Source organism: Polaribacter sp. Asnod1-A03 (assembly GCF_045063585.1).
Classification (GTDB): Bacteria; Bacteroidota; Bacteroidia; order Flavobacteriales; family Flavobacteriaceae; genus Polaribacter.
Genome location: NZ_JBEFOE010000009.1, coordinates 3,332,454 through 3,563,139, shown reverse-complemented (window position 1 = coordinate 3,563,139; position 230,686 = coordinate 3,332,454). Strand labels below are relative to the sequence as shown.

At 29.0% G+C, this 230,686-nt stretch carries 223 protein-coding genes and 2 tRNA genes (1 of these 225 running past the window's edge); 89 read left to right on the top strand and 136 right to left on the bottom strand.

Going from position 1 to position 230,686, the window contains the following annotated elements:
• The 5 genes in view from ACJJVY_RS16025 to ACJJVY_RS16005 are tightly spaced (at most 55 nt apart) and all read left to right on the top strand, a layout consistent with a single transcriptional unit that may run on beyond the window.
• Nucleotides 1–137: the final stretch of a PepSY-associated TM helix domain-containing protein gene (locus ACJJVY_RS16025; RefSeq protein ID WP_405611163.1), read on the top strand. 994 nt of this gene lie to the left of the window's left edge; 137 of the gene's 1,131 nt are visible here — the last part of the coding sequence; its start codon lies beyond the left edge, outside the window; the stop codon is at nucleotides 135–137.
• A gap of 55 nt (nucleotides 138–192) precedes the next feature.
• Nucleotides 193–1,086: a metallophosphoesterase gene (locus ACJJVY_RS16020; RefSeq protein ID WP_405611160.1), complete on the top strand. Its 894-nt coding sequence runs from the start codon at nucleotides 193–195 to the stop codon at nucleotides 1,084–1,086.
• A gap of 1 nt (nucleotide 1,087) precedes the next feature.
• Nucleotides 1,088–2,254, top strand: a complete 1,167-nt coding sequence (locus tag ACJJVY_RS16015) for a peptidogalycan biosysnthesis protein (RefSeq protein ID WP_405611157.1) — start codon at nucleotides 1,088–1,090, stop codon at nucleotides 2,252–2,254.
• A 9-nt stretch (nucleotides 2,255–2,263) separates the two neighbouring features.
• Nucleotides 2,264–3,130: an acyl-CoA thioesterase gene (locus ACJJVY_RS16010; RefSeq protein ID WP_405611154.1), complete on the top strand. Its 867-nt coding sequence runs from the start codon at nucleotides 2,264–2,266 to the stop codon at nucleotides 3,128–3,130.
• 5 nt (nucleotides 3,131–3,135) lie between these two features.
• Nucleotides 3,136–3,489: an SdpI family protein gene (locus ACJJVY_RS16005; protein WP_405611151.1), complete on the top strand. Its 354-nt coding sequence runs from the start codon at nucleotides 3,136–3,138 to the stop codon at nucleotides 3,487–3,489.
• Nucleotides 3,490–3,506: 17 nt separating this feature from the next.
• Here ACJJVY_RS16005 and recO read toward each other — a convergent pair whose 3' ends face one another.
• Together recO and ACJJVY_RS15995 are read right to left on the bottom strand one after the other, a co-directional pair.
• A complete protein-coding gene (recO, locus tag ACJJVY_RS16000; protein WP_405611148.1) occupies nucleotides 3,507–4,229 on the bottom strand; it encodes a DNA repair protein RecO in 723 nt (240 codons plus the stop codon).
• The gene (locus tag ACJJVY_RS15995) at nucleotides 4,230–6,569 is read right to left on the bottom strand and encodes a hypothetical protein (protein WP_405611145.1); all 2,340 of its coding nucleotides are present in this window, start codon (nucleotides 6,567–6,569) and stop codon (nucleotides 4,230–4,232) included.
• Between the two features lie 177 nt (nucleotides 6,570–6,746).
• Here ACJJVY_RS15995 and ACJJVY_RS15990 point away from each other — a divergent pair, with 177 nt between their 5' ends.
• Together ACJJVY_RS15990 and ACJJVY_RS15985 are read left to right on the top strand one after the other, a co-directional pair.
• Nucleotides 6,747–7,730, top strand: a complete 984-nt coding sequence (locus ACJJVY_RS15990) for a class I SAM-dependent methyltransferase (RefSeq protein WP_405611142.1) — start codon at nucleotides 6,747–6,749, stop codon at nucleotides 7,728–7,730.
• 5 nt (nucleotides 7,731–7,735) lie between these two features.
• Nucleotides 7,736–8,209, top strand: coding sequence for a CYTH domain-containing protein (locus tag ACJJVY_RS15985; protein ID WP_405611139.1), 474 nt, complete (start codon nucleotides 7,736–7,738; stop codon nucleotides 8,207–8,209).
• Between the two features lie 15 nt (nucleotides 8,210–8,224).
• Here the strand turns inward: ACJJVY_RS15985 and ACJJVY_RS15980 are convergent, their stop codons facing one another.
• Together ACJJVY_RS15980 and ACJJVY_RS15975 are read right to left on the bottom strand one after the other, a co-directional pair.
• Nucleotides 8,225–8,863 carry a hemolysin III family protein gene (locus ACJJVY_RS15980; protein WP_405611136.1) on the bottom strand — a complete coding sequence of 213 codons (639 nt, stop codon included), beginning with the start codon at nucleotides 8,861–8,863 and terminating at the stop codon, nucleotides 8,225–8,227.
• Nucleotides 8,835–9,626 carry a lysophospholipid acyltransferase family protein gene (locus ACJJVY_RS15975; RefSeq protein ID WP_405611133.1) on the bottom strand — a complete coding sequence of 264 codons (792 nt, stop codon included), beginning with the start codon at nucleotides 9,624–9,626 and terminating at the stop codon, nucleotides 8,835–8,837. The genes ACJJVY_RS15980 and ACJJVY_RS15975 overlap by 29 nt, the downstream gene beginning before the upstream one ends.
• Nucleotides 9,627–9,780: 154 nt before the next feature.
• On the opposite strand from ACJJVY_RS15975, the gene trpS reads away from it, so the two are divergent.
• Nucleotides 9,781–10,749 (top strand): tryptophan--tRNA ligase, encoded by a 969-nt coding sequence (gene trpS / locus ACJJVY_RS15970; protein ID WP_405611130.1) that lies wholly within the window; start codon nucleotides 9,781–9,783, stop codon nucleotides 10,747–10,749.
• A gap of 68 nt (nucleotides 10,750–10,817) precedes the next feature.
• On the opposite strand, the gene ACJJVY_RS15965 is transcribed toward trpS, so the two are convergent.
• From ACJJVY_RS15965 to ACJJVY_RS15910, 12 genes are all read right to left on the bottom strand, one after another.
• Complete coding sequence (locus ACJJVY_RS15965) at nucleotides 10,818–11,804, bottom strand: DUF4837 family protein (RefSeq protein WP_405611127.1); 987 nt, start codon at nucleotides 11,802–11,804, stop codon at nucleotides 10,818–10,820.
• Nucleotides 11,805–11,977: 173 nt separating this feature from the next.
• On the bottom strand, nucleotides 11,978–13,288 hold the full coding sequence (locus tag ACJJVY_RS15960) for a transglycosylase SLT domain-containing protein (protein WP_405611124.1): 1,311 nt from the start codon (nucleotides 13,286–13,288) through the stop codon (nucleotides 11,978–11,980).
• Nucleotides 13,289–13,294: 6 nt separating this feature from the next.
• Nucleotides 13,295–14,056, bottom strand: coding sequence for an exodeoxyribonuclease III (locus tag ACJJVY_RS15955; protein WP_405611121.1), 762 nt, complete (start codon nucleotides 14,054–14,056; stop codon nucleotides 13,295–13,297).
• 47 nt (nucleotides 14,057–14,103) lie between these two features.
• Nucleotides 14,104–14,331 carry a hypothetical protein gene (locus ACJJVY_RS15950; RefSeq protein ID WP_405611118.1) on the bottom strand — a complete coding sequence of 76 codons (228 nt, stop codon included), beginning with the start codon at nucleotides 14,329–14,331 and terminating at the stop codon, nucleotides 14,104–14,106.
• A gap of 1 nt (nucleotide 14,332) precedes the next feature.
• Nucleotides 14,333–14,986: a 3-oxoacid CoA-transferase subunit B gene (locus ACJJVY_RS15945; protein WP_405611115.1), complete on the bottom strand. Its 654-nt coding sequence runs from the start codon at nucleotides 14,984–14,986 to the stop codon at nucleotides 14,333–14,335.
• Nucleotides 14,987–14,989: 3 nt separating this feature from the next.
• Nucleotides 14,990–15,691 (bottom strand): CoA transferase subunit A, encoded by a 702-nt coding sequence (locus tag ACJJVY_RS15940; protein WP_405611112.1) that lies wholly within the window; start codon nucleotides 15,689–15,691, stop codon nucleotides 14,990–14,992.
• A 47-nt stretch (nucleotides 15,692–15,738) separates the two neighbouring features.
• Complete coding sequence (locus ACJJVY_RS15935) at nucleotides 15,739–18,012, bottom strand: penicillin-binding protein 1A (RefSeq protein WP_405611109.1); 2,274 nt, start codon at nucleotides 18,010–18,012, stop codon at nucleotides 15,739–15,741.
• 65 nt (nucleotides 18,013–18,077) lie between these two features.
• Complete coding sequence (locus tag ACJJVY_RS15930) at nucleotides 18,078–18,578, bottom strand: gliding motility lipoprotein GldH (protein WP_405611106.1); 501 nt, start codon at nucleotides 18,576–18,578, stop codon at nucleotides 18,078–18,080.
• Nucleotides 18,553–20,034, bottom strand: coding sequence for a stage 0 sporulation family protein (locus ACJJVY_RS15925; RefSeq protein ID WP_405611103.1), 1,482 nt, complete (start codon nucleotides 20,032–20,034; stop codon nucleotides 18,553–18,555). Before ACJJVY_RS15925 ends, ACJJVY_RS15930 begins: the two co-directional genes overlap by 26 nt.
• A 310-nt stretch (nucleotides 20,035–20,344) precedes the next feature.
• Nucleotides 20,345–20,575, bottom strand: a complete 231-nt coding sequence (locus ACJJVY_RS15920; RefSeq protein ID WP_405611100.1) for a ferredoxin — start codon at nucleotides 20,573–20,575, stop codon at nucleotides 20,345–20,347.
• On the bottom strand, nucleotides 20,575–21,822 hold the full coding sequence (locus ACJJVY_RS15915) for a peptidase U32 family protein (protein ID WP_405611097.1): 1,248 nt from the start codon (nucleotides 21,820–21,822) through the stop codon (nucleotides 20,575–20,577). The genes ACJJVY_RS15920 and ACJJVY_RS15915 overlap by 1 nt, the downstream gene beginning before the upstream one ends.
• Before the next feature lie 4 nt (nucleotides 21,823–21,826).
• The gene (locus tag ACJJVY_RS15910; RefSeq protein WP_405611094.1) at nucleotides 21,827–22,858 is read right to left on the bottom strand and encodes a rhodanese-related sulfurtransferase; all 1,032 of its coding nucleotides are present in this window, start codon (nucleotides 22,856–22,858) and stop codon (nucleotides 21,827–21,829) included.
• Nucleotides 22,859–23,085: 227 nt separating this feature from the next.
• Between ACJJVY_RS15910 and pflB the strand changes: the two genes are divergently transcribed.
• The 6 genes from pflB to ACJJVY_RS15880 all read left to right on the top strand — a co-directional run bounded on the left by pflB (nucleotide 23,086) and on the right by ACJJVY_RS15880 (nucleotide 30,005).
• The gene (gene pflB / locus ACJJVY_RS15905; protein WP_405611091.1) at nucleotides 23,086–25,341 is read left to right on the top strand and encodes a formate C-acetyltransferase; all 2,256 of its coding nucleotides are present in this window, start codon (nucleotides 23,086–23,088) and stop codon (nucleotides 25,339–25,341) included.
• 93 nt (nucleotides 25,342–25,434) lie between these two features.
• Complete coding sequence (gene pflA, locus ACJJVY_RS15900) at nucleotides 25,435–26,205, top strand: pyruvate formate-lyase-activating protein (RefSeq protein WP_405611691.1); 771 nt, start codon at nucleotides 25,435–25,437, stop codon at nucleotides 26,203–26,205.
• A gap of 36 nt (nucleotides 26,206–26,241) precedes the next feature.
• Nucleotides 26,242–27,027: a formate/nitrite transporter family protein gene (locus ACJJVY_RS15895; protein WP_405611088.1), complete on the top strand. Its 786-nt coding sequence runs from the start codon at nucleotides 26,242–26,244 to the stop codon at nucleotides 27,025–27,027.
• A gap of 163 nt (nucleotides 27,028–27,190) precedes the next feature.
• Complete coding sequence (locus ACJJVY_RS15890) at nucleotides 27,191–28,180, top strand: aspartate-semialdehyde dehydrogenase (RefSeq protein ID WP_405611085.1); 990 nt, start codon at nucleotides 27,191–27,193, stop codon at nucleotides 28,178–28,180.
• 10 nt (nucleotides 28,181–28,190) lie between these two features.
• On the top strand, nucleotides 28,191–29,237 hold the full coding sequence (locus ACJJVY_RS15885; protein WP_405611082.1) for a 2Fe-2S iron-sulfur cluster-binding protein: 1,047 nt from the start codon (nucleotides 28,191–28,193) through the stop codon (nucleotides 29,235–29,237).
• Between the two features lie 99 nt (nucleotides 29,238–29,336).
• Nucleotides 29,337–30,005 carry a LysE family translocator gene (locus ACJJVY_RS15880; protein ID WP_405611079.1) on the top strand — a complete coding sequence of 223 codons (669 nt, stop codon included), beginning with the start codon at nucleotides 29,337–29,339 and terminating at the stop codon, nucleotides 30,003–30,005.
• 60 nt (nucleotides 30,006–30,065) lie between these two features.
• Here ACJJVY_RS15880 and ACJJVY_RS15875 read toward each other — a convergent pair whose 3' ends face one another.
• The 4 genes from ACJJVY_RS15875 to ACJJVY_RS15860 all read right to left on the bottom strand — a co-directional run bounded on the left by ACJJVY_RS15875 (nucleotide 30,066) and on the right by ACJJVY_RS15860 (nucleotide 35,664).
• A complete protein-coding gene (locus ACJJVY_RS15875) occupies nucleotides 30,066–31,898 on the bottom strand; it encodes a M1 family metallopeptidase (protein ID WP_405611076.1) in 1,833 nt (610 codons plus the stop codon).
• Nucleotides 31,899–31,962: 64 nt separating this feature from the next.
• Nucleotides 31,963–33,603: a S8 family peptidase gene (locus tag ACJJVY_RS15870; protein WP_405611073.1), complete on the bottom strand. Its 1,641-nt coding sequence runs from the start codon at nucleotides 33,601–33,603 to the stop codon at nucleotides 31,963–31,965.
• 13 nt (nucleotides 33,604–33,616) lie between these two features.
• Nucleotides 33,617–34,462, bottom strand: a complete 846-nt coding sequence (locus tag ACJJVY_RS15865; protein WP_405611070.1) for an MBL fold metallo-hydrolase — start codon at nucleotides 34,460–34,462, stop codon at nucleotides 33,617–33,619.
• 296 nt (nucleotides 34,463–34,758) lie between these two features.
• Complete coding sequence (locus tag ACJJVY_RS15860) at nucleotides 34,759–35,664, bottom strand: NAD(P)/FAD-dependent oxidoreductase (RefSeq protein WP_405611067.1); 906 nt, start codon at nucleotides 35,662–35,664, stop codon at nucleotides 34,759–34,761.
• Between the two features lie 166 nt (nucleotides 35,665–35,830).
• On the opposite strand from ACJJVY_RS15860, the gene ACJJVY_RS15855 reads away from it, so the two are divergent.
• Nucleotides 35,831–36,196 (top strand): Fur family transcriptional regulator, encoded by a 366-nt coding sequence (locus ACJJVY_RS15855; RefSeq protein WP_405611064.1) that lies wholly within the window; start codon nucleotides 35,831–35,833, stop codon nucleotides 36,194–36,196.
• Between the two features lie 116 nt (nucleotides 36,197–36,312).
• On the opposite strand, the gene ACJJVY_RS15850 is transcribed toward ACJJVY_RS15855, so the two are convergent.
• The 5 genes from ACJJVY_RS15850 to ACJJVY_RS15830 form a co-directional block, all read right to left on the bottom strand.
• Nucleotides 36,313–36,386 (bottom strand) — tRNA-Cys (locus ACJJVY_RS15850).
• A 55-nt stretch (nucleotides 36,387–36,441) separates the two neighbouring features.
• On the bottom strand, nucleotides 36,442–36,822 hold the full coding sequence (locus ACJJVY_RS15845) for a VOC family protein (RefSeq protein ID WP_405611061.1): 381 nt from the start codon (nucleotides 36,820–36,822) through the stop codon (nucleotides 36,442–36,444).
• Nucleotides 36,823–36,832: 10 nt separating this feature from the next.
• Nucleotides 36,833–37,189 carry a dihydroneopterin aldolase gene (folB, locus tag ACJJVY_RS15840; RefSeq protein ID WP_405611058.1) on the bottom strand — a complete coding sequence of 119 codons (357 nt, stop codon included), beginning with the start codon at nucleotides 37,187–37,189 and terminating at the stop codon, nucleotides 36,833–36,835.
• Nucleotides 37,190–37,210: 21 nt separating this feature from the next.
• The gene (locus ACJJVY_RS15835; protein WP_405611055.1) at nucleotides 37,211–37,594 is read right to left on the bottom strand and encodes a VOC family protein; all 384 of its coding nucleotides are present in this window, start codon (nucleotides 37,592–37,594) and stop codon (nucleotides 37,211–37,213) included.
• A gap of 193 nt (nucleotides 37,595–37,787) precedes the next feature.
• Nucleotides 37,788–38,003, bottom strand: a complete 216-nt coding sequence (locus ACJJVY_RS15830; RefSeq protein WP_405611052.1) for a zinc ribbon domain-containing protein — start codon at nucleotides 38,001–38,003, stop codon at nucleotides 37,788–37,790.
• A 110-nt stretch (nucleotides 38,004–38,113) separates the two neighbouring features.
• Between ACJJVY_RS15830 and ACJJVY_RS15825 the strand changes: the two genes are divergently transcribed.
• Together ACJJVY_RS15825 and ACJJVY_RS15820 are read left to right on the top strand one after the other, a co-directional pair.
• On the top strand, nucleotides 38,114–39,799 hold the full coding sequence (locus ACJJVY_RS15825; RefSeq protein WP_405611049.1) for a glutamine--tRNA ligase/YqeY domain fusion protein: 1,686 nt from the start codon (nucleotides 38,114–38,116) through the stop codon (nucleotides 39,797–39,799).
• Nucleotides 39,800–39,876: 77 nt separating this feature from the next.
• On the top strand, nucleotides 39,877–40,179 hold the full coding sequence (locus tag ACJJVY_RS15820; protein WP_405611046.1) for a DUF6370 family protein: 303 nt from the start codon (nucleotides 39,877–39,879) through the stop codon (nucleotides 40,177–40,179).
• Between the two features lie 59 nt (nucleotides 40,180–40,238).
• On the opposite strand, the gene ACJJVY_RS15815 is transcribed toward ACJJVY_RS15820, so the two are convergent.
• Entirely contained in the window at nucleotides 40,239–41,279 is a 1,041-nt protein-coding gene (locus tag ACJJVY_RS15815; protein WP_405611043.1) for an aldo/keto reductase, read from the bottom strand.
• A 128-nt stretch (nucleotides 41,280–41,407) separates the two neighbouring features.
• Nucleotides 41,408–42,595: a phosphoglycerate kinase gene (locus ACJJVY_RS15810; protein ID WP_405611040.1), complete on the bottom strand. Its 1,188-nt coding sequence runs from the start codon at nucleotides 42,593–42,595 to the stop codon at nucleotides 41,408–41,410.
• Between the two features lie 179 nt (nucleotides 42,596–42,774).
• On the opposite strand from ACJJVY_RS15810, the gene ACJJVY_RS15805 reads away from it, so the two are divergent.
• Nucleotides 42,775–43,917: an ATP-binding protein gene (locus tag ACJJVY_RS15805; protein WP_405611037.1), complete on the top strand. Its 1,143-nt coding sequence runs from the start codon at nucleotides 42,775–42,777 to the stop codon at nucleotides 43,915–43,917.
• A 104-nt stretch (nucleotides 43,918–44,021) separates the two neighbouring features.
• Here ACJJVY_RS15805 and ACJJVY_RS15800 read toward each other — a convergent pair whose 3' ends face one another.
• From ACJJVY_RS15800 to ACJJVY_RS15785, 4 genes are all read right to left on the bottom strand, one after another.
• Nucleotides 44,022–44,579, bottom strand: a complete 558-nt coding sequence (locus ACJJVY_RS15800) for an MOSC domain-containing protein (protein ID WP_405611034.1) — start codon at nucleotides 44,577–44,579, stop codon at nucleotides 44,022–44,024.
• 3 nt (nucleotides 44,580–44,582) lie between these two features.
• Nucleotides 44,583–45,350, bottom strand: a complete 768-nt coding sequence (locus ACJJVY_RS15795) for an enoyl-CoA hydratase/isomerase family protein (RefSeq protein ID WP_405611031.1) — start codon at nucleotides 45,348–45,350, stop codon at nucleotides 44,583–44,585.
• A gap of 133 nt (nucleotides 45,351–45,483) precedes the next feature.
• The gene (locus ACJJVY_RS15790; protein ID WP_405611028.1) at nucleotides 45,484–46,815 is read right to left on the bottom strand and encodes an MATE family efflux transporter; all 1,332 of its coding nucleotides are present in this window, start codon (nucleotides 46,813–46,815) and stop codon (nucleotides 45,484–45,486) included.
• Nucleotides 46,816–46,859: 44 nt separating this feature from the next.
• Complete coding sequence (locus tag ACJJVY_RS15785) at nucleotides 46,860–49,598, bottom strand: PD-(D/E)XK nuclease family protein (RefSeq protein WP_405611025.1); 2,739 nt, start codon at nucleotides 49,596–49,598, stop codon at nucleotides 46,860–46,862.
• A 70-nt stretch (nucleotides 49,599–49,668) separates the two neighbouring features.
• On the opposite strand from ACJJVY_RS15785, the gene ACJJVY_RS15780 reads away from it, so the two are divergent.
• A complete protein-coding gene (locus ACJJVY_RS15780) occupies nucleotides 49,669–50,472 on the top strand; it encodes a nitrilase family protein (protein WP_405611688.1) in 804 nt (267 codons plus the stop codon).
• Between the two features lie 161 nt (nucleotides 50,473–50,633).
• Here the strand turns inward: ACJJVY_RS15780 and ACJJVY_RS15775 are convergent, their stop codons facing one another.
• The 14 genes from ACJJVY_RS15775 to ACJJVY_RS15710 all read right to left on the bottom strand — a co-directional run bounded on the left by ACJJVY_RS15775 (nucleotide 50,634) and on the right by ACJJVY_RS15710 (nucleotide 66,026).
• Nucleotides 50,634–51,614 carry an acyl-ACP desaturase gene (locus ACJJVY_RS15775; RefSeq protein WP_405611022.1) on the bottom strand — a complete coding sequence of 327 codons (981 nt, stop codon included), beginning with the start codon at nucleotides 51,612–51,614 and terminating at the stop codon, nucleotides 50,634–50,636.
• 5 nt (nucleotides 51,615–51,619) lie between these two features.
• A complete protein-coding gene (locus tag ACJJVY_RS15770) occupies nucleotides 51,620–52,348 on the bottom strand; it encodes a lysophospholipid acyltransferase family protein (protein ID WP_405611019.1) in 729 nt (242 codons plus the stop codon).
• Nucleotide 52,349: 1 nt separating this feature from the next.
• Nucleotides 52,350–52,772, bottom strand: a complete 423-nt coding sequence (locus tag ACJJVY_RS15765) for a hypothetical protein (protein WP_405611016.1) — start codon at nucleotides 52,770–52,772, stop codon at nucleotides 52,350–52,352.
• A 99-nt stretch (nucleotides 52,773–52,871) separates the two neighbouring features.
• Nucleotides 52,872–54,524, bottom strand: a complete 1,653-nt coding sequence (locus tag ACJJVY_RS15760; protein ID WP_405611013.1) for a choice-of-anchor J domain-containing protein — start codon at nucleotides 54,522–54,524, stop codon at nucleotides 52,872–52,874.
• A gap of 12 nt (nucleotides 54,525–54,536) precedes the next feature.
• A complete protein-coding gene (locus ACJJVY_RS15755; RefSeq protein ID WP_405611010.1) occupies nucleotides 54,537–57,095 on the bottom strand; it encodes a TonB-dependent receptor in 2,559 nt (852 codons plus the stop codon).
• A gap of 217 nt (nucleotides 57,096–57,312) precedes the next feature.
• Nucleotides 57,313–58,881: a glucose-6-phosphate isomerase gene (pgi, locus tag ACJJVY_RS15750; RefSeq protein ID WP_405611007.1), complete on the bottom strand. Its 1,569-nt coding sequence runs from the start codon at nucleotides 58,879–58,881 to the stop codon at nucleotides 57,313–57,315.
• Between the two features lie 3 nt (nucleotides 58,882–58,884).
• Entirely contained in the window at nucleotides 58,885–60,162 is a 1,278-nt protein-coding gene (locus ACJJVY_RS15745; protein WP_405611004.1) for a peptidoglycan DD-metalloendopeptidase family protein, read from the bottom strand.
• Between the two features lie 102 nt (nucleotides 60,163–60,264).
• Nucleotides 60,265–61,035 (bottom strand): DUF3108 domain-containing protein, encoded by a 771-nt coding sequence (locus ACJJVY_RS15740; RefSeq protein ID WP_405611001.1) that lies wholly within the window; start codon nucleotides 61,033–61,035, stop codon nucleotides 60,265–60,267.
• A 109-nt stretch (nucleotides 61,036–61,144) separates the two neighbouring features.
• Complete coding sequence (locus ACJJVY_RS15735) at nucleotides 61,145–62,062, bottom strand: tryptophan 2,3-dioxygenase family protein (RefSeq protein WP_405610998.1); 918 nt, start codon at nucleotides 62,060–62,062, stop codon at nucleotides 61,145–61,147.
• An 87-nt stretch (nucleotides 62,063–62,149) separates the two neighbouring features.
• Nucleotides 62,150–63,265: a choice-of-anchor J domain-containing protein gene (locus tag ACJJVY_RS15730; protein ID WP_405610995.1), complete on the bottom strand. Its 1,116-nt coding sequence runs from the start codon at nucleotides 63,263–63,265 to the stop codon at nucleotides 62,150–62,152.
• 383 nt (nucleotides 63,266–63,648) lie between these two features.
• Complete coding sequence (locus ACJJVY_RS15725) at nucleotides 63,649–64,158, bottom strand: ferritin (protein ID WP_405610992.1); 510 nt, start codon at nucleotides 64,156–64,158, stop codon at nucleotides 63,649–63,651.
• 104 nt (nucleotides 64,159–64,262) lie between these two features.
• Nucleotides 64,263–64,547: a hypothetical protein gene (locus tag ACJJVY_RS15720; RefSeq protein WP_405610989.1), complete on the bottom strand. Its 285-nt coding sequence runs from the start codon at nucleotides 64,545–64,547 to the stop codon at nucleotides 64,263–64,265.
• A gap of 101 nt (nucleotides 64,548–64,648) precedes the next feature.
• Complete coding sequence (locus tag ACJJVY_RS15715) at nucleotides 64,649–64,885, bottom strand: NifU family protein (RefSeq protein ID WP_405610986.1); 237 nt, start codon at nucleotides 64,883–64,885, stop codon at nucleotides 64,649–64,651.
• Nucleotides 64,886–64,892: 7 nt separating this feature from the next.
• Nucleotides 64,893–66,026, bottom strand: coding sequence for a P-loop NTPase (locus ACJJVY_RS15710; protein WP_405610983.1), 1,134 nt, complete (start codon nucleotides 66,024–66,026; stop codon nucleotides 64,893–64,895).
• A 293-nt stretch (nucleotides 66,027–66,319) separates the two neighbouring features.
• Between ACJJVY_RS15710 and ACJJVY_RS15705 the strand changes: the two genes are divergently transcribed.
• Complete coding sequence (locus ACJJVY_RS15705; protein WP_405610980.1) at nucleotides 66,320–66,733, top strand: hypothetical protein; 414 nt, start codon at nucleotides 66,320–66,322, stop codon at nucleotides 66,731–66,733.
• A gap of 100 nt (nucleotides 66,734–66,833) precedes the next feature.
• On the opposite strand, the gene ACJJVY_RS15700 is transcribed toward ACJJVY_RS15705, so the two are convergent.
• Nucleotides 66,834–67,169, bottom strand: a complete 336-nt coding sequence (locus tag ACJJVY_RS15700; protein WP_405610977.1) for an MGMT family protein — start codon at nucleotides 67,167–67,169, stop codon at nucleotides 66,834–66,836.
• A 120-nt stretch (nucleotides 67,170–67,289) separates the two neighbouring features.
• Between ACJJVY_RS15700 and ACJJVY_RS15695 the strand changes: the two genes are divergently transcribed.
• The gene (locus tag ACJJVY_RS15695) at nucleotides 67,290–67,688 is read left to right on the top strand and encodes a hypothetical protein (RefSeq protein WP_405610974.1); all 399 of its coding nucleotides are present in this window, start codon (nucleotides 67,290–67,292) and stop codon (nucleotides 67,686–67,688) included.
• A gap of 65 nt (nucleotides 67,689–67,753) precedes the next feature.
• Here the strand turns inward: ACJJVY_RS15695 and trmB are convergent, their stop codons facing one another.
• A complete protein-coding gene (gene trmB, locus ACJJVY_RS15690; RefSeq protein WP_405610971.1) occupies nucleotides 67,754–68,425 on the bottom strand; it encodes a tRNA (guanosine(46)-N7)-methyltransferase TrmB in 672 nt (223 codons plus the stop codon).
• 9 nt (nucleotides 68,426–68,434) lie between these two features.
• Nucleotides 68,435–68,656 (bottom strand): DUF6341 family protein, encoded by a 222-nt coding sequence (locus tag ACJJVY_RS15685; protein WP_405610968.1) that lies wholly within the window; start codon nucleotides 68,654–68,656, stop codon nucleotides 68,435–68,437.
• Nucleotides 68,657–68,697: 41 nt separating this feature from the next.
• Here ACJJVY_RS15685 and ACJJVY_RS15680 point away from each other — a divergent pair, with 41 nt between their 5' ends.
• Nucleotides 68,698–69,630, top strand: a complete 933-nt coding sequence (locus ACJJVY_RS15680) for a DUF6427 family protein (RefSeq protein ID WP_405610965.1) — start codon at nucleotides 68,698–68,700, stop codon at nucleotides 69,628–69,630.
• On the opposite strand, the gene upp is transcribed toward ACJJVY_RS15680, so the two are convergent.
• Nucleotides 69,607–70,260, bottom strand: coding sequence for a uracil phosphoribosyltransferase (gene upp, locus ACJJVY_RS15675; RefSeq protein ID WP_405610962.1), 654 nt, complete (start codon nucleotides 70,258–70,260; stop codon nucleotides 69,607–69,609). The genes ACJJVY_RS15680 and upp overlap by 24 nt on opposite strands.
• A gap of 132 nt (nucleotides 70,261–70,392) precedes the next feature.
• On the opposite strand from upp, the gene ACJJVY_RS15670 reads away from it, so the two are divergent.
• From ACJJVY_RS15670 to ACJJVY_RS15635, 8 genes are all read left to right on the top strand, one after another.
• A complete protein-coding gene (locus ACJJVY_RS15670; protein ID WP_405611685.1) occupies nucleotides 70,393–71,289 on the top strand; it encodes a DMT family transporter in 897 nt (298 codons plus the stop codon).
• A 37-nt stretch (nucleotides 71,290–71,326) separates the two neighbouring features.
• Nucleotides 71,327–72,193: a YicC family protein gene (locus tag ACJJVY_RS15665; RefSeq protein ID WP_405610959.1), complete on the top strand. Its 867-nt coding sequence runs from the start codon at nucleotides 71,327–71,329 to the stop codon at nucleotides 72,191–72,193.
• Nucleotides 72,194–72,275: 82 nt separating this feature from the next.
• Nucleotides 72,276–72,854, top strand: coding sequence for a guanylate kinase (gene gmk, locus ACJJVY_RS15660; RefSeq protein WP_405610956.1), 579 nt, complete (start codon nucleotides 72,276–72,278; stop codon nucleotides 72,852–72,854).
• A gap of 42 nt (nucleotides 72,855–72,896) precedes the next feature.
• Nucleotides 72,897–73,478, top strand: coding sequence for a nicotinate (nicotinamide) nucleotide adenylyltransferase (gene nadD, locus ACJJVY_RS15655; RefSeq protein WP_405610953.1), 582 nt, complete (start codon nucleotides 72,897–72,899; stop codon nucleotides 73,476–73,478).
• Between the two features lie 48 nt (nucleotides 73,479–73,526).
• Nucleotides 73,527–74,393, top strand: a complete 867-nt coding sequence (locus ACJJVY_RS15650) for a M23 family metallopeptidase (protein ID WP_405610951.1) — start codon at nucleotides 73,527–73,529, stop codon at nucleotides 74,391–74,393.
• Nucleotides 74,393–75,892: a GH3 auxin-responsive promoter family protein gene (locus ACJJVY_RS15645; RefSeq protein WP_405610948.1), complete on the top strand. Its 1,500-nt coding sequence runs from the start codon at nucleotides 74,393–74,395 to the stop codon at nucleotides 75,890–75,892. The genes ACJJVY_RS15650 and ACJJVY_RS15645 overlap by 1 nt, the downstream gene beginning before the upstream one ends.
• A gap of 176 nt (nucleotides 75,893–76,068) precedes the next feature.
• Nucleotides 76,069–76,518 carry a 6-pyruvoyl trahydropterin synthase family protein gene (locus tag ACJJVY_RS15640; RefSeq protein WP_405610945.1) on the top strand — a complete coding sequence of 150 codons (450 nt, stop codon included), beginning with the start codon at nucleotides 76,069–76,071 and terminating at the stop codon, nucleotides 76,516–76,518.
• 50 nt (nucleotides 76,519–76,568) lie between these two features.
• Nucleotides 76,569–77,117: a hypothetical protein gene (locus ACJJVY_RS15635; protein WP_405610942.1), complete on the top strand. Its 549-nt coding sequence runs from the start codon at nucleotides 76,569–76,571 to the stop codon at nucleotides 77,115–77,117.
• 34 nt (nucleotides 77,118–77,151) lie between these two features.
• On the opposite strand, the gene ACJJVY_RS15630 is transcribed toward ACJJVY_RS15635, so the two are convergent.
• The 5 genes from ACJJVY_RS15630 to ACJJVY_RS15610 form a co-directional block, all read right to left on the bottom strand.
• On the bottom strand, nucleotides 77,152–77,901 hold the full coding sequence (locus ACJJVY_RS15630; RefSeq protein WP_405610939.1) for a hypothetical protein: 750 nt from the start codon (nucleotides 77,899–77,901) through the stop codon (nucleotides 77,152–77,154).
• 5 nt (nucleotides 77,902–77,906) lie between these two features.
• Entirely contained in the window at nucleotides 77,907–78,407 is a 501-nt protein-coding gene (locus ACJJVY_RS15625) for a hypothetical protein (protein ID WP_405610937.1), read from the bottom strand.
• Nucleotides 78,408–78,452: 45 nt separating this feature from the next.
• Nucleotides 78,453–79,019 (bottom strand): aminoacyl-tRNA hydrolase, encoded by a 567-nt coding sequence (gene pth, locus ACJJVY_RS15620; protein ID WP_405611682.1) that lies wholly within the window; start codon nucleotides 79,017–79,019, stop codon nucleotides 78,453–78,455.
• 204 nt (nucleotides 79,020–79,223) lie between these two features.
• Nucleotides 79,224–79,802 (bottom strand): 50S ribosomal protein L25/general stress protein Ctc, encoded by a 579-nt coding sequence (locus ACJJVY_RS15615; RefSeq protein ID WP_405610934.1) that lies wholly within the window; start codon nucleotides 79,800–79,802, stop codon nucleotides 79,224–79,226.
• Between the two features lie 19 nt (nucleotides 79,803–79,821).
• Nucleotides 79,822–80,763 (bottom strand): ribose-phosphate pyrophosphokinase, encoded by a 942-nt coding sequence (locus tag ACJJVY_RS15610; RefSeq protein WP_405610931.1) that lies wholly within the window; start codon nucleotides 80,761–80,763, stop codon nucleotides 79,822–79,824.
• A gap of 126 nt (nucleotides 80,764–80,889) precedes the next feature.
• On the opposite strand from ACJJVY_RS15610, the gene ACJJVY_RS15605 reads away from it, so the two are divergent.
• Nucleotides 80,890–80,971: transfer RNA gene (locus ACJJVY_RS15605), tRNA-Leu, on the top strand.
• Between the two features lie 88 nt (nucleotides 80,972–81,059).
• Here the strand turns inward: ACJJVY_RS15605 and ACJJVY_RS15600 are convergent.
• The 12 genes from ACJJVY_RS15600 to ACJJVY_RS15545 form a co-directional block, all read right to left on the bottom strand.
• The gene (locus tag ACJJVY_RS15600) at nucleotides 81,060–81,710 is read right to left on the bottom strand and encodes a hypothetical protein (protein ID WP_405610928.1); all 651 of its coding nucleotides are present in this window, start codon (nucleotides 81,708–81,710) and stop codon (nucleotides 81,060–81,062) included.
• Between the two features lie 3 nt (nucleotides 81,711–81,713).
• On the bottom strand, nucleotides 81,714–83,327 hold the full coding sequence (locus tag ACJJVY_RS15595; protein ID WP_405610925.1) for an AAA family ATPase: 1,614 nt from the start codon (nucleotides 83,325–83,327) through the stop codon (nucleotides 81,714–81,716).
• A 9-nt stretch (nucleotides 83,328–83,336) separates the two neighbouring features.
• Nucleotides 83,337–84,893 (bottom strand): Eco57I restriction-modification methylase domain-containing protein, encoded by a 1,557-nt coding sequence (locus ACJJVY_RS15590; RefSeq protein WP_405610922.1) that lies wholly within the window; start codon nucleotides 84,891–84,893, stop codon nucleotides 83,337–83,339.
• A 496-nt stretch (nucleotides 84,894–85,389) separates the two neighbouring features.
• The gene (locus ACJJVY_RS15585; protein WP_405610919.1) at nucleotides 85,390–86,382 is read right to left on the bottom strand and encodes a nucleotidyl transferase AbiEii/AbiGii toxin family protein; all 993 of its coding nucleotides are present in this window, start codon (nucleotides 86,380–86,382) and stop codon (nucleotides 85,390–85,392) included.
• Nucleotides 86,379–86,978, bottom strand: coding sequence for a DUF6088 family protein (locus ACJJVY_RS15580; RefSeq protein ID WP_405610916.1), 600 nt, complete (start codon nucleotides 86,976–86,978; stop codon nucleotides 86,379–86,381). Before ACJJVY_RS15580 ends, ACJJVY_RS15585 begins: the two co-directional genes overlap by 4 nt.
• 1,179 nt (nucleotides 86,979–88,157) lie before the next feature.
• On the bottom strand, nucleotides 88,158–88,904 hold the full coding sequence (locus tag ACJJVY_RS15575; RefSeq protein ID WP_405610914.1) for a hypothetical protein: 747 nt from the start codon (nucleotides 88,902–88,904) through the stop codon (nucleotides 88,158–88,160).
• Nucleotides 88,901–89,314, bottom strand: coding sequence for a helix-turn-helix domain-containing protein (locus ACJJVY_RS15570; RefSeq protein ID WP_405610911.1), 414 nt, complete (start codon nucleotides 89,312–89,314; stop codon nucleotides 88,901–88,903). Before ACJJVY_RS15570 ends, ACJJVY_RS15575 begins: the two co-directional genes overlap by 4 nt.
• 2 nt (nucleotides 89,315–89,316) lie before the next feature.
• On the bottom strand, nucleotides 89,317–89,619 hold the full coding sequence (locus ACJJVY_RS15565; protein ID WP_405610908.1) for a helix-turn-helix domain-containing protein: 303 nt from the start codon (nucleotides 89,617–89,619) through the stop codon (nucleotides 89,317–89,319).
• A 115-nt stretch (nucleotides 89,620–89,734) separates the two neighbouring features.
• Entirely contained in the window at nucleotides 89,735–90,394 is a 660-nt protein-coding gene (locus ACJJVY_RS15560; protein WP_405610905.1) for a hypothetical protein, read from the bottom strand.
• Nucleotides 90,395–90,552: 158 nt separating this feature from the next.
• Nucleotides 90,553–90,831, bottom strand: a complete 279-nt coding sequence (locus tag ACJJVY_RS15555) for an ImmA/IrrE family metallo-endopeptidase (protein ID WP_405610902.1) — start codon at nucleotides 90,829–90,831, stop codon at nucleotides 90,553–90,555.
• A 12-nt stretch (nucleotides 90,832–90,843) separates the two neighbouring features.
• Nucleotides 90,844–91,011: a hypothetical protein gene (locus tag ACJJVY_RS15550; protein WP_405610900.1), complete on the bottom strand. Its 168-nt coding sequence runs from the start codon at nucleotides 91,009–91,011 to the stop codon at nucleotides 90,844–90,846.
• Between the two features lie 228 nt (nucleotides 91,012–91,239).
• Nucleotides 91,240–91,656, bottom strand: a complete 417-nt coding sequence (locus tag ACJJVY_RS15545) for a prepilin-type N-terminal cleavage/methylation domain-containing protein (protein ID WP_405610897.1) — start codon at nucleotides 91,654–91,656, stop codon at nucleotides 91,240–91,242.
• 109 nt (nucleotides 91,657–91,765) lie between these two features.
• Here ACJJVY_RS15545 and ACJJVY_RS15540 point away from each other — a divergent pair, with 109 nt between their 5' ends.
• From ACJJVY_RS15540 to ACJJVY_RS15470, 15 genes are all read left to right on the top strand, one after another.
• A complete protein-coding gene (locus ACJJVY_RS15540; RefSeq protein ID WP_405610894.1) occupies nucleotides 91,766–92,101 on the top strand; it encodes a hypothetical protein in 336 nt (111 codons plus the stop codon).
• Between the two features lie 12 nt (nucleotides 92,102–92,113).
• Complete coding sequence (locus ACJJVY_RS15535) at nucleotides 92,114–94,213, top strand: type II secretion system protein GspD (RefSeq protein ID WP_405610891.1); 2,100 nt, start codon at nucleotides 92,114–92,116, stop codon at nucleotides 94,211–94,213.
• Nucleotides 94,213–95,385, top strand: a complete 1,173-nt coding sequence (locus tag ACJJVY_RS15530; RefSeq protein WP_405610888.1) for a hypothetical protein — start codon at nucleotides 94,213–94,215, stop codon at nucleotides 95,383–95,385. Before ACJJVY_RS15535 ends, ACJJVY_RS15530 begins: the two co-directional genes overlap by 1 nt.
• Nucleotides 95,378–95,899: a hypothetical protein gene (locus tag ACJJVY_RS15525; RefSeq protein WP_405610885.1), complete on the top strand. Its 522-nt coding sequence runs from the start codon at nucleotides 95,378–95,380 to the stop codon at nucleotides 95,897–95,899. The genes ACJJVY_RS15530 and ACJJVY_RS15525 overlap by 8 nt, the downstream gene beginning before the upstream one ends.
• A gap of 22 nt (nucleotides 95,900–95,921) precedes the next feature.
• Nucleotides 95,922–96,401, top strand: a complete 480-nt coding sequence (locus ACJJVY_RS15520; RefSeq protein WP_405610882.1) for a hypothetical protein — start codon at nucleotides 95,922–95,924, stop codon at nucleotides 96,399–96,401.
• Complete coding sequence (locus ACJJVY_RS15515) at nucleotides 96,402–97,817, top strand: GspE/PulE family protein (protein WP_405610879.1); 1,416 nt, start codon at nucleotides 96,402–96,404, stop codon at nucleotides 97,815–97,817.
• Between the two features lie 6 nt (nucleotides 97,818–97,823).
• Entirely contained in the window at nucleotides 97,824–98,279 is a 456-nt protein-coding gene (locus tag ACJJVY_RS15510) for a hypothetical protein (RefSeq protein ID WP_405610876.1), read from the top strand.
• Between the two features lie 6 nt (nucleotides 98,280–98,285).
• Complete coding sequence (locus ACJJVY_RS15505; RefSeq protein WP_405610873.1) at nucleotides 98,286–99,566, top strand: hypothetical protein; 1,281 nt, start codon at nucleotides 98,286–98,288, stop codon at nucleotides 99,564–99,566.
• Nucleotides 99,554–99,907 carry a hypothetical protein gene (locus ACJJVY_RS15500; RefSeq protein WP_405610870.1) on the top strand — a complete coding sequence of 118 codons (354 nt, stop codon included), beginning with the start codon at nucleotides 99,554–99,556 and terminating at the stop codon, nucleotides 99,905–99,907. The genes ACJJVY_RS15505 and ACJJVY_RS15500 overlap by 13 nt, the downstream gene beginning before the upstream one ends.
• Nucleotides 99,894–100,355: a prepilin-type N-terminal cleavage/methylation domain-containing protein gene (locus tag ACJJVY_RS15495; protein ID WP_405610868.1), complete on the top strand. Its 462-nt coding sequence runs from the start codon at nucleotides 99,894–99,896 to the stop codon at nucleotides 100,353–100,355. The genes ACJJVY_RS15500 and ACJJVY_RS15495 overlap by 14 nt, the downstream gene beginning before the upstream one ends.
• A gap of 23 nt (nucleotides 100,356–100,378) precedes the next feature.
• Nucleotides 100,379–101,506, top strand: a complete 1,128-nt coding sequence (locus tag ACJJVY_RS15490; protein WP_405610866.1) for a type II secretion system F family protein — start codon at nucleotides 100,379–100,381, stop codon at nucleotides 101,504–101,506.
• Between the two features lie 246 nt (nucleotides 101,507–101,752).
• The gene (locus ACJJVY_RS15485) at nucleotides 101,753–105,241 is read left to right on the top strand and encodes a hypothetical protein (RefSeq protein WP_405610864.1); all 3,489 of its coding nucleotides are present in this window, start codon (nucleotides 101,753–101,755) and stop codon (nucleotides 105,239–105,241) included.
• A 5-nt stretch (nucleotides 105,242–105,246) separates the two neighbouring features.
• Nucleotides 105,247–109,323 carry a DUF6443 domain-containing protein gene (locus ACJJVY_RS15480; RefSeq protein WP_405610861.1) on the top strand — a complete coding sequence of 1,359 codons (4,077 nt, stop codon included), beginning with the start codon at nucleotides 105,247–105,249 and terminating at the stop codon, nucleotides 109,321–109,323.
• 11 nt (nucleotides 109,324–109,334) lie between these two features.
• A complete protein-coding gene (locus ACJJVY_RS15475) occupies nucleotides 109,335–109,850 on the top strand; it encodes a hypothetical protein (RefSeq protein WP_405610858.1) in 516 nt (171 codons plus the stop codon).
• A gap of 8 nt (nucleotides 109,851–109,858) precedes the next feature.
• Nucleotides 109,859–110,368 (top strand): hypothetical protein, encoded by a 510-nt coding sequence (locus tag ACJJVY_RS15470; protein WP_405610855.1) that lies wholly within the window; start codon nucleotides 109,859–109,861, stop codon nucleotides 110,366–110,368.
• 352 nt (nucleotides 110,369–110,720) lie between these two features.
• Here the strand turns inward: ACJJVY_RS15470 and ACJJVY_RS15465 are convergent, their stop codons facing one another.
• The 6 genes from ACJJVY_RS15465 to ACJJVY_RS15440 form a co-directional block, all read right to left on the bottom strand.
• On the bottom strand, nucleotides 110,721–111,002 hold the full coding sequence (locus ACJJVY_RS15465) for an IS3 family transposase (RefSeq protein ID WP_405610852.1): 282 nt from the start codon (nucleotides 111,000–111,002) through the stop codon (nucleotides 110,721–110,723).
• A 60-nt stretch (nucleotides 111,003–111,062) separates the two neighbouring features.
• A complete protein-coding gene (locus ACJJVY_RS15460; RefSeq protein ID WP_405610849.1) occupies nucleotides 111,063–111,758 on the bottom strand; it encodes a hypothetical protein in 696 nt (231 codons plus the stop codon).
• Nucleotides 111,736–111,990, bottom strand: coding sequence for a hypothetical protein (locus tag ACJJVY_RS15455; protein WP_405610846.1), 255 nt, complete (start codon nucleotides 111,988–111,990; stop codon nucleotides 111,736–111,738). The genes ACJJVY_RS15460 and ACJJVY_RS15455 overlap by 23 nt, the downstream gene beginning before the upstream one ends.
• 166 nt (nucleotides 111,991–112,156) lie before the next feature.
• Complete coding sequence (locus tag ACJJVY_RS15450; RefSeq protein ID WP_405610843.1) at nucleotides 112,157–112,462, bottom strand: helix-turn-helix domain-containing protein; 306 nt, start codon at nucleotides 112,460–112,462, stop codon at nucleotides 112,157–112,159.
• A 115-nt stretch (nucleotides 112,463–112,577) separates the two neighbouring features.
• Nucleotides 112,578–113,558 (bottom strand): hypothetical protein, encoded by a 981-nt coding sequence (locus tag ACJJVY_RS15445; RefSeq protein WP_405610840.1) that lies wholly within the window; start codon nucleotides 113,556–113,558, stop codon nucleotides 112,578–112,580.
• A gap of 168 nt (nucleotides 113,559–113,726) precedes the next feature.
• Nucleotides 113,727–114,965 (bottom strand): tyrosine-type recombinase/integrase, encoded by a 1,239-nt coding sequence (locus tag ACJJVY_RS15440; protein ID WP_405610837.1) that lies wholly within the window; start codon nucleotides 114,963–114,965, stop codon nucleotides 113,727–113,729.
• Nucleotides 114,966–115,421: 456 nt separating this feature from the next.
• On the opposite strand from ACJJVY_RS15440, the gene ACJJVY_RS15435 reads away from it, so the two are divergent.
• Genes ACJJVY_RS15435 through ACJJVY_RS15415 form a run of 5 tightly spaced genes read left to right on the top strand, consistent with a single transcriptional unit; the run spans nucleotide 115,422 to nucleotide 119,845 of the window.
• Nucleotides 115,422–116,885, top strand: a complete 1,464-nt coding sequence (locus tag ACJJVY_RS15435; RefSeq protein WP_405610834.1) for an aldo/keto reductase — start codon at nucleotides 115,422–115,424, stop codon at nucleotides 116,883–116,885.
• Nucleotides 116,886–116,920: 35 nt separating this feature from the next.
• The gene (gene larE / locus ACJJVY_RS15430; RefSeq protein WP_405610831.1) at nucleotides 116,921–117,718 is read left to right on the top strand and encodes an ATP-dependent sacrificial sulfur transferase LarE; all 798 of its coding nucleotides are present in this window, start codon (nucleotides 116,921–116,923) and stop codon (nucleotides 117,716–117,718) included.
• Entirely contained in the window at nucleotides 117,711–118,370 is a 660-nt protein-coding gene (gene larB / locus ACJJVY_RS15425; RefSeq protein ID WP_405610828.1) for a nickel pincer cofactor biosynthesis protein LarB, read from the top strand. The genes larE and larB overlap by 8 nt, the downstream gene beginning before the upstream one ends.
• Nucleotides 118,367–119,644 carry a nickel pincer cofactor biosynthesis protein LarC gene (gene larC, locus ACJJVY_RS15420; protein WP_405610825.1) on the top strand — a complete coding sequence of 426 codons (1,278 nt, stop codon included), beginning with the start codon at nucleotides 118,367–118,369 and terminating at the stop codon, nucleotides 119,642–119,644. Before larB ends, larC begins: the two co-directional genes overlap by 4 nt.
• A gap of 12 nt (nucleotides 119,645–119,656) precedes the next feature.
• Entirely contained in the window at nucleotides 119,657–119,845 is a 189-nt protein-coding gene (locus ACJJVY_RS15415; RefSeq protein WP_405610822.1) for a hypothetical protein, read from the top strand.
• A gap of 86 nt (nucleotides 119,846–119,931) precedes the next feature.
• On the opposite strand, the gene uxaC is transcribed toward ACJJVY_RS15415, so the two are convergent.
• From uxaC to ACJJVY_RS15400, 3 genes are read right to left on the bottom strand one after another with little or no spacing between them, the layout of a single operon-like run.
• Nucleotides 119,932–121,344, bottom strand: a complete 1,413-nt coding sequence (gene uxaC / locus ACJJVY_RS15410; RefSeq protein WP_405610819.1) for a glucuronate isomerase — start codon at nucleotides 121,342–121,344, stop codon at nucleotides 119,932–119,934.
• Nucleotides 121,345–121,354: 10 nt separating this feature from the next.
• A complete protein-coding gene (gene uxuA / locus ACJJVY_RS15405) occupies nucleotides 121,355–122,542 on the bottom strand; it encodes a mannonate dehydratase (RefSeq protein WP_405610816.1) in 1,188 nt (395 codons plus the stop codon).
• A gap of 12 nt (nucleotides 122,543–122,554) precedes the next feature.
• Nucleotides 122,555–123,364: an SDR family oxidoreductase gene (locus ACJJVY_RS15400; protein ID WP_405610813.1), complete on the bottom strand. Its 810-nt coding sequence runs from the start codon at nucleotides 123,362–123,364 to the stop codon at nucleotides 122,555–122,557.
• A gap of 161 nt (nucleotides 123,365–123,525) precedes the next feature.
• Between ACJJVY_RS15400 and ACJJVY_RS15395 the strand changes: the two genes are divergently transcribed.
• Nucleotides 123,526–124,590 (top strand): substrate-binding domain-containing protein, encoded by a 1,065-nt coding sequence (locus tag ACJJVY_RS15395; RefSeq protein WP_405610810.1) that lies wholly within the window; start codon nucleotides 123,526–123,528, stop codon nucleotides 124,588–124,590.
• Here the strand turns inward: ACJJVY_RS15395 and ACJJVY_RS15390 are convergent.
• From ACJJVY_RS15390 to nirB, 15 genes are all read right to left on the bottom strand, one after another.
• A complete protein-coding gene (locus tag ACJJVY_RS15390; protein ID WP_405610807.1) occupies nucleotides 124,587–125,243 on the bottom strand; it encodes an HAD family hydrolase in 657 nt (218 codons plus the stop codon). The genes ACJJVY_RS15395 and ACJJVY_RS15390 overlap by 4 nt on opposite strands.
• A gap of 172 nt (nucleotides 125,244–125,415) precedes the next feature.
• Nucleotides 125,416–126,684: an alginate export family protein gene (locus tag ACJJVY_RS15385; protein WP_405610804.1), complete on the bottom strand. Its 1,269-nt coding sequence runs from the start codon at nucleotides 126,682–126,684 to the stop codon at nucleotides 125,416–125,418.
• A gap of 45 nt (nucleotides 126,685–126,729) precedes the next feature.
• Nucleotides 126,730–127,560 (bottom strand): ABC transporter ATP-binding protein, encoded by an 831-nt coding sequence (locus ACJJVY_RS15380; protein ID WP_405610801.1) that lies wholly within the window; start codon nucleotides 127,558–127,560, stop codon nucleotides 126,730–126,732.
• A 17-nt stretch (nucleotides 127,561–127,577) separates the two neighbouring features.
• Nucleotides 127,578–128,417 (bottom strand): ABC transporter ATP-binding protein, encoded by an 840-nt coding sequence (locus ACJJVY_RS15375; RefSeq protein WP_405610798.1) that lies wholly within the window; start codon nucleotides 128,415–128,417, stop codon nucleotides 127,578–127,580.
• 23 nt (nucleotides 128,418–128,440) lie between these two features.
• Nucleotides 128,441–129,547, bottom strand: coding sequence for an ABC transporter permease (locus tag ACJJVY_RS15370; protein WP_405610795.1), 1,107 nt, complete (start codon nucleotides 129,545–129,547; stop codon nucleotides 128,441–128,443).
• A gap of 20 nt (nucleotides 129,548–129,567) precedes the next feature.
• Nucleotides 129,568–130,950 (bottom strand): CmpA/NrtA family ABC transporter substrate-binding protein, encoded by a 1,383-nt coding sequence (locus ACJJVY_RS15365; protein ID WP_405610792.1) that lies wholly within the window; start codon nucleotides 130,948–130,950, stop codon nucleotides 129,568–129,570.
• Between the two features lie 297 nt (nucleotides 130,951–131,247).
• Nucleotides 131,248–132,000 (bottom strand): Crp/Fnr family transcriptional regulator, encoded by a 753-nt coding sequence (locus tag ACJJVY_RS15360; RefSeq protein ID WP_405610789.1) that lies wholly within the window; start codon nucleotides 131,998–132,000, stop codon nucleotides 131,248–131,250.
• A 13-nt stretch (nucleotides 132,001–132,013) separates the two neighbouring features.
• The gene (locus ACJJVY_RS15355) at nucleotides 132,014–133,447 is read right to left on the bottom strand and encodes a rubredoxin (RefSeq protein WP_405610786.1); all 1,434 of its coding nucleotides are present in this window, start codon (nucleotides 133,445–133,447) and stop codon (nucleotides 132,014–132,016) included.
• Nucleotides 133,444–136,965, bottom strand: coding sequence for a molybdopterin-dependent oxidoreductase (locus tag ACJJVY_RS15350; protein ID WP_405610783.1), 3,522 nt, complete (start codon nucleotides 136,963–136,965; stop codon nucleotides 133,444–133,446). The genes ACJJVY_RS15355 and ACJJVY_RS15350 overlap by 4 nt, the downstream gene beginning before the upstream one ends.
• Before the next feature lie 132 nt (nucleotides 136,966–137,097).
• Entirely contained in the window at nucleotides 137,098–138,519 is a 1,422-nt protein-coding gene (locus ACJJVY_RS15345) for an MFS transporter (RefSeq protein ID WP_405610780.1), read from the bottom strand.
• Nucleotides 138,520–138,689: 170 nt separating this feature from the next.
• Nucleotides 138,690–139,349 carry a response regulator gene (locus ACJJVY_RS15340; RefSeq protein ID WP_405610777.1) on the bottom strand — a complete coding sequence of 220 codons (660 nt, stop codon included), beginning with the start codon at nucleotides 139,347–139,349 and terminating at the stop codon, nucleotides 138,690–138,692.
• A gap of 59 nt (nucleotides 139,350–139,408) precedes the next feature.
• Complete coding sequence (locus ACJJVY_RS15335) at nucleotides 139,409–141,220, bottom strand: type IV pili methyl-accepting chemotaxis transducer N-terminal domain-containing protein (RefSeq protein ID WP_405610774.1); 1,812 nt, start codon at nucleotides 141,218–141,220, stop codon at nucleotides 139,409–139,411.
• A gap of 16 nt (nucleotides 141,221–141,236) precedes the next feature.
• Nucleotides 141,237–141,821 (bottom strand): DUF4202 domain-containing protein, encoded by a 585-nt coding sequence (locus tag ACJJVY_RS15330; RefSeq protein WP_405610771.1) that lies wholly within the window; start codon nucleotides 141,819–141,821, stop codon nucleotides 141,237–141,239.
• A 9-nt stretch (nucleotides 141,822–141,830) separates the two neighbouring features.
• The gene (gene nirD, locus ACJJVY_RS15325) at nucleotides 141,831–142,208 is read right to left on the bottom strand and encodes a nitrite reductase small subunit NirD (protein WP_405610768.1); all 378 of its coding nucleotides are present in this window, start codon (nucleotides 142,206–142,208) and stop codon (nucleotides 141,831–141,833) included.
• 25 nt (nucleotides 142,209–142,233) lie between these two features.
• On the bottom strand, nucleotides 142,234–144,750 hold the full coding sequence (nirB, locus tag ACJJVY_RS15320) for a nitrite reductase large subunit NirB (RefSeq protein ID WP_405610765.1): 2,517 nt from the start codon (nucleotides 144,748–144,750) through the stop codon (nucleotides 142,234–142,236).
• A gap of 219 nt (nucleotides 144,751–144,969) precedes the next feature.
• Between nirB and ACJJVY_RS15315 the strand changes: the two genes are divergently transcribed.
• The 16 genes from ACJJVY_RS15315 to ACJJVY_RS15240 all read left to right on the top strand — a co-directional run bounded on the left by ACJJVY_RS15315 (nucleotide 144,970) and on the right by ACJJVY_RS15240 (nucleotide 161,615).
• The gene (locus tag ACJJVY_RS15315; protein ID WP_405610762.1) at nucleotides 144,970–145,551 is read left to right on the top strand and encodes a HupE/UreJ family protein; all 582 of its coding nucleotides are present in this window, start codon (nucleotides 144,970–144,972) and stop codon (nucleotides 145,549–145,551) included.
• Between the two features lie 122 nt (nucleotides 145,552–145,673).
• Nucleotides 145,674–146,102, top strand: coding sequence for a deoxycytidylate deaminase (locus ACJJVY_RS15310; RefSeq protein WP_405610759.1), 429 nt, complete (start codon nucleotides 145,674–145,676; stop codon nucleotides 146,100–146,102).
• Complete coding sequence (locus tag ACJJVY_RS15305; protein WP_405610756.1) at nucleotides 146,092–147,666, top strand: S41 family peptidase; 1,575 nt, start codon at nucleotides 146,092–146,094, stop codon at nucleotides 147,664–147,666. The genes ACJJVY_RS15310 and ACJJVY_RS15305 overlap by 11 nt, the downstream gene beginning before the upstream one ends.
• Nucleotides 147,667–147,681: 15 nt before the next feature.
• The gene (locus tag ACJJVY_RS15300) at nucleotides 147,682–148,458 is read left to right on the top strand and encodes a UDP-2,3-diacylglucosamine diphosphatase (protein ID WP_405610753.1); all 777 of its coding nucleotides are present in this window, start codon (nucleotides 147,682–147,684) and stop codon (nucleotides 148,456–148,458) included.
• A gap of 106 nt (nucleotides 148,459–148,564) precedes the next feature.
• Nucleotides 148,565–149,554, top strand: a complete 990-nt coding sequence (locus ACJJVY_RS15295; RefSeq protein WP_405610750.1) for an AAA family ATPase — start codon at nucleotides 148,565–148,567, stop codon at nucleotides 149,552–149,554.
• Nucleotides 149,555–149,622: 68 nt separating this feature from the next.
• Nucleotides 149,623–150,492, top strand: a complete 870-nt coding sequence (locus ACJJVY_RS15290; protein WP_405610747.1) for a DUF58 domain-containing protein — start codon at nucleotides 149,623–149,625, stop codon at nucleotides 150,490–150,492.
• A gap of 20 nt (nucleotides 150,493–150,512) precedes the next feature.
• Nucleotides 150,513–151,430: a BatD family protein gene (locus ACJJVY_RS15285; RefSeq protein WP_405610743.1), complete on the top strand. Its 918-nt coding sequence runs from the start codon at nucleotides 150,513–150,515 to the stop codon at nucleotides 151,428–151,430.
• Complete coding sequence (locus ACJJVY_RS15280) at nucleotides 151,417–152,421, top strand: vWA domain-containing protein (RefSeq protein WP_405611679.1); 1,005 nt, start codon at nucleotides 151,417–151,419, stop codon at nucleotides 152,419–152,421. Before ACJJVY_RS15285 ends, ACJJVY_RS15280 begins: the two co-directional genes overlap by 14 nt.
• A 3-nt stretch (nucleotides 152,422–152,424) precedes the next feature.
• Nucleotides 152,425–153,471 carry a VWA domain-containing protein gene (locus tag ACJJVY_RS15275; RefSeq protein WP_405610740.1) on the top strand — a complete coding sequence of 349 codons (1,047 nt, stop codon included), beginning with the start codon at nucleotides 152,425–152,427 and terminating at the stop codon, nucleotides 153,469–153,471.
• Nucleotides 153,472–153,719: 248 nt separating this feature from the next.
• Entirely contained in the window at nucleotides 153,720–155,117 is a 1,398-nt protein-coding gene (locus tag ACJJVY_RS15270) for a glycosyltransferase (RefSeq protein WP_405610737.1), read from the top strand.
• A 346-nt stretch (nucleotides 155,118–155,463) separates the two neighbouring features.
• Nucleotides 155,464–156,321 (top strand): tetratricopeptide repeat protein, encoded by an 858-nt coding sequence (locus ACJJVY_RS15265; RefSeq protein WP_405610734.1) that lies wholly within the window; start codon nucleotides 155,464–155,466, stop codon nucleotides 156,319–156,321.
• A gap of 24 nt (nucleotides 156,322–156,345) precedes the next feature.
• Nucleotides 156,346–158,109, top strand: a complete 1,764-nt coding sequence (locus ACJJVY_RS15260; protein WP_405610731.1) for a BatD family protein — start codon at nucleotides 156,346–156,348, stop codon at nucleotides 158,107–158,109.
• 2 nt (nucleotides 158,110–158,111) lie between these two features.
• Entirely contained in the window at nucleotides 158,112–158,870 is a 759-nt protein-coding gene (locus tag ACJJVY_RS15255; RefSeq protein ID WP_405610728.1) for a tetratricopeptide repeat protein, read from the top strand.
• A 58-nt stretch (nucleotides 158,871–158,928) separates the two neighbouring features.
• Entirely contained in the window at nucleotides 158,929–159,222 is a 294-nt protein-coding gene (locus tag ACJJVY_RS15250; protein ID WP_405610725.1) for a hypothetical protein, read from the top strand.
• Between the two features lie 79 nt (nucleotides 159,223–159,301).
• Nucleotides 159,302–160,894, top strand: coding sequence for a SulP family inorganic anion transporter (locus tag ACJJVY_RS15245; RefSeq protein ID WP_405610722.1), 1,593 nt, complete (start codon nucleotides 159,302–159,304; stop codon nucleotides 160,892–160,894).
• Nucleotides 160,895–160,985: 91 nt separating this feature from the next.
• Complete coding sequence (locus ACJJVY_RS15240; protein ID WP_405610719.1) at nucleotides 160,986–161,615, top strand: carbonic anhydrase family protein; 630 nt, start codon at nucleotides 160,986–160,988, stop codon at nucleotides 161,613–161,615.
• A 149-nt stretch (nucleotides 161,616–161,764) separates the two neighbouring features.
• Here ACJJVY_RS15240 and ACJJVY_RS15235 read toward each other — a convergent pair whose 3' ends face one another.
• Nucleotides 161,765–162,307, bottom strand: a complete 543-nt coding sequence (locus ACJJVY_RS15235; RefSeq protein ID WP_405610716.1) for a CvpA family protein — start codon at nucleotides 162,305–162,307, stop codon at nucleotides 161,765–161,767.
• Between the two features lie 83 nt (nucleotides 162,308–162,390).
• Between ACJJVY_RS15235 and ACJJVY_RS15230 the strand changes: the two genes are divergently transcribed.
• Complete coding sequence (locus tag ACJJVY_RS15230) at nucleotides 162,391–162,747, top strand: hypothetical protein (RefSeq protein WP_405610713.1); 357 nt, start codon at nucleotides 162,391–162,393, stop codon at nucleotides 162,745–162,747.
• Nucleotides 162,748–162,847: 100 nt separating this feature from the next.
• Nucleotides 162,848–164,212, top strand: coding sequence for a TlpA family protein disulfide reductase (locus ACJJVY_RS15225; protein WP_405610710.1), 1,365 nt, complete (start codon nucleotides 162,848–162,850; stop codon nucleotides 164,210–164,212).
• Between the two features lies 1 nt (nucleotide 164,213).
• Here ACJJVY_RS15225 and ACJJVY_RS15220 read toward each other — a convergent pair whose 3' ends face one another.
• From ACJJVY_RS15220 to ACJJVY_RS15210, 3 genes are all read right to left on the bottom strand, one after another.
• Nucleotides 164,214–165,113: a DMT family transporter gene (locus tag ACJJVY_RS15220; protein ID WP_405610707.1), complete on the bottom strand. Its 900-nt coding sequence runs from the start codon at nucleotides 165,111–165,113 to the stop codon at nucleotides 164,214–164,216.
• Nucleotides 165,114–165,203: 90 nt separating this feature from the next.
• Nucleotides 165,204–165,563: a YraN family protein gene (locus ACJJVY_RS15215; RefSeq protein ID WP_405610704.1), complete on the bottom strand. Its 360-nt coding sequence runs from the start codon at nucleotides 165,561–165,563 to the stop codon at nucleotides 165,204–165,206.
• A 9-nt stretch (nucleotides 165,564–165,572) separates the two neighbouring features.
• Nucleotides 165,573–166,562: an LD-carboxypeptidase gene (locus tag ACJJVY_RS15210; RefSeq protein ID WP_405610701.1), complete on the bottom strand. Its 990-nt coding sequence runs from the start codon at nucleotides 166,560–166,562 to the stop codon at nucleotides 165,573–165,575.
• Nucleotides 166,563–166,703: 141 nt separating this feature from the next.
• Here ACJJVY_RS15210 and metG point away from each other — a divergent pair, with 141 nt between their 5' ends.
• The 3 genes from metG to ACJJVY_RS15195 all read left to right on the top strand — a co-directional run bounded on the left by metG (nucleotide 166,704) and on the right by ACJJVY_RS15195 (nucleotide 173,908).
• Nucleotides 166,704–168,758, top strand: a complete 2,055-nt coding sequence (gene metG / locus ACJJVY_RS15205; RefSeq protein WP_405610698.1) for a methionine--tRNA ligase — start codon at nucleotides 166,704–166,706, stop codon at nucleotides 168,756–168,758.
• A 341-nt stretch (nucleotides 168,759–169,099) separates the two neighbouring features.
• Nucleotides 169,100–171,490, top strand: coding sequence for a hypothetical protein (locus ACJJVY_RS15200; protein WP_405610695.1), 2,391 nt, complete (start codon nucleotides 169,100–169,102; stop codon nucleotides 171,488–171,490).
• Nucleotides 171,491–171,526: 36 nt separating this feature from the next.
• The gene (locus tag ACJJVY_RS15195; protein WP_405610692.1) at nucleotides 171,527–173,908 is read left to right on the top strand and encodes a hypothetical protein; all 2,382 of its coding nucleotides are present in this window, start codon (nucleotides 171,527–171,529) and stop codon (nucleotides 173,906–173,908) included.
• Between the two features lie 149 nt (nucleotides 173,909–174,057).
• Here ACJJVY_RS15195 and ACJJVY_RS15190 read toward each other — a convergent pair whose 3' ends face one another.
• From ACJJVY_RS15190 to ACJJVY_RS15170, 5 genes are all read right to left on the bottom strand, one after another.
• Nucleotides 174,058–176,268 carry a molybdopterin cofactor-binding domain-containing protein gene (locus ACJJVY_RS15190; RefSeq protein WP_405610689.1) on the bottom strand — a complete coding sequence of 737 codons (2,211 nt, stop codon included), beginning with the start codon at nucleotides 176,266–176,268 and terminating at the stop codon, nucleotides 174,058–174,060.
• Between the two features lie 19 nt (nucleotides 176,269–176,287).
• A complete protein-coding gene (locus ACJJVY_RS15185; protein ID WP_405610686.1) occupies nucleotides 176,288–176,749 on the bottom strand; it encodes a (2Fe-2S)-binding protein in 462 nt (153 codons plus the stop codon).
• 100 nt (nucleotides 176,750–176,849) lie between these two features.
• Nucleotides 176,850–177,692: a universal stress protein gene (locus ACJJVY_RS15180; RefSeq protein ID WP_405610683.1), complete on the bottom strand. Its 843-nt coding sequence runs from the start codon at nucleotides 177,690–177,692 to the stop codon at nucleotides 176,850–176,852.
• An 89-nt stretch (nucleotides 177,693–177,781) separates the two neighbouring features.
• Complete coding sequence (locus ACJJVY_RS15175; RefSeq protein WP_405610680.1) at nucleotides 177,782–178,831, bottom strand: response regulator; 1,050 nt, start codon at nucleotides 178,829–178,831, stop codon at nucleotides 177,782–177,784.
• Entirely contained in the window at nucleotides 178,828–180,069 is a 1,242-nt protein-coding gene (locus tag ACJJVY_RS15170) for an ATP-binding protein (RefSeq protein ID WP_405610677.1), read from the bottom strand. The genes ACJJVY_RS15175 and ACJJVY_RS15170 overlap by 4 nt, the downstream gene beginning before the upstream one ends.
• 371 nt (nucleotides 180,070–180,440) lie before the next feature.
• Between ACJJVY_RS15170 and ACJJVY_RS15165 the strand changes: the two genes are divergently transcribed.
• Nucleotides 180,441–181,901, top strand: coding sequence for an aminopeptidase P N-terminal domain-containing protein (locus tag ACJJVY_RS15165; protein WP_405610674.1), 1,461 nt, complete (start codon nucleotides 180,441–180,443; stop codon nucleotides 181,899–181,901).
• Nucleotides 181,902–181,981: 80 nt separating this feature from the next.
• On the opposite strand, the gene ACJJVY_RS15160 is transcribed toward ACJJVY_RS15165, so the two are convergent.
• The gene (locus ACJJVY_RS15160; RefSeq protein WP_405610671.1) at nucleotides 181,982–182,320 is read right to left on the bottom strand and encodes a single-stranded DNA-binding protein; all 339 of its coding nucleotides are present in this window, start codon (nucleotides 182,318–182,320) and stop codon (nucleotides 181,982–181,984) included.
• Between the two features lie 158 nt (nucleotides 182,321–182,478).
• Here ACJJVY_RS15160 and ACJJVY_RS15155 point away from each other — a divergent pair, with 158 nt between their 5' ends.
• Together ACJJVY_RS15155 and ACJJVY_RS15150 are read left to right on the top strand one after the other, a co-directional pair.
• Complete coding sequence (locus tag ACJJVY_RS15155; RefSeq protein ID WP_405610668.1) at nucleotides 182,479–182,829, top strand: hypothetical protein; 351 nt, start codon at nucleotides 182,479–182,481, stop codon at nucleotides 182,827–182,829.
• 40 nt (nucleotides 182,830–182,869) lie between these two features.
• A complete protein-coding gene (locus tag ACJJVY_RS15150) occupies nucleotides 182,870–183,568 on the top strand; it encodes a hypothetical protein (RefSeq protein ID WP_405610665.1) in 699 nt (232 codons plus the stop codon).
• A gap of 4 nt (nucleotides 183,569–183,572) precedes the next feature.
• Here the strand turns inward: ACJJVY_RS15150 and ACJJVY_RS15145 are convergent, their stop codons facing one another.
• Nucleotides 183,573–184,037, bottom strand: coding sequence for a CBS domain-containing protein (locus ACJJVY_RS15145; protein ID WP_405610662.1), 465 nt, complete (start codon nucleotides 184,035–184,037; stop codon nucleotides 183,573–183,575).
• A gap of 115 nt (nucleotides 184,038–184,152) precedes the next feature.
• On the opposite strand from ACJJVY_RS15145, the gene ACJJVY_RS15140 reads away from it, so the two are divergent.
• A complete protein-coding gene (locus ACJJVY_RS15140; protein WP_405610659.1) occupies nucleotides 184,153–186,450 on the top strand; it encodes a M28 family peptidase in 2,298 nt (765 codons plus the stop codon).
• A 214-nt stretch (nucleotides 186,451–186,664) separates the two neighbouring features.
• Here ACJJVY_RS15140 and pyk read toward each other — a convergent pair whose 3' ends face one another.
• From pyk to ACJJVY_RS15115, 5 genes are all read right to left on the bottom strand, one after another.
• On the bottom strand, nucleotides 186,665–188,092 hold the full coding sequence (gene pyk / locus ACJJVY_RS15135) for a pyruvate kinase (RefSeq protein WP_405610656.1): 1,428 nt from the start codon (nucleotides 188,090–188,092) through the stop codon (nucleotides 186,665–186,667).
• Between the two features lie 2 nt (nucleotides 188,093–188,094).
• On the bottom strand, nucleotides 188,095–188,565 hold the full coding sequence (locus ACJJVY_RS15130; RefSeq protein WP_405610653.1) for an IPExxxVDY family protein: 471 nt from the start codon (nucleotides 188,563–188,565) through the stop codon (nucleotides 188,095–188,097).
• 98 nt (nucleotides 188,566–188,663) lie between these two features.
• On the bottom strand, nucleotides 188,664–189,395 hold the full coding sequence (gene rnc / locus ACJJVY_RS15125; RefSeq protein WP_405610650.1) for a ribonuclease III: 732 nt from the start codon (nucleotides 189,393–189,395) through the stop codon (nucleotides 188,664–188,666).
• Between the two features lie 6 nt (nucleotides 189,396–189,401).
• On the bottom strand, nucleotides 189,402–190,655 hold the full coding sequence (gene fabF, locus ACJJVY_RS15120; RefSeq protein WP_405610647.1) for a beta-ketoacyl-ACP synthase II: 1,254 nt from the start codon (nucleotides 190,653–190,655) through the stop codon (nucleotides 189,402–189,404).
• Nucleotides 190,656–190,662: 7 nt separating this feature from the next.
• Nucleotides 190,663–190,899 (bottom strand): acyl carrier protein, encoded by a 237-nt coding sequence (locus tag ACJJVY_RS15115; protein WP_004569249.1) that lies wholly within the window; start codon nucleotides 190,897–190,899, stop codon nucleotides 190,663–190,665.
• Between the two features lie 170 nt (nucleotides 190,900–191,069).
• Between ACJJVY_RS15115 and ACJJVY_RS15110 the strand changes: the two genes are divergently transcribed.
• Together ACJJVY_RS15110 and ACJJVY_RS15105 are read left to right on the top strand one after the other, a co-directional pair.
• Nucleotides 191,070–191,642, top strand: a complete 573-nt coding sequence (locus tag ACJJVY_RS15110; protein ID WP_405610644.1) for a phosphoribosylglycinamide formyltransferase — start codon at nucleotides 191,070–191,072, stop codon at nucleotides 191,640–191,642.
• On the top strand, nucleotides 191,635–192,270 hold the full coding sequence (locus ACJJVY_RS15105) for a viroplasmin family protein (RefSeq protein ID WP_405610641.1): 636 nt from the start codon (nucleotides 191,635–191,637) through the stop codon (nucleotides 192,268–192,270). The genes ACJJVY_RS15110 and ACJJVY_RS15105 overlap by 8 nt, the downstream gene beginning before the upstream one ends.
• A gap of 52 nt (nucleotides 192,271–192,322) precedes the next feature.
• Here ACJJVY_RS15105 and ACJJVY_RS15100 read toward each other — a convergent pair whose 3' ends face one another.
• From ACJJVY_RS15100 to ACJJVY_RS15045, 12 genes are all read right to left on the bottom strand, one after another.
• A complete protein-coding gene (locus ACJJVY_RS15100; protein WP_405610638.1) occupies nucleotides 192,323–194,968 on the bottom strand; it encodes a carboxypeptidase-like regulatory domain-containing protein in 2,646 nt (881 codons plus the stop codon).
• Nucleotides 194,969–194,975: 7 nt separating this feature from the next.
• Entirely contained in the window at nucleotides 194,976–195,209 is a 234-nt protein-coding gene (locus tag ACJJVY_RS15095; RefSeq protein WP_405611677.1) for a GLPGLI family protein, read from the bottom strand.
• Nucleotides 195,210–195,236: 27 nt separating this feature from the next.
• Nucleotides 195,237–195,983: a GLPGLI family protein gene (locus tag ACJJVY_RS15090; protein WP_405610635.1), complete on the bottom strand. Its 747-nt coding sequence runs from the start codon at nucleotides 195,981–195,983 to the stop codon at nucleotides 195,237–195,239.
• Nucleotides 195,984–196,041: 58 nt separating this feature from the next.
• Complete coding sequence (locus ACJJVY_RS15085; RefSeq protein WP_405610632.1) at nucleotides 196,042–196,287, bottom strand: hypothetical protein; 246 nt, start codon at nucleotides 196,285–196,287, stop codon at nucleotides 196,042–196,044.
• A gap of 251 nt (nucleotides 196,288–196,538) precedes the next feature.
• A complete protein-coding gene (locus ACJJVY_RS15080; protein ID WP_405610629.1) occupies nucleotides 196,539–196,757 on the bottom strand; it encodes a carboxypeptidase-like regulatory domain-containing protein in 219 nt (72 codons plus the stop codon).
• A 7-nt stretch (nucleotides 196,758–196,764) separates the two neighbouring features.
• Complete coding sequence (locus ACJJVY_RS15075) at nucleotides 196,765–197,493, bottom strand: GLPGLI family protein (RefSeq protein ID WP_405610626.1); 729 nt, start codon at nucleotides 197,491–197,493, stop codon at nucleotides 196,765–196,767.
• Between the two features lie 280 nt (nucleotides 197,494–197,773).
• The gene (locus tag ACJJVY_RS15070; RefSeq protein ID WP_405610623.1) at nucleotides 197,774–198,484 is read right to left on the bottom strand and encodes a GLPGLI family protein; all 711 of its coding nucleotides are present in this window, start codon (nucleotides 198,482–198,484) and stop codon (nucleotides 197,774–197,776) included.
• Nucleotides 198,485–198,538: 54 nt separating this feature from the next.
• Nucleotides 198,539–198,760: a hypothetical protein gene (locus ACJJVY_RS15065; protein WP_405610620.1), complete on the bottom strand. Its 222-nt coding sequence runs from the start codon at nucleotides 198,758–198,760 to the stop codon at nucleotides 198,539–198,541.
• Between the two features lie 479 nt (nucleotides 198,761–199,239).
• Nucleotides 199,240–199,977, bottom strand: coding sequence for a GLPGLI family protein (locus ACJJVY_RS15060; protein ID WP_405610617.1), 738 nt, complete (start codon nucleotides 199,975–199,977; stop codon nucleotides 199,240–199,242).
• Between the two features lie 76 nt (nucleotides 199,978–200,053).
• Nucleotides 200,054–200,233 (bottom strand): hypothetical protein, encoded by a 180-nt coding sequence (locus tag ACJJVY_RS15055; protein WP_405610614.1) that lies wholly within the window; start codon nucleotides 200,231–200,233, stop codon nucleotides 200,054–200,056.
• 462 nt (nucleotides 200,234–200,695) lie between these two features.
• Complete coding sequence (locus ACJJVY_RS15050; RefSeq protein ID WP_405610611.1) at nucleotides 200,696–201,433, bottom strand: GLPGLI family protein; 738 nt, start codon at nucleotides 201,431–201,433, stop codon at nucleotides 200,696–200,698.
• Nucleotides 201,434–201,496: 63 nt separating this feature from the next.
• Entirely contained in the window at nucleotides 201,497–201,700 is a 204-nt protein-coding gene (locus ACJJVY_RS15045; RefSeq protein WP_405610608.1) for a hypothetical protein, read from the bottom strand.
• A gap of 466 nt (nucleotides 201,701–202,166) precedes the next feature.
• On the opposite strand from ACJJVY_RS15045, the gene ACJJVY_RS15040 reads away from it, so the two are divergent.
• Nucleotides 202,167–202,370 carry a helix-turn-helix domain-containing protein gene (locus ACJJVY_RS15040; protein WP_405611674.1) on the top strand — a complete coding sequence of 68 codons (204 nt, stop codon included), beginning with the start codon at nucleotides 202,167–202,169 and terminating at the stop codon, nucleotides 202,368–202,370.
• A 114-nt stretch (nucleotides 202,371–202,484) separates the two neighbouring features.
• Here ACJJVY_RS15040 and ACJJVY_RS15035 read toward each other — a convergent pair whose 3' ends face one another.
• From ACJJVY_RS15035 to gdhA, 17 genes are all read right to left on the bottom strand, one after another.
• Nucleotides 202,485–203,225, bottom strand: a complete 741-nt coding sequence (locus tag ACJJVY_RS15035) for a succinate dehydrogenase/fumarate reductase iron-sulfur subunit (RefSeq protein WP_405610606.1) — start codon at nucleotides 203,223–203,225, stop codon at nucleotides 202,485–202,487.
• A gap of 10 nt (nucleotides 203,226–203,235) precedes the next feature.
• Nucleotides 203,236–205,248 (bottom strand): fumarate reductase/succinate dehydrogenase flavoprotein subunit, encoded by a 2,013-nt coding sequence (locus ACJJVY_RS15030; RefSeq protein ID WP_405610603.1) that lies wholly within the window; start codon nucleotides 205,246–205,248, stop codon nucleotides 203,236–203,238.
• 12 nt (nucleotides 205,249–205,260) lie between these two features.
• Nucleotides 205,261–205,938, bottom strand: coding sequence for a succinate dehydrogenase cytochrome b subunit (locus ACJJVY_RS15025; protein ID WP_405610600.1), 678 nt, complete (start codon nucleotides 205,936–205,938; stop codon nucleotides 205,261–205,263).
• Nucleotides 205,939–206,180: 242 nt separating this feature from the next.
• Nucleotides 206,181–208,043: an SLC13 family permease gene (locus tag ACJJVY_RS15020; RefSeq protein WP_405610597.1), complete on the bottom strand. Its 1,863-nt coding sequence runs from the start codon at nucleotides 208,041–208,043 to the stop codon at nucleotides 206,181–206,183.
• Nucleotides 208,044–208,157: 114 nt separating this feature from the next.
• Nucleotides 208,158–209,774: an aspartate:alanine exchanger family transporter gene (locus tag ACJJVY_RS15015; protein ID WP_405610594.1), complete on the bottom strand. Its 1,617-nt coding sequence runs from the start codon at nucleotides 209,772–209,774 to the stop codon at nucleotides 208,158–208,160.
• Nucleotides 209,775–209,984: 210 nt separating this feature from the next.
• A complete protein-coding gene (locus tag ACJJVY_RS15010; protein WP_405610591.1) occupies nucleotides 209,985–210,599 on the bottom strand; it encodes a DUF6973 domain-containing protein in 615 nt (204 codons plus the stop codon).
• A 133-nt stretch (nucleotides 210,600–210,732) separates the two neighbouring features.
• The gene (locus ACJJVY_RS15005) at nucleotides 210,733–211,329 is read right to left on the bottom strand and encodes a hypothetical protein (protein ID WP_405610588.1); all 597 of its coding nucleotides are present in this window, start codon (nucleotides 211,327–211,329) and stop codon (nucleotides 210,733–210,735) included.
• A gap of 6 nt (nucleotides 211,330–211,335) precedes the next feature.
• Complete coding sequence (locus tag ACJJVY_RS15000) at nucleotides 211,336–212,310, bottom strand: YHYH protein (protein WP_405610585.1); 975 nt, start codon at nucleotides 212,308–212,310, stop codon at nucleotides 211,336–211,338.
• A gap of 164 nt (nucleotides 212,311–212,474) precedes the next feature.
• Nucleotides 212,475–212,651 carry a hypothetical protein gene (locus ACJJVY_RS14995; RefSeq protein WP_405610582.1) on the bottom strand — a complete coding sequence of 59 codons (177 nt, stop codon included), beginning with the start codon at nucleotides 212,649–212,651 and terminating at the stop codon, nucleotides 212,475–212,477.
• Nucleotides 212,652–212,744: 93 nt separating this feature from the next.
• On the bottom strand, nucleotides 212,745–213,194 hold the full coding sequence (locus ACJJVY_RS14990; protein WP_405610579.1) for a 3-oxoacyl-ACP synthase: 450 nt from the start codon (nucleotides 213,192–213,194) through the stop codon (nucleotides 212,745–212,747).
• A gap of 1 nt (nucleotide 213,195) precedes the next feature.
• Entirely contained in the window at nucleotides 213,196–213,651 is a 456-nt protein-coding gene (locus ACJJVY_RS14985; RefSeq protein ID WP_405611671.1) for a GNAT family N-acetyltransferase, read from the bottom strand.
• Nucleotides 213,635–214,726 carry a DNA polymerase IV gene (gene dinB / locus ACJJVY_RS14980; protein ID WP_405610576.1) on the bottom strand — a complete coding sequence of 364 codons (1,092 nt, stop codon included), beginning with the start codon at nucleotides 214,724–214,726 and terminating at the stop codon, nucleotides 213,635–213,637. The genes ACJJVY_RS14985 and dinB overlap by 17 nt, the downstream gene beginning before the upstream one ends.
• Nucleotides 214,726–215,124, bottom strand: a complete 399-nt coding sequence (locus ACJJVY_RS14975; RefSeq protein ID WP_405610573.1) for an ACT domain-containing protein — start codon at nucleotides 215,122–215,124, stop codon at nucleotides 214,726–214,728. Before ACJJVY_RS14975 ends, dinB begins: the two co-directional genes overlap by 1 nt.
• A gap of 44 nt (nucleotides 215,125–215,168) precedes the next feature.
• A complete protein-coding gene (locus ACJJVY_RS14970; RefSeq protein WP_405610570.1) occupies nucleotides 215,169–216,011 on the bottom strand; it encodes an alpha/beta hydrolase family protein in 843 nt (280 codons plus the stop codon).
• Nucleotides 216,012–216,022: 11 nt separating this feature from the next.
• Nucleotides 216,023–216,628, bottom strand: coding sequence for a glutamate dehydrogenase (locus tag ACJJVY_RS14965; protein WP_405610567.1), 606 nt, complete (start codon nucleotides 216,626–216,628; stop codon nucleotides 216,023–216,025).
• A gap of 57 nt (nucleotides 216,629–216,685) precedes the next feature.
• Nucleotides 216,686–217,306 (bottom strand): LysE family translocator, encoded by a 621-nt coding sequence (locus tag ACJJVY_RS14960; protein ID WP_405610564.1) that lies wholly within the window; start codon nucleotides 217,304–217,306, stop codon nucleotides 216,686–216,688.
• Nucleotides 217,307–217,393: 87 nt separating this feature from the next.
• Nucleotides 217,394–218,749 carry an NADP-specific glutamate dehydrogenase gene (gene gdhA, locus ACJJVY_RS14955; RefSeq protein WP_405610561.1) on the bottom strand — a complete coding sequence of 452 codons (1,356 nt, stop codon included), beginning with the start codon at nucleotides 218,747–218,749 and terminating at the stop codon, nucleotides 217,394–217,396.
• A gap of 194 nt (nucleotides 218,750–218,943) precedes the next feature.
• Between gdhA and ACJJVY_RS14950 the strand changes: the two genes are divergently transcribed.
• The 9 genes from ACJJVY_RS14950 (at nucleotide 218,944) to ACJJVY_RS14910 (ending at nucleotide 229,479) form a co-directional block, all read left to right on the top strand.
• Nucleotides 218,944–220,251 (top strand): HTTM domain-containing protein, encoded by a 1,308-nt coding sequence (locus ACJJVY_RS14950; RefSeq protein WP_405610558.1) that lies wholly within the window; start codon nucleotides 218,944–218,946, stop codon nucleotides 220,249–220,251.
• A 90-nt stretch (nucleotides 220,252–220,341) separates the two neighbouring features.
• A complete protein-coding gene (pheS, locus tag ACJJVY_RS14945; protein ID WP_405610555.1) occupies nucleotides 220,342–221,361 on the top strand; it encodes a phenylalanine--tRNA ligase subunit alpha in 1,020 nt (339 codons plus the stop codon).
• A 62-nt stretch (nucleotides 221,362–221,423) separates the two neighbouring features.
• Nucleotides 221,424–222,110, top strand: coding sequence for a DUF4377 domain-containing protein (locus ACJJVY_RS14940; protein ID WP_405610552.1), 687 nt, complete (start codon nucleotides 221,424–221,426; stop codon nucleotides 222,108–222,110).
• A 136-nt stretch (nucleotides 222,111–222,246) separates the two neighbouring features.
• Nucleotides 222,247–222,750 (top strand): GbsR/MarR family transcriptional regulator, encoded by a 504-nt coding sequence (locus ACJJVY_RS14935; protein WP_405610549.1) that lies wholly within the window; start codon nucleotides 222,247–222,249, stop codon nucleotides 222,748–222,750.
• A gap of 1 nt (nucleotide 222,751) precedes the next feature.
• Nucleotides 222,752–223,885, top strand: coding sequence for an efflux RND transporter periplasmic adaptor subunit (locus ACJJVY_RS14930; protein ID WP_405610546.1), 1,134 nt, complete (start codon nucleotides 222,752–222,754; stop codon nucleotides 223,883–223,885).
• A 23-nt stretch (nucleotides 223,886–223,908) separates the two neighbouring features.
• Nucleotides 223,909–227,046 carry an efflux RND transporter permease subunit gene (locus ACJJVY_RS14925; RefSeq protein WP_405610543.1) on the top strand — a complete coding sequence of 1,046 codons (3,138 nt, stop codon included), beginning with the start codon at nucleotides 223,909–223,911 and terminating at the stop codon, nucleotides 227,044–227,046.
• A 4-nt stretch (nucleotides 227,047–227,050) separates the two neighbouring features.
• Complete coding sequence (locus tag ACJJVY_RS14920; RefSeq protein WP_405610540.1) at nucleotides 227,051–228,466, top strand: efflux transporter outer membrane subunit; 1,416 nt, start codon at nucleotides 227,051–227,053, stop codon at nucleotides 228,464–228,466.
• Nucleotides 228,467–228,472: 6 nt separating this feature from the next.
• Nucleotides 228,473–229,066 carry a TetR/AcrR family transcriptional regulator gene (locus ACJJVY_RS14915; protein WP_405610537.1) on the top strand — a complete coding sequence of 198 codons (594 nt, stop codon included), beginning with the start codon at nucleotides 228,473–228,475 and terminating at the stop codon, nucleotides 229,064–229,066.
• A 17-nt stretch (nucleotides 229,067–229,083) separates the two neighbouring features.
• Nucleotides 229,084–229,479, top strand: coding sequence for a hypothetical protein (locus ACJJVY_RS14910; protein WP_405610534.1), 396 nt, complete (start codon nucleotides 229,084–229,086; stop codon nucleotides 229,477–229,479).
• A gap of 1 nt (nucleotide 229,480) precedes the next feature.
• Here the strand turns inward: ACJJVY_RS14910 and ACJJVY_RS14905 are convergent, their stop codons facing one another.
• Entirely contained in the window at nucleotides 229,481–230,617 is a 1,137-nt protein-coding gene (locus ACJJVY_RS14905; protein WP_405610531.1) for a helix-turn-helix domain-containing protein, read from the bottom strand.
• Nucleotides 230,618–230,686: the final 69 nt, after the last annotated feature.

Sequence of the window (230,686 nt, the reverse complement as noted above, 5' to 3'; positions counted from 1 at the left end):
ATGTGGGTGCCATTGGTGGCCTTACTGGTAAAATTATTGCATTTATTATTAGTTTACTAACAGCTACGTTACCTGTTACTGGTGTATTACTTTGGTATGGTAGAAACTATAAAAAGAAAAAGACTACTCTTACATAAACTTTAAATAGTCACTTTTTTTTAGCATCTTTATATCTTCTTAAAAAGAATAAAGATGTCTTCTAATTCCAGAATTTCTCGTGCTTTTAAAAATGCCAAAAAAATTGGTTTTAATGCAGATTCTAAATTTGTATTTTTTAGCGATTCTCATAGAGGAAACAACGGTTTTGCCGATGATTTTGCTCGCAATAGAAATATGTTTAAATATGCTTTAGAGTATTATTACAAAAACAATTTTACGTATATAGAGCTAGGTGATGGTGATGAACTTTGGGAAAACAGAAACTTTACAAGAATATTTAAAGCCAATAAGCACATTTATTTATGGTTAAAAAAATTTCATGATAACAATAGATTACATTTAATCTGGGGAAATCATGACATGAAATATAAAAATCCAAAAACGGTACGTAAGAATTTATATCACTTTTACGACACAGTATCAGATACCACAAAAGAATTGTTAGTTGGTGCTAATTTTTCTGAATCTATTGTTTTAGAAGATGAAAAAACAGGAAAAGGAATTTTTCTTTTACACGGCCATCAAGCAGATTGGTTTAATTATATTTTTTGGAGATTGAGTAGCTTTTTGGTGAAAGTACTATGGAAACCGCTGCAAATTTTAGGTTTTTCAGACCCTACAAGTCCTGCTCAAAACTTTAAAGAACGTATAAAAGTAGAAAGAAGATTAGAAAAATGGATTGTAGCTAACAACAATCAAATGATGATTACAGGCCATACACACAGACCTCGTTTTCCTGATAAAAACGAAATTCCGTTATTTAACGATGGTTCTTGTGTTCACCCAAGGTCTATTACAGGTATCGAAATAGAAAACCATAAAATTACTTTAATTAAATGGCATATTATTACCAACAATAGCGGTATTATACAAATTAAAAGAACCATTTTAGAAGGTCCTGAAAACTTAAATAATTATATGAAATAATTTGATTTGCTGTTCTAATACAAATACCGCATTATTTTTTTCTTCTGTTGATGAAATCCCTACACATATATGGACGAATTTAGGATGTACAAAAAATATTTATTTTCATCCAGATTATTTAAAATCATTAGAAAAAAACCATTCAGAAATTACATTCTCTTACATTGTTTTGGTTGATGAAGATAACAAACCAACTGCTTTTGCAAGTATAAAAATTGTAGATTTTCATTTGAGTTCAATCAAAAAAGAATTCGATTTTTTAAAAAAAATTGGTAAAAAACTACATATATTTTCAGATAATAAAACTTTAAAATTGTTAATCTGTGGTAATGTTTTTGTGAGTGGAGAACATGGTGTTTTTATAAAAACCAATCAAGATAAAAAAGCCATTGTAAAAGAATTAGCAAAAAGCATCCATCATTTTATAAATGCTGATAAAAAATTAAAAAAAGAAATTGATGCTTTCTTAATAAAAGACTTTGCAAACGAATCGTTATTTATTACTGATGAATTAACCGATTATAGTTATCATCCATTTTCTGTAGAACCCAACATGCAACTTACTCTTAATGAAAATTGGCAAACCTTTGATGATTATTTAGCAGCCTTAAAAACTAAATTTAGAGTTAAAGCCAAAAAAGCATTTAAGTTAAGTACAAGCATCACATTTAACGAAGTTACCTTAGAAAACATAGAAGAGATATTGCCAAAAATAAAAATATTGTATCAAAAAGTTGCAGAAAACTCAAGTTTTAATTTGGCTAATTTCAACTTAGAAACTTACAAAGATTTAAAAGAAAAATTAGGCGACAATTATATTTTAAAAACGTATTGGATTAACGATAAAATTGTAGGGTTTATTTCAGGTGTAATCAATAACAATTCTTTAGATGCACACTTTGTAGGTATCGACTATCAACTAAATAGAGAATATGCCATTTACCAAAGAATGTTATACGATTATATAGAAATTGCAATTCAAAAAAAATTAAAAACCATTAATTTTGGAAGAACAGCCAGCGAAATAAAAAGTTCTGTTGGAGCAAAACCACAAGATTTAACAATGTATCTTCGCCATAAGAAAACTATAAAAAATAAAATTTTAAAGCTATTTTTGCAAAGAGTACAACCAACTCCTTTTCAACAAAAATCCCCTTTTAAACTGTAAAAAACGTTTATGAAAGACAATAAAGAACTTATAGAACTATTAAATTTAAAAGAAATTGAAAAAGATACTTTTTCTGGAAAAAGTGTAACTATAGGAAACTCAATTGTCTTTGGCGGACAAGTTTTGGCCCAAGCCATAAACGCTGCATATAGAACAATACCAGCAGGTAGGTTTTTACATTCTTTACATTCTTATTTTTTAGAAGCCGGAGATTTAACAATACCTATATCATATAAAGTAGTAGAAATTAGAGATGGTGGTAGTTTTTCTACTAGAAGAATTACAGCATCTCAAAACGAAAAAACTATTTTTATTTTAGCTGCCTCTTTTCATAAAAAAGAAGATGGTTTTGAGCATCAAACCACAATGAACATTGATATTAAACAGCCTGAAGAATTATTGAGTTGGGATGAAATGCTAGATCAATTTGGAGATTTTTTACCAAAATCAATTAAATCTTTTTTAAGCATTGAACGCCCAATTAGTTTTAAACCAGTACGTGTTCCTAATCCGTTAGAACCAGAAAATTTACCCGAAAAAGAAGATATTTGGTTTAAATTAAAAGGAGATATTCCTAAAATGGACATCACTTTAAAACATCAATTATTAACTTATATTTCTGATTATAATATCTTAAACGCTGCCTTTAACCCAAATGCAAAAGATTATAATTTTTACAATACACAAACGGCAAGTTTAGACCATTCTATGTGGTTTTTTAGAGATTTTGATTTTGATGATTGGTTGTTATTTTCTACCGAATCGCCAAATGCTTTTGGAGCAAGAGGTTTATCTAGAGCAAATATTTATACAAGAGATGGTAAATTAGTAGCCTCTGTTGCACAAGAAGGTTTGTTAAGACCTATTAAAAAATAAAAAATATGAACGAAGCTTTAATGTACGTGCTTACCACAAACGGATTGTTATTTTTAATAAGTATTATTTTCTGGAAATTTCCTCCAAAAAAGATTAACAGTCTTTATGGTTATAAAACACCAAAAGCCATGTTAAATCAACAAATTTGGGATTTTGCAAATGCTACTTTTAATCAAAGTTTATTAATCTATGCAGGACTTTCTTTTATCGCTGGTTTAGCATTTGCTACCATACTTAATGCAGAATTAACTTGGCAACCTATGGCTTTTGTTTTTTTATCTATAATTGTAAGTATCATAAAAACAGAAAAAGCGCTAACAGATAATTTTACAGAAGAAGGTAAAAAGAAGAAAAAGTAAAAGTTAACTAGATAATATCAACTAAAAACAGTTTCTAAAATTTGTAGAGATTTTGGTTTTCTAAAACCATCTATATGTAATTCGAAATATTTAATAATTGTTTTTAAAACGATTTGTCTTTCTTGTTTACTAAAAGACACGTTTTCTATATCATCAAAATTAATACTTAACAGTTTTTTAAATTGATACAATTCGTTACCAGAAATAATATTTTTTTGAGATATTAAATCAGAGAAAAGACCTTCACTTAAATCGAAACCAAATTTATCTATCTTAGATAAGTCTGGATAAAACCCTAAAAAACGAGTTAAGTTCAATAAAAAAAGCAGGTGAAAATTTGCAATTTTATCATGTAAATCTAACCAAATAAGTCCGGATTCTAAATACTCAAAAAGAGCTTTATTTTCTTCTTCTTCCTTGATAGAATAAGACAAAACTTCTGATAAAAATAAGACTACAGATTGTTTAACAATATCTCTATAAATTGTTTGGTAAGGGTTAGAAACCTGCACATCTTTAATAGCATTTAAAGTTCCTTTGTTATTATGACTAGCAACAATATTTAATTGTGTTAAAGGTTGAAAATAAGCTGCTTTTAAACCTCCTTTTTTGGCTTTTAAAATCCCTCTAATTAAATAAGATTTTACACCTTCTTGTTCTGTATAACATTTTACAATTAAACTTGTATCACCAAATTTTAAAGAACTTAAAACAATTGCTTTTGTATTTACAACAGCCATTTAATTTACAATTGCAATTTTAGTAACACTTGTTTCGGTATCATCATCATTAGATAATAAAACAATATAAACACCAGAGGCTACTTTATTACCAGCAAGATTTTTTTTATCCCAAACCACTTTTCCTCCTTGTAATTCTTGCCCTTCTACAACATTGGTTTCATAAACCAAGTTACCAGCTACATCTAAAATTTTTACATTTGTTCCGTTTGGTAAATGAGTTCCATTTCTACCATCAATAGTTACTGTTTCATGATTTCTTAATGCAGGATTTGGGTACGCATAAACTTCTCCTAAAACATCACCAAAAGGAGCTACTTTACTATTATAAGCTACAATACCTTTGTTAGTTGCAAAGTAAACTTTACCAGTACTATCATCAACCCTTATTTTTGAGATCTTATTAGATGGTAAAGGAGAATTATCCATACTAAAATTAGCTAAAGTTGTTTGACCATTAGGGTTTGTATAAATAACACCTCCGTTATCTGTACCAAACCATTTATTATCTGCCCCATCAATTACAATGGTATTAACTGTTTGGTCTCCTAAAAGTCTTTCTCCAAATCCATCTTCATTACCATTAATAACTACTGCATTTGCATTTGGTGTATCATCATCAAAAATACCAGAAGCATTACTATACATAACCAAGCCAGATTTAGTACCTATCCAAACTCTATTACTTGCATCTATTGCCACAGTTAATACATCTCCATCTGGTAAATTACCAAGGTTTGCTGTAGCAATTAAAGCTTTTTTTCTACTTCCGTTTTCATTAAAAACAAATAGCCCATTTCTTCTTGTTCCTATCCAAACACTATTACTTTTATCAATAGCTATTTCGCTTAAACCTAATTGTAATGGTACGGTTTTTAAAGAACTTAAATCAAAACTAGACCATTGGCCAGAAGTAGATAACTTCTTAAGCTCTTCATTAAAATTAATACTTGCTACCCATAAATTTCCACTAGAATCAAAAGTAGTTCCACTAACTCTTACAGATACATTTGCATAAGTATTATTTGCATAAACATCTTCTAAAGTACTATTTAAATGATTATAAAATGTTTTTACTTCATCATTTTCTACCACTAATAAACCTCCTGTAGAAACGCTATTAATAGCAGCTGTATCACCAAAAGAACTTATATAAACCCTATTTTCTGCCTCAGGATCTATAGAAATAGCATTTAAATCTATAACCGGGTAATTTGGGTCAAAATTAGTATTTACCCAACTTTCTCCATTAAAATGACTAAACCCCTTTTTATTAAACAAAGAACCGTAAAAGGAATTATATCCTCCATAAACTACCCAAACATCATTATTATTAACTGCAATAGAAAAAACATCATTTTCTAAAGGACCTTCTGGATGAATTTCTTTATAATTTGATATTTGACTTGTACTTGTATTTAAAACACCAAACTCATTAGTTGCTAAATAAACTGTTTCTTCTTCAAAAAAAGAAGTATTTAAAGTAAAGTCTAAATCTGCGGTTGTATTAAATTGATACACTACATTTAAAGTAATATCTAAAATTTGAGCTTGCTTATTTAAAGCTATAGATAAATAAGAAGGAGAACTTTTTATAGAAATAATTGTTTCAGAAAAACTTTTTACCTCCATTAAATTTCCTGTATTTATTTCATATAATTTTTCTTCTGATATTGTAAAAATACGATCGTCAAAACTAGTTATTTCTTTAAAACTTTTATCTGAAAATTGTTGCTCCCAATTATTAGAATCTATTAAAAAATTACTTGTTATGCTCGCTGAAAAAACACCTAACTCTGTAGCCGCATATATGATATCTTTAAAAATTAATGCTTGGTTCACTTTTACAGAACTAGATCCAAAACCAATAAAATAAGTATCTCCAAATTCTAAATTATCAATATCATACACCACAATACCAAAAGGCGTAGATAAATACAATTTATCATTATACTCTGTAATATCATTAATACTTTTTTCTCCAGATTGATTAAAACTAACAATATCTGATGATACCGTTATCAATCCATCACTATCTACAACTTCTATTAAACCATTTTCGTAACCAATAATCAATCTTTTAAAAGTATTACTGTAATGGATAGCACTTGTAGTTTCTCCTGATAGACCTTGTATTGAAGATACTTTTTCAATTTCGTTAGTAGAAATATTATAAGTAAAAATAGCATTGTCTGCCAAGGCATAAATAACATCATTTACCTTTACAAAATCTTTTACATTATTGTATGAGTAAAAATCTTCCCAAGAGTCGCTATAATCTGTTTGAGTGTAAGCAAAAACACAAAAAAACAATAGATATAGAGATAAAAGGTTTTTCATTTTTTAATATTTAGGTTTTTCAAAGATATTTATTTCTTAAAACAAAACGATGTGTTATAGATTATAAGTATATAAAAAGATCAAATAAGTACTTATATTTGTGTTACTAAATTTAGTAACAAAGACTAAGATAATACGTTTTATTCTTATGTATGTTAAATTATATAAATAAAGAAGATGAGAATAATTACTTTAGATGACTTTATTGATACTTATTTTAAAATAATTCAAAGAGGTAGCGGGTTTTTCTTTTCTAAATTTACTTTTAATAAAGAAAAAAGAACTAAAAGTGCTTTTGATAATACCTCTTTTATCTCCTCTTATTTTTGGTCTATTCCTAAAGTTTTAGAACGTTGGAATATTTTGATTACTGGTAAAAAAAACCAAAATTATATAGATTTTTTAACACAAGATTTTTTAAAAGACAAATCTGGCTTAAGGTTACTTTCTTTAGGTTCTGGCATTAGTAATAGAGAAATAGATTTAGCAAAACATAGCGCTATTTTTAAAGAAATTGTTTGTGTTGATATTGCTGATAATTTATTAAAAATTGCGGCAAAAAATGCAGAAGAAAAAAATGTTACAAACATTACATTTCTAGCAAAAAACATAGATGTTTTAGATTTTAAAGAAAATGATTTTGATATTATATTTTTTAAATCTTCTTTACATCACTTTGATAATATTGAAAATTTTTTATCCGGTAAAATAAAACACACGTTAAAACCTGATGGATTATTAATTATTAATGAGTTTGTTGGGGCTACAAGACATCAATTTTCTAAAACACAAATTAATGCTATTAATGAAGTAATTAAATCTATTCCTAAAAAATTTAGAACAAGATTTAAGAGTAAATTTCACAAAAATAAATATAGAGGTGTAGGTACCATTAGAATGATTATGGCAGATCCATCAGAATGTATAGACTCTGCAAGTATTATGCCTTCTATCCATAAAAATTACAATACACTTGTAGAAAAACCTTACGGAGGAAATTTATTAATGAGTGCTTTAAGAGACATTTCTCATCATTTTTATGAACTAGACAAAGAAAAAGAAGTCATTTTAAACAAACTTTTTAAACTAGAAGACGAGTATTTAGAAGAAAATCAATCTGATTTTGTTTTTGGAATTTACGAAAACAAAAAAAGAAAATAACTATTATGAATTTAGAAATAGAGAGAAAATTTTTAGTAAAAAATGATGATTATAAAAATGAAAGTCATACTAAAAAATACATAAAACAAGGTTATTTAAATTCTGATAAAAGCAGAACTGTAAGAATTAGAATTGCTGATGAAAAAGCTTTTATCACCATTAAAGGAATTTCTAACAATTCTGGTACTACAAGATTCGAATGGGAAAAGGAAATAGAAAAAAAAGAAGCAGAAAGTCTATTTTTACTTTGCGAACCTGGTGTTATAGAAAAAACTAGGTTTTTAGTAAATGTAGATCATCATACATTTGAGGTTGATGAATTTTATGCTGATAATAACGGTTTAGTTGTTGCCGAAATAGAATTAAGTTCAGAAAACGAAAATTACAAACAACCAACTTGGTTGGGCAAAGAAGTTACCAGCCAAAAAAAATACTATAATTCTAGTTTAAGTAAACATCCTTTTAAAGATTGGTTGTAAAAATTTTACTGTTTTTTACAAATAATAAATCGCCAAAAAATGACTGATACTGCCTAATAACACAAATACATGAAATATAGCATGGTTATAAGGTAACTTTCTAATAGAATATAAAATTGCACCAACTGTATAAAAAATTCCGCCAGTAACTAACATTTTTAAAGAGTAACTAGACAAAGCGTTCATTAAAGGTTTTACAAAAAACATTATTTGCCACCCCATTAATAAATACATGGCTGTAGAAAGTTTATCAAACCTACCGGTAAAAAAAAGCTTTAGAATAATACCTGTTAAAGCAAAAAGCCAAACTGCTAAAAACATATACCAACCCAAATTAGAGTTTAAAGCAACCAAACAAAAAGGAGTATAACTACCAGCAATTAAAACATAAATTGCAGTATGATCAAAAATATTTAATTTTCTTCTTCTTTTTGGTTCTTTTGCAGCATGATAGAAAGTAGAAGCTGCATATAAAATGATTAAGCTAAACGCATAAACAACAAAACTAGTTATTTGCCAAAACTCTTGATAAGTAAAAGCCTTTAAAATTAAAAAAGGAAACACAATAACACTTGCCAAAAAACCTAAACCGTGAGACCAAATATTTAAGTTTTCTTCTTTTTTACTATAAAGGTGATTTAAATTCTCGCTCATTATTAGGTCTATTTGTATCTTTCATATATTTTTTATCATTCAACAAATCATTGTACATCAAATTAAATGTTTTGTCTTTTAAATCATCCATATCATCCAAAGTAAAATCTTTAGTTTCTACAAATTTATGTTGATGTACTCTTAAAACTCCTACACCTCCTTTAAAAAAATTCCAAGAAAATAGACGTTTACAATCGTAATAAACTTGTGGTACAATCGGTATCTTAAATTCTATAGCTAAACTAAAAGCGCCTTTTTTAAAGGGTGATAAAACTACATCTTCGGTTGGCACTAATCCTTCAGGAAAAATTGCTATACTTACTCCGTTTTGTAATCTTCTTTTTGCTTCTTTAAAAACTCTTTTTCTACTTTCTGCACTACTTCTATCTACTACAATAATTGCTTTCTTATAAAAAAAACCAAAAACAGGAATCTTTGCCAACTCTTTTTTACCGACAAAAACAATTGGATTTTTACTTAGTATTACTAATAAAAAAGGATCTATTAAAGAAGTATGATTTGGGCAAAACATATAACTTTTATCAGATTGAATTCTTTTATCAAATTGTCTTTTTATACGAAAACCCATTCCGTAAACTAAACTCTTAGAAATAAACCTCATTACTTTCCATAACAAATGATAGTATTCCTCTTTTAGTGTAAACACAAATAATAAAGGAGACGTTAAAAGGATTAATACAATCATTAAAACATAAAACCATAAACGCCAAATTAGAAGAAAAGGAATTTTAATATACTTCACAATACTAGTAAGTGTTAATTAAAAAAATAAGATTTTAAGTCTGCAAAAATACTAATATTCTTTTGTTTGATTGGTTTTCATAAACAAAAGCTTATTTTTGTCTCTACAGAGAAATTTTAAAATTTCTCAAATAAAAAAGATAAAAAACGAATTAATGTCTAGAATTTTAACCGGAGTTCAAAGTACAGGAACACCACATTTAGGAAACTTATTAGGTGCCATTTTACCCGCAATAAAAATGGCTAATAGCCCAGAAAATGAATCTTTTATATTTATTGCAGATATGCATTCTTTAACACAAATTAAAGATGGAGATTTATTAAGAGAAAACACTTATAGTGTTGCTGCTACTTGGCTTGCTTGTGGTTTAGATATTAACAGAACTATATTTTACAGACAGAGCGATATACCACAAGTAACTGAATTAACTTGGTATTTGAGCTGTTTTTTCCCTTATCAAAGATTAACATTAGCACATGGTTTTAAAGATAAATCTGATAGGTTAAGTGATGTAAATACAGGTTTATTTACCTACCCAATGTTAATGGCTGCTGATATTTTATTATATGATGCAGAAATTGTACCTGTTGGTAAAGATCAATTACAACATTTAGAAATGACACGTGATGTTGCCAATAGATTTAACAATATCGTTGGCGAAACCTTGGTTCCGCCACAAGCAGGAATACAGGAAAACACCAAATTAGTACCTGGAACTGATGGTGAAAAAATGAGTAAATCTAGAAATAACCTTATCAATATTTTCTTAACAAATAAAAAGTTAAGAAAACAAATAATGTCTATTAAAACAGACAGCTTAGGTTTAGAAGAGCCTAAAAACCCAGATACTGATAACGTTTTTGGTTTATATAAATTATTAGCTTCAGATGAACAAATTGCAGAAATGAGAGCTAATTATGAAGGCGGAAATTATGGTTACGGTCATGCAAAACAAGCACTTTATGAATTAGTTATTGAGCAATTTGCTCCTATAAGAGAACGATACAATCATTTTATGGAAAATAAACATGAACTTGATGCTGCTTTAGAAATAGGTGCAAAAAAAGCAACAATAGTTGCTAATGATGTTCTTAAAAGAGTTAGAGCTAAAATAGGTTATTAAAAGCTAACTTATCAACATAAAAAAAACCGAAAGTTATTACTTTCGGTTTTTTTTATAAATTATGTTTTCTACTTAATCTTCATCGATTTGGCAATCGCTTCTAATTCGAATATAAATGCTCTTTTATTTACAGATGGCGCATATGTAAATCCTTCAAAAACAATTAATCTTTTATTTTTCTCATCTACTACCGTATAATTTATAAAAGGACCCGCCATAAAATCGTTTTTAACCTCCCATTTTCCACGAGTTTCATAAGCTATCTTACCATCTATCTCTGCATCAAAAGTAAAAGGAGTGTAAGCCTCTTCTGTAATCATATACATTGTTTCTGCATCTGAACCTGGTATATGTTCTTTACCAATTTTATTTCTAATAGCCACAATACTATCAGAAACCTGAATCCCATCTTCTAAAGGTACCGAGTATATTAAAATATTGTTACTTCCTGTTTTTGCTATCCCACTTGATAAATGCTGACGTAACCATAAAAAATTTCCTGTATCATCTACGTAGTTAAATTTATCATTAATTGTTAATGAAATCCCTAAATTTTGTATTGTTTTAAACTGTGTTTCATCTAATTTACTTTTAGAGAAAAGATTTTGTGTGTATCTTATGTCTGATTCTAAAAAAGTCTTAATAATTTCTTTTTCATGCTTTTTAAATAAAGCAACCACACCTGCATCATCTTTAGCATATACATAAACAATGGTTTGCGGACTTGCATAAATATCGTTCTTGATATAAAACTCTTCTTTGTCAGAAACACCAATTATCATAATATTTCTACTTACCTTCATCATAGTATTAAAACCATTTGGTGCTACTTGAGAAACAGATAAGGTAGACTCTGGCTGAGGCAAACCAACCATAAGTTCTCCAAAAGAATTTCTTATTTCTTTACCAATATCACCATTCCAATCGCTAGATTGGGTAACAACCATTACTTTATTTACCTTACCTACAGAACTTCTTAAAACATATTTATCTGATGACCCATTGCAAGAAACTAATAAGATTGTAAATAATATTAGTGTAAATATTTTTTTCATAAGATTAACTTTTAAATACTTTTGAGTTTGATTATTGGTTTTATATTAACAAATACTGTTCCATTCTTTAATTTTATCTAAAGAAACGTTTTATTTTTTTTATGAGAATGCAATAATCAATATTTATTATAAAAAAAGGCAATTCTACTGCTTTTTTCTATTAATAATATTAATTATGAGCCTATTTTTCTTGGATAAACAGATAATCTTTGACCTATCTTTAATCTACTGGTTTTTAAACCATTCCATCTTTTTAACTCACTTACACGAACTCCAAATTTATTAGCAATCTTACCTAAATAGTCTCCACTTTGTACTTTGTATCGAATACGTTGATCCATTTCAAAATACTTTGGTAAAGGTTTTTCTCTACTTGCATCATCTGCATCAGCTAAAGCATAAATTTCTTTTTCTTTATCTAAAAATTCTACCACTTTATTACTCGGTAATCGCAAGGCATAATTTCTATCCTTTACATAAGGTATAATATCTAATTTGTAAGAAGGATTTAATTCTGTTAACACCTCTTCATCAATATTAATTTTTTCGGAAATTTGGTCTAAACCAATAGTTCTCTTAATTTGAATTGTATCAGTCTGAAAGTTAAAAAACTTTGGTAAATCAGAATATATATTATGCTCACTCGCATATTCGAAAATATACATAGTTGCATAAAAAGCAGGTACATAACCAGCTGTTTCTCTTGGCAAATAGGGTCTTATATTCCAATAATTTTTAAATCCGCCAGAACGTTTTATTGCTTTTCTTACATTTCCAGGTCCAGAATTATATGCCGCTAAAGCCAAATCCCAATCACCAAAAATGGTAAATAATTGACTTAAATATTTACAAGCAGCAATGGTAGATTTTACAGGATCTTGACGCTCATCTACATAAGAACTTACCTTTAAGTCAAACTCTATTCCTGTACCATACATAAACTGCCATAAGCCTGTTGCACCAACTCTAGACTTTATTCTCGGTCTTAAAGCAGATTCCACAATAGCTAAATATTTCATTTCTAAAGGAATGTCATATTGATCTAAATATTGCTCAAACATCGGAAAAAAATATTTTGCTTTCGCCATTAAAGCTGGATAATATTTTTTTCTACGTAATAAGTAACTATTAATTACTTTTTCTAAAGCCGGATTAAACTCCAAATCAAAAGGTGTTTTGCTATTTAAACTAGCAAGCCTAGTCTTTAATAAATCTGTAGTTAATGTTTTATTTGTATTCCCAATAATATCTATATCATCAATTACATACTCTAAAGTATCTATTAAAGATGAATTAAACTTTTGATTTATCAATAAACTATCTATTATATCTAACTCTCTATCAGAAAAATAGCTTTCTTTTACAGGGTTAATTATAGAATCGTTTTCTATTAGTATAGTGTCTCTATCTGTATTTTTACTATTATTTTCTTGTTGACTAAAAACAGAAATACTAAAAAATAATAGGAATAAAAATTTGTTCATAAATTATTAAATATCTAATTCTAGGGCAATTGGACAATGATCTGAATGCTTAGCTTCTGGCAAAATATAAGCTCTTGTTATTTTATCTTTTAAAGGATCAGAAACCATTGCATAATCTAAGCGCCAACCTTTATTATTTGCTCTAGAATTTGCTCTGTAACTCCACCAAGAATATTCTTGTCTTTCTGGATTTAAATAACGAAAACTATCTATAAAACCACTATTTATAAACGCTCCCAACCAAGTTCTTTCTTCTGGTAAAAAACCTGAAACACCTTTCATTTTTGGGTTGTGAATATCAATTGCATTATGACAAATATTATAATCGCCACAAATTACTAAATTAGGAATTTCTTGTTTTAAATTATTGATGTATTCTTGAAATTCATCCATATAATTAAACTTAAATCCTAGTCTTTGTGCATTGGTACCGGAAGGTAAATACAAGCTCATTATAGAAACTTCATCAAAATCTACTCGAAGATTTCTACCTTCAAGATCCATAGTTTCAATACCTGTTCCGTAAGCTATATGGTTTGGTTTTTCTTTACAAAAAATAGCTACCGAAGAATATCCTTTTTTTTGCGCAGAAAACCAATAGTGATAAGGATAACCTGCGTTTTCGAACTCAGTTACATCTAATTGCTCTTTATGTGCTTTGGTTTCTTGAATACAAATTACATCTGGATTTGCAGCTTTTAACCAATCTAAAAATCCTTTTTTTAATGCGGCTCTAATTCCGTTTACGTTGTATGATATTATCTTCATTTATCTTTTTTAATTCTCTAAAAGAGAAATACTCTTCACTTTAATTATTAATCTAAAATAATTGGTTCCTTTAAAAAAAGCCATTTTATTTGTTTTGTTTTGCCTGTTTGTGTTAAAATTATTTTCTTTCTTGGTGATAAAATAAAGGCAACAACACTACAAACTCCTATTTTTAATGGAAAGCTATCTGTTGTATAAACAAAATCGAAAATCCACATAAAAACAATAATCAAAATTGGATAAATTAACCAATATACTTTTTTAAATAATTTCATACTAAATATTCATTTCTGGTATTTCTCCATTTATAATTAAAGTTCCTTCCGTTGCTGCTTCAATTTCTTTTACATAAACTCCTGGAGCTCTTTCTAATAAGTAAAACTCATTATTCTTTACTTCTAAAACCGCTAAATTAGTCACAACTTTTGTAACACAACCAACACCAGTTAAAGGCAACGAGCATTTTTTTAAAATTTTAGATGCTCCACGTTTATTTGTATGCATCATGGCTACAATAATATTTTCTGCAGAAGCAACTAAATCCATTGCTCCACCCATTCCTTTTACCATTTTCCCTGGAATTTTCCAGTTGGCAATATCACCATTTTCTGCCACTTCCATTGCACCAAGAATTGTTAAATCTACGTGTTTACCACGAATCATAGAAAAACTAAGTGCAGAATCAAAAAAGCTTGCTCCAGGCATTGTTGTAATAGTTTGTTTACCCGCGTTTATAATATCTGCATCTTCTTCTCCTTCAAAAGGAAAAGGTCCCATTCCTAAAACACCATTTTCACTTTGAAATTCTACCTCTATATCTTCTCTTACGTAATTGGCTACCAAAGTAGGAATGCCAATACCTAAGTTTACGTAAAAACCATCTTGAACTTCTTGTGCAATTCTTTTTGCTATTCCGTTTTTATCTAACATAACCTAGCTTTTTTGTCTTACAGTTCGTTGTTCTATTCTTTTCTCGTAATTTTTTCCTTCAAAAATTTTTTGAATAAATATCCCTGGAATGTGAATATTATTTGGGTCTAATTCTCCCACAGGTACTAACTCTTCTACCTCAGCAACTGTAATTGTTGCCGCACCACACATATTAGGATTAAAATTTCTAGAAGTTCCTTTAAAGATTAAGTTACCAGCAGCATCGCCTTTCCAAGCTTTTACAAATGCAAAATCTGCTTTAAAAGCAGATTCTAAAACATACATTTTACCATCAAACTCTCTAGTTTCTTTTCCTTCCGCAACCTCTGTTCCGTAACCTGCAGGTGTATAAAATGCCGGAAATCCAGCTTGTGCTGCTCTACATTTTTCTGCTAAAGTGCCTTGTGGTGTTAACTCTACTTCTAATTCTCCTGACAACATTTGTCTTTCAAACTCTTCGTTTTCGCCAACATAAGAAGAAATCATCTTTTTTATCTGCTTGTTTTGAAGCAATAAACCCAACCCAAAATCATCTACACCAGCATTGTTAGAAATACAAGTAACCTCTCTAATATTTAGTTTAACTAATTCTGCAATTGCATTTTCTGGAATACCACACAAACCAAATCCGCCTAACATAAAAGTCATTCCGTCTTTAACACCTTTCAAAGCATCTTTAACATTATCTACTTTTTTGTTGATCATTTTTTATAATTTTTAACGGATTTACAAGATACTAAATCTGTATGAAATTAAAAATCAATATCTTCTTCAGGTTCTACAATTTTTTCTTCATCATCAACGTCTTTTCCGCTACAATCTATGTTAATTGTTAAATTTTCTGGTTTTTCAAAATCTTCTTGACTAATATTTAGCGTTTTATCTGCATAACATTTTTTCATAAACAATGCCCAAGTAGGTAAAGACATTGTTGCTCCTTGTCCCTTTGCTATTCCTGCAAAGTGTGTTGATCTTTCTTCTCCACCAGTCCAAACACCAGTTGCTAAATTGGGTACAATACCCATAAACCAACCATCAGACTGATTTTGAGTTGTACCTGTTTTACCTGCTATTGGATTTATAAATTTATAAGGATAACCTGTTACATAACCTGGTTTTTCCCAAGGAAGTCTTAAACGAACTCCAGAACCCGATTGCGTTACACCTTTTAATAAATCTAACACTACATAAGCAGATTCTTCACTTAAAACCTCTTTAGTTTCTGGTGTAAATTCTTCTAAAACTGTTCCGTTTTTATCCTCTATTCTTGTCACAATCATAGGAGATACTCTTAAACCTTTATTAGCAAAAGTAGAATAAGCACTCACCATTTCATACAAAGATAATTCTACTGCACCCAATGCTATAGATGGGTTTGCCTGAATATTACTTTCTATACCTGCAGATTTTGCTAAACGAACAACATTTTCTGGAGAAACCATATCTATCAATCTTGCAGACATAGTATTTACAGATCCTGCCAAACCATCTTTTAAGGTTAACATTCCTCCATATTCATCGTCAGAGTTTTTTGGAGTCCAAGCTTCTGCTATTCCATATTTACCTTGCGGAATTGTATAAGGTATATTTGGATACTCGTCACAAGGAGATAATTTTAATTGATTAATTGCTGTAGCATAAACAAAAGGCTTAAATGTAGAACCTACTTGTCTTTTTTGCTGTGCAACCGCATCATATTTAAAATGTTTGTTATCTATACCACCAACCCATGCTTTTATATGACCAGATTGTGGTTCTACTGATAATAATCCTGATCGTAAAAAATACTTGTAATATCTTACAGAATCTATGGGAGACATTATTGTATCAATATCACCTTTCCAAGAAAAGACACTCATTTCTGTTTTTGTTTCAAAAATTTTATCAATTTCTTTTTCTGACTTTCCTGCAATTTTTAATCTTTTATATCTGTCAGAATTTTTTTTCCCTCTTTCTAAAATTCTTTTAATTTGAGAAGGTTCTAAATCATAAAAAGGAGCTGTTTTATTTCTTTTTTGTTCCTTAAAAAAGTAAGATTGTAAATTAGATACATGTTCTCGTACAGCTTCTTCTGCATATTTTTGCATTCTAGAATCTATAGTTACGTAAATCTTTAAACCATCTCTAAAAATATTATACTGCTCTCCATTAGGTTTGGGATGTTCTTTTACCCATGTTCTTAAAAACTTTTGTAGATGTGTTCTAAAATAAGTTGCAGAACCATCACTATGCCCTTCTTTATGAATATCTAAACCTAAATCTAATTGTTGTAAAGAATCCTTTTCTTTTAATGATATAAAATCATTACGCGTCATTTGTTTTAAAACTACATTTCTTCGTTGTTTTACTAAAGCAGCTCTTCTTAAAGGATTAAAATAAGAAGAATTTTTTAGCATCCCCACTAACATTGCAGACTCTTCTACATCTAATTCTTTCGGTTCTTTTCCAAAATAAATACGTGCTGCAGAACGAATACCTACTGCCTGATTTAAGAAATCGTACTTATTTAAGTACATTGTTAAAATTTCTTGCTTAGTATATTGCCTTTCTAATTTAGTAGCAACAACCCATTCTTTTACTTTTTGAAGAACTCTTTTTACTTTATTTCTAGATTTTTCTCCTGTAAACAACATTCTTGCTAACTGCTGCGTAATTGTACTTGCCCCACCACTTCCTGGTTTTAAAACAGCTCTTGCTGTACCTCTAAAGTCAATACCAGAATGCTCATAAAAACGCTCGTCTTCTGTTGCAACTAAAGCCTCTACAATATTTTGTGGTAAATCTTTATATTTTATAGGAGTTCTATTTTCTTTAGCATACTTTCCTAAAGTTTTACCATCAGAAGAAATAACTTCTGTTGCCAAATTATTTTCAGGATTTTCTAATTCTTCAAAAGTTGGTAATGTTCCTAATAAACCCCATGAAGCAAATAAAAATATTAATATCAATATAGAAAATCCTCCAAGAACAATTCCCCAAAACCATTTAAGATACTTTTTAAAACTTATTTTTTTATTCTTTGCCATAATAAAAACGGTTTCTCAACATTGTTGAGATTTCAATAATTTGTATTTACTGTAAAAACAGCGATTTATTCTAATTTTTCGATACTAAAACCAACATCCTGAATTCCCTTTAAAAATTCAATCGGATTAACGTCACCATTTTTTCTCATTGCATGATGTACATTAAACACATATTTTCCTGGAATAGGGAAAACCTTTTTCTCTTTATAAAATAATTTATTTTCTTTTAATTCTGAAAATCCTGTTCCTAAAAATCGGCCTGTTTCATCTGTCATTTCGTACTGTAAAGTATCAACAACAATGTTTCCATTAGGAAAATTAAGCTCTGTAATTAAATATAAATTACTATACTGGTAATCATTATTATTCCTAAGATGGATAAACAAATTTTTAGGTGAAATAGTATCTTTTACATCAACCTTAAATGATATTTTCTTATTTGCTTTCCATCCTTGTTTATCGATTGATTTATATTCATTAAAATCAATAGCATCACTACAAGAAAACATTAAAAAAATAGATAATAAAACAATTAGAAAACTACTTCTTTTCAGAACTGTTGTCATTTTTAGGGTTGTTATTTTTACGATTTCTATTATTCCTTCTCGGTTTATTTACCTTTTTAACTTCACCTTCTGGTTTATTTGCATTCGCATTTCCTTGAGGTTTTGGTTTTGGCTTCTGCTGAGCTCTTGGTCTAGGCCTTGGTTTCGGCTTAGGCTTTTGACTTGCTTCTGGCTTCTGTTGCTGTTGTTTTGGTTGCTGATTTGTTTGTTTCCTTGCCTGAGGCTTTCTTTTTTGATTAGGATTTGGCCTTTGTCTAGGACTTGGTTTTGTATTGCTATTATTATTAGCAACTGCAGCAACAGGTTTTTTTCTATTTCTGTTTCTATTATTTCTCTTACGCTTACTAGTTTTTGGCGCATCAAAACGAGTTAAACTATCTTGACCAACTGCATCTTCAAAATCAACCTTTACAGGAATCTCAATTTCAGATTCGTATTCTTCTAACGAAATAGATTTCTCATTATTTTTATTTAAATCAATTATTTCTAAAACCTGATCTAAAGTTAATCGAAACCATTTAAAACGTTCTTCTTTATAAGTATACCAAAGATGTTGTTTAAAAATATCCATCTTAACAAATACAGCATCTCCTTTTTCTGTTTTTAATACAACATCTTGTTTCGGAAACGTTTTTAAGGCGTCCAAATAAGTATCTAATTCAAAATTTAAACAACATTTAAGTTTACCACATTGTCCCGCTAACTTTAACGGATTTAAAGATAATTGCTGATAACGTGCAGCAGATGTTGTTACTTTTCTAAAATCTGTTAACCAAGTAGAACAACATAACTCTCTACCACAAGAACCAACACCACCTAATCTTGCAGCTTCTTGTCTTGCTCCTACTTGTTTCATTTCTACTCGAATAGAAAATGCACTTGCCAAATCTCTAATTAACTGTCTAAAATCTACTCTTGCATCTGCTGTGTAATAAAACGTTGCCTTATTACCATCTCCCTGATACTCAACATCAGACAATTTCATTTCTAGACCTAGTTTACCAAGAATCTCTCTTCCTCTTCTTTGTGTCTCTTCTTCTTTACCCCTTACTGTTTGCCAAATATCAATATCTCTCTGGCTTGCTTTTCTAAAAATTCTCTTAACATCTTCATGATCCTCAGTAATTTTGTGCTTTTTCATTTGCACTTTTACCAATTCTCCAGCTAAAGAAACAGTACCGATATCATGACCCGGATTTCCTTCTACAGCGATAATATCCCCCATTGTTATAGGTAAATTATCTACATTTTTATAAAAATGTTTTCTTCCGTTTTTAAAACGAACTTCAAAAATGTTAAATCTTTCTTGACCACTTGGTAATGTCATATTAGACAACCAATCAAAAACTGCTAATTTTTGACTACCACTACCACAACTGCCAGACCCACAATTACCATTACTTTTACAACCTCTAGGTACACCATTTTCTGTTGTACCACAACTTCCACATGCCATGTAAGTATATATATTATATAGTTTCTAATATTTAACTGAAAGTTTTTGATAAAAACACAGACTAAAAATTAAAAAACGTATGATTCATAAATTGATTATCAATTAGATACAATAAACCCTCCTGATTTTCACTAATTCGTAAATATACGCATTCTTAAAGAATGAAAAAATAGATAAACAAAAGTTATCACAACTACTTATTTATTTAATTATACATCAAATATAATTTAAGTTTTTGTTTAATTTCTATGTGCTTTAGAATTCGTTTTGATTTAATTAGAATTCGTATAAAACTTTTTTAATACTATGATTAAACTTGTTTTACCTCAATTATTTTAACAGGACAGGCTTTTTTTGCTTCAACTGAACAATCGTAAATAGATTCATCAAATGACTTAATTGTAAAAAAACCTTTTTTTTCTATTGAATGCAACAACACAGATTTACCATCTTTTTTAGACATTTGAAACTGTTCTGGCGCAACCTCAACACAATAATTGCAACCAATACATTTTTTTCTTTGTAACGTAATTACAACCATTAGTTTGTTGAAAATTCAGTTTTTACAACTTTATACAATTTATCTGATCTTCTAATTTTAAAGTCTAATTTCATAGTAACTTCATCTCCTTTGGTTGCTTTTTCTGAAGGAATATCATTTACAAACATTTGCTTTAATTCCATTTCTTGACCTCCTGTAGTTGGGCCTGTAATTAAAATAGTGTCGCCAATATTTACATCATACGCATCAATTTTAAACTGACCTATTTTAGCTTTATCAAAATAATGTTCTCCTCTACCTAAAAAGACTTTCTTTTGCGTTGCATGAGAACCAGATTCTTTACTCCATTCTCCTAATTTCTGTCCTAAATAATATCCATTCCAAAAACCACGATTGTAGACTTTTTCTAGTTCTTGCATCCAAGAAATTACTTTTTCTTTATCGTAAGTTCCTGCAGCTAAACTATCAATTGCATCTCTATAACATTTAATTACTTTGGCAACATACTCTGGCGATCTTCCTCTTCCTTCAATCTTTAAAACTTTGATTCCTGCATCTCCAACCTGATCTAAAAAATCAATGGTACACAAATCTTTTGGAGACATAATATACTCATTATCCAACTCCATTTCAAAACCAGTTTCTTGGTCGATAACTGTATATTTTTTTCTACAATTTTGCTTACACGCTCCTCTATTTGCTGATGAATTTGATGAATGTAAACTCATATAACATTTACCAGAAACAGCCATACACAAAGCTCCGTGACCAAAAATTTCAATTTCAATTAATCTTCCAGAAGGGCCTTTAATTTGCTCTTTTTCTATAGCTTCTGTAATCTTTTTTACTTGACGCAAACTCAATTCTCTACTTAACACAATGGTATCTGCAAAAAGTGCATAAAATTTTACAGTTTCTATATTTGTAATATTTATCTGAGTAGAAATATGAACTTCCATTTGCTGTTCTCTTGCCATAGAAATTACAGCTTGATCCATGGCAATTACAGCCGTAATATTTGCTTCTTTTGCTCTTTTTATCAATGTTTTTACAATTGATAAATCATGATCATAAATAATGGTATTTAATGTTAAATAAGTTCTAACATTTTTTTCTGAACATCTTTTTGCTATTTCTTCTAAATCATCCAAAGTAAAGTTGACAGAAGCTCTTGCACGCATATTTAGTTGTTCTACTCCAAAATAAATAGAATCACAACCATTATCTAAAGCCGCTTGTAAACTTTCAAAGTTTCCAGCTGGCGCCATTAGTTCGATTTTTTGCATGATTTTATTTTTTGAATTTTAAAGCTTCTGAGCGTCCTTTTTTAAAGATTTTATTGCTATTTCCTTTGCCTTTTCTTAATTCTTTTTGTTCTTCAAAAGACAATTGAATTATTTCTTGGCAATCTGCAGAACAAGTATTTTCCATCTTTTCTGAACATTCATCACACTGAATAAATAATAAATGACACGCTTCGTTTGCACAATTTGTATGCTCATCGCAAGCTTTACCACATTGGTGACAATTAGAGACTACATCATCTGTAATACGTTCTGCTCTTCTATGATCGAACACAAAATTTTTACCAATAAATTTATTTTCTATTCCTTCTTCTTTTACTTGACGCGTGTATTCTATAATTCCGCCTTCTAACTGAAAAACATTTTTAAATCCTTTATGTTTGTAATAAGCTGATGCTTTTTCACAACGAATTCCACCAGTACAATACATCAATAAATTTTTATCCTCTTTATTGTCCTTTAAATCTTCTTCTATAATATCTAAAGAATCTCTAAAAGTATCAACATCAGGAGTTACAGCTCCATCAAAATGACCGATTTCACTTTCGTAATGATTACGCATATCTACACAAACCGTATCTGGATTTGCCAACATTTCGTTAAATTCCTTTGCATTTAAATGAACACCTTTTGCAGTAACATCAAAAGTATCATCATTTAAACCATCAGCAACAATTTTGTTTCTAACTTTTACTTTTAGTTTTAAGAATGATTTATTATCGTGTTCTACAGCTACATTCAATCGAATATCTTTCAAAAAAGAAATACTATCTAATTGATCTTTTAAAGCATAAAAGTTTTCTGAAGGAACCGATAACTGAGCATTTATACCTTCGTAAGAAACGTAAATTCTACCCAAAACATCTAATGCATTCCATTCTAAGAATAGTTTATCTCTAAATAATTGTGGATTTTCTATCTTGTAATATTGATAGAATGATATTGTAAGACGGTCTTTACCTGCCTCATCTATTAATGCAGCGCGTTCAATGGCGCTTAACTTATTGTACAGTTGCATGCTATACTAATTTGGTTAAACTAAATATTTTTGCAAATATAGTTAATTTTTAAAGTTAAGAAATTGAAAACTAAAAAGACTTTATCTAACTGATATTCAATACAAAAAACACTACAACGTTTTCTTAAATAATTCCAAAACCTAATATTTATCATGTTTGCATTTTTAGTTATCCATTAAATTTGTTGTACATAAAAGAATACATAGAACATTAAATACATAAAGAGATGGAATTAGAAGAATTAATTTTAGAAAAACCAAAAAATGTAGAATTTAAACAAGGTGCTTGGAACACATCTATTAATGTTAGAGATTTTGTTTTACAAAACATTGTCTCTTATTATGGTGATGATCAATTTTTAGTAGGAGCAAGCAAAAAGACCCAAAAACTTTGGGATGTGTGTAAAGAAGGAATGAAGCAAGAAAGACAGAATAATGGTGTACATTCTGTTGATACAGAAACTATTTCTGGTATTGCTAGTTTTGGGGCAGGTTATATAGATAAAGAAAACGAAGTAATTGTTGGTTTACAAACTGATGGTTTACTTAAAAGAGCAATGAAACCTTTTGGAGGTTATAAAGTTGTACAAAAAGCATTAGAAGAGCACGGTTTAAAACCAAGCGAAGAAATAAACGAATTATTTACAAAATATGTAAAAACACATAACGATGGTGTTTTTGATGCTTATAATGCAGAAATTAGAAAATTCCGTTCTTTAGGATTCTTAACAGGATTACCAGATAATTATGCTCGTGGTAGAATAATTGGAGATTACAGACGTGTTGCTTTATACGGTATTGATAAATTAATTGAAGTTAAAAAAGCAGATTTAGCAAACATAGAAGGACCAATGTCTGATGCTGTTATTCGTTTAAGAGAAGAAGTTTCTGAACAAATTAGAGCGCTAAAAGACATGATTGTAATGGGTAACCATTATGGTTTAGAGTTAAACAGACCTGCAGAAACTGCACAAGAAGCTGTACAATGGACGTACATGGCTTACTTAGCTGCTGTAAAAGAACAAGACGGTGCTGCAATGTCTTTAGGTAATGTATCTACTTTTTTAGATATTTTTATTGAAAGAGATTTACAAAACGGAACTATTACAGAAGTAGAAGCACAAGAATACATCGATCAATTTGTGATGAAATTGAGAATGGTACGTCACTTAAGAATGGCTGCTTATGATGAAATTTTTGCTGGAGACCCAACTTGGATTACCGAAGCTATTGGTGGTATGTTAAATGACGGAAGAACAAAAGTTACTAAAACGGCTTACCGTTTCTTACATACTTTATACAACTTAGGTCCATCACCAGAACCAAATATTACTGTTTTATGGTCTCCTTTATTACCACAAAACTTTAAAAAATTCTGTTCAAAAGTTTCTATTGACACTTCTTCTATTCAGTTTGAAAATGATGATTTAATGAGAAACTTAAGGGGTTCTGACGATTACGGAATTGCTTGTTGTGTTTCTTATCAAGAAATCGGAAAACAAATTCAGTTTTTTGGAGCAAGAACTAATTTAGCTAAAACATTATTATTAGCTATTAATGCAGGTAAATGCGAAATTACTGGAAAACAAATGGTAAAAGGTATTGAACCTTTAACTGATGAGTATTTAGACTTTGATAAAGTAATGGCTAACTATAAAATTGCTATGAAACAAGTAGCAAAAGTTTATAATGATGCAATGAATATTATTCATTACATGCATGATAAATATTACTATGAAAAAGCTCAAATGGCATTAATTGATACAAATCCAGATATTAATATCGCTTACGGTATTGCAGGTTTATCAATTTTAGCAGATTCTTTATCAGCAATTAAATATGCTAAAGTAAAACCAATTAGAAACGAAGCTGGTTTAACTGTAAACTTTAAAATTGAAGGAGATTTCCCTAAATACGGAAATGATGATGATAGAGTAGATATTTTTGCTCATAATGGTGTAGAAGATTTTAATAACGAATTAAAAAAATTAAAAGTTTATAAAGATGCAGAACCAACAATGTCTGTATTAACAATTACATCTAACGTTGTGTATGGTAAAAAAACAGGTGCAACTCCAGATGGTAGAGCTTCTGGTGTACCTTTTGCTCCTGGAGCAAACCCAATGCACGGTCGTGATACAAATGGAGCAATTGCCTCTTTAAATTCTGTTGCAAAAATAGATTATAAAGATTCTCAAGACGGTATTTCTAATACATTCTCTATTGTACCTAAATCTTTAGGTTCTAATTTAGAAGAACAAGTAGATAATTTAGTAGCTACTTTAAATGGGTATTTTGAGCATGGAGCGCAACATTTAAATGTAAACGTGTTAGACAAAGAAACTTTATTAGATGCAATGGCACACCCAGAAAATCATCCACAATTAACAATTAGAGTTTCTGGTTATGCAGTTAATTTTATCCGATTAACAAAAGAACAACAAACAGAAGTTATTTCTCGTTCTTTCCACAAATCTATGTAGTACCTTTTATGTATTATAATAGGGGTTCAAAAAATAGAAATTAAGTTATAACAACTAAAAACAATTCTACTATATTTTTGAACCCCTTTTTTTATTCACTTAAATTTCAAAAAAATTAAAACTTCAGAAAACATATTAAACGTACATTCTATTGAGTCTTTTGGCACTCATGATGGTCCAGGAATTCGATTAGTTATTTTTTTACAAGGTTGTAAATTAAAATGTCAATACTGTCATAACCCAGATACTATTGACACGCATGGAGGCCAAGAATACCATATAGAAGACCTTGTACAAAGAGCCATAAAAATGAAATCTTATTTTGGCGATAAAGGTGGAGTTACCGTTTCTGGTGGAGAACCATTGTTACAAGCTCACAACCTTATTCCTTTCTTTAAACGATTAAAAGAAGAAGGTATTCATACAAATATTGATACAAATGGTCGTTTATTAAATCACCCAACTATCGAATTATTAGATGACTATGCCGATTTAGTAATGCTAGATATTAAACATATGACCGAAGAAGGTTTTCAAAAAATAACTGGTAAAAGAAACAAAGACACTACTTTTAATTTTGCAAAACACAGAGAAGCATCTGGTAAAAAAATGTGGTTACGCTATGTTTTAATTCCAGAAATTACAAATACTCCAGAGTTATTGCATCAACTAGGTAATTATTTTAAAGATTACACAACCATAGAGCAAATAGAGTTACAACCTTACCATAAATTAGGTATCCATAAATGGGAGGCTTTAGGTTGGGAATACGAATTAAACGACGCTAGAGAAAACACCAAAGAAGAACTGGCATTAGCATCAGAAATTTTAAGTAACTATTTTAAAAAAGTGAAAATCAATTAATACTTAATTGATTTTTAGCAGTGAATTATACATCTAATGAACACTCCTAAAGAAGTTATAAACAACATAAATCAAATAGCCTTAAATAAAGGTAATTATAAAAAAAGTAAAACTTTAATTCTTGCAATTTTAGCAGGTGCTTATGTAGCTTTTGGCGCATTACTTGCCATAATTGTTGCGGGTGGTTCACCAGGAATTGCAGAAAATAATCCAGGATTAGCTAAATTTATATTTGGTGCTACTTTTCCTATCGGACTGATACTTGTGGTAGTCGTTGGTGCAGAGTTGTTTACAGGAAACAATGCTTACTTTATCCCTAATTTACTACGTAAAAAGCAACCCATTTATCACATGTTTAAAAACTGGGCTATTGTATATAGTGGTAATTTTATTGGTGCGCTTTTTCTTGCTTATATAATTACACATTTAACACACATTGTACATAGCGAGCCTTATATTAATTCTGTTTACAGTATTGCAGAAGGTAAAACGAGCCATACTTTTTTAGTTACTTTTATCAAAGGAATTGGTGCAAATTGGTTAGTTTGTTTAGCTATTTGGCAAGGAGTAGCTTCTGAAAATACAGCTGGTAAAATATTAGCTATTTGGCTTCCGGTAATGGCTTTTGTTGCTATCGGTTTTGAGCACAGTATTGCTAACATGTATTTTATTCCGCTTGCTATTTTTGAAGGAGCAGATATTACTTGGACTACTTTTTTTATCAAAAATTTAATACCAGCAACTTTAGGTAATATTGTTGGAGGTGTTTTATTTGTAGGCTTACCTTATGGTCATTTATTTAATAAAAAACATCACAAATAGAAAGTAAAACTTTAAACTATTTTACATCAAAAATAAAATTTATATCAACTTGTTAAAAATTAAACAATAGAAATTATTTTAGTAAATATTTATCAAAAAAATGGTGGATATATAATTTGTTAGCATCTTTGCTGTATAAATAATATCATTAAATAAAATACCGATGAAAATAGCTGTAGTTGGAGCAACTGGAATGGTTGGAACAGTAATGTTAAAAGTTTTAGAAGAGCGTAATTTACCAATAACGGAATTAATCCCTGTTGCATCAGAAAGATCTGCCGGTAAAAAACTATCATATAAAGGAAAAGAATATACCATTGTAACTTTAGCAGATGCTGTAAGCATGAAACCAGATGTAGCTTTATTTTCTGCAGGAGGTGATACTTCTTTAGAATGGGCTCCAAAATTTGCAGAAGTTGGTACAACAGTTATTGATAATTCTTCTGCTTGGAGAATGGATCCGACAAAAAAATTAGTAGTTCCAGAAATTAATGGTGATGTTTTAACAAAAGAAGATAAAATTATTGCAAACCCAAACTGTTCTACCATTCAGTTAGTTGCAGCTTTATCTCCGTTACATTTAAAATATAAAATGAAACGTGTAGTTATTTCTACCTATCAATCTGTATCTGGTTCTGGTGTAAAAGCTGTACAACAATTAGATAATGAAGAAGCTGGTATTGATGGAGAAATGGCATATCCACATAAAATTGGTAGAAACGCAATACCTCATTGTGATGTTTTCTTAGAGAATGGTTACACAAAAGAGGAAATGAAATTGGTTAAAGAACCAAAGAAAATATTACGTGACGATTCTTTTTCTGTAACAGCAACTGCTGTTAGAATACCTACTGCTGGCGGGCATTCTGAAGCGGTTAATGTTCAGTTTGAAAATGATTTTGATTTAGCAGAAGTTCGTGCTATTTTAAACGCAACTCCTGGAGTTGTTGTAGAAGATGATTTAGCAAACAACGTATATCCAATGGCAATAAATGCACATGATAAAGACGAAGTATTTGTTGGACGTATTAGAAGAGATGAATCTCAAGAAAATACCTTAAATTTGTGGATCGTTGCAGATAACCTTAGAAAAGGTGCAGCTACAAACACAGTTCAAATTGCCGAATATTTAATAGCGAATAATTTGGTGTAAAATATATGTTATGTCAACATTTTACAAAGTAAACATACAAGAAGTACAACAAGAAACCGCTAATGCGGTTTCTGTTTTGTTTAAGATACCAGAGAATTTAAAATCAGATTTCAATTTTGTTCCGGGTCAATATATTACATTACAAAAAGTAATTAATGGCGAAGAAATTAGAAGAGCATACTCAATTTGTTCTACGCCAAAAAGTGGAGAAATTAGAGTTGCTATAAAAGCTGTTGAAAACGGAATATTTTCTGTGTACGCAACATCAGAATTAAAAGCTGGTGATGAAATTGAAATTTCAACACCAGAAGGACGTTTTGTTTTAAACACAGAAGCCAATAAAAGTTACATTGGTTTTGCTGCTGGTTCTGGTATTACACCCATTTTATCAATGGTAAAAACAGTTTTAGAAACTGAAACCTCATCGACTTTTACTTTAATTTATGGAAACAAATCTGTTGCAGACACTATTTTCTACAATCAATTAAGTGATTTAAAGGAAACTTTTTCTGATCGTCTAAAATTACACTATATTTTTAGTAGAGAAGAAGTAAAAAACCAGCTAAGAGGTAGAATTGATGGTAACGTTACCAATTACTTTGTAAAAAACATGTACAAAGAAACCTCTTTTGATGCTGCTTTTTTATGCGGACCAGAAGAAATGATTGAAGAGGTTTCTAAAACTTTAGAAAGCAATAAAATTAGTAAAGAAAATATTCATTTCGAATTATTTACTACATCTGTAGATGAAGAAGCTATTGCAGAAGTTAAAGAAGGTACAACTGTAGTTACTGTTTTATTAGATGATGAAGAAACTACCTTTACAATGCAACAAACAGACGATCTTTTAGCGGCAAGTTTACGCAACGATTTAGATGCTCCTTATTCTTGCCAAGGCGGAGTATGTAGTTCTTGTATGTGTAAAGTGACTGAAGGAAAAGCGGTAATGATTAAAAATTCTATTTTAACAGACAGCGAAATTGAAGAAGGTTTGGTTTTAGCCTGTCAAGCATACCCTACAACTCCAAAAATTGTAATTGATTTTGATGATGTATAACATCTAAAAAAAGAGTTCAAAACTTATATTTAAATTGAAAAGGATGGTAAACCCATCCTTTCTTTTTTTCCAAAAATTAAAATAGTTTTTTTTATAAATATGGATATTTACGATTTTAAAAATGCCTTCTTAATTGGTTTTTTTATGGCTTTTATGATTGGGCCTGTTTTTTTTATATTGATACAAACGAGTATTTTAAAAGGAGCAAGAGCTGCAATTGCTTTTGATATTGGTGTTATTTTAGGCGATATTTCTTTTATTTTAATTGCTTATTACGGAAGTAGATCTTTGTTAGAAGAGATTAAAGATGATCCTCGTTTATTTTTTATTGGTGGTTTAATATTGATAATCTACGGACTTATTACTTATTTTGATAGACAGAATAAAAAAGAAGCATTAGAAACTACCAAAGCAATAGAAGTACCTGTTGTTAAAAGCAATTATATAAAACTAATGATTAAAGGATATTTTTTAAACTTTATAAATATTGGTGTTTTGGCTTTTTGGTTAGGAACCGTTTTGGTTATTGGCCCAACTTTAAATATGAATCCTACAAGTATCTTTTGGTATTTTGCTACAATTATACTTGGGTATGCAGTTACCGATTTAGGTAAAATACTATTAGCAAAACAATTAAAAAGTAAAATGACTCCTTTAGTTATTTATCGATTAAAAAGAATAATGGGAATTATCTTAATAATTTGTGGTGTTTTTTTAATCTTAAAAGGGTTTATTCCAAACGATAAAATTGATGAGTTAATTCTCTAATTAATAAAAAAAAGCGAGGTGAAAACCTCGCTTTTTTTTATTAACTATTTTTTTAAAAGCTTACTTTACTTCAAAAACATTATTCTTTAAATCTATATCTGCCATTAGTCCACTTTTATCTATAGTAACAGATTTTACAGGTTTAGAAACATCAAAAGAATAGGTTGGCATTGCCCAACCCCAATCTTCTATAACTGTTGCTGAAGTTGGCTTATTACCTCTCATCATTCTTAAAGGAATATTAAAGCTTTCAGAGGTACCGTCTGTATAAGTTACCTCAACATCCATTGGCATTGGCATTTTACCAATTCTTTCTAATGTAATTTTTTTGTCTTCAATAGATTTTACACCATAATCAATTGTATGCGTTGTTTGCGTCCATTCATTTAAATACCAACCTAAATCTAAATCAGATACTTTTTCCATAGAGCGTTTGATATCATTTGGTGTTGGATGTTTAAAGCTAAAATCTGTAAAATATTTTTTTAATCCATTAGCCACATTTTCTTTACCAATTACATATTCTAATTGCGATAAGAAAATATTTCCTTTAGAATAACTTGCTGTACTATATGCTCTGTTAGTATTGTATCTATCTGCATGCGTACCTAAAGACTCTTCCATCTTTTTTTCAACAATACTTCTATAGCTTCTGTAAGAACCTGCATGTGGATTCGCTTTAGGTTTCTTAGAAATTTCACTTACTGCTTTGTTAGAAATATAAGATGTAAACCCTTCATCCATCCATGGATGTAAACTTTCATTTGAAGCTAATAAAAACTGAAACCAAGTGTGTGCCATTTCGTGAGCTGTAACACCAAATAAACTTCCATAACTTCTTTGACCTGTAACTAACGTAGACATTGCGTATTCCATACCACCATCTCCTCCTTGTATTACAGAGTATTGTTTATATGGATATTGACCAACATTCTCACTATAATAAGTCATTAATTCAGCAGTTTTCGGCTGAAGATCTTTCCAGTTTTTTAAGTATTTTTCTTCTAATGTTTTCTTATATAAAAAATGTAAGTCAACACCATTTTCCATTTTTAAAACATCATGATTGTATTCTGAATCTGCTGCCCACATAAAATCATGCACTTCTGGCGCTTTAAAATGCCAAGATAATTTATCACCTTCTGGCAAATCCAATTCTTTAGTAGCATCCTCATAACCATGACCAATTTCTTGTGGATTCTGTAAATAACCAGAACCACCAATTGTATAGTTTTTATCAATACGAATCGTTACATCAAAATCTCCCCAAACTCCTTGAAATTCTCTTGCAATATAAGGAGGAGTATGCCAACCTTGAAAATCGTATTCTGCTAATTTAGGATACCATTGCGCCATAGATAATGCAACACCTTCTTTACCATTTCTACCCGAACGACGGATCTGAACTGGTACTTGTGCATCAAAATCCATTTCTAAAGTAACAGATTCTCCAGATTTAATAGGCGCATTTAGTTTTACTTCTAAAATTGTACCTACCGTTTCATGAGAAACCGCAACTCCGTTTTGTTTTAAAGTATTTACTTTTATATACCCTATTTCATCAGGACTTAATTTACTTATTCTATCTCTAACTCTTCTGTCTGGATCTTGAATGTTTAAAGACCTAACATCCATTTGAGAACCTGGTTGAAAAGCATTAAAATACAAATGATAAAATACTTTATTTAAATCATCTGGAGAATTATTAGTATAAACTAACGTTTGCTTTCCTTTGTATTGATATTTGTTTACATCAACATCTATATCCATTGTATAGTCTACGTGTTGCTGCCAATAAGTTTCTTTTGTAACTACATTATTAGCTACATCTTTTGTACTATTACAAGCTGTTAGTGTAGCTAGCAATAATCCTAAAAAGTAAAATTTTTTCATATATATTGATTAAGGTTTATAAAAAAAGCAGCATTCTAAAGAAAACTGCTTTTTTTTGAGATAATTATTTTTTTCCGTTTACAATTTCATCCGCCATTTTTAAGGCATTGTATGCATTTACAATTCTACCAGAAACTGATAAATCTGCAAAAGGAACCATTTCTCCACTAGGATTTTCTCTTGACTGTGACCCTGGTTTAATAACTTCAAAATTAATTTTTATACCAGAGTTCATTAAAATATGTTTTACCTGACTTGCAGATAATTTTGGATAATAAGAACGAATTAAAGCTGCAACACCTGCTGTTGATGGAGCCGCCATTGAAGTTCCACTAAATTTCTGATATTCGTTTTCTGGTGTTGTAGAATAAATCTGAACTCCAGGCGCAAAAACATCTACATTTATTTTACCATAGTTAGAAAATGATGCTGGTAATTTTTCGTTATAATTTACACTCATTGCTCCGATAGTTAAAACATTATCAGAAATTTCTGTAATTAAATCTTTAGAGTCGTTAGGATATGTTTTGTCTACATCTATATCTTTACCATCATTACCCGCTGCATTTACAATTAACACATCATTTTCTTCTGCATATTTAATTGCATCGTAAACCCATTCTTTTTTAGGAGAATACCCTTTACCAAAACTTGTATTGATTACTTTAGCACCGTTATCTACTGCATAACGTAAACCTAAAGCAATATCTTTATCATATTCATCTCCATCAGGTACAACTCTAACTGCCATAATTTTTACATTATCAGCAACACCATTCATTCCTAAATTATTATTTCTGCTTGCTGCAATAATACCTGAAACATGCGTTCCATGCGCTTCTGATTTTATAGAATGCCCTGTTTTATTATCTCCATACACTTTAATATCCATAGTATATCCATCATCACCAAGAACAGCTCTATAATCTTTCTTTAAAGCATCACCGTTTAATAAATTAGTTGCGTCTGTAACTAACTTAGTTAATTCTTTTTTTGCTTCACTTAAAGAAGGGATTCCAAAACTATACATTTGCTTAGCAATTGTAATGTTTTGTAACAAAGAAGGATCTTCTGTTTTAATAGCTAAAACATCTTCTTTTGTATAATCTTTTTTATTTAAGTTCTCAGAAATAGCATCGTCTGCATTTGTTACACCTTGCAACATTTGCTCGTATCTTAACTTTGTATTTTTAGAAGTTTCTAATTTTTTATCATAGAAAGCTTTTGCTTCTTTTGCTTCTTCTTCATTAGTTATAGAAGGATTTTTTATAATTCTTTCGTACTCTAAATTTTCTTTATAAATACTTCCTAAAAAGTTCCATCCATTAATATCATCAACAAATCCATTTTTATCGTCATCTATTCCGTTACCTGCAATTTCTTTTGGATTAACCCAAGCAACATCTTTTAAATCTTCATGCTCTAAATCTGTTCCAGAATCGGTAACAGCAACAATAACTTCTACTCCTTTTTTACCTTCTAAAAACGAATATGCTTTTGTCACACTCATACCAGGAATAGTATCTGTTGCTAAATCTGCATGCCCCCAACGATTCATTTCTCCTTCTGATAAAGCTCCTTTTTTAGCTGATAGATTTATTACAGTATCTGAACCTTGTGGAACAGGTATGCTAGAAATTGACTTACAACTTGTAAAAACAAGTCCAGCAAATGCTGTATATAAAACTGGTTTTAAAACTCTCATTTTCTCTTTTATATTAATTAAATATATCTATAAATTTATGTGTACTCTTTAATCTAACTCCTTTTTCTGTATGTTTAACTGTACAAATTTCGTTGTGAGCATCGTGCTCTAAAAAAAGGAAATATTCTTTATCTCCAGCCTCTTCTAAAAAGGATGCTTTTTCTTGTATGGTTAATAATGGTCTAGTATCATAACCCATTACATAAGGCAAAGGAATATGACCAACTGTTGGTAATAAATCTGCCATAAAAACCATTGTTTTACCTTGGTATGTTAATTTTGGTAACATTTGTTTTTCTGTATGTCCATCAACAAATAATACATCAAAACCTATCTGATCTTTATAATTATGATCAATAAAATTTAATTGACCACTTTCTTTAATCGGGTTGATATTCTCTTTTAAAAAAGATGCTTTTTCTCTAGAGTTAGGCTCAGTGGCCCATTGCCAATGCTCTTTATTAGACCAAAATTTAGCATTTTTAAAAGCAGGTTGTAAAAAAGTTTTATCAGAATTCCACTCTATTGCACCTCCACAATGATCAAAATGTAAATGTGTTAAAAAAACATCGGTAATATCATCTCTATGAAAACCATGTTTTGCTAATGATAGGTCTACAGAAAAATCTCCAAAAAGATAATAATAACTAAAAAACTTATTTGATTGCTTTGCTCCTAAGCCAGTATCTACAAGAATTAAACGATTTCCGTCTTCTATAAGTATACTTCGCATACTCATATCAATTAAATTATTAGCATCTGCAGGATTGGTTTTTTGCCAAATAGTTTTAGGTACAACACCAAACATTGCACCTCCGTCTAATTTAAAATTACCTGTTTCTATTGAATATATTTTCATCCAGAATCAATTAAAATTATCTTTAAAATAACAAATATAACTCAATACATTAACAATACTTTCTCATAAAGCATACAGAACGCAAATATGAAAAAATAAAGATAATTTTTTGTTAAGAAAAGACTAAAGCTTTGTGTAAAAACAGTAATAAAACTATTCTTTTATCGTTATGTAGTGATGCTTGAGAGCCAGTTTAAAATAACAAATTTACACTGTAAATATGCGTTAATTTTTTGGCTTTGTCACGTACAAAACTTCTAGTTTTCTTTTCTAAACATACAGATACTTCTACCATATTAAAAAGCTTCTTGTGCAAGTTCATTATTAATCACTGCACCAGTAATATTTCCGCTAGAAACTGCTAATGCAACCGAACGCATCATTATACTATTGTCTCCACAAACATAAATTCCCTCTTCAGTTGTTCTTTGCATTGAACTAACTTCAATATGTCCATTTTCTGTAAGCTTACAACCTAATTCTTTTGGTATTTTAGAATTTTGTTCAAAAGAAATGGCAGCATAAGCACAATCAAAATTTTCTGTGCTACCATCTTTGAAAGCAACTTTTTCTATTTGTCCTTTTTTATGTTCGATTTCTGAAATTTCTTTCTCAATAATTTTTATATTCTTTTGCTCTAATTTTTTGAGTTGATCTTTATCAAAATCAGCTATTCTTGATGTGATTATCGTAATTTCTTTAGTTAAATTATAGACTAAAGAAGTAAGATGAAAAGCTCTTTCTCCATTTGCAATTATAGCCGTTTTTTTATTTCGTATTTCATAACCGTGACAATAAGGACAATGTACTACCGAAATTCCCCAACATTCAGAAAAACCTTTAATATCTGGCATTATATCTTTAATTCCTGTGGCAAAAACCAATTTCTCTGAGGTAAAAGTATCTCCGTTTGAAGTTGTAATTTCAAAACTTTTTTCAATTCTTTTTCCGCTTATAGCAAATCCGTTATAAAATTTAATACTATCATATTCAGAAACTTGACTTTTAGAAATTTCAGAAATTTCTTTAGGAGCACTTCCATCTTGTGTCAAAAAATTATGCGAATGCGGTGTTTGTCGATTACACGGTTTACCCGCATCTATTACTAATGTCTTTCTTAATGAACGCCCTAAAGACATTGCTGCTGAAAGACCTGCATAACTTCCACCCACTATTATTACTTCAAATTTTTTGTTATCCATTTTGTTATTGTATTAATTGAAGAGTGATTTGGTTCTACAAAAACTTAACCTAATACTCCAATTAGTCTTATTATTTCTCTTCTTTTATTAAATGCGATTTTGTCGCAATAGATGTTTTGGCAAATATACAATCTTTTTGTATTATTGCAACTTATTCGCAATAATTATGAATAGACGAAATACACCTGCAAAAGAAGCGATACTTAGCCTGCTATCAAGCTCAAAAAGAGCGTTAAGTCAAGATGTAATTGAAAGACAACTTGATATAAAAATAAATAGGGCAACTATTTACAGAGTTTTAAATAGATTTTATGAGGATGATATAGTTCATAGAATTGTTGCAGAAGATGGAAAGCAATATTTTGCTATTTGTGAAAAAAATGAAAAGAATCAGCATCATTTTCATTTTAGATGTTCGTCTTGCGATACTATTGAGTGTTTACATATTCCTGTTGATTATAAAGTTCCTAAAGGATATAATGTTAAAAACGCAAATTGTGTACTAACCGGAAGTTGTAATGATTGCTCTTAATATTTATCCTATTTACTACGATTTATAATTTTATTAAATCTGTAATTAGAAAGTAAATATTACTTTTTTAAAACTTATATAAAATAAAAAAACCTCAATCACAGATTGAGGTTTTTTGGAGGTGTCTAGCGGATTCGAACCGCTGTACATGGTTTTGCAAACCATTGCCTAGCCACTCGGCCAAGACACCTTTTGTATTTTGGATTGCAAATTTACGTAAATTTATACTTTCTGCAAGTCTTTTTTTAATTTTTGATTTTCCAAGGTGGATTTATTCTATTTTCTCCTCCATAAAATAAAATTAAGCTATTATTGTCTACATCTTTTAATCTAGCTTCTCGCCATAACCAATTTCTGTCAGAAGGCATTTCATCAAAATAAATTCCTTCTTTTATTAAATCTTTTACTTTAGTATCTAAATCTTTACATTCAAAATATACATAAACACCTTCTCCTTTAGGTAATTTTTCTACCTTATGAATTGAAAAAGTTGCATTTCCTTCCGGACAAACAAATCTTGCATAATCTGGTAAAGCATCAACAATTAATTCTAACCCTAATTTTTGATAAAAAGAAACTGACTTACTTAAATCTAAAGATGGAATTGTAATTTGATTTAGGTTCATACCTTATAAATTACCTCTTTTTTGTAAGAATAATTACCACTTCTTCCACATTTCCACCAATTGGTGGATTTATTTTAGCAACAGAAACCGTAGTTCTTCTTATCATTTTTATTTCCTTAAAAATACGATCTAAAATACGTTGTGTTACTTCTTCTAATAATTTAGAACGTATTGCCATTTCTTCTTTTACAATGTTATTTAAATGTACATAATCTACCGTATCGGCTAATTCGTCTGTTCTAGACGATCTCTTTAAATCTGCTTTTACCTCTACATCTACTCTATATTCAGATCCTATTTTATCTTCTTCATCTAAGCAACCGTGGTTTGCATAGAGTTTTATATTGTTTACTTTTATTATTCCCATTATTGTTTCTAATTTAACTAATTAAACTGCATTGTTAATTTCAATCCAATAACCATCTGGGTCTTGAAAATAAAACTGATTTACTCCATCTTTTCTAACATAATCTTTATCTGAAGTTCCTGTCCAATCTGAATATTCTATTTCTAAATCTTTTAAATGATTTAAAAAAGAATCTAAATTGTCTATGGACAATGCAAAATGGACAGCTTTATTTGTTCTAATTTCAAAATCTGGACGAGGAATTAAATGTAATTGCTTGTTATCTCCTAATTTCATCCACCTAGTTTTAGAGTTAGATGCTGTATTTTCCATTTCTTTAAGTTTTAAAACCTTTTTATAAAAGGTAACAGAGACATCTACATTTGTTACAGATATTGCAATATGATCAAATCTAAAAGTTGTCATTTTTATTTAAAATTTTGGTAAAAATACGATAATAAACTAGGTACAAAATATCAATTTTAAAAACTTTAATAGATAAAACACTAGTGTTAGTGATTGAAACGGCATCCTTTTTATGAGGTACGAATAAAAAGATATAGTGTAAAGCACGACTTTAATCTAGAATGCTTTCTAGATAAAGTAACACCCAAAAAAATTAACTTGTAAAAAAGTCGAAAACGTTACTTATAGCACTTGTTTTTGTTTTATAGAATTCTGTGTAAGTACAACGCTCGCAGGTTACACTAGTATATTTCTGATTTTGAATATCAAAAATTTTAGATAACGTACCACCTGTTGCTCTTAACTCACCAACTTTATAGTTTTTATTGTTGCATTTAGGACACGAGTAATTTCTTATTTGACTGCTCATAATTTATAGTGTTTACATATTAGAAGCTATTTTCACTAATTTGTTACAAAGACTTAATTGCTATAAAGTATTTTATGTAATTTTGTCACTTAATTTTTTCGTATAAACTTATGTCTGAAGAGAAGAAATCGCTCAATTTTTTAGAGCAAATTATTGAAGAAGATTTGGCTAACGGAATGCCAAAAGAAAATTTACGTTTTCGTTTTCCGCCAGAACCTAATGGATATTTACACATTGGGCATACCAAAGCAATTGGTATTAGTTTTGGTTTAGGGTTGCATTATAATGCGCCTGTTAACTTGCGTTTTGATGATACAAATCCGGCAAAAGAAGAGCAAGAATATGTAGATGCCATTAAACAAGATATTTCTTGGTTAGGTTACCAATGGGCTAACGAATGTTACTCTTCAGATTATTTTCAGCAATTGTATGATTGGGCAATTTTATTGATAAAAGATGGCAAAGCGTATGTAGATTCTCAATCTTCAGAAGAAATGAGAGTACAAAAAGGTACGCCAACAGAAGTTGGTACAAACAGTCCTTTTAGATCTCGTTCAGTAGAAGAAAACTTGGAGTTATTTCAAGGAATGAAAGACGGAAAGTTTAAAGAAGGAGAACATACTCTACGTGCAAAAATTGATATGGAATCTCCGAATATGTTAATGCGTGATCCTTTAATGTACAGAATTATGTACAAATCTCATCATAGAACTGGTGATGATTGGTGTATTTACCCAATGTATGATTGGACTCACGGAGAAAGTGATTATATTGAACAAATATCACACTCTTTATGTTCTTTAGAATTTAAACCTCATAGAGAATTATATAATTGGTTTAGAGATAATGTATACGATTTTAGTAAATCTGAATATCCAAATCCGCCAAAACAACGTGAGTTTTCTCGTTTAAACTTAAGTTACACCATTATGAGTAAACGTAAGTTACTTAAATTGGTAGAAGAAAATATTGTTGCTGGTTGGGACGACCCAAGAATGCCTACAATTTCTGGTTTAAGAAGACGTGGTTACACGCCAGCTGCTATTAGAAGTTTTGTAGAAACTGTTGGGGTTTCTAAACGTGAAAACATTATTGATGTAGCACTTTTAGAGTTTAAAATTAGAGAAGATTTAAACAATACTGCTAAAAGAGTTATGGGAGTTTTAGATCCTGTAAAAGTGATTATTGATAATTACCCGGAAGGAAAAGAAGAAATGCTAGATGCCAGTTATAATGATTATGAAGAAGGTTTTGGTAGCAGAAAAGTTCCTTTTTCTAGAGAAATTTATATTGAAAGAGAAGATTTTAGAGAAGAAGCGAATAAAAAATTCTTCCGTTTAAAATTAGGAAAAGAAGTTCGTTTAAAAAACGCTTATTTTATTACAGCAACTAGTTGTGAAAAAGATGAAAACGGAGAAATTACTGTTATACATTGTACTTATGATCCATTAACAAAATCTGGAATGGACACAGAAGAAAGCAAACGTAAAGTAAAAGGTACTTTGCACTGGGTTTCTGTAAAACATGCAGTAAAAGCAGAAGTTAGAGCTTACGATCGATTGTTTTTAGATGAAGCACCAGATGCTCATAAAGACAAAGATTATATGGATTTTGTAAACCCTAATTCTTTAGAAATTATAGAAGCCTATTTAGAGCCAAGTTTACAAACTGCTAAAATTGGCGAACGTTTTCAATTTCAACGTTTAGGATATTTTAATGTGGATGATGATTCTACTGCAGACAATTTAGTATTCAACAAAACTGTTGGTTTACGCGATTCTTGGGCTAAGAAATAAAATATCGTATAAATAGTAAACAATAATAAAGTCCTCTTTTTTTTTATAAAACTGAGGACTTTTTAAATTTATAAAAAATGAAAAAATTAATCGTTTTAAGTTTGTTGATATTCGCTTCTTGCGGAAACAAAAAAGAGATAAAGCAAATCGCAGAAATTTCTTGTGGTCAATGTCAGTTTGAATTAGATTCTGAAACTGGATGTAGTTTAGCCGTTAAAGTTGATGACAAAGCATATTTTGTAGATGGTTTTGGTATTGATGATTTTGGCGATGCACATGACAAACACACAGGGTTTTGCGAAGTTGTTAGAAAAGCAGAAATTGCTGGTATTATTGAGGAAGGAAGATTTAAAGCAACTGCTATTAAATTAGTAGAATAATTTTAAACTTATTTTATAAAAAAACCGAAGTAATTTCTACTTCGGTTTTTCACTTTTTATTAAGGAGCAGGATTTGGTATTGCTACATGAACTGCTTCAATTTCTTTTAAAACTTCATCCGATAAATCAATATTTATAGAATTGATATTTTCTTTTAATTGATCCATTTTTGTTGCTCCAATAATATTACTTGTTACAAATGGCAATTGATTGATAAAAGCCAAAGACAATTCTGTAAGTGTTAAATTATGTTTTTTAGCAATTGTTAAATATTTTTTAACTGCTGTTTCAGAACCTTCATTTTTATATCTAGAAATAAATCTTGGGTATAAATCTCCTCTAGATCCTTCAGGGTAATTTCCGTCTAAATATTTACCAGTTAAAACACCTTGTGCTAAAGGAGAATATGCTAACAAACCAATGTTTTCTCTTAAAGAAACTTCGCTCATACCAGCTTCATAACTTCTATGAATCATAGAATATGAATTCTGAATAGTTACAGGTCTTGGTAAATTGTTTTGATCAGCAGCTTGTAGGTATTTCATAGTTCCCCAAGGAGTTTCATTAGACAAGCCAATGTGTTTTAATTTCCCCTGCTTTATTAAATTTTGAAGAGTTTCTAAAATTTCAAAATAATTTTCAGTTTCGCTTTTGATAGTGTCTGTAGGGAAATCTCTTGTACCAAAAACATTTACACTACGATTTGGCCAATGCAATTGATATAAATCTATATAGTCGGTTTCTAAACGTTGTAAGCTGTTTTCTATAGCTTCTTTAATATTTTTTTTATTTAAACCACCTTTTCTAATATGCGCTGTATAATCTCCGCCACCAGCAATTTTACTTGCCAAAACTACTTTGCTTCTATTACCCGTTTTTTTTAACCAAGAACCAATAATTTTCTCTGTAGCTCCATAAGTTTCTGCATTTGCTGGAACTGGATATAATTCTGCAGCATCAAAAAAATTAACACCTTGTTCTAAAGCGTAATCCATTTGTTGATGAGCTTCTGCTTCTGTGTTTTGGTTTCCCCAAGTCATAGTTCCTAAACAAATTTTAGAAACTTTTGTATCTGTATTTGGTAGTGTTGTGTATTTCATTGTAAAGTGAGTAATCGTTTAGCTATTTATTCGTTTAATTATTAAAAAACTTACATCAAATGTATAAAAATAAAACAGCGTGCAATTTTAAAATTACACGCTGTTTTAAGCTTAAATTATATTTTTTACTATTTTAAAATAGCTTCAATTCCTGGTAAAGTTTTACCTTCTAACATTTCTAACATAGCACCACCACCAGTAGAAACATAACTTACTTTATCTGCAAACCCAAATTGTTTTACAGCAGCAACAGAATCTCCACCACCAACTAAAGAAAATGCTCCGCTTTTAGTAGCTGTATTAATAGAGTTTCCTAAAGCAATTGTTCCTTCTGCAAAAGTTTCCATTTCAAAAACACCTAAAGGTCCGTTCCATAAAATAGTTTTACACTTGTTTACAACATCATCAAAAATTTCTCTAGATTTTGGTCCAGCATCTAAACCTTGCCATCCATCAGGAATTTCAGTAATATCTATAATTTGTGTGTTTGCTGTATTAGAAAAATCATCCGCAGCAATTACATCTACAGGGATATGAACAGAAACCCCTTTAGCTTCTGCCTGCTTTAAAATATCTAAAGCTAAATCCATTTTATCATCTTCACAAATAGAATCTCCTACAGTACCGCCTTTTGCTTTTACAAAAGTAAAACTCATTCCACCACCAATAATTAAATGATCTACTTTATCTAAAATATTTTCAATTACTGTAATTTTTGATGATACTTTTGCACCACCTAAAATTGCTAAAACTGGTTTTTCTGAGTTGTTTAAAACTTTATCTATACTCTCTATTTCTCTTGCTAATAAGTTTCCGAAACATTTGTTCTCTTCAAAAAATTGTGCAATAATTGTTGTTGATGCGTGCGCTCTGTGTGCAGTACCAAAAGCATCATTTACATATACATCTCCAAATTTTGATAACTTTTCTGCAAAAGCAACATCTCCTTTTTTCTCTTCTTCGTAAAAACGTAAGTTTTCTAATAATAAGATTTCTCCAGACTCTAAATTTGTAACAGCTTCTTCTACTTTATCTCCAATACAATCTTCAACAAATTTTACTTTAACACCTAATATTTCTGTTGCTTTTTCTACAATATGTCCTAAAGAAAACTCATCTTGAAATCCTTTTGGTCTACCTAAGTGAGACATTAAGATACAACTACCATCTTGCTCTAAAATATCTATAATTGTAGATTTTGCCGCTTGTATTCTTGTAGCATCTGTTACTTCAAACTTATCATTTAAAGGCACATTAAAATCTACACGAATTAACGCTTTCTTATTCTTGAAATTAAAATCTTTTAGTGTTTTCATCTTTTATTAATTCTATTTTTAACAAAAATACCGATTTATTTACTCTTTTTAAGTCTATAACTCTTAAATTTAATACAACGTTTTCGAAGATAAAAACTACTGTTTAAATGAATTACAGAACCATTAAGATAGATTTACATAATTGATGTATTAATGACAAACAAATTTTATATTTGCCTATGCTTTTTAACCAAATTATCGGCCAAGATCACATAAAAAAACATTTAAAAGTATCTGCAGAAAACGGCAGAATACCACACGCGCAATTATTTGTGGGTAAAGAAGGTAGCGGAACTTTACCAATGGCAATTGCCTACGCACAATTTTTATTATGTAATTTTTCTGATAATGCAGATGTTTGTAATTTAAAATGCGACAAATTGCAACACCCAGATTTGCACTTTGCTTTTCCTGTTACTTCTAATAACGATGTAAAAAAACACCCAGTTAGTAGTTTGTTTTTAGAAGATTGGCGAAAATTTATTGCAACACAACCTTATGGAAGTTTGTTTAATTGGCTGCAACATATTGGTGTAGAAAACAAACAAGGAATTATTGGTGTTGATGAAGCCGAGGAGGTTGTAAAAAAACTAAAACTTAAAAGTTACGAAGGTGGTTTTAAAGTAATGATTATTTGGATGGCAGAAAAAATGAATATTGCTGCTGCTAACAAATTATTAAAACTGATAGAAGAACCGCCAGAAAAAACCGTGTTTATTTTAATTACAGAAAACGAGGAGCAAATTATAAATACAATTAAATCTCGTTGCCAAGCATTGCATTTTCCTGCGTTAAGCGAACAAGACATTAGCAATACTTTGGTTGTAGATCATCAGGTTTCTGATAATGATGCCGCAAAAATTGCACATCAAGCAGAAGGTAATTTTAACAAAGCATTACATTTATTACACAATGATTCTTCTGATTTGGTTTTTGAAGAATGGTTTGTTGCTTGGATAAGAACTGCTTTTAAAGCAAAAGGAAATGCTGCTGTTGTACAACAATTAATTGAATGGTCTGATACTATTGCTAAAACCGGTCGAGAAACTCAAAAACGATTTTTAGATTATTGTTTACAGTTTTTTAGACAGGCAATGTTATTGAATTACAAGTCGGAAAATTTGGTTTTTATGGAAACTAAAACTGGATTTCAGCTTTCTAAATTTGCGCCTTTTGTACATTCTGGAAATATTCTAGACATAGAAAAAGAATTAAATGATGCTATGTATCACATAGAAAGAAACGGAAATGCTAAAATTATTTTATTAGACCTTTCTATGAAACTAACTCGTTTTTTACATAAAAAAGAAGAAAAGGTTTAGAAACATTTCGTGCTTTCTCTACCTAAAAAACGGCAAAAAAGAGCTTAAACAAACCGCTCAATCTGGGCTAAACTTGTTTGCGAATAAAACTCAAAAATCAAACTTTAAATCCCTTTTGCAAGTCTTTTAGCAACATACAAATCTGCAATTGTTGGGTTTTCTGGGCAAGATTTTATTTGCTCAAAAACATCACCAGACTTAACAAAACCGGTTTGTATCACTTTAAAATATACTCCACAAAAAGTAGTATTCCAAAATTGTTTTACAATTTTCATATTATTGAAACGAACTCCTAATTTCATACACGGATTTCTTTGTACCGTTGCTTCTAAAATAGTTTCGCCAACTTTAAAAGTATCTCCTTGATGAATTTTAGTTTCATCTAAATCATCAATGGTTAAGTTTTCTCCAAAAATTCCATTTTCAAATTCTAAATCTGGATATAATTTTTTAAAATAATCGTAATGTTTTAAAGAATAACCATAAACTGCTTGTAAAATTCCTCCGTGATGTTCTCTATCACAAACAGCATCCTCTTTTACATCTTCTATATCTAAAAAAATAGATTTATCAACAGAAAACTTAAATATACCAGTTGTTATTAATTTTCCTTTCCAATTAATTTCTTGTCGTTCTCCTATGTTTGTAGAAACAATTTTCATCAACTATTTTTTAAATTTAGACAATGCTTTTTTAGTAAAATCAGACAAAACCAATTCACCAGAAACCGCAGCTCTTTCTGTTAGTAAATAACTCCAATCATCAGTTTCTTTCCATAATACTTTTTTCATTTCTAATAAAGCAATTGGATTATAACTTGCTAGTTTTTCTGATAAAATTTCTACTTCTTTATCCAAATCATTTATGTTTTCAAAAACACGTGCATACAACCCTTTTTCTTTTGCCCAATAAGCATTTTTCCAGTTTGTTGCATCTAAAGTAAGTTCTGCGGTTGCTGCTATTCCAATTTTACGAGTTACGGCAGGTTCTATTACAAAAGGACCAATACCAATGGTAAATTCAGATAATTTAATTGCAGCATTTTCTGTAGCTAAAACATAATCACAAGCAGCAGATAAACCAACGCCACCACCAACAGTTTTACCTTGTACTCTACCAATTATTAGCTTTCCGCAAGTTCTCATTGCGTTAATTACATTTGCAAAACCAGAGAAAAATTGTTTGCCTTCTTCTAGATTTGTAATTGCTACCAATTCATCAAAAGAAGCTCCTGCACAAAAAGCTTTTTCTCCTTCAGATTTTAAGATAATTACAGAAACTTCATCATTATTACCTACAGAAACAAATTCTTTAGCCAACCTTTCTAACAATTCACTCGGAAAAGAATTACTTGCTGGATGCCCAAATTCTATAGTTGCAATTTTATTTTGAATCTTGGTATATAAACTTCCGTTTTGTCTATTTGTAATCATAAATATTTCTTCTTTTTTTGTAAAAATAAGATTTAAATTATAAAAGTTCTCGATACATTTTTCTTCATTTTTCAGAAACACACTTAAACTGACATAAGTTTAAAAACCTCTCTAATGCACTCCATAAAACAAATTAATTGTTAATTAATGGCAAAAATTTATTTCTAAATTTAATAATCAAAGGTAAACCTCTTGCAACCATCCAAAAAATAAAAGCAATCCAAATAGCTGTTAATTTTAAATTGTAATAGTCAAATATCAACAAAGTTGGAATAAAAACTAAAGCTGTAGAAAGGATTAAAAGGTTTCTTAGGTATTTCATTTCTCCCATTCCTTTGAACATTCCATCAAAAATAAAAGTAATTGCATTTATTGGCTGAATGATTAAAACAATCCAAAAAACATCATTAAATTTTTCTAAAACTAAATCGTCTTTTGTAAAAATTAGTCCAACAAAATTATAAAATATAAACCCTATAATAGCGACTAAAACACCAGTTGAAAAACCATATTTAAACAATTTATTACTTAACGTAATTAGTGTTTTATAATCTTTGGCTCCTAATAATTTACCTGATAAAATATTTCCTGCACTAGAATAACCATCAATCATAAAAGCACCTAATAGCCATAAATTTATACCAATTGTATAAGCAGCAATATATTCTTTACCATAACCTGTTGCGTAAGAAGTGGCAAAATACAACGCAGTATTTAAGGCAATTGTTCTAATAAATAAATTACCAATCATACCTAATAAACGCGGAATTTCTTTATGAAAAGGCAAGTTTAATTGTAAAGTAATCGAAGTTTTTTTCATCAATAAAACCACCGAAATTATGGCCATTATAATTTGTGCTATTACACTTGCATAGGCTGCACCTTCAATATTCATTGCTGGTAAAAAACCTTCAATTCCATATACAAAAGCTAAGTCTAAAACAATATTTAAAAGTGCACCAATAATAGCAATTATCATCGGATAAAATGTGTTTTGTAAACCTCTAAAAACTCCAAAAACAGCAAATACAAAAAGTGAAAACGGAAAACCGAAAATTCTAATTTTAAAATAAGTAATACAATACTCTAACACAGTACCAGATGCATTGTAAAACTGAAAAATCTGTTTTGCAAACGGATAAGAAATAGCCAAAACAACCAAACTACCTAAAACAACAATAGCAATTGCTTGTGCTGGCAAACTTTTTACTTGATCTAATTTATTTGCACCAACATATTGAGAAACTATAGACGAAATTGCACTTCTTATTTGGCCGAAAACCCAAATTAGCATCGATATAAATGCGCCCACAATACCAACAGCCGCTAAACTTTCTGTAGCATTTTTATCTATATTACCAATAATTGCGGTATCTGTAATAGACAATAAAGGTTCTGCAATACCAGCAATTAAAGCAGGAATTGCCAAATTATTTATCTTTTTAAAACTAATATCTGTGCTCAAAAATATATTTTTTTACAAAGGTACATTTCTAAATAAGAAAAACTTTAATATTTTAAATCTGCAGGTTCTACAAAATCTTCGTCAATATTATAAATTTCTTTAATATAAGTTTTAATTTCTGTTATAAATACTTCTAACTTTTCTTCTGTAATCTCTACATCTGGTTTTCTATAATTTGATGAAAAGTTAACTGATAAAAAACCACTATTTAAGTTTTTAAAAGAATAAATTCCGCCTTCTAAAGATTTAGAAAAGTCGAAATTTTTACTCTTTGTATACAAATAAGCGTATAATAAAACCTGTATGGCTTTATGATGTTTATCTTCTCTTAAATTCTCAAAATCTGGTACTTTTAAATTTGTACTACTTACCATTCCAGTTTTGTAATCTATAATTCTTAAAATACCATTTAACTCGTCTACTCTATCTACTTGCCCATGAATTTTGACAGGAAAATCTATACCTTCTATTTTTATATAAGTTGCTAAATTTTCTTCGGTAGAAATTATTTTTAATTGATTGTTTTTATCTTTTAGCAACTCTTTTTCTTGCTTTAAAAAATTATTTACAAATCGATTTGCAACCTCAAAAATTAAACGATTTCTTCCAGTAGAAATGTCTCCGTTTTTAAACTCTTCTTTAAAATAATAAATTACCAAATCTTTAGATAACTTTTGCATTGTTTCTATACTTTCTACAGTTAAAAACTTCCCCTCAAAAGGTTTATATAATTTATCTAAAGTTTCGTGCACAACAGTACCTAAAGTGTTGTAAGCAACTGTTTCTTCTACATCTTCAAACTCTGTTAATTTTAACACTTTTTGTTTGTAAAAAGAAATAGGATTGTACAAATAATTAGTTAACGCAGATGGCGAAATTCCTTTTCTTGCCAATTCTTTTAGCTTTTCTAAAACAGCTTCGTTTTTTTTAATCTTTTTTAATTCAATTTTATCAGAAACTATTTTTGGTGCCACAATTTTTTGAACAATATCTGTTCGCATCATTTCTAATTGCGTTACAAATCTGCTTTTTTCCCCTCGTCCAAAAACATCGTGTTCTGTATTATAAATGATAAAAACATTTTTTGCTCTTTGCATCAATCTAAAAAAATGATAGGAAAAAATTGCATCTTTTTCTCTGTAAGTTGGCAAACCAAATTCTACTTTTACATCAAAAGGGATAAAAGAATTTTGCTGACTACTTGCGGGTAAAATCCCTTCGTTTGTAGAAACTAAAACAATGTTTTCAAAATCTAAAACACGTGTTTCTAACATTCCCATCAACTGTAAACCTCTTAAAGGTTCTCCTTGAAAAGACAAACTTTCTGAGGCTATTAATTGTCTAAAAAAAAGTGACAATGTTTTTAAATCAGAAAAATACTTAAACTCACTTTGCAATGTTTTTAACTGCGTAAACGTAGTGTAAAAACGAAACAAATATTCTTTTTCTAAATCTACAACATCTTCTTTTAAACAATCTATTAAATTTAAAATTCTACTTATAAACTCATCAATAGAAACATAACTACTAAAAATAGAAACAATAATTTCTTTTAAGTTTGATGCTATATTTTCTAAAAAATCATGAATGTAGTTTTGGTTGATAAATGTTAGATTTTGTTTGGCAACTTCATCGGAAAAAGCATCTATTTCTGGAATTAATTTATAAATAGATTGATGTTTTAAAAACCGAATAACATCTTTATGATAAAACTCGTTTACAAGCGTTTTTTGCAATTTTTCTTGAGAAATAAACAATTGAAAAATAGAAAACAACAAACTTGTAGTTGGTATATCTTTTAAAGGATATCCCATAGTTATATTGATTGCATTGATGTTTTTTGGCAAAGAATTTAAGGTAATTGGCAATAAAGTTTCGTCTGCCAAAACTAATGCAGTATTTTTAAAATCGGTAAACTTTTCTAAAACTTCTCCAGCATATTTCATCTGAGTTGTATTTTTAGATGCACCAATTACTTCTATTTTTTTAGGTTGAGAAAAAGTATTACCAATGGTTTTAATTTCATTTTTCTCGTAATATTTCCATTCGTTTTTAAACCTTCTTATAAATCTTCCGGCTTGATGATTATTGTAAAAAAAAGCTTCATCAATATCCCAATAAATTTCTGATTTACCCCTTTCTAATACTTTCTGAAACAAATATTCTTCTGCTGTATTTAAAGCATTAAAACCAATAAAAAAGAATTTTTTATGTTTGTTTTCTTCTAAATATTTATCAATTTTTTTACAAGATTCTCTGTAAATTAAACCTTGATAACCAATGTTTTTTTCTACCAAAAAACTATAAAAAGCGTTGTAAAAAATGTTTAATTTTTCTAGAAAAGAATAATGATCTTTCATTAATTCTGTTTCTTTAAACTCACCTTTTACAGACCATTTTTTTAATCTTTGTATATCTCTTAAATAAATGAAAATGTCTTTTGTATTTATTAAATGTTGATCTATCTCGTTAAAATCTTGAATTACCGTAAAAGCCCAAGAAGAAAAAACATCAAAAGTAACAGCATCCTTTTCTAAGCTTTTGTAAATCGTATAAAAATGAAATAATAACTGAATGCTATCTGCTTTTTCTACCTTAGAAACCTGATTAATAAATTGTTCTACATTTATAATTTCTGGTAAAAATCCTGCTATAATTTTATCTTTAAAAACCTGTTTAGCAAACACTTTTGCTCTTTGAGAAGGCAAAATAAACACAACGTTTTCAAAAGATTTTGTGCTTTTTAAAATATCATCTAAAGTATCTGAAATAAAAGATTGCATGGCATTTTTTTGGTTTTCTAAATTACAAAATCTTACATTTATACGTCTTTTAATCTTTAAAATTATTTTAATGTCTGATGCTTTGCACGTTGTAGGAATTCAAGCTGATTTAGCCTGGGAAAACCCAGAAAAAAATCTTATTTTTTTTGAAACAAAAATCAAATCTCTACCTAAAAACCCCCATTTAGTTGTCTTGCCTGAAATGTTTACTACTGGTTTTAGCATGAATCCTGATAAAATAGCAGAAACTATGGATGGTATTTCTGTTACTTGGATGCAGAAAATGGCAATAGAAAATAAATTCGCTATTTGTGGAAGTTTGGTGATATCAGAAAAACCTTTCGACTGTGCTCAAAGTAATATAAAATATTATAATCGTTTGGTATTTGTTCATCCAAATGGCAAAATTGTAACTTATGATAAAAAGCACCCTTTTACCTTGGCTGGAGAAGATAAAGTATATTCTTCTGGCTCAGAAAAATTAATTATTGATTATAAAGGATGGAAAATTTGTCCTTTAATTTGTTATGATTTACGTTTTCCTGTTTGGGCAAGAAATACCGAAAATTACGATCTTTTAATTTTTGTTGCTAATTGGCCTTTAAAAAGAATTAGAGCTTGGGAAACTCTTTTAAAAGCACGTGCAATCGAGAACATGAGTTACGTTATCGGAGTGAATAGAACAGGTAAAGACATAAACGATTATGAATACTCTGGCAATTCTTTAATCATCGATTATTTGGGTGATGAAATTGCCAACATAGAAGATGATTCTGCTGGTATTATAACTAACACTTTACTTAAATCTAAACAGGATTTAGCAAGAAAAAAACTAGGCTTTTTAAATGATAAAGATATTTTTTCTATTCTGTAAAAAACAATAAAAAAACCTTTCGGTTTTAAGCCTAAAAGGTTTCTTTGTTTTATAATTTTTCTAAAAGCTAACAAACAAGTTTAGCCCTGATTGAAATGGCATCCTTTTTTTGTTTTTTCAAAAAAAGATACAATGGAAAGCAGGAAATAGCTTCTAATCTACTAACTTGGTATCATCCATTTAAATTTAAAGTCTGTATCTGGCACTACAATTCTTTCTGTAATCCTGTACATTCTGTCTGGTAATTTCATTAGATAATCTCTTGCTTTTTCTGCTTCTGGTGTAAGGTTTGTAATCTTATCTATCTCCCAAGCTGTGTTTAATTTTCTAATAATATCTACATAATCGAAACCGGTATAAACACCAATTCTTTGAGCTACGGATGAAAAATCATCAAACAAAGATCCTTTTTCATTAAAAGATTCTCTTAAATGCATTGCAGGCATAACAATTTTGTATTTCATCATGTGTTGGAAAGCCAACATCATTTCGCTAGGATCTATTTTAAATATTTCTCTTACAAACTCTGTATACGCTTGATGATGACGCATCTCATCTCCTGCAATAATTTTAGACATTTTTGCTAAAGCTTTGTGTCCTTTTTTACGTGCAATTTTTGCTACGTTATTATGAGAAACATACGTTGCTAATTCTTGAAAACTTGTATATACAAAGTTTTTGTATGGGTCTGTAGATGTACCAATATCAAAACCATCGGCAATTAAATGCTGTGTAGATATTTCTACTTCTCTCATATTAACACGCCCAGATAAGTACAAGTATTTATTTAAAACGTCTCCATGTCTGTTTTCTTCTGCAGTCCAGGTTCTTACCCATTTTGCCCAACTATTGTCTGGGTCTTGGCTAACTCCATCTAAATCCAGTAACCAAGATTCGTATGTTGGTAATGCTTCTTCTGTAATAGTATCTCCTACTAAAACAATCCAAAAATCATCATGCAATTCTTTAGATAATTCTCTAATTTCTTCTACTTCTGATATAAAAGAATCTTTTTGAGAATTTGGTAAAAAATCTGTTGGCTGCCAAATTTTTTCAGCAGGAATTAAGTATTTATCTACAAAAGTTTGCATACTTTTTTCTAAAGTAAGCATCACTTCTTTTCTTACATTGTATATAGACATAATCTTTATTTTATGTTTTCTTTAATCACTTTTTCTGTTTGTTCTAGCAACTCATCAAAAGGTAAAGAGTTAATTTTTATTGGTTTATGAGTCTCAATTATAATTGGACTACCTAAACCTAATGGAAATTTTCCGTATTTAAAAACTTTCCACGAATTATTTATGGTTAAAGGAACAATATATCCTTCTTTATTAAACTTTGTAATCACTTTTAAGCCATTGGAAGCAAATCTTTTAGGTTTACCATCTCTACTTCTTGTTCCTTCAGGAAAAATAACTGCTCCCCAATTATTCTCTTTTATCCTTTTAGAAAATTGCATTAAAGCAGAAATTGCTTGCTTAGGATCTTTTCTATCAATTAAAGCAGCTCCTCCGTTTTTTAAATTAAAAGATATACTTGGTATGCCTTTACCTAATTCTTTTTTTGATACAAATTTTGGTTGATGTTTTCTAAATGCCCAACTAATAGGAGAAATATCAAACATACTTTGATGGTTTGATACAAAAATAAGTGAACTATCTTCTGGTAATTCATGTTTATTTTTTATTCTAACAGAAATACCTAAAATTAAAAGTGATTTTGCTAAAAACCAATTCATATAATCTACCACAGACTGATGCCCTTTATGACCAAATAATTTTAATCCTAACCACTGAAGTGGATGAAAAATTAAAAGCAATAAAAAAAACACGAACACAAAAATTGGTGATAATATGTAACTTAATACTTTCATATTAAAACCAGTTACTCCAAGGGATTCTAGATAATATTAGCAATAATGCAATACCATAAAAAATAGCAAATGTTTTAAATTTTGCAATACTTTCTGTTTTCTTTTTATGTTTAGACCAACCTATTGTTATTAAAACAATTGCTAAAATCATCATAATAGGATGTTCTACAGATAAAAGACGCATACCACTATCACTCATAACAGATGCAGCATCTTCTTTTAATAATTTATAGGCATCAGACATAAAATACCAACCCAAACCTATTAAAAGTTGAATATGAGATACTATTAAGGCAAATAGACCTATTCTTAAATCTTTATCTGTAAATGTTCTTTTTTTAACAACCCCAGTAATAGCATTAAATACTGCAAAAATTAAAATAGCTAATACTAAATATGCCCAATATGAATGTATGTCTTTCATTTTATGAATTTGATTTTATAAAAACGTAAAGTTACTAATTTTATATAAAAAAAAACCACCTCGATTGAGGTGGTTTTGTAATTTTTATAATTATAAGAATTATTCGTTTCTTACGTAAACGCCTCCTTCTTGAATATAATTAATTGTAATGTTATGAGAAGAACCATCATAAACATAAATAGTCATAGCAAATTTTTGACCTTCTGCTAAACCTGGGTAACGAGCTTCTATAACTGTATTTAAAACAGTGTCAATTTGATCATCATCCCAATTAAAAGTACTAATGTTTCCATAGTTTTCTAAGTTACCAACAGCACTAGAATAACCCGCAACATCTCTATAAGTATCTGCTATTAAAGTATAATCAGCACCTGTTAACTCATATTTAATAGTATTGTCAGGAACCCAAGTTGTACCATCATGACCTAATTGTAAAGAAGTAGTAATTGTAGACTCATAACCTGTCCAAACACCAGAAGTAAAAGTATAAAGGTTTCCTCTTAATTGAGCTCCTGATGAACTTGAATAATACTTATAAATTACATCTAAAACATCTCCTTCTTGAGCATAAGGATATTTGATACCTAAGAAAGTAGGTAAATAACCATCAGGAGAAATAGAACTACCAAAGTTATTGTATTCACCTGGTTGATCATCTCCTTCTCCCATAGAATCGAAATCAGCATCACTTAAATAGTAAACACCTTCAGATAATTCCCAAGCAGAACCATCAAAAGTATAGAATTCTGATACACTTACTGTTTCACCTTCAACACCAGAAGCTTTTAAAGCTACATAATTTACTTGATAAGTTCCTGCATCAGTATCTGTAGATGTATATTTAAAAGCAATATTGATAGTTTCTCCATTATAAGCAGCTAAACTATATTCTTCAGATACTATATCATCCCAAGAACTTCCATCAGGAACATTAGTTAAATCAAGAACATCCCAAGTTGCTGTTGTAATATCATCTGTATAATCAGTTGAAATTAAAACACTAAAGCTTGAAGGATCTCCATAATTGAAAGTTTGATTTATTTGAAATGTTGAATTTGGAAAACTAGATAAATCAATATCTGGTGAAATTAACCAATCTTCATTTTCAAATCTATCACCACCGTCATAACCTGTAACTTCAATTCCATATTGAGTAGCTACCCATGTTTGATCTCCACTAACACTTACAGCTTCATAATCTAATAAAGATTTTTCACCTGCAAAATCTGCTGTATAGAATTCTGTAATTCCAATTACAGTTTCACCAACATATTGGCTATATTTAGCTAATACAACATCTCCTTCTTCAGCAGTTGTAAAGTTATCCTCTAAAGTAGTAGGTATAAAATCTCCAGCATTTTCACTTTCATAAAAAGCTACTGCATTGTCTGTTGTAAATGATGGATAATCTGTAAGTTCTAAAGAGTATTCATCTGAATAAGTGTAGTCACTAATACCATCTGCACTACCAACATATAACTTATACTCTATTAACGCAGAAGAACCTTTACCCCAAACTGGATATTTTTCTGTTAAAAAATCAGGAAAAATTTCTTTTGCTTCGTCTTCTGAGTTAAAGCTACCATAAGTTAAACCAAACTCTTCATAATCTTCATCGGTAACCGTATAAGTTACATCACCTACAATTGCTGAAGGATTGGCATCAATCTCTTCATAAATGTCTTCCATTGGGTTTTCACAAGCTGTGAATAACAATGAAAATATTGCTAATGAATAAAATATTTTTTTCATTTTTATAATTTTTTAAAAATTAATTTTTAATCCTAAGTTGTAAGTTCTTCCGAATCCAAAGTATACTAATGGATCATCAGCATCTGTTGCATCAGCAATATACTCTGTATCAAATATATTGTTTATACGAGCAGTAACAGTAGCATCAAATTGACCTAAGCTAAATCCGTGACGTAAACTTGCATCAAAAGTACTATAGTTAGGTGCTTTCCAAGTATTATCAATTCTTTCACTTTCTTCTTTAACTTCTCCTGTTTCAGTAAAGTTTGCACTTCCTAAAACATTAAAATCTGCATAAAGATTAGCAAAGTAGTTATAATCTACAGTAATACTTGTTTTATCCCAAAATTTATATAAGAAACCTAATGCTGCTGTAGTTTGTGCAGCATCTGCAACCTTTAAGTCTTTAATTAATAAATCTACAGTTGCTACTAAATTTTGATCTCCATCAAAGATTGGTGTATCTAAAATATCATTATCCCATTTCCAGTCTCCTAAAGACAACATACCTGTTACAGTTAATTTATCTGAAGGTTTGTAAGTAAAGTCAAACTCTGCCCCTTGGTGTATAGCATCTACACCTAAAATATTTGCTGTAAAATCATCTTGACCTGAAACAAAACTTGGTACAGTTTCTGTAAAAGTTCTATCACTCCATTTAGTTCTGTATAAGTTTACGTTTGCAGCAAATTTTTCACCTCTTAAACCATAACCTAATTCTACACTAAAAATCTTTTGATTTTCTGCATCTTCGTTAATGTCTACGTTATTAAAGTTTGTAAATACTGCATCAAAATCAGCTGGTCTTTCAAAGTAACCAATATTTGCAAAAATATTGTTGTAGCTATCTAAGTTATAGTTAGCCCCACCTTTAATACTATATCCTTGAAAACTATATTTATCAGAAGTTCTTAAGTCACTATCTGGAGTATATTGAAAATAATCTACTCTTTGGTATGATGTATTTTGGAAAGAAGTAGAAACAAAAGCGTTAAAACTATCTGCATCATATTCTAATTGACCAAAGAAACCTAACCAACCAACGTTTCCGTCATTATAATAAGAATATTTATCTCCAACTTGTAAAGCTGCATTTGGATTGTTAATATCTGAATCATCTAAGAAGAATTGACCTCCTAATAAATCCGTTACTTCTCTATAGTGTTTACCTGTATAAGATCTCCAATCTACACCTGCAACTAAATTAAAGCTATCAGAAAGTTCCGTATTAAACGTAGATAAAACACCATACCATACGTGGTCGTTAAAAGAAGCTCTTAAAATTGCTTCAGAACCATCAGCACCGTTTGCTTGGTTGATTTCAACAATATTATCTAAATCTACTGGTTGATCATCTCCACCAATTCTTACATTAAATAAACTTGTGTTGTCACCAGCGGTACCACCTCCACCTCCAGAACCCCAAGAAACGTAGGCTGCTGTAGATAATGAAGTTTTATCACTCATTGTCCAATAGTGGTTTAAAGAAGTTTGAGATTTATGATAGAAGTTATCTTCTATATGCACAACTTGTCCGTTTTTATAACCCCAATCTGGATTAAATTTATTTCCAGACTCAGCATTTCTATAAGTTTCTATTGTACTTCTATTTTGTCTTTGACCATGTCTTTGTGGTGCTCCAAAAGAAGTAAGAGATAATTTATGATTTTCGTTTAACTCTTTAGATAAGTTTACAAAGTAATTGTATCCTTTAAATTGTGTACCATCAATATAACCTTCACCTTCTATTTTAGCAAAAGATACAGTTGCAGCAAATCCATTATCCATTAAACCTGTAGATAAAGTAAAACCTGCTTTTTGGTAACCATCGTTACCTGTAGAAGTAATTATACTACCACCTTTTTGTACATCAGAAGTTTTTGATAAAATATTAATTGTACCACCAATAGAAGGTACAGCTACTTTAGAAGCTCCTAAACCTCTTTGAACTTGCATTGCAGCGGTTACATCAGATAAACCTGCCCAGTTAGACCAGTATACTGCTCCATTTTCCATATCATTAACAGGTACACCGTTAATCATTACAGCAACATTTACAGAATTAAATCCACGTAAGTTAATACGACCATCTCCAAAACCACCACCAGATTTAGTAGCATATACCCCTGGAGTAGATTTTAAAATTTCAGGAAATTCTTGAGAACCTAACTTTCTTTCAATATCAGAAGCTTTAACAGTTGAAACTGCAACTGGAGTTTTTCTGTCAATAGCAAATGATGTAGCAGTAACTACAATCTCGTCTAATGCTCCTGCATCTTCAACTAATTGAATTGCACCTACATTAAGCTTAGATGATGAAAAAGAAACTTCCTTAGCTTTAAATCCTACAAAAGACACTACAAGAGTACCTGAATTAGTTTTAGCGTTTAAAGTAAATTTCCCATCAAAATCTGTTGATGTTCCGTTTGTTGTACCTTTTACAACAACACTTGCGCCTGGTAATGGTTGGTTTGTATCATCTACAACCGTACCAGTAATTTTAGTTTGTCCTAAAACTGTAGCTGTTATAAAAAACAGAGCTACAAATAATAAGTTTTTAAAATTTTTCATTGTTTAATTTTATATTATTAAATGTTCTGCAAAATTGTCTCTTTTGCATTTTACGCGTGTTAACTTAATGTTAAGGTTTAACAAAAATTTAAGACGCTCAAAAATAATAAATAATTAACTAAACATTGAATACAAGTGTTAAAAAAACAGGTATAGTTATCAACAAAACACAACAATATTAATAAAATGATAGTTTATTGATATCGAAAATGAATTTTTATTGATTATTCAACAATTTCTTTGCTAACTCTTTTCCTAGCTCTACACCAAACTGATCATAACTATAGATATTCCATAAAACCCCTTGAGTAAAGATTTTATGCTCATAAAGAGCTATTAATTTTCCTAATGATTTTGGTGTTAATTTATCGAAAAGAATTGCATTACTTGGTCTATTCCCTTCAAAAACTTTAAAAGGAAGTAGTGAATTAATTTTATCTTCATTACCAGAAACTTTTAATTCTAAATGAACTTCTTCTTTTGTTTTACCAAAAGCCAAAGCTTCCATTTGACCATAATAATTAGACATTAATTTTTTATGATGTTCTGTTAAACCATATAAAGACTCTTTATAACCGATAAAATCTGCAGGAATTAACTTTGTACCTTGGTGAACCAACTGCATAAATGCATGTTGCATATTTGTACCTGTGCTACCCCAAACAATAGTGCCTGTTTGATAATCTATTTTATCTCCATTTCTATCTACACCTTTACCATTACTTTCCATAATAGCTTGTTGTAAATAATCTGGTAGTTTCTTTAAATATTGAGAATAAGGTAAAACAGCCTCTGTTTCTGCTAAATAGAAATTATTATACCAAACACTTATCAATGCTAATATAACAGGAATATTTTTATCAAAATCTGTGTTTTTATAATGGATATCCATTTCTTCTGCTCCATCTAAAAGTAATCTATAATTACCATAACCAACAGACAAACTAATAGACAAACCTACTGCAGACCAAAGAGAAAAACGACCTCCAACCCAGTTCCACATCGGAAAAACATTCTTTTTATCAATACCAAAACTATCAACAGCTTCTAAATTTGTAGAAACAGCTACAAAGTGCTTTGGAATATCAAAAATAGTTGCTGATTTTAAAAACCAATTTTTAAGTGTTTCTGCATTAGAAATAGTTTCTTGTGTTGTAAATGTTTTTGATACAATTACAAAAAGAGTTGTTTCTGGGTTTAATTTCTTCATTACTTCAGAAACATGATCTCCATCTACATTAGAAACAAAATGTGTTGTTAATTGATTTTTATAAAACTGTAAAGATTCTACAACCATATCTGGTCCTAAATCTGAACCACCAATACCAATATTTACAATATCTGTAATTGATTTACCAGTATAACCTTTCCATTTACCAGAAATAACTTTATTAGAAAAACTTTTAATTTTTCTTAAAGCAGATTGTATTTGTGGCTTAATATTTTTTCCATCAACCAAAACTGGTTCATCAGAAGTACTTCTTAACGCCGTATGTAAAACAGCTCTTCCTTCTGTAGCATTTATCGCTTCACCAGAATACTGACTTTCAATAGCATCTTTTAAACCAACTTCTTCTGCCAATTCTACCAATAAACTTATCGTTTCTTTAGTAATTCTATTTTTAGAAAAATCTACTAACAAATCATCAAATTCAATAGAAAAATCATCTTTTCTATTATCATCTTTCATTAAATCTTTAATGTTAATGTTTTTGTTCTCAGCAAAATGATCAGTTATTTTTTGCCACGCTTTTGTAGTTGTTGGGTTGATGTTTTTTAAAGCCATTTTTTAGTTTTTTGCAATTATTTCTCTAATTTCTTCCGGTTCTTGAACGGGAATAATTCTGCTATCAAGTTGATATTTAAGTGTTTTTATAAACTCAAAATATCTAGGTTTTATACTTTCTTTTAAAGGTTCTGCTTCTGGTAGTTTTAACTTTGGACTTAGAGGGTCTACTTGCTTACCGTTTTTCCAAAAACGATAACAAACATGTGGCCCACCAGTATTACCTGTCATTCCTACATAACCAATAACATCTCCTTGTTTAACATATTGACCTTTTTTTACATTCTGATTTCTCATATGTAAATATTGGGTAGAATAAGTGCTATTATGCTTTATCTTTACAAACTTACCATTACCACCTCTTCTTGTAGATTCTACAACCGTACCACTTGCAGTCGCTATAATTGGCGTACCTATATTTGCAGCAAAATCGGTTCCTAAATGAGGCTTTATTCTATTTCCGTAATAAGCAATTCTTCTTTTTAAATTATATCTAGATGAAATTCTATACTGAAATTTAATTGGAGATTTTAAAAATTGACTACGCAACATATTCCCTTTTTCATCATAATATTCAGGAACTCCATTAATTGTATCTGCAACAAATTTAAAAGCATATAAATCTTGTCCTTTATGTTTAAATACTGCAGATTTAACATCTCCATAGCCCGCAAATAATGAATCATTTATGTATTTTTCTTCGAAAGTAATTTTAAAAGAATCTCCTTTTTGAAGTTTATAAAAATCTAAAGTCCAGGCATAAATATCTGCCACATAATTTGTTAAAACTCCTGATAGATGTAAACTATCCATAGTTACAGATAAATTAGAATCTATTACTCCTTCTACTGTTTTTACAACTCTTTTAACAGGGTTTTTATGACGCTTAGCTACAATTACAGAATCTTTAAAATCTATAACTGTTGCATTAATTTTATCGTGTTTATAAATAAATACTTGAGCCTTTTCTGTAGAATCTTTACTTGCTAAAATTGTATATGGTTTACCAGCTCTAACTCTTCTTACATCAAAAGTATCTTTTATTTTGGTTGCAATTTCATTAATTTTTGGATAAAAAACATGATGCCTATCTAATATAATACCAAAACTTTCACCACTTTTAATAGTGTCTTGTATTACATTATAATTATCTAAATTATAACCGAATTTAAATATTGGCTTAGGCTTTACTATTACTGGAATCGAAACAGGTTTTTCTATTTCTTTTTTACAAGATGAAAATGATATAATTAAGACTAAAAGGAGAGTTATTCTTTTCAAAAAACGAGTGCTATTTAATTTAGTCTCCAAAAGTACAAATAAAAATGATTTTTAAGTATACTATAACTGTGAACTTCCTAAAACGGTTTCGTTAAAAATTTCCTAATTTTTAACGAAAGGACCAACTAAACCTTTATACGATTCTAATTCTGCCCTAAGAGATCCAACTGCTAAATCTGCTTTTATTTTAACCGGTATCTTATTAGAATCATCAGTAATCCAAAGAGTTACACTTTCTTGAGCTTTAAAAACTCTACCTGACTGAACAAATGGTCTAAAAATGAGTGTTTTTATTTTTCCAAATTTTGTTCTTATCGTTTCCTTACCTAAAAAACGTAATTTAAAAGGATATATTTCCGAATCCATAAACATATCAATTGCTATTTCATCTCCTTCATCCATATTTTCTACATTCTGATTTCTAAGATAATAAAAAGAAGATAACATATCTTGTACATCTACAAAAGAAACAGAAGTATCTTTTTGACTAATAAAATCTTGAATATAAGCATTGTTAGAACCGTAATTAAATGACGTTATTCTATGCTTTTTATAACCACCTTCATCAATTTTTCTTTTAAAAATATATGGCTTAATTGTATCTCTATCAAAATAACTCTCATACCTGTCATCAACTGCAAAAAACCATTTTATCATTCCAGAGGTCCATCCTTTTCCTACTGTATGAAAAACTTTATTGCCTTGATATTCTTTCTCTTCAACTTTTAAAACAGCAGTACCTGCTCTTAAAAAACCACTATAACTCATTTTGTAACGCAACTCCTCACCTCCTTTAAATGCAGAAACTTTTTCTTGACAAAAAGTTATACTTATAAAAAACAAGGTAAAAAATAATAGAACATTTTTTCTCATAAAACCAAACATATAAAAAAGGATTGACAATTACCATTCCAAAATATAAAAAAGCAAAACACTAACTATTTGTAAATGAATTTTTAACCTTTTATTTAGATTTCTACTTTTAAAAGTCTCCCCAATTTTTTAATTCTTCCTTACTCCATAAATATGGATAAAATATTCTACGTTGATATTTTGGATGCATATATTTACGCCAACTACTGCCTCCTGTAGCTTCTAAGTCTTTTTCTTTTCCTCCTAAATATTTACCAGCCGCATTATAATGAGCCATTACCCATTTTACATTTACGGTATAATCATAATGTCGCATAGCTTTTATTAAATCTTCATTTTCTTGAACTTCTTTAGGTAATTGTTTAAACTTTTTAGAAAGATTAATATCATTATAATCCTCCATAAAATCAATAAAATCTCCGAGATATTTTTTTTCAAAAAGATTTAATAATGTAGACTTTTGTCCTGTGGTATAATTTTTACCAGCAGCTTGCCAATACAAATGATTATAAGCGTTTTTAAATGAAGAGTTCCTATCTATAGTATCTCTATAGCGAGCATCAATTAAGTTAATCAATTCTGTAGACGCAAACTCTATTTTACGATATTGCGCTGATTGAAAACCACTTGCAGGAGTTAAAGTATTTCTAAACTTTAAATATTGCTCTTTCTCCATACCATCTGCCATTACTGAAAAAGAACTACATAACATATCAAAATAACGACTAATTCTATTTAAATGCATAGAAAATTTATCTGCAGAAATCTCTAACATTTTTGCTACCTGATCAATTTCCCATAAAATCATCTTAAACAACAATTCATTTACCTGATGATACATTATGAAAACCATTTCATCTGGCTGAGTAGTTCTTGGAGTTTGCAAACCTAAAAGTGCATCAGTCTGAATATAATCCCAGTAGGTAATTGGTGTACTCCAAAGCAAACCTTCTAACATAGAATCTACGGGAACTCCAAGTTTATGGTACTTTTCTTCTATTGCTTTTAAAATTTCATCTCTATCCATGAGCTGAAATTAACAAAAAAAGAACAAAGAGAAACTATTATTCCCTTTGTTCTTTTTCTAAAAAATTAATAATAATGCTATAAGAGATTATTCTTTTATAATTTTCAATGTTTTTATTGATTCATTTATAGTAATCTTCATCATATAAACACCTTTAGATAAAGCAGAAATATTTACAGTGTTATCTTTAATTTCCGTTTCTTTAAATGTTAAAACTTCTTTTCCTAATAAATTAAAAATCGAAACTTTAGTTGGTAATTCTTGAGAATTGATTGTTAAAACATCTTTAGTTGGTATAGGAAAAACTTCTAAACCAAAAAGCTTATTATCTTCTAAAGACAATGATGGATCTGATTCTGTAGTAAAACTTGACACAACAGAACCTATAGCAGATCCACCAACATTAGTTGCTACAACAGACCAATAATAAGTTGTCGAATATTCCATACCAAAAATATTTACAGCACTACTTGTTGCTGTACCTAATAAATTTAAAGAGGTGGCAGAATCACCTAAATACACTTCATAGCCAGTGGCAGAATCACCGTCTAATGCTGGCACCCAGCTAAATGTAACAGTATTATCTGGGTCTGTATCATCATCATCTCCATCGCTAGTATCAATCGCTACATCAACAGCTCCATTTGCAGGTAAAAGATCCGTAACAGGATTAGGTGCAGATGCATTAGCTACTAAATCTATATCATCTAAAAACCAAGCATCTCCATCATCATTTGACATAACAAAAGCAATGTAAACCTCTGACCCGATATAATCTGATAAATCAACGGAAAATGATTCAAAAGTTGCGGCTGTAGTAATATCTAATTCATCTATAGTTTTTAAAACTGTAAAATCAGAAATATTTACCTGACTTGTTGTAGAAACTCTTATTGTCATTTCTGACCCGTAATCAGTTGCATAATAATCTGCTGTAAAAAAAGTGAGTATAGATGCTGTTTCTAACACACTTACTTTTGGGCTAACCAGCCAGTTTTCAGCTATTCCTCCACCCGTATCACTATCCCAAGAAACAACAGCATAACCACTTTCATTGTGATACCATGTACCACTTGTTCCTAAACCATTCTCACCGATAAAAACCTCCCAAGTTTCAGGTATTTCGGTGTCAAAACTTTCTGGGAACTGAGCAAAAACAGAAGCGGTTAATAATAATGCAATAAATAAAGTAATTTTCTTCATATTTTTTATATTTTTTATAAAAATATAAAAAACAATGAATTATAAATATCTTTTTTTGATTTTTATTGAAAATAACAAAATATTTAATTCAGCTTATTAACTTAAAATAAAAGCAATCTTTAGAATAATATCTAAAGAGTTTAAATATGTTTTCACAAATAAAAAAATGAGAGTAAGCTAAGTTTACAAACTTTCTAATTCTATCTCATATTTAGTTAGTTAGTATTTTAAATTTTTTAGAGTAAATGTCTTTTGATTTACAGAACAACCTATACAAACACTTATATCCGCACTATTACAATTACATCTTCTTTAAGGTTATTACTAAAATAAAAAATCCGAAATGAAAACATTTCGGATTTTATTTTTTTGTATCAAGTAAATTACTCTTTTGGTAACCTTTCATCAATCATTTTTAACGGTGTATTATCTCCCATTAAATCAAAAATATCTAAAATACTTCTAAATGTATCTTCTTCTTCTGACTGCTCTGTAATAAACCATTGTAAAAAGATTTCAGTTGTAAAATCATCTACGCTTCTAGCTTGCTTAAAGGTCTTAAAAATAGACTCTGTTACTTTTATCTCTTGCTCTAAAGATGCTTCATAAACACCCCTTAAGCTATCAAAATCATTATTTACACTTTCTATTGATGGTGATATAGCTGCTCCTCCATTTTCATTTACGAATGAAAATATTTTCATCGCATGCCCTCTTTCTTCTTCTGATTGATTGTAAAAAAAAGCTTTACTATTTAAAAGACCTCTTTGATCACACCATGATGCCATCGCTAAATAAGAGGCAGATGCGTGCATTTCCATTGAAATTTGATTATTCAAAGAATCCATCACCTCTGGATTAATTGTCATTTGTTTTCTTATAGCTGTCTTCATAATTTCTTGGTTTTACAACAAAAGTAAAGGAAATTGTTATTCCTAGTAAATTTGGAACAAAATTTAAAGACAATCTAAATAAGAATACTGTAAAAAAAAGCTTATTAATTATAGAAACAAAATGAAATTTCTTCTTTTAAATCTAACAATTTAGGAATCTCTAAAAAAACTAAATGTTTTTTATCTGCGATGAAAAGCAAAACAAAATTTTCTTTTTCAATAATATTTTCTAAACTCTCTGGTTTAGTTAAACTATTTATTTTGTTTCTTAATTGTAGTAATTGAGGAAAACTAAGCGTCATTAACTTATCATCAATACATAATTGGTATTGACAAAATGTTATTTTCTTAATTTGTATATTAAATTTTACGTCGCTTAAGATATTCATGCAGCGAAAGTAATCATTATTTAGAATAAATAAAAACAACTTTTTAAAAAAAATTAGTAATGTTTTAAAATAAATAGAACATTACTAATTTAATAAAAATGTTAAGCCACATTTATTACCTCATCAATTTGTGGGGCATATTTTTTAATTGTTGCTTCTACTCCGTTTTTTAATGTCATTTGATTTACAGAACAACCTGTACAAGCTCCTTCTAATTGAACTTTAACGACGGCATCTTCTATTGACAAAAGTTTAATATTACCTCCATCACTTACTAAAAACGGACGAATTTCTTCTAATGCTTTTTCTACATTACTAAGTGTTTCTTCTGCTGTCATAATTTAATTATTTTGTACTACACCCACTCATTGTTGTTATTCTAACAACTTCTGTTGGAGGTAAATTTTCATTTCTTTTTAATAATTGAGCAACCATTTCTTTAGTAATATCGTTAAATGATTTTTCTAAAACAGTATCTTTTTGCAAAGCTACAGGGTGCCCAACATCTCCTGATTCTCTAATGCTTTGCACTAACGGAACTTCTCCTAAAAACTTAGTATTAATATCTTCCGCTAAGTTTTTTGCACCATCTTTACCAAAAATATAATATTTATTTTCTGGCAATTCTTCTGGTGTAAAATACGCCATATTTTCTATAATTCCTAAAACAGGCACCTTAATACTATCTTGCTGAAACATCGCAACTCCCTTTTTAGCATCTGCTAAAGCAATGTTTTGCGGTGTACTAACTACCACAGCACCGTTAATTGGTAATGCTTGTACTATTGATAAATGTACATCTCCTGTCCCTGGAGGTAAATCTATCAACAGAAAATCTAATTCACCCCAATCTGCATCAAAAATTAATTGATTTAATGCTTTAGAAGCCATTGGTCCACGCCAAATAACTGCTTGATCTGGATTTGTAAAAAAACCTAACGATAATAATTTTACTCCGTAATTTTCGATTGGTTTCATTTTAGAACGACCATCTACATTTACAGAAAGTGGCTTCTGTTTTTCTACATCGAACATAATATGTTGCGACGGACCATAAACATCTGCATCTAAAACACCTACATTAAAACCCATTTTAGCTAAAGAAATAGCTGTATTTGCTGTAATTGTAGATTTACCAACACCTCCTTTACCTGAGGCAATAGCAATTATATTTTTTATATTAGGTATTTCTTTACCTCGAATTTGATTAGGATTTCCTTTAGGTGCAGGTTTTTCTACTTTTACATTAATTTTTACATCAATGTTTTCATCAACATTTGTTTTTATTGCTTTTATTATCTCTGTTTCGATTTTCTTTTTTGCTTGTAAAGTAGGATTGCTAATAGTTACATCCACAATTACCTCATCTCCAAAAGCCACTACATTTGTTACATTCTTATTCTCTATTAAACTTTTACCCTCTCCAGGAGCAGTAATAGTTTCTAAAACTTTGTATATATCTTGTTTTTTAAAACTCATTTATAGGTTCTAATTATTATTAATTCTAAACAACAAATATACATCTTACTAATTACATAATATATACATTCTTATTATCTCTTAATAAACATTATTAATACCTTTCAAAAAAGAAACTATGTAATTTTATTGTAAACTAAATACTTCATAATTGTTAAAAACAAATTTTTTTTCAACTTTTTCGACGAATGGTAGTGTTCTATTGTTAAAAAGTCATATCTTTACTGTGAATTTATACATAAACATAATAAACCCCCCACATTATGAAAAATTTTATTACACCCCTAGCGACTTTGTTAATCACATTTGCATTAACAGTTAATACCTATGCACAAGACATAGCAATGGTTGAAATCGAAGAAACTGAAACTGAGTTTTTTGATTCAGAATCTTCACAAACTGCACTTCAAAATGGTACTTATAGTTACAAACTTGGATCAGAAGAAATAATGGTATCAATTGAAGGAGGATATTACACAGAACACCACCCAAACAATGAGTTTATAAAAGCTAAAATAAATTGGGTTGCTGAAGATGAATATACTCTTACTATTGTTGACTTAAAGAAAAAAAACTTACCTTTTAAAGCAGGTACTAAATTAAGTACTAAAATAACTAAAGTTAAGGGAGATAAATATTACTATGAGTCTGACTTACTTGGATCTAACCAAAATACTTGGACTGGTAAATTTAAAAAAGTTGACTAGTTTTTAGCTTAACAAAATAAACATAAAAAAAGTCATCAATATATATTGATGACTTTTTTTATGTTTATAGAATAAACTACCCGTATAATTTTATTAAAAATTAACTTAAAAGATTATCTGCAGGATTCCAAAAAACTTTTTCTAAATCCTGTATTTGATTATCAACAACAATAATCCCTTCATTTTCTAGTAATTGTTGCATTAAATTTGTACCATCAAAATGATGTTTACCTGTAAGTAAACCTTTTTTATTAACAACTCTATGAGCAGGTACATCCTCTAAACTATGTGCTTTGTTCATTGCCCAACCAACCATTCTTGCAGATCTTGCAGCACCTAAATACGTTGCAATTGCCCCATAACTTGTTACACGTCCAAACGGAATTAAACGTGTTACAGCATATACTTTTTCAAAAAAATTATCAGCATTTTTCACTATGTGAATCTACAAAATGAAATATAAAAAGAAGCCAAAAACCATCAAAATATGACTCTTATCATATTTTGATAAATTTATATTTAATAAATTTAGATATACTTCTAAACCCCCTTTATTATGAAAAACTTTATATATATTTTAATTTGTATTATAAGTTTTAATACAAATTTCTATTCTCAGAATTTAAATCAGCAAAAGGTATTAGAAACAGAAAAATACTTGCAAGACGGTAAATATAAGTATTGCACTGAAAAATGTGATGTTATCGTTGAGATAAAAGATAATTTTTACACAGAGCTCTACCCAAATAATGAATTTATAAAAGCTAAAATAAAATGGACAACTAAAGAAGAATACAAATTAGTAATTACAGAAATACAAAAGAATGATTTACCATTTGAAATTGGTACTATTATGAATACAAAAATAGTCAGAAAGAAAGGCAATACTTTTTATTATGAATCTAATTTAGAAGGACTTTCTTGGAGTGGTAAATTCGAAAAAATAATCAATTAATATTTTTGTAAGTACTTTTAAAAAAAATCACCAACTTGTTATAACAATTGGTGATTTTTTTAAGTTTAATACTTCAACTTAAACTTAATATATGTAATAGGTTTACCAACTTCTAGATATTGATTTTCATAAAAAGTCTGAGTTTCTGTAACTTCTTTTGGAGCACCTTCATTTTTATACACAGTATGATTTGCATATAAAATCTCATGTCCTTCTCCGTGTAACAACCCTAAAGTATAACCATGCATAAATTCTGAATCAGTTTTTAAATTCATAACACCATCTTCATTTAAAACATGATGGTACTTTTTTAAAAAACTAGAATTTGTCATTCTATGTTTAGTACGTTGAAATTTTATTTGAGGATCTGGAAAAGTAATCCAAATTTCAGAAACTTCATTTTCTGCAAAGATATAATCTACTAATTCTATTTGAGTTCTTACAAAGGCTACATTTGGTAAATCTTCTTCAATCGCAGTTTTAGCTCCTCGCCAAAAACGAGCTCCTTTAATATCAATTCCTATAAAATTTTTATTAGGATTTTTTCTAGCTAAAGCAATCGTATATTCTCCTTTACCACAACCTAACTCAACAACAATAGGGTTTTTATTTCCAAAAAAAGAATGCCATTTACCTTTAAAAGAAAAATCTGTTACAACTTCTTCTCTAGTTGGCTGAATGACATTTTTAAACGTTTCATTTTCTTTGAAACGTTTAAGCTTATTTTTACTTCCCAAATTCTAAAATTAAGCTCTATCTTCTGTTCCTTCTCTCTTAAACTTAAGAGACTCACTCATCCAATATGTTAGTAATAATAAAAGAACTACTAGGAATCCCCAGTTAACTGCGTTGGAAATCCACCATCCTAAATCACTTTGGGCAACATCTAAACGTAACCACTTAAAAGGAACAAATAAAAAATCAGTAAATAAACTACCAATCCATCTAAAAATATTGCTTGTTGTCATAACTTAATTATCTTTACTTTGCAAAAATAACAAAAGAAACAATGCTAGCCAATTTTTTAGAGAAATCTAAACCAATCAATTTTACAATTTATTTAATAGGCTTCTTTTGTTTCTTTTTTGCAACCATTTTTACAGGAGATTTTACTTGGTATAAAGCAATAGAAAACATTTCGTTTATTTTCCTTTTTTTAGTTATTTATTTCTTCTATAACTTTATTGTAACTAAAAATAAATTAACTTTTGATCATTCTTACGCATTTTTTATTTTCACGCTAACTACCATACTTTTATTACCTAAACTATTAAATATAAAAACCCTTACAACACTCTTAATTTACTTACTTTTCTTAAGAAAAATATATAGCTTACGCACCGACAAAAATATAATTCAAAAATTATTTGATAGTGGATTTTGGCTTAGCATTCTATTTATTTTAGAACCTTTTACCATCTTATTTTCTATTCTAATTTACAGTTCTAATTTGTTACAAAAAAAAGTTTCTATTAATACTTTTTTAACCCCGATTATTGGATTTACTTCTCCGTTAATCATCTATTTTTCATATTTATTTTGGAATAATTCTACAGAAAATTTTATTCAATTATTTTACTTTAATGAATTAAACAACATCTCTTTTTACTCAAAAGACAGTACAATATGGATTTTTGTAAGTCTAATTACACTCACAACAATTGCTATTTTCTTAAAATCACCAAAAGCATTATCGGTAAATAATTCTTTTAGAAAAAGTTGGATTCTTTTAATAATTAATGTAATAACTTCAATTGCTTTTGCTTTGGTTATTGACACAAAAGACGGTACTGAAATCCTTTTTTTTATAATACCATCAACTACAATAATTGCTAACGGATTTGAAATTATAAAAAAGAAAATGGTAAAAGATATTTTATTTGCAGTTTTACTACTAGCAACTATTGTTACTTTTTTATTACAATTTAGCACCAAAAGCTAAGTCACCAGCATCTCCTAAACCTGGTACAATATAACCTTTGTCATTTAACTCGGTATCAATAGCGGCTATCCATAAATGTGTATTTTCTGGAAACTTATCTTTTATAAACTCAATACCTTCTGTAGAACCAATAACGGCAACAACATGTATTTCCTTTGGAGTTCCGTATTTTTTTATCGCTTCTAAAACCGCCACTAAAGATTGTCCAGTAGCTAACATTGGGTCTGCCAATAACAAGATTTTATTTTCTATGGAAGGAGCTGCAAAATATTCTACAACAATTTTAAAATCTGCATCATTATTAGGGTGATGTCTATACGCTGAAATAAAAGCATTTTCTGCATCATCAAAATAATTTAATAATCCTTGATGTAATGGCAAACCTGCTCTTAATATTGAGCATAAAACAACATCTTTATTCGGTAATTGTTCTTCTTTTACTCCTAAAGGAGTTTCTACTCCTGTACTACAGTAAGTTAACTCTTTACTCAACTCATAACCTAGAATTTCACCAATCCTTTCTATATTTCTTCTAAAGCGGAGTGAATCTTTTTGAATATTTACATCTCTAATTTCTGAAATAAATTTATTTAAAATAGAATTCGTTTCTTGTAAGTGGTGAATGGTCATCTTATTGTTTTATAATAACAAATATAAAATAATTGTTTTAGAGATAAATTATAAAACTATGATTCAGTTATTTCATCTTATTAAAAATTAATTCCCAAATTTGCAATACCATCTTATAATTATATTTTGAAGATAAATCAAAGAACATTAGCACTTATTGCAGTTTCTATTGCAACTTTAATTTACGGTATTACTTTTACAATTGCTAAAGATATTATGCCAAATTATGTAAAACCTTTTGGTTTAATTCTTTTGAGAGTTAGCGGTGCTGTTCTAGTTTTTTGGACTGCTGGTATTTTTATAAAATCAAAAAAAATAGAAAGAAAAGATTTTAAAAGTATGGCAATTGCTGCTTTATTTGGTGTTGCTTTAAATATGCTCTGTTATTTTCAAGGACTAAATCTAACAACCCCCATTAGTGCTTCTGTAATGATGGTTACTACACCAATTATTGTACTCATTGTATCTAGTTTTATGTACAAAGAAAAAATTATTCCAAGAAAAATACTAGGTATTGTTGTTGGTTTAATTGGTACTATTGTTTTAATTATTTACGGAAATAAAGCTAATGGAAATGCAAGTAATAGAATGTTAGGTAATTTTTTAGTTTTTATAAATGCTGCTTCTTATGGTATTTATCTTATTCTAGCAAAAAAACTAATCCATAAATATCATCCAATCGTTTTTGTAAAATGGTTTTATCTTTTCGGTTTAATTTATGTTTTACCCTTTGGGTTTTTAGATTTAATAGAAGTAGATTGGGCTACAATGCCAACAGACATTTTATTAAAAGTAGGTTTTATTATCTTATTTACAACATGCATAACTTATCTTTTTAATCTTTTTGGCTTAAAAAAATTAAAACCGACAACAGTTAGTGTTTTTATTTATCTACAACCTGTTGTTGCTACAATCTATGCTTTAATGGTTGGTAGTGATGCTTTAAACCTAATAAAAATTGGTTCTACTATACTCATCTTTACAGGTGTCTATTTAGTAACCAAACAAGTAGAAAATTCTACTAAATAAAACTATATTTGCTCCTCATCTAAATTTTTTCCATTTTATGATTCAATCTATGACAGGTTATGGTAAATCTGTATTACAATTACCTACCAAAAAAGTAACCATAGAAATTAAATCTTTAAACAGTAAAAACCTCGATCTAAACGTTAGAATTCCTTCTTATTACAAAGAAAAAGAATTAGCTGTACGTAAAAAACTAGCAAGTGCTTTGGTACGTGGTAAAGTAGATTTTTCTGTTTTTGTAGAAATGACTGCAGACGAAACCTCTACAACTGTAAACCATGGAGTTGTAAAAGATTATATGCAACAACTAAGAAATGTAGTACAAAATGGCACTTCGGATGATATTGAGTTGTTAAAAATGGCGGTAAAAATGCCAGATGCGTTAAAGACTGAACGCGAAGAATTAGATGAAAATGAATGGAATCTTATCAACCAAAATATAGATATTGCCATTAAAGAGATTGTACAATATAGAATTGATGAGGCTGCTTCTTTAGAAATTGATTTTAAAGAAAGAATTGCCAACATTAAAAAATATTTAGAGGAAGTAAAAGCTTTAGATGGTGATAGAATTGAAAACGTAAAAACACGTTTAAAAAAGGCTATTGATGATTTAAAGGTAGATATTGATGAAAATCGTTTTGAACAAGAATTAATTTATTATCTAGAAAAATTAGATATTAACGAAGAAAAGGTTCGTTTAGCTAATCATTTAGATTATTTCTTAGAAACATTGGCTACACCAGATTCTAATGGAAAAAAGTTAGGTTTTGTAATTCAAGAAATGGGTAGAGAAATAAACACTACAGGTTCTAAAGCTAATTTTGCACCAATGCAAAAAGCAGTTATTCAAATGAAAAACGAGCTAGAACAAATTAAAGAACAAATTTTAAACGTACTTTAAGAAAGCTAAATTAATTTTTAGCCTTTTATTAATAATATAAAATATTCTGAAATAAATTCAGAATGACAAAAATTAAAAGTTTATGTCAGATTTTAAAGGAAAATTATTCGTCTTTTCTGCACCTTCTGGTTCAGGTAAAACCACAATTGTTCGTCATTTATTAAAGCAAGAAAAATTTAATTTAGAATTTTCTATTTCTGCAACTTCTAGATCTCCTAGAGGAGAAGAAAAACATGGCGAAGACTACTACTTTATTAATCTTAAAGAATTTAAAAATAAAATAAAAACTGACGAGTTTTTAGAATGGGAAGAAGTTTATAGAGATAATTTTTACGGAACTTTAAAGAGTGAAGTAGAGCGTATTTGGGCATTAAAAAAACATGTTATTTTTGACATTGATGTTGTTGGTGGCTTAAGAATTAAAAAGAAATATCCAGAAGAAACGTTATCTGTTTTTGTAAAACCACCTAGTGTAGATGAGTTAAAAATTCGTTTAAAAAAGCGTTCTACAGAAAGTGAAGATAAAATAAACATGCGTATTGCAAAAGCATCTGTAGAGTTAGCAACAGCACCACAGTTTGATAAAATTATTAAAAATTACGAACTAGAAGTTGCTTTAAAAGAAGCAGAAGAATTAGTTAGTCAATTTTTAGAGAAGTAAAATTAAGCTTCTCCATAAAGTTTTATCAGTAAAGAAACAATAATGAAAGTAGGTTTATATTTTGGCACATTCAATCCAATACATGTTGGGCATTTAATTATTGCCAATCATATGGTAGAAAATTCTGATTTAGATGAAATTTGGATGGTTGTAACACCTCATAGTCCGTTTAAAAAGAAGAACTCTTTACTAGACAATCATCATCGTTTTGAAATGGTTTACAGAGCAACAGAAAAATATTTAAAAATTAAACCATCTAATATCGAGTTTAATTTACCTCAACCAAACTACACCGCCCACACCTTAGCACATATCTCTGATAAATATCCAAATAAAGAATTTTGCTTAATTATGGGTGAGGATAATCTTAAAAGTTTACATAAATGGAAAAATTATGAAACCATTTTAGAACATCATCATATTTATGTGTACCCAAGAATTACTGATGGTAATTTTGATCATCAGTTTACAAATAATTCAAAAATTCATAAAGTAGATGCACCTATTATTCAGATTTCTTCTACAATGATTAGAAAGGGAGTAAAAGAACAAAAAAACATACAACCTCTTTTAACCGAAGAAGTTTGGGAATACTTAGATGAAATGAATTTTTACAGAAAATAAATTCAGATAAATTTCGTTGTATATTTGTTAAATATCAAATAATTTTTTGTGGCTCAAAAGAATAAAAAAAAAGGAAAACTTAAACAAAAACTAACCAATAAATTTAGGTTAGTTGTTTTAAATGAAGATACTTTTCAAGAACGTTTTTCTCTTAAATTATCTAGATTAAATGTATTTGTTTTAGGTGGATTTTTCTCAATTTTACTTATCTCTAGCACAATTTTATTAATTGCTTTTACCCCTTTAAAAGAATATATACCTGGTTATTCTTCTACAGAATTAAAAAGAAGAGCTGCAGACTTAACCTTTGAGGCAGATTCTTTAAAAACTAAATTAGCCGTTTTAGAAAATTATACAAAAGCATTAAAACCTGTTTTAACTGGAGATATAGAACCAGAAAGTATCGATTCTATACAGAACGAAGCTATGAATAAACTTATTGACGAAAGTAAGTTAGACGCTACTAAAGAAGACTCTATTTTTAGAGAAAAAATAGAGAGTGAAACCCGTTTTTCTTTAGAGAACAGTGCAAAAAGTAAAGTTAAAATTGTTTTTTTCGCACCTTTAAATGGTAAGATTTCCCAAAGTTTTGAGGCTACATCCAAACACTTTGCTGTAGATATTACTGCAAAAACAGGAGAACCTATTAAAGCAACTGCAGACGGAACAGTTATTTTTTCTGGATGGACTACAGAAACTGGTTACGTAATCATTTTAAGACATGCAAAAGAATATATTTCTGTATACAAACACAACGGTAATTTACTAAAAGAACAAGGAGATTTTGTAAAATCTGGCGAAGTAATTGCCACCGTCGGTTCTACAGGAGAATTAACAACAGGACCTCATTTACATTTTGAACTGTGGAACGGTGGTTATGCCGTTAACCCAACAAACTTTATAGATTTTAAATAATGAGTATTAAATCACTTTTTGCAATTCCATTTGCTAACATAGCAACCAAAAAAGTTTTTAAGTGGGCCAATAACCCTCACAAAACTCAAGAAAAAGTTTTTAAAAACTTAATATCAAAAGGTAGTAAAACTGTATTTGGTAAAGATCATAACTTTTCTACTATTTCTAATTATGACGATTTTAAAAAGCAAGTAAAAGTTACAGATTACGAAGGATTAAGACCATATGTAGATAGAATTGTTGCAGGAGAATCAGACATTCTTTGGACGGGTAAACCACTATATTTTGCTAAAACGTCTGGTACAACCTCTGGCGCAAAATACATACCAATTACCAAAGAGTCTATGCCAACACATATTAAAGCGGCAAGAAATGCTTTGTTATTCTATATTAAAGAAAAAAAAGACGCAAGCTTTGTAGATGGTAAAATGATTTTTTTACAAGGAAGCCCAGTTTTAACTGATAAAAATGGAGTAAAACTTGGTAGACTAAGCGGAATTGTAGCTCATTATGTACCGCAATATTTATTAAAAAACAGACTACCAAGTTGGGAAACCAACTGTATTGAAGATTGGGATACTAAAGTAAATGCCATTGTAGAAGAAACCATTAATGAAGATATGTCTGTAATTAGCGGAATTCCTTCTTGGGTACAAATGTATTTTGAAAAACTGATTGAAAAGACAGGCAAATCTGTATCAGAATTATTCCCCAATTTTAATTTCTTTATTTACGGAGGAGTAAACTTTGAACCCTATAAAAACAAGTTCGAAAGTTTAATTGGTAAAAAGATAGACTATATAGAGCTATATCCAGCATCAGAAGGCTTTATTGCATATCAAGACTCCCAAACAGAAAAAGGAATGTTACTACAATTAGATTCTGGTATTTTCTATGAATTTATTCCTGCGAATGAATTCTTTAACGAAAACCCTACAAGAATCTCTTTAAAGGATGTAAAAATTGGAGTAAACTACGCAATTATACTAAATACAACCGCTGGTCTTTGGGGTTATAACATTGGTGATACTGTAGAATTTACATCAACAAAACCTTATCGAATTAAAGTTACTGGTAGAATAAAACATTTTATATCCGCCTTTGGCGAACATGTTATAGGTAAAGAAGTAGAAAAAGCTTTAAACGATTCTATTATTGATACAAATATAAATATCAGTGAGTTTACAGTAGCGCCACAAGTAAACCCAGAAAATGGTTTACCTTACCACGAATGGTTTATAGAATTTGAAAATGAACCAGAAAATTTAGAAGATTTTGCATTAAAAGTTGATGCTTCTATGCAAAGCCAAAACATCTATTATTTCGATTTAATTGAAGGAAAAGTTCTACGCCCTTTAATCATTAGAAAAGTTAAAAAAGGTGGTTTTCATGAATATATGAAATCTATTGGTAAATTTGGAGGACAAAATAAAATTCCGCAATTATCTGATAACAGAAAAATTGCTGATATTTTAAATAATTTTTTAATTAAAAATTAATAAAATACAAATAAAATGGGAGGAGATTATTTATTTTTAGGACTAACAATAGCGGTAGTTATTGTTTACTTTTACAACAAATTTAGAAACAGACGTTAAATCAATATTTGTTGATTCTACTAATTTTAATAAAACAAAAAAAACTACTAGAATTAACAAACTCAATAAAATATTAAATGAGCACGATTAGAATTACCAAACAGTTTAGTTTTGAAACAGGACATGCATTATATGGTTATGATGGAAAATGTAAAAATGTGCATGGCCATTCTTACAAACTTTCTGTAACAGTCTCTGGAAAACCAATAACTGACTCATCTAATGTGAAATTTGGAATGGTTATAGATTTTGGTGATTTAAAGAAAATTGTAAACGAAGAAATTGTAGATATTTTTGACCATGCAACTGTTTTTAATAAAAACACGCCTCATGTAGAATTAGCAAAAGAGTTAATGGATAGGGGCCATCATGTATTGCTAGTAGACTATCAACCAACAAGTGAAATGATGGTTATTGATTTTGCTCAAAAAATAGAGAATAGATTACCCAATAATATTAAACTTCATTCAATGAAACTACAAGAAACAGATTCTAGTTTTGCAGAATGGTTTGCTAGTGAAAATTAAATTTTAAGAAAGAATATTCTTAAAACATAACATACTAAAACTGAAATACAATGAAGGTATTAAAATACATTTTAATTCTATTTATTTCTATATCAATTACAAGTTGTAGTGATAAAGAAGATAACGAGATTCCTTTAAGTTTAACTAATGAGAATATTTCCGGTACATATAATATTAGTAATTTATTTATACAGACTGAAGTAATATCCGAAACGGAAGTAGCTGGAGTTATGCTACCATTTACATTAGCAACTTCTGTTAGCCAAGGAGATACTTTTCAGATAGATTGTACTTTTAATATAGATGGCACCTATAATGCTACAGGCCTTTATAGACTTGTATCTACAATTACACCTGTAACTGGAGATCCTGTAGAAAATATAGAAATTATTGAATTGAATGATTCTGGTAACTACACCATTAACACAGTAGATAATACTATTTCTTTTACTTCTATAAGTACAAATGGTTTAATAGATGGAAATGTAGAAGTATACAGTTTTAATGAAACCAGCTTAAGTTTTTCAAGAGATACAGAGGAAACTGATGGAGTTAATACAATTATTTTAAATTATGATATTACGCTTATTAGAAAATAATATTATAATTTAAAATTCTATAAAACTTTCTCTTTTAGAAGGTAAAAGTGCTAATTTTAGTAAAGTTAGTTATATTATTATAATCTAATAGATATTGATCAATTGAGTAATCAGAAATTATAAAGGCATTATTGTCTCTTATAATAATATCTGTAGCATTTACTGTATTAATTTCATTAAGATATATAGAATCATCTGGGTTAGTAATATCAAATATTTTTACAGTGTCATCACATACCAAAAGATAATTATCTCCATACAAACTCAATCCCTTAGGCTCTGTTAAACCTCTTGTATTTAACAATATTGGGTTTTCTATATCTTCTATATTATAAGTTTTTAGTTCGTTTACAACTCCTCCACAACTCGCATTAGAGTGTAAAGTAACAAAAGCATTTACATCATTAGCTACTACAGGATCACAAGCTCTAAAATGATTAGATTGAGATAATTTGTTTGGTAACTCTGCATTAGAAACATCATAAATATACATGGCATCTTGAGACCCTATAAACAGATAGTCTTTAAAACTGAATAAAGTTTCTATATTAAAACCAACATTTACAGTATTTACTTTTATAGGATTTGTTTCATCTTGAATATTAAATACTGATAAATTATAAAAATCTACTGTATATAAATAATCTCCTTTTAAAGCAAATGTAGCTAAAGAACCTCCTTGTCCGTCTACAGAAATATCAGAGCTTGTTGTGTCATTAGAATCTTGACTGCAAGAAAAGATAAATAAAACCGAAAATAAAATGATAGATAATTTCTTTTTCATAACCTCTATTTTAAAATCCAATTAACAACCACCTCATCTCCTTCATAATAACCTTCTCCTTCTGGAGACGTTAGTACAGGAAAAACATCTTTAAGCCTTTTATTTAAATTGATTTCTAACGCGGTAAAATCCATCGTTAAAACAACTAAGTCTGTGGCTTGGTTTATATATAAAGTATTATTTCTAATAGCAATATCAGTGGCTCCAGGAATTTTTAAAAATTTTTTCTTGATAGGATTTGATGAATCTGTATTATCAAAAATATGAAAGCCCGTTCTTTTGTCATTTATAAATATATAATCGTTAATAATATATATTTTAGATGATTCTATAACAGGCATTGGTTCTAAAATTTCAATTGAATTTTCGAACTCATTTCTTGATAAAACTACAGGATCATAGTTGGAATAAAAAGGATCGCCACCAATTCCTTCAGACTCTCCATTAAAATAAAAACAACTTGATAATGTTGTTGAAATAATTACTAATAGTATCAGTTTTTTCATAAAAACACTTTTTTTAAAAGTATTAAAATAAACTGAGCCTAATGTTTACTTACCGTTAAATGTATTCATTGTATTAGCTAAACCTGCTGTACCAAAAGAAATTACAGCTTTAGCTGAAGTTGGTAAACGCTCTATTAAAAGACTAGTTTCTTCTTTATTCCAATCACCAAGAACAAAATCTACTTGTTTACCTCTGCTATAATTGCCACCAACTCCAAAACGGAATCTTGGGTATTTATTTCCTCCAAGTTTTTCTTGAATGTCTTTTAATCCGTTATGCCCACCATCACTTCCTTTTGCTTTAATTCTAATGGTTCCAAAATCGATGTTTAAATCATCAGTAATAACTAATAAATTATCAATACCTATTTTTTCTTTTTCCATCCAATATTTAACTGCTTTTCCGCTTAAATTCATAAACGTACTTGGCTTTAATAAAATAAAAGTTCTTCCTTTAAAACGAAATGTAGCTACATCTCCTAATTTTTCTGTTGTAAAAGTAACATTGTGTTCTTCTGCAAGTTCATCAACAATTTTAAAACCAATATTATGACGCGTATTGGTATATTTATCTCCTATATTACCTAAACCAACAATTAAAAATTTCTTCATTAATTCTTCTTTACTTTCAACTTTTACACCAAACACTTTAAAAAAAAAGCTTTTTAAATTCATTCTTCAAAAATAAGAAGAATTCTATAATACAAAAACTCATTATTAGTTCTAAAAACTCCATTAAATAAATTAATAGAAAAATAAAAAAGCGTTACAAACTAGTTTGTAACGCTTTTTTTAATTTTTGATTACCGAAAAGGTTTATTCTTCAGTTTCTTCTACTGCTGCTTTACTTGCATTACGAGACATTCTTACTTGTGCAACCACAGTATTATCTGGGTGCATTATAGCATAATCATCATTCTTTAAAGAACTGATGTATAATTTATTACCAATTTGTAACTCAGTAATATCTGCTTCTATAAAATCTGGTAAGTTTGCTGGTAAAGCTTTTACTTTTATTTTACGTAAATTTTGACGTAAAGCACCACCAATTGCAACACCTTTAGACTTTCCTACTAAACGAAGAGGAATGTTCATTGTAATTTCTTTATCATCAAATAACTGATAAAAATCTACGTGTAAGATTTTGTCAGATACTGGGTGAAATTGAATGTCTTGCAAAATTGCAGCTATTTTTTCTCCGTCAACGTCAATAGATGCAGTATATACATTTGGAGTGTATACTAAACTTTTGAACGCTTTTTCTTCTGAAGAAAAATGAACTGGTTTATCTCCTCCGTATATAACGCAAGGAACCATACCAGCATTACGTAAGGCCTTAGTTGCTACTTTACCTACGCTTTCTCTTTTTGATCCTTTAATTGAAATTGATTTCATTACTTTCTTTATTAAGTATTTACATTAAAAATTTGTCACTAATTGAAGTGTTATCTTGCACTTTGTGCATAACATCCGCAAATAATGGCGCGCAAGATACAACTTTTATTTTAGACGTCTTCTTTTTTAACGGAATTGTGTCAGAAACAATTAATTCTGTTAATGCAGACTCTTCTATTTTCTCATAAGCTCCTCCAGAAAGTATTGGGTGTGTACATATAGCTCTTACACTTAATGCTCCTCTTTCTTTCATTAAATTTGCTGCATGAGCTAAAGTTCCTCCTGTATCAATCATATCATCTACTAAAATGATATTTTTTCCTTCTACATCTCCAATAACCTCCATATGCCCAATTACATTGGCTTTTTTACGTTGCTTATAACAAATTACAACATCAGAATGTAAGTGTTTAGAATATGCATATGCTCTTTTAGAACCTCCCATATCAGGAGAAGCAATTGTTAAATCATTTAACTTAAGACTTTTTATATAAGGCATAAAAATAGTTGATGCAAACAAATGATCTACTGGTTTTTCGAAAAACCCTTGAATTTGATCTGCATGTAAATCCATAGTCATAATTCTTGTTGCACCAGCAGTTTGTAATAAATTTGCTACCAACTTTGCACCAATAGCAACTCTTGGTTTATCTTTTCTATCTTGTCTTGCCCAACCAAAATAAGGCATAACCGCTGTAATATGTCTTGCAGATGCTCTTTTAGCTGCATCTAACATCAATAACATTTCCATTAAATTATCAGAATTAGGAAATGTAGAACCGATAATAAAAACTCTTCTTCCACGAACAGATTCTTCAAAAGCTGGTTGAAATTCTCCATCGCTAAAGTATGTTGTTTTCACTTTTCCTAGTGTAGTATTATATTCTTTTGCAATTTTTTCTGCCAAAACTGTGCTTTGTCTACAAGCAAATAGTTTTGGTGCAAGCTGATTTGTAGGCATTTAATTGTTTTTTTTTGTTATGTTGTTGTGAAGGGCAAAAGTAGAAATTATTTATTGAGTTTCGCATTTATTTTTTCAGTTTAAAATAAAATATTTTAATACATTTGCAATCCGAATAAATTTTATGCTCAAGTGGCGGAATTGGTAGACGCGCTGGATTCAAAATCCAGTTCTTTCGAGAGTGTGGGTTCGATTCCCACCTTGAGTACTATAAACCCTTTAAAAACATTGTTTTTAAAGGGTTTTTTAATTTTTGGGGCTACTTATAGGGCTACCTATTATTAAGCTTTGTATTTCTAAACTATTATTTTTTGCTCTATTTCTTTACAAAATTCATCTAAACTCTTATTATAGTCTCTAAATTTACCTTTAGTAAAGTTTTTTTCTTTTGAGAATTTTTTTGAGATATCAGAAAAACCTGAATGAGTTTGAGAATAGGAAATACTCATTTTGGATAATGTTCGCTTCAATTTAGCTTTAGGATCTGCGCTCTTTGTAGAATCTTTAGTATCATAAATAGTTAAAATCCATGCCTCTGTCTCTTCTAATGCAATAGCATATAATATATGATCTTTATAATTATTATCTAACCATTCATCAATCTTTATTATAATGGAATTTCTCATTTTATCAGAGTAATTTGCATCTTTTATAGGCTTTGGAACTCCATATTCATCTGACATATCAGCGTCAATTTGTATAACTACAAAGTCATTACCCTCAATGCTTAAAAAGCGATCAATTTTTTCTTGATTTTCGCATTCAGACTTAACTAAACTCCAATTACTAAAATTATCTTCACTCATTTGAGATCTATCAGTTTCATCAACACTCAGATCTGGTCTCAACGCCGCAATCTCTGATGAATCTATGCCTTTTAAACCTTTCAATATATTTTGAATGACTGCTCTATCAGTATGACCCTCGCATATTATACCTATCTTCATATTTTAAAAACCTTGAGGAATTGCTCCTATTAAACCTTCTGTCCACATTTGTGATAGTTTATAGGGTTTTGATTCTACACCTTTTTTAAATTTAATTCTATTCACTTTAGTCATACCTTCGTCAGTCCTAAAAACCTCAAATAATCTTTGAGAATCATCATGCAAATTCAAACCATCTAATATTGCTGGATTATGTGTTGTGATCAACACTTGTTTACCTCTTTCTTTAGATAATGTAACCAATTCTTTAATTAAAGTTCTGCATAAATAAGGATTTAAGGCAGTTTCAACATTGTCAATAGCAAAAAAATCTGGTGTTTTATTACTTATGAATAGGGAAAGATAAAATATAACATGCAGTATACCTTCGTTTGCATTTTCTGCTGAAAATAGATTATTTTTCTTCTGCATAAATTTATCATGAAAATATAATGTTGAATTACTTTTCCCAAGTTTATAGCCACTTAATTTAAGCTCGTCCTGTTTATCAAATACTATTTTATCTAACCAGTTGAAGAATAATTTACACTTTAAAAGTTTGGAGTTTTCATAATTATTAAAATTACTAATTAAAACATCTAAACCCTCACCATTAATACCTAAAGGTATTTTACGGCTACTTGTATTTAGACCTCGTAATGTTTGGGTAGATAAATTGAAAATAGCAAAATCAGATAAAATTTTACTGTATTTGTTTTCAGTCTGAAATTTTTCTTGGTTTACTATACTATTAAATTTATCAATTATTTCTTTATCAGATAAATCATTATTCTTATTATAAATTTCAGTAAAAATTTTTGCTAAAGATATATTTCTTTTAGATATATTTTCTTTGTCAATCCATTCAGAATACAAATCATCTATGTTAGAACTTTTAAAAACGGATTTAACTTCAATGCTATTATCTTTATCTTCAAATAAAGCAGAAACTTTAATTTCTTTATTTGTTTGCTTACCTAAAAAGGAACTTAAAGTTAATCTGGGATTAGCTATCCTAACCCCCCTATTCATTAAACCATCAATATCTAAATCATTCCCTTTTGAGGCTCCAATCATTGCAATAGCTTCAAGAATGTTAGATTTCCCAGAACCATTGGCACCAATAAATACATTTACTCTACCCAATTCAATATCTAAATGCTCAACAGACTTATAATTACTAATTACCACTCGTTTTATCAAGGCTGTCTCTTCAATATTTTCTTTGAATTGGAGTTTTTTAAAGTTATCCAATGCTGTAACCCAATTATTCGTATTATAAAATTTTAGAGTATCAATAACTAATTCTTTAATTGCATAATGAGTTTTAGAGCTTTGAGGAGAAAGATTCGGATTATCAGGATTTAAATCAATAATTTGAAAGTTAAGAAATGGATTAATTGCTGACTTTCTAAATGACTCTCTTGTATTCTGTTTATAATCTTGAGTATAAACATCATTAGCAAAATCCATTATACCTTTAGATAATGTCAAACTTTGTCTCTTCGCTTTACTCCAATCATCATTTGGATGAATATTGCATAAAGCTAAAAAGGTTAATGCTGACACTTTATTTTGTTGACTTTCAGGAAGTCCTAAATCTTTTAGTATTTCTTGTGCTTGTTTTATTTTTTCCATTAAATATTATTAAAATATTTTAAACGTTTTGTTGACGATAATATCAATCTCCTTAATATTCTTCGTTTTTAAAGAAATATATTGAAAACCAATATCTTTTATAATTTGTAAACTTGGCAAAGGTATTGCATTTAATTCTGTTGCATTAACTTGAGTATTCCCGCTTAATGACCTGAAATAGGCATCAAAAATCGAACTATTATATAAAACTGATAAACCATATACTTCCTCAAGCTCGAGCTCTCCATCTGATTTGTAAAGGTAATTAAGATGATTCTCAATACCTATCATTTTGTATTTCAAGCTATCTTTTACGTGAGGAGTTGCAACAAGTTTCGATTTGTCATCTTTAGAACTAAATCTTCTTAAAAAGATATAGTTCTTACTTTCTATCGTTTTAGAGTTTGAAAGATTTCCATTTTGAATCCAAGCTTCTTTAGATACTTTTTTCTTTGGCCATTCTAACTTCATTTTAAAACAGTTGTGCATCCAAATTAATGGTACATAATTCGAGTTTTTAGGTTTTTTGTGTTCAAGTTGTTCTTTGCACCTATGTGGTACAACTGGACCCGTTGAAACTTTCATACCAAATGACCCTAAATTATTAGTCCAAAGAGAAAATAAATTCATTGCCTTTTCTTCAAGCTCATTAACTGGTAAGTGTATTATATTGAGTTTTCCGATTTTTTTAAAAAGCTCATTATGAGAAAATTCTTTACCTTTTGATAATCCTAAATCATTAACCCCTTGTGAATAAGAAATTTTTACTTTTGAAAGCTTCTTTTTATTCCTTGGAATCGCTTTCAAAATAATATTTTCTTGCAGTACTTTATCTCTTTTAAATCCATCTGTTCTCGAATTGAATAAATGAAAATATTGAATTTCAATTTCTTTTAAAAATGAGTTTTGAAAACTTTGGAAATATAAACCCGAAGTAAAACTTCTTGGAACTATAAAAACTAATTGACCTCTTCTTTTTAAGAGTTTAGAGGCTCCCATGAGAAAAAGACTGTAAATGTTTTGTTGTCCCTGTAGGTCAGTATCAAATATAGAAACTCTTTCATCTTCCTTTTTTAATTTAAAATAAGGAGGATTAGAAATTATACAATCATATACTGGCTCGTTAAATTCTTTGTTAAAATATCCTTTGTTAGAAATCAAAAAATCAGAGCATGAATAGTTTACAATAACCTTAACACCTCTTTTTTGTCCATAATCTACCAATAATTTGATTATATCATATACTAAAGACTCAATATCTGCATCTGTATCAAATGCATCTACTTCTATTTTCTTTATTTTTGTATTTTCGTTAATTATTCTCTCAATTAAAGCGCACGTTAGGGATAGTAAACCGCAGCCAGGATCTAAAATTTTAATAGTTTTTTTATCAAAACCTACATCTAATAGGCTTACCATAAATCTTGCGACTTTAGCTGATGTAAAAAATTGACCTAAAATCTTCTTCTGTTCTTTAGAAACTCTATCCGAGTATAATCTCCCAATTTCTTCAGATTTAAAAGATGGCAATTCTTCATAGTAAAAAGCACTACTTAATTTATTCACTCTATATTAGTTTTTAAGTTTTTCTTCACTAAAAATCTCTTAAATATTTTCCTTGAACCAACATCTAAAACTAGTAAATAAAACTAGAAGTTAAGTTAATCGACTCTAGATTAGCACACTTATTCTGGTTTTGTAATTCCTATATTTTTGAAAATTCCAGCTTTACTTGTCGACTTTTTAGATAAGTATTCTCCAAGTGTTATCATATATTTTTATCTCGAAAAACAAATTTAGTTCTTTAGAATTTTAGTTTAGAACTTCTAGACTATAATTTTAAATATTTCACAATCGTTTTCTTTTAATTTCAATTAGTTGGTGGGAATTTTAAATCCCTGAAAAAAGTAGCTTTAATTTGATAACCTTAATTTAAGGTTAAATGATTAAGCAATTTTTAATATGTATTATATCTTGTTTATCAATTCGTTTTTAAGCCAGTTAAAAGCTTTTTTTTGATTGTATATTACTTTTCCTCCTGTTCTTAATAAAGCTTCCATCATTACATTGTTTTAATTCTAGTATTCAACTCTGTAATTTGTTCTATTAGTTTATCAAAACTAATGGTATCTCCATAAAACATACTTTCTTGCATGGTTTTATAATCTTTTTCCCATTCTTTAATAGTTTCTTTTGGAGGAATAATGTTTATTTCAAGCGAAATATGATTTCCATAATCAATACCTCTTATTGCATTAAAATTCTTTCTATGGGCTACAATTATATTGTATAAATCAGAATCTTTTAAAGCTTCTACACCATGAGTAGTATCCATTAACTTTTCTAAATCATACAAATGCCGACTCATTCTTTCTACTCGTATGAATTTGGTTTCTTTTTGAAACTCTTCATGCAATAAGAATATTTTTTCTAAGAAGGTTCGTTTAGGAGATACTACAGGAATTACAATTTCTTTTTCCGCAAATGGAAGTTGGCTAAACTCACTTGAAACTATTGAAATAATTGCTTTTTCATCTACAGGTTCCATTAAAGACCTTGCACCAACTTCTATTAAAACTCTTGGTTTTAAATAATCAGATTCTTCCGTTAAAGATTTGTAACGTAATTCAATAATCAATGGGTCTGTATCTGTATTTTTTGTTTCTTGAACTACTAATTCGTAATCAGTTACCCCTAATTTTATTAGTTCGCTATTTATACCAGTATAAAAATCTTTCCCAATAAAGGAAAAAGAAGCCTTTCTTAGTTTCTTAACTTGTGTTTTACTCAATTCCCCTTCGAAACCAAGATGTTTTCTATCTATGACTAAATCAATATCTTCTGAAAAACGCTCTATTAAATTCCAAGCTTTACTAAGTGAAGTACCGCCTTTAAAAACTATTTGATTAGCATAAGGTAACGAGAAAATAATATTCAATGACAAAGTAACCCACCAATCTTTTTCGACCGCAGAAGATGGCAAACCAGAACGCTCACTTGTTTGATTAAAGATATTTATTTTATCTTTTTCACTAAGTTTTATAAAGTTTTTCATTGTTTTCTATTCTTTATAATTTTTGATATCCAAGCTGGAGCTAATTTAGCATCATGATCTATAATTTCTTTTTCTTCTAACTTAAGGTGATTATGAATTTTCTCTAATTGTTCATCCGTAGCGTTATCTTTTCCTATCTCTTTTAAGGCTTGTATAATTAAACCTGTTAATTTTCCTTTTACTGATAAGTTTTTGGGTGTAGTTCTTTTAAATTTAATGGTTCTTTTTCCAACAACAACACTACGAGAAGCTCCATCAGTTAAAAAAACAATATTCATAGGAACTTGAGTTGATAGTCCTAATTTATTTAGTGCTGTCATCCCTGTAGGAATAATTCGTGCTTTATCTCTATCTGCAATTGCATTAGCAATTTCTTCTATTGAAGGATATAATACACCCAATAGTTTGTCTTGCTTTGGGTATAAATATATTCCATGAGCTAATCTTATTAGAAACTCTTTATTAGTTAGTCTTAATAGCGATTTTTTTACAACTTCCACATTTCCAATAGCATCAAAGTTAGAAGGAAACAGAATACTCCCTCTTTTCATTGATTTTATTTTATTTTCAATTCTAGCTTGAACTGATTGCGTCATTGCTTAATTATTTATGTCCCAAATTTAGTAAATATTTGGGACATAAATTTGCTAAATTTAGATTTTAAATATAAAATTAGAATAGAAGAAATTATTTTGCTTGTAGTATCTTTTTAAAATCCAGAGATTACACTAATATAAAATTATAAAAAACTATTTAATCGTTCTAATATTGGTTTATGTAGACTGGTTAAATTTGAATTTAATAACACTTAAGTCTTACTTTACTATTTCTTAAAAAAGCAAATTGTTTTTAAAAATAAGACTTAGCACCGATAGAACAGGCATTGTATATTTATATAAAAGTATAAATGTCTCTTTACATAAAGTTATAGCAATTTTTACTTCTAAAACTTACTCTTGTAGTTTTTCCGTTTTAAAAATGATTTGATTTTCTCTTCATAGTAATGATTAAAAAATCAGATTGTTTTTAAAATGAGCCCTAGCGGCAGGCGACACATTATGTTCTGTTGTTCTAATCAAAGAATTTTATTTAGAACATTCTATTTTAAAAACATCAATTTGCTTTAAAAACCTCTTAAATTATTCTCTATTAATTTTTAAATTGGTTCAATTTCTTATCTATTAGATTATCAATATCAGCAAATTTTCTACAACCAGGTTAACTCATTACCCGACTATATGATAAAATTTTAGTTATTTTTTTTCCTTACAGACCTATTTTACTTTATTAAATAAAAGAAAATATACACTATTTTTTCCATTTTTAGACTTTTTAGAATTGCAAGTTCCGTAGCAAATCAACTCCTATTTTTATAGGCAATATATTTTTATGTAACTGAATTTGTTAAAATTCATGTGCATAAAGATACATCTTGCTCTCTTCTTTTTAAAACCTCTGATAAAATATACAACGCAATAATGATTATAAAAATTAAATTTTAAATTCATAAAAAGCAAAAAAATAAACGGAATTTTTTATATTATAAATAATTTAGGGATTCTTCTAAATTACCCCAATAATATAAATCGATAAAAATAATTTTCACCAAATTATATAAAACTACAAAAACACAATTATAGAAAAGTATAAAAACATATATATATAAGTGTATAAAATCATTTTCACCCAATTATATAAAACCACAAAAACATAATTATAGAAAAGTATAAAAATACAAATGAACAAGAAAACAAGCTTAAATAACTAAACAATAATCAAAATCGTCTGGACTCCCCCCTTAATTCAATAAAATTAAACATTTCATATAATCTATCTGCAACTCTTACTCCGTAATATTTTTTTATTTCTTCTATAGATAAGTTTGTAGTTACAAAAGTTTTAATGCCATATTTCTTGAAATTATTATACCTTATCTCTAAAATTCTTCCCATTAGCTTTTCACGAACTCCCCAAGAATTTGCTATTTTTTCTGTACCTAAATCATCAAAATGAATATTCCCCGTAACAAGTCGTTTAACCACCTCCTCTCCATTTATATTGTATTCTGTAATTACATCGTGAACAGACACATTTTTAAACCACAAGGGCTTTAAATTATATTTTAAGCTGATGTTTTGAATAATATCGAAAATTGAAGACTTTCCCGAACCACAATCACCATAAACTAATAAACCTTTCCTCAATTCTCCATTAGTTTCTTTTTCAAAATCAATATTATCAGTAAAGTATAAGGATATCAATTTCAAAAACATCTTATTATCATCATCTATAATAAATCGCCTATTCATTTTTAAAAAATACGCAGTAGCTTCTTTAAATAAAATTGCTTTAAATTCTTCTGTAGTCATTTTCTTGTCTGTTTTAATTATCGGATTTCTAACTTTTTTATTGTAATCTCTGTGCTTTTCTCTTTCTTTTTTTTCGAGCGAAATTCTTTTTTTTCTTTCTTTTTCAGATTCCATTCCTATTTTTATTTTTAATCGCTGACCTAAACTGCTCATAATTTTCTTGGATTTAATTTTACATTCTTCTTTAAATAATTATTAGGTTTATTATTTAATAGTTTATTATTATCCTTAAAGATATCTTGTATAGGCCTATTAAAGTTTACTTGTATAGGCTTATCAAATATTGTTATATACCTATTCAAGATTTCTTTAGTACCCTTATCCCTGTATAAATGCCTTTTTATATATCCGAATTCTTCTAATTGTTTAAGCCAAAAATTAATTGACTGCGTAGATACTTTGTACAAGTTTTCAAAGTATCTATTTGTAGCATAACAAAAACCAAGTTGATTCGTTAATGAAGTTATCTCTGCAAATAAAATTTTTGCATTTGGAGTTAGTCTTTTATCATACCTAACAGGTGCAGGTAAAATAGCGTAATAAGAGGGCTCTTTAGATTCCATTATTAGACACTTTTAACTAAATCCCTATTATTTCTAGCATATTCAAGTAGTTTCTTTTTTGAATAAAAAATAGGTCTCCCGATACGCATATATGCGTCTCTAGGGATTTTTCCAGATTTTCGCCAATCAATAATTGTGGTAACACTAATACCAAGAAGCGATGAAGCGGCTTTTTGAGAAAGCTTTTCATCATCAATAGGTATTGAAGAATCTACTAATTCTGTTTGCCTTATCTCGTTTATTACAAGTCTTACTGCTCTTACTAAATCGTCTTTACTGTGTGTGTAGAATAATACGTTTGCCATCTTAATTTGTTTGTGTTTAAATTAACTTTCGATGGGTGCAAGTTGGCTTAATATTGACTAAAAAAAAAGTTGACAAATTACTCTGTCAACTTTTTCAACAATAAAATGCGTTATATCAACACCTTACAATTGATGTTATTTCTGTAAACGATTTAAAGTTTGCTAACTCTATAAGTTTATTTATTGACAACTGATTAAGGTCTTGAGATATAACCTTTCTTAAATTACCACTTAAACCAATGTAACCTACATTTAATTCTTTTAAATCTGAGACTAAAATATCTTTAATCTTGGAAGCATTTTTTTCTTCAATATATTCTAGTTTTATAAAAAGAAGCAATACCGCTATAAATGGTTTAAATTTTTTCTTATTTAAGAAATCTATTGACTTTGACACCGTTTTATGTGTATTTGTAATTGCAGAATATTTGATATCAAACTGAAAACAATTAGAAATAAATTGATTAATTCTTTTAATTTTTTCTTCATTGATTTGTGTATCGTTGTTTTCAAAAAAAAGTACAAATAACTTACTTAATTTTTGAGGACTAATATTTAGTTTGAATTGCTCTTTTTTCTCTTTAACATTATCAGAATGTGGACTTAATCTTTCTATTAATTTTTCTATCTTTTTAATTGAAGAATCTAAAAAATTTAAATGATATTTATCTTTCAGTATTTCAAGCCTAATAACTTCCCTATGAAGGTCTTCAACTTCAAGTAAATCAAATTTTTCTTTTAATTGAAGCATCACTTTATCAAAATACTCTTCCAAAAGGTAAACTTCATTTTTAGTAGAAAAACTTTCACCTTGAGTACAAAAACCCTTTAAAAACTACGTTTTTAAAGGGTTTTTTAATTTTTGGGTGGCAAATTAGGTGGCAGTATTTATTGTATACTCTAATTTTCTTAAACAGATTATATCATGAAACTTTACTTTTTCATATATGAAAGTTGCCTCATAACACCTGTTTCATTAATTCTTTTAGTGACCATTGGAACACTTGCTCCATAATAGTTAGAAATATCAGATTTATTCATTCCTTTTTTTAAAGCCCATAAAAGAGATTCTTTAGGCAGTTGTAGGCAACCACCTAAACAGTTCGCTTCATCCTCTTGTTCCTCACCAAAGTCACGCATTAACAAAAAATCAAATTGAAATTCTGTTTCCCTCATTTTATGTACACAAATAATATGAGAGAATTCATGCATTAAATTACTTTGTTACCTTTCTGGTGAATGTGAGTGATTGTGAATGATAATTCTATCATCAGCTTTATTGGGTAGTGTAACAGCAGACCATTCATCATAGTGGTGAATCTCCGATTCAGGTATTTTAAAATCTAATAAAATATAACTGATTTTAAAAAAACGAACCAAGGTTAACTTCATAATAATTTACAATAGATATAAAAGTATAATTAGATCAAAATAAAATCATATTAAAACCTTAAAAGTCAATAAAGAGCCAAGGCTAAAACGATTCATTATTTAATAGTTAATATTTTTAAAGGTAATTCCATAGTAAATTTTACCAATATATTTGCTTTTTAAGGACGACTATAACTAAATTCATTTAATTTCATGCAATATCACCCCCTATTTTACCTTAAAAATTCTTCAGTCCTTAACCAATTCTTTTAAGTTTTTATCTTGGTCAATTTCCCAAATATTAAAAATACCATCTCCATCAAAATCAGTAACAGCTATTGCTTTTGCTTTAAAAGAGTTATTTGTTGCTTCTATAATTTGATATTCATAATTTGCAGGACCACCATTTTTCACCGTTTTTTCAGCTAAAAAGTCAATATTATCTAATTCATTTGAATATTTAGAATACATAAAAAAATGGTTGCGTTGTAGATTATGTAAAAGAACCAAGTGATTCTGTGCTTCCAAGGCTTTTGTCTTTGAAATAATTGGCATTAAATTGGGAATAGCTATTAAAATTAAAATTCCTATAATAACCAAAACAACAAGTAACTCTTGCATATTAAAAGCGGGTATTTTTTTAGAAAAAAGATTTCGAATTTTCATATGTATTATAACGGTTGGAATATACGTTGTTAAAAGTATTAAAAATAACAATAAATTCTTACATTTAACTTTTAAAAATAAGTTTTAGAAAATGAAAAAAAAAATACTTGTGATTTGTTCCATCGTTTTTTTGTGGAGTTGCGAAGCTATATTTGTTGAAGATTTATCTAATGAAAATGTTGTTTTACTAGCACCATTAAATAATACTGAAGTAACTAATGGAACGGTTCAATTTAATTGGGAAGATGTGCAAGAGGCTACATCTTATGAAATTCAGATAGCAAAACCTAGTTTCGCTACCGCTAGTCAAATTTTTCTAGATTCAATTACAGATGTAACTTTCATATCAAAAGAATTAGAGGTTGGAGATTATGAATGGCGTGTGAGTGCTTTAAATTCTGGCTATAATACCGATTATAGTCTAGGTGTTTTTAAAGTTAATTAAAATAAAAAAATTGTGATTAAAAAAATCTTTCCTTGTTTACTATTTTATTTGTTTTTTTTTCAAATAGGGTATTCTCAAAAACAATCTCTTAGGATCAATAAAATAGAAAAAAGTTTAGATAGTTTATCTATTGATATTTCAGGTTTAAATGAAAAAGTTGATTTTAGCTTGAGTGACACAGAATTACCTGTATTTATAAGAGCTATTGCTTCAGAACATAAAATTAATGTGAGTATTGATGCAACTTTAAACAAGATAAAAATTTCCCAAGATTTTTCAAATGCCTCAGTTAAGAACGTGTTATTGTATTTATGTAATGAGTATCAATTAACTATTGATCTTTTAGGATCAATTTTAAGTATAAAACGATATATCAAACCTTTTAAAGCGAGAGATATTAAAGCTAAATATAGTAGTGAAAAAGATCTATTTTCAGTCGATTTACAAAATGACACACTATTTGTAGCTTTTAAAGAAATTACAAATGTTACAGGAAAAAACTTAGTTTTCTCTCTTGATGATATTGGAAATCAAAAATTAACATCTTATATTAAAGATAAGCCTTTTGAAAGTGCCATTGATAAAATTGCTCTTGCAAATAACTTATTAGTTACAAAAACAAAGGATAATTATTATTTATTTGAAAGTGCTAATTCTCCAAATCAAAAAGGTATTACAGATACTCGAAGACAGAAACCAGCAAGATATAAAAATTCAAATTTTTACTTTAAGGTTCAAGATACAATAAAGCAAATAATAGATGTAGATTTTAAGAATATTGAAATAGCATCTATCATTAAAGATATTGGTTATGATTTAAATATTAACATGTATACAAGTAGTTTACTTACTGGGGCAGGCAATACAACTGTAAAAGCAACTAATATTACTTATGATAATTTATTAACTAAGGTTTTGGAAAACACCAATTTTAGTTATAAAAAGACAAATAATATTTATTATTTTGGAGAAGGAAAACAACCATCATTAACCAGTTCAGTGACGATTCCGCTACTACATCGCTCTATTGAAATAATGAACTCTTCAGTTCAAAGCAATCAAAATTCAAGTTTTAATTCTAATCAAAGTTATGGCAATAGTAGTAATAGTGTTAATCAAAATTATGGGAGTTATAGTAGTTTAAATACAAGTACCAATCTAAATTCAAATTTAAACTCAAATGTGGGTAATAGAAGTGCATTTCAAGATTACTCAAATCAATCAGATGCAATTATAGATTTAATTCCAAAAAAAATCACAGAAGGATTACAAATAACTACTGATGTGGAGCAGAATGCTTTTTTAGTTAATGGGAATGCACAAAAAATTGAGGCTTTTAAACGTTTTTTACAAACAATCGATAAACCAGTACCAGTAATTTTAATTGAAGTAATGATTATTGAGGTATCCAATTCTAGTTCCGTTTCTACAGGTTTGGACTTAGGGATTGGTGATGTACCTACAACAGATAGTGGTACTATTTTTTCTGGAGTAGATTTAACTTTAGGAGCTAATAGTATAAATAAAATTATAGGGGGGTTTAATGGTTTTGGATCCGTAAATATTGGAAAAGTAGTTCCTAATTTTTATGCAAGAATTCAAGCCTTGGAAACAAATGGACATCTAAAAATTAGATCTACTCCAAAATTATCCACTTTAAATGGTCATCAGGCAACACTATCAAGAGGAGAACGTTCTTATTATGCTGTTACGCAAACAAATACAATAGGCACACAAAACCCAGTAATCACAGATGTAAAGAACTATTATCCTATTGATGCCGATTTATCTATTGGGATAAGACCATTGGTTTCTGGTGATGGAAATATTACATTAAGTATAAATGTTTTACAATCTAGCTTTAATGGAGAGCGAATAGATACAGAGGCTCCTCCAGGAATGGATTCGAGAGAATTTACATCTACCATAAGAGTAAAAGACAAAGATATTGTTATTTTAGGAGGCATCGAAGAAACTTCTAGAAATAATTCTGGTTCAGGTGTTCCTTTTCTGTCAAAAGTTCCCATTATTAAATGGTTTTTTAGTAAACGCACTAGAACAGCTTCAAAAAGTAAATTATCGGTTTTAATCAAATCAACAATCATTAATTAATGATTCATCAGTCTATTAAATATGGCAAAAATTATGCAGCTATTGAGCATGCAGAAAATGGTTTTTTTTCAATCCTTCAATTAACTCAAAAAAACAAAGAGTTTGTTGTCACTCAAAAAAATATAACTAAAAATTTAGAAAATGGAATTGAATTTCTTAAAGGACAAAAACACCTTTTTTTAGTATTAAATGATGAAAAAGTATTGTCAAAAAAAATATTAAGTACTAATAGTGATGAAAAAATATTGATTAGAAACGCTTTTCCTAATATTTCATTATCAGATTTTTATTATCAAGTATATCAAAATACTAATTATTCATTTGTTTGTATTGCCAGAAGAGATAGTATCGATCATCTTTTAAATTATTATTCTCAAAAAGGAATTTCAGTAATTGATTTTTCTTTAGGGAATTTAGTAATACAGAATTTACAACCTTTTATAGAAAATAAAAAACTATTTTCTTCCAATGCTCAAATTGAATTTGATAACAATTCTATTAGTGATATTAAAAAGATAAATACTTCTAATGAAAATTATTTAATTAACGACTTAGAAGTTTCTAATATCGAAATACTACCGTTAGCTGGAATCATTTCTTATTATATAAAGAATGCATCTAGTGTTATTTCTAAAGAATTAAAACAAAAGTATTTTCATAAACGTTTTTTTGATGTTGGATTAAAAGTTGGGTTGGGCTTTTTATTAATACTATTGTTAGGGAATTTTTTCTTTTTTAGTTCTTATAGAGATAAAGTTAATGACTTTACTGGAGAATTACAGTTGAGGGAGTCTTATAAAAGTCAACTAAATAAATTACAGGAAGAAGTTACACAGAAGAAACGTTTGGTAGAAAGTGTGCAGTCAGCGTCCAATTCTAAACTTTCACAATATATAGACGAACTAGGAAGTAGTACACCAAATACAACACTATTATCGCAAGTTTTTTTTCAACCTATAGAAGGTGTGCAAAAGAAAGAAAAGGAATTACTCTTTAATCCAAATCAAATAATCGTGAAAGGAGTTTCAAAAGAAAATGAAGGTTTTTCTGATTGGATATCCTTCTTAGAGCAAAAAAAATGGATTAAAAAAATTTCTATCCATACGTATGGAAAAGGGAAAGAAGCAAGAAGTACTTCTACATTTGAATTTATAATTACAACTGATGACTGATAAACATAAAAATATAGGTTTGATTATTGGTTTTTTGTTACTGTTTATCATTTCCTATATCTTTTCTATTCAAAAAACAATTGATTTAAAAGCAAGATTAAAAGTATTAAAAAAAGAAAAAGAATTGTTGTCAAATGCCAGTGAACGAATTTTTAATTTACAACAAGAAAATAAGTATTTAGATTCGATTCTAAAACGAAAAGAGTTATCTATTGAAAACTCTTTTCAACAATTATTATTGAATAAATTAAATAATTTTAAAAAAGAAACTTCAATTGAAATTATCTCTTTTAACGAACCACACCAAATTATTAAGAATAATACTAATTTATTAACCTATTCTTTTGAAATTAGAGGGGGTTTTAATGCCTTATTGAAATTAACGAACTTTTTAGAAAAACAACAATTAGGGAAATTAGTTTCTGTTAATTTTGAAAAGAAAAAAAATTATAGAACAAATAGAGAGGAATTGACAGGGCAATTTTATTTGCAAAAATTAGAACAACAAAATTAAGAGATAAAATATGATTAAATAAATGGATTTATTACTAGAAATTATATTTATTCTAAACTTAGGTGTTATCTTTTATCAAGATATGAAAGAGAGAAAGGTTACTGCATGGATTTTAATTAGTGGTATTTTTTTAGGTGGATTCATTCATTATTTACATCAGCCTCAGATTGTGTTTCTCTCTAATATTGTAGTAAATAATTGCTTTGTGATTATGGCTTTTGGGATTCTATGGGTTTATGCAAAAATAAAGATTAAAAAAAATATTTTTGAAGTATTCGGATTTGGAGACTTGCTCTTTTTTATTTTAGTAGCAGTTAGTCTTCCTATTTTATCTTTTCTAATCGTTTTTGTTTTTTCATTGATTTTTTCATTAGTTATTTATCTATTACTAAAAAATAAATTAAAAGATAAAACAGTTCCCTTAGCAGGGTTGCAAAGTCTTTTTTTAGGACTTGTGCTAATTATTAATAAATTATTAATATTGAATATATACGTTTTATAAATGGATAAAAAACAGTTTGATATTACTACAGAACTCACTCAGTTGATATCAAGTGAGCAAGCTTATCAGTATCGAATTATTCCTGTGGCTAAAAATGAGAATCAATGGGTTTTTAAAACAGATGCGCAATCTATTGACGAATTAAGCAAAGAGCTTGCCATTGTTTTGGGGCAAAATATCTTACTTAAAAAAGAAAATGAGCATAGTATTCAAAAATATTTAGAAACCAATTATCGTAAAAGGAGCAATAATAGAGAGCAAAAATCTCTGATGTATTCAGAAGATTTTTTATTGAATGTAATTTATGAAGCTAAAGAAATTGGAAGTAGTGATATTCATTTTGAAATCTTTGAAAAACAGGCAAGAGTACGCTTAAGAATTGATGGGAAATTGATGGAACGTTATGTGATTTCTTTAGAAGAATATCCAAAGATTATCAACCGAATAAAGATTATGGCAAGTTTAGATATTTCTGAAAAAAGATTGCCACAAGATGGTCGAATTAATTTAACTACAGAAAGTGGAGATTTTGATATTCGTGTTTCTTCTCTTCCAACGCTACATGGTGAAAAATTAGTGTTAAGAATTTTATCAAAAAATAATATTCATGTTTCTTTAGATAATTTAGGTTTTACTGAGCAAGAACTAAAAACTTATATAACGGCAGTTCAAAAACCCAATGGAATTGTATTAATTTCTGGTCCAACAGGTTCTGGAAAAACGACGACTCTGTATGCCACATTGAAATTATTAAATAATGATTCTACAAATATTTTAACGATTGAAGATCCAATAGAATATACTTTAGAAGGGGTTAATCAAGTACAATTAAAGCAAAATATAGGGTTAGATTTTGCTAGTACATTACGTACTTTTTTAAGACAAGACCCTGATGTTATTATGGTCGGAGAAATAAGGGATGTTGCTACTGCTAATATGGCAATTAGAGCTTCTTTAACAGGACATTTAGTTTTATCTACGATTCATACAAATTCTGCTTGGGCAACAGTCTCTCGATTAATAGATATGGACATTCCATCTTTTTTAATTGCAAGTACTTTAAATGTTAGTGTTGCTCAAAGATTGGTAAGAAAACTATGTAGCAGTTGTAAAAGACCTAGATCGCAAACCTCTTACAGTATAAATATTGATATTATAAAAGAATTGAAAGACCTTAAAACTGATTATGAAGCTGTCGGATGTCCTAATTGTCATCAAACTGGTTATCAAGGCAGGAAAGCGGTGTACGAAATTATTCCAATTACAGAAGAATTAGTTCATAATATCAAAGAGAAACAATTAGAGATCAATCAATATTTAAAAATAAATAATATTGCCACATTAAAAACAAATATGATTCAATTAGTAAAAGAAGGCATTACTTCTATTGAAGAAGTATACCCTTTCTTAATTTAATAAAAAATGACAAAGCAACAAAAAACATATGGATTGTTAATTTTGGTTTTGATTATTTGGGGAATGATAGGGTATCAATTTTATATGAGACTGAATCCCTCGACACCTGAATTAGCCTCTCAAGATATACAAACCCGTTTTAAAAGAAAACAGGTTGTAGAACAGTCTTTTTATGTTTTAAAAGAAGCCTATCGAGATCCTTTTTTAGGAGGCTTTCCAAAAAAGAAAATTACCAGAAAGAAATCCATTGTTCCTGAAAAATCAATAATCCCTTTTCCAAATGTTGAATACAATGGAATTATTAAAGGAAATGGTTCTAAATTGTATATTTTAACAATTAACAGAAAACAAGAAATAGTAAAAATAGGAGCGTTTTTTGAAGGTGTAAAATTAATAAAAGCAACTGATAGTACAGTCTTAGTGAGATTTAATAAGGAGACCAAAAAGATAGTTAAACAATAGTAAGAAATGAATTTCTTCCAAAAAATAAAAGCAGGCGCACTACAATATGTTCTAGTGATTTCAGTTGTTATAGCCATTATTATTTTTGCTTTTATCTCTTTGGTTTATTTACAACAAAGAATGAATATTAAATATCAATTTACAAAAGATGCTATTAACAATGTTCAAATGGGTTTTGATATATTTAAGCAAAAAAAAATTACTTATAATACAGAAACTCCTATAAATTTTTCTGATAATACAGAAACCGTTACAACTTTAATTAAAAAGCATTGGGGGATTTTTGATTTGGCAATCGTCAATTCTAAAGTAAAGAATGAGTTTTTTCAAAAAGTAGGTTTATTAGGCTTCCAAAGTTCGAAAAGAGATGCTCTTTTCCTTCAGGATAATAACAATGCTTTAGTTTTGGTGGGGAAAACAAAGATTATAGGTGATGCTTCTCTACCTAAACGGGGAGTAAAAAGTGGAAATATTGCAGGAGAATCCTATTATGGAAATGAATTGATTTACGGAACAATAAAAGCAAGTACAAGTTCATTACCAAAAATTAAAAACATTAAATATGTAAAAGATTTCTACAAAAACTATCAAAGTAGTGGTATGGAAAGTTTTGAATTAGAAATAGGATTAAAATTATATCAATCTTTTACAGAAAACACTTTGATTTATGAAAGTATAAATTCAATAGTGCTAGAAGACATCTCTTTAAGAGGAAATATTATTATCGTATCTAAAACAGCCATTACAATAAAACCTTCTGCAATTTTAGAAGATGTGATTATAATGGCTCCAAGAATTAATATTGAAAAAAATACCACAGGAAACTTTCAGGCGTTTGCAAATAAATTAATTAAAGTTGAAGCTAATTGTACTTTAAATTATCCATCCGCTTTAATTTTGTTAGAGGATGAAAATCAAAGTTCTACCAGTAATAGTAATAATCAACAATTAAAACCTATTGATGATGTGCCAATTGCTATTGCAGAAAATTCAGAAATAAAAGGATTTGTTATATATCATTCTGAAATTAAAACCTTAAATTATAAAGCTCAAATTCAGATAGAAGCTTCAGTTCTTATAAAAGGAGAAGTTTATTGTTCAAAAAATTTAGAATTACAAGGGACTGTTTTTGGTACAGTGTATACAAATAATTTTTTAGTAAAAAAATCTGGAAGAATTTATATTAACAGTTTGTATAATGGAGTTATTAATTCTAAAGAAATTCCTATACAATATGCAGGTTTACTAATAAACGATTCTAATTCAGTCGCTAAATGGATGAACTAAAAAAACTTAAATTAAAAGCATCTTCGTTAACAGAAGTAATTGTAGCTACTACTCTTTTATTAATTGTTTTTGCGATTGCTTTGGTTACTTTAAGTAATGTTATGATGAGTTCTATGCATAAGAATACGCAAGTTTTAGAGAGTCAAATTGAAAAACTAATTTATCAATATAAAAATAAACAAATAAAAGTTCCTATTTCTTATTCAGAAGATGAATTATCAATCGATATTCAAAAAATAACTCAAAACGAAATTGAATGCATTGAGTTTTCCATTACTCATTCACTTTCAAAAAAGAAAAGTACAAAAAGAATTATTGCCTTAAAAAATGAAGAGAACTAAATTTAAAGCTTTTACTTTGGCAGAAATGATTGTTGTGTTAGTAGTGTCTAGCATTGTTATTTCTATGAGTTTTTTAGTATTAAATATGGTTAGAAAACAAGTAAGTTTGATACAAATCAATTATTCTAAAAAACAAGAAGTTCAACTTTTTGAAGCAACTTTTATGAGAGATTTTAATTCATACAGTGCGTTTTATGATAAAAAAAAAGAGCAATTAATTTTAAAAAACTCAAAAGATAGTATTACTTATCTTTTTTTAGAGAACCTTATTATAAGACAAAAAGATACTATTCAAATTGAAGTTGTTAATAAAAAACTACTTTTAGATGGAGTTGAAGTAAAAGAGCAACATATAGATGCTATCGAAATTAAATTATCACCTCAATTTTCAGGCAAACAACTTTTTGTACATCAAACTAAAGATGCGTCTTATTACCTTAATAATTAATACCAATAACTGTAAGTTGAATTATGGCATTTCAATTAAAAAACATAACTTCTGAACATAAAAAGAAATCTTCTTTTGATATTGATACCATCTTAAAAAAAGAAATTTCTTTTGGTGCTTCTTTTTCTAATAAGAAAAAAGAAAGTTTGTATATAGAATTATATGTTTTATTAAATGCAGGGTTAACCTTAAAAGATGCTTTAATCTTAATTGGAGAAGAGCAAAAGAAAGAGAAAAATAGAACCTTAATCCAAAATATTGTTACGGACTTAATCAATGGTAAAAACTTGTCAGACTCTATAAAAGATAAAAAAGAGTTTTCAGTATACGAGTACCATTCACTAAGAATAGGAGAACAAACAGGTACTTTACAAAATGTATCTAAAGAATTGGGTGCTTTTTACAAACGAAAAAATGAACAAAAAAGAATTATCTTAAGTGCTTTGTCTTATCCTATTGTTGTTTTACTTACCGCTTTTTTAGCCATTCTTTTTATGTTGCGCTTTGTAGTGCCAATGTTTGCAGATATCTTTAAACAAAATAAAGTTGAACTTCCTTGGATTACAAAACAAATTTTAAAAGCTTCTACAGTTTTTCAAGAATATGGGGTATATCTACTTTTTTTAATACTTATCATCATACTCACAAAACAATTGGTTAAAAGAAAAGAATGGTATCAAAAATATACTGCTATCGTTTTATTAAAAACTCCTTTAATAGGAGAGTTTATAAGAAAAGTAAAAATAGCCCAATTTACGCAAGCGATTACTTTATTAACAGGGGCTAAAGTTCCGTTGTTAAATGGTATTCAATTGACTAAAAAAATGATTGGGTATTATCCTTTAGAAATTGCTTTAGAAAAAATAGAATACGATATTTTACAAGGAAAAAGCTTACACCAAAGCATGGGGGCTTATAAGATTTTTGATAAAAAGATGGTTTCACTAATTAAAGTAGCAGATGAAACCAACCAAAATGAAACTATTTTTAAAAGATTGACAGAGCAATATAATGAGGAAATTGAATATCAATCTAAAATGATTTCATCAACTATAGAGCCATTTATTATTTTAATTTTAGGTGCAATCGTAGCGACTATTTTAATTGCTATGTACTTACCAATGTTTAAATTAAGTACAGTAATCTCTTAATTATTTCTAAACTTGGTACAAAATATTAGGCTTTTAAAAAAAACAATCAACTTTTAGTTTCAATTATTGACTTAATTGTAGAGTTTAAAACACTCATTTTACCTAATAAAATTAAGGTACTATGTTATACATATCATTGAAAATGGGTATGTAAAAATAACCCCATTTATGGGTATTGCATTCAATAGATATACGTTATAAATTTAAAGCAAAAATAATTACTAATTGAAATTATAATAACACTTTATGAAAAAGATATTTTTTAATGTAGTTATACTTATGTCCATAACTATTTATAATGCTCAAGATTTACCTAAAATTGTGTCACCATCTCCAGAAGCTTTTGAAATGACCAAGCAGGGGATAATACCTATTGGTTTACATACCGGAACACCAAATTACAACATTCCATTACAAGCCTTTAACACAAAAAATTTATCAATTCCAATGAATTTATCTTATAGTACTAATGGAATCAAAGTAGATCAATTTTCTGGTAATGTAGGGTTGGGGTGGAACTTAGAAATAGGTGGTGTGATATCAAGAGTTGTAAGAGGTAAAGAAGATGAAAATTCTAGATTATTGCATCCAATAAAAGAAATTAACAAAGAAGATTTAGCTGAAGTAGAATTTTTATCACCTCAAGCATCTTACAGTGGTAGTATTGATGTTGATCCAGACATTGTTGAATTTTTATACTATGCAGGAAATGATGAAAATGCAGATTCTGAATCTGATTTATTTTCGTACAATATTTTAGGGAAATCAGGAAAAATAGTTTTTAATAATCAAGGTGATATAAGAACAATACCTCATTCAAACTTAAAAGTAGAATTTACTAATGCTATAGAAAGTAATTTTAAGATTACTGATGATTTTGGTGTTGAATACTTTTTTGCTGATAGAGAAGTAGTTCATGCAAGAACAAATTGTGATTCTTCTCCAGTGTCTCCACCAGAGGAAGCCTATACAACTTCTTGGTATTTAACTTCAATTAAACACCCAAATGGAGATGAAATTTATTTTACTTATGATGATATAGAAGAAATGCATACTAATAGTTTCTCTCAACATTTAGAAGTCCCTACTAATTATCCTCTTCATAATAATGATTTTAACAACTATGTCTCTACTAACATTATTACTTGTGAAACTATAAATAGAGTAGAAAAAAAGCAGTTAATTAAAATAAATAGTAACAACGATTTTGAAGGTAGTGTTATAATAGAGAGATCCATTAGTGATCCTAACCCTAATTATCTAAATACATATCACAAATTAATTAGTAACATTAAGACTGTAGATAAATATAATTCTGAGATTGAAGATATCGATTTTAATTACGATTTTACTAATAATGACAGAGTGTTTTTAAAAGGTGTTTTTAAAACTAAAAGCGATAAAAATTATTCTTTTGAATATGATGATAAAGAATCTTTACCTCAACAATTTTCTTATGCTCAAGATTATTGGGGGTACTATAATGGTAAAACTAATAATCAATCTTTACTGCCAGATATACCTGGTGGCTACCTCGTATTTAATACAGTCACTAACCGTTTATCAGACAGAGAGTTAAATTCTCAGTTTTCAAAAAAAGGATTGCTAACTAAAATTACATATCCAACAAAAGGTTATACAGAAATAGAGTATGAAAGTAATGATTATTCTGATACAGAAATCGTAAAATCTAATTCACTTTATAACTACGCTAATGCATTAGGTAATAATTCAAACTCAACTTTATTTAACACATTTAATTTAAATTCAGCTGCAACACTTCATGGAGAAATAAACGTTAGTATAGAAACCATTACTAATTGTGCAGAAGAAGATGAGAGTAATAATTCTAACCTTATAGATCCTATGGGTACTGTTAATTTATATAATGTAACAGATAATACTGTGGATTCATTTAATTTTTCAGGAAGTTTTGCACAACAAGAGGTAGTTTTAGAGCATAATAAAGAATATAGTTTAGAAATATTAAATACTACTCATGTAACCAATATAAATTGTGTTAATTTATATGGTCGTATTGAGTATTATTCTAAGAGTTTAGAAGAAAAAAATATTTTAACAGGGGGTAATAGAGTTCACTCTATAGAAAATTACGACTCTGATAGTACATTTCTTAATAAGAAAAAATATCACTATGCTAAAGTAGAAAGTCTCGATAAATCATCTGGAGATGATAAAGGAAAAGGTTTGGGGCACGTTTCAGAAAGAACACAGTATCTTTCATCAGGTAGCGAGCAAGATTTTATAAAACTAAGTTCAACAGGTATGTATCCTTTAACAAATTCGGGGAGTAGTAATGTATATTATAAGTATGTAGCTATTAGTGATGATGATGATTTTGACAATGGTATAGAAGAACATGAATTTATAATAGATAGAGATTATCATGGTGAAACCATTCTTGGACCAGACAAAATAATTTCAAATTTCACCAATTTTGGATGGAGCAACGGCTTAGAAAAAGAGATAAAATACTACAAGTATAATTCTATTACAAACCAAACTACATTAATAAAACAAATAACTAATTCTCATATTTTAAATTCTACAATCGATGAAATTTCTAACTATAATATTACTAAGTTATATGATTTTGTTACAACTCAACCGGCTTACCCTACATATACCTGTAAATCTTCAGATTTAGATAGAAAAACAACTGTATGGCAATGTCAATCCACTAATCATACTCACAAAATTTCATCAGGAGGCTTCATAGATAATACAACATATTATTCACAAGGAACTTATGGGCCACTAACACTGGGTAACACTATATGCAGGCATAGCAATGCAAATAATCAGCCTATATATGATTTAGAACATAAGTGTTTTAATTTAACAGAAGGTACGGAAGTATCATTTCCAAATTTAATAAGAAACCTAAATGTAGTTAAATATAAATCGTATTCCTACTGGTACTATTTAAAACAAAGATTAGAAACAGTTTATGATACTAACGGAGAAAATCCTTTAACAACAAAGACCATTTATTATTATGATAATGGTAGTCATTTACAACCTACAAAGGAAGAAACTACCAATAGTAAAGATGAAGTTATTACTCAAGAAACAAAATATGCTCATGAAATTAATGATGTAAGATTAATAGATGATCATAGAATAGCAGTACCATTAGAAAAAGAAACATATTTAAATACAGAATCTGGAGATATATTGTTATCGAAGCAGAAGACTATCTATAGTAATACTCTTAATACAAGTGGTTTGTATTTACCAGAAACTATCCAAACCTCTAAAGGAACTCAATCCTTAGAAGACAGAATAGTTTATCACAATTATGATAACAAAGGTAATCCCACAGAAGTAAGTAAAAAAGACGGTAGTAAAATTTATTATGTTTGGGGGTATCAACAAACGCAGCCCATTGCAAAGATAGAAGGCTATACAGATGCTGAGTTAAGCGCTGCTCAAGCAAAAATAGATTTGGCAATATTCGCATCAAATGATGATAAAGATGAAGCTACAGAACAAGCCTTACGAGATGCATTACAAATTCTTAGAGATGATAATAATATGTCCAATGCCCAAGTAACTAGTTTTACTTATGATCCGTTAATAGGAGTTACAAGTATAACAGATCCACGAGGTAGAACTGTTTATTACGAATATGACGATTTTAATCGATTAGAATATGTGAAGGATAATGAGGGTAATATTTTAAGTAAAAATCAATATAACTATAAAAATTAAGCGCTATGAAAAAGATTTTTGTAAAAATAATATTGAGTATATCAATACTCTTCTCATTATCAACAATTGGACAAGGTACTTATAATTCTACATTTGAGTCGGGAATGGGAGATTGGTCTTATGAGTCAGGCAATGATCTTAACTGGTCAATATATAGTGGCTCAACACCTTCGGGCAGTACAGGTCCCAGTGCTGCTAGTGAAGGGACTTATTATATTTATGTAGAGGCTTCGTCACCTAATTTCCCTTCTAAAATAGCAGGGATTACCTCAGTAGATTATCCAATAGGATCAAACGGAATATTTAGTTTTGATTACCATATGTATGGTACTGCAATGGGGTCGGTTACTTTATCAGCAAGTTCTGATGGAATAAGTTGGGAGCCGATTTGGACATTAAGCGGAAATCAAGGTAATAGTTGGCAAAGTGCACAGGTTGATTTATCTAATTTTAGTGGAAGTGATGTGAAATTTCGATTTAAAGGAACCACAGGAAGTAATTATAATAGCGATATTTGTATAGACAATATTCAGGTTAGTTCTACAGCTATCAATATGGGAAGTTCTACAGTATTAAGTGATGAGAATTATGTTTATACTTTAAGCCCTAAGATAGGGGTCAGTGATATTTCTCAAATTACTCAGAACGATAATAAGATAGAATCTGTTCAATATTTTGATGGCTTGGGTCGTGCAAAACAAAATGTAAGTATAAGAGCAGGTGGAAATAGAGAAGACATTATAACACATATAGATTATGATACTTTAGGAAGGCAAGACAAAGATTATTTGCCTTATACAGATGGAACAAGTTCCGGAAGTTTTAAAACAGGAGATATAGCAGAAGCTACTAATAGCTATTATCAAAGTAATTTTTCTGATGATTTTTCTGGAATAACCGATGTTAACTTAATTAATGCATACTCCCAAAAAGAATTTGATGGTTCTCCTTTAAACAGAGTTTTAAAGCAAGCTGCACCAGGAGCAGATTGGAAATTAGGAAGTGGACATGAGATAGAATTTGATTATGATACAAATAATGCTACAGATGCAGTAAAATTATTTGAAGTAACCACTACACCAACTACAGTAAGTAATGTAATTACGTACGAACCAAGTTTATCAGGAGGTTCTGTAATTTATACTTCTGGAGAATTATATAAAACAATAACAAAAGATGAAAATCATGATGGTAGTAGCAGTAAATTACATACCACAGAAGAATTTAAAAACAAGCAAGGTCAAGTAGTTTTAAAAAGAACTTATGCCTTAGTAAATAGTGTAGAAACAGCACACGATACGTATTATGTGTATGATGATTATGGTAATTTAACCTATGTATTACCACCAAAAGTAACAACAGAAGACACAAATGATGTTTCTAGTACAGAGTTGTCAGAATTATGTTATCAATACAAGTACGACCAAAGAAATAGATTGGTAGAAAAGAAAATACCAGGTAAAGGTTGGGAATATATTGTGTATGATAAATTAGATAGACCAGTCTTAACTCAAGATGCTAATTTGAGAGCTGAAAATAATTCAAATCTTACAATAGATAAGTGGCTTTTTACCAAATATGATATATTTGGCAGAATTGCCTACACTGGTTATACTAATAATGACTCAGAAAGAAAAACAATGCAAGGTTATGCAATAAACAACAGTACTTATACGCAATGGGAGACAGGAAATAATTCTTTTTCAACCTCAGGGCTAACAGTTTTTTATTCCAAAACAAGTTTTGTAGGGGAAGTTCACAGGGTTTATACTATTAATTATTATGATACGTATATAGATTTACCTACAGGTTTAGGAACAACAATTACAACATCTTATGGAGATACATCAACAACCAATACAAAAGGGCTACCAACGGTAAGTAAAGTAAAAGTATTAGATACTGGTACTACCAATTATTGGATAACTACAGTTACTTATTACGATGAAAAAGCAAGACCAATTTATGTATACAGTAAAAATGAATATTTAAATACGGTAGATATTATTGAGAATAAGTTAGATGATTTTACAGGTAAGGTCTTAGAAACTACAACTACGCACACAAAAGGAAGTAGTACTCCAATAGTAACAGTAGATCGGTTTTATTACGATCATGCAGATCGATTAACAAAACAGACTCAAAATATTAATGAGTCCAGTTTAGATGAAGTAATTGTAGAAAACACATATGATGATTTAGGACAATTAAAAAGTAAAAGAGTAGGTGGTAAGACTACAGATACAAATGGTTTACAAACTGTAGATTATGCATATAATATTAGAGGCTGGTTAAAACAAATAAACGATATTGATGATATAGGAACAGACTTGTTTAGCTTTAAAATTAATTATAATCAAGTTGATGAGTCTAGAAGTACTCCTTTATTTAATGGAAATATTAGCGAAACAGCTTGGAAAAGTACTAGTATAAATAATACTAATAATCCTGTTAGCGAAAATTACTCGTATGGTTATGATGCTCTTAATAGATTAATTACAGCGACTGATAATACAGGTCATTATAGTGAAGGTTGGGCTAGTGTACCTATTTTATATGATAAAAATGGAAACATTACTCGTTTAATTAGAAACGGTGTATCAGACTCTAGTGAAACTGTTTTTGGAAATATGGATTTACTATATTATTCATACGATTCTGGGAATAAATTAATCAGTGTAACAGATTACCGAGTTGATGATTATGGTTTTAAAGATGGTAATAAAGGAGTCGATTACAGATATGATGACAATGGCAACATGGTTATGGATTTAAATAAAAGTATTGGAAACGAAAATGTAAATGGTATTATATATAATCATCTAAATTTACCAACTAAAGTAACAATTCAAGGAAATGAAATTGATTATGTCTATGATGCTACAGGAGTTAAGTTAGAAAAAAAAATTACGGAGTACTCCAATCCTTCTCCAGGATCTAATAGAATTGAAAAAACAATTACAGAATATGCTGGAAACTTTACATATATAAAAATGAGTCAGTATACTAATGGTATAGGGTTTGAGGTAGGACAAGGTTTACAATTCTTTTCTCATCCTGAAGGGTATGTGAAAGCTAATGGATCTAGAGGATATGAATATGTATATCAGTATAAAGACCATCTAGGGAATGTACGACTATCTTATGCAGACTCTGATAGTGACGGAACAATTACTGTTTCTTCTAATCCAAACACCAATGAAATTATAGAAGAAAGCAATTACTATCCATTTGGTCTTAAACACAAGGGGTATAATAATGTGACTTCAAGTAATGGAAACTCGGTGGCGCAGAAATTTGGGTTTGGTGGAAAAGAATTACAAGATGAATTAGGTCTAGAATGGTATGATGTAACTGCGAGAAATTATGACCCTGCTTTAGGTAGGTGGATGAATCTTGACCCACTAACCGAAAAAGGAAGAAGATTTTCTCCTTATACCTTTGGATTTAATAATCCAATTTATTTTCAAGATTATGATGGGATGTGGCCTAATGGACCTGGAGATAGACAGCATAAAAATAGAAAAAAAATGCAGGCCGCTAGTAGAAAGGGAAAGAAAACAGTTACAATGGAAAAAAAGAGTGTACCTGAGAAAGATGGAGTAAATAAACTAGTGGATAAATCAAAAAATGCATTAGATTTGACAAATGTTTTTAAAGGGGGAAATGATGGTACATATACTAAAACAAATGGAGAAAAAGGAACTTTTAAAAACGAAAATGGTTATATCAAAGATAAAAAGTTATCGGCTAATGGAAGGTCACATAAATTACAATCTAAAGTTTTTTCTGGATTAGGAAAGGCTAATGTTGCTTTAGCTGCCTTAAATGTAGTGAATGATGTTTCTAAGGCATATAAAGCTGATGGCAATAATGTTGGTATAAAAACGAAAACACAAATGATGCAAAGTGGTAGCAGTCTTGCTGGCGGATGGGCAGGAGCAAAAATTGGTGCTACTATAGGAGCAGCAGGCGGACCATTGGGAGCATTTGTTGGAGGACTCATTGGAGGTGCAATTGGAGCCTATGTAGGTGATAACATAGGTCAAAATATGGCTGTAGGAATTTTAAAAGAAGATTAAAAAATTAAATTATGAAAAAAATATGGCACTTTATTTTTTATGGTTTCTATAAATTAGATTATGCAATTCATCTTTTTACCAATAAAATAAATCCTATTGTACATCTTTATAAGACGGAAAGAGCAAGTAATTACTTCAAAAAAAAAGGAAGGTCTCCTATTAAAGACTTAAATGATGTTTATGAGAATAGAACATATGGATTTAGTGTTTTAATTTCTCAATTTATTATGCATATATTATTGTTTGCCATACTAATAGGTATATTTAATTTTACACTTATTATTTTCAATTTATATGTTGAAGTTGAACCATATATGTTTATGTCAATACTGGGGTTTTCAATTTTTTTGAATCTTTTCTTGTTATTAAGAGAAAAAGATTACTTAAGGTCTTTTGTTAAATTTGATGATTATAAAAAAAATAATAAAAGAATTTTTTATCTGTTAAGTTTTTTATCTGTAATTGTTTTATTTTATATATCGTATCTATCTTTTAAATATGGCAGTAAACACCACTCTTTAAAATAGTTGAATTTATGAAAATGAAATCTTTATTTTTACTATTAATGTTTAGTAACTGTTTTCAATCAGATTATTTGGTTTATAATGATATAAATAACAATTATAGCCTAAAGTATGAAAAGATTTGGATAAAGAAAGTTATTGATAATAATCCTTTCTTCTTTATTAAAAATGACAAATCTAAGTTTAGAACTAATGTAAATATTTTGGTACAAAATTTATCTAACAATCCATTAAATCTGAAAGAGTATCATGAAATTACGTTAAATCAAATTGAAAATAGTATCGGCTCAACTAATATATTAAGTAAAAAAAACACCCGAGTTGGTGAAATTGAAGCTAAAGAATTAATATATAAGATACCTAAATCTATTCAAAACCCTCATAATTTAAAGATTAAGCAGATTTACTTTATTAAAGAGAATAAAGCGGTGTTAATAACCTACACATCAATTTCAAATAATTTTGATATTTATTTACAATCAGCAGATACTTTTCACAAGAAAATTAAAGTCAATTGGTAATGGTATAGGATAGTTTATAAAGAATTTTTAAATAAACTATTGTAAAACAATAAATTAATTATAGTAAAAAGGATGAGCTTTTAGGTTCATCTTTTTTTATGCACAGGCACTCGCTACTTTAAACCGCGACAAAAAGATTCCAACATTGGAAGGGCACACACTACTTAAAACCACGACAAAAGGGTTCCAACATTGGAATTTGCAGTAATAATAAAGGTTTAGTGAAATAACATTAATCATAATCACAAAAAGGATATTCATAAACGGATATCCTTTTTTTATTTTTAAAAACTAACGAAAATTCGTTTTGCTCGTTAAAAAGGTTTTAGAATTTGAAGTTAAAACCCTTATTTTAAGAATTACAACCAACAGCAATTTTACAATCATTAAATTGTTGGTTTACAACTACTCTATTTTTTCTAGCCTCTTGTATTTTCTCTTTAAAGTGATTTTTATCAGGGATTTTACCGTTTACGACTTCAAGAGGTGTTAATCCGAATAAATCAGTTGGGTATCTATGACTGTTATAATAATCTACAAAACGTTCTAAATCTTTTAAATGCGTTTTCTCATTGAGAGAATATTTACCATTAAGAAATTCAGTTTTATAAATACTGTGTGTACTTTCTGACATAGAATTCGAAAAAGGGAAGTCTTTGGTTTGTGCAGTTATTTTAGTAACAACTGGTGGAGCTTAAATGTTATCTATCCAAGTTAAGAGCTCTCCTTTATTTTCAGATCCACCATCAGATAAAATGTTTATTGGTTTTATAGCATTCAATAAATTATACTTCAAAAAAGTTTCAGCAAATAGGTTTTTGATAAATTCACTTCCGGCTTTTCCGCTAGTAGAACTATAATGTAAAATTCCTTTAGAAAAATTATCTTTTACAAAAGCTACTTTTTGAATTCCATCCTCTACGGTATTTACATTGGTAATATCTATATGTAACCATTCAAAAACCCTTGAGGCTCTTAATCCTTTTTTTATTGGATATCTAAATCGCTTAACTTTTATATACCCAAGAGCAGAAGCGTATTTGTTAAATGTAGATTTTCCACAAAATATCAAACCATTTCTCATAGCATAATAATACAAAGTTACTTTTGTTTTACCATAATTGGCAGGGTCAGTCACTAAATTTTCAATAGCAACCACCTCATTAACCGCAAGTTGGTTAGGATGTTGTTTATAACATTTTTTAAAAGTACTTAAACTACAAACTATTTTTCTTTTCTGCGTATAATACCAATCTTTAGAAATGCCATAATATTTACAAGCACTCACAACAGATACTTTGGATAGGTGAGCTAAATGTTCAACGGAGTTTACAATGTTAGAAGCATGTAATTTTAGAAGTTTTTTATTATGCGCTAATTCTCCAAGCATGTTTAGATATCCTTTTCTTGTTTCTGCTAAAAAACTTAGAAGAAAATACATCTTTAATGGCTTCAAATTGTGCTATATAATCGGTTGTCCAATCATTTCCATAATAGTTTTCGTGTTTAAATTGGTTCCAATTGTGCTTGGTGGTTTTGGGTAACTTACAGAGTTGTTTTGCATCTAACATTCCACTTACATATAACAATATTACCAATGGATGATAATTTCTTTTGTACATTTTCACATAGCTTTTTCGAGGCTAAAATATTGTATTTCTGTATTTTAAAAAATAAAAACCTTCAATAATAGTATGGATTATATTTTTTTCAGTATGTTGAAACTATTATTAAGCCTTACAGTTGAAGTGTAGTTAGGTAATTTTTTTTTAAGTTTTGCCAATTAGCCTATTTAGAATTTTTGCCAATACCTCCATTATTTCTAGAATATTCAAGAAGTTTCTTTTTTGAATAAAAAATAGGTCTTCCAATACGCATATAAGCATCTCTTGGTATTTTCCCCGTTTTTCGCCAATCAATAATTGTGGTTACACTTATACCTAGAAGTAATGAAGCGGCTTTTTGAGAAAGCTTTTCATCATCAATAGGTATTGAAGAATCTACTAATTCTGTTTGCCTTATCTCGTTTATTACAAGTCTTACTGCTCTTACTAAATCGTCTTTACTGTGTGTGTAGAATAATACGTTTGCCATCTTAATTTGTTTGTGTTTAAATTAACTTTCGATGGGTGCAAGTTGGCTTAATATTGACTAAAAAAAAAGTTGACAAATTACTCTGTCAACTTTTTCAACAATAAAATGCGTTATATCAACACCTTACAATTGATGTTATTTCTGTAAACGATTTAAAGTTTGCTAACTCTATAAGTTTATTTATTGACAACTGATTAAGGTCTTGAGATATAACCTTTCTTAAATTACCACTTAAACCAATGTAACCTACATTTAATTCTTTTAAATCTGAGACTAAAATATCTTTAATCTTGGAAGCATTTTTTTCTTCAATATATTCTAGTTTTATAAAAAGAAGCAATACCGCTATAAATGGTTTAAATTTTTTCTTATTTAAGAAATCTATTGACTTTGACACCGTTTTATGTGTATTTGTAATTGCAGAATATTTGATATCAAACTGAAAACAATTAGAAATAAATTGATTAATTCTTTTAATTTTTTCTTCATTGATTTGTGTATCGTTGTTTTCAAAAAAAAGTACAAATAACTTACTTAATTTTTGAGGACTAATATTTAGTTTGAATTGCTCTTTTTTCTCTTTAACATTATCAGAATGTGGACTTAATCTTTCTATTAATTTTTCTATCTTTTTAATTGAAGAATCTAAAAAATTTAAATGATATTTATCTTTCAGTATTTCAAGCCTAATAACTTCCCTATGAAGGTCTTCAACTTCAAGTAAATCAAATTTTTCTTTTAATTGAAGCATCACTTTATCAAAATACTCTTCCAAAAGGTAAACTTCATTTTTAGTAGAAAAACTTCCGTCACAAGGATTAAAATCTATGTTTTCAAGTATTTTCGAGATAATAAAAAAATGAAACTCTTTTTTTGATTTGAAAGGATTATTTTTCTGGTAAAAATCCACTTTCTTAAAAGAACTGTTATATATTGAACTCATAAATATATCAATCTCCATTTGAATTAAATGAATCAAATTTTTCTCTAAGCTATTTATACTTACTGATCCAAAATGCTCGTTTTCAAGGAAAGTAAAAAAAGCATCCTTCTTAAATAGTTCTTTTTTAAAATTGTAATTAATTAAAATTAACAAGATTTTATTAAACTCCTCTCTATTTGGATAATAATAACAAGAGTTTTTGTAAAACATTTCACTTGAAATATAAAAATCTTGTAAAATATTTTTACTCGGAATGTCTTTTAAAAACGAATTATATTTTAAATAAAACCTATCTTTTAGTTCTTGATTCAACATCGTAATTTATATTTTATCCCAAGTGTTATCCATTTCCTTTCTTTTAAAATCATCCGCTATTTTAACGTAACGTCTAAAACTTTCCTCTTTCTTATGTCCCGTAATATTTCTAACTACCATTTCTTTCATTCCAAGAATTAAGGAGTTCGTAACAAAAGTTTTACGTGCAGTATGCGAAGTAATTAATTCATATTTCGGCACCGTTTTTTCTATTCTTTTTTGACCTACATATCTGGTTTTCGTAATCATAGTATCAATCTCAACTATTTTACAACATTCTTTAATATACTTATTTAATTTCTGGTCAGAAATAACAGGTAAGGGTTCATGTATTGTATCTTTATATCTCTCTAAAATCTCTCTAGAAAACTTATTTAAAGGTATTTTAGTGTTGATTGCTTTTGTTTTTTGAACAGTAATTAACAAGTAATCCTTTTTTACATTTGATGGTTTTAAAGCCTTGTAATCGGATATCCTCAAACCTGTTACCGAATTAAAGACGTACATATCACGAACTTGGTTTAATCTCGGAGATTCAAAATCATGATTATAAAGCTTCATTAATTCATCCATAGTTAAATAGATAATTTCAGTTTCATCTTCTTTAGCTTTGAATTTTTTATATTTAAGATTATTGTGATATTCTTTATCTAAAGACCAATTCATAAATGTTTTTAAAACCTTTATAATAAATGCGAAGTAGCTATTTTTGTTCTTTCTTTCTGTAAAAGTATAATCTTGCAATTTTTCAAAAAAGGTACTATCAATTGAATCAAATAACAATCTTATTCCAGAATAAGATTCAAAATCTTTAAGAAAATTTATAGTTGTAACATAAGACTTAATTGTTCTTGCTGTTTTTGTGGATTTACTTGAATCTTTAAATTCTTCAAAAGTTGGAAAAAACTCATGGGTAAGATTTACTTTATCTAATCCGTTTTCAAGCTTCTCTAAAATATAATCTTTAGTAGGATTGATATTGTTTAGCAACATATATCTAAACAATTTCTTTATTTCATCTTCTCTTTCGTCAATTATCTTATTGTACTCAATATGATAATTGTAAGGGCTATTTTTCCTTGGGGGATTAAGACGTTCACTTCTTTTATCCCAAAAGTATTCTTTACAGTTAACACCTTTAATCACTTTAAATATTTTACAGTCTTTCGCAGTAATTAACATTCTAACGGGCATTAACCCTTCTTTATTGGCCTTATCCTTTCTTAAATGAAATGAAACTTTCATAAATATACAATTTGATACAAATATATAAAAGAGGGCAATTAAAAGGGCTACCTATTTAAATAAAATTTGATTAAAATTTATTTCAAATTAATTAATTAAGCTATATTATATAGTATTTAAAGGGTTTAAAAGAGATTAAACACGTTTAAAAAACAACGTACTCCCACCTTGAGTACAAAAAAAAGAGTTATCACATTTTTAATAAATGTTTTAACTCTTTTTTGTTTTAAAAAATTCCGAAAATAGTCCGAAAATTCTTCTAATTTTCGCTTTTTAACTTTATCTACTACCAAAAAAATTTAACATAAAACAGCCAAATATCAACAGAATTAACCAAGATATTTATAACATTAACACTGATAATCAAAATGATGTTAAAAAAAACCTAATTAACTTTAACTAATCTTTGTTCGGATAAACTATTATTAAATTTAAGTCTCATTAAAACATTGACTTATGAAAAAAGTATATCCTGTATCAAGAAGAGATTTTATAAAACTATCAAGCATGGCAACAGCCGGAGCAATGTTTTTTCCTTTAGATATTAGCTTCTCTGAAAACGCTCCAGAACCGATGATGAGAAGTTTTGGTAGAATGAAAAATAAAGTAACCACTTTGGGACTTGGAGGACAAGCATCTATACAATGGACACCAGATGATGTAGATCCTGTTGCAATTATTACAAAAGCCTTTGATTTAGGGATAAATTATTTTGACACTTCAAATGTGTATGATTTAAGTCAATTGCATTACCATTCAGCTTTTGAAAAATTGAACTTAATTCCAGAAAAACCAAATTACGATAAAAAGCTAAGAGAATCTATCACCATTACAAGTAAAACACTTATGCGATGGGGAAAACCAGGTTGGAAAGAGCAAGAAAACGTAAGAAACAAATCTAATGGTGCAGATGTGCAAACGGCTGCAGATGATATTAGAAGAACAATGACCCAACTTTTTGGAGATGGAAAAGGCAACTACCCAGAAGGTTCATACGTAGATATTGTTTTGGTGCATGCTTTACAAGCTATTGAAGAAAATGATGTGTTATATAAAGGTCTTGAAACACCAATTAAACCCGATGAAAATTTTGGAGCTTTAGTGGTTTTAAAAGATTTTAGAGATGGGACTAATTTTACAGGAACCAATCCTAAAAACGAAAAATTATTGAAGCATATTGGTTTTTCAGGACACACTAATGCTGAAGCTATGATTGATTTTATGCAACGAGATAAATATGAATTACTAGATGCCTTATTAGTATCAGTTAACTCGAATGATCATTTGTATTTCAACATGAAACACAATGTTATTCCACTAGCTAAAGCCAAAGGAATTGGTGTTGTTGGAATGAAAGTTTTTGGGGCTGGAACCATGTATAAAGAAGTCCCTGGGTTCTCAAGAAGACCAGACCAAATTTATCGTAAAGTAGGTTCTATAGATTTACCAAGTCATGAACTTATAGAATATGTTTTAACAACACCAGGTGTAGATACCTTAATTATAGGAATTGGTCATATAGATGAAGATCCGCTTAAATGTCAGTTAACTCAAAATTACTATGCATCTCAAGTGAAACCTAATGAGATATCTGATAAGAAAAGACTAGAGATTGAAGCTAAAACTGCAAAAGTAGCAGGGGTACGAACAAATTTCTTTCAGCTTGATAAAATAGACATGACACCGCCTAGAAATCTAAAACAAGAAACTGTTAATGGTAAAATCAAAATAACTTGGCAAACCGCTTATGCTTCAGAAAACCCTATATCTCATTACGAAATTGTTTCTAATGGTAAAGTTTTAGGTACTGTTAAACATCAACCTCAAGTTTTAAAAGAAGAACCTTTTGTTTTTGAAATAGACCAAAACATTGGTGATATTACTGTTAAAACTGTGGATACTAAAGGAAATATAGCCTAGTATTTTATTTAACTATACAAAAAAACAAAGTATATATGTCAAAATTAACATTACTAAAACAATGGTTTATAGACCATAAAGGAACAGTTACAGCTTTTTCTGGAGGTGTAGATTCTTCATTGGTTTTGTATGTTTCTAAATTAGCACTTGGTGATGCTGCTATTGGATTAATTTCAAATTCCGAAAGTCTAAAATCAAAAGACTTTAACGTAGCTACAGATTTTTGTAAAACACACAATATTAATCTTGAAGTTATTAAAACTTCAGAATTACAAGATCCAAATTATACAGCAAATCCAGCAAATCGTTGTTTTTTCTGTAAAACGCATCTTTATGAAGCTATGGTAGATATTATTGAAGAAAGATATCCTGAATACACCATATTAAACGGAACCAATTTAGATGATTTAGGCGATTATCGCCCTGGACTAGAGGCTGCTAAAAATCATCAAATAAAATCACCTTTATCAGAGCTAAAAATCAGTAAAAAAGAAGTTATAGAAATGGCAAATGAGCTAGGTTTAGAAACAGCTTTTAAACCACCAAGCCCATGTTTAAGTTCTAGAATTCCTTACGGAACAGAAGTTAATAACGAAAGATTAAAACAAATTGAACATGCAGAATATGTTTTAAATCGATTTGGATTTATAAACGTAAGAGTAAGACACCAAGGAGAAGAAGCAAAAATAGAAGTGCCTGTAAATGAAATGGAAACATTAAAAAATCAATTCAACCAAATTACCAAAGAAATTAAAACTTTAGGTTTTTCTAAAGTAACCATGGATGAAGAAGGTTTTGTTTCTGGTAAATTAAATCGTGTATTAAATGGATAAAGCCTTTATCATTGATGAAGACAGAAAACGCAGATTAGGTTTTGAAGAAGTTATTTTCGGAGCCTCAAAAAGCGTAGCATTACTTTCAAACTTACTGAAAGATTATGTTGAAAAAGATAAAAATGTATTAATAACTAAACTCCAAAACGACAAAGCAAAAGAGCTGTTAAAAACATTTAAAACAGCATTTTATGATGATGAATCTGAAATTCTTATGCTTTCTAAGGTTAAAAATTCAGATAATAACCCTGCGAAAATAGGAATTATTTCTGCAGGAAGTTCAGATATTGGTGTAGCCAATGAAGCTTTTTATACTTTAGAATATATGGGCGTAAAATCTCGTATTATTCATGATGTAGGTGTTGCTGGTTTGCAAAGATTATTAAACAGGTTAGATGTATTAAAAACGTTTGATGTTTTAATTGTTGTTGCTGGTTTTGAAGGGGCTTTACCAACAGTTATTGGTGGGTTATTACCACAACCAATTATAGGCGTACCAACATCTGTAGGTTACGGTTCTGCAAAAAATGGAGAAACCGCTTTACATGCAATGCTTACAAGTTGCGCAAACGGAATTACAGTAGTTAATATAGATAATGGTTACGGAGCAGCCATGAGTGCTTTTAGAATATTGAAACTAATGGAAAAATGAAAACGATATATATAGAAGCCTTTTCGGGTTTATCAGGAAACATGTTCTTAAGTGCTTTTAGTGAATTGCTTGGAGATTATGAACTTTTATTAGATTTACCTAAAAAGCTACATTTGCCTGATGGTAAAATAGAAATTGAACAGGTTGATAAAAATGGTATTAATTGTCAGTATGTAGAAGTTGTTGATTTAAATATTGAAAAAGAATTAAAAACAGATCACAATCATGAACATCATCATCATGACCACTCACATAACCATTCGCATTCTCACAGCCATAATCACGGTCATTCTCATTCACATAGTCACTCACACGATCATCATCACGGAGCGCATCGACATTTAAGTGATATTCAAAAAATTATAGATCACGCACATATTAGTGATAATGCTAAAAAAATAGCACATAAGATTTTTTTAATGATTGGTAAGGCAGAATCTAAAATTCATGATATGCCATTAGAAACCATTCATTTTCATGAAATAAGTGGCGTAGATTCTATTATAGACATTGTTGGTAATGCGGTATTGATTGATAAATTAAATATATCTAAAACATATTGCACACCAATTTGCACGGGTTTTGGTATTGTAAAGACCCAACACGGAATGCTACCCGTTCCCGCACCTGCAACAGCAGAGTTACTACAAGGAATGCCAATTTATCCTGGTACAGAAGAAGGAGAAAAGATTACACCAACAGGAGCTGCAATTTTAAAATATTTAAACCCTGATTTTAAGAATACAGCTTACACACCAATAAAAACTGCGTATGGTCCAGGGAAAAAGAATTTCCACAATGCCAATGTGGTACGTATTTCTTTAATAGAAAATGAAAAGAAAAAAGATAAATACTTACAACTAGAAGCTTCTATTGATGATATGTCGCCTGAATATTTAGGAATAGATTTTCAAGATGGTTTATTAAAATCCGGAGCTTTAGATTTTAGTATTACACAACAATTAATGAAGAAAGGTAGGTTTGCCTTCTTACTAAGTGTTATTCTTCCGTTAGATAATTTAACAGAAGTATCTAATTATTTATTTGATAACACAAGTACTATTGGTGTTCGTTATTACCCAATAGACCGTATAGAATTACCTAGAATTCAGAAAAAAACAACAACAGAATTCGGAGAATTACTCGTGAAAGAAGTTACTACACCAACAAAAAATATTAAAATTAAACCTGAATTTGATGATGTAAAAAGATTGTCTAAAGAGATAAATCAATCACCATTTCAAGTAGTAAATAAACTAAATATAAATCCTTAAAAATCACAAACAATGAAAAAGTTATTATCTATTTTCTTTATAGCAATCAGTTCTCAAATGATAAATGCTCACGTACAAACTACCTCTCATACTCACGATTCATTTTTGAGTGAATGGGCTTGGTTAGTTATTCCTGCAATTGCTTTAGTTGCTATTGTTTGGAAAATGACGCAAACAAATTTAAAAAACAGTAAAAATTAACTTGAACACAACTAGAGTAAATAAAAAACAGATGTTATTAATAGCATCTGTTTTTTATTTTTAAAATTCTTTATCAAAAAAAAAGTTTACTTTTCTAAATCAAAATTAAAATAATTTACAGCATTATAATAACAAATATCCTGTATCATTTTTCCTAAAAAACCTGTATCGTTTGGTACCAAGCCTTTTGCTACATCTTCCGCTAATAAATTACACAAAATTCGTCTAAAATATTCGTGTCTTGGAAAAGATAAAAAACTTCTACTATCTGTTAACATTCCAACAAAACGACTTAACAACCCCATATTAGAAAGTGTATTTAATTGTTTTTCCATACCCTCTTTTTGGTCTAAAAACCACCATCCAGAACCCCATTGCATTTTACCAGGAACTCCACTTTCACTATAATTACCCATCATGGTTGCAAAAACTTCGTTTAAAGACGGATTTAAATTATACGTAATGGTTTTAGTTAAACAGTTTTCTGCATCTAACTTGTTAAAAAGTTTAGACATTGGTTGTGCTTGGGTAAAATCTCCAATAGAATCTACACCTGCATCTAAACCAATTTCATCTAATAATTTGCTATTATTATTTCTTAAAGCTCCTAAATGAAATTGTTGTACCCAATCTTTTGCATGATACATTTTACACAAATGATACAAAATACAAGAAGCAAACATATCTGCTTCTGCTTTAGAAATATCAATATTAGATAAACGTTTTTTTAAGATTTTATCAACCTTTTCTTCAGTAAAATCAAAAGCATAAACTTGCTCTAATCCATAATCAGAAACTCGGCAACCTAAACTATTGAAAAAATCTATTCTACTCTGAATTGCCTTTAATAATTCTGATAAATTTGTGATTGAAAAACCTACACAATTAGACATTTTTTTAATATAAGCTGTATAACTTTCTGCTTCTATTAAAAGTAAATTATCCGGTCTAAAAGTTGGAAGAACTTTAGTAAAAAAACCTTTTTTTGCAATTTTTTTATGATGTTCTAAATTATCTGTAGGATCATCTGTGGTACAAATAATTTCTACATTCATTTGTTCTAATAATTGAGCAGGAGTTTTGTCTTTTAAAATAGCATTTGCTTTTTCATAAATTTCTTCTGCCGTTGATAGTTGCAAAATTTTATCAATATTAAAATAGCGTTTTAACTCTAAATGTGTCCAATGAAACAACGGATTTCTTAACGTATAAGGCACAGTTTCTGCCCATTTTAAAAACTTTTCTTTTTGGGTAGATTTATCACCAGTAATAAAAATTTCGTCTACACCATTTGCACGCATGCCACGCCATTTATAATGATCGCCATTTAACCAAGCTTCTGTAATGTTTTTAATTGGTTGATCTTCTGCAATTATTTGTGGTGATAAATGGTTGTGATAATCTATTATCGGTAAATCTTTAGCATATTGATGATATAATTTTTCTGCTATTTCAGATTGCAATAAAAAGTTATCATTTATAAAATCGGTACTATTCATTTTAATTTTTTTATAACGAACGTCTAATTCCTATTTCTAAACCACGTAATTCTGCCAAACCACGCAAACGCCCAATACCAGAATAACCAGGATTTGTTTTTTTCTTTAAATCATCTAACATTTTATGTCCGTGATCTGGTCTAAAAGGCATTCTTACATCTTTTCTTCTTGCTTCAATACGTTTTTGTTGCTCAAAAATTAATGCTTTCATTACGGCAAACATATCTACATCTCCATTTAAATGATCTGCTTCATGAAAATTACCTGCTGCATCTCTTTTTGTAGCACGTAAATGGATAAAATGAATTCTATCTCCTAAACGTTCTACCATTCCTGCCAAATCATTATCTGCTCTTACACCAAACGAACCTGTACAAAAAGTCAATCCGTTATTTGGCGATTTTACAGCATTGTAAATATCTTCTATATCTTTTTCTGTTGAGACCACTCTTGGCAATCCTAAAATAGGAAAAGGAGGATCATCTGGGTGAATACACATTAAAACGCCTGCTTGTTCTGCAGCTGGAATAATTTCTGATAAAAACGAAAATAAGTTCGCTTTTAATTCTTTTGAACCTACATTTTTATAGGTTGCCAAAATAGCATTAAATTCCTCTAAAGAATAACCTTCTTCTGCACCTGGTAAACCTGCAATAATATTTCTGATTAATTTTTTTTGATCTTCTTCTGAAGCATTTTTAAGAAACTCAGCTGCTTTTTGTTTTTTGTCTTCAGAATATTCATTTTCGGCACCTGGTCTTTTTAATAAGTATAATTCAAAAGCAGCAAAAGCAGCAGCTTCAAAACGCAAAGCAGTAGATTGATCTGAAATTTCGTAATCTAAATTAGTACGTGTCCAATCTAAAACGGGCATAAAATTATAACAAACAATATCAATTCCGCATTCACCTAAATTTAAAAGTGTCTGTTTATAATTCTCAATATATAATTGATAATCTCCAGATTTTGTTTTAATGTTTTCATGAATTGGCACAGATTCTACAACAGACCAAGTTAATCCTACATTTTCTATAATTTCTTTTCTTTTGATGATTTCATCAACCGTCCAAACTTCTCCATTAGGAATGTGATGTAATGCAGAAACAACGCCTGTTGCTCCTGATTGTTTTATATCTGATAAAGAAACTGGATCATTGGGTCCGTACCAACGCCAAGTTTGTTCTAAATTTTGTTTCATTTTATTCTTTTTTTAAACGCCGCTAAAAGCACCAAAACCACCATCGATACTAATTACTGTTCCTGTTATAAATTTTGAAGCTTCGCTACATAATAAATGTACAGCTCCGTTTAATTCTTCTGCCTCTCCAAAACGTCTCATTGGCGTGTTTTGTACAATTGTATTTCCTCTATCTGTTAAAGAACCATCTTCATTCGTTAACAATTTTCTATTTTGATCTGCAATAAAAAAACCAGGAGCAATTGCATTCACTCTAATTTTATCACCAAATTTTAATGCCATATCTACCGCCATCCAACGTGTAAAATTTTCCATAGCTGCTTTAGATGCAGAATAACCAACAACTCTAGTTAATGCTTGCGGAACTGCCATAGAACTTACATTAACAATAGAACCATTACCTTGACTTGCCATGTGCTTACCAAAAACAATTGAAGGTATTACGGTGCCCATTAAATTAAGATCTGTAACTTTTTGAAAATCTGGAATAGAAATATCAAAAAGAGAATCACCTGGAGAAATAGTTGCTCCTGCCATATTACCTCCTGCTGCATTTATTAAAACATCTATTTGTCCCCAAGTACTTATAATTTCTGTTTTAATCTCTTCTAAGGCCTCTTTATTTAAAACATCCGCCTTAAAACCTAAAGCATGTGTTTTAGATAATGATGTTGCAAATTTATCAGCCTTCTCTTTATCTCTACCCAAAATCGCCACTTTTGCACCAGATGATACTAAATGCCTTGCTATGTTAGAACCTAAAACACCATAACCTCCTGTAATTATTATTACCTTATCTTTTACGTTAAAAATTGTATCCACCTGTATCTTTTTTAGTTTATTCTATTTCTATAGCTACACTTAAAACTTGTAATACTCCTTTTTTGTGTGCGCACACAAATATAATGAAATAATAAATGTGTGCGCACACGAATAGTTTAATTTTATTACATTGCGTAAAAAAAAGCTTATCAATTTTTAATATGATTACAATAAAAGATATCGCTAGAGAGGCCAATGTTTCTGAAGGCACTGTAGATAGAGTAATACACAATAGAGGTGGTGTTTCTAAAAAAACAGCTACTAAAGTTCAACAAATTTTAGCACATCATAATTTTACTGTAAACCCTGTTGCAAGTGCATTGGCAACAAAAAACAAATATACTATTGCGGTATTAATCCCAGAACACAATCAACAAGATTTATTTTGGAAGTCTCCGTATTTAGGAATTTTAAAAGCTACTTCGGACGTTAAAAATCTAGGTATTCAAGTTGATACTTTTAAGTTTAATCAATACGATGCTTCTTCTTATTCGAAAACTTTTAGGTTATTATTAGAAAGCAAACCTACTACGGTAATATTAGTACCTAATTTCTTTAAAGAAACAACTGATATCGTGAATAAATTAGAAGACTTAAAAATTCCTTATCTTTTTTTAAATGTTGATATAAAAGGGTTTAATAATATTTCTTTTGTTGGACAAGACTCTTACACTGCAGGTTACATTTCGGGTAAATTAATGTGCTTTAACACTCCTAAATATTCGGAGTTTTTAATTATTCAATCAAAAGAAAATTTTACTAGAAATAATGCTGTTTCAGATAGAGTTGAAGGCTTTAAAAACTATTTTATCAAAAATAAAATAGACTCAAAAACAACAGTTTTAAAAATAGAAAACATAGATGATACAGAACATAGGAAAGAAATCATCAATTCTTATTTAGAAACTCACCCAGAAATAAAAGGGATTTTTGTTCCTTTTAGTAGAGTTTACATGATTGCTAATTGTTTAAACTCGAAAAATTTAGATAAAATTGAATTGATTGGTTTTGATAATACTCCACAAAATATTGACTGCTTATTGAACGATTCTGTTTCTTTTTTAATATCACAAAAACCATTTGATCAAGGTTATGAAGCAGTAAAATTATTATCTGATTTTTTAATACAAAAAAAAGTTTCTAATGATAAATTTTATTTACCAATAGATATTCTTATCAAAGAAAATGTAATATACAATAGAAAAAATGAATTTACGGAAGCTTAATTAGCCTCAATAATTTTTATCAAATCTAAAGGATGCTTTAACATATGTACAGCTCCGGCTTTTATCAATTCTTTTTCATCTCTAAAACCCCATGTTACACCAACTGGTAACATATTTGCATTCTTAGCCACTAAAATATCTACATCTGTATCTCCAACAAAAATAGTTTCTTCTGGTTTTACATTTAAAGTTTCGCAAATTTGCAAAGCAACCTTAGGGTTTGGTTTTTTAAGCGCCTCTTCTTTTAATCCTAAAACGGGATGTAAATAATCTGGCAATAAAACAGAAGCAACTTTTTTGGTTAATGTATCTTCTTTATTAGAGAGTATACAAAGTTGTAAATTTTTAGCTTTTAATTGTTCTAACAACTCTAAAGCACCTGCGTAAGGCACTGTTTTATTTATGCAACATTCACGGTAAACTTGCATCATCTCTTTTAAACACTCCTCTACTTCTTCCTTTTGTGGGCTTTCTGAAGGAAGTGCTTTAACAACTAAACTTCTTACTCCGCTACCTACAAAAGTTTTATAGGTTCTATAATCGTAAATAGGATAATTACGTTTTTCTAAAACAACATTCATAGCATCTGCAATGTCTTTTATAGAATTTACAAGCGTACCATCTAAATCAAAAACAACAGCTTTATATTTCATTCGTTTTTTTGATAAAATTACTAATAAAAGATACTTTGAATCAAAAATTAGTAAATAATTTTGCGAAAAAAATTAGATAAAAAATCCCTCTTTCGAGGGATTTAAATATTGATAACACAAATTATTAACATTAAAAAAACAGTATTATCAATAAACTATCAATCCAAATATTTTATTTTGACCCTCCTAAAAATTTAGGCTTAATTACTAACATAGCCCAAGCCCAACTTTGAGAACCTGCAGCCGCATCTTCTGTAATTCCCTTTAATTCATACATTCCATCAGAAGCAAACATTTGAGAATATCCAAGAACTAAAGCATATCCTTTAAATTGCTTTTTGTACACTAAATCTAATTCTGTTCCTAAAGATTTTTCTCCACTTGCTAACGCTTGCTCACCACTAAAATTTAATGCTTTTACTAATAAACTAGATGATTTACTTAATGTAAAATTAGCACTTGCATGTACATCTACTAAACCAACAGAATTTGCATGATTACCTACATAAAAATAATCCATAAATCCATTAAATTTATGATTTGTACCATATAAAGGGAAAAAAGCTGCACTATCATCTTTTGCTCCACTAATACTTTCTAAACCTAACCCTAACCCTACTTTAGAAGATGCTTTATAACTAAAATCTAAACTGAATAAAGAAGCTCCACTAACTTCTGTACCACCTTGTCTTTCTCCTGTTTGTAAGTAAATATTTGCGGCAGCACCAAAATTTCCTTTTTTATAATTTAAGTGTGTTCCTAAAGTTAATAAGTTATTTACTCCATCAGGGTTACTTGCATCATCATAAGCCTGAAAACCATTATTCAACAATAATAAACTCCCTTTAAAGCTATCCCATCCTTGAGATAAATGTAGCATTTGCATTGTTTTGTATGAGAAAAAACCTGTTGTAGCGTATTCTGTTCCAGTAGAAATAAAACCGGTTGGATTAGAGTAATCTTGATTAAATGCCAAAGCAAAGTCTAAGGCAAACTTGTTCTTTTTATATTTTAATAATGCCGCATCATGATTACGGCCTTGTTGCGCCCAATCTAGACCTCCTAAAATTCTTTGATCATCATAAGCAAATACCTGACGACCTAATTTAGTAGACCATCCTTCTCCTAAATCTAATTCTGCCCAAGCTTGATATACAGCAAATGTATTGTTTTGATCATAAGGCAATAATTGTCTGTTTTCCCCCCAAACCATTACATCTTGTAAACTAATAAACACCTTATATGCATCTGTTTTAAAACCTGCATTTAATCTTGCTCTTGTAGAAATTCCAAATCCTGCATCTGCATCATCTGCAATTAGATTTCCAAAACCACTTCTTAACTCTGTACGTGGTCTAAACTCTGCATCTAATGTAAATTGTGCTTTTGTTATTTGAAAACTTACTAATAATAGCCCTAAAATTATATACTCTTTTTTCATTGTTGTGTTGTTTTTTAAAAATGTTGTGTTGTTTTTGGTTGTTATTTAATGCTCTAAAAAGTCTATTAAATGCTTTCTATACTTATAATAATCATCGTGTTCTAAAACAGATTTTCTTGTTCTTGGTCTTTTAAAATCAATATCTAAAATATCTCCTATTTTTGCTTTTGGTCCACTTGTCATCATTACTACTCTGTCTGCTAAAAAAATAGCTTCATCAACATCATGCGTAATCATAACTGCGGTAATTTTTTCTTTATTCCAGATTTCTATTAAGATATCTTGCAATTCTCCCCTCGTTAAAGAATCTAACATTCCAAAAGGCTCGTCTAATAATAAAACTTTGGGTTTTATAGCAAATGCTCTTGCAATACCAACTCTTTGTTGCATTCCTTGCGATAGTTCGCTTGCTTTTTTATGAAAAGCATCTTCTAGACCTACTTTTTGTAAATAGTATTTTGCAATATCATTTCTTTGTGCTTTTGTGGCATGAGGAAAAACTTGATTTACCCCTAATAGTACATTTTGTAAAGAAGTCATCCAAGGCATTAAACTTGGCGATTGAAAAATAACTCCTCTATCTGGTCCTGGGCCTTTAATCGGTTTACCTAGTACAGATATGCTTCCATCAGAAATAGGATTTAAACCTGCAATCATAGAAAGCATTGTCGTTTTACCACAACCAGAATGCCCAATAATAGTGACAAATTCTTCTTTACGTATTTGAAGATTTAAGTGTTCTAAAACTACATAATCTCCTTTTGGTGTTGGATATATTTTTTTAAGATCTTTTAAATCTAACATTACTTCATTAGAAGGAAAAGAAGTATTTTCTATCACCTTTTTTGTGATTTTATGTTCTGTTATAATGCTCATCTTTATCCTAATTTTAATTATTTAACAAAATCTTTTGGTGTTAATTCTGGCAACACAAACTCTTCTTTTGATTCAGATTTACGCTCATCTCCAATATCCATTAAATACTCTATAATTGCATTTCTGGTTTTTTTAAAGTTTGGATTATCGTTCATTTCCGTTTTATCTCTCGGACGCTCTAAATCGATTTTAAACTCTGGACCTAATGTTGCATTTGGCCCTGGACGTAAAGGAATAATTCTATCCGCCATATAAATACCTTCATCAACATCGTTTGTAATTAACAAAGCCGTTCTTTTGTCTTTCCCCCAAATATTTAAGATTTGATCTTGCAGATTACCACGAGTTAAAGCATCTAAAGCACCAAGAGGTTCATCCATAATAATCATATCTGGTTTCATTGCCAAAGCTCTTGCAACTGCAACACGTTGACGCATTCCGCCTGATAATTCTTTAGGTAATTTATGAATAGCTGGTGTTAAACTTACCATGTCTATATAATGAGCTGCTTTACGTTTCCAAACAGATTTTTCTCGTTTTGGAAAAGCCTCTTTAACTGCCATTAATACATTTTGTTCTACAGTTAACCAAGGTAATAATGAGTAATTTTGAAAAATAACACCACGCTCATGGCTTGTACCTACAACAGGTTCTCCTTTAAATAAAACCTCGCCACTTGTTGGTTTTTCTAATCCGTTAATCAAGTTCACTAACGTTGTTTTTCCACTTCCTGTAAAACCTACAATAGCAACAAATTCTCCTTCTTCTATCTTTAAATTGATGTTAGACAACACTTCTGTTTCCCCGTCTGCCTGATGATAACTTTTACAAATATTATTTAGTTCTAAGTATGCCATTTTCTTCAGTTTTTAATTGGTTATTAAATAGCATCTGTTTTGTCAAAAGACACCCAATTTTGTATCATCAACATCAATCTATCTAACAAGAAACCAATGATACCAATCACAAACATGGCAACAATAATTTTTGCATTAGAATCGTTTGCTCCATTTTGGAATTCCTCCCAAACAAACAACCCTAAACCAGGGCTCTGTGCCAAAAGTTCAATTGCAATTAAAACCATCCAAGCTACTGATAATGTTATTTTTAATCCTGTAAAAATTAAAGGCAAAGATGAAGGAAGTACCACTTTAAAAATCTTTTGAAAAGTTCCTAATTTTAAAACTTTTGCAACATTTATATAATCTTTATCAACTGTAGAAACTCCCATTGCTGTATTAACCAAAGTTGCCCACATAGAACAAAAACCGACACTTATAAATGAAATGGTAAATGAACTATCTTCGTTAGAGTCTATTAATAATGTTTTTACAATCATAAAAACTAATAAATACCAAACCACAGGAGATACTGGTTTAAAAATTTGAATAAACCAATTAAATGCACTTTTTAAAGTAGGACTTAATCCTATAAATACACCTAAAGGAACCGCTATTAATAATGCTAATAAGAAACCTGCAAATACCGTTTGTAAACTTCTAAATATTTGATCTACAAAAGAAGGTCTTCCAGTATATACAATTGCATCTTTTCCTTCGGAAATTCTTTTTTCATTTAAAGCTGCTGTTTTTTCTGCAAAAGCAGCTTTATCTGCACTAATAATATTATGATCTCTTAATAAAGATTGAAAAGAATCCCAAACTTGACTAGGAGAAGGCAATGTATTTGGTTGGCAACTAGATTCGCCAGAAGCAATACATGTTTTTAATGCAGCTGCTGCAGCTTGACCTTGATCTTGTAAAGCTTTTTCTATTTTAAAATTAGCTTCAATATTGTATAAAGATTTTGCTCCTAAATGCCACAAACCAATAAATAATAAAATGGAAGCAAGTGGCACTATTGTCTTGCGTAAAAAGTTTTTTAATTCTTCTTTTTCTAGCTTTCCGGTAAACAGATCTTTTAATGTTGTAATAAAACCTAATCCTATAAAATTAGAAACTTTACCTAGTGTTAAACTTGCTTTCATAATCGTATTTTCTGGTATTATTATTTTTTATCTTTGTTTCCTATTTTAAAACTATTGATGTATCCTAAAGGATCTTTTGCATCATATGTTGTTCCATCAATAAAATCTGCTGTTGCTGGTTTGTAACCATCTGTATCAGGAACATCTGTTGCAGGAATATTACCTTCTTCAACTAAAAGTGCAGCTGCTTTTTTCCAGATATCTGGTCTATAAATATCTTTAATTGTTGATGCATACCAATCTGCTGGCTTTGCTTCAGGAATTTGTCCCCATCTTCTCATTTGAGTTAAAAACCAAATTCCATCAGAATAAAAAGGATATGTAGCATTGTATTTATAGAATACGTTAAAGTCTTCCATTTCACGTTTATCACCTTTTTCAAATTCAAAAGTACCCGTCATAGAATTTGCTAAAACCTCTTCTGGTGCCCCAACATATTGAGACATTGATAATATTTTTACCGCTTCTTTTCTGTTTTCTGGCTTATCTAACCATTTACCAGCTCTAATTAATGCTTTTGTAACTGCAACTGCTGTATTTGGGTTTTCTTCGATAAATTTCTCTGTCATTACAAATACTTTTTCAGGATTGTTTTTCCAGATATCGTAGTTGGTAACTACAGGAACTCCAATTCCTTTAAAAACTGCTTGCTGATTCCAAGGCTCACCAACACAGTAACCAAAAATAGTACCTGCTTCTAACGTTGCTGGCATTTGTGGCGGAGGTGTTACAGATAATAAAACCTCTGCATCAATTTGTCCTTGTACATTTTCTTTGGTGTACATTCCTGGATGAATACCTGCTGCTGCTAACCAATATCTAATTTCATAATTATGTGTAGATACAGGAAAAACCATTCCCATTTTAAATGCTTTTCCGGCATTTTTATATTCTGTAATTACTGGTTTTAATGCATCTGCTTTTATGGGATGAACTGGCTTTCCGTCTCCATCTTTTGGCACATTTGGCTTCATTTTAGACCAAACATCATTAGAAACTGTGATTCCGTTTCCATTTAAATCCATAGAAAAAGGAGTTACTAATTTTGCTTGACGACCAAAACCTGCACCAGCAGCAATTGGCTGACCTGCTAACATATGAGAACCATCTAATTGACCATCGATAACTCTGTCTAAAACATTTTTCCAATTAGATTGTGCTTCTACAGAAACAAATAATCCTTCGTCTTCAAAAAAGCCTTTTTCTTTAGCAATTGCCAAAGGAGCCATGTCTGTTAATTTAATAAACCCAAAAGTTAATTGTGGTTTTTCTATATCTAACTGTTTTGTCTTAGTAATTTTAGCTTCTAAAGTAGTCGCTTTTTTAGTTTCTTTACCTCCACAAGCAAATAATAACATTGCTGCTGGTAAGATGTAGGTTGATTTTTTAAATAGAGATTTCATATTGTGTAAGTTTTATTAATCTACGTATTAATACTTATTTTTTAACAAATATATACCTAGACTTTATTTTAATTCATGACATCACACACATTTAAACATCTTTTTACAACATATAAAAAACTATTAAAAAACATATAAAAATAACAACAAACACTAAAACAACTAATTACACTATAAAAATTAACTAAGTAAAATACATAAGTATTTATTTTTTACATTAATTTTTCTACGTAAAAAGGCCTTTTAATTATAAAAATTAAAAGGCCAATCGTTCAAATAATAAAAAAAAGTGATTTTTTATGAATCTAAGTAAAAATTATGTTCGCTTATTTCGTTTTTTAAATTCCGAAGATTTGTAATTCCTATTTTTTTTCCTTGTGATAAAATTAAACCCTCTTTTTTAAGGAGTGAAAAAATTCTAATTACTTGCTCTTCTGTTGTACCTGCATAATCTGCATATTCTTTTCTACTTAATGGTAGGTTTAAAAACCCACGTAATTCTCCAAATTTTCTATGAATATATAATAATGTATCAATAACACGTTCACGAACTGTCATTTGAGAAATTGACTTTACTTTCGATTCGCTTTTGTTTAATTCGTTTGCGTAAAAAAGCATCATATCGTATCCAAATTTTGGATTTTCTAACAATGCTTCTTGCATAACATCTTTAGATATATAACATAAAATAGTATCTTTTAAAGCGATTGCTCCAATAGAATAATACTCTTCTGTACCAAAACCTCTATGACCAATAATCTCGCCTTCTTTTGCAAAACGCACAATTTGCTCGCGCCCATTAATACCTGTTCTAAAAACTTTTACAACTCCTTCTAAAATAAAAAACAAGCCATTTACTGCAGCACCTTCAATTATAAATTGCTGTCCTTTTTTACATTTTAAAGTTTTCTTTCTTTCAACAAAAGTTGGATTGACAATATTGTTTAAATTTTTTTTTATCAAACAAGACATATTACCACAAGAAGCACAAGAAAAATCTGTTATTATTTTTCTTGAATTATTTATTGATATGTTTTGATTTAAAATCAATTATTTTGGTTGATTATTTTACTAAAACTACTTTTTCAAAACTTGTTTTTGGTGCTTCACAAAGCGAACATTCATAAGTTTCTGGCAAATCATTAAAAAAAGTTTCTGGCGCAATATTTTGAGTAATATCACCAAAAGCTTCATCATAAATTGTTAAACAATCTTTACATTGATATACTTCTAACTCTGTGGTTTCTTTTTCTGTTTCAATTTCTTTTTCCGTTTCTCTTTCACTTCCCAATTGATCAAAATACAACTGACTTAATTCCATTAGCAAACCAGGTAACTCCACTTTATCTATATCTTGCACGTGCATAACATACTGTCTTGTATTAGGATCGAAGTTTTTAGCATACAACAAATTATACGTATCTCTTGTTTGAAAATTACCAATCATTTCTGGTTGTTTATTTTTTTCTACAACAATAGATGTAAAATAATAAGCAGATTTACTATAATCTGTAATTCCGAAAGTTAAACCATACGTACTTATATCATTTTGATCAAAATTAGAAACTAAGTATTTTTTTAAGTTGAATGCGTCTTTGTTTGCCACAGGAATGTGCCAATTTAACTCTAACATAGAGTGACGAACATTGATACCTCTTTTTCCTAAAAATTTTTCCCAAACAATTTTAGACTCTCTAGGAATTCCTTTTACGATAAAAGATTTCCAAGGTGTAATAGAAATTTTACCAATTTTGTTTTCTGAGCATAATTCGCACATTTCTTTTAAGAAAGAAATATCATACTGATTGTTTCTCCAATACAAACCTAACCAGTATTTATCCATTCCTATTTTATTCATTCCTTCAAAATAAGGAAAAGGATAAAAAGGCACATCTAACACTTTATCTACAGTTCTATTATCTGTATCAATTGCATCGTTTACCAATTCAAAGATAGTTTCTATTGTTTCTGGTTCTTCTTGAAGTATGTTTTCAATTGTGTTTTCAATTTTATCTAAATCCCAAGTATAAATTAACGCAGGATACATTTGTATGTTTTGCCAACCCGGAAGCCTTATATACAAATACCAATAATCTTCATGTTCTGAAGCAACAAAGTTTATATGCCCAGTAAATAAAGGCACTAAACGTTGTTTTGGATCTGTAATATTTATTTTTAATTTTGATTTGGAACGGAATTGCTCTAAAATATACAAATATCTATCACCTGTTAACCAAGAGGTACTCGGAAAAATATCTGCACAAACATAAGAGGATACAATATTTTCTACCCCAACCTCATCCGCATCTACAACTACCAATTTTTCAAACTGAGTTAAAGCACCTTTTTTCATCTCTTTAGGCAAAATAATATCTTGCCTAGAACCAAAAGAAATGGTTTGTAAACCTAAACTTTCTAAAGATTCACAAATGTATTTCAATTCTCCTGGAGATAAAACACCTCCTTTTACAATAATTCTATTTAACTGCTTGCTCATACTCCTACTTTTGCGTTATTTAAAATTTCTCTCACTTCAGTTTTACAACTTCCACAACCTAAACCCGCACCTGTTTTATTACATAATTCTGTAAAATCTGTGCATCCACCAGTAATTGCTTCTTCTATATTACCAGCACCAACTTGACTGCAAGAACAAACCAACTCACCCAACATTGGCACGTCGTTAGAAGACCCTCTTAATAAAGTTTCTCGTTTGTCAGACATTTCAATTTTACTTTCTATTAAAGTTTTAAATTCTGCAAACTCGTTTTTATCACCTACTAAAACTGCACCAATTAACAAATCGTCTTTTACAATACATTTCTTATAATATCCTTTAGAAATATCTGTAAATATAATTTCTTCGTAACTCGAATTGTTTTCTGGCACTTTAATCTCTCCAATACTACACAGGTTTAAATCGCTGAATTTTAATATATTCATTAACACAGAACCTTTATAAGCTTCGCTGATATCTCCAGCAATAAAATTTGCCAAAATACCAGCTTGTTCTTCTGCCGCAGAAGTAATACCAAATAATCTATTATTAAATTCTGCTATTTCACCTATTGCAAAAATATCTGGATGAGAAGATTGTAAATGCTGATTTACCTTTACACCTCGTCCACAAAGTATTCCGTTATTTTTAGCAATTTCTATATTTGGTCTGGTACCAATTGCATACACAATTGCATTTGCTGTAATGTATTTTCCAGATTTTAAGTTGATGGTTAATTCACCCGTATCTTCATCATCAAAAACGGTACTTACTTCATTATCAAAATAAATTTGAATACCTCTTTCTTGTACATTTAAAGACAATAATTTGCTAGAAATTTTATCTAACTGACGCTCCATTAATCTAGATGCACGCTGAATGATTGTAATTTTTACATTCTTATGCTTCATTGCCGCGGCTAACTCTAAGCCCAACAAACCGCCACCAACAATTACAACATGTTGTTCTTCTGGAGGCAAACCAGTATCATCTAAGTAATTTTTAAAACGATCTGCATCGCTTTTATTACGCATGGTAAAACGACCCGGTAATTCTATTTGCACATCCTTCGGAATGAAAGGTCTACTACCTGTTGCTAAAATTAATTTATCAAACGAATGCGTTTCTCCGTTAGAATCTGTAACAACTTTTACTTCTTTATCAATTTTATTGATAATTGTTTCTGGGTGAATTTTTATATTTAAATTCTTTAATTCAACATTTTTTATTTTCAATAATTGCTCCCAAGAAAGTTCTTCTGTAATATATTCTGGCAATAAAACTCGATTATAAAATAAGTTGGTTTCTTTAGAAAAAACATGAATTTCATCAACTTGATTATAATCTCTATAATTTTGTAAAAAACGAAAAGCGGCGGCTCCTGCTCCTGCAATTATAATTTTTTCTTTGGGTTTTTTATATTTTGAAACCGCAACTGTTGTAAATTTAAAATCTGGCTCTTTAGAAACTGGATCTACATGTGTATTGGTTAAATTATTGGCTCTATTTAAATTACTTTGTAAAACTTTACCCCAATGCATTGGCAAGAAAACAATACCTTCTTTAATAGCATCTGTAATTTTTGCACGCACTCTTACAACTCCATTTGCACTTTTTATTTCGGTAACATCACCATCTTTAATTCCTTTTAAATATGCATTTACCGGATTAATTTCTAAAACTGGTTTTGGATAATGCGTTTTTAATCTTGATACTTTACCCGTTTTGGTCATAGTATGCCACTGATCTCTAACACGACCTGTTGTTAAAATCAACGGAAATTCGCCACTTGTTTTTACCGAAGTATTTTCTATCGTTGACGGAACATTAAAAATTGCTTTTTGTGATGGAGTGTAAAATTTTTTATCTTCAAAAAGACGCGGAGTTCCTTTACTTCTATATTCATTTACTGGCCATTGAAAAGTTCCTTCTGTTTTTAATCTTTCATAATTTAAAAAAGAAACATCAATATTTGTGCCTTTAGTCATCGATGCATATTCATCGTAAATTTCTTCTGCTCCGTTATAATCAAAACCTCTAAAGCCCATTCTTTGTGCAAAATCACAAAAAATTTCTACATCTGGTCTTGCTTCTCCTGGCGCTTCAATTTCTTTGGGTAAATAAGAAATCCTACGTTCAGAATTTGTCATTGTTCCTTCTTTCTCTAACCAAGCTGCTGCTGGTAAAACTAAATCAGCATAATTTAAAGTATCCGATTTATGAGAGATTTCTTGCACAACCACAAACTTAGATTTTGCCATTGCTTTTTCTATTTGATGAGAATTTGGCATACTTACCAAAGGATTTGTACAAGCAATCCAAACTGCTTTTAACTTTCCGCTTTCTAAAGCATCAAACATTTCTGTTGCCGTTAATCCTGGTTTAGCCGATATTTTATCAACTCCCCAAAATTGCGCAACTTCTCTTCTATGTTCTTCGTTTCCTAGGTCCTTATGAACCGCTAATAAATTTGCCATTCCACCAACTTCTCGTCCACCCATTGCATTTGGCTGACCTGTTAAAGAAAATGGACCTGATCCCGGTTTACCAACTTGCCCAGTAATTAAAGATAAATTTAAAAGAGATACATTTTTATCTGTACCCACAACGCTTTGGTTTAAACCCATTGCCCACATACTGATAAATCCTTTAGAAAGACCAATCATTTCTGCAGCTTTTTCAATATCATCTTCTGGCACTCCACAAATTTTAGAAGCTTGCTTTAGAGTAGTATCAAAAATAATTTTCTTATAACCATCAAAACCTTGTGTATATTTATTGATAAAATCCTCATCAATTAATCCTTTTTTATACAAACGCCTCCCAATTGCATTGTATAAAACAACATCTGTACCCGGTTTTAACTGCAAGTGCAAATCTGCAAAATTTGCAGAATCTGTTTTACGAGGATCAATTACTATAATTTTTACATTCGGATTTTCTTCTTTGCATTTTTCTATTCTTCTAAATAAAATAGGATGACACCAAGCCGGATTTGCACCTGTAATTAAAAAACAATCTGCCAATTCTATATCTTCATACGAAATTGGTACACTATCTTCTCCAAATGTTTTTTTGTAACCAACCACAGCAGAACTCATACATAAACGTGAGTTGGTATCTATATTATTGGTTCCTAAAAACCCTTTTGTTAGTTTATTGGCAATGTAATATTCTTCGGTTAAACTCTGGCCAGAAACATAAAATGCTACAGCATCTGGACCATGTTTTTTGATAATTGATTTAAAAACGTTAGCAGCTCTATCTAAAGCCGTATCCCAAGAAACTCTTTCTCTAGGATGCGAACGAGACCAACGCATTTCTGGATATAAAATTCTGTCTGAAGTATCATTGGCAACATAATGCAAATTCATCCCTTTAGAACACAACATTCCTTTATTAACCGGATGCTCTTTATCTCCTTCAACAAAAACCTTGTTGTTAATGTCTTTTTTTACGATAATTCCACAACCAACTCCACAATAAGAACACGTTGTTTTTATTTCATTTTTAATCATTTAGACAAGGTTTTATACTAAATTCGACATTAATTTTTACTAAACAAAATTTGTTATTTATTATTCTGAATCCTTTTAAAAATGAAGTTGTTTATTTTTAAATCAATAAAAAACACATTTTTAAATTGATGGTTATACTGGATTTAATTCTGGTTCTAATCCATCAACATCTTGCTTTAAAGTTTCCGCCCCTTCTTCTTCTTTAGAAAACTTTATTGTTAAAGCAACAATACCTGTTGCGATTACCACAAAACCAATTAATAAATACCCACTAGAAACCGCACTTGAAGATGCAATAGATTGTGCTGCTTTTACAGTTTCTTCTCCTAAACCTTCATTTGCAGCAATTGCCACTTTTTCTGCTACTGCAGATTTAGACTTTAACAACATTGCTGCTAAAAATGCACCAACATTTCCTCCTGCACCTACAATTCCAGAAACAGAACCGATTGCTTTTTTATTTATAAAAGGCACTACAGAAAACGTTGCTCCTTCTGCCATTTGTACACTTAAACTAAAAGAAATTAACAACGTAATTCCTAAAACCAAACTTGTTGCACCAGAAAAAGAAATTAACATAATTCCTTGTAACGTTAATATGAATGATAAAAATAAAACACGACCTCTTAATCCTTTTAATTTACCAAATTTATCACCAAAGAAACCCCCTAAAGTTCTTGCAAAAATATTCATCAAAGCAAAAGACAATACAATGTTTCCTGCAGTTACTCTTTCTAATTGAAATGTATTTTGAAGATAATCATCCATGGTTCCGTAAACTGTCAATTCAATTCCAAAACTTGCTGCATACACAACAAATAAAATCCAAACTCTATAATCTTTTAATACTTCTAAGAAACCAACTTGATCCTTTTTAGTAACTATCATCTCTCCAGCAGCTTTTAACTCGCTAAAATTACCTTTTGGTGTATCTTTTGTAAATAAGAAATAAACAATACCCATTAAAAAACAAACAATACCTGCAATTATCATAGAATATCTCCAAGCTTCTGCATCTGCAACCCCAAAAGCTACAACTGCTCCAGCAATTAAAGGCATTCCTAATCTATTTGCTCCTCCACCTAAATTACCCCAACCTGCAGAAGTTGCATTTGCCGTACCCACAATATTTGGCGCAAACATTAAAGATGTGTGTACTTGCGTTATTACAAAAGAGGCTCCAATAAAACCTATAAATAACCTACAAACCAAAAATTGAGTTGGTGTTTGTACCAATCCGCATAAAATAACCGGAATTGCACCTAGCATTAATAACCAAGTGTAACATAATCTAGGCCCGTATTTATCACATAATTTACCAATTAATAAACGAGCAAAAACAGTACCCGAAACTGCTAAAATAATTGAATTCCATTTTTGATCTGGTGTTAAACCTAAATCCTTAACAACATCTGGCATAAAAGGCACAATACCAAACCATGAGAAAAAACATAGAAAAAACGATATTGATGTAATCCAAAATGTACGCGTAGATATGTGCGAAAAGTTAAGTAAACTTAATTTTGTTGATTTTTCTTGAGCTAGTGTAGACATAATACATATTTTATACTTACAAAACTAAGTATAAATACTTAATTTTAAGTATAAAATACGTATTTTTTATAATTATTACTAGATTAATAATTACGTATCAACCTATTTAAATATTTGATAAAATTGTAGTTAAAAAATAATAAGAAATAAAAACATGGATATCAAAAAACTTAAACCAACTGATAATCATTAGCTTTAGTTGTTAATTCTTGTAAGTTTTTAGCTTCTAATTTCTTCATTAAGTTAAAACGATGCACTTCTGCCGTACGTTTACTTATCTTAAGCTCATCTGCAATATCTTTATTATTCTTTAATTCTAAAACCAAACCTAAAACCTGCTTCTCTCTTTTAGTTAACTTTACAGAAAGCTCCTTAATTACTGGTTTTGGACCTTGAAAACTTGCTGTATTTCCGCTTACAAAGTTATTCATAATAATAGAAGAAACGTCTCCTGTAAAATACTTACCACCAGAAGCTACTTTATTTACCGCTTTTAAAAACTCTTCTTTACTTGCTCCTTTCAACAAATACCCGTCCGCACCTGCTTGTATTGATTTTACTACGTATTCCTCAGAATCATGCATAGAAAGCATTAATGTTCTTACATCTTTATGATGCTTGTTAATTTCTGCAACAGCCTCAATACCATTCATTTCTGGCATTCTAATATCAATAATTAAGACATGAGGTTTATTTCTAGAGACTACTTCTAAAGCTTCTTTTCCATTAGAAGCTTCATCAATAACCATAATTCCTGTCTGATCTTCTAAAAGTGCTTTTATTCCATCTCTCACCAAAACATGGTCATCTGCTAAAACTACATTAATCATAATTATAAATATTTTATACGTACAAAAATAAGAATTTTTAAGTAAAACTACTTATGTTTCTATATTGGTATATTTAAGGTAACTCTAGTACCTCTCCCTGGTTCTGAAGTTAAAAACAACCTTCCTTCTATATACGTAATTCGCTCTTTCATAAACGTCATTCCCATTCCCCCGTCTCCATTTTTTACTTTTTTTACTTCGGATGGCTCAAAACCCTTACCATCATCATCTATTACAATACTTAAAATATTTTGACTATGCGAAAGCGATACTAAAATATGTGAAGAATCTGCATATTTTATAGCATTATTAATAGCTTCTTGTACAATTCTATAAATATTTATCTCCACTAAAGAATCTAAACGTTTATTAAAGTCTGTCTTATTATATAATAGAATTTCTTTTCCTGTAAGTTTACTTAACTCATGAGTTAATTTGTTAATCGCTGGCACAATTCCGTGATCTGACAATTCTGGCGGTGTCAAATTAAAAGTCGCGGTTCTTACTCCTTTTATAATATCTGTAGTCAGTTTTTTAAGATGCTCTATTTTAGAAGTTGTTTTTTCAATGTCATCAATATTAATACTTTCTAAATTATACTTTAAACCCGTTAACATTTGCCCAATTCCGTCATGAACATCTTTAGCAATTCTACTTTGTTCTTTTTCTTGGTTTTCTATAATTTGACTAGACACAATCTTTTGCTGACTCATTTTTTCCTCAAAACTAACCTTTGTTAATCTCGCTATTTCTAATTGAGCTTCTTTTCTGTCTGTAATTTCTGATGCAATAATTAATAATTCTGATTTATCTTCTGTTGGTCTATACGGAATAATAGACATTTGTAACCACACATCTACATTACCTTTTATAGTTCCTTTCACTTCACCTTGCCAACCAATTTTTTTATGTTTTAGAATTAAATTTTCAATGAATGCTTGCTCATTTTCATTGCCTGTTAATACATTCCAAAACAAAACTTCTCTATTAAATTTTGACAACTTAAACAAACGAGAAAACTTGTTTCCTATATGTATTAAATTTCCTTTTGGTGATATTCTTGCAAACAACAAAGTTTCATCCATTGCATGACTTAACGCCCTTAACTCTTTAATAGATCTTTCTTTTGCAATACTTAATTCATCTGCATCAAAAGCCATTTTTTTAGCCTTTTTTTCTGCCAATAATAAATCTGCCAAAATAGATTTTATTGATTTTGCTGTTGGCCAAAAAATAAATAAAAACTCTCCTAAAAGAATAATTATCGTTAAAGTCATTAAAACGAATTCTAATTTTTTTAACCAAACTACTTTTTCATCTGCTTCTAAATCATATTGATTTACAATTTCATCCATCAACAATAAAAATTTACTTTCATTGTTGGTTATTTTTTCTACATCTAAAGCTAATTCATCAATAGAAACAACAGGTTTTTTTGTTAGTTTTATAATTATTGCTTTTGACGCTTCTTGCATCACATCAAAAACAGGATTAATTTCCTTAAACTCACTTTTAATCTTATCGCTATTTACTTTAGGAAGCCCCAAACTATCGTTTCCTTTTTGAAGCGCATTGTGAGATAATTGCCATAAATTTAAAGTTTCGGCAATTTTATTTTTAAGAAGAATTCTACTTTTTTCGTCTACAGAAACCGTAAGAGAAACAATTTCTTTTGTTAATTTTTGACTTAACATTCGTTGCCTACCTGCAACATTTATTACGGTAGAATCACTTTGTTGAGTATTTAAATGATTGTGTACTAAAATTTGACTAATAAATACAGAAAGCGCAATGGCACTTAACGCAAGTACATACAAACGACTTAATTTATCAAACGTTCTTTGGTCTAATGAATTGCCGTTTTTAGCCATATAATTATTGTTTTTTCTACGAGATAGCTTGTTTTACCAAAGTCAAACTTTTTTCTGAAAAAGGAATTTTTAAAGCTGCAGCATGTCCTTTATCAGACATTTTTACCCACGTTTTCTTTAAAATATCTATAATTTTTTCATCGGTATGTTTTGCTGCAAATTCATCAAAATAATAATCTAAAAAAACCAAACAAATAGTATCTTCTAAAGCTTGAGATTCTTCATTTTTTTTGATTAGTTTTTTTAAAATAATTTTCTGAACTCTTTCTACAAATTGAGCATCAAAACCAACTTGCTCTAAGATTTCGCCAGTAATGTTTGCGTGCATTTTTTTTAACTCTTCTCGCCATTTTAAATATCCAACTCTATCCATAGGATATTCATTTCTAGCAATTTGCCATCTACAAATATGTTGTGCTCTTGCTGCAATTTGAAGTGCTTTAGACGCATTTGAATCAAACTGCAAAAGCGTTCTTGTCATTCTTTGAGAATACAATAACTCTTTTGGATATTCTAACCCTGTTACTTCGTATACATTTGGGTCTTCTGCATTTTTTTTATCTATTAATGCAATGGCAGTTTCAAATCTTGTTGGCTTCATCTTTTGGTTTTAATCAGAAAAGCCAATATACACATTTTCTTCATCAATTTTAACAGGATAAATAGCAATTGGATCTAAATCTCCATTTAAATTCTCTCCTGTTTCTAATGAAAACGTTTTTTTATGTAGCGGACAAGCAACCTTTGGAATTCCGTTATGATCTCCAATCATACCTCTACTTAAAACCATTTCTTGTTTTTCTGGTGATAAATTTTGACATGCATACCATGTGTTTAATCTTTCGAAATTAAATACTGCAATTTGTAAATCTTTGTATTTAACACAAGCGCCACCATCTTTTGGAAAAGCATTGATTGAAGCAGCTTTAAACCAAACTTTTACATCTTCTAACTTCGTTGTTTTATATTTTTCTAGAATTCCTTCCATTTTCTTTAATTTTTAAAACTGTTAATTATTTCCAAGGTTCTGGCATTTTTTGATCTCTAAGCGGAACAAAAACTAAGTTATCATCTTCATCTTCACTATTTACAAAATGATTAAAACGTTTCATTGTTTCAGGATCATTAACTGCTTGTGTCCATTCACATTCAAACTTATTTACTAAGGTTTGCATTTCTTCATCTAAATCGGCAGCAATACCTAATTTATCTTCAATAATAACTTCTCTTAAATAATCTATTCCACCTTCTAAACGATCTTGCCATGCAGCAGTACGTTGTAAAGGTTTTGCTGTACGCATATAAAACATTAAGTACCTGTCTATATATTTAATTACAGTTTCGTTATCTATCTGTTCTGCAAATAACTCTGCATGACGTGGAGTTGCACCACCGTTTCCTCCAAGATATAAGTTCCAACCACCATCAACAGCAATTAAACCAAAATCTTTACCACGAGCTTCTGCACATTCACGAATACAACCAGAAACTCCACCTTTAATTTTATGTGGTGCACGAATTCCTCGATATCTATTTTCTAATTCGATACCAAAACTTACACTTTCATCCATTCCGTAACGACACCAAGTAGAACCAACACATGTTTTTACAGTTCTTAAAGATTTACCATAAGCATGTCCACTCTCGAAACCATGACTTATTAATTCTTTCCAAATTAATGGCAATTGATTTAAAGTTGCACCAAATAAATCGATACGAACTCCACCTGTTACTTTTGTATATAAATCGTATTTTTTAGCAATTTGCCCAAGCGCAATTAATTTATCTGGAGTAATTTCTCCACCAGGAACACGAGGCACCACAGAATAAGTTCCATTTCTTTGAATATTTGCCAAAAATCGATCATTAGAATCTTGAATTGCATATTCTTTATTAGCTGTATCTGCATTTATACTTGCCATTAAAGAAGCAACTAAAGGTTTACACAATTCACAACCATGACCTCCGTTTCCATGATTATCTAACACTTCATCAAAAGCTGTATATCCTTTTACCTGAATAATTTTATATAAATCTTGTCTACTCAAATCAAAATGCTCACAAACTCCTTCTTTAACTTCTATACCTAAAGATTTAAGCGTTGCATTTGTTAAGTCGGTAACCATAGGCTTACAACCTCCACAACCAGTTCCTGCTTTTGTACAACTAACAACACCAGCAACATCTGTAGCTTCACCTCTTTCAATTACTCCACAAATTTGACCTTTGGTAACACTTTCACAAGAACAAATTTGTGCTTCGTCTGGCAAATCCATTACATCACCAAAAGAAGCCCCACCATCACCAGCAGGTAAAATTAATTGTGCTGGATCTTCAGGAATTTTCATTCCGTTTAAATAAATTTGATGTAACATACTATAATCTGACGCATCACCCACTAAAATTCCTCCTAGTAATGATTTTCCATCAAGACTTACATTAATTCTTTTATATAAATGTTGTGTTTTATTTTCAAATATGATAGAATGTCCTTTCGCAGCAGGCATAAAAGGTTCTCCAAAACTCGCTACATCAACACCAATTAATTTTAATTTGGTAGACATATCAATATCCGCTGGCATTAAGCTATCTGTTTTACCAATAATTTGATCTACTGCAACACCCGCCATATCATAACCCGGAGCCACCAAACCGTAAATCATTTGATTTAACAAAGCAACTTCACCAATCGCATAAATGCTTTCATCAGAAGTTTGCATTTTATTGTTTACTACAATTCCACCGCGAGTTCCCATTTCTAGATTGCAAGTTTTTCCTAGTTCATCCCTAGGTCTAATACCTGCAGAAACCACCAACATATCTACACCTAAAATATCATCTTCACCAAACTCCATTCCAATGATATGGTCTTCTCCTAAAATTTGATTAGTTGCTTTACTTAAATGAATATTTAATCCAATAGATTCTAACTTCAACTGCAACACCTTACTACTTCTTGCATCTAATTGTCTTGGCATTAACTTAGGCGCAAACTCTACAATATGAGGATCTAACCCCATATCCATAACCGCTTTACCAGCTTCTAAACCTAATAAACCACCACCTAAAACAGCAGCTCTAGCTTTTGGGTTTGCTTTTTTTAATTTAGCTGCGTACGCCAACATATCTTCTAAATCCTCTATAGTTCTATACACAAAAACTCCTTCTTTTTCTACACCTTTAATAGGCGGCACAAATGCGGATGAACCTGTTGCTAAAACCAAATAATCGTAATTAAGAACTCTATTTTTAGCAGTAATTATTGTTTTTGTTTCTCTTTGTATATCAGAAACCATTTCATCAACCACTAAATCTATTCCATTTTCTTTATACCATTCTGCAGGTGCCATTTCTAAAGCTTTTGCATCTTGGTTTTCAAAAAACTCACTTAAATGAACTCTGTCATAAGCAGGTCTTGGTTCTTCACCAAAAACAATAATTTTATATTCTTTGTTTTTTGATGCTTGTACAAATTTTTCACAAAATTTATACCCCACCATTCCATTACCAACTACAATAACTGTTTGCATAACTAAGTATTTTATAATACAAAACTAAGTATAAATACTTAAATGCTAGTGTTTTTTACTAAAAATATTACGTAGAAAACAAATAATTACTAATTTTAAAATGCTTGTACTCATATTTTTAATAATATTTAAAATATTATAATTAGAATTGTTAATTCTACATTTAAAATTTAATACAAGTACTCTTTTTAATATATTTGAAACTAATTAAAGCTTTTTATGGAAGATTTTTTACTTTATTTTAAAATGGGGCTAAATCATGTGTTAGATTTTTCGGCCTACGATCATATTTTATTTTTAATTGTTTTAGCGGTTATTTTCAGCTTTAGCCAATGGAGAAAAGTTTTATGGTTAGTTACACTTTTTACTATTGGTCATTCTGTTACTTTGGCATTATCCGCATACGGAGTTTTAAACATGAAAATGGAATTAATAGAATTTTTAATTCCCTTAACTATTTTTATAACTGGTGTGGTAAATGTTTTTTCGGCAAAAGACTCTTTATCAATCAAATCTAACACCAACTTAATATTTGCATTATTTTTTGGATTAATCCACGGGTTAGGTTTTTCTAATTACTTTAGAATGATGATTGGCCAAGAAGAAGACAAGTTATTCCCATTAGTAGAATTTGCTCTTGGTATAGAAGGTGCTCAAATTATAATTGTTTTAGGTATATTAATAATAGGTACAATTATCCAATACTTTTTTAATGCTTCTAAAAGAGATTGGATTCTAGTTTGCTCTTCTGTTGTAATTGGTTTTGCAATTCAAATGATGGTAGATAGAGTTTTTTGGTAAGACAATTGTCTTTATTAGGGTTAAAACCTTTTATCCGTTTTTTTAACAATACTATATTAGATAGAAAAACTTTGTCTTATTATTAACGTCTTATTTAGACAAATATTTTTACTTTCGTTATAATGACAGAGAAAAAACAATTAAAATACGATAGAGCTTATCTAAAAATGGCTTTTGAGTGGGGCAAATTATCACACTGTATAAGAAAACAAGTTGGCGCTTTAATTGTTAAAGACAGAATGATAATTTCTGATGGCTTTAACGGAACTCCAACAGGTTTTGATAATTGTTGCGAAGACGAAGAAGGAATTACAAAATGGGAAGTATTACATGCAGAAGCAAATGCAATATTAAAAGTAGCTTCTTCTACTCAATCTGCAAAAGGAGCTACGTTATACATTACACTATCTCCTTGCACACAATGCAGTAAATTAATTCATCAAGCAGGTATAAAACGTGTTGTTTATACAGAAGCTTACAAAGATCTTTCTGGTATTAAATTTTTAGAAAAAGCAGGTGTTACAGTAAATCATTTACCGAATGAAGAATAAAAAAAACCTACCTATTTACTTTTCTATTGCGGTAGTTTTAGGTATTATAATTGGTATTTCTTTAAAAGGAAATACAACTAGTATGTTGTCTTTAACAAAGAATTCTTCTCAAGAAATGAAGATAAAAAGGCTAATCAATTTTATAGAAAAAGACTATGTAGATGAAATAGATACTGACAGTCTTTTAGATGGAGCCATAACCCAAATGTTGGGTAAATTAGATCCTCATTCTGTATACATACCTAAAGAAAACCTACAAGCTGTAACAGAAAATATGCAAGGTAACTTTGTAGGAATTGGTGTTCAGTTTAGAATGATAAACGACTCTATTACTGTTATTCAACCGATAAAAGGTGGCCCAAGTATAAAAGCAGGAATTAAAGCAGGAGATAGAATATTGATGGCAAATAAAGACACTTTATTTGGCAAAGAATTATACTCAAACAAAGTCCCGAATTACTTAAAAGGAAAACCAAACACAAAAGTAGCTTTACAAATTTATAGAAAAAGTAACGACTCTATTTTTACAGTTAATCTTACTCGTGGTAAGGTAAATATAAAAAGTGTAGACTTAGCCTATATGATTAACGACACCGTTGGTTATATTAAATTAGATCGTTTTGCAAGAAATACCTACAGAGAATTTAAATCATCTTTAAATTCTTTAATGGATGATGGAATGACTGATTTGGTTTTAGACTTACGCGGAAATGGTGGTGGTTTTGTAGACATTGCAAATAGTATTATTGATGAGTTTTTAGAAGATGATAAACTAATTGTTTTTACAAAAAATAATAAAAATGAAATTGAGAAATCTTTTGCTACTTCTAAAGGAGATTTTGAAAATGGAGGTTTATATGTTTTAATTGATGAAAACTCTGCATCTGCATCAGAAATTGTAGCAGGTGCTTTGCAAGACAATGATAAAGGAACCATTATTGGTAGAAGGTCTTTTGGTAAAGGATTGGTACAAATAGAAATGGATTTAGGTGATGGTTCTGCGGTAAGATTAACAACTGCTCGTTACTACACTCCTACAGGTCGTTCTATTCAAAAACCTTATGATCATGAAGGTAACAAAAGCTATTATAACGATTACCAAAAAAGAATTAATAGTGGAGAATTATTAAATAAAGACAGCATAAAAGTTGTAGATTCTTTAAAATTTACTACACCAAAAGGTAAAGTAGTTTATGGTGGCGGAGGTATTGTGCCAGATGTTTTTGTAGCAATAGACACTACTTCTTACATGTCTAGCTATTACTTTAATTCTATAAATAATTTTGCTTTCGATTTTGTAGACAATAAAAGAAAAGAACTTTCTAAATGGAGTATAGATAATTTTGTTACTGATTTTGATACTGATAACACTGTTTTTAATAGTTACTTGTCATCAATAAAAGACAGAAGAAACCCTTCTTTTAAAACTAAAGAAAGCATCAAAAAATACTTAAAAGCATCAATAGCAAATGTGCTTTTTGGCGATGTTGGTTTTTATAGAATTATACAATTAGACGATAAAATGCTGCAAAAAGTATTAGAGTTGGAAAGTAAAAAGGAATAACGTTTATTTACAATAATGATTTCGATAACTACCTCAGAGAACAAAAAAGTTTATTTTGCTTCCGACCAACATTTAGGTGCTCCAACTACAGAAGCTAGCTTTCCTAGAGAAAAAAAGTTTGTAGCTTGGTTAGATGAAGTGAAAAAAGATGCAGAAGCCATTTTTTTACTAGGCGATTTATTCGATTTTTGGTTCGAGTACAAAACCGTTGTACCCAAAGGCTTTGTACGTGTTTTAGGAAAATTAGCAGAAATTAAAGATAGCGGAATTCCAATCTATTTTTTTATTGGTAATCATGATTTATGGATGAATGATTATTTCGAAAAAGAGTTGAACATTCCTGTTTATCATAAACCACAAGAGTTTTTAATCAACAACAAAAAGTTTTTAATTGGCCACGGAGATGGTTTAGGTCCTGGAGACAAAGGTTACAAACGCATGAAAAAAGTGTTTACATTTCCTTTATTTAAATGGATGTTTAAATGGTTACATCCAGATTTGGGTGTAAAGCTTGGGCAATACATGTCTGTTAAAAACAAAATGATTTCTGGTGATGAAGACGCAAAATTTTTAGGAGAAGAAAATGAGTGGTTGGTTTTATATTGCAAAAGAAAACTAACAAAAAAGCATTACGATTACTTTATTTTTGGGCACAGACATTTACCTATGGAAATTGATTTACAAGAAAACTCTAAATATATTAACCTTGGAGATTGGATTCAATATTTCACTTTTGGAGAATTTAAAGATTCTGAATTTAAATTGTTAAAATTCAACAATAATCCCTTTTAAAATAAGCAATAACTTACGAAATCTTTAACCTACTTTTAACAAATAGGAAAATGTTAAAATTGTAGTTTTGTTTTCGTAAAAAATTAACACTTAATACAATATTACAATGGATGTAGATGTAAGAGCTATTAATGAGAAAATAGAAAGAGAAAGTGCCTTTATAGACATTCTTACTTTAGAAATGAATAAAGTAATTGTTGGTCAGAAACAAATGATAGAAAGTTTGTTAATTGGTTTACTTGGTAACGGACATATTTTACTAGAAGGTGTACCTGGTTTAGCAAAAACACTAGCAATTAACACATTATCTAAAGCTGTTGATGCTAGTTTTAGTAGAGTTCAGTTTACGCCAGATTTGTTACCTGCAGATGTTGTTGGAACCATGATTTATAACATGAAAGAAAACAACTTCGAAATTAAAAAAGGACCTGTTTTTGCAAACTTTGTGTTAGCAGATGAGATAAATAGAGCACCTGCAAAAGTACAATCTGCATTACTAGAAGCAATGCAAGAAAAACAAATTACTATTGGAGATGAATCTTTTAAATTAGACGAACCTTTCTTAGTAATGGCCACACAAAACCCTGTAGAGCAAGAAGGAACATATCCTTTACCTGAAGCGCAAATGGACCGTTTTATGCTAAAAGTTGTAATTGATTATCCGAAGTTACAAGACGAGCAAATAATTATGCGTCAGAATTTATCTGGAAGTTTTTCTAAAGTAAACCCTGTAATTAGTGTTGATCAAATTATAAAAGCCCGCGAAGTTGCTGCTGAGGTTTATATGGATGAAAAAATAGAAAAATACATTCTTGATATTATTTTCGCTACTCGTTATCCAGAAAAATATAATTTAGCAAATTTAAAAGACTTAATTAGTTTTGGAGCATCTCCTCGTGGAAGTATAAACTTAGCAAAAGCAGCTAAATGTTATGCTTTTATTAAAAGAAGAGGTTATGTAATTCCAGAAGATGTTAGGGCTGTTGTTATCGATGTTTTACGCCATAGAATTGGTATTACCTATGAGGCGGAAGCGGAAAACGTAACTTCTGTAGATATTATTAATTCTATTATCAACGAAGTAGAAGTGCCATAGACAATTATCAATAAACAATTATCAGTTTTAATCTGATAATCAATAAATGTTAACTGAGAATTGAAAAAATGGAGACTAAAGAAATACTAAAAAAAGTTCGTAAAATAGAGATTAAGACGCGTCGTTTGTCTGATCATATTTTTGGAGGTGAATATCATTCATCATTCAAAGGACGTGGTATGACTTTTTCTGAAGTGAGACAATATCAATTTGGAGATGATGTAAGAGCTATTGACTGGAATGTTACCGCGCGTTATAACGAACCTTATATTAAAGTTTTTGAAGAAGAACGCGAGTTAACCATGATGTTAATGGCAGATGTTTCTGGTTCAGAATTATTTGGTACATCTACACAATTTAAAAAAGAAACTGTTACAGAAATTGCTGCAACCTTGGCTTTTTCTGCCACTCAAAATAACGATAAAGTTGGTTTAATTTTATTTTCTGATGATATCGAACTTTTTATTCCCCCTAAAAAAGGAAAAAGTCATGTTTTAAGAATTATTAGAGAATTAATAGAGTTTAAGCCAAAAAGTAAAAAAACAAATATTAATGTTGCTCTAAAATTTTTATCGAGTGTTTTAAAGAAAAGAGCAATTGTTTTTATGTTATCTGATTTTATGGATGATGATTACGAAAAAACATTAAAAATTGCCGCTTCTAAACACGATTTAACAGGCATTAGAGTCTACGATAAACACGACGAAGAAATTCCGAATTTAGGAATGGTCCCAATGTTAGACTCAGAGTCAGACGAAGTACAATTGATAAATACTTCATCTAAATCTGTAAGAACAAGTTACAAAACAAATGCATTGCGCTTAGCAGATTATTACACAAACACGTTTAAAAGAAGTGGGGCAGGTACTGTTAGTACAAAAGTTGATGAAAATTACGTAAAAAAATTATTGGGCTATTTTAAACATAAAGGAAGATAGTAACTAAGTTACTTTTTAAAATGAAAAAACAAATATTCTACATATTACTATTTATTTCTACCATTAGTTTTGCACAAGAACCAATGGTAAAAGCAGAAATAGATACTACAAACATTAGAATTGGAGAACAATTCAATTTAAAGATTTCTGTTGATGAAACCCAGAATGTAATTCTACCCAAACTACAATTACAAGGTTTAGAAATAATAGATTCTACTAAAGTTGATACCGTTAAAAATTCATTAATCAGAAAATATATTTTAACAGGTTTTGATAGTGGTGCATTTTACATTCCGCAACAACAAGTCTTTGTAAAAAATCAAGCATATTTAACAGATTCTTTATTAGTAAATGTAGCTACAGTTGCTATTGATACTACAAAAGTTAAGAAGTTCCCTATAAAATCTATAAAAGCAGAACCTTATACTTTTGATGATTTTAAAATATACATTTACATACTTTTAGCAGCTTTAGCAATTATAGGTTTCTGGATTTATTGGTTTGTAATTAGAAAAAGAAAAAAAGTTGAAGACGAACCAACCTATAGAGCTCTACCTCCTTATGAAGAAGCAATCTTTAAGTTAAATGAGTTAGATGAAAAATTACTGTGGCAAAACAATAAAGTAAAAGAATATTATTCTGAATTAACAGAAATTGTTCGTGGTTATATTGAGCGTGAGTTAAATGTACCTGCTTTAGAAAAAACCACAGATGAGGTTTTAGACATGTTAAAAGACTTTAAAGACGCAGAAACCATACAAACATCAGAAGACACTATTAAAAAGTTAAAAGATTTATTACGTGAAGCAGATTTAGTAAAATTTGCAAAATCGAAACCATTAGCTTTAGAGATAGAAGAAGATAGAAAAGACGCGCAAGACATTGTGAGTAATTTAAAACCTAAACCAATTATTGAAGAAAATGATGAATTGGAGTAATTTTGAATTTCAGAACATAGAATTTTTGTGGTTGCTAATTTTAATTCCACTATTAGCAGTTTGGCATTTCTTTATGCGCAAAAAAGATACTGCTGTATTATCTATGCCTAGTATAAAAGGTTTTAAAACTGATAGTATTACTTCTAAATTAAAACCGCTTTTATACCTTTTAAGATTATTAGCTTTAGCTGCAATTATAGTTGCATTGGCAAGACCGAGAAATGTTGCTGTAAGTAAAAAAACAAAATCTAACAGAGGTATAGATATTGTTATGGCAATAGATGTTTCTGCAAGTATGTTAGCCAGAGATTTAAAACCAAACAGATTAGAAGCATTAAAAAAAGTTGCTGTAGATTTTATAGATAGAAGACCAAATGATAGAATTGGTATTGTAGTCTATGCTGGTGAAAGTTTTACGCAAACACCAATTACAAGTGATAAAGGAATTGTAAAACGTACAATTTCTGAACTAAAATGGGGACAATTAGAAGGTGGAACAGCCATAGGAATGGGATTAGGTTCTGCCGTAAATAGATTAAAAGAAAGTACTGCAAAAAGTAAAGTTATTATCCTTTTAACAGATGGAGTAAATAATTCTGGAAATATAGACCCAAGAACTGCAACTGTTTTAGCTAAAGAATTAGGTATAAAAACCTATACAATTGGTATTGGAACCAACGGAATGGCAGATTTTCCTTGGGCTAGAGATCCAAGAACTGGTAAATTACAATTTAGAAAACAACAAGTAGAAATTGACGAAGCTTTATTAGAAGAAATAGCTGCAGAAACTGATGGAAAATACTTTAGAGCCACGGACAATACATCATTAAAAGAAATTTATGATGAAATTGACAAGCTAGAAAAAACAAAAATAGAAGAGTTTAAATACTATAATTATCAAGAAAAATATAGAATTTTTGTCTTTTTAGGATTATTCTTTTTAGTGTTAGAATTTATTTTAAAAAATACAATCTTTAAAAGTTTTATTTAAAAAATGTATAAGATAGAAGAACCAATTTATTTTTCACTACTAATAATCATTCCAGCAATGGTTGTTGTTTTCTTGTTGGTTTTATGGTGGAAAAAAAGAACTCAGAAAAAATTTTCTGACTTAAATTTATTAAAAAAATTAGCACCAAATACATCCATCTTTAAAGCTGTTTTAAAGTTGATAACATTATTATTAGGAATCACTTTTATAATAATTGCTTTGGTAAATCCAAAAATGGGAACCAAACTGCAAACTGTTAAAAGAGAAGGTGTAGATATTGTTTTTGCTTTAGATGTTTCTAAAAGTATGTTGGCAGAAGACATTGCACCAAACAGGTTAGAAAAAGCAAAACAAATTATCTCTAAAACTATAGATAAATTAGGTTCCGATAGAGTTGGTATTATTGTGTATGCAGGTAATTCTTATCCTCTTTTACCAATAACCACAGACCACGGGGCTGCTAATATGTTTTTACAAAATGCAAACCCAGATATGGTTTCTAGTCAAGGAACAGATATTAACGGAGCATTAGAATTGGCTAAAACGTATTATAATAATGACGAGCAAACCAATCGTTTTCTAATTATTATTTCTGATGGAGAAGATCATCAAGAAGAAACTAAACAAGTTGCACAAACGTTAACCGAAGAAGGCGTAAAAATTTATACAATTGGTGTAGGTACAGAAAACGGAGGACCAATACCAATGCGTGTAAACGGCTCTATGATTGGTTATAAAAAAGATAATAAAGGAGAAACTGTTATTACACAACGTAAACCAGACGTTTTACAAGGTATTGCAGATGCTGCTGAAGGTAAATATATAGATGGTAACATTACAGAAAAACCAGTAAATGTTATTGCAGAAATTATTGCAAATGCAGAAAAAAATGAATTTGAAACAAAACAATTTTCAGATTATAAAGACCAATTTCAATGGTTTTTAGCCATTGGTCTGTTCTTTTTAATTATTGATATCTTCTTGTTTGAAAAGAAAACAAAATGGCTAAGAAAAGTAGATTTATTCAACGAAGAAACTCCGAAAAAATAAATTACTATATTTTTTTTTAAATAAAAACTTTCTAAAAAAGCCGATTAAAAATTTTAATCGGCTCTTTTATTTCCCATAACCCAAATTTTTTAATTTCCTAAAAGTGGGTAATTACCCATTATGTGGGTAAAAAATATACACTAAAAATATACTAAAAAACGTAACTACCTGATAATAAGAGTCAAGATTAATGGCACACGAATTGAATTTAGGTTTGTATAAAAAAACTAAACAATTCTCTGAAAAAAATGAAAACAGCAGCCTTTAATTTAAAATTACACAATAATAAATTTTCTATAGAAACTAAGAAAAAAAAGACTCCAATTAATTTTAGAGCACTTATTGTTCTTTTAAGTTCATTTGTAATAATGTTGGGTGCAGCTTATACTGTTTATTTGCTTCAAGATGATTTTTCAAAATTTAATCTTAATAGAATGAATAATAGTTTCGGTTATGCATTTTTTATGTTTGCAGCCGTATTATTTGTTTTCGGATCATTAACCTTTATTTATGATGTATACTTATATTTTAAATACAAACCTATAAAATCTGTAAGTGATAAAGAATTACCAAAAGTTACTGTAATTGTACCTGCTTATAATGAAGGAAAACAAGTTTGGGCAACTTTAGAAAGTTTAGCAAAAAGCGATTATCCTAAAGAAAAATTACAATTATTATCTATTGATGACGGAAGTAAAGATGATACTTGGTATTGGATGAAAGAAGCTAAACGAATTTTAGGTGACCAAGTAACTATAATGCAACAACCAAAAAACATGGGTAAACGTCATGCTTTATATCGTGGTTTTAATATTGGAACAGGAGAAGTTTTTGTTACAGTTGATAGTGATTCTATTGTAAATGAAGATACACTTCGTAATTTAGTAAGTCCGTTAGTAGTAGATAAAAAATGTGGAGCTGTAGCTGGTAATATTCAAGTTCTAAATAATAAAAAAGCATTACTGCCAAAAATGCTTAATGTAAGTTTTGTAATGAGTTTTGAGTTTAAACGTTCTGCAGAAAGTAGTTTAAATTCAGTTTTATGTACACCTGGTGCTTTAGCAGCTTATAGAGCTACAGCAGTTTTTGCATGTTTACCAGAATGGATTGATCAAAAATTTATGGGTAAAGCTTCTGATATTGGAGAAGACAGAGCTTTAACAAATATGATTTTAAAACAAGGTTATAGCGTCTTATTCCAAAGAAATGCATTTGCATACACAAACGTACCAGAAGATTATAAAGGATTGTATAAAATGTTTATTAGATGGGGAAGAAGCAACGTTAGAGAAAACATTGCCATGTCTAAATTTGTATTTACAAACTTTAGAGAAGGTAACAAATTTGGATCTAGGTTATTGTTTTTAACACAATCCATAAAAATGATTATGGCTTATCCTTTTCTATTATTTATGTTGTACTTTATAATTACGCACCCAGCATTATTTATAAGTTCTACACTACTTAGCATTTTAGTAATTTCTTCATTTCCAGTGTTATTCTACGCAAAAAGATACGATTTTAAAGAAGCTTTCTGGGCTTACTCATATAGTATTTTATATACATTCGGTTTATTTTGGATTACACCATACGCAATAGCAACAGCTGGTAAAAGCGGTTGGTTAACTCGTGAAATAGCTGCATAATAGACAATAAATTTTTGCTGTAAATTAAACAACAATAAAAAACATAAAAATATCCAATAGGTTCATAGAGATCTTATTGGATATTTTTATTTAAAAAAGGCAACAACCTTACCTTCTCTACTTTTGCAACTAGCTTATAATTTGTATATATTGCTCAATATATTTTGATGCCTATAGAACTAAAAATTACAATTTAAAACACAACTCTAAAATTTATCTTTTAACAAAATCTAACGGATATTTGTTGAGTTTAGGCTTCATAAAAATAACAACTTATTAACAAAATTCTTTTTTCTAATCACTTACTTTTGTAATCACTGATTTTAATGAAAAAAGATACAGAATTATGAAAGAAGTTAAAGGTAACATGAAGATTTTACAATACCTCCTTATCGTTTTCTTAGTGCTATTTTCATCCAAAGAAATTTTAGCACAAAACGATTCTATTGCTTTACAAAGAAAAGCAAGAAAATTAGTTCGTTCTGGTAACGAGCTATATCAGAAAAAACAATTTACAGACGCTTCTGTTGCTTATCAAAAAGCGTTAGGTAACAACAATAAATATGATAAAGCTTCTTACAATTTAGGAAACGCCTTATATCAAAATAAAAACTACAAAGAAGCTGTACCACAGTACGAGTTAACTGCAGAAACTGCAAAAGATAAATTTACAAAAGCAGAAGCATATCATAATATTGGTAATGCTATGATGGAACAAAAACAATATCAACCTGCTGTAGATGCTTACAAAAACGCTCTTCGTAATAATCCTTCGGATGATGAGACTCGTTATAATTTAGCCGTTGCTCAAAAATTATTAGATAAAGAAAATCAAGATAATAAAGACGACAAAAACAAAGATAACAAGGACAACAAAGACAAGGATAATAAAGATAAAGACGATAAAAATAAAGATAAGAACAAAGACAAAAAAGACGGAGACGATAAGGATAAAGATAATAAAGACGACAAAAACAAAGATAAAGATGGCGAAGGAGATAAAGACAAGGATAAAAATAAAGACCCTAAAAAGGACGATAAAAAAGATCCTAATCAAAAACCAAAACCTCAACAAGGTAAAATGTCTCCAGAACAGATTAAGCAATTACTAGAAAGCTTAAATAACGAAGAGAAAAAGACTCAGAAGAAAATGAATGCTCAAAAAGCAAAGGGTAAAAAAGTAAAACAAGAAAAAGATTGGTAAACTAAACATTTACAGAAAAAGAAGATGAAGTTGAAATTTTACATAACTATTTTTTTTAGTCTACTTACACTAGCAATAAATGCACAAGAGGCAACTTTAAAAGCAAAAGTGAGTAAAAACAAACTAGGGTTAAACCAACGTTTGCGTATTGAATTTTCTATAGACAAACAAGGTGGTGATAATTTTACGCCTCCAAAATTTACCAACTTTAAAGTAGTTGGTGGTCCAAGCCAATCTGTTAGTCAATCTTGGATTAACGGAAAAGCAAGTTTTTCTCAATCTTACACCTATTTTATTCAACCAAAAAGAAAGGGAGAATTAACAATTGAAACTGCAAGTATTAAAATTGGTGGAAAAGTAATAAAATCTGAACCAATTAAAATTATAGTTGTAGATGCTGTAGAAATACCTAAAGATCCTAACGATCCTAATTATGTTGCACAACAAAACATACATTTGGTTGCAGAAATTTCTAAGTCTAAACCTTATGTTGGAGAGGGTATTTATTTAGAATATAGATTATATGTAAGTGAAAATGTAAATGTGTATGATACTGGAGTAACAGAAGCACCACAATACAATGGTTTTTGGAATCAGAATATAGAAATTAATAATTTTCCTGTAAAAACGGGGAAATATAATGGCGAAAATTACAGATATATTGTTTTGCAAAAAGCATTATTAGTACCTACTAGAACTGGTAATTTAACAATAGATCCAATGAAAATGGATATTGTAATTGGCGTACCTACTGGTAGAGCAGATTTCTTTGGAAATGCAATTACAAGAAATATAAAAAAGGAATTTGCTTCTGCTAAAAAAATTATTAGCCCAAAAGATCTTCCCTTAGAAGGTAAACCAGAAAACTTTAACGGTGCTGTTGGTGATTTTAGTTTTGATATAGCTTTAAGTAAAAATCAATTAAAAGCTAATGAGAGTTCTCAAATTAAAGTAACAGTTTCTGGTAAAGGAAATTTAAAATTATTTGAGTTACCAGAAGTTACAACTCCTGTTGAGTTAGAAAAATATCAACCAGAAAGAAAAGAGAGCGTCCGTATCAATTCTAATGGAATCTCTGGTTTTGTTACAGATTCTTATACCGTTGTACCTCAATACAAGGGTAAATACAAAATACCAAATGTTGCTTTTTCTTATTTTAATCCAAAAGACAAAAAATATCATACTATAAATACAGATGATTTATATGTTGATGTTTTAGAAGGAAAAGAATTAAAACCAGCTGTAGATACAAATGCTGTTACAAAACAAGCCGTAGTTTCTACTGGAAAAAACTTTAGATATATTGCAACTAAAAGTGATTTTAACACGATAGAAAAAGACGATTTCTTTAAATCTAACTTGTTTTACATTTTGTTATTACTTCCGCTAATTGCAATACCTATTGGAATTATAATTGCTAAAAACAATGAAAAAAGAAGTAATGATATTATAGGAAACAAACTTAGAAAAGCAGAAAGACTTGCTAAAAAGTACTTGTCTGAAGCACAAAAGCAATTAGGTAAAAAAGAAGCTTTTTATGAAGCTTTAGAACGTGCTTTACACAATTATTTAAAAGCGAAATTAGGTGTTGAAACTGCTGATATTAGTAAAGAAAGAATTACTGAAATTTTAGAGGATAAAAAAGTAGATGCTGCAATAATCACTAAATTTATAGATGTATTAAAAAGCTCGGATTTTGCAAGATATACACCTATAACAGACACAGAAATGGAAGCAGAATTTGAACGAGCAAAACAAGTAATAATACAGTTAGACAAACAATTATAGAAATGAAAAAGTTATTATTTTTATTATTTATAATAGCCGGTACTGTTACTGCACAAAATGCAGATAGCTTATTTGATAGCGCAAATAATTTATACAAAAACGAAAAGTTCGAAGAAGCTATAAATGAGTATAAAAAGATAGAAGCACTAGAGGTAGCGTCATCAGAATTATATTATAATCTAGGGAATGCTTACTACAAATTAAATAAAGTTGGCCCTTCTATCTATTATTATGAGAAAGCATTAAACTTAAACCCTTTAAATGAAGATGTAAAAAACAATTTGGTTTTTGCCAAACGTTTAGCTCTAGATAATATTGAAGAATTACCAAAAACAGTTTTACAAAAATTTGATGCAAATTACTTACAAAAGCTATCTTATAATCAATGGGCAGTTGTTGTAATTGGTTTTTCTATCTTAGGGAGTTTATTTTTTCTATTATTCTATCTTACACATGGTTCAGTAAAAAAACGATTTTATTTTACAACGAGTATTATTAGTTTTATACTTTTAATCTCCTCTTTATTTATTACTTACCAACAGTACAATTCTTACACCAAAAATAAGGAAGCTATTATTTTTGCAGAAGAAACAGAAGTTAGAAATGCACCTACATTTAATTCTGAAAAAGTTTTTACGTTACATGAAGGTACAAAAGTTATCGTTTTAGACGCTGTAGATGATTGGAAAAAAATTAAGCTAATTGATGGAAAAATTGGTTGGATGATTGGCAATGAATTAAAAACATTGAATGATTTTTAATACTATATTAAAAAATTGTTAGCTATTTTTGTAATTTAGCAAAAAACTAAGAATTCTTTTGAAAATAAAAACAGCTATCTTTTTTTCCTTTCTATTTGTTTGTGTTATAACAACACCTACAATTATAAGCTTATTTGATAATAATCAAAATATTACATTTTTTTTAAATTTAAATGAAGAAGAAGATAATAATGAGGTAGAAACTTTTAAAAACATAAAAGTTTATCAAAATTCTTATTCCAAAATATTTTTTATTAAGTTTTTAGAAACAACAAGTATACGTTTTGCTTCTAAAAAATACACCTCTTTATTCCCTAAAATTTTTACTCCACCACCAGAATTTGTACTTTAACATTATAATAGTACAAAAAAAACAAATTTTATTAAAACAAACTCTATTCTAAATAAAATAGAGTAAAATATATTTACTTATGTTTAAATACATTAAAAACGATTTACCTGCAAGTATTGTAGTCTTTTTCGTAGCATTACCTTTATGTTTAGGTATTGCATTAGCAAGTGGTGCTCCCTTATTTGCCGGAGTTATATCTGGAATAATTGGAGGAGTTGTTGTTGGAGGCTTAAGTGGATCTAAGATTGGTGTAAGTGGTCCTGCAGCCGGTTTAGCAGCAATTGTATTAACCGCAATTGGTACTTTAGGTGGGTACCAAAACTTTTTAGTTGCCGTAGTTTTAGGAGGTGTTATACAGTTAATTTTTGGTTTTTTAAAAGCTGGTGTTATTGGGTATTATTTCCCTTCATCAGTAATTAAAGGAATGCTAACTGGTATTGGTATTATCATTATTTTAAAACAAATTCCTCACTTTTTTGGTTATGATGCAGAACCAGAAGGGGCAGATAGCTTTATAGAAGCATCAGGAGAAAATACATTTTCTTCAATTTTTAATATATTCGATCATCTTATTCTAGGATCTCTTGTAATTGGTATTTTAGGTTTAATAGTTATTTTATTATGGGATAATATTTTAGCTAAAAAAGCGAAATTTTTTACAGTTATACAAGGGCCACTTGTTGCAGTAGTTTTAGGAATTGTTTTTTATCTTTTAACAAAAGATAATGAGGCATTTGCCATCTCTCAATCTCACTTAGTAAGTGTACCTGTACCAGAAGATGCAACTTCATTTTTTAATCAATTTAAGTTTCCTAATTTTGCTGCAATTACAAATCCAGAAGTTTGGATTACTGCTTTTACAATTGCTTTAGTAGCAAGTTTAGAAACTCTTTTATGTGTAGAAGCTTCAGATAAATTAGACCCACATAAAAATGTAACACCAACTAACAGAGAGTTGTTAGCACAAGGAACTGGTAATATTATTTCTGGTTTAATAGGTGGTTTGCCAATAACACAAGTAATTGTAAGAAGTTCTGCAAATATACAATCTGGAGGAAGAACTAAATTAGCAGCTATTTTACATGGTTTCTTTTTATTAATTTCTGTTATTTTAATCCCAACTTTATTAAATAAAATTCCGTTATCTGTACTGGCAGCAATTTTATTAATTGTAGGTTATAAATTAGCAAAACCTGCTCTTTTTGTACAAATCTATAAATTAGGATGGAAACAATTTGTACCTTTTATTGTTACCGTTATTGGTATTGTTTTTACTGATTTATTAGTTGGTATTGGTTTAGGGTTATTTGTTGGAATTATTGTTATTTTATTAAAAAGCTACCAAAACTCTCACTTTCTTCATATTGAAGATAAAAGTAACGGTAAACATAAAATTAAAATGACGTTAGCAGAAGAAGTAACTTTCTTTAATAAAGGTGCAATTTTAAAAGAATTAGACAGGTTACCTAAAGAAACTTCATTAGAAATAAATATTATTAATACGAGATATTTAGATAATGATATTATTGAAATTTTAGAAGATTTCTTATTTAAAGCAGAAGAAAGAAATATTGATATTAAATTAATCTCTAAAAGAGGTATTGTAGAAAACCCTGCAAGTTTTATTCACTTTTTTAATGAAAGACCTAAATCTGATATTAGTTTAAGCTAATAACTTTTAGAATGATATAAAACAATAATTAATCAAAATAAAAAAATTATTAGAATTTAAAAAACTAATAATTTTATAAAAAATATAAAATATGAAAGCTCATACTAAAGAAACACAAGCAACAATGACTCCTGAAAAGTCATTACAATTCTTGCAAGAAGGAAATAAAAGATTTCAAGATAATTTAAAAGCCAATAGAAATTTATTAGAACAAGTTAATGATACTAGTTCTGGACAATTTCCTTTTGCTACTATTTTAAGTTGTATAGATTCTAGAGTTTCTGCAGAATTGGTATTTGATCAAGGTTTAGGAGATATTTTTAGTATCCGTATTGCAGGTAACTTTGTAAATGAAGATATTTTAGGCTCAATGGAGTTTGGCTGTAAACTTGCAGGAACTAAATTAATTGTAGTCTTAGGTCATACAAGCTGTGGTGCCATTAAAGGTGCTTGCGACAATGCTAAATTAGGTAATTTAACTGCTATGTTAAGTAAAATTAAACCCGCAGTAAATGCTGTAGAAGAGCCTAAAGATGAATCTATAAGAAATTCGTCTAATTTAGATTTTGTTGATAGTGTATCTGCAAAAAATGTTTTACTTACTATAGAAAGAATCAAAAAAGAAAGTGAAGTATTATCAGAAATGGAACAAAGTGATGAAATTATGATTGTTGGTGCAATGTATGATATTAAAGATGGGTCTGTTTCCTTTTTTAACTAAACATAAAGATATTTTCAATAAAAAAAAGAGACCTTAAGGTCTCTTTTTTTTTTTATATAATTTTTTAAATTAGATTTAATTGTCAAAATATTATTACAAATAAAAGCCCATCAAAAACAATTTTAATAAGCTCTATGTATAAAAATATTTTATTTTTTATTTACAGAAGCTTCGGCAGTTTCTGCTTCTGGCAACTCTCCTTCAACAGGAATTTCTACATCTTTTAAAGCCGGAAATAAAGAGGGTGCAACTTCTTTAATAGGATTATATAAAAGTGATTTCTCTAAAGTTTCGGTTTCTAAATATGGTACTTTATTATTCAGTTTACTAAAAAAGGTAAATATGACACTTAAAATTAATCCTATTTTTAGAAATCCAAAAAGACCACCAGCTATTTTATTTACAATACCCAAAGAAACTAAATCTGCAGCTTTTGTTAACCCTTTACCTAAAAGTGTAATTATTAAAATAATTATTACAAAGGTAATTGCAAATTCTGCAACGTCAATATATTCTGGTTTCCAGGTTAATCTATTCAAAATATAAGATGCAAAATGAGAAAAATGAATAGCCCCATAAACACCTGCTGCAAGTGCTACTATAGAAGCTACTTCTATAAACAAACCTTTCATCAATCCTCTTACAAAACCAAAGAGCATTGAAGCTGCAATTATTATATCAAAAACATTCATTTTTATTTTTTTTTCAAACCTACACTTTTTTTTTTAAATTTTAATAAAGTCAATTGTATCTTTACCAATTCTAAATGGATTTTATGTCAAAAACAGCAACATTAAAAGAAAAATGGGATTTATTAGTACAAAAACTAACAAATCAGTTCGCAGATGGAGATGATTTAAATATAGATGGAATTATCTATTTAGTTGGAGTTCAAGAATTAGGGCAAGGGCATAGAGCTTTTAAAAAGGACGAAAAAATGAACCTAATGCATATAGCCATTTGCAAGTTATTAGAACCTTATGGTTATTACGAATTCGATTTTTTTGATGATGATGGTTGGCCTCACTATAAAACACTTACAGAATTACCAAACTTAAAACCAGGGGAACAAACTGTTTTAATGAAAGAAGCTATAATTAATTACTTTGAATCTCTTAAGTATTTAAATTAAAAAGCGACAATAAAGCTGATTACTAAAATTAAAATAATAACTATCTGCTTTTGGTACATTTCTTGAAAAGAAAATAACGAAACAGAACCAACTTAAAATAATGAAAAAACTTCTAGCTTTTATATTCTTAATTTCTTCATTTGCTCAAGCACAATACACTATTAACGGAACAATGGCACCAATACTAGAAAGTGATTGGGTAATTTTATATAAAATAGAAGGAGCTTCTCAAAAATATGTTCAAGATTCTAAAATTAAAATAAATACAATTGATGTTCAAGGTAAAAAACAAAAAATAGGTACTTTTAGTTTTACCTTACCTAAAGATACAGAAGCTGGTTCTTACAGAGTAACTTACAAATTAGAAAATGCTGGCTATGTAGATTTTATATTTAATAAAGAAAATCTTAATTTTGGTTTTCATCCAGATTATCCAGAACAAACTGTAACTTTCTCAATATCAAAAGAAAATATCCTTTATAGAAAATATTTAGAAAAAATATCTAACGCTCAACAACAACTAGATTCCATACAAATTACTGCTTTACAAAATCCAAGTTTAGACTTAAAAAGTGCTTATCAAACTTCTTTAAACAAAGTAAATTCTATACAAAATGAATATCTAACTAATTCTAAAGACATGTATGTTGCTCCTTTTATAAAAGCAAATTCTAGAAATAATCCTTCAGAAATTTTAGATAACCCACAAACTTATATGTCTAATATAATAGACACGTTTTTTTATGATGTAGATTTTACAAACAAAACACTTTTAAACTCTTCTTTCTTAATTGATAAAATTACAGATTATATATTTTATATTAACTATTCTGATGATCCTAATACACAACAAATACTATTTAAAAATTCTGTTGATAAAGTAATTTATAAGTTTAAAAACATTCCTTATAAGAAAAGTATCATTGAGTTTTTAATAGATCAGTTTGAAACTACAATGAATTTAGAGTTGATAGATTATTTATTTGAAAATCATTATTATAAATTACCTAAAACAATTCAAGATCAAAAATACATAACAAGTAAACGAGCTTTATTTGCAACGGGAATAGGTAGAGTTGCGCCAGATTTTTCTTGGATAGAAAATGGTAAAAATTTTAAACTTTCTACTTTAAATGATTCAGAAAAATATGTATTGGTCTTTTGGAGTACAACATGTTCTCATTGTTTAAATGAAGTTCCTAAATTACATAGTTTTTTAAAAGAAAATAAAGCAGTAGAAGTAATTGCTTTTGCTTTAGAAGATGATGAGTTTGGATGGAAAAACTACAAAACAAACTTACCTAATTGGCATCATGTTTTAGGTCTTAAAAAATGGCAAAATAAAATTGCTAGAACTTATAACATAAATGCTACACCAACTTATTTTATTTTAGATAAAGATAAAAAAATTATAGCTAAACCAGAAAGTTTAGAAGATGTTAAAACCTTTATTAACAAACAATAATTTATTCTTTCGCCTTTTTTAAAGATGTTATAACAATACCTATTATTACTAATAATGCACCAAAAAATTGCATTAAACTTAGGTGTTCATCTAAAAAAAAAGCAGCTAATATAATTGTAGAAATTGGTCCAATACCTGCAACAATAGCAAAGTTAGAAGAACTAATTTTTTTGATTGAAGCGCTTACTAAAAAAGACGGAATTACAGTTGCAAAAACAGCAATTAAAAAACCATAACCATATACTTGCCAAGGTAAATTAAACAAATCTGTTTTACCAATAATACTAAAGTGTATAAATACACAAAAGCAAGAAACTAACATCGCATAAGCCGTAAAACGTATTACACCAAATTTAGGAATTAACCAACCGCTACCCACCAAATAAGATGCATAAGTTATTGCACTTATAAATATAAATAAACCACCTAAGTAAACATTACTTCCAGACACATCTATTTCATCAGAAAAAGCAATTACAATCCCTAAATAAGATAAAAAGATTGCTAAAACTTGCGGTTTTGTAATCGGTTTCTTTAAAAAAATTCTATTTAATAAGATTACAATTGTAGGATAAACAAATAAAATAATACGCTCTAAACTTGCTTTAATATAGGTAAGTCCTAAAAAATCAAAAAAACTTGCTAAATAATATCCTACAAAACCAAAAAACAAAATCCAAGTATAGTCTTTTTTTGTGGTTTTAATTCCTTTATTTTCATTTCTATACAAATAAGCAATTACTAAATAAAAAGGAAAAGAAAATAACATTCTTAATAATAGCATAGTAATAGCATCCACATTGTATTTGTAAGCCAATTTAACCATAACTGCTTTAGAAGAGAAAAGTATAACTCCTAAAACACCTAAAAGGATACCAAACCAAAATTTATTTACTTTCATAAAGCTAAAGTAAAATTTTACTTCTATTACGCTTTATTTTTTCTTATCGATTACAATGTTCAATTTAAAAATAAAATGTGTTGATATACCTTAAAAATGAAGAAAAGCGTCTTTTAGGTGCTCTAACCTTGTTTCTTTTTTTTGATGAATAATAGCAATAATATCAAACCGAACTTCTACATCTAAATCTTTTTCATTTACATAGTAATCAATAGCAGAAAGTAAAAGCTTTATTTTCTTAGGATTTACAAAATCTTGCGGATTGCCAAAATAATCAGTAGAGCGTGTTTTTACCTCAACAACGGCTAGAAGATCTTTTTTAAGAGCAATAATATCTACCTCTGCTTTTAAATAACGATAGTTTTTCTCAAGAATTATATAATCGTTTTTTATTAAAAAATCAATGGCTAATTGCTCTCCTTTTTTACCAAGTTCGTTGTGTTCTGCCATTTATAAAAATTAATCAAAAACAACAGAAGACTCGTCTTTATCAATTTTTAAATGAACATTCCTTCCAAAGATTAGTGCTCTGTTATCAGATTTATGTCCCGCAGGAAAATTAAACATCACAGGAAATTTATACTCTTTTACAACATCTAAAACCAATTCTTCAATAGTATACCCCCATTTGGTAGTATTTGTTTTTATTTTAGAAATATCTCCAATTATTAAACCTTCGCAATTACTAAAGTAACCTGCTCGTTTTAAACTTTGTAACATTCTATCAATAGAATATTTATACTCACCAATTTCTTCAATAAAAAGAATTTTTCCTTTGGTATTTGTTTCACTTTCAGATCCCAACATAGAAGCCATTAAAGCCAAATTCCCTCCTATTAATTGTCCAGAAACTTCTCCTTTTCTATTGTAATTTGATGAGGGAATTGTGTAAGATAATTGTTCTCCAAAAATTGCTTTTTTAAAACTAGCTATCGTTTCTTTAATTAATTCAGGTTCATCTTCTATACTTGTCCCCATCATTGCATGCATAGTTTCTACACGTAAATTATGAACATGACTATGAAAAGCAGTAATATCAGAATAACCGATTATCCACTTTGGTTGTTTTAAAAAAGTAGTATAATCTAATTTATCTAGAATTCGTACAGATCCGTAACCACCTCGACCAGACCAAATTGCTTTAATGTTAGTGTTATCTAAAGCTTTTTGAAAATCTTCTGTCCTTTCTTCATCTGTACCTGCAAAATGACTGTTGTGATTAAAAATATGTTTTGCCAACATTACTTTTAAACCCCAACTTTCTGCTAATTCTTTTGCTTTAAAAATAGTTTCTTGTCTATTTTTTAAAATACCTGCTGGTGCAAGAATAACAATACTATCACCAGCTTTTAAATAAGGAGGAGTAATTAATTTATTATAGCTTTCTTGTGCATTAATTGCTGTAAAACTTATCAATAATAAAGCAAAAAGTGTTGTTAGTTTTTTCAAAATATATCTATTTTTTATGTACTATTTATTCAAAAATAGTTTCAATGTAAATGTATCTATTTTCCATGAATTTTAAAAGGCTCTTTTTTGTACTTTTGTCTCGCAAAAAATAGACCACAAATTAAATTCAAGGAAAATTCGATGAATACTCCAAAAAGATATACAATTACAGCAGCTTTACCTTATACAAATGGCCCAATACATATTGGTCATTTAGCAGGTGTTTACGTTCCTGCAGATATTTACGCACGTTATTTACGTTTAACAGGTAACGATGTTGCTTACATTTCTGGTTCTGATGAGCATGGTGCTGCCATACCAATGAGAGCTAAAAAAGAAGGAATTTCTCCACAAGATATTATTGATAAATACCACGGAATTATTAAAAAGTCTTTTGAAGATTTCGGAATTTCTTTTGATAATTACTCAAGAACTTCGGCAGAAATTCATCATGAAACTGCTTCAGAATTTTTTACAAAAATGTATAATGATGGAGAATTTATTGAAGAAGTTTCTGAACAATTATACGATGCAGAGGCAAATCAGTTTTTAGCAGATAGATTTGTTGTAGGAACTTGCCCAAAATGTGGTTTTGAAGAAAGTTATGGAGACCAATGCGAAAGCTGTGGAACTTCTCATAACGCAACAGATTTAATCAACCCAAAATCTGCAATTACAGGCAACACACCTACTTTAAAAGAAACAAAACACTGGTTTTTACCTTTAGATAAACATGAAGCTTTTTTACGCGAGTGGGTTTTAGAAGGTCATAAAAAAGATTGGAGACCTAATGTATACGGACAAGTAAAAAGTTGGGTAGAAGATGGTTTAAGACCAAGAGCCGTTACTAGAGATTTAGATTGGGGAATTCCGGTTCCTGTAGAAGGAGGAGAAGGGAAAGTTTTATATGTTTGGTTTGATGCGCCAATTGGTTACATCTCATCAACCAAAGAATGGGCAGCAAGAGAAGGTAAAAACTGGGAAGATTATTGGAAAAAAGACGATACTAAATTGGTACATTTTATAGGGAAAGACAATATTGTTTTTCACTGTATTATTTTCCCGTCTATGTTAAAAGCACACGGAGGTTATATTTTACCAGACAACGTACCAGCAAATGAGTTTTTAAATTTAGAAGGAAATAAATTATCTACTTCTAAAAATTGGGCAGTTTGGTTACACGAATATTTAGAAGAATTCCCAAATCAGCAAGATGTTTTACGTTATACACTAACGGCAAATGCACCAGAAAGTAAAGACAACGATTTTACTTGGAAAGATTTTCAGGCAAAAAACAACAACGAATTGGTAGCCATTTTTGGTAATTTTATCAACAGAGTTGTCGTTTTAACAAACAAATATTATAACGGAATTGTACCAGCACCTAATGATTTTACAGAAGTAGATGAAGATGTTTTAGCTGCTCTAAAAGAGTTTCCAAATATTATTGGTAAATCTATAGAACGTTACAGATTTAGAGAGGCTAGCCAAGAATTAATGAATTTAGCAAGATTGGGTAATAAGTATTTAGCTGATGAAGAACCTTGGAAGGTTATTAAAGTTGATGCAGAACGTGTACAAACAATTATGTATGTAGCTTTGCAAATATCTGCAGCTTTAGCAGTTGTTTCAGCTCCATTTTTACCTTTTACATCTACTAAGTTAAAAGGAATTTTGAATCTTGATGAACCTCTTTCTTGGGAAAATATTACTGAAAAGAATGTTTTGATTTCAGAAAATCATCAAATAAATAAGGCTGAATTGTTATTTTCTAAAATTGAAGACAAAATAATTGATGTTCAATTAGAAAAATTAGAAGCAACAAAAATTGCCAACGAGCAAGAAAATAAAGTAGTAGAACCACAAAAAGAAACGATTGAATTTGATGATTTTACTAAACTAGATATTAGAATTGGTACCATTTTAGAAGCTGAAAAAGTGGCAAAAACTAAAAAGCTTTTAAAATTAAAAGTTGATGTTGGTATAGATACAAGAACCATTGTTTCTGGTATTGCAGAAAGTTTTAAGCCAGAAGATATTGTTGGACAACAAGTTTCTGTTTTGGTAAACTTAGCGCCAAGAAAAATTAGAGGTGTAGAAAGCCAAGGAATGATTTTAATGACTGATACGCCTGATGGAAAATTAGCTTTTGTAGAACCTGAAAAAGAAGTTAAAAACGGGCAAGCAGTTAGTTAAAATGTAAAGTTTAATTTATGCTTAAATAATATCATCTCAAGAAACAATTCTTAAATTTAAAAATGATTTAAAAAATCAGCATCAGATATTAAAGGTGTAATACCCATTGTTAATCATAAAAACAAAGTATAATACTTTTTCGAAAGGCTTTACCTTTAAGAAATTCACAGATTAATCATTTATCTCAATATTCTTTATCTCTTACTACAAGAAATAAAGAATATTGAGATTTTTTAGTTAAAAAATATAAATAACACAATAAATACAAGAAAATAGAATAAAAAAAACAACCTAAACGGCATAATTATTGATAATAATAAAATCTACCAAACTACCAAAAAATGCTACATAACTACACTTTAAAAATTAAGGTTCTTTTCTTGTTTATTATTTTAATTCAATTTTCTACAACAAGTCAAGAATTATTTAAAGACAAAAATATAGATTCTTCTTTCTCTAAATACACCCAAAAACCAAGAGAAATAGCATACGTTCATCTAAATAAATCTACATATATTAAAAATGAGGATCTTGGTTTTACTGCTTACCTTTTTAGTAAACAAGACAAAAAAATAGCCATTGCTTCTAAAAATTTATACATTGTTATAGAAGACAGTAAGAAAAATATTATAAAAAAAGAATTGCTAAAAGTTAACAACGGTATTGCTTATAGCTCAATTGCTATAGATTCTCTTTTTACCTCTGGTACGTATAAATTATTTGCTTACACAAACTGGATGAAGAATTTTAAAGAACAAAACTTCTTTGTTGAAACCTTTAGAGTTATTGACCCTAAAGTAGAAAAGGAAATTAAAAACGAAAAAATTAGTGATAAAATTGATGCACAATTTTTACCTGAAAGCGGACATCTATTAACAGGTACATTAAACACAGTTGGTGTTATTTTAAAAAATGAATTAGGTTTTGGGGTCTCAAATATATCTGGAGAAATACTAAATAGTAAAAAAGAAACTGTTTCTACTTTTAATGTAAATAAGCTAGGTATTGGTAGGTTTTCTTTTACACCAAATATAAATGAAAACTACATGGCTAAATTTAAGTCTAATAACAAAGAGTTTTTGTTTGATATTATAAAAAGTGAACCTAAAGGTGTAATTCTTTCTGTTAATAATAGAAATAAAAAAATTTATCTTTCTATTGCAACCAATAGTGTTACCAAACCTTTTCTTAAAAACAAAAAGTACAAACTAACTTTGCATAACGGAAATACAATAAAATCTTTTGATGTTTTATTTGATGATAAAAATAGCATTGAAAAAGTTTTTAACCCTAAAAACTTAACTTCTGGAGTAAATGTTTTTACTTTATTTGATGAAAACAACAATCCTATTGCAGAACGTTTATTTTTTAATCATAATAATATAGATTTTTTAAAAGTATCTAATATTATTAAAGAGCAAGAAAACGATTCTTTAAACGTTACACTTTCTTTTGATGACATAGACACCAAAAAAATGAATAATATTAGTGTTTCTGTGCTTCCAGAAGGTACAAAATCATACAGCCATCATCATAATATTGCTTCTTATACATTATTGCAAACTTATGTAAAAGGAGCCATTGAAAATGGGCATTATTATTTCGAAAATTTATCAGAAAAGAAAAAGTTCGATTTAGATAATTTATTAATTACACAAGGTTGGAGCAGTTATAAATGGTATGATATTTTTAATTACAAACCTAGAGTAGATTATTTTTTTGAAAAAGGAATTACTATAAAAGCCAATGTAAACAATACTGAAAAAAGTAAATATGTTTTATATAGCGTAAATAAAGCCAAACCAAATTACTATGTTCTTAAAGAAAATGAAAAAGAATTTTTAGCTACCGAACTTTTTCCTTCACCAGAAGAAAAAATTGAAGTTTCTAAAATAGAACGTAAAGGTAAATTAACGCCAGCAACTTTATATCCTCAGTTTTTCCCAAATACAATTCCAAAATTAGATTTAGAATATAGTGTTTTAAACAATTTTAATAATAGAATTGTTGAATCTAACTTAGATAATATTACTACTAAACTATCTTTAAACAAAGTACAAAAATTAGATGAAATTGTAATAAAAGCAGATTTAGAAAAAAGAAGGATTGAACAAATTAAAAACAGAACTTTTGGAAAAATTTATGTGATTGATGAGCATTTTAGAAAATTAAATTTAAACGTAGCTAATTTTATTAATGGAAAAGGAGGTTATATAGGTGGAATATCTGCTTGGAATAATAATGTTTGGATTACAACAAATGGAGCTAGCTCGATATATGGCGGTGGTACTCCTACAATATACCTTGATGGTCATCAGCTTGCAGATATTCAAGTGTTATATTATATAGACACTTCAGAGATAGATTATATAGATATCAATAAAAATGGAATGGGAGAAGGAGTTAGAGCTGGTGGAGGTGTTATAAAAATTTACACAAACCCAGAATTAGCTCGTACAAAAAAAGAAGTTAGACAAACACAGAAATTTAAATTTCCTTTAACTTTTAATACTCCAAAGGAATATTATGTACCTACTTATAAAGATTACACTAACAACTTTTATAGAGATTATGGTACAATAGCTTGGTTGCCTATTAATGCAGTAAATAATAACGGTGTATTTTCTTTTAAATTTAAAAACTTTCTAGACAATAACATTACACTATTTATAGAAGGAACGGCAAATGATGGTAGTTATATTTCTGAAACAAAAACAATTCTATTAGATTAATTGTTAAAACTAAACTTTTACTTTACCTTTAGTTTTATGAACTTTTTTAAAAAAGTATTTTCTATTATTTGTTTTTTTTTGTTGATTCTTCCATTTAGAGGTCAAGACTTGTTTAAAGGTAAAAATATAGATTCTTCTTTTATTAATTACACCCAAAGACCAAGAGAAATAGCATATGCTCATTTAAATAAGTCTACTTTTATTGTAGGGGAAGATATTGGTTTTACAACCTATGTTATTAATAACCAAACTAATTCATTTTCTAGTTTTGCAACAAATTTATACTGCATTATTAAAGATAAAGATGATAAAATCATAAAAAAACAACTTATAAAAGTTGAAAACGGTGTTGCTCATAACACTATTTCTATAGATTCTTTGTTTACTTCTGGTGAATATAAATTTATTGCCTTTACAAATTGGATACGAAATTTTAAAGAGCACAATTATTTTGCAGAAACCATTAGAATTATAGATCCACAAAAAGAAATTGTAATTAAAAATGAAACAATTAGTAACAAAATTGATGCGCAATTTTTACCAGAAAGCGGGCATCTTTTAGCAAACACAGAAAACAAAGTAGGTATTATTGTAAAAAATGAATTGGGTTATGGAATATCAAATATTATCGGAGATTTATTAGACGAAAGGAAATTGGTAGTTACTTCTTTTAAGGTAAATAAATTAGGAATTGGAAGTTTTATTTTTACACCAAAAATCAATAAAAAATATACTGCTAAAATAAGTTATAATGATAATGAGTATTTATTTCCAATAACTTCTATTGAACGAAAAGGAATAACTCTTTCTGTAAAAAGACGTTCAAAAGGAATCAGTATTTTTCTAAACACTAATCAGCTTACGTTAAAAGAAATTAAAAGAAAGCCGTATTTTATATCCATTCATAACGGAAAAGAAATTACAAAATATCCTATATCTTTTGATACAAACCTCAGTATAGAAGAATTTATAAACCCTTTTTATCTTAGTAATGGTATTAACATTATCACACTTTTTAATAATAACAATAATCCTATTGCGGAACGTTTGTTCTTTAATTATGATAAAATAAAATTAGTAAAAATAAATACGGTATCAGTTCAAAAAATAAAAGATTCGACATTAGTAACCCTTAATTTTAATAATGCAATACCAAATAGCTTTAATAATATTAGTATTTCCATACTTCCAACAGAAACAAAGTCTTACAAACATCATCATAATATATTGTCTTACTATTATTTAAAACCCTATTTAAAAGGTGTTATAGAAAACGGAAAATATTATTTTTCTAATATTACAGAACAAACTAAAAAAGATTTAGATAACCTATTAATTACACAAGGTTGGAGTAGCTATAACTGGTATGATATTTTTAATAATAACAACCAAACTAAATATTTTATAGAAGACGGAATTTCTGTAAAAGTAAAAGTTAGAAACAACAAAGAAAGTAAATACGTCATTCATCCGGTAGGTAAACAAAAACCTAATTATTATGTTTTAAATGAAAACGAAAATCAATTTTTAGCATTCAGTCTTTTTCCTAAATCTGATGAAAAAGTTAGATTATCTTCAATAAATGAAAAAGGAATTTTAAAACCTTTAACTTCTTATTTAGCTTTTTACCCAAAAGAAATACCTAAACTAAAACCAGAATACACATTACTATCTCCTAAAAGAGATTTTTATATAAAGTCTAATTTAAAAAACAGTTTTTATAATTCTACACTAAATAAAACACAACAATTAGATGAGGTTATTATAAAAAGTAAAATGAATGAAACAAGAACAGAAAATATTAAAAGAAGAACTTTTGGTAAGGTGCATATATTTTCTGATATAGATAGAAAGAGAGATATTTCCTTTCTAGATTATATTAGAAATAAAGGGTATGCTGCTGTAGTAGTAAAAGGTATTGTTACTATTAAAAAAAGTTCTGAAGCAAATACAATTTATGGCGGTAATACACCTACAATATATTTAAACGGTGCTCAGTTATTTGGTTTTAGTGACCTTACCAGTCTAGATATGAGCGAAGTTGAATATATAGATATTAATAAACATGGAATTGGTGAAGGTATTAGAGGTGGAGCAGGTGGTGTAATAAGAATAAAAACAAACTCTAATTTACAATACAAAACTAAAAAAACAATTACTTATAGAAGTTACCCTTTTCCGTTAACATTTACTACTCCCAAAAAATACTATACTCCTATCTATCAAAGCTACAGAAACCTTTTTTTTAGCGAATATGGAGTAATAAATTGGTTTCCTATAAATAACATTAGTAAAAACGGTGCAGTTAATTTTAAAATTGAAAAAAACAAATATGATTCTTTTAAAGTTTTAATTGAAGGCTTTTCTGGTAACGGAAATTTCATTTTTGAGGAAAAAACGATTAATCTAGAAAAATAAGAATAATACTCATTTCATAGAACTTAAGTGGTAAACTAACTGATATTTTAAAAAACCTTTCTTTAACATAATCTATTTACCACAGATTAGAGCCCCCATTATACGCTGATTAAGTAATAGTATAATTTTTTTTAGTAAATTCAGTTACTTTAAATTTCATTCTTTTCTAATTCATTTACAAAAGGTTGACTGTACATCCTTTTACCTAAAGCAGCTTTTATTGCATTAGCAACTGCACCTCCTGCTGGTGGCAAACCAGGTTCTCCTAGACCAGTTGGTTTTAAATTATTTTCTACAAAATGAATATCAACTTTTGGAGTTTCTTGCATTCTTATCAATTTATAAGTATCAAAATTTTTAGAACTCGGTTTTCCTTTTTCAAAAGAAAAATCAGCATACATTGCATGTCCTATTCCATCTAAAACACCTCCTTCAATTTGATTTTTTGCTCCAGACGGATTTACAACAATTCCGCAATCTACAGCAACTGTTACTTTTTTAACAATCGGGTAACCGTCTTGTAAAACAATTTCTGCTATTTCTGCAACATGTGTATTATGACTATAATAAACAGAAAAACCTTGATAAATTCCTTCTTCTGTTTTACTCCAATTTGATTTTTCTCGTACTAATTTAATAGTATCTTCCATTCTTTGACCAGAATATTGAATTCTTTTATCGGTTGTATTTTTAACATTTTGCAATAAGTCTAAACGTAACTGAATGGTATCAACCTTCATTTCTGTAGCTAATTCATCAAAAAAACTTTGTTCTGCAAAAGCTAAGAAATTAGTGTAAGGTGCTCTCCAAGCTCCTGTTGTAATATTACTCTTATAGTTTGCAGTATCTACTTTAAAGTTTGGAATACAGCCTGCAGGAAAAAAATTTGGAATTAAGCCATACATATTACCGTTAATAGCCGCTTCTTTTAAATAATAACCCGTTACTTTTCCGTCTTTAAAAGAACCTTTAAACCTATATTTTATTCCCGGACGATATACACCTGTTGTCATATCATCTTCTCTTGTAGAAACTACTTTTATTGGCTTTTTTATAATATTAGAAATTTCTGCAGCTTCATACACAAAATCGCCATATAATCTTCTACCAAAACCACCTCCCATTCGTGTCATTTCTACAGAAACCTTATCTAAATCATAACCTAACATTTCTGCAACTACTTTTGCTGCAAATTCTGGTGTTTGCACAGGACCTGCTAAGTGTACTTTTTCTGGAGTAACATTAGCATAAAAATTCATTGGTTCCATACAATTGTGTGGTAAAAAAGGAGAATGGAAAGTCTTTTTTATCACTTTATCTGCATTTGCAAAAGCTTGTTTTATATTACCATCTTCTCGTCTTGTATCAAATTCATTACCATCTAAAATTTTGGTTAAAATAGTATCATGATCTTTAGTAGATTCTAATTTAGAGTCTTTTTTCCAAGTAGCAGAAAGAACTTTTTTCCCTTTAATTGCTGCCCATGTATTTTCTGCAATAACCACTACTTTATCGGTTTTAGACATTATAAATGTCCAATCTGATTTACCCGCATCTACAAAATCTCTAACTTTACTACCAATAGTAATTACATCTATAACTCCATTTACCTTTTTTGCTGCAGAAGCATCAAAACTTTCTAATACTTCACCAAAAGCAGGTGGTCTTAATACAGAAGCATATAACATGCCTTCTGCTTTATAATCTAAACCAAAAAGAGGTTTTCCTGTAATGATTTTATCAATATCTACATTTACAATTTCTTGCCCAATAATGGTAAAATCTTTTGGGTTTTTCAATACCACATTTTCTGGTATTTCTAATAAGGCTGCCTCTTTTACAACTTCTCCATAACCTAAAGTTTCTCCGTTTTGATTTGTTATGATTCCTTTTGATACTTTACAAGTTGATGTATCTACATTCCATTTTTTTGCTGCTGCATTTACTAACATTTGTTTTGTAGTTGCTCCGGTTTCACGCAACGCATCCCAAGCTAAACGAATAGATTGACTTCCACCCGCAAGTTGTCTTGTAAAATTCTTAGTATCTAATGCGCCTTGTGCTACGTTTACTTTGCTCCATTCTACTTCTAATTCTTCTGCAATTAGCATTGGCATAGATGTTTTTACACCTTGACCAATTTCTGGATTTGGAGAAAAAATAGTTACATAGCCATCATCAGAAATTTTAATAAAAGCATTAAAATCATTAAAGTTTAAGCTTTCTATATCTAAAGGCATTACTGCCTCTTTTTTACAAGCAGTTAATAAATTAAAGCCAATTAACATTCCTCCACTTGCTAAAACAGAAGTTTTTAAGAAGTTTCTTCTACTAAAATTGTTGTTGTTTAGAGTTTTCATATTATAAGAAGTCTGTTAATTAAACCATTTTTTGAGAAGCAACTTTTACCGCTTTTTCTATTCTAATGTAAGAAGCACATCTGCAAATATTACCATGCATTGCTTCTCTTATTTCTTCTTCGGAAGGATTTTTATTTTCAGCTAAAAAAGCAGAAGCTGTCATAATTTGTCCTGCTTGACAATAACCACATTGTGGTACATCAATTTCTTTCCAAGCTTCTTGTACTGGGTGTTTTCCATCTTTAGACAAACCTTCTATCGTTGTAATTTTTACATCGTCTAAAATAGAAACTTGCATTTGGCAACTTCTTGTAGCTACTCCATCTATGTGAACCGTACAAGCACCGCATTGTGCAATTCCGCAACCAAATTTTGTACCTACTAAATTAAGTTCGTCTCTTAAAACCCATAATAAAGGTGTGTCTTCATCTGCATTAACGGATACACTTTTTCCATTAATATTTAATTGATAATTGGGCATAGGTTGTTGATTTAATATTGGAAGAGAAAGTTACAAAAATATATATTGATAACTTTATTAGAATATTAAATCATTTCTTGTGTCGTTTTTTCCAAAACAACTACTCATGTAAAACTAAAAAGGGCACTTCTTTATAATAACTTATTTTTTCTACTTTATTATGGAATAACATCTGCTGAAAATAGTTAAGACTTTTTGCAGACATAGCAATCATATCAATCTTTTTACTATTTACAAAACATTGTATAGCATCTTGGACCTTGCTATTTGTTAATAAATGAAAACTGCAATTATAATTTAAAAAATAATCTTGTAATAATTCTTTACTATTTTTTTGATTCTTATTTAACTCCGTAGTTCTTTTACTAATATTTACAAACCTTAAATAAGATTGATTTTTATCTAAAATTTCTGTAATTGGTTGTAATAATTGCAAGTTATTATATATAGAGAAATCTGTAGGAAAAGCGATTTCTTTTATTTTTTTATATTTAGAATTTTCTGGCACAACTAAAGTTGTACATTTTACTTTTGTAATAGTATCAGATGCATTACTACCAATAATATATTTATTTAAGTCTGTAACACCTTTTAGACCCATAACAATAACATCTATTTTTTTATCTACAATCTGTCTTCTTAAAGATTCTATAAAAAAATCTTCATCTGTTAATGTAAAAAAATTATGATTGTTATTATCTGAAAATTTTTCAGTAATTTTTTTTAGAACTAACTTTAGTTCTATTTTGGCCTGATCTATTGTAATGTTTTCAACCTTTTCTTGAACAGAAACTATTGTAGAACTATCTTCTATTACATCATTAAACTTATTAACATGCAATAAATAAAAGTTACACTTAGTGTCTTTATAAAAATTCAAGGCATAATTAATTGCATTCCAAGAATTATCAGAAAAATCTGTGGGTAATAAAATGTTTTTCATTTAAATCCGTCTTGATACTAGACAAAATTATAGTGAAAGTGTTGTTAAAAAAATGATATTGGTCATAACAACTTATAACCAACTGAAAATCAACAAATATCTTGTAGTTTTTTTAAGTCTAATATTCTAATAGTTCTTCCAGAAATTTCTATGAGGCCTTGTTTTTTAAAACTAGACATTGTTCTTATTAACGTTTCTGTGGCAATACCTGCAACACTTGCTAAATCGTTTCTAGAAATTTTTATTTGATCTTCTGGTTTTCTATTTAATTTTTCTGCAAACATTAAAATTGTTTGTGCCGTTTTTTTACTTACAGAACTATATGCCATTTGTAAAAGTTGATCTTTTACAATAGCCAAATCTTCTGTTAACAATTCTATTAACTCTAGGGTTACTTTATGGTTTTTATTTAAAACATCTGTTAATGCTTTTTTAGAAAGACCTACCAACTCTGTTTCTTGAATTGCTGTCGCAGATTCTTGATATGCTAAATTTTGAGTAAAGGATGTATAACCAAACAAATCATCTTCTTTATAAAGCGCAGTAGTTAATTGTTTTCCTTGCTCATCTAACTTATGACATTTAATAAGACCACTTATTATTAAATAGATATAATTAGAATTATTACCTTCTTCGTATATAACTGTATCTTTTAAAAAATGAAAAGTCTCACCATTATCATCAAAATAATTCTTTAAATCATTTAGGCTTCTTATTTGTTCGTTTTCCTCTCTTTTTGCTTCTTTTTCTTCTCTTCTATCCTTTAAAATAGCTGCTTTTGCTAATCTACTTTCTATTGCACTAATTAATTCTTCTTCGTTAAAAGGCTTTGTTATATAATCATCTGCACCTAAATCCATACCCTTTCTTACGTCTTTTCTTTCTGTTTTTGCAGATAAAAAGATAAAAGGAATGTGTTGCGTGCTTTCGTTATTTGTTAAAGCTTCTAAAACACCATAACCATCTAATTCTGGCATCATTATATCACAAACAATAATATCTGGTAAAATAGTTTTTGCTACTTCTACTCCTTTTTTACCATTTGGAGCATTAACAACTTCGTAATTTGATAATTCTAAAAGTTCTGATGTATTTTCTCTTAAAACTACATCATCTTCTATTAATAATATTTTTCTCATTTTGCTTTGTTAATTACTTTCATTATAAAGGTAGAACCTACATTTTCTTCACTTTCAAAGGTAATAGTTCCTCCTAAATTTTCTAAATGACTTTTAACAATATTTAAACCAATCCCTGTTCCTTGAGCTAAAAGTGCGTTTTCTGCTCTAAAATATCGATTAAATATATTTTTTTGATCTGCTTCTGGAATTCCTATTCCGTTATCTTTAATTTTAAAGGTTGTATAATCTTTATCTTGACAAATATTTATATCTATTTCTGTATTTTCTGGCGAATATTTTATGGCATTATTAACCAAATTAGATAACGACAGTTCTATTATTTTTTCGTCTTGAGTTAAAGAAATATCATCTATATCTTCTGGATATTTAATTCTTTGACCTCCTTTTAAAATCATATTAGAATTATAGATAACCTCATCTACAACTTTACTTAATTTAAATGTTTGATACTTATAATAAATCTTACCTGTTTCTAATTTTTCTACTGATAAAAAGTCATTTAGAATATTATTTAAATAATGTACTTTATTTGTTATTGTTCTTAAATGCTTATCTCTTTTTTCTTGTTGTTCGGTTAATTTATATTTACCCAATAACATAGTAGATGTTAAAATACCACTTAAAGGCGTTTTAAATTCATGAGAAACTAATGATAAAAATTTTGTCTTTAGCTCATTCAACTCCTTTTCCTTTTTTAAGGCATCTTTTATTTGATTTTCTGCTTCTATTCTTTTTTGATTTTCATCATCCAGTTCAAGGTTTACAGTTTTTAATTCTTTTACGGTTTTACTTAATTCTTTTGTTCTTTCTATTACTTTGTTTTCTAACTCTAAGTTAAGTTTATGAATTTCTTCTTCTTGCTCTTTTCTAACAGTAATATCTATAACCAAAGCCATTACAAAGGTTTTACCATAAATATCAAAAGGATTTAAACCTGCTTCTAAAGGAAAAATGGTTCCGTCTTTTTTGGCTCCATACAAGTCTCTACCATTACCCATTTGTCTTTTTTCCCTATTTTTCATAAAACCATTAAAATGGGCTCCATGACCCGCATGGTAATTTTTAGGAATTAAAACAGGAAGTTGCTTGTTTACAAGCTCTCCTTTATCATAGCCAAACATTTTTTCTACAGAAGCATTTACAGAAACTATTTTTTGTTTATCATCTACTACAATAACTCCTTCTGAAACAGCTTCAAAAAGTACATTAAAAATGTCTTGTTCTTTATTTAGCATTTAACCGTAAATTATATATTTATTATAAGAAAATTAAAAGTACTATTTTTCACACAAAAAGAATTATTACCGCCAAATAATATCATAATTTATCACATTACTTTATTTTATTTAAAAGCTTTTCTAACTATTAGGACTCTTTTTAAAGAATTTGTAGAGCTGTTTTCTTTTAAAAAAAACACTAAAATATTATTTCTCAATATTAAAAATAAATATTTAGGATTTAAAAATGCTAAAATTATTATTAAAGTAAATTGAGAGTGATATTTATTAATTTTTAATAAATATTAAACTTCTAATAATTCAACCTAATAGTAATTTTCTGTTTAGTTAATATTTGTAAATTGCATTTAGTCAATAACATTAATTCTATGGTTAATTTTAAAACACCTTTTACACTAGTACTTCTATTTTTTATTTCTGTTTTCACTCTTAAATCACAAGTAAAACATCATTATCAAACAGATTTTTCTGTTGAAAATTTTAAAGAAAGAAGAGCAAAAATTTATATAGAAATTGGTAACGATGCTATTGCCATTATTCAAGGTTCTGCAGGTATACCTGGTTTTAGTGTTTTTAGACAAACAAATACTTTTTATTATTTATGTGGTTTAGAAACCTCTCATTCTTATTTATTATTAAATGGTAAAACAAAAACAACTTCAATTTATTTACCGCATAGAGATGAAGGTAGAGAAAAAGGAGAGGGAAAAGTTTTGTCTGCAGAAGATGCTGAATTAATTAAAGAATTAACAGGAGTTGATAATGTTTTTGGAATAGAATTTTTATCAAGAGATATTGTAAGAACCGGTTTGATAAAACCACCAAGCGCTACAATTTATACACCTTTAAGTCCTGCAGAAACAGGTAATGATAGTAGAGACGAATTGTTATTTGCACAAGCCAGAACAGCTGCTGATCCTTGGGATGATGCAACTTCTAGAGAAGCTAAATTTGCTCAAAAAATAAAAAGTGATTTTCCGAGTGTTATAATAAAAGATCTTTCTCCTGTTTTAGATCAAATGAGATTGATAAAAAGTAAGGAAGAAGTTAATTTGATTAGACAAGCAACACAAATTGCTGGACTTGGAATTATAGAAGCCATGAGATCTACAGAACCTGGTATTTACGAATATCAATTAGATGCAGCTGCAAAATATATTTATTATGTAAACGGATCTAGAGGAGATGGTTATGCGTCTATTATTGGTGGAGGAACAAATGCTTATTACGGTCATTATTTTCATAAAAAAGATGTTTTAAAAGATGGCGATTTAGTTTTGATGGATTATGCTCCTGATTACCGTTATTACACCAGTGATGTTACCAGAATTTGGCCAGTAAACGGAAAATTTGACAAAGAACAAACTGAGTTGTATAATTTTATTATTGCCTATAGAGATGCTCTTTTTAGATACATAAAACCAGGCGTTACTTCTGGTGAAGTACTTGAAAAAGCAGCAGCAGAAATGAAACAATATATAGTTGGCAAAAAATTTGTAAAACCATCTCATTTAAAAGCAGTGCAAGAAGGTTTAGTTTTTAAAGGACATTTTCAGCATCCTGTTGGTATGGCTGTGCACGATGTTGCAAGAGTTAGAGGAACTGTAAAACTAAAACCAGGAATGGTTTTTACCATAGACCCTATGATTTGGCTAAGAGATGAAAGACTTTATATTCGTATAGAAGATGTTGTTTTAGTGACAGAAACTGGCGCAGAAAATATGAGTGCTTTTGTACCTACCACAATAAAAGAAGTAGAAAAAACAATAAAAGAAAAAGGATTGACAGAATTTAATCCACCGGTAACATTGCCTTTTAAAGATAAATAATTTTAGATTTAAGTTTATAGTTTAAGAGAGCAAAATAAAATTATTTTGCTCTCTTAAACTTATCACTAACCTCTAGTCAATTAATTTTTTCCTCCTAACATTAATAATTCATTTACTAAAATTTCTGTAACATATTTTTTTTCGCCCTCTTTTGTGTTATAAGATCTATTTGTTATTTTACCTTCTACAGCAATTTCTTGGCCTTTATTTAAATAGTTTTCTACCACATTAACCAAGCCTCCTTTTATTACAATATTGTGCCAATAAGATCGCTCAACTCTATTGCCTTCTCTGTCTTTATAACTATCATCTGTTGCCATAGAAAATTTAGCCATTTTATTGCCGTCTTTAAAAGTAATTATTTCTGGCTCTTGACCTAATCTACCTATTAATTGTACTTTGTTTCTTAACGTATTCATAAGATAAGTTTTTTAATTATTATTTTGCTTTTGTCAATTCTTTTTGACTCTGCAAAGTTGAGACACAACCCTAATTCTATTCGGTTATAAAGCAATTACTTTCGATTGTAATTACTTGTAGTCGTTTGTAAACGAATAAATTTAACTACTTTTACATTATGGAAATAAGAGAATGTTTAGAATGTAAAGAACCAGTAAAAGGTAGAGTTGATAAGAAATTTTGTTCTGATTATTGCAGAAACGCATATAATAATAGTGTTAATAAAGACAGTAAAAACCTCATTAGAAATATTAATAATCGACTTAGAAAAAATCATAAAATATTATCACAATTAAATACTTCTGGTAAAACAAAAGTAACAAGAACAAAGTTGTACGATAAAGGTTTCGATTTTCAGTTTTTTACATCTATCTATAAAACCAAAACAGGTAATACTTATTTTTATATTTATGATGAAGGATATTTGGCTTTAGAAAATGAACTTTTTTTATTGATTAAAAGAGATTAATTATCATATAAAAACTTCTTAAAAACAGAAATTCATAATTATGATTGAAAATTTAGACACATTTCTCATACCAATATTATTCTTTTGTGTTGTAATAATTATAATTTCTTTCAGCTATTTTTTTAGTACGAAACAAAAAATTATTAGAACGCTTGCTAAACTACCAATTAAACAAGTTGGACATTTAAAATCTAATGAATTTGCCAGATTTACAGGTAAAGCTTTACAAATAGAAGAACCTTTAATAGCGCCTTATAGCAATAGAAAATGTATTCTCTATAAAGTAAAAATAGAAATTAGAAAAAGTAATGGCAAAAGAACTTATTGGAGAACGTTAATAAACGAAGAAAAAATTAAACCTTTCTTTTTAGAAAAAAATGGTGAAATTGCTATTGTAAAACCTGTTAAAGAACCCCAAAATTATATATGTCATTTAGTGGTTGATAAGAAAGTAACTTCTGGTAACTTTAATAAACCTTCTTCAAAATTTAAAGCACTTTTAAATCATTATAAAATAGAAAATGAAAGTTTTTTAGGCTTAAATAAATCTTTACGTTATTCTGAAGCAATTATAGAAGTTGGAGAACAAATTACTGTTGCAGGAATTGCTAAATGGAATAATTTAAAGGAACCAATAGCAGGCTATTCCTATTCTAAAATAGCCGAACTACAAAGTTCTGATAATCAAAAATTAATTATTACAGACTTACCAAATATTAATTCTAAAAAAAGATTATAAGAAGCTACCAAGTTGTTCCTTTTACACTAATTGCAGCTTTTAAAACATCTTTTTGACTAATTTGTCCAATTAGTTTTCCTCTTTCTATAACCGGAAACCTTCTTCTATGCGAGCTAATAAACTTAAAAGCAGCATCAAAAATATTCATATCTTTATCAATAGTATCTACATCTGTAACCATATACTTGCCAACAGTATTATTTACATCAGAAGGCATGTTATAATACTTACTTTCAGAAATATGTTTTATACAATCCGTTTCAGATATTATACCAATTAACTCATTCTTTTCATTTACAACAGGTCCTCCAGAAATTTTATTTGTAATTAATTGTGCAATCACATAATCTAAAGAATCTTCTGCTCTAAATGTTACTAATTTTTTTGTCATATAATCAGAGACTAAAATTTGCGACTCTTCTTTTACTTGACTTGTATCCCTTTTTCCTTGAAAGTTTATAATTCCCATAATAGTTTAATTTTAGACGTTTTTAAATTTACTGTTTTTTATCTTTTATACAACATTTATATTAATTTTTTTTTAAATTCATACATTTACCACATTAGTACTATAAACTTAACAAATGAAAGCTTTTTCTTCTATTATTTCTATAATTATAATTATTGGTATTATTACTTGGAGTTTTTCTGATTTAAAACCTGCATTCTTATCAGAAAAAAGTACTTCTAAAACCGAATTTTCTATTAAAAATGCTTTACGTCATTTAAAAGAAATTAGTAAAAAGGTACATTATACTGGCTCTACAGACCACAAAAATGTTCAAAATTATATTGTAAGTGAATTCCATAAAATGGGATTAGAAACAGAAATTCAAACCCAAACAGTTATTAACAATAAAAGACTTAAAGCAACAACTGTAGAAAATATTTTAGTTAGAATAAAAGGTTCGGACAAAGGAAAAGCATTAATGTTACTAACACATTACGACTCTAGCCCACACTCTTCTTTGGGAGCAAGTGATGCTGGTTCTGGAGTTGTAACCATTTTAGAAGGAGTGAGAGCTTTTTTAGCAAAAAATAAACAGCCAAAAAATGATATAATTATTTTAATTTCTGATGCTGAAGAACTCGGTTTATTAGGTGCACAAGCCTTTGTAGACAAACATCCTTGGATAAAAGATATTGGTTTGGTTTTAAATTTTGAAGCTAGAGGAAGTGGTGGACCAAGTTATATGTTGATGGAAACTAACGGAAAAAACAGCAAATTACTATCAGAATTTATGGTTGCAAAACCCAATTATCCCGCAGCAAACTCTTTAATGTATAGTATTTATAAAAAATTACCTAACGATACGGATTTGACCGTTTTTAGAGAAAATGCAAATATTAATGGTTTTAACTTTGCCTTTATTGGTGATCATTTTGATTATCATACTGCACAAGATTCTTATGAAAGACTAGATAGAGAAACACTTTTACATCAAGCAGATTATTTAACTTCTACTTTAAACTATTTTTCTAATTCTGATTTATCAAACTTAAATTCTGATGAAGATTTTGTTTACGTGAATTTTCCTTTTATCAAATTAGCAACATATCCCTTTTCTTGGGTTTTACCAATGTTAATTCTTGCTGTTGTTACTTTTGTTATTTTGCTTTTCTTCGGATTTTCTAAAGGTAAACTTTCTTTTAAAGGAATTTTAAAAGGATTCGGATTCTTTTTATTATCCATTCTTTTATGTGGTGGAGTTTCTTTTGGTTTATGGGAGTTAATATTACTCATTCACCCTCAATATAAAGACATTTTACACGGTTTTACCTATAATGGATATCAATACATATTTGCTTTTGTATTTTTAAATCTATGGATCTTATTTAAAACCTATAAATACATATCTAAACACGAGAAAACTACAGATTTATTAATTGCACCTATTTTAATTTGGTTAGTTATAAACTTAATTATAAATCAATTTTTAAAAGGAGCAGGTTTTTTTATTATTCCGGTTTTTTCTGCATTAATAATTTTAGCAATTGCTATTTTTATGAATTTAACAGAAAAATCTAAACGAATTTTATGTACTATTATATCCATACCAACAGTATATCTTTTTGCTCCTATGATTAAAATGTTTCCAGTTGGCTTAGGTTTAAAAATCTTGTTTGTTTCTGGTATTTTAATTGCACTTGTTTTTGGTTTAATGATACTTACCTTTCATCAAAAGAAAACTTTTTGGATGCAAAAAACTGTAGGTTTATGTACAATTATTTTCTTCGGAATTGCCACTTATAACAGTGGTTTTTCTACTGATAATAAAAAACCAAATAGCATTATTTATATTCAAAACTCCGATGCTAAAACGGCTTATTTTGGTACTTATAACATTACTTTAGATTCTTATACAGATCAAATTTTTAATGAAAGTTCAATAAAAGGGAGTATTGTAAATACTGCTATAAAAAGTAAATACAACACACGTTTTAAATATCATAAAAAAACGGACTTTAAAAATATACCAACTTCTATAATTAAAACAGAATTAGATACTATTGTTGGCAATAATCGATTTTTAGAGTTTACCATTTCTCCTGAAAGGAAAATAAATAAGTTAGAATTTATTACTAATAAAGCTATAAAATTACAGCAGTTTAAAGTGAATGATGTTTTAATAAATCATGGTAAAACTTATACTCTAAAAAGAGGAACTTTTTTAACATACTTTCTGGCAAATACAGATAAAGAAATAACTATTTCTTTTAGTGTTTTAAAAGGATATGAATTAGACTTTCTTTTAAATGAAATTTCTTATGATTTATTAAAAAATCAGAATTTTTCAATTACTCCAAGAACCACAGAAATGATGCCAATGCCTTTTGTTACTAATGATGCAATAATTATTTCTAAAAAACTAAAACTGTAAAGAAGTATCTTTTTCCAATTAAAAAAATCAATACTTTTTTATATTAAGTTCAAAAATAGAATCAGTTTTATTTCGCCTGATAATTATTTCTTTTCCGAATTTAGTTTTTAAAATATTTTACTCTAAAATAAAAGCGAAAAATAGCTTATAAGAATCATAAAAAAAAGCATCTCGAAAAAATCAAGATGCTTTTTATATTTTATTTAAGATTCTTTTATTCTATTGCAGAAACTCTTAAAGTATTAACCATACCTTGTGCTTCTACTGGCATAGATGTTAAGTTAATCATTAAATCTCCTTCTTTAACAAAACCTTTTTCTTTAGTTATTTTGTTAATCTCTACAACTGTATCATCTGTACTTAAATGCTTGTCGTAATAAAAAGCTCTAACACCCCAAAGTAAATTTAATTTTCCTAAAATTCTTTTTTCTGATGAAAATGCTAAAATTTTAGCTTGTGGTCTCCAAGCAGAAATTTGAAATGCAGTATAACCACTTCTAGTTAATGTAGAAATAGCTCTTGCATCAATATTATTTGCCATTAAAGCTGCATGATGACAAACTGATTTTGTTATAAATCTATTTGTTCTAATATGTGGTGCTTCGTGTGGTACTTTAATCATTCTAGAGTTTTCAACAGCTCCAATAATTTCTGCCATTTTTTTAATTACTCTTAATGGGTGTTTACCAACAGAAGTTTCTCCAGAAAGCATTACTGCATCTGCTCCGTCCATAATAGAATTTGCAACATCATTTACTTCTGCTCTTGTTGGCACAGAATTATCAATCATTGTTTCCATCATTTGCGTTGCAATAATAACAGGTATTCTTGCTTTCTTAGCACGTCTTACTAATTTCTTCTGAATTAACGGAACATCTTGCATTGGTATCTCTACACCAAGATCTCCACGAGCTACCATTAATCCATCACAATAAGGGATTAAAGCATCAATATTTGCAACTGCTTCTGGCTTTTCTATTTTTGCAATTACTGGTACTCTATATTCTGAGTGTTCGTCAATTAAATCACGTAACATTCTTAAATCTTCTGCTGTTCTTACAAAAGAAAGTGCCATCCAATCTACCTCTAAACTTAAAGCGAAGACAGCATCTTCTTTGTCTTTTTCTGTTAATGCAGGTAAAGAAATAGCTGTATTTGGTAAGTTTACACCTTTTTTAGATTTTAAAGGACCACCAACAATTACTTTAACTACTACTTCTTTCTCTTTATCTGTAGAAACTACTTCAAATAATAGTTTACCATCATCTACCATAATGTGTTCTCCTGCTTTTACGTCTTTAGGAAAACGCTGGTAAGTCATAAATGCTTTTTCTTTAGTACCAATACATTTTTCTGTTGTAAAAATAAATGTGTCTCCATCATTTAAAGTTACATCTTCTTCCATAACTCCAACACGCAATTTAGGACCTTGTAAATCTGCCAAAATAGCAACATTAAAACCTTGCTCTTCATTAATTTCTCTTATTCTTTGCACATTTTGTTTAACAACATCGTAATCTGCATGAGAAAAGTTAATTCTAAAGACGTTAACACCTGCTACGGCTAAGTCTTTCATCTTTTCTTTAGTATCTATTGCTGGACCTAAGGTTGCAACTATTTTTGTTTTTTTGTAGTCAGTCATGTTTAAAATATTAAAAAGTCTTTAGATTTTAATGTATTTTTATCTATTGAATATGCAGTAATTACATGATCAATATTTTTAATTTTATTTATTGTTTTTATCACAAGTTCGTATTCTAAATCACCACAAATTTTTAAAAAAAAATCTACTTTTTTCTTCTCTGGAATTAAGTGAGTTTTTGTTTCTGAATTTAGTAATAAATTTTTAGATACTGCTTGGTTTTTGCTTGTAAAACTATTAGAAATTAAAAAATACTCTATGTCGTACGAAACGTTCTCATAATTAAATAAAGAAAACGTAACTTCTTTTTTTTCTATTACAAACTCTAAATCTTTTTCTGATTTACAAAAGTGTGTATTTAAAGTTTTATTGAGTAAATATGCTAATTTGTAGTCTTCTAATGTAGAATGGATTCCTATTAAAGAATATTCATCTTCACATAAATCCTTTAAATCTAGAGCATAAACCTGCATAATTTATAACTAATAATAGTTTCTTATGAGTTAGCTAATTTACTAAATAGTTTGTTGCTTTTGTGTTAATTTAACGAAAACGTTATCGTTGTTTTAAATTAAGTTATTTGATTTTGTAATGCAAAATAAACTCTTTTAGAAGCTTGTTCTTCTGCTTTTTTCTTAGAAGTTGCTCTACCTTTTGCTATCTGTTCTCCATCTATACTAACTTTTACACTAAAATGCTTTATAGATTCGTTTCCAGTATCTTCATAAGTATCAAAACTATACTTTTTCTTGCTTTTTTGACACCATTCTATAATTAATCCTTTATAACTAGTAATTTTCCCTTCTAACTTTTCTATATCAACGTAAGGGGCAACTACTTTTTCGTAAATAAACTTTTGACAGTAATTATAGCCTCTATCTAAATAGATGGCACCAATTAAAGCTTCAAAAATATTTCCATGAATATTATCCCCAACATTAGCTTGGTCTATATTACTCTTTACAAATCGAATTAAATCTAGATCTTTACCAAGCTCATTTAAATGCTCTCTACTTACTATTTTAGATCGCATTTGTGTTAAGTAACCTTCCGTACCTTGTGGTACTTTTTTATACAAATACGCAGCAATTACAGAACCTAAAATAGAATCACCTAAAAACTCTAATCTTTCATAGTTTATAGGATTCCCGTTATCATCTAAGATTTGTACAGACCTATGTGTAAAAGCCTTTTTGTACTTATGAATCTTTCTAGGAGAAAAGCTAAGTAGTGTTTTTAATTCGTTATATAATTGTTTATCCTCTTCATTTTGAGGTTTAACTATTTTACGAATAAAACTCATATAATATTAGTCATCTAATTTTTTAAAGGCAACACATGCATTATGTCCTCCAAAACCAAAAGTATTACTCATAGCTACTTTAATATCTCTTTTCTGCGGAGTATTTAAAGTTAAGTTTAACTCTGGGTTAATGTTTTCATCTATATTTTCATGATTTATTGTTGGTGGAACAATACCATGTTGCATTGCTAGAATAGAAGCAATAGACTCTATAGCTCCTGCAGCTCCTAACAAATGACCTGTCATAGATTTTGTAGAATTAATATTGATGTTTTTAGCATGATCACCAAAAACTTCTGAAATTGCTTTTAATTCTGCAACATCACCTAAAGGTGTAGAAGTACCATGTGTATTAATATGGTCTACATCTTCTGGATTGATACCTGCATTTTCTAAACAATTTTTCATAACAGCAATTACACCAATTCCTTCTGGGTGAGGTGCTGTCATGTGGTAAGCATCAGAAGACATTCCTCCTCCAATAACCTCTGCATAAATTTTTGCGCCTCTTGCTTTTGCGTGTTCGTATTCTTCAAGAACAATAGCTCCTGCTCCTTCTCCTAACACAAAACCATCACGTTGTGCATCAAAAGGTCTAGAAGCTGTTTCTGCGTTATCATTTCTTTCAGACAATGCTTTCATTGCATTAAACCCACCAACACCTGCTTCTGTAACAGCAGCCTCAGAACCACCAGTTACAATAATATCACAAGTACCTAAACGGATGTAGTTTAAAGCATCTATCATTGCGTTAGCAGAAGATGCACATGCAGAAACTGTAGTATAATTAGGCCCCATAAATCCATTTTTAATAGAAATGTGTCCTGGAGCAATATCTGCAATCATTTTTGGGATAAAAAAAGGATTAAATCTTGGTGTACCATCTCCGGCTCCAAAATTCATGGCTTCGTTTTGAAAAGTTTCTAAACCACCTATTCCTGCTCCCCAAATTACACCTACGCGTAATTTGTTAATTTTTTCTAAGTCTAGGTTAGAGTCTGCAATTGCTTCATCAGAAGCTACCATTGCATACTGTGTAAACCTATCCATTCTTCGAGCTTCTTTTCTGTCAATAAAATCATTGACTTTGAAGTTCTTTAATTCACATGCAAAACGAGTTTTGAACTTGGCAGCATCAAAACATTCTATAGGCGCTGCTCCGCTAACTCCGTTAACTAATGCATCCCAATATTCTTCAATATTATTTCCTATTGGCGTTAATGCGCCAAGTCCAGTGACTACAACTCGTTTTAATTGCATATAAATATTACTTTTTTGCCTCTTCTATATAGCTAACTGCTTGACCAACTGTTCCGATGTTTTCTGCTTGATCATCTGGAATTTGAATATCGAATTCTTTTTCGAATTCCATAATTAACTCAACAGTATCCAAAGAATCTGCTCCTAAATCATTTGTGAAGCTAGCTTCAGTTGTTACTTCATTATCGTCTACTCCTAATTTATCTACGATAATAGCTTTTACTCTTGATGCAATATCTGACATAATTTCTGTTTTTTAAAATTTAAATCTGGGCAAAAATACGAATCTTAGCAATTAAAACTAATTTTTGTCCAAAAAATGATTACTAAAAGTAAAGAAAAAAATTATTCTTCCTTTAAAAATAATCAATTTGTTAATAATTATTCTTTTTTTTGTAACCTATACAGGTAGATATGAAGAGTATTGTTGTTTTTGCTTCTGGTTCTGGAACGAACGCAGAAAATATTATTAAGTTTTTTAATCACACTAAAACCGCTAAGGTTACTAAGGTACTCTGTAACAATGAACATGCCAAAGTTTTTGATAGATGTAAAAAACTAAATACTAATAGTTTACACTTTAAAAGAAAAGATTTTTCTTCTTCTGATGTTGTATTAAACATCTTAAAAGAAGAAGCAGATTACATTGTACTAGCTGGTTTTTTATGGAAAATTCCAGAAAACATTATTGCTGCTTTTCCTAATAAAATTATTAACATTCACCCTGCTTTATTACCAAAATATGGTGGAAAAGGAATGTACGGAATGAACGTTCATAAAGCTGTAAAAGAAAATAAAGAAACAGAAACTGGTATTACAATTCATTATGTAAATGCTAATTATGATGAAGGTGCTATCATTTTTCAGGCAAAAACAGCGTTAAATGAAGAAGATTCTCCTGAAAAAATAGCAGAAAAAATTCATATTTTAGAACAACGTTACTTTCCTAGAGTTATTGAAGATGTAATTTTAGACGTAAATGCCTAAGAAAAAGTTTTATGTAGTTTGGAACGGACGTAAAAAAGGAGTTTTTACTTCTTGGAAAGTTTGTAAAGCACAAATTGATGGTTTTGAAGGTGCTCAATACAAATCTTTTGCCAATTTAGAAGAAGCTGAAAAAGCATCTAAAGACAAATACGAAGATTATAAAGGTAAAAACACAAAAAAACCTACATTGTCATCTGTAGAAAAAGAAAAAATTGGAAAACCGATTTTAGAGAGTATTTCTGTAGATGCTGCTTGTGCAGGAAATCCTGGTAAAATGGAATACAGAGGTGTTTTAACTCACAACAAACAACAAATTTTTATAAAAGGTCCTTTTAATAAAGGGACGAATAATATTGGTGAGTTTTTAGCTTTAGTACACGGAATTGCGCTTTTAAAGAGTAAAAACAAAGAAGATATTCCTATTTATTCTGATTCTAGAATTGCCATGAGTTGGATTAAACAAAAAAGATGTAAAACCAACATGCATTTTGATGCTTCTAACAAAGATTTATTAGAATTGATAAAAAGAGCCGAAAAATGGCTAAAAGAAAACACGTTTAAAAACCCCATTTTAAAATGGGAAACCAAAGCTTGGGGTGAAATTCCTGCAGATTTTGGGAGAAAATAAGCTCAGTTATCAGTAATTAGTAGCAGTTTTCAGTTTATCCCTTTTGTAAAAACTACAAATTATACCCAATAGAAAACATAATTATTCTCGGTAATATAAAGGTTTTAGTGTCTGATATTAAATAATCTGAAAAGCTATTGCTTTGTTTAAATTGTGCATCAAATAAATTTTGAACACTTATTTTGTAAGACCAAGCTGAATCTTCATTCTTATAAGAAAGTGTTGTATTTGCAATTTCGTACACATTTTTTTGATTCAATGTTTTATTCTGATAATTGCTTCGTTTATAATCGAAATTGAAAATAAAACCTTTTAAAAAGTCATAATCTACGGTTACAAAAGGCTCTGTAGTAATAAATTTTGAGGTAGAATTGCTCGCAATAAATTTACCAATATCTCTACTTACACCAACTTCTATGGTTGGGAAATTATCAAACATGGTTTCTAAACCAACTTCATAATTATAGCCATTATTTTTATTGGTTTGTATGGTTCCATTTAATTCTTGTAAGTATTTATTATTACTAAAACCAACATCAAACTTGTACTTTATGTTTTTTATACTTTTTTCTAAATGCACACTTCCCCTAACATCTTCGGATGGATTGTCAAACATTTTTACTGTTAAAAATTGATTGACATCATTAAAATCTACCGTATTTCTAACTCCTTGTATTTGTTTATTATAATTTACTCTTGCATATAACATTAAGCCTCTATACAAACTAAAACGACTGTAATAAATACTCGCGGCATGATACAGATTATTTTCTAAAGTTTCATTTCCTTTAAAAACGGAATTGTACGATTGTAAATAAAAACGATTGGCAAATTTTTCTACATCAGAAAAAGACGTTTTTAAATTGTAATTAATCGTAATTTTCTTCGATTTATTAAACTCAATTTTTGCTAAAAAATCAGGTAAAACAATCCATTTGTTATTTTCTAAATGGGTTTGTTTGTCTAATTGCCATTTGTAATTGTGTAATTCTACACCTTGTTTTACCGTAAAAATTCCTGTTCTAAATTTGTAATGCACTCCTGCAAAGAAATCGTTTAGCTTTAAATTTAAATCGTTACCAAAAGCATCCGAAGAAAAATTATTTGTGGTTCCGTTATCTAAAATTTGGCTATCATCACTTAAAAAATTTTCATTTAAAAACTTATTACCAACTGTTGTATAAATATGGTTGCTATTGTTAATTTCCCAAAAATGTTTAAAAATTGCGTCTATATTTTGTTCTTGGGTATTTTTTAGTTGATTAATAAGATACAAATTCTGATTTGTAACAGGTATTAATCCATTAAAAGCATCATCTTGTGTTTGCCAAAAATTTGTTTGATTACTTTTATCAAACACATAATTAAAAACTGAAGAAAACGTATGTTTATCAGATTGTCTTTTGTGCCATTCTATATTTTGGTTGATGTACGTTGCTGTTAAATCTCTATCTGTAGCAATGGTATTTGTGTTGGCATTTATTAAGGAGGCAACTGTATTTATTTTGGTGTTATTAGTCCTTTTTACTTGTGTTCTTGCATACCATTTTTCTTTAGTATTTGGTGTGTATTCTATATTTAAATTACCTATACCTAACAAATTATCTGTGGCTGTTTTATTGGTTCTTTGTTCTGTAAATGTGGTGTATTCGTTTTGATTTTCTATAAAACTACTGGTTTCTGAACTTGAAAAAATAGCATAACCAGATACATCTAATTTTTGAGTTGCTGTTTTTGTAATGTTTAACGCTCCAAATTTTTGTTGACTTTTTAGCACATCATTACTTTGCATAAATTGAGAAAAATCGCCACCTTTCCAACTAAAGTTTCCGCTAAAAACAGCGTTTATTCCTCCAGAAAAACTCAGATAATCTCTAAAAGTGAAGGTTTTTTCGCCAATATTATTCAAATTCCCAATAAAATTGACGTTGGTTTTTGGCGAATAATAAAATAAATTGGCGCTTGCTTTGTAAAAATCATCATTTCCTTTACCTACTTCTACATCACCAAAAACAAATCGTTTTTTATCTTCTTTTAGGTTGATGTTCATAGCCATTTCATCAGAATCAGAGAGTCCTTTTAAAAAAGAAACCTCGTTATAATTGTCTATTACTTCTACATTACCAACTGCATCTGCTGGAATATTTTCTACCGCCAATTTAGAATTACCTCCAAAAAACTTTTTACCATCTACCAACATTTTGGTGATTTTTTTGCCCTGTACAGTAACACCTCCGTTTTTATCAACCTCAACTCCTGGTAATTTTTTTAATACGTTTTTTAGTTTCCGTTCAGAACCATCTACAAACTTATCGGTTTTATAAGTAGTGGTATCTCCACGAACTGTAACAGGCATTTCTATAACAACCTCATCTAATTGTTCGGAAGATTGTTGTAACAAAAAATCTTTCTTAGTGTTTTTTAAAGCAATAAATTGATATTCTATAGGTTTGTAACCTAAATAAGAAATACTGATAGAAATTGTATCTCCTTTTTCTAATAGCAATTTATAGTACCCTTCGTTATCAGTAATAGCAAATTGCAGGTTTTTAGAAACGTCTTTGGGTTTTGCAATAACGTTGGCATAAGACATTGGATTTTGTAAACTATCTTTTACAGATCCTGAAAGGGTTACTTTCTGTGCAAAAAATGAAATAGAGATTCCAACAAATAATACAAATAGACTTTTCTTTTTCATAGGATGTTTATTGTTTTTCAATACTTTTCCAAAATGCTTCTCCTCTTTTTCTAGCTTCTTCTGCTGTCATTTTTTTACCTTTAGTTGGTTTTTTAATTTTGATTTTCTTTTTAGGATTTAAAACAATTTTAGACGCTGTTATTGTTCTTTTTTTCATTTCTACCAAAAGAACCAAACCCAGTAAACCATTAAAATCTTTGGGTCCAAAACTCACTGGTATTATCGAAGTAAACCAAACCACAGGTTTCAATTTATTATTTCTTAAAAATTAACCTCTAATTTTTCGATATTTTTTAGTTGCGTCAATTGCCAAATCTCTAAACTCTTCAAGTGTAATACTTTTACCCTTTTTAGGTTTATTAACTTTCACAAATTTCTTTGGATTAAATTCTATATTTGTTACGTAATAAACTATCTTATTTTTTTTTAACTCTAAAATTAAACCTGGTAAGTTAGAATAACCTATTGGACCATATTGTATATTAATTTCAGGTGTGTACCAAGCTGTTATTTTATAGTTAATAAAACCATTATCAGTTTTAATTTTTTCTACAGCAGTAGCTTTATATGCTAAATATTTACCTATTTTTTTTGACTCTTTTGATAATGTCCATTTCGTATAGTCAACTGGGTATTTTACTGAAAAAATATCACCAAAAGTTTCAACTACTTTTATTCTTTCAGTTTTAGAATTATAATACACTCCTTTACCAAAAGGTAAAAGAGCCAAATTTTTTAATCTATTATTTGGCGTATCCATAAAACTATTTACTTTAAAAACTGCTTTATTAGCATTATATTTTAATGTAAACGAGAGTGAATTTGATACTTTTTCAGCTTCTTTTTCAAGTGCAGCAAACCTATCAAACTTTTTTTTACCTATTTTTTTTTTCTTTTCATCAGTAAAAATTTTTTTTGTTTTTGTTTTTTTATAAGTTACAATTGCAGAATTAGTCTGTGCATTTATATTGAAAAAAACAAAAAATAGAAAACTTAATTTAAGTATTTGTTTCATATTAAATTTTTATAAAACTGTTTAAAAATAATAATTTTTAAACAGTTTCGATTAATTTCTATTCTACTTCCGATGATTCATTTTTATAAGAGCCATCTTCACTACAATGTAATTCAAAGTATTGATTAGTATATTCATATTCTAACGTTGGGTTACCTTCGCCTTCTTGAGTACCATATTCCCATGCATCAGATGTACAATCTTCAAAAAAGATAATTTCTTCTCTAGTTGAATTAATTACACTTGCATTCATAATAGTTCCTGTAGCAAAAACAAAAACCATTGCTAAAATTAATTTTTTCATAATATAAAATTTTGTAACCTATTTTTTTATTTAGGTTCATTGATTTAAAAATATTTAGAACTTTAAATGACTCAACAAGTTTAAAATTCTCTAAAAACTTGTAGAAAAAGGCTTACACATCAATGACATTTCTCAATCGCTTAAAAAAGTTCATTTCGGAATGACAATCGTTTCATTTTTATATTTCTTAATTCAAACATAACTAAATAATTAGTTAAAACTAATTATTTAGTTATAAATATTCAGAATAGTTACGAATCTCCTTTTTCTAATAACAACTTATAATAGCCTTCGTTATCAGTAATAGCAAATTGCAGGTTTTTAGAAACATTTTTGGGTTTTACATTAACGTTGGCATAAGACATTGGATTTTGTGAACTATCTTTTACAGATCCTGAAAGGGTTACTTTCTGTGCAAAAACCGAAATAGAGATTCCAACAAATAATACTAATAGACTTTTCTTTTTCATAGGATGTTTATTGTTTTTCAATACTTTTCCAAAATGCTTCTCCTATTTTTCTAGCTTCTTCTGCTGTCATTTTTTTACCTTTTGTCGGTTTTTTAATTACAATTTCTTTTTTGGGGTTTATAATTATTTCTGAGGCACTAATCGTTCTTTTAGACAGTTCTACTAAAAGCACCAAACCAGGTAAACCATTATATTTTAAAGGGCCAAAACTAACAGGTAATTCTGGAGTAAACCAAACTACAGGTTTCATTTTTTTGTTAGTTGATTCAATATCAATTGCTTTAAAACATAGATATCTACCAATTTTTTTAGATTCTTGTGTTATTTTCCACTTTTTGGCATTAATTTCTATTAAGAATAATTCTCCAAAAGTGCTACTTTCATTAAAATACTCATTCGTTTTTGTGTTTTTGTAATACCTATTATCTCCTCCAGCAAAAGTTCTATTTACATTAAAAATGGGTTTTCCATCATTTTGCATTTTATCCTCTACGTAATATAAGGACTCATCATTAGAAAACTCTAAATAGGCATTTACATTGGGTGTGTTTTCAAAAACATCTCGCATCCATTTGTCCATTTTCACTTTTTTTGACTTCAATTTTTTAGATATAGAATCTATTTTTTCTTTTGAAAATGATTCCATAGAAACCACATAAGTAACTTTACCACTTATTTTCTGAGAAAAAACGGTTATTGAAAAACAACAAATTATAAGGGTTAGAAGATTTTTCATATCAATTTATTTAAACAACTTTACTGTTAAAAACGATTTATAAAATGAAAGGTTTCAAATATTTATTTTTATAAAAATCTTCATTTACTTTTACTACATCTACATTACCAAAAACAAACCGTTTTTTAGTTTCTTTAAGTTTGATATTCATTGCCATTTAAAAATCTTTTGATAATATTACCAACACAAAAGAACCTGAAGGAATAACATATTATTTACTCTTTTTAAATTTATCTATGCCTTGTAAAATTTTATCAAACTCTTCTTCTGACACTAATGTTTAAAAATTTTTTGTTCTTATTTCCATAATTTTATCATCATATTGTTTTTTAGACAAGGTCTCTCCTTTTGTAGGTTTTTCAATATTTGATTGCCCCTTTAGAAAATTAACTTTCGTTAATCTTAAAATAAGAATGTTATTATTTTTGACCTCTACAACTAATCCAGGAAATCCACCGTATCCCATTGGTCCAAACGGTACTGGAATATCTGGGGTAAACCAAACTTCTTCTGCAACAGAACAAGATTTACAAATTCTTATCGCTTTAAAACATAGTAGTTTTCCTATTTTTTTTTGCTCATTAGTTATCCTCCATTCATTTTCTTTTTTTAATTTACTTTTAATTAAAAAGTCTTTTCCAAATGTTTGCTTTTCTAACAAACTTATATTCTCTTTCTTATTTTGATAATAAACACCTGTACCAATAAAAGAATTTGCGATACCTAATACATACTTATTTTCTTTATCATTATTCATTTTTTTTTCTTTCAAAAAAATACTCTCATTTTCATTAAATCTTAATGAATACGTAAATTTTTTCGAAATTTCGAGTGCTTGTTTTAGTATTTTTTTTGAGTCTTTACTTGTTGTAGTTTCGTTTCTCTTTTCTTTAAGTGAATCCTGAATCTCAGCAACTTGATATAAACAAATTGTATTTGTTTGTGAAAAACTAAATTGTATTATAAGATAAAAAATTAAAAATGTTCTCATTGTATATTATTTTTAAGCACCCTATAATAATAGAGTGCTTATTTATTAGTACTTTTATTCGACTTTTTCAAATTGACCACGACATGCATCATATGCTGCCTCCCAAACACCACTATTACAACCATCGCTTCCACAGTAATTCAATTCCGTATCATTAGCCATATCATAACAACTACCTCCAATACTTTCTGTAATTATTTCTTCATTTGGAGATTTTGCATTTATCATAGTTCCTGTTGCAAAAACAAAAACCATTGCTAAAATTAATTTTTTCATAATATAAAATTTGCAACCTACTTTTATTTAGGTTAATTGATTTAAAACACTTAGAGCTTATATGAATTAACAAGTTTAAAATTCTCTAAAACTTGTAGAAAAAGGTTTACACATCAATGAGATTTCTCAATCGCTTAAAAAAGCTCATTTCGAAATGACAATCGTTTCATTTTTATATTTCTTAATTCAAATATAACTAAATAATTAGTTTTAACTAATTATTTAGTTATAAGTATTCAGAATAGTTACGAATCTCCTTTTTCTAATAGCAATTTATAATACCCTTCGTTATCTGTAATAGCAAATTGCAAATTTTTAGAAACATCTTAGGGTTTTGCAATAACGTTAGCATAAGACATTGGATTTTATAAACTGTCTTTTACTGATCCTGAAATGGTTACTTTCTGTGCAAAAAACGAAATAGAGATTCCAACAAATAATACAAATAGACTTTTCTTTTTCATAGGGTTTTAAAACTATTAATGCCTTTTTTTATCAATTTTTCTAAACATGTCAGAAAAATCTTCTTCAGAAATTATATTCCCTTTTTTGGGTGGATTAATAACAATGTTTTTTTTATTATTTAATTCTATTTTTTGTGCATAATAAATAATTCCTCCTTGCTCTAGCTCTAATATTAAACCAGGTAAATTACCATATCCCTTGGGACCAAAATTTGCTGGTATTTCTGGTGAATACCAAACTTGAGTAATAAAATTACTTTTTTTGTTATTAAATCCTTTTATTTCCTTTACTAAAAAAGCTTTAAAACAAATATATTTTCCAATTTTCTTTGTCTCTTGTGTTAATTTCCAATTTTCTTTAAATTTGCTATTTACTAGAAAAAAATCTCCAAAAACATCAATTTTTTTTATTTTTAGGTTCTTGTTTTTGTTTGTGTAAATTTCTTCTTTTCCACCTGTGTAGAGTTTTGCAAAATCTATCCCTTTGTCAGTATCTGGGTTTAGTTTTTTTATCAGTTTATAATAAGAACTATTATTATTAAATATTAATTCAAAAGATATTTGGTCTTTATTATTTTCTAGATTTTTATTGAAGTTATTAAGAACAGGTTTTATGTTATCACTTTCTTTTTCACTTTTAAAAACCTGTTGTTTAACTCTGTACTTATAAATAACCTTCCCGGAAATCTTTTTTTGTGAAAAAGAAATGAAAGGAATTATAAAAAACAATAAGAATACTTTTTTAATCTTCATTTTTAAAATTATTATAATTATGTAAAACTTACATCAAACCTAACAAATTGCTAGATTTGATGTTTTTTTAGTTATTTTAATTAATGATTTCTATCTCGTCTTCCTTACAAGCATTTTCTGCAGCTATAGCTGCAGAAATACCTACATATTCACTTCCCGACATTGAAGTTACCATATCCCTAACGGCATAATACAAATCATCACAATCATTTTGTATTAAAATTTCTTTATTATTTGATACACTTGCATTCGTCATTGTTATCCCCGTTGCAAAAACAAAAAACATTGCTAAAATTAATTTTTTCATAATATAAAATTTGTAACCTATTTTTTTATTTAGGTTAATTGATTTAAAAATATTTAGAACTTTATATGAATTAACAAGTTTAAATTTCTCTAAAAACTTGTAGAAAAAGGGTTACTTTTTAGATTCCTCAATCGTTCCTCTTTTCGGAATGACACTCTTTATTTTTTATATTTCTTAATTTACTTAAAACTAGTTTTGTAATCTCCTTATCCTAATAATAACTTACAATATTTGTAGTGGCAAATTGTAAATTTTTAGAAATGTCTTTTGGTTTTGCAATAAAGTTTGCATGAGACAATGGAGATATAAGCTATCTTTTAAAGTAATTTGTTGAGCTGATGTTGAAAGCGTTAGCTTTTTTAAAGAATAACGAATTTACCTCCATTAGATTATTAAAATTTGATTTATTACTTAATTCCTACCACTTTTAGTGATTATTTCTTTAACTATTTTGCTATACTCTTCTAAGGTAATTTTCTTTCCTTTAACCGGTTCTTTTATATCATTTTTCTGTTTTAAATTTAATTTTATTTTAGTTGCTTTAAAAAACAAATCACCTTCATTTAATTCCAATATTAAACCTGGTAAACCATAATAATCTTTTGGACCAAAACTAATTGGTAAATCTGGGGTATACCAAGCTGTTATTTTCTTTATTGATTTTCCTCTTCGACTTTCTATAGATTTAGTTGATGTAGCTTTGTAACAAATATATTTACCTATTTTTTTACTTTCTCGAGACAATTTCCATTTAAACTGAGGGATTTCAATTATAAATAATTCCCCGAATGATTCTTTTTGATTAAAAATTTTATTTGTTTTTTTATTTGTGTAATAAATCCCCTCACCAACAAGAATTCTAATTAAAAAGTTCTTACTCTTTTTTATTTCAAGTTTATTTTCTTCCTTAAAAATTGATTCATTTTTATTAAAATTTAATTTATACAGAATACTATCAAGTTTTTTTAGTGATGTAATAGCTATTTTTTTTGCGCTATCTGAAATATTGCTATTATTAATGGCATTAAAATTGTCATCAATTGTTAAATTAGCATTATATATAATTTCACCTTGATAACTTTTTGTTTGACTAAATATACTGAAATTCAGTATTAAATTTAAACAAAGAAAGGTTATGGACTTTAACATACTTATTAGTTTTAATATTTAAAATTGGAGATGTATTTTACATCTCCAATTAGGTTATTATATTTATTCATCCGCTGACATTTCGTATGGTGCACCATCCATACACATATCATAATAGTAAATAAAAAGGTTATGTTCCTCTATGTCGGTCATATTTCTTAGTGCTCCTATAACCACAGCAGAATCATTAGCAGACTCAAAACAGTTAAAAAATATGATTTTAGAGTTTAATAAATTATTTTTTAATCCAGTTTCTGCATTCATCATAGTTCCTGTTGCAAATACAAAAACCATTGTTAAAATTAATTTTTTTATAATATAAAAATTTATAACCCTTTTTATGTGGGTTTGTTTATTAAAAATTTTTAGAGCTTTATATGATTTAACAAGTTTAAAATTCTATAAAAACTTGTAGAAAAAATAGTGCTTTTTAGATTCCTCTTCGTTCCTCATTCGGAATGATACTCTTTATATTTTTATATTTATTAATTCCGAAAGCGAAGGTTTTTTGTTTAAGAAAGAGATTACTATAATTTATTTAGAATAATGCTTTTAGAAAGTTTATTTCTTATCATAATTTCTTTTTCTCAAATTTGGAGATTATTTTACTGATTACCAAACAAATATACTTCCATTATGGCATACCTATAAATGGGATATATCAATACCCATAAATGGGTATGCTAAAATGGAAATGTTTTGAACCAAATTTTTATTTACTTTTACTTCTAAAATTGATCATTTTAATGAGAGAAAAAGAAGAAAAAGAAGAAAAGCTGGTGTTAGCCGTTATGATGTAGCAATTTACTTAGGATTGTCTGAGAATGGATACTATAAAGTAATTAAAGGGCAAACAAAACTAGATTTAGAGCGTTTGTTACTTATTCTAGTAAAGTTAGATATTACACCTACAGAATTTTTTAAAGACATTGTTTAGATAATCAAATAAAAAACCCAAAACAAGTTTCGTTTTGGGTTTTTTATTTATTTATTTATTAATTTACTTTAAGATTGCTTCGTAAAAACTCGCAATGACGTTTAAACTATCTTATTATAAATTAGCCTTCATTAATTCTCTATTCATTCTTGCAATGTTGTCTAAAGAAATTCCTTTAGGGCATTCTACCTCACAAGCACCTGTGTTTGTACAGTTACCAAAACCTTCTAAATCCATCTGTGCAACCATGTTTTGTACTCTGTCTGCAGCTTCTACTTGCCCTTGTGGTAGTAAAGCATACTGAGATACTTTTGCACCTACAAATAGCATTGCAGAAGAGTTTTTACACGTTGCAACACAAGCACCACAACCAATACAAGTTGCAGCATCCATTGCTTCGTCTGCAGCATGTTTAGAAATAGGTAAAGAGTTTGCATCTTGTGTATTACCAGAAGTGTTTACAGAAATATAACCACCTGCATGTTGTATACGCTCAAAAGCATTTCTATCTACAATTAAATCTTTAATTACAGGAAAAGCTGCTGCTCTAAATGGCTCTATTGTAATAGTATCTCCATCTTTAAACATACGCATGTGTAACTGACAAGTTGTAATACCTCTATCTGGCCCATGAGCTTCACCATTTATGTACATAGAACACATACCACAAATACCTTCTCTACAGTCATGATCAAAAGCAACTGGTTCTTCACCAGAATTTACTAATTCTTCATTCAAAACATCCATCATTTCTAAAAAAGACATGTGTTCTGAAATTTCAGTCACTTTATAATCTACCATTTGACCCTTACTACTTGAGTCTTTTTGTCTCCAAATTTTAAGTGTTAAATTCATAATGTCTTTCTTATTTGTATGAACGTTGTTTCAATTCTATATCTTTAAACTCTAACTCTTCTTTATGTAAAACTGCTTCTGCAGGTTCTCCTTTATATTCCCAAGCAGCAACAAATGCAAAATCTTCATCATTACGCTTTGCTTCTCCTTTTTGAGGACCATCTAACTCGGCAGATTCTTCTCTAAAATGACCTCCACAAGACTCAGATCTCATTGAAGCATCTTTAGCAAACAATTCTCCTAACTCTAAGAAATCTGCAACTCTACCTGCTTTTTCTAATTCTGGGTTTAATTCATTAAATCCACCAGGAACAGAAACTTCTTTCCAGAATTCTTCACGAATAGCTTTAATTTCTGCCATTGCTTCTTCTAATCCTTTTGCGTTTCTAGACATTCCTACTTTGTCCCACATTACTTTCCCTAATTTTTTGTGGAAATAGTCTACAGATTTTGTTCCTTTATTTTCTACAAAAAATTTAATTCTGTCTGTAACTTCTTTTTCTGCGGCATCAAATTCTGGAGTTTCAGTTGATATTTTCCCTGTTCTAATATCATCTGCTAAATAATCTCCAATAGTATAAGGTAATACAAAATATCCATCAGCCAATCCTTGCATTAATGCAGAAGCACCTAATCTATTTGCTCCATGATCAGAGAAATTTGCTTCACCAATACAATAACACCCAGGAATGGTTGTCATTAAATTATAATCAACCCAAACACCACCCATTGTGTAGTGTACTGCAGGATAAATCATCATTGGAGTTTTATATGGATCTTGATCTACAATTTTATTGTACATCTGAAATAAGTTTCCATATTTAGCCTCAACAATTGCTTGACCTAATTCGTATATTTTTGCGGCTGAAGCATTTTTAATATTTTGAATTTTTGCCTGCTCTTTTCCATAACGGTCAATTGCAGATGCAAAATCTAAATATACCGCTTCTCCTGTAGCATTTACTCCGTAACCAGCATCACAACGCTCTTTTGCTGCACGAGATGCAACATCACGTGGTACTAAGTTACCAAATGCAGGATAACGTCTTTCTAAATAGTAATCTCTTTCTGCTTCAGATAAATCTGTAGGTTTTTTCTTTCCTTCTCTAATTGCCAAAACATCTTCCATGTTTTTTGGTACCCAAATACGACCATCATTACGCAAAGATTCAGACATCAATGTTAATTTAGACTGATAATCTCCAGAACGAGGAATACATGTTGGGTGAATTTGCGTATAACAAGGATTTGCAAAATAAGCTCCTTTTTTATGAATTTTCCAAGCAGCAGTTGCGTTAGAACCCATTGCATTTGTAGATAAGAAATATACATTTCCATATCCACCAGAACCAATTACAACAGCATGTGCAGAATGACGCTCAATTTCTCCTGTAATTAAGTTTCTTGCAATAATTCCTCTTGCTTTACCATCAACAATAACAACGTCTAACATTTCGTGTCTGTTAAACATTTCTATTTTACCACGAGCAATTTGTCTATTCATTGCAGAATAAGCTCCTAATAATAATTGTTGACCTGTTTGTCCTTTTGCATAAAAAGTTCTAGAAACTAAAACCCCACCAAAAGAACGGTTGTCTAACAAACCACCATAATCACGTGCAAAAGGTACACCTTGTGCCACACATTGATCTATAATATTTGCAGAAACTTCTGCTAAACGATATACATTTGCTTCTCGAGAACGGTAATCTCCACCTTTTACAGTATCATAAAACAATCTGTAAGTAGAATCTCCATCTCCTTGATAATTTTTTGCAGCATTAATTCCTCCTTGTGCAGCAATTGAGTGTGCTCTTCTAGGAGAATCTTGGTAAGCAAATGCTTTTACATTGTAGCCTAACTCTGCTAAAGTAGCACAAGCAGAACCACCTGCTAAACCTGTACCAACAACAATAACATCTATATTACGTTTGTTTGCTGGATTTACTAAATCTATATGATTTTTATAATCTGTCCACTTATCTTTAATTGGACCTTGAGGTACTCTTGAATCTAAAGCCATTGTTATTTAAGATTAATGGTTATTAAATAAATGATGAAATAATGCAATAACGATAAACCCTAAAGGAATAACTATTGAGTATATTTTACCAAATGTTTGTAATGTTTTTTTACGGCTTGCAGTTGCTCCCATAGATTGAAAAGCAGAAGTAAAACCGTGTGCTAAGTGTAATCCTAAGAAAACAAAAGCAATTACATAAGCACCAACTCTTAATGGGTTATGAAATTTTTCTACTAATTCATGAAAATATCTCATTTCTCCATTATGTAAACCAGACATATCTCCTACAACATATTTAGTATTTAATTCTGGTATCCAGAAATCGATGAAATGTAAAATGATAAAAGCAAGAATTGCTATTCCGCTATAAATCATATTTCTACTCATCCAAGTAGAATTTGCTGCTCCGTTATTTTTAGCATAAGAAACTCCTTGTGCTTTTCTGTTTTTCAATTCTAAAATAAATCCCATTACAAAATGAAAAACAACTCCAATAATTAATACAGGTTGCAAAGCAAACTGTACTAACGGATTTGTACCCATAAAATGAGATGCTGTGTTAAATGCTTCTTCACTAAATAGTGATAGTAGATTAACCGATAAATGCATTATTAAGAAAAACATGAGGAAGAATGCAGAAAGCGCCATGGCCACTTTTCTCCCGATTGAAGATTTAAAAAATCCGCCCATTGTATAAAAGTATAAGTAAGTTATAATTGTTGATTACAAATGTACTATATAGATATTCTTTTATGAAATTAAACAGCTCTTTTTTACCTATTTAGAATCATTTTAATGAAGTACTTAAATAGTTTAAAAACAGATGATTAAAAAAATATTTTTATGTAAAATGTTTAAATTACAACACATTTTGCAAAATTGGTTAACCAAAATAGCTCTTCAAAATAACAGTTTTTTTATCAGAAAATATTTTAATTATAAGGCCAAATCATAGGAATCATTACAATACTTACAACAAAAAATATTAAAAGTAGAATAGCTCCACTTTTTAAATAATCTGTGAATTTGTAACCACCCGCATTCATAACCATTGTATTGGTTGGCGTACCAAATGGTGTTAAAAAAGCAGTAGAAGCACTTACAGCTAATGCCATCATAAAAGGTTGAGGAGAGTATCCTAACTCTAAAGAAGCTACCAATACAATAGGAGCCATTAAAATGGCCGTAGCAGTATTACTCATTACCTGACTTAAAAAAGAGGTTATTAAAAAAATACCAGCCAAAAAGTATGTTGGATGTTGCTCTCCTACCAAAGAAATCATGGAATCTGCAATAAATTTTGCTCCACCTGTTTTTTGTAAAGCAACTCCCATTGGTATCATACCAGCCATTATAGTTATAACATTCCAATTTATAGATCTGTAAGATTGGTTCATGTTAATACATCCACCTGCAATCATAATAAACGCTGTTAGCATAACAGTTATTGATGATGAAAATGGCCCCCAAATAAACATTGTAACCATAAAAATCATTGCTAAAATAGATATAACTCCTTTTCTTGTTATTGTACCTACTTCTTTAGATAACTCTTCGGGAGAACCAATAATTAAAAAATCTCTACTTTCCTCTTGAATTGCCTTAATTTCTTCCCATTTAGCTCTTACCAAAATAGAATCTCCTTCTCGTAGATCAAATTCTCTTCCTCTGATTCTTTTATTGTATCTACTTACAGCAATTACTTGAAGATTGTATTTTTTTCCGAATCTACCTGTATTAATATGTCTACCTTTATAACTCGATTTTGGCGCTATAATTAGCTCACAAATACCAATTTCATCAGAAAGTACGTTTTCTTTAATAAACTTAACATCTACACCCTCTAACTTAGTAGCTGCTACATTATACTTATCAATAAATCTATGAATACGGTTTTCACTACAATTTACAATAAGCTCATCACCAACATTCATTTGTCTATTTAAATCAGGAAACTCATCTAAATCTGTTTTTTTTAAACCTACTTTTTTTAAAATTGAAGTTGCAATATCTTCTTCAGAAACCATTTTAATAACGGTTACTCCCATCGTAGACCCCAACCTCATCTCGTTCATTGTTTTACCAACAGCAGAAGAATTAGGTCTTATTCTCACTTTCCAAAAAGCATCAAATAATTGGTAAGAATCTTCAATACTTTGTATCGATTCATCAATATCTTCTTGTCTTCTAGATTTGTTACTTGGTAATAGTTTGGTACCAAAATACCTCATATAAATTACCGTTAAAATTAACAACGGTACACCTATGTAAGCAAATTCAAAAAAACCAAATTTCTCTACACCTGCATCAATCATGGCTTGGTTTGTTATAATATTTGTAGGCGTACCTGTTAAGGTTAATAAACCTCCTGTTGCTGCTGCAAACGATAAAGGAATCAACATTTTAGAAGCAGGAGTCTTTAATCTCCACGCAGCTGCTATAATTACTGGCATTAAAGAAGCAACGGTACCTGTATTACTCATAAAGGCTGATAATATTGCAGAACCTACAATTATTAAAATTAGTAACTTATTAGAATTATTTTTTGATAAAGTAATGATTTTATTTCCTAGCCAAGAAGTTAATCCGGCTCTACTCATAGCTTCACCAACAATAAACAAACCTGCAATTAAAATAATACTTGTGTTACTAAACCCAGAAAAAGTTTCATTAACAGTTAAAACTCCTGTCATACTTAACGCCATCATACTTGTAATTGCTACAATGTCTGGCCTTATTTTTCCTGAAACAAATAAGATAATGGTAATACCTAAAATAATAAAAGTGATAGTCATAGTTTGGTTATTTATGCGGCTAATTTAAATTGAATTAAAAATGAATAAAATGATTAATATCATCCCTCATTTATTTTATCAAACACCGTTCTTATCACCTTTAAAACTAACACTTTATAACATTGCCATTATTTCTGCAATTGCAATTATAAGAACTAATGAAAAAGGATAAACTGCTGCATAAGCAACTTGTGGCGCATCAGACTCTGTCATAGAATCTGTTGCACTTAACCCTGGTGTTGATGTCATTCCTCCAGTTAACGCTCCTAAGATAGATAAAAAGTTGATTTTTAACAAAAAGCGTCCCACTATTACAGTAATTATCATTGGTATTAAAGTAATTAAAGCTCCGTAAAAAAATAAAATAAAACCATGTTTTTCAATCGCTGAAATTAAACTTTGTCCTGCTTTTAATCCTACGGGAGTTAAAAACAATAGCAACCCAAATTGACGTAATATTTGATTTGCAGGACCGGAAAGGTTCCAAATTACACCTCCAAATTTTCCTTTCCAACTTAAAAATATTGATGCTAAAAGCACACCACCTGTAAGACCTAATTTAAGAGCTATATTACCTAACGGAATAGCTAAAGAACCAACAAGAATACCGATAACAATACCAAAAGCAACGGGTAAAAAACTTGTTTGTCCAACTCTTTTTAAACTGTTTCCAAAAAGTTGCGTTATGGCAGGTACGTTTCCTTTAGAACAAGAAACAAAAATTTTATCACCATATTTGATTTTTGTGGTTGGGTGCGGAGCTAAATCAATACTGGCTCTTCTAATACGAGTAATTGTTGCAGAATAGTTAACAAAAAGATTTAACTCTCTAATCGTTTTATTTACCACAGAATCGTTACTTACTACATACCATTTTACATCAAAAGTGCCACTACGAGGAATTTCTATATCTGTAATTTTACCTAATAAAATTTCGATTCTTTTTAGTGCATTTTCTGTTCCTACAGCTTTTATAATATCTCCTGTTTCTAAAACAGTATCTTTTGTTGGAGAAATAGGAGCTTGATTTGGTTTCATAATACGCGAAATATTCGCTTTGGTCATAAAACGTATTCTAAGTTCATTTATCGTTTTTCCATTAGCATTTTCATTAGAAATAATTAAATTTTTATTAATTACTAATGGCGTGTTTGAATTTGATTTTGCATCAAATTTTTTTTCTTCATCTTTAAGGTTAATCCTAAATAAAGTGGGACCTAATTTTACAAATAAAATAACACCTAAAACCCCAAAAGGATATGCAATACCATAACCAATTGATGCTAATGGAGATTGAGAAGCTTCTATAGAAGCAGCTAAACCTGGTGTAGATGTTAATGCTCCAGTTAATAAACCGCTCATCATATTCATATCAACATCATAAATATAAGAAATAGAAATTGCTGTAACACCTCCTGTAATTACAGTAATACCTGCTAAAATAATCAACTGAACTCCTTGCTCTTTAAAAGAACTAAAAAAAGAAGGTCCAGCTTGCATACCAATGGTATAAATAAATAATACCAAACCAACACTTTGTATAATTGGTGGAATACTAAAATCTATGCCGTACAAATTGTATAAATAACCAAAAAATATGGCTACAAAAATGACTGCCGATGTATCAAAATTAATCCCTTTTATTTTTATATTCCCTAGCGCTATTCCTAAACCGATAACAAGAAATAACACAAAATAATCTTTGGTGAGTAATTCTGAAAAAAATTCCATAACTAGTAATCTCTATTTTTAATGTAAATCTATAAAACTAAATACTGTTTACGTAGACAAAAGTCAAAATTTACATAATATATTTTTATGATAAATATCATTAACCCCTAGCAAGCATTTAGATTGATAAAGCATATTGATGATAAACACTATGAATATTGAACGAATACGTTATCGTAATTTTCTATTTAAAAAAAAAAGAAAAAAATATTAATAATTTGATAATACTAAACACTTATTATTTTCCCATTTTCCTTTTAAAGAATCTTTAGATATTAATTGATCTTTACATGTTAAGAAATTTCCGTTTTTATCTTTTTTGATGATTTTCATTTTGCCATCTTTAATAGCTTTTACAATTTTAGAAATTAAATTGTTTTTAGAAATAAGATCTCCTTTAGTGGAAAGTTTAACTCCTATATTGTTATTATACAAATCCATTTCAGAAGATATTTTATCTGGTAAAACACCTTCTTCTAATTTTCTTTTTTTATAGGTTTTATAATTATCTTTTTCATGAGCTTTACCTAAAGATAACGCTGCTCTTTTACCTAATTTTTGTTGTAAAGTCGCCATCCAATAGGCGTGTCTAAAAGCATCTACTCTGCCACCAGAAATATCTCCATCTAGTAAATTTGTTTTAGCAATAGAATCGGCAACTTTTTTTGTTTCATCAGAGATTTCTAATGCTCTTTTTGCCTTAAATGGATGAAAAATTACCCATGTTTTTAACGGACATGAAAGTTTTAAAAACTTTTTAAAATTAGATTGAGAAAATGTTTGTAGCGATAATAATATCGTTGATAAAAGAATTATTTTTTTCATTGTAGGAAAAGAGTCAGTTGTTATTCGACTATAAATCTACTAAAAGTATTCTTTTATTTTTATAATATAAATTTTGTGATAGAAGCTCTATAAAGTCAACAGCACCAACATAATGAAGTCTTTTTCATTATATTTAAGCAACAAAGGATTTAAAAACTTTTATTAAAACCAATAGTATGATACCTCCAAACAGTATTAGTAACCACCCATAATTTGTGGTGCTTTCAGATACATTAGTATCACTTGTTAAATTTATATCGGCTTTAAAATTGTTTTTATCACTTAAAATAACCTTATCTACTTTTCCTAGAATATTATATGCAAAAATAGTTTGATGCTTGCCGTTTTCTTTAAATGCAGGTATATGGACAAAAATATTTTTAGGTTCTAATGGAAGTGGTGGTAAAATAAATTTTAAATCTGTTTGATGATCTCCTAATCTAATACCCCCTTTTGCCAAAGTTATTTTAACACCATCAACGTTTAAGGTAAAATGTTCTTTTATATAATTAACTATTAATTCTTTCCACGCTTTTTCATCTATATTTTCAAAATACTCTTCACTAAATTTTTGAGTCATTAAATGGTTAATACCAGATTGACTTAAATTAATAGTAAGCAAACTACCCGAAGGTGTAGCTTCTAAATAATATTTTGCAGAAAGCGGATTATGTGCGAAAGACATAAAAGGGATTACCAAAAAAATAATCCCTATTAAAAACTTATTCATACGTTATTATTGATATTGAAATGTATTTCTTGCAGACACGCCTTTTAAACACGCAGGTACATTAGGTGCTGTAGTTGTACTAGCAACATAATGGTATGTTCCGTCAGGAAATTCAGTTGTTGCTGCGGTTCTACCTCCACAATCGTCTAAATCATCTGGTTCCGTAGCGTAAGCATATATTGGATATCCATCTTTAGCAAAACCAAATAATTCTACATCGTCAGTTTGAGTAATATTAGTACAAGATACTTCAGTAATACCATTTTCTACTAGAACTTGATTTGCTACCTGTGGCACTAAATGCCAATGGTAATACCCTGCAGGATCATGATGCCCGCCACAAGGATCTATGGAAGGAAAATTTATTTGATCACTATTTGATGTAAATTGAACAGGACCGTTAATTGCAGATGGTGGCTCGCCATTAGTAGGAATACCGTCTAGAGATACACCAACAATTTCAACTTCTTCAATAACGTTATTACTACTTGCTAATTTAGGCACTGCAGGAATTATAAAAACCATTTGTAAATTATCATCTGCTGATGCTTCTAAACAGTAAGAAAGATTAGAATCTGTGGTTGAATTAAAATAATCTACATTCACTGTACCATCGTCATTAACCATATCATACCCATCAGCTTCAATGTCATTTAGTAAATCTTCAGACCAAACTCTTAAACCAGAGTTCGTTGCTCCATCATAAAACCCAAGTCCTGCAACATCATCTAAAGTCGTAGGACAAAATGGACCAACATTTTCTAACGGGTTGCTAGAGAATGTAAGCTGAAAACATTCAGCACTTGTTCCATCTTCTAAAGTAGAAGTAATCGTTTCAAAAGAAACTAGTGACGTACTATTAAATAACGATTCAGAAATTAAATATGTTGTTTCATCATCTGTACCTTCATCAATGTCGTCATCAATGTCATCTCCATTAGAACACGCTTGAAAAAAAAGAATTCCAGTTAGTAGAATCAAAAATTTATAAAATTTTGAATTAATCATAATATATAGTTTTATAGTTAAGATGTGTTTTATAAATAAAACTTGTGTTTTGATATTTTTTTTAATAATACACATAACTACAAATTTATCAATTTAAAACTTGTATATTTTGAATTAAAATTACTAAAGAATCTAACTTAAGAAAGAAAATAATTTTTAAATAATTCTATCTGCTTTAATAATTCTTTTGTTTCCTCAAAATCATCATTATCCACACTTTTTCTAACTAGTTTATTTTGATCTTTTAAAAATTTAAAAATCCTATTTTTTCCTATACCAAATAAATACGTTTTAACAGCGCTTTTTGTAAGCATAAGCTGTGTTGTTACAAAATTCTGACACATTGCAATTACAGCATCTTGATAGATATCTAAAACAGAATTTTCCTGAAATAAGTTGACTAAAAATTAACTAACTTCCTTAATTTTGAATATTTTTCCGTTAAAGACCAATTCTTCTCCTTTTTCTTTACCCAACAATAACTTACCTATCGGAGATGAAACTGAAATAGCAAAATAAACTTTACTTTCAACAATTAGTTGACCTGCCGATATTGATAAAAAATAATTAACAGTATCGGTTTCTATTACGCTTCCTAAATGTGCAATGGTAGATGTTTTAGAAATATCTATTTTTGATAAAATTTCTTTCATTTGAGTAATTCCTGCAAGTTGTTGGCCTGCTTTTTCCATTTCTAATTGCAACATTGCTCTACCAGTTTCATGTTTATCGCCGGCAGAACTTTTAGTTTCTGATTGCAATGCTTTTTGATTTGATGCAATAATTTCTTCTACCGTTTGCAAACGATTATTTACAAAGTTTAAACATTCATTAAAAAGTGCTCTTTTTACATCCATTTTAAACTGTTTTAAAAAAACAAATACTATTGTCCATCTCTTTGTATTGTCCGTAATTGGGTATTATTTTATAATTACATTTCTCATATAATTTTAGTGCTTCTAATTGTCTTTTTCCTGTTTCTAAAACACAACTTTTATACCCTAATTCTTTTGCCCAAATTTCTAATTCTGTTATTATTTTTTTAGCAATTCCCATACCTCTTTTTTCTGATGAAACAAACATTCGCTTTATCTCAACAGAAACTTCATCAAACTTTTTTATCGCACCACAACCTACTGCAATTTTACCTTGATCATCATAAATTACAACCACATTTTTTAAAACATCAATCTTATTAAATTGGTTGTAAAATTCGTGCTCTTCTCCATCCGTAATTTTTAAATAAGCATCTAATTCTTTTACCAAATTGATAAAGTCTTTATTTTCTGATTTTGTTCTAATAATCTTCAAAATTTAGTTTTAATTGTACCCAAATAGGTTCGGTTATTATTGTGTTTAAATTACCAAAAGACAAGCCTAATAAACGTACAGAATTTTGTAATTTTTCTTGATATAACAACTCTTTTACAATCGGAAAAAAATCGTTTTTTTTCTGCATAAAACTTGCTGTTGTTTTGCTTCTAGTTTGTTGTGTAAAATCAGAATATTTAATTTTTAAGGTAATCGTTTTTCCTTTTGTATCAGACTTTAGCATTCTTTTTTCTAATTCATCTGCAATTTTTTCTAACTTTTCTATCATAAATATTTCTGATGAGATGTTTTCGAAAAAAGTACGTTCTGCGGCGATAGATTTTCTAATTCTGTTTGGCTTTACTACACTTTTATGAATACCTCTTACAATATTATAATAATGAGTACCCGATTTTCCAAATAAATTCACCAATTCTTCTAACGATTTTTTCTTTAAATCGTTACCCACAAAAATACCTAAATTGTACATTTTAGCCGCAGTAACTTTACCAACTCCATAAAATTTATTAACTGGTAATTCTTCTAAAAACTGAATTACTTCATCTGGATGCACCGTTTTTTGTCCGTTTGGTTTGTTTATATCCGAAGCAACTTTTGCAATAAATTTGTTAATAGAAATACCCGCGGAAGCTCTTAAACCTGTTTCATCAAAAATGCGTTGTCTAATTTCTCTGGCAATGTCATTTGCAGACGGATTATCCTTTTTATTTTCTGTAACATCTAAATAAGCTTCATCCAAAGAAAGTGGTTCTACTAAATCTGTGTATTCGTAAAATATTTCTCTAATTTTTGCTGATATTTCTTTGTAACGCGCAAAATCTGTTTTTACAAAAATTAAATGCGGACATTTTTGTTTTGCCAATGTTCCGCTCATGGCAGATTTTACTCCAAATTTACGCGCCTCGTAACTTGCCGCAGAAATAACACCTCTTCTACCTTCTCCACCAACGGCAATGGCTTTTCCTCTTAAATCAGGATTATCTAATTGTGCCACAGATGCATAATATGCATCCATATCTACATGAATAATTTTTCTGAAAGGAGGCTGTAATTCCACTAACTATTTTTAGATAAATTGTTTAAAACTTCAATGGTTTTTTCTGCATCTTTTGTATCCACAAAAATATGATCATGATAATAACCAGCCACAACATTACAACTAATATTATGTATTGTTAACTCCTTAGAAAACGCAGCAGTTAAACCCACAGCATCTAGAGAAGAATGTATTTTTAAAGTAATCCAAGAATAGGTATTTAGATAAGCAAGTTTTAAAGCATCAGCTTTATTTTTCTCTAAAATCAGTGTAATTCCTTCTTCTTCTTTAAACTCAAATAAAGTGTCTGACCTTAAAATTCCATCTAACTTTTTTACAGCAGTAAAAATATAATCACCAGAATTTAAAACCGGTTGCATGTTTTTTATTAATGCTTGTAAATCTTTTTCTCCACTCATATTTTTAATAGATAATTACTCAAAAATACAAAAAAGAAAAGCATTTATTTCTTTAAAAAATCAATACAAAAATTGGTTACTTCTTTTAATTCTTTAGATAATTCATTATGATTCCAAGGATGAGAAACATTAAAAACATGGTTTGCATTTTCTATAATTTTAAACTCACTTTTAGGATTCCATTTATGTAAATTTTCTCCTTCGTTTAAAAAAACTGCATCATCTTTATCTCCATGAATTATTAATTGAGGTATTTGTAAACTTTCTGTCGCTTTTTTAATATTTAGTCTTTCTTCATTATTAATATAGTCTAAATAAAACTGATAATAGTGCGGCATTTTTTGATTGGTTCTACCATTTACAACATATTTTACGCCATCTTTTTTCCATTGTTCTAAATCGCCAATAGTAGAAGATCTGTTACCAAAATTAGAAACAGCTGCCAATGTAACTACTTTTTTAACACGAGTATCTTCTGCTGATTTAAGCAATACAATTCCGCCAGCTCTACTGTGTCCAATCAAAGAAATTGCATCTAAATCTGCTTCTTTTTTAAAGTTTACGTCAGAAGAAATCCAATCTAAAACAGACTCTAAATCATCCAACTCTTTTGTATAATTATTATTACCAAAAGCTTCTAAATCTGGAAAATCAATCGGTTGCTCAATAGTTCCTCCATTATGGGAAAAGTTAAATTTGATAAAGAAAAACCCTGCTTCTGCAAAAGTTTCTGCCAACAAATTCCAAGCTCCCCAATCTTTAAATCCTTTATAACCATGACAAAAAATGATTACTTTTTTTGGTTGATGTGTTTCGTTGTAAAAAACATCTGTAACAATCGGTTTTTGATGTTTTCCTACAATTACAATATTCTTTATCTTTTTCATTCTTTAAATATTTAAATAACAAATTTAACAATTGTAAATAATGCAAAACCTAGGGTAATAAAACTTAAAATTAGGTTAATGTTATTTGTTAAATTGCCTGTTTTTTGTTGAATAAGGTTTGCAAATTTCCCATATAAATATAGGATAAAATATGTACCAATAACTGTACCTATTACAAAGGTTAAAACAGAAATTGTATCGAAACTAAAAAAATTAAACGAAATTAAAAACGCTGTTGTTCCGCAAAAAAACGGAATTGCAAACATGTTTAAAGTCGATAAAATTATCCCCAATAAGAAGGATTTTTTTCTAACAATTTCTTTCTGTTTTCTTTCTGTTTTGTGCTGTTTGTAAAAATATACTGATAAAAAAAGTAATACAATTACACCTATTTTTTCTAATATTTCTATAAGAATTGGCTTACCAGAAAGGTATTGTATAATGTAAATAGCAATATAAACTTGTACAAAAACAATGATAGAAACCCCTGTTGTAAACTTAATAAACTCTTTTTTATTACTATCTAAACTAATTTTTAAAGCAGTCATATTTAACACACTTGGTAAGGTAAAACCAAAGAATGAAAATACAAAGCCAAATAAAAAAAGAGAAATCATACTGTTATTTTAGTAATAAATCTGTCGTATAATATTACAAAAATTACTTTTATAAAATTAAATAAACATTTTTACTATACTTAAAACAGCTACAAAACCAGTTAAACACCCTAAAATAAAATCCATTTTAGTGGCAATAAAAGTTAATTTATGTTCAATGTTTTTTGCTACAATAGCATACAAAGTATAAAGGGTAAAAGAACCAACTGTAGAACCAATTGAAAAATAAAATCCATTTAATAAGTTGTATTCAAAATACTCAAACCCTATTAAGAAAGATATAGAAGTAAAATAAAAAGGAATTGCCATCATGTTTAATAAAGACATTAAAATTCCGTAGAAATAAGCTTTAGATTTAGGAATATCTTTGTCTTTCTTTTCAACTTTTGATGAAGAATAAATTCTGAAAAAATTAATGGATAAAAGAAGTAAAATACCAGTTCCTATTTTTTGAATTAACCTAATATACTCAGAATTTTCCATTAAGATATTCGCCAAATAAGCACCTAAATTTGCTTGAAAAAACAATACAGTTGCATACCCACCAATTAAATAAAAAGCGGCTTTTTTTCCATTTCTTAAACTAAACTTTACAACGGTTAAATTTAAAAAACTGGGTGTAATACTTCCCACAATTGCAATTGAAAAACCTAAAAGTAAGCAAATAATAAAATTCATAGTTTTGTTTTTATATATACAAAAAAACAAAAAAACGCGTCAAAGAATTAACGCGTTTCGTTTATATACTAACTCAAAAGAGTGTTACTAAACAACACCTTGCGCTAACATAGCATCTGCAACTTTAACAAAACCTGCAATGTTTGCTCCTCTAATATAATCTATAGAACCATCTTCATTCATTCCGTACTCTACACAAGAATCATGAATATCTTCCATAATATCTTTTAATTTTTCATCTACTTCTTTACGAGACCAACTTAAACGTAATGAATTCTGACTCATTTCTAAACCAGAAGTTGCAACACCACCAGCATTAGATGCTTTACCTGGTGCAAATAAAATTTGTGCTTTTTGGAATTCATGTATCGCTTCTGGTGTAGAAGGCATATTTGCACCTTCAGACACACATAAACATCCATTTTTAATTAGCTCTTTAGCTTCTTCTCCATTTAACTCATTTTGAGTTGCACATGGCAAAGCAATATCACAAGCAACAGACCAAGGTCTTTGCCCTGCAACATATTTAGCATTTGGGTATTTTTCTAAATATTCGCTAATTCTACCACGTTTTTCGTTTTTAATAAACATAACGTGTTTTAATTTATCAGAATCAATCCCTTCTTCATCATAAATATATCCAGCAGAATCCGATAAAGTAACCACTTTTGCACCTAATTCTATTGCTTTTTCTGCTGCAAATTGTGCAACATTACCAGAACCAGAAATAACAACTGTTTTTCCTTCAAAAGAATCGTCTTTACGTTGCAACATATTTTGTGCAAAATAAACATTTCCGTATCCTGTTGCTTCTGGTCTAATTAAAGAACCTCCCCAAGATTGGCCTTTACCAGTTAAAACACCAGTAAATTCGTTATTTAGTTTTTTATACATCCCAAACATAAAACCAATTTCTCTTGCACCAACACCAATATCTCCGGCAGGTACATCTGTATTAGGCCCAATATGTCTAAAAAGTTCGCTCATAAAAGCATGACAGAAACGCATAATTTCATTATCTGATTTTCCTTTAGGATCAAAATCAGAACCTCCTTTACCTCCACCCATTGGCAAAGTTGTTAAAGAGTTTTTAAACACTTGCTCAAAAGCTAAAAACTTTAAAATACTTGCATTTACCGTTGGATGAAAACGTAAACCTCCTTTATACGGCCCAATAGCAGAGTTCATTTGAATTCTATAACCTCTATTTACTTGTACCTCTCCACTATCATCTACCCAAGAAACTCTAAAAGAAATTAATCTTTCTGGTTCTACCATTCTTAACAAGATGTTTTTACCGTGATAAATATCATTATTAATGATATAAGGAATTACAGTTTCTGCAACCTCTTGTACGGCTTGTAAAAATTCTGGCTCATGGTTATTTCGTTTAGTAACCAACTCCATGAATCCATCAATTTTTGATTTGATATTTTTATCCATGTTTTTTTATGATATTAATAAAAATTTAACCCAACAAATATAAGTATTTTTAAATATGACAAAATTAAAATAATCATAATATTTTATTATACTTCTATTTACTCAATCGATTTCGTTAAATACTTTATTACTAAATGTTTTTATGTGTTTATCTTGCAGCCTATAATCAACATTAAAAAACGTTAAGAAAAACAATGCAGTTTTTATTTAAAAAGATTGACAATACTACTTTAATTGTTTTTAGAATTATTTTCGGATTTGTTTTAATGCTAGAAGCTTGGGGTTCTATTTTTACAGGTTGGATTAAGCTAACATTTATAGAACCTAAAATACATTTTAGCTTTATTGCTTTTAGTTGGTTACAGCCTTTAGACGGTTTAGGCATGTATTATATTTATACTATAATGGGCGCATTAGGTTTGTGCGTTATGCTTGGTAACTTTTATAGATTCTCTATAATTTCTTACACAGTTCTTTGGACTTATTGTTATTTAATACATAAAGCCTCTTATAATAACCATTATTATCTAATGATATTATTATGTTTAATTATGTGTTTTTTACCTGCTCATAGATCGCATTCTTTAGATGTTAAAAAGGGAAGGGTATTAAAAGAAATTGCAATGCCTTATTGGTGTAAATTTATTTTGATGTTTCAAATTACTTGTGTCTATTTTTTTGGAGCAATGGCCAAGACTTATCCAGATTGGTTAGACGGAACTTACACAAAACTTAAATTAGGTAGAGAAATTAAAACACCTTTGGTAGGTCAGTTTTTTAAAGAAGAGTGGTTTTATATGGGTGTTGCTTATGGTGGTTTTTTATTCGATTTATTAATTATACCGCTATTAATTTATAAAAGAACTAGAGTTTTTGCTTTTATAATATCAATCGCTTTTCATAGTTTTAATTCTTATGTTTTTCAAGTTGGGGTCTTCCCTTATCTTAGTCTATCTTTTGCTATTTTCTTTTTTCCGGTAGATAAAATTCGTAAATTATTTTTACCTAAAAAAGAGCTTTATGTAGAAACAGCTTACAGTAATCCTTCTAACAAAAAAACCATACTTTTCTTATTATCATCATATATTATATTGCAATTATTTTTACCTTTAAGACAACACTTAATTGATGGAAATGTTTTTTGGACAGAAGAAGGCCATAAAATGAGTTGGAGAATGATGCTTAGATCTACATCTGGCATTACTCGTTTTAAAATTTATGATGTTAAAAAAGATTCTACTTATACTATTAAGCCGCGTAATTTAAGCAGAAAACAAAAAGGTTTAATAAATACACATCCAGATATAATTTGGCAGTATGCACAATACCTTAAAAAAGAAGAAGCCAAAAAAGGGAATGAAATTAAAGTTTACGCTATTAGTAAGAAAAAACTAAATAATAGACGTTATCAAGAATTTATAGATCCTAATGTAGATTTAACAAATACAAAGTGGGATTATTTTAATCATGCTCCGTGGATTTACAAGTTTAACGGCTGGTAATCTCTTGTCTTTCTTTCCACAAAAAGCATAATAAATAAGTCTAGTAATTCAATTTAGTTTGTTAAATTTGTCACGTAATTATCCTATAAAATGTTAGATAAAGTAAAAGAATTGATTGGTGATGTAAAAGCATTTAATGCTACAACCAAAGAAGAAGTAGAAACTTTTAGAATTAAGTATTTAGGAAGCAAAGGTTTATTAAAAGATTTATTTGCAGAGTTTAAAAATGTTGATGCAGAAATGCGTAAAGATTTTGGACAAGCATTAAATAATTTAAAAAAGTCTGCAGAAGGAAAAGTGGCAGAATTAAACGATGCTCTAGAAAATGCTGTTGAAGAAAAAGGTTTTTATGGTGATTTAACACGTCCTTCTGAGCCAATTAATTTAGGTTCTCGTCATCCAATATCATTGGTAAAAAACCAAATTATAGAAGTTTTTAATAGAATTGGTTTTACGGTTTCTGAAGGTCCAGAGATAGAAGATGATTGGCACAATTTTACTGCTTTAAATTTACCAGAATATCATCCTGCAAGAGATATGCAAGATACTTTCTTTATAGAACAAGATCCAGATATTTTATTACGTACGCATACATCTTCTGTACAAGTACGTTATATGGAAAATAATACACCACCTATTAGAACAATTTCTCCTGGTAGAGTTTTTAGAAACGAAGATATTTCTGCAAGAGCACATTGTATTTTTCATCAAGTAGAAGGTTTATATATAGATACTGATGTTTCTTTTGCTGATTTAAAACAAACACTTTTATACTTTACAAAAGAGATGTTTGGTAAATCTAAAATTCGTTTGCGTCCTTCTTATTTCCCATTTACAGAGCCAAGTGCAGAAGTAGATATTTACTGGGGATTAGAAACAGAAACCGATTATAGAATAACTAAAGGTACTGGTTGGTTAGAAATTATGGGATGCGGAATGGTAGATCCTAATGTTTTAAAAAATGCCAATATAGACCCTACTAAATATTCTGGTTACGCTTTTGGTATGGGAATAGAACGTATAGCCATGTTATTATATCAAATACCAGATATTAGAATGTTTTATGAAAATGATAAACGTTTTTTAGAGCAATTTAAGTCTGTTATATAATAATTAAAAATTTGGTCTGTTTTTTGTAATAACCTTTTTAGTTTTAAACTTAATATACTTTTATGAAAAACACTTTTTTAATTTTATTTAGTATTATAATGACCTCTTGTGCAAGTATAAAAGAAACAGAAAAAACAATTTGGGTTAATTACCAAAAAGTAAACTGCCAAGGAGTTAGTTCTAAAAAATGCATACAAATTCAAGAAAATGAAGTGGTTGATCCTACAAAATGGACAAACTTATATACTGATATAAAAGGTTTTAATTTTGTTCCTGGACAACTTACTAAAATGGTAATAACAGAAAAAAAACTACCATTAAATAAAGTTCCTGCAGATGCTTCTAGTATAGAGCGTAATTTTGTTAAAGTTGTAGAAGTAGTTCAAAAACCAATATCTCTTACTATTGATGAACTACAAGGAAAGTGGCTAATTTCTTCTATAACAGGTATTAACACAGAAGAATTAAAAGAGGTTGCAAGACAACCTTTTTTAAAATTTGATGGTAACAGATTAAGCGGAAACAATGGCTGTAACTCTATTACAACTACTATTACAGAAACAGAAAAAACAATAACTTTTAAAGTTGGTTTGATAATGGAAACTAAAATATTTTGTAAGAATATGCAAGTTCCTAAAGTGTTTAATAAAATGATATCTAATAGTGTGTCTTTTTTATACACACCAAAAGGAGTTATTTTATTAAATAAAGATAATCAACAAAATATGGTTCTTGTAAGAGAAAAATAAGCTCTTACTCCTAATCAACTCTTAAAAAAAAGCATAAAATTAATTTTTTATGCTTTTTTTTATTTAACACTATTTTAACCTCATTAGGTTCGGTTTGTTCCGAACTAAATATACTTTTGCATAAATTTATTAGATTATGAAAGAAACTGTTTGTAAGAAAAAAATGGCCTTGGTAGAAAAACTAGGTGTCCATTTAGAAAAAAGAGAACAATTAGCTCCAGTTGCGGCGCGTATTTTAGCTTACATAATTCTTACAGGTAAAAAAGGAAGCACTTTTGATGAAATGGTTTGTATTTTATGTGCTAGTAAAAGTACCATATCTACTCATCTTAATCATCTACAAGATTTAGAAAAAATTGTGTATTTCACCAAAACAGGAGATCGAAAAAAATATTTTGTCATCAACCAAAACATGATTGTGCAACATATTGATAACATGACTCAAGAATGGAATCAAATACGAGAATTACACGTAGAAATTAAAAACTACAAAGAAACTTTAAACACTAAAAAAATTGAAAATGAGGATGAAAAATTCAATCTAATTTTTCATAATGATTATATAAAATTTTTAGATGAAGCAAGTGCATCTATCAAACAATTAAAAACCAAATTAACCCACAAAAATAATATCTTTTAAAATGAAAAAAATTAATCTTTATATTTTATCAACACTAAGTATTGTAGCGATAATTTTTGCAAGTTGTGGCGGTAAAAGCGAAACAACACAAGCTGTACAAGCACCTCCTGCAGCCATACCAGTATCAGAAATAAAAACAAAAACAGTAATAGGTTTTACAGAATATCCTGCAACTATAGAAGGAATTGTAAATAGTGATGTTAGAGCTAAAACATCTGGTTATGTAGATAAAGTATATGTAGACGAAGGACAAAAAGTACGTAAAGGACAAGTATTATTTAAGTTAGAAACAGAATCTTTAAGTCAAGATGCTGGTGCAGCAAAAGCACTTATTAATGTAGCACAAGTAGAAGTTGATAAACTAATACCACTTGTAGAAAAAAACATTATTAGCCCTGTACAATTAGAAACAGCAAAAGCTAATTTGGCACAAGCAAAAGCTAATTACAGTAGTGTTTCTGCTAATATTGGCTATGCAACAATTAAAAGTCCAATAGACGGTTATGTAGGTGCTATTAATTTTAGAGAAGGTACTTTAGTTAGCCCAAGTGATGCAACCGCATTAACAACGGTTAGCCAAATTGATCAAGTTTATGCCTTCTTTAGTTTTAACGAAGCGCAGTATATAGATCTTTTACAAAGAGCAGAAGGAACAACAAAAGCAGAACGTATTAAAAATTCGCCAGATTTAAGTTTGATTTTAGCAAACGGAAAAATATATTCAGAAAAAGGTCGCATACAAACAAGTACTGGTCAAATAAACCAAAGTACAGGAACAATACAAATTAGAGCTGCTTTTGATAATCCAAACGAGATATTAACAAATGGTAATAGCGGTAAAATTAAATTCCCAATTGAATATAAAGATGCTATTGTTGTGCCACAATCTGCAACTTTTGAGCAACAAAAAGATATTTTAATTTACACTTTAGCGGAAGACAATAAAGTAAAATCTACTTTAATAAAAATAGCTGGTGTTGTAGACAATCTTTATGTAGTAGAATCTGGACTTAAAGTAGGAGACAAAGTTATTGTTAACGGAGTTAGTAAGTTGAAAAACGGAGTTACTATTTCTCCTCAAGAAACTTCTTTTGAAGAAGCAATAAAACCTATTGCAACGTTATTTAAAAATTAATATCACCCAGAAATTTTATAATTATGTTAAAAACATTTATTGAAAGACCTGTTCTTTCAACAGTGATCTCTATTATTATAGTTCTTTTAGGGGTTATTAGTATTACAAGTTTACCCATAGAAGAATATCCAGATATTGCGCCACCAACCATTAAAGTAACGGCAAGTTATACAGGTGCAAATGCAGAAACGGTTTTAGAAAGTGTAATTATTCCTATTGAGGAACAAATTAACGGAGTTGAAGGAATGACATATATTACCTCAACAGCATCTAACACTGGTACAGCAGAAATTACTGTTTATTTTGATCAAGAAATGGATGCAGATATTGCTGCTGTAAACGTACAGAATCGTGTAGCAAGAGCTTCTGCATTATTGCCACAAGAAGTTACACAAACCGGTGTAATTACTCAGAAACAAGAAACAAGTGCATTAATGTTTATTTCTATGTATTCTGAAAGTGAAGATTATGATGCTACATTTATTCAGAATTACTTAAAAATTAACGTAATTCCTGCAATGCAACGTATCAACGGTGTTGGAGATGTAAGTGTATTTTCTCAGCAAGATTATGCAATGCGAATTTGGTTGAAACCAGAAAAATTAGCTGCTTATAATTTAATTCCTTCGGATATTTCAGCAGCTTTAAGTGAACAAAATTTAGAAGCAGCAGCAGGATCTTTAGGTCAAAATAATGGAGAGTCTTTTTCTTACACATTAACCTATAGCGGTCGTTTTAAAAACGAAAGTCAATACAGTGATATTGTTATTAAAGCTTTAGGAAACGGACAGTTTTTACGTTTAAAAGATGTAGCAACTATTGAGTTAGATGCACAATCTTATGCTTCTAACGCTATGAGTTTAGGAAATCCAGGAGTTTTTATGGGAATTTTTCAAACAAAAGGGTCTAATGCACAAGAAATTATAGAAAATATAAAAGCTACTTTAGAAGATGTAAAAGCAGATTTACCAGAAGGTTTAGACATTTTTGTGCCTTATGATACAAGTTTGTTTTTAAATGCTTCTATAGAAAAAGTAATTCATACATTATTAGAAGCTTTTTTGTTGGTTTTCTTAGTAGTATTTATTTTTCTACAAGATTTTAGATCAACTTTAATTCCTGCGATAGCAGTACCAGTTTCTATTATTGGTACTTTCTTTTTCTTAAATGTTTTTGGGTATTCCATTAACTTGTTAACACTATTTGCTCTTGTACTGGCAATTGGTATTGTGGTAGATGATGCTATTGTGGTAGTAGAAGCCGTACATGCTAAAATAGATCAAGGAGAAAAAGATCCTAAAAAAGCAACGTTAGTTGCTATGAATGAAATTTCTGGAGCCATCATTTCTATTACTTTAGTAATGGCTGCGGTATTTATTCCGGTTACTTTTATTACAGGTCCAACAGGTGTATTTTATGAACAATTTGGAGTTACTTTAATTATTGCCATTTTAATATCAGCAGTAAACGCTTTAACGTTAAGTCCAGCTTTATGTGCTTTGTTATTAAAAACACATAATGATGATGAAGAGTTAAAAAAGAAAGGACCTTTAAAACGTTTTTATACTTTATTTAATCGTGGTTTTAATGCTACTGTAGATAAATATGGTAAATCTCTTCAGTTTTTGTACAAAAACAAATTTGTATCAGTAATACTTTTAATTATTGCAGGAGTAGGTATTTATTGGGCAGCAAATACAACACCAACTGGTTTTGTACCGAATGAGGATAGAGGAATTATTTTTGCAAATATAGAATTACCAGCCGGAGCATCGTTAGATAGAACAGATGCTGTAGCAAGAAAACTATATGCCAAAATTGAAGGTATGGAAGGTATTGTTGGTGTAAACTTTATAAAGGGACGAAGTTTAATAAACGGTACTGGTTCCAATTATGGAATGGGAATTATTAAATTAAAAGATTGGAGCGAGCGTGAGGATGCTTCTCTTTCTTCAACTGCAATTACTGGCAAATTATTTGGTCTTGCTGCAACTGTTCCGGATGCCAAAATTATATTCTTCTCACCACCAAGTATTCGTGGTTTTGGTAACTCTGCTGGTTTTGAGGTAAATTTACTAGATAAATTTGGAGGAGAATTTAAAGACTTAGATATCGCAAATCAAGAATTTGCTGCAGCAATAATGAGTCACCCAGAAATTCAATATGCACAATCAGCATTTAGCACCAACTATCCACAATACGAAATGGAAGTAAATGTCCCTTTAGCAAAAGAAAAAGGTGTAGATGTTTCTAGTATTTTTTCTACTTTACAAGGATATATTGGTGGAATTTATGCTTCGGATTTTTCTAGATTCGGAAAACAATTTAGAGTATACATACAGGCTTTACCAGAAGATAGAGCAAATATTAATTCTTTAAACAGCATGTTTGTAAGAACGGATGCAGGTGAAATGGCACCAATTACAGAGTTTGTTACTTTAGAAAGAGTTTACGGTCCACAAGCAGTAACACGTTTTAACCTATTAAATTCTACAAGTATAACAGGTGCAACAAATCCTGGTTTTAGTACTGGTGATGCTATTAGAGTTATAGGAGAAGAAGTTGCAAAATTACCTAGTAATTATACCATTGCTTATTCTGGTTTAACAAGAGAAGAAGTAAGTGCAGGTAACCAAACAACTTTTATATTTATACTAAGTATTCTATTTGTATATTTCTTATTAAGTGCACAATACGAAAGTTATCTATTACCATTTGCAGTAGTATTATCATTACCATTTGGTGTATTTGGAGCATATATAAGTACTAAATTCTTAGGATTAGAAAACAATATTTATTTCCAAATTGCTTTAATAATGCTTATTGGTTTATTAGCCAAAAATGCAATACTTATTGTGGAAATAGCATTACAAAAAAGAAGATTGGGAGAAAGTATTGTACAAGCTGCTATAGACGGAGCAAAATCTCGTTTACGACCAATTTTAATGACATCTTTTGCCTTTATTTTAGGATTAATGCCATTGGTATTAGCAAAAGGTGTAGGATCTGAAGGTAATAAATCTATTGGTACAGGTGCCGTTGGTGGGTTACTTATTGGTACAATTTTAGGAGTCTTTGTAATTCCTATTCTATTTATATTATTTCAGTGGTTGCAAGAAAAAATTTCTAGTAAACCAGCAGTACAAACTATTGAAGAATAAAAAGATGAAATCAATTATAAAACATAAAAATTTTAGTAAAACAGTTCTTTTAATTGTGGTTTCTTTTACGTTACAAAGTTGTTTTGTAGCAAAAGATTATACAAGGCCAGAATTAACAGAAACAGAAGATTTGTTTCGTACGGAAAACTTACCATCAGATAGTATTTCTATAGCAGATATTTCTTGGAAAAAACTTTTTACGGATACATATTTACAGCAGTATATAGAAGAAGGATTGCAAAATAATATGGATATCCGTATTGCACTGCAACAAATAATAGCGGCAGATGCATATGTAAAACAAGGTAAAGCAGGTTACTTTCCTACTTTAAGTGCAGGCCCCAATTATACACGTCAAGAATTTTCAGAAAACAGTCAATTCGGATCTATTTTTACAGGAGGTTTGGATACGTACGATGTTACTGCAAATTTATCTTGGGAAGCAGATGTGTGGGGTAAAATAAGAAGTAATAAAAGAGCAATACAAGCTACCTATTTACAAACTGTTGCTGGGCATCAGGCTGTAAAAACACAATTAATTTCTAGTATTGCAAATACTTACTACAACTTATTGTCTTTAGATGCTCAATTAGAAGTAACCAAGCAAACAATTGCTTCTAGAGAAAGTAGTGTAACAACTATTAAAGCTTTAAAAGATGCAGGCCAAGTAACACAAGTTGCTGTAGACCAAAACATAGCACAATACAATAGTGCTAGAGCTTTACAGGTTGATTTAGAAGCTGCTATTTTTACTGCAGAAAATACTTTGAGTATTTTATTAGGTAAAACGCCTAAAAAAATTGAGAGAAGTAGTTTATATCTTCAAAAAATTGATCAAGAAATAAAACTTGGTGTACCAGCAAGCCTATTAAGTAATAGACCAGACGTAATAGCTGCCGAATATGGTTTAATCAATGCTTTTGAGTTAACAAATGTAGCTAAAAGTAGTTTTTATCCTTCTTTAACAATAACAGCTTCTGGTGGCTTGCAAAGTTTAGAGTTAGATAATTTATTTAATACAAGTTCTCTTTTTGCTACTGTAGTTGGTGGTTTAACACAGCCTATCTTTAATCAAAGAAAATTAAAAACTCAAAAAGAAGTAGCTATTGCACAACAAGAACAAGCTCTTTTAAATTTTAAAAAGACAATTTTAGTTGCTGGTAGCGAAGTTTCTAATGCTTTATTTTCTTACCAATCTGAAATTAAAAAATATCAGTTTAGAAAAAATGAAGTAGAAGCTTTAAGAGCTGCAGAAACTAATTCTGAAGAATTACTTAAAAACGGTTACGCAAACTACTTAGATTTATTAACAGCAAGACAAAGTGCTTTAAGCGCAGAACTTAATATTATTAACAGTAAATTACAACAATTGATATCTATTGTAGATTTATATGAAGCTTTAGGTGGCGGATTAAAATAAAAAAAGATGATTACCAAAGCAGAGTTGTTACAATTTTCTATTGCAAAGTTTACCCAATACGGTAGCAAACATGTTACTTTAGACGATTTAGCTAATGAACTTGGTATTTCTAAAAGAACTATTTATTCTTTTTTTAAAAACAAAGAAGATTTAATAACCTCTGGTTTAGAAAGTTTATTAAATGAATATAAAGAAGAAATCGATAAAATAATTACTAATAATAGTAACGATACCATTTTATGTGTCATTCTAATTTATAAAAGAGGGTTTGAGTATTTAAAATACTTTAAACCTTCTTTTCTTTTTGGATTAGAAAAATACTACCCAAAAGCAAACTTATTATTTAATAATTTTTCTAAAGAATTATCTAAAAACACTATATACAACTTACTAAAAAAAGCAAAAAAAGCAGGTAATATTAATAATGACATTAATATAGAACTAGTTATTAAAATCTATTTTGATAGAGTTGATAAACTTATCTTTAAAAACAAAAGTTTACTAGAACTATATACCGAAGAAGAAGTTTTTAACCATTTGGTAATTTATAATTTAAAAGGGATTACAAACAGTACGTATAATAATTCTTTTTTTGATTAGTTTACTATTTTTGCAACATGAAAAAAGACATACAAATACCAGAAGTTACAGATGTAGAAATGGCCGTTGTTTATGAATATAATGATGTTTATAAAACCAACGATTGGAACGTTTACATTATCAATAATAAAAGTGTAGATTTAGAAATGATGGTAATTGTGTCTCAAGGATATTCTAACACCAAAATAACCTCTCTATTTCGTAAAAAATTAAACAAGCTTCCAGCAAATTCGTTTGCCAAAATTGAATTAATTCAACCCGAATTATTCAAATTAAATAACCGTTTTCAGGTTACCTTTTTTGAAGGAAATACACTATACGAAAAAACATATCTTTTTAAAGAAAACACCATTAAAGAAGGTGCTTTACGTATGATTGATGAAATTAAAAAACGAGGTGTTTTAGCAGATTAAGTTAAGACATCTTTTCATACTTACTACTATAAGCAGAAGGAGAAACCCCTTCTTTTTGTTTAAATATTCGATAAAAACTAGCTTTAGATTTAAACCCAGCATCAAAAGCTATAGAAATTATTGTATACTTTTCTGTATCTCCTTTTTTAAATCTATTTTTAACATCATTAATTCTGTAATCATTAATTAAATTATAAAAGGTTGTTTTTAATTGGTGATTTATTAATTCTGATAGCTTCTTATTTGAAATATTCATTTTTTTGGAAAGTTTGGTAAGATTTAACTCTTCATCAAGGTATACTTTCTCTTCTATTAAAAGTTTTTTTAGTTTTAGTTCTAAATCTTCTATTTCATTAGGTTTTAAGCTATCTAATTGTCTAACTTTTGTTTTTTCTTTTGGTAATTTATCTGTCTCTAAAGTGTCTTTTACCTTAACAGTATCAAGTTCATCTAATAAAAAACTAGGTATAAAAATTTGTGACTGATACAAACCTTTGTATCCTAAATAAACATATAAGAAAAAGAACATAAAAGCTATTATGTTACCAACATTCCATAAATCTACAGTGTAAAAGACCTCATAAATACTTAAACAAAAGTCTAAAATCACAATGATTAAAAAACCGATTATAAAGTGTTTATACCATTGTAAATTGTGTGCTGAGATATTTGCATAATTTTTTTCTATTAAACTATTCAAACGCTTTAAAAAAGCCAAAGTTTTAATAATATAATAAACAATAAAAACATTTTCTAAAATGTTAAATGGAATTTCAATACTGGTATAAAAGCTATGATAACTACTTAAATAACCTGTAGTTATTGAAATAAATAAAGGAATATTAAACAATAAAAAAACAATAAAAAACGGAATTAACGTTTTAAAAAATGGTTTTAAAATTCTTTCTTTTGAAAAAACTAATGATTTTACCAAGTATAAAAAAGAAGGTCCTAAAAGATAACCTACACCATGTGCAAAAAGAATTGCTATCCCCGCCGTAAATGTTATTTTATGTAAATAAGAGTAATAATATAATAGAAATAAAAAAGCATTTACAAAAAATATACTTAAAATTAATTTATAAAATTGAACTTTAGATTTTATTAGTATAAGTATAAGAAATGTTAAAAAAGACATTCCAGCAATTAGAAAAAAATCGAAAAAAAGCTCCCATCTATACACGCATCGAATATAAAGAGGAAATTT

Bases quoted from the DNA above. Each gene is read 5' to 3' on its own strand.
- ACJJVY_RS16020 (WP_405611160.1), top strand. From the start codon at position 193: ATGTCTTCTAATTCCAGAATTTCTCGTGCTTTTAAAAATGCCAAAAAA.
- ACJJVY_RS16010 (WP_405611154.1), top strand. From the start codon at position 2,264: ATGAAAGACAATAAAGAACTTATAGAACTATTAAATTTAAAAGAAATT.
- ACJJVY_RS16005 (WP_405611151.1), top strand. From the start codon at position 3,136: ATGAACGAAGCTTTAATGTACGTGCTTACCACAAACGGATTGTTATTT.
- recO (WP_405611148.1), bottom strand. From the start codon at position 4,229: ATGGCTGTTGTAAATACAAAAGCAATTGTTTTAAGTTCTTTAAAATTT.
- ACJJVY_RS15995 (WP_405611145.1), bottom strand. From the start codon at position 6,569: ATGAAAAACCTTTTATCTCTATATCTATTGTTTTTTTGTGTTTTTGCT.
- ACJJVY_RS15990 (WP_405611142.1), top strand. From the start codon at position 6,747: ATGAGAATAATTACTTTAGATGACTTTATTGATACTTATTTTAAAATA.
- ACJJVY_RS15985 (WP_405611139.1), top strand. From the start codon at position 7,736: ATGAATTTAGAAATAGAGAGAAAATTTTTAGTAAAAAATGATGATTAT.
- ACJJVY_RS15980 (WP_405611136.1), bottom strand. From the start codon at position 8,863: ATGAGCGAGAATTTAAATCACCTTTATAGTAAAAAAGAAGAAAACTTA.
- trpS (WP_405611130.1), top strand. From the start codon at position 9,781: ATGTCTAGAATTTTAACCGGAGTTCAAAGTACAGGAACACCACATTTA.
- ACJJVY_RS15965 (WP_405611127.1), bottom strand. From the start codon at position 11,804: ATGAAAAAAATATTTACACTAATATTATTTACAATCTTATTAGTTTCT.
- ACJJVY_RS15960 (WP_405611124.1), bottom strand. From the start codon at position 13,288: ATGAACAAATTTTTATTCCTATTATTTTTTAGTATTTCTGTTTTTAGT.
- ACJJVY_RS15955 (WP_405611121.1), bottom strand. From the start codon at position 14,056: ATGAAGATAATATCATACAACGTAAACGGAATTAGAGCCGCATTAAAA.
- ACJJVY_RS15950 (WP_405611118.1), bottom strand. From the start codon at position 14,331: ATGAAATTATTTAAAAAAGTATATTGGTTAATTTATCCAATTTTGATT.
- ACJJVY_RS15945 (WP_405611115.1), bottom strand. From the start codon at position 14,986: ATGTTAGATAAAAACGGAATAGCAAAAAGAATTGCACAAGAAGTTCAA.
- ACJJVY_RS15940 (WP_405611112.1), bottom strand. From the start codon at position 15,691: ATGATCAACAAAAAAGTAGATAATGTTAAAGATGCTTTGAAAGGTGTT.
- ACJJVY_RS15935 (WP_405611109.1), bottom strand. From the start codon at position 18,012: ATGGCAAAGAATAAAAAAATAAGTTTTAAAAAGTATCTTAAATGGTTT.
- ACJJVY_RS15930 (WP_405611106.1), bottom strand. From the start codon at position 18,578: ATGACAACAGTTCTGAAAAGAAGTAGTTTTCTAATTGTTTTATTATCT.
- ACJJVY_RS15925 (WP_405611103.1), bottom strand. From the start codon at position 20,034: ATGGCATGTGGAAGTTGTGGTACAACAGAAAATGGTGTACCTAGAGGT.
- ACJJVY_RS15920 (WP_405611100.1), bottom strand. From the start codon at position 20,575: ATGGTTGTAATTACGTTACAAAGAAAAAAATGTATTGGTTGCAATTAT.
- ACJJVY_RS15915 (WP_405611097.1), bottom strand. From the start codon at position 21,822: ATGCAAAAAATCGAACTAATGGCGCCAGCTGGAAACTTTGAAAGTTTA.
- ACJJVY_RS15910 (WP_405611094.1), bottom strand. From the start codon at position 22,858: ATGCAACTGTACAATAAGTTAAGCGCCATTGAACGCGCTGCATTAATA.
- pflB (WP_405611091.1), top strand. From the start codon at position 23,086: ATGGAATTAGAAGAATTAATTTTAGAAAAACCAAAAAATGTAGAATTT.
- ACJJVY_RS15895 (WP_405611088.1), top strand. From the start codon at position 26,242: ATGAACACTCCTAAAGAAGTTATAAACAACATAAATCAAATAGCCTTA.
- ACJJVY_RS15890 (WP_405611085.1), top strand. From the start codon at position 27,191: ATGAAAATAGCTGTAGTTGGAGCAACTGGAATGGTTGGAACAGTAATG.
- ACJJVY_RS15885 (WP_405611082.1), top strand. From the start codon at position 28,191: ATGTCAACATTTTACAAAGTAAACATACAAGAAGTACAACAAGAAACC.
- ACJJVY_RS15880 (WP_405611079.1), top strand. From the start codon at position 29,337: ATGGATATTTACGATTTTAAAAATGCCTTCTTAATTGGTTTTTTTATG.
- ACJJVY_RS15875 (WP_405611076.1), bottom strand. From the start codon at position 31,898: ATGAAAAAATTTTACTTTTTAGGATTATTGCTAGCTACACTAACAGCT.
- ACJJVY_RS15870 (WP_405611073.1), bottom strand. From the start codon at position 33,603: ATGAGAGTTTTAAAACCAGTTTTATATACAGCATTTGCTGGACTTGTT.
- ACJJVY_RS15865 (WP_405611070.1), bottom strand. From the start codon at position 34,462: ATGAAAATATATTCAATAGAAACAGGTAATTTTAAATTAGACGGAGGT.
- ACJJVY_RS15860 (WP_405611067.1), bottom strand. From the start codon at position 35,664: ATGGATAACAAAAAATTTGAAGTAATAATAGTGGGTGGAAGTTATGCA.
- ACJJVY_RS15855 (WP_405611064.1), top strand. From the start codon at position 35,831: ATGAATAGACGAAATACACCTGCAAAAGAAGCGATACTTAGCCTGCTA.
- ACJJVY_RS15845 (WP_405611061.1), bottom strand. From the start codon at position 36,822: ATGAACCTAAATCAAATTACAATTCCATCTTTAGATTTAAGTAAGTCA.
- folB (WP_405611058.1), bottom strand. From the start codon at position 37,189: ATGGGAATAATAAAAGTAAACAATATAAAACTCTATGCAAACCACGGT.
- ACJJVY_RS15835 (WP_405611055.1), bottom strand. From the start codon at position 37,594: ATGACAACTTTTAGATTTGATCATATTGCAATATCTGTAACAAATGTA.
- ACJJVY_RS15830 (WP_405611052.1), bottom strand. From the start codon at position 38,003: ATGAGCAGTCAAATAAGAAATTACTCGTGTCCTAAATGCAACAATAAA.
- ACJJVY_RS15825 (WP_405611049.1), top strand. From the start codon at position 38,114: ATGTCTGAAGAGAAGAAATCGCTCAATTTTTTAGAGCAAATTATTGAA.
- ACJJVY_RS15820 (WP_405611046.1), top strand. From the start codon at position 39,877: ATGAAAAAATTAATCGTTTTAAGTTTGTTGATATTCGCTTCTTGCGGA.
- ACJJVY_RS15815 (WP_405611043.1), bottom strand. From the start codon at position 41,279: ATGAAATACACAACACTACCAAATACAGATACAAAAGTTTCTAAAATT.
- ACJJVY_RS15810 (WP_405611040.1), bottom strand. From the start codon at position 42,595: ATGAAAACACTAAAAGATTTTAATTTCAAGAATAAGAAAGCGTTAATT.
- ACJJVY_RS15805 (WP_405611037.1), top strand. From the start codon at position 42,775: ATGCTTTTTAACCAAATTATCGGCCAAGATCACATAAAAAAACATTTA.
- ACJJVY_RS15800 (WP_405611034.1), bottom strand. From the start codon at position 44,579: ATGAAAATTGTTTCTACAAACATAGGAGAACGACAAGAAATTAATTGG.
- ACJJVY_RS15795 (WP_405611031.1), bottom strand. From the start codon at position 45,350: ATGATTACAAATAGACAAAACGGAAGTTTATATACCAAGATTCAAAAT.
- ACJJVY_RS15785 (WP_405611025.1), bottom strand. From the start codon at position 49,598: ATGCAATCTTTTATTTCAGATACTTTAGATGATATTTTAAAAAGCACA.
- ACJJVY_RS15780 (WP_405611688.1), top strand. From the start codon at position 49,669: ATGTCTGATGCTTTGCACGTTGTAGGAATTCAAGCTGATTTAGCCTGG.
- ACJJVY_RS15775 (WP_405611022.1), bottom strand. From the start codon at position 51,614: ATGTCTATATACAATGTAAGAAAAGAAGTGATGCTTACTTTAGAAAAA.
- ACJJVY_RS15770 (WP_405611019.1), bottom strand. From the start codon at position 52,348: ATGAAAGTATTAAGTTACATATTATCACCAATTTTTGTGTTCGTGTTT.
- ACJJVY_RS15765 (WP_405611016.1), bottom strand. From the start codon at position 52,772: ATGAAAGACATACATTCATATTGGGCATATTTAGTATTAGCTATTTTA.
- ACJJVY_RS15760 (WP_405611013.1), bottom strand. From the start codon at position 54,524: ATGAAAAAAATATTTTATTCATTAGCAATATTTTCATTGTTATTCACA.
- ACJJVY_RS15755 (WP_405611010.1), bottom strand. From the start codon at position 57,095: ATGAAAAATTTTAAAAACTTATTATTTGTAGCTCTGTTTTTTATAACA.
- pgi (WP_405611007.1), bottom strand. From the start codon at position 58,881: ATGGCTTTAAAAAACATCAACCCAACAACTACAAAAGCGTGGCAAAAA.
- ACJJVY_RS15740 (WP_405611001.1), bottom strand. From the start codon at position 61,035: ATGAGAAAAAATGTTCTATTATTTTTTACCTTGTTTTTTATAAGTATA.
- ACJJVY_RS15735 (WP_405610998.1), bottom strand. From the start codon at position 62,062: ATGGATAGAGATGAAATTTTAAAAGCAATAGAAGAAAAGTACCATAAA.
- ACJJVY_RS15730 (WP_405610995.1), bottom strand. From the start codon at position 63,265: ATGAAGAAAATTACTTTATTTATTGCATTATTATTAACCGCTTCTGTT.
- ACJJVY_RS15725 (WP_405610992.1), bottom strand. From the start codon at position 64,158: ATGAAGACAGCTATAAGAAAACAAATGACAATTAATCCAGAGGTGATG.
- ACJJVY_RS15720 (WP_405610989.1), bottom strand. From the start codon at position 64,547: ATGAATATCTTAAGCGACGTAAAATTTAATATACAAATTAAGAAAATA.
- ACJJVY_RS15715 (WP_405610986.1), bottom strand. From the start codon at position 64,885: ATGACAGCAGAAGAAACACTTAGTAATGTAGAAAAAGCATTAGAAGAA.
- ACJJVY_RS15710 (WP_405610983.1), bottom strand. From the start codon at position 66,026: ATGAGTTTTAAAAAACAAGATATATACAAAGTTTTAGAAACTATTACT.
- ACJJVY_RS15695 (WP_405610974.1), top strand. From the start codon at position 67,290: ATGAAAAACTTTATATATATTTTAATTTGTATTATAAGTTTTAATACA.
- ACJJVY_RS15685 (WP_405610968.1), bottom strand. From the start codon at position 68,656: ATGACAACAAGCAATATTTTTAGATGGATTGGTAGTTTATTTACTGAT.
- ACJJVY_RS15680 (WP_405610965.1), top strand. From the start codon at position 68,698: ATGCTAGCCAATTTTTTAGAGAAATCTAAACCAATCAATTTTACAATT.
- upp (WP_405610962.1), bottom strand. From the start codon at position 70,260: ATGACCATTCACCACTTACAAGAAACGAATTCTATTTTAAATAAATTT.
- ACJJVY_RS15665 (WP_405610959.1), top strand. From the start codon at position 71,327: ATGATTCAATCTATGACAGGTTATGGTAAATCTGTATTACAATTACCT.
- gmk (WP_405610956.1), top strand. From the start codon at position 72,276: ATGTCAGATTTTAAAGGAAAATTATTCGTCTTTTCTGCACCTTCTGGT.
- nadD (WP_405610953.1), top strand. From the start codon at position 72,897: ATGAAAGTAGGTTTATATTTTGGCACATTCAATCCAATACATGTTGGG.
- ACJJVY_RS15645 (WP_405610948.1), top strand. From the start codon at position 74,393: ATGAGTATTAAATCACTTTTTGCAATTCCATTTGCTAACATAGCAACC.
- ACJJVY_RS15640 (WP_405610945.1), top strand. From the start codon at position 76,069: ATGAGCACGATTAGAATTACCAAACAGTTTAGTTTTGAAACAGGACAT.
- ACJJVY_RS15635 (WP_405610942.1), top strand. From the start codon at position 76,569: ATGAAGGTATTAAAATACATTTTAATTCTATTTATTTCTATATCAATT.
- ACJJVY_RS15630 (WP_405610939.1), bottom strand. From the start codon at position 77,901: ATGAAAAAGAAATTATCTATCATTTTATTTTCGGTTTTATTTATCTTT.
- ACJJVY_RS15625 (WP_405610937.1), bottom strand. From the start codon at position 78,407: ATGAAAAAACTGATACTATTAGTAATTATTTCAACAACATTATCAAGT.
- pth (WP_405611682.1), bottom strand. From the start codon at position 79,019: ATGAAGAAATTTTTAATTGTTGGTTTAGGTAATATAGGAGATAAATAT.
- ACJJVY_RS15615 (WP_405610934.1), bottom strand. From the start codon at position 79,802: ATGAAATCAATTTCAATTAAAGGATCAAAAAGAGAAAGCGTAGGTAAA.
- ACJJVY_RS15610 (WP_405610931.1), bottom strand. From the start codon at position 80,763: ATGCCTACAAATCAGCTTGCACCAAAACTATTTGCTTGTAGACAAAGC.
- ACJJVY_RS15600 (WP_405610928.1), bottom strand. From the start codon at position 81,710: ATGAAGATAGGTATAATATGCGAGGGTCATACTGATAGAGCAGTCATT.
- ACJJVY_RS15595 (WP_405610925.1), bottom strand. From the start codon at position 83,327: ATGGAAAAAATAAAACAAGCACAAGAAATACTAAAAGATTTAGGACTT.
- ACJJVY_RS15585 (WP_405610919.1), bottom strand. From the start codon at position 86,382: ATGAAAAACTTTATAAAACTTAGTGAAAAAGATAAAATAAATATCTTT.
- ACJJVY_RS15580 (WP_405610916.1), bottom strand. From the start codon at position 86,978: ATGACGCAATCAGTTCAAGCTAGAATTGAAAATAAAATAAAATCAATG.
- ACJJVY_RS15575 (WP_405610914.1), bottom strand. From the start codon at position 88,904: ATGAGCAGTTTAGGTCAGCGATTAAAAATAAAAATAGGAATGGAATCT.
- ACJJVY_RS15570 (WP_405610911.1), bottom strand. From the start codon at position 89,314: ATGGAATCTAAAGAGCCCTCTTATTACGCTATTTTACCTGCACCTGTT.
- ACJJVY_RS15565 (WP_405610908.1), bottom strand. From the start codon at position 89,619: ATGGCAAACGTATTATTCTACACACACAGTAAAGACGATTTAGTAAGA.
- ACJJVY_RS15555 (WP_405610902.1), bottom strand. From the start codon at position 90,831: ATGCATGAATTCTCTCATATTATTTGTGTACATAAAATGAGGGAAACA.
- ACJJVY_RS15550 (WP_405610900.1), bottom strand. From the start codon at position 91,011: ATGAAGTTAACCTTGGTTCGTTTTTTTAAAATCAGTTATATTTTATTA.
- ACJJVY_RS15545 (WP_405610897.1), bottom strand. From the start codon at position 91,656: ATGAAAATTCGAAATCTTTTTTCTAAAAAAATACCCGCTTTTAATATG.
- ACJJVY_RS15530 (WP_405610888.1), top strand. From the start codon at position 94,213: ATGATTCATCAGTCTATTAAATATGGCAAAAATTATGCAGCTATTGAG.
- ACJJVY_RS15525 (WP_405610885.1), top strand. From the start codon at position 95,378: ATGACTGATAAACATAAAAATATAGGTTTGATTATTGGTTTTTTGTTA.
- ACJJVY_RS15520 (WP_405610882.1), top strand. From the start codon at position 95,922: ATGGATTTATTACTAGAAATTATATTTATTCTAAACTTAGGTGTTATC.
- ACJJVY_RS15515 (WP_405610879.1), top strand. From the start codon at position 96,402: ATGGATAAAAAACAGTTTGATATTACTACAGAACTCACTCAGTTGATA.
- ACJJVY_RS15510 (WP_405610876.1), top strand. From the start codon at position 97,824: ATGACAAAGCAACAAAAAACATATGGATTGTTAATTTTGGTTTTGATT.
- ACJJVY_RS15505 (WP_405610873.1), top strand. From the start codon at position 98,286: ATGAATTTCTTCCAAAAAATAAAAGCAGGCGCACTACAATATGTTCTA.
- ACJJVY_RS15500 (WP_405610870.1), top strand. From the start codon at position 99,554: ATGGATGAACTAAAAAAACTTAAATTAAAAGCATCTTCGTTAACAGAA.
- ACJJVY_RS15495 (WP_405610868.1), top strand. From the start codon at position 99,894: ATGAAGAGAACTAAATTTAAAGCTTTTACTTTGGCAGAAATGATTGTT.
- ACJJVY_RS15490 (WP_405610866.1), top strand. From the start codon at position 100,379: ATGGCATTTCAATTAAAAAACATAACTTCTGAACATAAAAAGAAATCT.
- ACJJVY_RS15485 (WP_405610864.1), top strand. From the start codon at position 101,753: ATGAAAAAGATATTTTTTAATGTAGTTATACTTATGTCCATAACTATT.
- ACJJVY_RS15480 (WP_405610861.1), top strand. From the start codon at position 105,247: ATGAAAAAGATTTTTGTAAAAATAATATTGAGTATATCAATACTCTTC.
- ACJJVY_RS15475 (WP_405610858.1), top strand. From the start codon at position 109,335: ATGAAAAAAATATGGCACTTTATTTTTTATGGTTTCTATAAATTAGAT.
- ACJJVY_RS15470 (WP_405610855.1), top strand. From the start codon at position 109,859: ATGAAAATGAAATCTTTATTTTTACTATTAATGTTTAGTAACTGTTTT.
- ACJJVY_RS15465 (WP_405610852.1), bottom strand. From the start codon at position 111,002: ATGTCAGAAAGTACACACAGTATTTATAAAACTGAATTTCTTAATGGT.
- ACJJVY_RS15460 (WP_405610849.1), bottom strand. From the start codon at position 111,758: ATGCTTGGAGAATTAGCGCATAATAAAAAACTTCTAAAATTACATGCT.
- ACJJVY_RS15455 (WP_405610846.1), bottom strand. From the start codon at position 111,990: ATGTACAAAAGAAATTATCATCCATTGGTAATATTGTTATATGTAAGT.
- ACJJVY_RS15450 (WP_405610843.1), bottom strand. From the start codon at position 112,462: ATGGCAAACGTATTATTCTACACACACAGTAAAGACGATTTAGTAAGA.
- ACJJVY_RS15440 (WP_405610837.1), bottom strand. From the start codon at position 114,965: ATGAAAGTTTCATTTCATTTAAGAAAGGATAAGGCCAATAAAGAAGGG.
- ACJJVY_RS15435 (WP_405610834.1), top strand. From the start codon at position 115,422: ATGAAAAAAGTATATCCTGTATCAAGAAGAGATTTTATAAAACTATCA.
- larE (WP_405610831.1), top strand. From the start codon at position 116,921: ATGTCAAAATTAACATTACTAAAACAATGGTTTATAGACCATAAAGGA.
- larB (WP_405610828.1), top strand. From the start codon at position 117,711: ATGGATAAAGCCTTTATCATTGATGAAGACAGAAAACGCAGATTAGGT.
- larC (WP_405610825.1), top strand. From the start codon at position 118,367: ATGAAAACGATATATATAGAAGCCTTTTCGGGTTTATCAGGAAACATG.
- ACJJVY_RS15415 (WP_405610822.1), top strand. From the start codon at position 119,657: ATGAAAAAGTTATTATCTATTTTCTTTATAGCAATCAGTTCTCAAATG.
- uxaC (WP_405610819.1), bottom strand. From the start codon at position 121,344: ATGAATAGTACCGATTTTATAAATGATAACTTTTTATTGCAATCTGAA.
- uxuA (WP_405610816.1), bottom strand. From the start codon at position 122,542: ATGAAACAAAATTTAGAACAAACTTGGCGTTGGTACGGACCCAATGAT.
- ACJJVY_RS15395 (WP_405610810.1), top strand. From the start codon at position 123,526: ATGATTACAATAAAAGATATCGCTAGAGAGGCCAATGTTTCTGAAGGC.
- ACJJVY_RS15390 (WP_405610807.1), bottom strand. From the start codon at position 125,243: ATGAAATATAAAGCTGTTGTTTTTGATTTAGATGGTACGCTTGTAAAT.
- ACJJVY_RS15385 (WP_405610804.1), bottom strand. From the start codon at position 126,684: ATGAAAAAAGAGTATATAATTTTAGGGCTATTATTAGTAAGTTTTCAA.
- ACJJVY_RS15380 (WP_405610801.1), bottom strand. From the start codon at position 127,560: ATGAGCATTATAACAGAACATAAAATCACAAAAAAGGTGATAGAAAAT.
- ACJJVY_RS15375 (WP_405610798.1), bottom strand. From the start codon at position 128,417: ATGGCATACTTAGAACTAAATAATATTTGTAAAAGTTATCATCAGGCA.
- ACJJVY_RS15370 (WP_405610795.1), bottom strand. From the start codon at position 129,547: ATGAAAGCAAGTTTAACACTAGGTAAAGTTTCTAATTTTATAGGATTA.
- ACJJVY_RS15365 (WP_405610792.1), bottom strand. From the start codon at position 130,950: ATGAAATCTCTATTTAAAAAATCAACCTACATCTTACCAGCAGCAATG.
- ACJJVY_RS15355 (WP_405610786.1), bottom strand. From the start codon at position 133,447: ATGAGCAAGCAGTTAAATAGAATTATTGTAAAAGGAGGTGTTTTATCT.
- ACJJVY_RS15350 (WP_405610783.1), bottom strand. From the start codon at position 136,965: ATGATTAAAAATGAAATAAAAACAACGTGTTCTTATTGTGGAGTTGGT.
- ACJJVY_RS15345 (WP_405610780.1), bottom strand. From the start codon at position 138,519: ATGTCTACACTAGCTCAAGAAAAATCAACAAAATTAAGTTTACTTAAC.
- ACJJVY_RS15340 (WP_405610777.1), bottom strand. From the start codon at position 139,349: ATGATTAATGTAGTTTTAGCAGATGACCATGTTTTGGTGAGAGATGGA.
- ACJJVY_RS15335 (WP_405610774.1), bottom strand. From the start codon at position 141,220: ATGGCTAAAAACGGCAATTCATTAGACCAAAGAACGTTTGATAAATTA.
- ACJJVY_RS15330 (WP_405610771.1), bottom strand. From the start codon at position 141,821: ATGAAGCCAACAAGATTTGAAACTGCCATTGCATTAATAGATAAAAAA.
- nirD (WP_405610768.1), bottom strand. From the start codon at position 142,208: ATGGAAGGAATTCTAGAAAAATATAAAACAACGAAGTTAGAAGATGTA.
- nirB (WP_405610765.1), bottom strand. From the start codon at position 144,750: ATGCAAACAGTTATTGTAGTTGGTAATGGAATGGTGGGGTATAAATTT.
- ACJJVY_RS15315 (WP_405610762.1), top strand. From the start codon at position 144,970: ATGGAAGATTTTTTACTTTATTTTAAAATGGGGCTAAATCATGTGTTA.
- ACJJVY_RS15310 (WP_405610759.1), top strand. From the start codon at position 145,674: ATGACAGAGAAAAAACAATTAAAATACGATAGAGCTTATCTAAAAATG.
- ACJJVY_RS15305 (WP_405610756.1), top strand. From the start codon at position 146,092: ATGAAGAATAAAAAAAACCTACCTATTTACTTTTCTATTGCGGTAGTT.
- ACJJVY_RS15300 (WP_405610753.1), top strand. From the start codon at position 147,682: ATGATTTCGATAACTACCTCAGAGAACAAAAAAGTTTATTTTGCTTCC.
- ACJJVY_RS15295 (WP_405610750.1), top strand. From the start codon at position 148,565: ATGGATGTAGATGTAAGAGCTATTAATGAGAAAATAGAAAGAGAAAGT.
- ACJJVY_RS15290 (WP_405610747.1), top strand. From the start codon at position 149,623: ATGGAGACTAAAGAAATACTAAAAAAAGTTCGTAAAATAGAGATTAAG.
- ACJJVY_RS15285 (WP_405610743.1), top strand. From the start codon at position 150,513: ATGAAAAAACAAATATTCTACATATTACTATTTATTTCTACCATTAGT.
- ACJJVY_RS15280 (WP_405611679.1), top strand. From the start codon at position 151,417: ATGAATTGGAGTAATTTTGAATTTCAGAACATAGAATTTTTGTGGTTG.
- ACJJVY_RS15275 (WP_405610740.1), top strand. From the start codon at position 152,425: ATGTATAAGATAGAAGAACCAATTTATTTTTCACTACTAATAATCATT.
- ACJJVY_RS15270 (WP_405610737.1), top strand. From the start codon at position 153,720: ATGAAAACAGCAGCCTTTAATTTAAAATTACACAATAATAAATTTTCT.
- ACJJVY_RS15265 (WP_405610734.1), top strand. From the start codon at position 155,464: ATGAAAGAAGTTAAAGGTAACATGAAGATTTTACAATACCTCCTTATC.
- ACJJVY_RS15260 (WP_405610731.1), top strand. From the start codon at position 156,346: ATGAAGTTGAAATTTTACATAACTATTTTTTTTAGTCTACTTACACTA.
- ACJJVY_RS15255 (WP_405610728.1), top strand. From the start codon at position 158,112: ATGAAAAAGTTATTATTTTTATTATTTATAATAGCCGGTACTGTTACT.
- ACJJVY_RS15245 (WP_405610722.1), top strand. From the start codon at position 159,302: ATGTTTAAATACATTAAAAACGATTTACCTGCAAGTATTGTAGTCTTT.
- ACJJVY_RS15240 (WP_405610719.1), top strand. From the start codon at position 160,986: ATGAAAGCTCATACTAAAGAAACACAAGCAACAATGACTCCTGAAAAG.
- ACJJVY_RS15235 (WP_405610716.1), bottom strand. From the start codon at position 162,307: ATGAATGTTTTTGATATAATAATTGCAGCTTCAATGCTCTTTGGTTTT.
- ACJJVY_RS15230 (WP_405610713.1), top strand. From the start codon at position 162,391: ATGTCAAAAACAGCAACATTAAAAGAAAAATGGGATTTATTAGTACAA.
- ACJJVY_RS15225 (WP_405610710.1), top strand. From the start codon at position 162,848: ATGAAAAAACTTCTAGCTTTTATATTCTTAATTTCTTCATTTGCTCAA.
- ACJJVY_RS15220 (WP_405610707.1), bottom strand. From the start codon at position 165,113: ATGAAAGTAAATAAATTTTGGTTTGGTATCCTTTTAGGTGTTTTAGGA.
- ACJJVY_RS15215 (WP_405610704.1), bottom strand. From the start codon at position 165,563: ATGGCAGAACACAACGAACTTGGTAAAAAAGGAGAGCAATTAGCCATT.
- metG (WP_405610698.1), top strand. From the start codon at position 166,704: ATGAATACTCCAAAAAGATATACAATTACAGCAGCTTTACCTTATACA.
- ACJJVY_RS15200 (WP_405610695.1), top strand. From the start codon at position 169,100: ATGCTACATAACTACACTTTAAAAATTAAGGTTCTTTTCTTGTTTATT.
- ACJJVY_RS15195 (WP_405610692.1), top strand. From the start codon at position 171,527: ATGAACTTTTTTAAAAAAGTATTTTCTATTATTTGTTTTTTTTTGTTG.
- ACJJVY_RS15190 (WP_405610689.1), bottom strand. From the start codon at position 176,268: ATGAAAACTCTAAACAACAACAATTTTAGTAGAAGAAACTTCTTAAAA.
- ACJJVY_RS15185 (WP_405610686.1), bottom strand. From the start codon at position 176,749: ATGCCCAATTATCAATTAAATATTAATGGAAAAAGTGTATCCGTTAAT.
- ACJJVY_RS15180 (WP_405610683.1), bottom strand. From the start codon at position 177,692: ATGAAAAACATTTTATTACCCACAGATTTTTCTGATAATTCTTGGAAT.
- ACJJVY_RS15175 (WP_405610680.1), bottom strand. From the start codon at position 178,831: ATGAGAAAAATATTATTAATAGAAGATGATGTAGTTTTAAGAGAAAAT.
- ACJJVY_RS15170 (WP_405610677.1), bottom strand. From the start codon at position 180,069: ATGCTAAATAAAGAACAAGACATTTTTAATGTACTTTTTGAAGCTGTT.
- ACJJVY_RS15165 (WP_405610674.1), top strand. From the start codon at position 180,441: ATGGTTAATTTTAAAACACCTTTTACACTAGTACTTCTATTTTTTATT.
- ACJJVY_RS15160 (WP_405610671.1), bottom strand. From the start codon at position 182,320: ATGAATACGTTAAGAAACAAAGTACAATTAATAGGTAGATTAGGTCAA.
- ACJJVY_RS15155 (WP_405610668.1), top strand. From the start codon at position 182,479: ATGGAAATAAGAGAATGTTTAGAATGTAAAGAACCAGTAAAAGGTAGA.
- ACJJVY_RS15150 (WP_405610665.1), top strand. From the start codon at position 182,870: ATGATTGAAAATTTAGACACATTTCTCATACCAATATTATTCTTTTGT.
- ACJJVY_RS15145 (WP_405610662.1), bottom strand. From the start codon at position 184,037: ATGGGAATTATAAACTTTCAAGGAAAAAGGGATACAAGTCAAGTAAAA.
- ACJJVY_RS15140 (WP_405610659.1), top strand. From the start codon at position 184,153: ATGAAAGCTTTTTCTTCTATTATTTCTATAATTATAATTATTGGTATT.
- pyk (WP_405610656.1), bottom strand. From the start codon at position 188,092: ATGACTGACTACAAAAAAACAAAAATAGTTGCAACCTTAGGTCCAGCA.
- ACJJVY_RS15130 (WP_405610653.1), bottom strand. From the start codon at position 188,565: ATGCAGGTTTATGCTCTAGATTTAAAGGATTTATGTGAAGATGAATAT.
- rnc (WP_405610650.1), bottom strand. From the start codon at position 189,395: ATGAGTTTTATTCGTAAAATAGTTAAACCTCAAAATGAAGAGGATAAA.
- fabF (WP_405610647.1), bottom strand. From the start codon at position 190,655: ATGCAATTAAAACGAGTTGTAGTCACTGGACTTGGCGCATTAACGCCA.
- ACJJVY_RS15115 (WP_004569249.1), bottom strand. From the start codon at position 190,899: ATGTCAGATATTGCATCAAGAGTAAAAGCTATTATCGTAGATAAATTA.
- ACJJVY_RS15110 (WP_405610644.1), top strand. From the start codon at position 191,070: ATGAAGAGTATTGTTGTTTTTGCTTCTGGTTCTGGAACGAACGCAGAA.
- ACJJVY_RS15105 (WP_405610641.1), top strand. From the start codon at position 191,635: ATGCCTAAGAAAAAGTTTTATGTAGTTTGGAACGGACGTAAAAAAGGA.
- ACJJVY_RS15100 (WP_405610638.1), bottom strand. From the start codon at position 194,968: ATGAAAAAGAAAAGTCTATTTGTATTATTTGTTGGAATCTCTATTTCA.
- ACJJVY_RS15090 (WP_405610635.1), bottom strand. From the start codon at position 195,983: ATGAAACAAATACTTAAATTAAGTTTTCTATTTTTTGTTTTTTTCAAT.
- ACJJVY_RS15085 (WP_405610632.1), bottom strand. From the start codon at position 196,287: ATGAAAAAATTAATTTTAGCAATGGTTTTTGTTTTTGCTACAGGAACT.
- ACJJVY_RS15080 (WP_405610629.1), bottom strand. From the start codon at position 196,757: ATGAAAAAGAAAAGTCTATTAGTATTATTTGTTGGAATCTCTATTTCG.
- ACJJVY_RS15075 (WP_405610626.1), bottom strand. From the start codon at position 197,493: ATGAAAAATCTTCTAACCCTTATAATTTGTTGTTTTTCAATAACCGTT.
- ACJJVY_RS15070 (WP_405610623.1), bottom strand. From the start codon at position 198,484: ATGAGAACATTTTTAATTTTTTATCTTATAATACAATTTAGTTTTTCA.
- ACJJVY_RS15065 (WP_405610620.1), bottom strand. From the start codon at position 198,760: ATGAAAAAATTAATTTTAGCAATGGTTTTTGTTTTTGCAACAGGAACT.
- ACJJVY_RS15060 (WP_405610617.1), bottom strand. From the start codon at position 199,977: ATGAAGATTAAAAAAGTATTCTTATTGTTTTTTATAATTCCTTTCATT.
- ACJJVY_RS15055 (WP_405610614.1), bottom strand. From the start codon at position 200,233: ATGACGAATGCAAGTGTATCAAATAATAAAGAAATTTTAATACAAAAT.
- ACJJVY_RS15050 (WP_405610611.1), bottom strand. From the start codon at position 201,433: ATGTTAAAGTCCATAACCTTTCTTTGTTTAAATTTAATACTGAATTTC.
- ACJJVY_RS15045 (WP_405610608.1), bottom strand. From the start codon at position 201,700: ATGATGAATGCAGAAACTGGATTAAAAAATAATTTATTAAACTCTAAA.
- ACJJVY_RS15035 (WP_405610606.1), bottom strand. From the start codon at position 203,225: ATGAATTTAACACTTAAAATTTGGAGACAAAAAGACTCAAGTAGTAAG.
- ACJJVY_RS15030 (WP_405610603.1), bottom strand. From the start codon at position 205,248: ATGGCTTTAGATTCAAGAGTACCTCAAGGTCCAATTAAAGATAAGTGG.
- ACJJVY_RS15025 (WP_405610600.1), bottom strand. From the start codon at position 205,938: ATGGGCGGATTTTTTAAATCTTCAATCGGGAGAAAAGTGGCCATGGCG.
- ACJJVY_RS15020 (WP_405610597.1), bottom strand. From the start codon at position 208,043: ATGACTATCACTTTTATTATTTTAGGTATTACCATTATCTTATTTGTT.
- ACJJVY_RS15015 (WP_405610594.1), bottom strand. From the start codon at position 209,774: ATGGAATTTTTTTCAGAATTACTCACCAAAGATTATTTTGTGTTATTT.
- ACJJVY_RS15010 (WP_405610591.1), bottom strand. From the start codon at position 210,599: ATGAAAAAAATAATTCTTTTATCAACGATATTATTATCGCTACAAACA.
- ACJJVY_RS15005 (WP_405610588.1), bottom strand. From the start codon at position 211,329: ATGAATAAGTTTTTAATAGGGATTATTTTTTTGGTAATCCCTTTTATG.
- ACJJVY_RS14995 (WP_405610582.1), bottom strand. From the start codon at position 212,651: ATGCTTACAAAAAGCGCTGTTAAAACGTATTTATTTGGTATAGGAAAA.
- ACJJVY_RS14990 (WP_405610579.1), bottom strand. From the start codon at position 213,194: ATGGATGTAAAAAGAGCACTTTTTAATGAATGTTTAAACTTTGTAAAT.
- ACJJVY_RS14975 (WP_405610573.1), bottom strand. From the start codon at position 215,124: ATGAGTGGAGAAAAAGATTTACAAGCATTAATAAAAAACATGCAACCG.
- ACJJVY_RS14970 (WP_405610570.1), bottom strand. From the start codon at position 216,011: ATGAAAAAGATAAAGAATATTGTAATTGTAGGAAAACATCAAAAACCG.
- ACJJVY_RS14965 (WP_405610567.1), bottom strand. From the start codon at position 216,628: ATGATTTCTCTTTTTTTATTTGGCTTTGTATTTTCATTCTTTGGTTTT.
- ACJJVY_RS14960 (WP_405610564.1), bottom strand. From the start codon at position 217,306: ATGAATTTTATTATTTGCTTACTTTTAGGTTTTTCAATTGCAATTGTG.
- gdhA (WP_405610561.1), bottom strand. From the start codon at position 218,749: ATGGATAAAAATATCAAATCAAAAATTGATGGATTCATGGAGTTGGTT.
- ACJJVY_RS14950 (WP_405610558.1), top strand. From the start codon at position 218,944: ATGCAGTTTTTATTTAAAAAGATTGACAATACTACTTTAATTGTTTTT.
- pheS (WP_405610555.1), top strand. From the start codon at position 220,342: ATGTTAGATAAAGTAAAAGAATTGATTGGTGATGTAAAAGCATTTAAT.
- ACJJVY_RS14940 (WP_405610552.1), top strand. From the start codon at position 221,424: ATGAAAAACACTTTTTTAATTTTATTTAGTATTATAATGACCTCTTGT.
- ACJJVY_RS14935 (WP_405610549.1), top strand. From the start codon at position 222,247: ATGAAAGAAACTGTTTGTAAGAAAAAAATGGCCTTGGTAGAAAAACTA.
- ACJJVY_RS14930 (WP_405610546.1), top strand. From the start codon at position 222,752: ATGAAAAAAATTAATCTTTATATTTTATCAACACTAAGTATTGTAGCG.
- ACJJVY_RS14925 (WP_405610543.1), top strand. From the start codon at position 223,909: ATGTTAAAAACATTTATTGAAAGACCTGTTCTTTCAACAGTGATCTCT.
- ACJJVY_RS14920 (WP_405610540.1), top strand. From the start codon at position 227,051: ATGAAATCAATTATAAAACATAAAAATTTTAGTAAAACAGTTCTTTTA.
- ACJJVY_RS14915 (WP_405610537.1), top strand. From the start codon at position 228,473: ATGATTACCAAAGCAGAGTTGTTACAATTTTCTATTGCAAAGTTTACC.
- ACJJVY_RS14910 (WP_405610534.1), top strand. From the start codon at position 229,084: ATGAAAAAAGACATACAAATACCAGAAGTTACAGATGTAGAAATGGCC.
- ACJJVY_RS14905 (WP_405610531.1), bottom strand. From the start codon at position 230,617: ATGTCTTTTTTAACATTTCTTATACTTATACTAATAAAATCTAAAGTT.